Origin of the sequence: Levilactobacillus suantsaii, from assembly GCF_014069315.1 — a bacterium.
Lineage (GTDB): Bacteria > Bacillota > Bacilli > Lactobacillales > Lactobacillaceae > Levilactobacillus > Levilactobacillus suantsaii.
Genome location: NZ_CP059603.1, coordinates 977309 through 1207994, shown reverse-complemented (window position 1 = coordinate 1207994; position 230686 = coordinate 977309). Strand labels below are relative to the sequence as shown.

The window sequence follows — 230686 nt, the reverse complement described above, 5'->3', positions numbered from 1 at the left end:
GCTGTTGTCATTCATTCAGGATTTACTAAAGCTATCAATCAACAAACAGACTATTTGAAAGGTAAGATCATCACTCAGAAACTAGACGCACTGGCAGTTAAAACGCCAATGGCGGCTGAGACGGCACCATTCCAGCAACAAAAAGTCTTAGCCAATTCATTAACCCAGAAAACTCCCCAACAAGCAAAAGTATCTTTATACATCAGTCAAGGAAGTAACGTTACTGTTGCAAACATTTTGACGACTGCCCTTCCAAAGATGACTGATCGTCTCAATCAGAAGATTTCTAACAAATATATCACCGTTGCAAATAAATCAGGGCTAACGCTCTCCCCACAAGACTGGTCTAAATTGCAAACACCAATTCACGCAACGCTTATCAAACGTAATAAGGTTTCAACCAAGGAAGTAAGTGGTATGGCGCCATTCTTAGTCACCATCTTCTGCTGGCTCGGCAGTCTGATTGCGAGTTTGCTGAACTGGCGCGACCATAGTAAGAATGAGAAGAAACGGCGTGATGGTCGCCTCTCATTAACTAGTGTCACAAGTCAATTAATTTCAGGGGTCGCAATTGTGATTGCGATTGCGATTGCGGTATCAGTTTACTTCTTCACCAAAGTTTGCTACGCCGTCCCAATTCATGATCCAGAACAATTTCTATTGCTGATTGGTGGTATCTCATTTGTTTTCTATCTCCTGCAGTCAGCTGTACTCGATTTGCTTGGACTAAAAGGATGGCCCCTATTGCTGATTATCTGGATTGGTTCAATGGCAGTCATTACCTTCATTCCACAAATGCTGAGTCCCTTCTATCATAATTACGTTTATGATATTACGCCAATTCGATTTGCCTATGATCTTATTCTTAACCAGATGTATATTACAGATGCATCCATCACTGGATCTTCAATGTTGAGCTTGCTGTACATTGGCATCGCTTCAATCATTGTCATGTATGCCTCTACTCTCATTAAGAAACGGAAAGCAGACAGCTTAGCGTAAAATTTATTTCCAACTCTTTTAACCATCCTGAACTTAGTAAAAACGAAGTTAAGACATGAATAGTGGTTAAACCAGGTTGTGTGGTCAGCATATCCCTGGTTTGCCACTATTTGATTCAACAAATGATCATTTATCTTCCTAAAGGGTTTTGATGAAAGGGGATAACGTAAATGTCACGAGAACAATATCAACTAACTGATGCTAAATTGGTAAACAATTTATTTGATTTAATTGCGGATGGCCAAAAACTCGACGGCATTACCGTTACACAACTTTGCTTAAAGTCAGGGGTAGCTAGAAAAACATTTTATCGTCACTACTCATCCACCCAAAAAATCATTGAAGGCTTTTTGGACAATTCTGCAAATGATTTTATCGGAATATTGAAAGAAGCTCCAGTGCGCGCGTTTTATAATCAAGTTAGCCAAATACTTTTAGCTAATTGATAAAATAAAAAACACCAAGACAAATCTCTGTTATCATTGATGTTCCTACACAAACAATGAAAGAGGTTATTGTCTTGATGCAAGAACAGAATACCACAGTCAGAAAAAAAGGTCAGCACCTAACTTCGTTTGAACGAGGCAGAATTGCTACGCTGCACAGCCAAGGCTATTCCAATCGTGCAATTGCCAGAGCGCTTAATGTTTGTCATCAAACAATCAATAATGAATTGTGCCGCGGCGAGATCGACCAAGTAAAAAAAGTGAATGGTCAACGCCAATATTACGCTGTATACTCACCAGAAACAGCACAAGCTAAGTACGAAGCTAATCGAGCCCACTGTCATCGACCTTTGAAACTCGTCGGTGTCGCTGATTTTATCGACTATTTTACGACTCATTTGCGTCAAGATGGTTGGTCGCCTGATGCAGCAGTAGGACGGGCCAAACTTGAAGGCTTATATCAGCCTGAGGAGATGGTCTCGACCAAGACGCTATACCACTATATTGATGCCCAGTTACTTGAAGTCCGCAATCTTGATCTACTCGAAAAAACGCGCCACCGTGCCAAACATCATCACTCGATCAAGCACAAGCGTCTGGCCGGACGGAGTATTGATGAACGGCCTAAAAGTATCGACCAGCGCCAAGAGTTCGGCCATTTCGAATTGGACACCGTGGTGGGCAAGCGCAACGGTCAAGAGAGTGTGATCTTAACGCTGATCGAGCGTCAATCCCGCTGCCAAATTCTACGTTTGATCGATGGTCGTGATGCCGATTCAGTCAACTATGAGCTGGCCAAGATCTGTCAAGAATACGGATCAATCATGAAGTCAGTTACTGCCGATAATGGCGCTGAGTTCTCGGAAGTTGGCGCTGTACTTACCGGTGTCGCTGACCTTTATTATGCCCATCCATATCGTTCCTCTGAGCGTGGGACTAACGAAGCGCATAATCGAATGATCCGCCGCGATGTACCCAAGGGTCTATCCATGGATATTTTGGGTCCTCATGATATCCAAGCAGTTGAGTCAAAGCTAAACAATTTACCGCGCCGGCAAACTGGCTATCAAACACCCAAAGAGCTTTTCTCCGCTGCTTCCGCCGGTTAAGTTAAGTCCATAAAATATGAATATTAATGAAAATACTGATTTAATAGGATTTGTCGTGTGGCTAATTTGTTCTTGCAATTTGGGGATTTTTTCAAATTTTGGTTTGACAACAAAAATCGTCGACAAGTTTTACAAAATTACGAGCTTTTCTCATACACGGTACATCGTTTAATTGCGCTCAAACTATTGGATATTATCAACTTAACCGAAAGCTCTAATTGGCAAGATCTCAATTCAAACCAGCAATCCATTTTTTTCGAATTTTGTGCTGGCGGTTTATGGAGTGCCTTGAATACTAGCATGACGATTACTGATCTTAATCTTAATGCAGATTTTGTCATCACATCACTCTTTCAATCAAACGATTTGTCCAAGTGACTAACTTGATTCTAAAACTTGCCATATTTAAATTGGGGAATTTCTATGCGAAAAGCCAAATTTCTGTACAAAGAAAAGAGGACATAGATATGAACTTCGTAAATAAGGAAAATAAAAGCTTAGATGAAATAAATGGTAGCATCCATGTACCAAAAAACGCAGGTTTTTGGAAGACAATGGCTGCATATATGGGCCCAGGTACGTTGATAACGGTCGGATACATGGACCCCGGTAATTGGATCACGTCCATTGCTGGAGGAGCGAAATATAAATATGCATTATTGTCTGTAGTATTATTGTCAAGTTTGATTGCCATGTTACTGCAAGTTATGTCTGCAAAACTTGGAATTGTGACTGGCAAGGACCTGGCGCAGCTGACACGAGAGAAGACATCTAAGTCAGCTGGAATCATTTTGTGGATTATTGCTGAGCTGGCTATTATGGCAACTGATGTTGCGGAAATAATCGGATCCGGAATAGCGTTAGAGTTGTTGTTTAGAATTCCATTAGTTGTCGGTATTTTAATAACTGCTACAGATGTTTTGCTCCTTTTAATTCTAATGAAGCTTGGTTTTCGGAAGATTGAAGTAATAGTTGCCACGCTTGTATTAGTCATATTATTAGTGTTCATGTATGAAGTTTTTCTTTCAAAACCAGATCCCTTAGGTGTATTGACAGGCTTAGTTCCACAAATGAAAATTTTAAAAAATCATTCCATGTTGTATCTGTCATTAGGAATCGTGGGGGCAACGGTTATGCCACATGATTTATATTTAGGGTCTTCCATTTCACAAACTCGAAAAGTTGATCGGAAAAATGATAACGACATAGCAAAGGCATTGAAATTTAGTACGATTGACTCCAATACCCAATTAATAATTGTATTTATTGTAAACTGCTTATTATTAATTTTGGGCGCTGCCCTTTTCTATGGTAAAGACAGTAATCTAGGGCATTTTGTTGATCTATTTAATGCATTGAGCGACAAACAAGTTGTTGGCTCAATAGCTAGCCCATTTTTAAGTATGTTGTTTGCGGTTGCTCTATTATCGTCAGGTCAAAGTTCAACAATTACTGGAACTTTGGCAGGCCAGGTTATCATGGAGGGCTTTATTAGATTAAAGATGCCTTTATGGGCACAAAGGTTAATAACACGCTTACTATCAGTAACGCCAGTATTGGCGTTCGCCATTTACTTTCATGGAAATGAAGCTAAGCTTGAATCACTATTGACCTTTTCCCAAGTCTTTCTGAGTATTGCACTTCCTTTCGCCGTTATTCCACTTGTCAAATTGACTAATAGTACAGGGTTAATGGGTAAGAGATTTGTCAATCCCACTTGGGTAAAAATTTCTGCATGGACGGTAACAAGTATCCTAATTCTCTTAAATATATATTTAATTATTCAGATTTTTTGACATGGGCCCCGATTTAAAATCGAAGTGCAACACTAGTCAACTAGACCACAAGATCTAGCAAAAAGGTTATGAAGACCTCTTCTTATAAGCGACTAAACAAAGTAAGAAAGGAATTTTCATGACCCAATTTAAGAATACTACGCCTACCCACTATCAATAACTCCCCTTTGATGAACGAGGCCAGATTGAAGTACTTCATAAGCAAGGAATGTCGATTAGACCTAAACAACGCCCCGGCGACTTCAGTCTGACACTGAAGTCGCCGGGGCGTTGTGTGGTTATCATTTAGATGTGGTTACCCATCATGGTCTAGTTTCGGTCATGAGACGATTTAGGAGTTTTGCCGGTCCAATAAATTGGTTAAGCTCACACCGAAACTAAGCTGGGCGTCTTACATAAATTGAATCAAACTCATCAAGATTGGTACGACCACGATGAACAGTACCGTACTGGTCGTCACAATGTTCGTGGCGTATTCCACGTCACCGTGGGCTTCGTTAGCTAAGATTGGCAGCACGGCCAACATTGGCGTTGCGGCTTGCACAATCAAGGTTTGCGAAGCTAAGGAAAGAATCGTTGCGCCAAAGTTCTTGGCGGCAATGATGATTCCCACCATGATCGCTGGTGCTAAGATGAACCGACCCAAGAGGGCCACAATCGTATCCCGGTCGAAGTGGATACTCTTCAGACCAGCATCGGCTAAGACAATCCCGATATAGATCAAGGACAATGGCGTAACCAAGTCCCCCACGTAAGTCAGCGTCGAATCAATGAAGCTGACATTCAGGATCGGAATGTTGAGTAACAGGAAGACCAACGCAACCAAGAACCCAACTAACGGCATTGGTAGCAATTTCTTCCAATCAATCTTATTATTCCCGGAATGCTTGGGCTTGGTTGGGTCGTCGTTGGAAATCAAGAAGACCCCAAAGGCCCAAGTCGAGACCGTGTTCACGATATAGTAAACCAGGAAGTACGTCATACTCTTGTTCCCGAACAACGCGATGTTCAACGGTAACCCGATGAAAATCGTGTTGGCGTTGACCAAGGCGTTGATAAAGATACCCTTCCGTCCGGGCCGAACCTTTAAGATCCGGACCAAGAGGAACGCAATCAGGTAACCAATGATGACGGACAGGAACCCGTAAACCAGGTACCCGGAAAATGAAGCCAATTGGCCCCGCGTTAAGCGGCTCAGCACCGAGACGAAAATCGATGCGGGCAGTGCGATATTTTTAATGAATTTGGAGATGGTACCTCCAAACTTATCATCAAACCAGCCTTGTCGTCGTAGGACGTAGCCTAAAATCATAATGAGGACGACGACTAAGACACTTTGAATGGAGTTCCACAAAACAGCCACAGGTGATGTCCCTCTTTTCTAATCTATTCTCTTGTTCTCTCTCTTATCGCCGACCGGCTTGCCTAGTCAGTCAGTGAGTGGTACTCTGGCATCCATTTCAAGTCAGCAACGGCTTGCTTGACGTCTTCAATTGGTTCTTGGTTTAACTTTTGATCGACAACACTTTGGGCGACAACTTCCGCGATGTGCTGGGAGAAGTCCGTCAGGTCATCAACTGGTGGTAAGACGGCCGCACCTGGTTGGCTGGCATCGACCAAGCCACCTAAGGCATGGCAAGCCGCCGACAAGGTTTCACCGTTTAAGACCTTAGCCGTTGAGGCAATCAACCCAAAGCCTAACCCAGGGTACATCAAGGCATTGTTGCCTTGGCCGATGTGATAGGTCGTGCCGTTGTAGTCGATGTCCTTAACTGGAATCCCAGTGGCAATCAAGGCCTTGCCGTCAGTCCACTTCAAGAGGTCTTCGGCTTTCGCTTCAGCCAACTTGGTTGGGTTCGACAATGGGAAGATCATTGGCCGCTCGGTGTGGGCCGCCATGTCCTTGACCAGGTCTTCGCTGAAGGCGCCTGGTTGCGTGGAAGTCCCAATCATGACCGTTGGGTGGACAGCTTTAACAACGGCCGCTAACGTGGTCAAGTCATCAGGGTTGTCAAAGTCGGCCCGGTCACGGGCAAATTCCTTTTGTGCAGCGGTCAAGTCCGGCGTGTCGGTGAAGAGCAAGCCTTGCTTGTCGACTGGGTAGAAGTGCTTGCGCGCATCGGCGTCATCTAAGCCCGAACGCTTGAGTTCGTCTAAGATTTGGCTCGCGATTCCCATGCCGGCAGTCCCGGAACCGAAGATCACGAACTTCTGGTCCTTGATATCTTCGTTGGTGATGTTCAAGCCACCTAAGATACCGGCCAGAACGACCATCCCAGTCCCCTGGATATCATCGTTGAAGGTTGGGAGTTTGTCTTGGTACTTGTCCAAGATGACCTTGGCGTTGGAACGACCGAAGTCTTCCCAGTGGAGTAAGGCCTTCGGGAACAACTTTTGTTCCGCTTCAACGAACTTGTCGATAGCGGCGTAGTACTTGTCACCGTAAACACGTTCGTGACGGTTCCCCAAGTACAACGGGTCATCGAGTAGTTTTTGGTTGTTGGTCCCAGCGTCGATGCTGACAGGCAAGACTTGAGCTGGGTCGATTCCAGCCGCAGCCGTGTAGACCATCAGTTTCCCGACGGCGATGTCGGCCCCGTTGACACCCCAGTCACCCATACCGAGGATTCCTTCGGCGTCAGTCACAACCAGCAAGCGAATATCGCGGCCGTTAGCGGCGTTACGTAAAGTATCTTCGATGCTGTCTGGGTCATCAACAGAAACGTAGGCCGTGCCTTGCGGGTCCGTGAATAACTCACTGTATTGTTCGATGGAATCAGCAACCGTTGGGTCGTACACGATTGGCATGAATTCCACGACGTGTTCATCCATCAAGTGGAAGAATAACGTCCGGTTTTCGTTGAAGAGCGTCATCAAGAAGAGACGCTTTTCTAAATCGCTGGTCTTGCTTTGGAATTGTGCGTAAGCTTGGTCAGTTTGTTCGTCAATGGTTTGGACATGAGCGGGTAAGGTCCCGGTCAAGCCTAACTGTTGCCGTTCTTCCTTAGTAAAGGCTGTTCCTTTGTTAAGAAATGGATTGTTCAGAATGTGATCTGCATGTTGGTTCATTTTGAAATGACCTCCAATTACTTATTTTTTATAAGGTTTAATTAACGACAAATGCTACTGTACGCGCTAAAGAAATTTATAGTCAATTAGCTTATATAACATAAATGTTTTTTATATTATCTTTATAAAGACTGTCAGGACAACGGTTTTGTTTTAACATGTGGTTGCTCTCATATTCTCATAAACAAATTTCTCAAGTTTTTTTAAAGTTGCGTGCGCACTTTTGCCCCAATTCACTGGTTACCGCAAGTAAGCTGGGGAAAAGTTGGCCCAAAATAGTTACACTTCGTGATAAATGACCCCCTTACAAAAAATAACAGATAAACTTGCTGGCCTAATTTAAATCAGTCAGCGCTTAAAATCGCTTTCATAGTCGACTTTCGAGCGATTATTTGTAATTCACTGGCCCCTAGGTCCGGCGAACAATATGGTGCCGCACAATTATTTATACGGTAATTGATTGGTCACAGCGTAGTCTACGGGAAACGATTTCAAAAAGCAACTAATCAGCCCGCTAACTTGTCGAATCACGAGGTCCGATGTGCCCGCAACCTTTATCTCACTCTCTCACACACCATCGCATTTAATTAATCCGTTAACGACTCACAGCCGAGTCACAAACCAAATAATTGGTTTCCCCCACCCAAAATGCTAAGCTGAGGTATCGATTTCAAGGAGGTCTGCTGAGCATGCAAGCAGTAATTATTGATCAATACGGTAGTCCCGACGAGTTACACATGACGACCTTACCGCAACCCGAGATTGCCGATGACGAGGTCTTGGTCGCGGTAGCCGCCACCAGCATTAACCCGATCGACTGGAAAGCGCGTCAAGGGTTGTTAAAGTCTCAATTCGATTGGGATTTTCCCGTGGTCCTGGGTTGGGACCTTGCCGGAACCATTGTCAAAGTCGGCGCGAAGATTCACGACTTTAAGGTCGGCGACGACGTATTTGCGCGCCCCGACATCTATGCCGATGGCCGGCGCGGCACCTACGCCGAGTTTGCCGCGGTGAAGGAAGACAAGCTGGCCCATAAGCCCGCCGAACTCTCCTTCGAACAAGCGGCTGCCATGCCACTAGCCGGCCTAACTGCCTACCAAGTTATCCATGACCGTTTGAAGGTCCAAGCCGGTGAAAAGGTCTTGATTCAGGCCGGCGCTGGTGGTGTCGGCCTCAACGCCATTCAAATTGCCAAGGCGCTTGGCGCTGAGGTCACCACGACGGCCAGTGCCGACCACCACGATCTGTTAAAGTCGATTGGCGCCGACCACATCATTGACTACCACGACACCAATATTACCGACGTGCTCCACGACTACGACGCGGTGTTCGACACCATTAACGCCATTGACGACGGCATCGCCGTGTTGAAACCCACCGGTCGTTTGGTCACCATCGACGGCGCCCCCACCGACGCTCAAAAGGCTCAGGGCCCAGACGTGTCGAGTTGGTGGCTCCTACCGAACGGTCGCGAGTTGGCCATTTTAGGTGACATGGTCGTCGCCGGTCAATTACGCGTCATCATCGATCAGGTCTTTCCGTTCACCACGGCAGGCCTACGGGACGCCCACCGCCACAGTGAGACTAGCCATAGTGCTGGCAAACTGGTCATTGATGTTGACCCCGAAAAGAATGCTGATTAATCATTTAAACCGTTAGAACAATTGCGGCTCTTTGATATTTGGTGTTGATGGACAAAAGTCATCAACACCATTTTTAGTTGCGAGGCGAAAAAAAGGCCACTGCCCGTGTACTACAAACAAACGGGATGATACTGCTTTAAACCCTAGTCTTAAGAACACTTAAAACATCAGTCCTCAGCTTGAGTCGATGCTTAAAATGCTTATCAGGAACCGTCAGTTAATCAAGAATATGCCTAATAGTTCACTCTCAAATGGCCCAATTGAAGGGATAAATCGCAACATAAAACAGATTAAGCGAACAGCAGATGGTTATCGTAATTGGCAAAGTTTTAGTTACCACATTCAACTTGAATTCAAAATCAGACTAAAGAAAAGGAACCCAACTCGAAAGTGAATTGGATTCCAGTAGCACTCCTCATCAACACTGGTTGACAAAGAGCTAATGAAAATAAGACAAGCAATCAGGGATTGGTCTCTCACCCTACATGGGATTGAAGCCTAAAGTCTCAAATAGCTTACTTTCTTGAGATAACTTTGTAGATATACAGTCCACAGCCTATGGTACATCCAATAACGATAGACGTAACATGCCAATATAAAAAAATCGCAGATAAAACACACCATATGCTCAGTAAGATAATCCATCTTTTGATTGACATATTCATTGCTTACCCATTTTAACTAGTCCTGATTTGCTAAACTCAAACCATGCCCCACGATTAGACGGAACAGAACTAATTGCACTGGCAATTGCTGAACCAACAGCAACAGCCAAGTAGCCAGCTTTAATCCCCTTAACAATTGCACTATTTATATAAATTCGATAGTGACCGTGTTTCTCCTTAATATATTTAGTTGTACCTTGGTCAAGTAAATTTTCCATAAGCAGGCTTTTAATATACGGTTGTGGAATTTTACTGTAGCCAATTGGATCGATAAGTTTGTATCGTTGTAACATTTCTGCATTATCCATATCGACTTGCGCCACATTTACGTCAATAGGAGTAACCCGCGAAATAGCCATACTCAACTCTTTGTTCACGGTATTGGCCGCTGTATTTTCAACAGTATCCGCATTTGCTACTATTGGTCCAAGCGCGTATGATGCTGTACCACTAATTGATAAAGCCACTGCGCCAGTTGCCAACAAAGTAATAATCTTGCTATGTTTTGTCATGTAAAGCTCCTCGCGTTTATGTATTAGAAAAAATCAACCATCTGTCAAACTACACGCTAGCTTAGTAAATGTCAATCACTGTATTAGTATTCGCGTCAACCAATCCCATGATTGAAATCACGGGATTGGTTGACGCGAATACTTAATTAAAGCTTAGCAACACTGATTGACAAAGAGCCTCAGCTACAAATCAAAAAGGTGCGCCGAAGATCATTCGATTTTCGACGCACCTTTTCTATAGTCACTTCATGACACAAAAACCAGGACCCCCATTGGGAGTCCTGGTCCAATGACCGCAACCTATGACAGCAAGCTGTCCGCATTACGGTACTTTAGTTTTTGATTGAAGACTACTTCTTCAATGGCGTCCATTGCCACTTCGTGAATTCTTCAATATCATGACCTTCGTCACGCGTAACCTTAAAGTGCTTAGCTAAGATGTCATCCATCTTCTTGTCGAAGGCCTTCGCAGCGGCTTCGTCAATCACACCCTTGTTCACTAAGACGCTAACAGCATCCTTAGCTTGGTGGAACCGGTCAAGCTCGGAGTATACCCGCATGTCGTAAGCCGTGGTGATGTCACCATCTTCACGGTAACCATGCACGTGTAAACCTAAGTGTTGACGTTCGTAGAACATGGATTCGATTAAGTCTTCGTAGCCGTGGAAGCCAAAGACAACTGGCGTGCCAGAAGCACCGAACAATGCGCTGAACTTGGCATCAGACAAGGCCCGTTCGGAGTTCAATTGACCGTTCTTGCTTTGCAGACGACCTAATTCAACCACGTTGACGTAACGCATCTTAACGGCTGGGAAGGCGTCGTTGATCAAGTCAACGGCAGCCAAGGTTTCGATCGTTGGTTCAACACCAGCGGAAGCAAAGACGATATCAGCATCTTCGCCTTCAGCAACGGTGGAAGCCCAGTCGATCGTCTTGATACCTTCAGTGGCCAATTCTTCGGCTTCATCAACGGAGAACCATTGTTGCCGTGGTTGCTTGGAAGCCACGATGTGGTTAACCTTTTGCCGGTCCTTGAAGGCCCGGTCAAAGACAGCCAATAATGAGTTGGCATCGGCTGGCAGGTATTGACGCACGAAGTCGGATTTCTTTTCGGCTAAGTGGGTCAAGATACCTGGATCTTGGTGGGTGTAACCGTTGTGGTCTTGTTGGAACACAGTCGAAGTGGAAATCAGGTTCAATGATGGGTAATCATTGTGCCATGGTTCGTCAGCAGCCTGACGGATCCACTTGAAGTGTTGGGTGATCATGGAGTCCACGACCCGCAAGAAGGATTCGTAAGAAGCGAAGATCCCTTGACGACCAGTCAAGGTGTAAGCTTCTAACCAGCCTTCTGCTTGGTGTTCGGACAATTGAGCATCCAAGATCCGGCCTTCAGGGGCTTCGTATTGGTCATTTGGTTCCTTGACCTTGCTTTCCCACTGACGGTTGGTAATCTTGAACATTTCCCAAAGCCGGTTGGACATGGTTTCATCTGGGCCAAATACCCGGAAGGATGATGGGTTCTTCGTGGCCACGCCAGCGAAGAATTTCGACAAGACGTTCATATCCATGTTTTGGTTGCCATCTGGCAAGTTCGTCCCACGGTTATCAGCGGTAATGTCGTTGGCGTAGCTCTTCCAGTCTGGTAAGTCTAACAACGTTGGCTTTTCGCCACGACGCCGACCACCATTGGCGATTGGGTTAGCAGCCATCCGCTTGTCACCCTTAGGCGCAAAGTCAGCGACTTCAGCCTTCAAGGTTCCATCGGTGTTGAATAATTCAGCAGGCTTGTATGAGTTCATCCAAGCTTCGAATTCTGGTAATTCGTCGAAGTTGTTCTGGGATAAGCCAAGCGGAACTTGGTGGGCCCGGAATGAGTTTTCGATTGGTTCGCCGGCTGGGTTGTGCGTTGGGCCACCCCAACCCTTTGGTAAGCGGGCCACAACAACTGGCCACGGGGCGATTTCGCCGTCTTCGTACTTACCGTTTTCACGGGCGTCTTTTTGGATTTGTTGAATATCAGCGATGGCTTGGTCGAAGACGGCCGCTGCCTTTTCGTGATAAGTCATGTAGTCATGGATATCATCGTTTTCGATGAACCGTGGTGACCAGCCTAAGCCTTCAAAGAACTTCGTGATGTGTTCATCGTCCATCCGGGAGAAGAGCGTTGGGTTGGAAATCTTGAACCCGTTCAAATCTAAGATTGGTAAAACAGCACCGTCGTTCTTAGGGTTCAAGAACTTGATGGAGTTCCACGCCGTCATGGCCGGGCCAGTTTCCATTTCCCCATCACCAACAACCGTAAAGGCGATTTGGTCTGGGTTATCTAAAACGGCACCCGTAGCGTGGGACAGGGAGTAACCTAATTCCCCACCTTCATGCAAGGAACCTGGGGTTTGGGCCGTCATATGCGAGCCAATTCCACCTGGGAAGGAGAACCGCTTGTATAATTTTGCCATCCCGGCAAGGTCCTGGGTGATTTCTGGGAAAGCATCCGTGTAAGTGCCATCCAAGTAAGAGTTCGTGACCATAACTTGGCCACCGTGACCTGGGCCACCGATATAGAACATGTTCAAACCGTACTTGTTGATCAGACGGTTCGCATGTGCGTATAAGAACGTTTGACCGGAAATGGTTCCCCAGTGTCCGATAGGCTTAACCTTAACGTCCTCTTTTTTGATTGGTGTGTTGGTAACAGAAAACAGTGGGTTGTCTTTCAAGAAAATCATCCCACCAGAAAGATAGGTCGTTGCACGCCACCAAGCGTCAACTTTTTCCAAGTAGGACTTGGAATCGAAATCTACTGCCATGAATTTACACTCCTTCGTTGACTAACTAGCATCAATATTACAATGTCGTCGAAAGAATCCGCCGACATTAATTGAACATTCTTTCATCATACGGACTTTTGCGAAAAAGTCAACTATTTTTAAAATTGATACGGTCCAATTTTTGGATTTAACGATCCAAATTTTATTGGTCACGGTCTCCCCGGCCGTTAGACGCAATCGGTTACAAGCCCGCGTTCGCCCCAACGCTGAGTTTACGCCCTGTTTCGCGAAGATGTTGCACAAACGCGAAAACGGTTAAAAATTAAATTTATTTTAGGTTCGGGGCACACCAGCTTAAGCCCATCCCACTCCGTTTACTGCTCCCCCACTGAATGTTCGGCCACCTATCCAACTAACTGAATGTTCGTTTTTACCATTACCCAAAAAACGGAACCCCTGCTCACCAGGAGTCCCGTTTGGACTAATCTTCATTCAAATTCACGAAAGTGCCGTACTTCAAGTCGCGGTAATGTAACCGCATAGTCGACACTTCAAAGGGGGTGCCATCGTCCAAGAAGAAGATTCCACTCATCACTCCGACCGGTTCGATTGGCTTGAGATGCAAGAGGTCTTGATCCTCCGCTGTCGACGGTTGAACGTGAATCGACAAGAAGGCGCGGTTGACCGTTTGTCCCTGCACGTCTTGGACGTAGCTAAAAATCGAGCTTTGGGCCACCGCGGGCGTTAACGTGGGCAAAATCTTAATCGGGATGTATCCCGTTTCGATAATTACGGGCTTATCAGCCACCAACCGTAGGCGCTTGATTTCGTACACGAAGTCCGATTCCGTCAAGAAAAGTTCTTGCTGGAGCTCCGCCGTTGCCGGGATGACCCGGTAATCCAGCAAGCGACTTTTGGTCGGTTTGCCGTTGGCCTGGAAGCTATCCGTAATTCCCAAGTTTTTGCCTTCGTAGCGAAAAGCCGAACGATCCTTCAAGTATAGTGGATTAATAAAGGTCCCCGCGCCCCGCTTCTTAAAGATGATGCCCTGGTCGACTAAAATCTCCATTGCGCGTTTCATGGTACTGCGACTCACCTGATAGGTCGCACTCAAGCTGCGCTCATCTGGGAGTTTTTTGGTGGTAAATTCCCCGTTTAAAATCCGTTTTTTAAGGTCCCGCATCACCCGGCGGTAGACTAATTCTGTCATCATTTACTCCCCTCAAAGCCCAATTTATCACGTTACAATCTTGCTAGTATACCAGAGTTTGGGCGTTTCCGGCAGTTCTTTGTCCAAGCGGGCGCTGGCAAACGCTATAAGAGCGTCAAAATGATACCCACAACAATCAAACCCAACCCCGCCAAAAAGCTGAACCGTGCCCCCGGACTAAATTGAATCGGGGAATTCTTGACCGTAGCCACGTCGTGCACGTCGACCCGCTCACCTGGTAAGGGGTCTTCGCCCTTTTTGCGCCGGTGTCGCCACCCCGTGAAAAGGTGCCCGCGCGCTAGAATCAACACGGCCCCCACCACGATGAGTGCAAGTCCCAGCATGAACAGGAGGTTACCGATCACCATTAGAGGTTGGCCTAAAATATGGGCGACCAAGCCCACCAGGATGCCCGCCGCGATGACGCCCGTGGCCCACCGTTGCCAATTTTTCTGCATCTACCATCCGCTCCTTATCGAAAAAAGAGGCCCGGAGACAAGCTCCCAGACCCCTTATCTTATCTAGATTTATCGTGTCCGCTCCGGTCGCTTTTACTGCTGGTGACTCCGGAAACGGTTCTTGAACAACGGACTGACCGGCCGATTTTCATTAATCCGCTTGATAGCTTGACCAATCAGCGGACCGACCGAAATCTGTTCAATCTTATCAATTTGCTTATCGGCAGTCAATTGAATCGAATCCGTCACCACTAACTTCTTGATGGGTGATTCCTGGATGCGGTCAATGGCTGGTCCGGACAAGACGGGATGGGTACAACTAGCGTAGACCTCAGCGGCCCCCGCATCCATCAAGGCTCGTGCCCCTAAGGTAATGGTCCCAGCCGTATCAATCATGTCATCGATCATGATACAACGTTTACCCTTGACATCCCCGATGATGTTCATGATTTCGGCCACGTTGGCCCGTGGCCGCCGTTTGTCGATAATTGCAATCGGCGCCTTTAAGAACTCAGCCAAGGCCCGCGCTCTAGTCACCCCACCGTGATCGGGGGAAACAACGACGGCGTCTTCGGCTAAGCCGTTACGCAAGAAGTAATCTGCCAGTAACGGTGCCCCCATCAAGTGGTCTACCGGTACGTCGAAGAACCCTTGGATTTGGGCGGCGTGCAGGTCTAAGGCCAACACCCGCGTGACCCCTGCCGTTTGGAGCATATTGGCCACGAGCTTAGCCGTAATGGGTTCCCGTGAACGGGCCTTCCGGTCTTGCCGCGCATACCCGTAATACGGGATGACCACGTTGATGGTGGCCGCACTGGCCCGCCGCAACGCATCGATCATAATCAAGAGTTCCATCAAATTGTCATTTACTGGTGCCGACGTCGATTGGATCACGTAGACGTGGCATCCCCGGACACTTTGTTCAATGTTGATACGAATTTCACCATCACTGAACCGGTCCACTGAAGTTTTTCCTAGTTCCACCCCAACCTCGCTAGCGATCTTCTCGGCTAACGGTTTGTTGGAATTTAACGCAAAGATCTTTAATTTAGGATCGAAATATTGCGTAGCCATAATTTCCTCCAATAGCAAAAGCTGCCTGAATTACTACCATAAGTTTAGGTTATCCGGGGCAAAAACACAAGATTTTCCCCCGGCGATTATTCCCCGCGGTATGGTAATTTTTGATAATAGTTCGGTTTGTTGGTCTGCCGTTGCCGGGCAATCGCCATGTCATACTGGTTGACGGCATCGGTAATCGTCGAGCCCGCCGCAATGAAACTGTGGTCCGCCACGTTCAACGGCGCAACTAAGTTGGAGTTCGACCCGATAAAGGCATCGTCGCCCACGACCGTTTCATGCTTGTTCTTGCCATCGTAGTTCACGAAGACCACACCGCAACCGACGTTGATATGCCGTCCTAATTTGGCGTTCCCCACGTAAGTTAAGTGACCCACCTTGGTGCCTTCACCAATCGTAGCCTTCTTCACTTCCACGAAGTTCCCCAGATGGACCTTGGGGCCGATGTGGGATTCTGGACGCAAGTGGCTGTTCGGGCCAATGTTGGACCCGCTGGCCATGTCGGAGTCTTCCAACACGGATGACGTCACCGTCACGTGGTCCGCTAAGGTCGCGTTGCGCAATTCGGAGTGTGCCCCGATATAGCAATCCGAGCCAATCACCGTCTTGCCCTTGAGCAAGACGCCGGGTTCGATGATGGTGTCGGGGCCAATCTTGACGCCGGCATCGATGTAGGTGGTCTCCGGGTCAATCAGGGTGACGCCATCTTGCATGTGTTGCTTGTTGATGCGTGCGCGCATGATTTTAGTGGCCGCGGCCAACGCCACCCGGTCGTTAACGCCCATGGATTCGTCGAAGTTACTCATCCGGTAAGCGCCGACGATGTCCCCGCGTTGCTTCAAGATTTCGATAACGTCGGTTAAGTAGTACTCGCCTTGGGCGTTGTCGTTGGACGTTTCGTGGAGCGCTTGGAACAACTTCTGGTTATCAAACACGTAGACCCCGGTGTTGATTTCGTGAATCTCTTGTTCTTCCGAGGTGGCGTCCTTTTGTTCCACAATCTTTTCCACGATACCAATGTTGTTGCGCACGATGCGCCCGTAGCCAGTGGGGTCAGGCGCTTGCGAGGTCAAAATCGTGGCCGCTGCGTGCTTAGCTTCATGGTAAGCAAAGAGTTCTTCGAAAGTCTTGGCTTCGAATAACGGGGTGTCGCCGCTGACAATCAGCGTCGTCCCCTCTTCATCTTTTAAGAGGGGCTCCGTTTGTAAGACCGCGTGCCCCGTCCCCAGTTGTTTGGCCTGCAAGACGTAGCGAGTCCGGTCGCCCAGGGCAGATTTGACTTCATCGGCCCCGTAACCCACGACCGTGACAATCTTATCCATATGCGTCTTTTCCACTTGCGTCAAGACATGGTCGACCATGGCCTTACCGCAAACTTGATGGAGGACCTTATACAACTTCGACTTCATCCGGGTACCCTTACCGGCTGCCAGAATGATCGTATTTCTAGTACTCATGCCAAATATCTCCTAGTATTAGTTAATTTGTTTCTTCGCCAAAGATCTGGGTGAGATAATTCCCTGGCGTCACGTGAATCTCGTTATTTTGCGTCTGCACCTTCAACAGCGACGTGTACTTGCTAACGGGACGTTGCCCGTCAAAGTCGCCTTCGGCTAAGACCGCGACCCCGGCTAGTTGCGAATCGAATTCGTCAACCAATGACCGTAAGCCACCGACCGTGCCACCGCCCTTCATGTAGTCATCGACTAAGAGGACCCGTGAACCGGGTTTCACACTGCGTTTCGATAACGCCATGCGTTCGATACGCTTGGTCGAGCCAGACACGTAGTTCACGCTGACCGTGGACCCTTCGGTAATTTGCGAGTCATGACGAACGATAACGAACGGCACGTTTAGGTAATAGGCCACACTTTCGGCAAGGGAAATCCCCTTGGTAGCGACCGTCACCACGACGTCCACGTTTTGGTTCAAATACTGGGTCGCCAGAATTCGCCCAATTTGGCGTAACGCTGAAGGTCGGCCTAAGATATCGGACATATACACATACCCGCCCGGTAGGTACCGGTCTGCCGAAGAAAGCTCGTCAATCAGCTCGCCGACAAATTGCTCGGCCTCTTCCCGTAAAATATAGGGAATGAAGCGGGCACCCCCCGCAGCACCGGGTACGGTTTCGAGTAACCCCGTGCCCCGCGCTTGAAAGGTCCGTTTCAGAATCGTTAGGTCTTCACTGATGGAAGACTTGGCCGACTCGTAACGGGCCGCAAAGAACGTCAAGGAAACCAGTTCGTGCGGGCGCTCCAGCAGGTAGCGCGTCATGTCGACTAAGCGATCACTTCTTCTGACTTTCAAGTTATTCACCTCAATTATTTTCTTTAGGACTAATTGTATGCTTTATTTTAGCATAAACGTTCGGGTTTTTCGTGATATTTCCGTGAGAAATCCACCGACGCCCCCTCTTTTTCTGGTTTATTCAGGCAGGGCCGAACGTCAGCAGCCGCCAACGGCTAGTAATGGTAGCGCTTCGCTCTTTTTTATTAAACATTTTATACCCACTACCTTAAAACGGGCTTCTCGAGAAGGTTCTCCCGAAAAGCCCGTTGGATTTTACAGTAATCTGATACAAACTTACCCTTTCGCGGCCGTGCGCGTCGTTTGCCACCCCAGCGCCAGGAAGTAAAAGAGCGCTTCGATAGCGGCGATGAAGAACGAGACCGGGTAATTCGTTAAATAACTCAACGTGAGGCCACTCCAGACCCCGACCAGCGCTAACACGATGGCCAATCCCATCATACGGCCCACAGAATGGGCGAAGTACTTGGCTGTCGCCGCGGGGAGCGTCAACAGAATAAAAATCAGTAGCGAGCCGACGATTTGAGCGGCCACACTGACACTCAACGCCAATAAGACCAAAAACACGACGGATAACGTGTTGGTCCACAATCCCTTGACCAAAGCGCCGGTGTGGTCGAACGAATCAAACTTCAAGAACCGATAGATGGCTAAAATCACGATCAACACCAGAATCGACAGGGTCAGCATCTGGGTCACATCGCTACTGCTAATCCCAATCACGCTCCCAAATAAGATATTGGTGGCGTAACTGGCATTGGTGTTGGCTAGCGACAGAAATAAAATCCCCAGGCCGATAAATAAAGCCGAAATGGCACTGATGGCTGCTTCCCGCCGTTCGGCCCGGACACTCAAGCGGCCCACGATGACCGAACTGATCACGGTAAACAGTAGCATCCCGCTCAACGGCGTCCAACCGGCAAAAATCCCGAAGGCCGCCCCGGAAAAGCCGATTTCGGAGAGCGTGTGCGTCAGAAATGACATGTTACGGGCAATCACGAAGACGCCCATGATGCCACAGATAATGGCAATGATGGTGCCAGCCGCAAAGGCGTTACGCATAAATTCATACTCAAACATGTTGCGCCTCCTCGTGCCAAACTTTTTGGTCGGTCAACTGGGCAATCGGCCCCTGTTCGCTGCCTTGCGGCGTCAACATCAAGAACTGCTCGGCGTAGCGCCGGGCCATCGGGATGTCGTGGGTCACGAACAACACGGTCAACGCCATCTGCTGGTTGATTTTTTGCACCAAGTCCAACAACTCGGTCTTGGTGACCGGATCCAGACTAGCCGTTGATTCGTCAAGAATCAAGAGGTTGGGCCGTTCGACTAGGGCTTGGGCCAAATAGGCCTTCTGCTTCTCGCCCCCGGAGGCCTGGCCAATCGGCCGGTGGACCAACTGGGCTAACCCGGTCTGCGCCAGGATATCGGTGACCCGGGCGCGTTCGCGGCGACTCAGCCACGGTAACTTCCACCCGGTCAGGTTCAACCCCACGAAGTCGCGGATGGACAGCGGGTAATCCGCATCGATGTTGCGAAACTGTGGCACATAGCCAATTCGTACAGTCGAACTAGTGGGTAGATAGTGGACCCTCCCGGTAGTCGGCCGGAGTTGGTGCAAAATCGTGCGCATCAAAGTGGTCTTACCGACCCCGTTCTCGCCCACGATGCTCCAGAACTCGCCGCGGTGAATCGTCAGGTTCAAATCGTTAAAAACGGGGTGACCCGGAAAGGTCATCCCCAAATGATCAAGTTTTAAAATCGGTGCTGTCGTTGTCATGACTGCGCCCCCGCTTTCTGTTGGATTCGCCGGACCTGCTGGTATTGACTACTCATCCAGGTCACATAGCTTTCATTGACCGGCTTGGCTTCAGTCACTTGAACCACCGGCACATCGTACTTGTGCGCTAACTTGACCATCGACGTCACATTCTTACTGGAATTTTGGGTGTTTTCCACAAAAAAGGCGATTTTATGCTGGCGAATCTGCGTTTCCAAGTGCGTGATGTCGGCTGGCGTCGGGTCACTGTCTTCTTCAATCGCCTGGGCAAAGTGGCTATCACTCACGCGGTACCCCATCGCCGTTAAGGCCAGGTCAAAGACCGGTTCACTGACCGCCACCTGCTGGTTATTAGCGTGCTGTTTGATTGTGCGTGCCAGTCGCGGTAACGCACGTAACTCCTTGACGTACGCATTACCACGGCGTTTGAACGCCGCCGCGTGTTGTGGTGAGATGCGGCTGAATTGCTGAACCAACTTTTGGGTCATCTCGATCATCAGTTGCGGGTCACTCCACAGATGCGGGTTAGCTCCCGTTTTGCGGCCCAGTAGCTTACCTAAGTTCAAGGTCTTGATGTGACTGCTGTCATTAGCGGCCACCAGCCGGCTCATCCAACTATCGTACCCCAACCCGTTTTGAATCACCACGTCGGCCTTGGCGACCTTTTCTGCCGTGGCAATATCGGGTTCAAAGCTCTCCGCATCAACGCTGGGACTGTTGATGACCGTGGTCACGGTCCCGGCGGTGCCTAAAATTCGCTTGGCCGCTTCACCATAAAAGTTCAATGAGGCCACCACGTGGATCTTTTCCGGTGCCTTAGTCGTCTGGGAGGTACTCTTGGTCTGACAACCGCTGAGCACCACCATTAAGACGACCAGCAGGCCAACCAGCCATCGCTTCCGTTGCACAAGCTTCCCTACTTTCCTTGCCGTAATTTCTGTAAATGGTAACTGTTACTGTTTACCAGTTTACCAGAAAATGTAAGCCTGTCAATCCTTTTTTGCAGAATCCACGTACGGTGCCAAGAAAGCCGCGACCTTTTGGTCATACGTCGCCGGGTCAGCCGCCCGGGTCGCAATGTGCGCGGCACTAGGATGCCGGTACTTTTGCTTAGGTCCCGCGGCCGCTTGATAGAGGATATCCAGGTTCTCAATCGGCACCGTTTGGTCGTGCGCCCCTTGAATGAAGAGAATCGGCAACTTCGTGTGGTGCAGTTGCGCCGCGATGTTACCGTCACGCAACCGGTAACCGGCATCGACGCGGGAATACTGATTTGCCAGCGTCATAGCTGGGACCGTGGGGATGTGGTACTTGTGCCACAATCGGTAGCCACCTTCCGAAAAGACGGAAGCGTAGCCAGAATCGGCCACCACGGCCTTGACGTTGGCCGGTAAGTCTTCGCCCGCCGTGGCCAGGACCGTTGAGGCCCCCATGGAGACCCCCATCAAAACGATCTGAATCTGCTGGCCACACCGCTCGAGTAACTGGGCAATCCACCCCTGGTAGTCGTGGCGGTCTAACCACCCGTAGCCAATGGTGTTGCCTTCGCTTTCACCGTGGGCCCGGGCATCCGGCATCAGCAAGCTGTACCCCCACTTGCGAAAGACCCGCGCGTAGGGAATCATTTGTTCGCGGGAGTGTCCCAACCCGTGGGCCAAGATGGCTACTTTGTCGCTCTTTGGTGATTCTGCCGGGATAAACGACGCCCGCAGCGTCAAGCCATCTTGGCTGACCTGCGTCCATTCTTGAATGGGTTGTTGGAGGTACCAGGCATTGTCATCCGACGTATTCTCCGCAATCGAGCGCTCCTTGGACTTCTTCCGGCTACTACTAAAGGACTTCATCCCCAACCGATAGACCGCCAGTGAGCTTCCAAACAAGCTAACCAGACTGGTCGCCGCTAGCGCTGTGGCAATCCCAATTTTCTTCTTTTTCGTCATCCATCTTCCACTCCTTTATCGTCATCAATTACCCTTTTACCTTACTCGAAATTGGGACCGGTTGCCAATTTTTATCGGTAATTTTACCCGTAAAACCAGCAAATCCTCCAATTTAAAAAACGAAAGCCCGGCAAGTCATTTCACCTTACCAGGCTTTCGCATCTCGTTTGAGCGTTAATTTTTACGGTAATGGTCGCACCAAATAGACTTCGCGGCAGAATCCCTTCATGCCGTTAAAGACCCGCTGAGCGCGCGATTGCTTACTACACAGGCCAAAAACGGTGGGACCGGTCCCACTCATCTGGGCCACCTCGGCGCCAAACTTGACCATTTGGCGTTTCAACTGGGTAATCTCCGGGTGTTTAGCTGCCGTCAACGGTTCCAAGACGTTCCCCATCACAGCACACATCGCCGCGATATCCTGGTTGCGAATCGCTCTAACCAGCGCGTCAATGTCCGGATGGTCCAGATCATCGTAGTGAATCTTCTGCAGAATGCTGGGGGTGGACACGCTGACCTTGGGTTTGGCCAGAACTACCCAGGTCGCGGGGAGCTTGGGTAACGGCGTAATCCGTTCTCCGCGCCCACGCACGTGCGCCGGGCGACCGTAAACACAGTACGGCACGTCCGAGTCAATCTGCAGGCCCAGTTCGGCTAATTCACGCCACGACAATCCCAACCCCCAGAGCTGATTCAGCCCCCGGAGCACCGCGGCCGCATCGGATGAGCCGCCGCCCAAGCCGGCCGCGACCGGAATATTTTTCTTCAATCGAATGTTGACCCCTTGCTTGAGTCGAAAACGTGTCTGGAGCAAGTGGGCCGCTTGAAAGGCCAAGTTACGCTGATCATTGGGTAAAAAACCACTGTTTGAGGCGACCCGAATCCGCCGGTGGTGGGGCAAGGCCTGAATCTCGACGTAGTCTGCTAAGTCGACCGAAGTCATGACCATGTTCCACTCCTCCATGCCATCCCGATGATGGTACGGCGTGTCGAGCCCCAGATTTATCTTGGCCGGTGCCTTTTCAATCAGTTGCATGAGCTCACCTGAATTCCTGGTAGGCTGGCTGCTCTACCGTTGTTCTGAATGTAATTAAGCCCATTATACTATGGAAAAGTGCAAAATAAAAAGGCCTTATCTGGCCCAATTATTTATTCATCGAAGTCGACTTCGATGTTTTTGGTTAAAATATCGGTATAGCTATAAGAAACGCGTTCGAATGAATTTTCGTTCTGGTCGAGATCTACCACAAATACCGCTGGGTAGGTTTCTCGCAGAATTCCATGCCGTTCGGTTGTTTTCTTGCGGCCGGCTTGAGCGATGACCATCAGTTTGTCGCCAATTCGCCCATCCAGTTTGTTCTTAATGTTCGCTAAACTTGTTGGCATGCACTTCACCTCTGTGAAACATGATACCATAGTTTCACAAAAAATGCAAATTATACCACAACACCTACTCTAGCGCAATTATCAGCCAATGGTAAGGGTTACATCAAGCCATCCGCATGAAAAGCGTTCACTAATTCAATAAAATTAACCAACGTCAAGCGTTCGGGGCGCAATTGCCGCGAAATCCCAACTTGTTCGAGTACCGCCGCGATACGTTCCCGGACCTCCGGTTGTTTGCCAAAGATTCCCTGTAAATTGTTCCACAGCGATTTCCGTCGGTGGGCAAAACATCCCTTGACGAAGCCAAAAAGGGCCTTATCCTCATATGGCTTGACGGGTAAATCCGTCCGTGGCGTCAAACGAATGATGGCTGAATCGACGTTGGGTTGCGGGATGAACGCCGTGCGCGGGACCCGGAAGGCCACTTCGATGTGAGCACGGTATTGCATCACCACGGATAACGACCCGTAGGCCTTGATGCCGGGTTCGGCCGCCAAGCGGTCCGCTACCTCATTTTGCATCATGACTACGATTTGGTCGAAGGTCACGTTGCTTTGCAACACGCCCATCAGGATTGGTGTCGTGATGTAGTACGGCAAGTTCGCCACCAACTTCAAGGGATGCCCCGCCTCGAACTCAGCCTTGATGACTTCGGGCAAGTTGGCCTTCAAAATGTCCTGGTTGATAATCTTCACGTTGTCGTAGGGCAGTAAGGTCTCGTCTAAGACCGGCAACAGATTCTCGTCGATTTCAAAGGCCACGACGCGCTTAGCCCGTTGCGCCAACTGCTCGGTCAAAGCCCCAATACCGGGACCAATCTCAATGACGTTGTCCTGGTCCGTGACGTCGGCCGCACTCACGATGTTGCGTAAAATGTTTAAATCCGATAAAAAGTTCTGACCCAAACTCTTCTTCGCGACTAAGCGGTAACGGTTCAAGATGGCCTTCGTCCGGGCCGGTGAGCCAATTTCTGGTACACTGTTATTCACGAAAATCCCCCTTTGCTGGTGTTAACTGCGCCACTGCGGCTGCAAACGTGTCCGGTTGAATGCCGAACATCCGTAACCGTTTCTCCAGTTGCTTGCCGTTAACGTAACCAATCTGTAGTTGTTCACCTAACTCTTCGCGCCGGCGTTTGGCCCCGGCGCCCCCAATCAGTCCCGCCGCCACTAAGTCGGCATGGCTGATGAGTTCTGGGGCGGCCTCCGTTTCGGTGTACACGTGGCTCAGGGCGTCACGAATCGCTTCGGGCGTGGCGTGTTCCACGCCTAACGACCCCCCTGCCTTGCCCGGACGCCCGGCCTTTTTCGGTAAGAAGGCGTGTTTGGCGTTCGGCACGGCTTCGGCCACGATCTTACGAATCTTCTCCCCCGAAAAATCCGGGTCGGTGAAGATGATAACGCCCCGTTGGTCGGCCAATTTCTCAATCAACGCTAAGGTCTCGTCATTGATAGCGGACCCGCGTGTCTCGATGGTGTCGGCATTGACCGCCCGGTTGATGGCTTTGGTGTCGTCTTTCCCCTCCACCACCAGGACTTCTTTAATCTTTTTCAATATGGTAAAACTCCTCTGCGTTTTGGTAAGTCGCTTCAGCAATGGCCGCTGGCGTGGTCTCGCGCTCCTTGGCGATGGCTTCGACCGTGTAGCGGGTAAAACCGGGTTCATTCTGCTTGCCACGGTACGGTTCCGGCGTCAAATACGGTGCATCGGTCTCGACCATCATCCAATCGAGCGGTGTTGCCCGGACCGAATCGTGGACCTCGTGGGCGTTCTTGAAACTGGCCACCCCGGAATACGAGATGTGCATCCCCAAGTCGAGGAACTTCTTCAACCACTCCGGATCGCCGTTGAAGCTGTGCATCACGCCGCCAATGTCTTGAATCCCGGCGTCCTTGATGATGCGGTAGGTGTCCTCAAAGGCATCACGGTTGTGGACCACGATAGGCTTGTGGACTTCCTTAGCGATGGCAATCTGCCGGGCAAAGACCTTCCGTTGCGTGTCTTGCGGCGAGGAATCCCAGTGGTAGTCCAAGCCAATTTCACCCAGCGCCCGGACCTGGTCGTCGGCCAACTGGGCTTCCAACTCGGCTTCCTTTTCCGGGGTGTAGTCCTTGGAATCTTCCGGGTGCCAGCCCACGGCCGCCACTAATTCGGGGTACTTGTGCGCCAGGTCGATGGCACTGGTGTTCAGTGCCGTGTTCGAGCCCACGATGGTCATCTTAGTCACGCCCAAATCCGCGGCGCGCTTCAAGTACCGCGGCACGTCGGTGATGAACTCCTCGCTATTCAAATGCGTGTGTGAATCGTAAATTTGCATGCTATCCGTTCCCTTCTCGCCTTGGCGCCGAGAACTGCCCGGTACCATAAAAACGCGAGCTGGCGTCTTTCGATTCGCCGCCCGCGTTGTGCTTGACCTTGAGATTATTCAACTGAAGAGCCGTTGACCAGGTTCTGCGGCACGATGGCTAATTGAACTTTTCCGTCGTGTTCCGCGGATAGGAGCATCCCTTGGCTAATTTGCCCCCGCATCTTCCGCGGCTTCAAGTTGGCCACGATGATGACCTTCTTACCCACCAAGGATTGCGGTTCTGGGTACCACTGGGCAATACCGGAAAGAATCTGGCGTAAGCCCTGATCCCCCGCATCCAACTGGAACTTCAAGAGCTTGTCGGCCCCTTCGATGTGGTCGACCGCCTTAATTTCAGCGACCCGGAGTTCCACCTTTTCGAACTTGTCGAAGCGAATCTCCGGCTTGTTCAAGGTGAGCTCGCTGGCGCCCCCGTTGTCTTGTTCCTGCTTTTGGGCTTTAGCAGCCATCGCAGCCCGGCCCTTGGTCTTCTCCGACTTGGTCATTTGACCCTGGATGAAGTCGACTTCGGCTTCGGTGTCCAACCGTGGAAAGATTGGGGTCCCCTTGGCCACGACCTGCTTGCCAGCTGGTAAATCAGCCAACTGTAAGCCACTTAACGTAATCGTTTCGGGGTCTAAGCCCAATTGGTCGAAGATCTTCTTCGGCGCGTGGGTCATGACCGGGCTGATCAAGGTGGCGATGACCCGTAGGCTCGCAGCCAAGTGCGCCATCACGGCGGCCAATTGGTCGGTAGCACTGTCATCCTTGGCTAATTGCCACGGTGCCGTTTCATCGATGTACTTGTTGGTCCGGGCAACGAGCTTCCAGATTTCCGCCAACGCATCGGCGAAGTGCATCTGGTCCATCAACTCGTGGTAACGACTGATGACAGTAGCGGCCGTTTGTTCCAGGTCGGCGTCAAATTCCGTGACGCCCGCCTTGAAGGCCGGTAACTTGCCGTCTTCGTACTTGTTGATCATGGCCACGGTCCGGTTCAAGAGGTTCCCCAGGTCGTTGGCAAGGTCGTAGTTGACCCGGTCGACGAAATCTTCGGGCGTGAAGTTACCATCGTTGCCATATGGCATGGCGCGCATCAGGTAGTACCGTAAGGCATCGAGGCCGTAACGGTCAACTAACGTTTCGGGGTAGATAACGTTCCCCGTTGACTTGGACATCTTGCCGTTCTTCATCAGTAACCAGCCGTGCGCAAACAGTTCCTTAGGCGGCTTGATGCCTAAGGCATGGAGCACGATTGGCCAGTAGATGGAGTGGAACCGGACGATTTCCTTACCGACCATTTGCACGTCGGCAGGCCAGAACTTCTTGAACTGGCTTTCATCGTCGCTGGTGTAACCTAAGGCGGTGATATAGTTCAATAAGGCATCGATCCACACGTAGACCACGTGCTTGGGGTTGCTCTTGACCGGCACGCCCCAGCTAAAGGTGGTCCGGGAAACGGCCAAGTCTTCCAAACCAGGCTTGATGAAGTTGTTGATCATTTCGTTCATCCGGGTCTCTGGTTGGATGAAGTGCGGGTTCTGGTGGTAGAAGTCTAACAACCAGTCAGCGTACTTACTCATCTTGAAGAAGTACGACTCTTCCTTAACCAAGGAGACTTCGTGGCCGGACGGGGCCTTCCCGCCAATAACCTTACCGTTGTCATCCCGGTAGACTTCGGCCAGCTGGGTCTCGGTGAAGTACTCTTCGTCGTCTTCGGAGTACCAGCCTTCGTATTCCCCCAGATAGATGTCGCCCTGCTTCAACAGGCGCTCGAAAATTTCTTGGACCGCCGCCACGTGTTCGGCATCCGTGGTCCGAATGAACTTGTCGTTTGAGATTTCCAGCGTCTGCCAGAGTTGCTTGATTTGTGCCGCCATCCCATCGACGTATTCTTGGGGTGACTGGTGGTTGGCACGGGCTTTATCTTCAATCTTTAATCCGTGTTCATCGGTCCCGGTGAGGAAAAAGACGTCGTAACCGTCGCTACGCTTGTAGCGCGCAACCGTGTCACAGGCAATCGTGGTGTATGAATTCCCGATGTGTAACCGGCCGGACGGGTAATAGATCGGCGTTGTGATATAAAACGTTGGTTTGGTGTCTGCCATAAAATAAAGCCTTCCTTTGCTCCAAAATATTCCGTAAAAAATCGAGTTTGTAATCGAGTTTAAATTCTCACTTAGTATAGCATAAACCCCCGGCAAGCCATAGCGACGACCGGGGATTTTGTGGTCTGCAGCCCCTTTAAAAGAGGTCTAACTGTTGCGGGGCCAGATTGGTCCAGTGTAAATTCAAGATTTCCTGTAACCGCAAGGCGTTCGGCGCGGCATCACGCCCGGAGTTGTTGTTGAAGATCACGCAGACGTCTTTAGCCTGCGCCGCTAACTGTGTAACCAGGGTAGCAACCTCCTGCAACTCGGCCTCGCTGTACTTGTACAGTGTCCGGGTCTTACGCCAGTTGGACCCCTGATTGAACCAGCCCTTGGCGTTGCGGCCATGCAAGCGCACTACCGCTAAGTCCGGGGTGGTCACGGTACCGACCAGGGGCACGCCGTCGTTTAGGTTGTGCGGCTCGTCGGTCACCACGTTGGTCAACCGCAACGATTGCAAATAGCGCATCACGTCTTGGGTCAGCCCCGGTGTGGCGAACCAGCTAGGACTGCGAAATTCCACGGCAACCGGCAAGTTCCCCATCGCCACACGGACCTGCCGCAAGTAATCGATGTTGGCCGTGGTGCGGTTGAAGTACGGCGGAAATTGAAAGAGCACCGTGCGTAACTGGTGCGCGGCGGCTAACGGCGCCACGATTTCACGGTAGTGCGTGAAGGTCGTCTGCAAGTCCGCGTCGGCCACGGCTTGGTCGCGTTTACCATGGGTGGTCATGGCCTGGTTGGCCTTCAAGATAAACTGAAACCCATCCGGAACTTGGGCTTGCCAGGTTGCAATCGTTTTGGCCGTGGGGATGCCATAAAATGGCGTGTCGAGTTCGACCAGCGGGAGAGTCCCCGCATATTCAGTTAAGGTGACCGGACGTTGTTCCCCGCCAATCAAGGCCGGATGTTCGGTCCAGGTGGTCAACCCAATGGTAATCACCCCTGTCACTCCCTTCGAATTCCCGTGTTGCCCCACCAGGGGGCGGGCGCCGGGTTACTTCAGCCGTTGAAATTGTTTGATAAGTTCGGCTTCCGCGGCACTCAACTTGCCGCGTAACTGGCTGATCAGCTTGCGACCCTCTAAGCGATCATTGTGGCGGATCCCGGTCACACACAAGTCGATGAGCGCGAACATAATCGTGACCAGGCTCGCTTTTTGACGCGTAAACGTGGTATTGAACAACGTGACAAAATCCTGACTGAATCCCAGTTGCAAAATGCCGTAGATCACTAACGTATCGGGAATCAACTGTAACACGTTGAGCCACCGTAAGCGTCGGACTAAGCGCCGTAACTGGGCAATGATCTCTTGATGGGTCATGCTTTCACCTTCAAACCTGAAGTTCGTTAAAGAAACTCGTGGCATCCGCTTGTACCATTTCGATTGGTACCCCCAGGTCTAATTTTTCCTGGTTGATAACGACCACGGGCGCCTTAGCGTTGCGGTAGTTCAGCAGGCCGGCGAACAGGTAGACCCGCATCGACGTGCCCACGATGACGACTAAATCAGCGGCTGCCATGGCGCCGACCGCGCGTTGGATATTGGTGGCGTTCAAGCCCTCGTCGTACAAAACAACGTCGGGCCGTAACCAGCCACCATCCACCTCGTGGTGTGGGTCCTTCAAGTAGTCGTGCCAGTCTGCGGGTTGACCACAGACCTGGCAATAGACCTTGTAGAGGTTCCCGTGAAATTCGACTAGGTGTTGACACCCCGCCTCGCGGTACAAGTTGTCGATGTTTTGGGTCACCACCGTGGCGCGATTTTGTTGGGTCAACGCCGCTTGTTTTTGGTGAATGACGTTAGGTTTGGCGTCGGGATAGTAGAGATTCTGCTTGACGTACTGGTAAAAGGTTTCCGGTTCCTTGGCCAAACAAGCGTGGCTCAAGTAATACTCCGCGTTATGGTGCCCGGTGTACAGGCCATTTTTCGACCGATAATCCGGAATCCCCGATGGCGTGGAGACCCCCGCCCCCGTCAAAAAGACGATGTGCGTGGCGTCATCAAATAATTTTTGTAATCGTGCTTCCATCTAAAATCCCCCTAACATTACGCTTGGGACAACTTCCCAAGTGGGGGCCCACTCGTTTAAGGGTCCCGTCTCTTCTAGACTACCGTAAAATGTACGGCATTTTCAACATCTTGAAGAGGTCCGCGACGGTCATGTCGTAAATCTTGGTGTAGTAATCCGGGGTGTCTTCGCTGGGCTTTGGTGCTGACAAGACGAAGGCGTTCTGGTTGTCCGCCCGGTTGAAGCCCACGTATGCCCGCCGTTGGCTGTGTTTGTCGTGCATGTCCGAATGGTACAGTTCAAACATTTGCCGTACTTGTAAGCCCAACTGCCGCTTGGAGACGACACTGGTCAAAGTCGTGAACTCCGCATTATGCAACGCGGGTAAGTGCCAAGCCTCCAATTGTTCGTCAAAGGCCCGGAACAACTTGACCACGTTGCGCCGTAGCGTAAACGGTGAGTCAATCGGTTTAGCCGTGATCAACGCGTATAACTTCTGAGCAGCTTCTAAGCTGATCGGGTAATCGCGCTTGAATTGGGCGATGATGTCGTCGTGACCGTCACCGAAGAAGACCAGCGCGTCTAACAAGGTCAAGGTCCGCAACGTCATCTCGTCGTCGACCGGGGTCGGTTCCGGCTTGATAGTGGCCCGAACCCCCTTCAAGTACATCTCCTCGATTTCCGGCGTAATCAACTCGTGCTTACGCTGTTCGCTGACCACGACGATGTGGCTAACGATATCGTAGAGTTCAGTCCCCATGATCATCAGTTGTTCGTCGAGTTGGGTGTTGCCCGTGGTCAGACTGAAGAAGACCTGTGGAAAACCCGATAAAATCATCAGCAAATGTAATAATTCGTGAGACGCCGTGTAGTTCGGCGCCGTTAAATCGGCCACCTGGATGACGATATTATTGCCATCTTGGACCTGTTGCGCCTGGTCGTGCCGGACGTAACCCGACTGGAGCTGACCAATGAATTGAACTTCGACTTTCCCTGGGAACTTGCCGTTAACTTCATTGATTAACCCTTGAACCACTGGCGATAATTGAACATCTTTTGCTTCCATAATAAGTTTAGTCCCCCGTTTTCTGTGAATTGGCGGCGCGGACCGCGCGTAACGCGGCTTGCGCCTGTTCGGTGGTTGGTTGCGTTGCCGTTAGCCGCAGAAGAACCGCCGGCACTTCTGCCGGGGTCGCCCCCACCGATAGGGCTAAGGATTTACGTTGTAAGTGCATGTGCCCTTTTTGGATGCCGTCCAAGACCAACGCACGTAACGCCGCGACGTTTTGGGCTAAGCCCAAAGCCGCGGTCACGCGCATCAAGTGCCGGGCGTCTTTGATCTGGGCTAATTGTTGGTTGACGGCGACCAAAGGAAAAACCTTGGTGGCACCGCCGACCGTACCTAACGCCAGCGGTAACGTCAGCTCACCGTGAAGCGTGTCACCATCGACCCACCAGCGGCTAAGCCCGCGGTAATGACCGTCGCGGCTAGCATAAGCATGCGCCCCACTCTCCACGGCGCGCCAATCGTTGCCCATCGCGAGCACCACGGCATCGATGCCGTTCATGATGCCCTTGTTGTGAGTGGCCGCTCGGTACGGGTCGACTTGAGCAAACTCACTGGCGGCACACAGCCGTTTAGCCACGGTGGCTCCCGCCAGCGTCTTGGTCCGTAAATTGGTTACCGGAATCGCGCACCGAGCCGTCGCCAAACTGTGCGTGGCATAGTTGCTTAAGATACTCATCAACACGTCTGCATCAGTGTTGACTTGGATGTCGTGGACGACGGCTTCGGCCATGGTGTTGACCAGGTTAGCCCCCATGGCTTCACCCACGTCGACGAACAAATCGATGGACACCCAGTCGGGTGGGAGTTTGCGTACCCGTAGCGACCGAGCCCCGCCACCATGGTTTTGCAACGTCGGGTGCGCGGCATTGGCCACCGCCAACAAGTGCGCGGTGTGCGTCGTGACCCACTGTTGCAAGGCCGCGGAATCTGTCACGTGTTGACAGACGATCTGCCCCATCAGCTCGCGCTGGGTCACCTCGGTCGTAATGCCCAGGTGCCCATCGTTTAACAACCGGCCACCATTGCTGGCCGCCGCAATGACCGAGGGTTCCTCGGTGACCATCGGAACGGCGACGGTCTGACCATCGACGTGGAGATTGACCGCCACGCCTTCGGGCAAGCCGTAAGTCGTCAGGTAGTTTTCAATCAGTTCTTCATCTTGTGACCGGCGCGATTGGGCGATGGTCGCCAGTTGCGCCACCGGCCACTTAGCAATGCGGGCCAAGCGGTCACGCCGCTTAGCGTAGGGCAACCGGTAAAAGGACGTTGCCATAGCGGTCCCTCCTAACGTTGACTGAGATACTCTGAAATAATCCCTTCCCGCACGCCACTTTCGGAGAATACCACCCGGTCCGAATCTAGCATTTGCAGTAACGTGACCAGCGGTAACATGCCACCTAAGATGATGTCAGCGCGTTCCGGTTCCAGGCCCGAGATCCACTTGCGTTCCGCCAGTGGGACCCGTAAAAGCCGCTCGAAGGTGTAGAGCACCTGATCAGTCGTGAGCCGGTAACCGTGGATGTTTTCCACGTGCAGGATTTTTTGTTGTTGGCGGTTCATCCGGGCTAACGTCCGGTTGGCCCCGCCCAGAAGCACCAAGGGGAGGTGTTTGGCATCATTTAGCCACCAGATGTCACGCAAGCGTTCGCGTAAAAACACCTGGGCGGAAAAGAGGTCGACGGCACTGACCTGGTCGTCGAGGTGAAACTGTTCGGAGAGGTTGACCGCCCCAAACGGCACACTGATCAGATTGGCGTCGTGACCATCCTTGACGTGGACCAATTCACAACTGGCGCCACCGGTATCCAATAACAAGCAATCCTTGACCTTCAACCGATTGACGGCACCTAAATAATCATAATAGGCTTCCTGGTCACCGGATAGGACTTCTAAATCGATAGCCGTGGCCGTTTTGACCTGGGCCAAGAATTCCTTACGGTTCCGCGCTTGGCGGACCGCCGCCGTGGCGATGCCGCGCACAATTAAGTTAGGCAAGTGTTCATAGTAAGGTCGAAACGAGCGTAACGCGGTAATCGTCCGGGCCATGGCTTTGGGCTGGAGAATCTTCTCCGGCCCCATCCCCTCGGACAAGCGACTATCGGCCTTAATCCGGTTAACTTCCCGATAAGTCCCGTCGGCGCGCAACTCGTTAATGGCTAACCGCACTGAATTGGATCCTAAATCCACAATGGCTAAATTCTGCATGGCCGTCCCCCCGTTTTTCTAACCGAAGTAATCCACCCCAACCGCGTGCCGAACCTCGTGCAGGGTCTGAGCTGCCACTTGGTTAGCCTTCTCACTGCCTTTTTTCAAGATAGCGTAAACGCTAGCTGGGTCGGCCGCAAACTGTTCGCGCCGCTCGCGAATCGGCTTCAATTCGGCTTGGAGCACCTCGTTTAGGTACCGTTTAATTTTAACATCTCCCAGACCACCGTGTTGATATTGCGCCTTTAAGTCGGCGATTTTGGCCTGATCCGTACCAAAGATGTCTAGGTAAGTGAAGACCGTGTTTCCTTCGATGTGACCGGGGTCTTCGACGTGGACGTGGGTCGGGTCGGTGTACATCGACATGACCTTCTTTTGGATGGTGTCGGCATCGTCACCCAGATAGATGGCGTTGTTCAGTGACTTACTCATCTTGGCGTTGCCATCTAGACCGGGAATCCGACCTTGGCCCTTCGGTGGGAAGTAGCCTTCGGGTTCCACCAAGATTTTTTGCCCATAAATGTTGTTGAAGCTCCGCACGATTTCGCGGGTCTGCTCCAGCATCGGTTCCTGGTCGTCACCCACGGGCACCGTGTCTGCCTTGAACGCAGTGATGTCAGCAGCTTGGCTGACCGGGTAGATGAAGAAACCAGCCGGGACACTTTCGCCAAAGGCCTTTTGCTTGATTTCGGTCTTGACCGTTGGGTTCCGGTTCAACCGCGCCACCGTGATCAAATTCAAGTAGACCATGGTCAGTTCGCTCAGGGCGGGAATCTGGGATTGCACCAACAGCGTCGACTTTTGTGGGTCGAGTCCCACTGCCAGGTAGTCTAAAGCCACTTGAAGTAAGCTGTGTTGAATCTTTTCGGGGTCGCGGGCGTTATCGGTCAACGCTTGCGTATCCGCAATCATGATGTAGGGCTCATAGTCCCCGGAATTTTGGAGTTGGACCCGGTTCTTGAGGGACCCGACGTAGTGGCCGATGTGCAGTTTACCGGTTGGTCGGTCACCAGTTAAAAAGACGTGTTTTTGAGTCATTGAAAATCTTCCTTTCTGAAAAAGCGCCCTACTGGATTGCTCCAATAGGACGCTAATGCGCGGTACCACCTAATTTATGGTCCAATTGACCATCACTTTTAGCCGTTAACGGGGCCCCCGCGAGTTTTATCGTCGTTTAGTGTCGTTTCAACCCACTTCGGTCATAGCGCCCTTGCAGCCGGGGAGCACTTCTCTAAAATGGACCTACTTCATTGAAACATATGCCTACAGTTTAGTGGATTTAAGGGCGAAAGTAAACTGAAATTCCAGCCGGTCGTTTAGAAATTCGGGGCCCAAGTCATTTCCACAACGGTCTTTCATTGACACTGCCCCCAAATGTGACTAAACTTGTTAAGCAATTTAGCGAACTCTATAAAGGAGGCGGTCATCTTGACCACCAACGAACAAGCACACGAGCAACACCGCGTGGACGACGTGGTCCACCAGATTGGTCAGCGCCTCGACCGGACCACGGCCGAATATAACGACGCCCACCACGAGTTGCGTAACGTGTTGAAAAACTATAGCGAAAACACGTCCGTGAACTGGTTTGAAGTCGATGACCGAATCGAAACCAGTGCCGAACTTCAACAGCAACGGGCCTTAGTCTCGCGGCTGACTGAAAACCAAAACATTATCCAAGACCAGTTAGCGACCTATCGGGAACTCCAAAAGTCCCCCTACTTTGGTCGCATCGATATCCAAGATCCTGACGAAACGAAACCCGAATCCCTCTATATTGGGACGGCCTCGTTCGTCGATGATGATGAGAACTTTCTGGTCTACGACTGGCGGGCCCCGATTTCCAGTATCTACTACAACGGGGTCTTAGGCCAGGTCGCCTACGACACGCCGGCTGGCCGGCAACAGACTGACCTACTCAAGAAGCGCCAGTTCCTGATTCAAGACGGCCAGATTCAAAGCATGTTCGACACCAATGAGACTGTGGGTGACGAGATGCTCCAGCACGTCTTAGGCGAACAAAACGACACCACCATGCAAAACATCGTGGCCACGATTCAACGCGAGCAAAACGACATCATTCGTGACGTGCATAGCGACTTGTTGGTAGTCCAGGGAGTCGCCGGTTCCGGCAAGACCTCTGCAATTCTGCAACGGATCGCCTTTCTGCTTTACCACAGTCGTCGCGACCTCGAAGCCGACCAAATCGTCCTCTTCTCGCCCAACCGGCTGTTCAGCCACTACATCAGTGACGTCTTGCCTAGTTTAGGGGAACGCAACATGCGCCAGGTCACGTTAGCCGAATTTTTGACCCAACGGTTCCAAGGGCTCAACGTGCAAACGCAATTCGACCGCTACGAAAGCGACCAGCAACACCCCGTCAATCAAGCAGTCCGCAACTTCCAAGAAAGCGCCGCAATGATGACGGCCGTGGCTGACTACTGCACCCACCAGACCGCGACCGACCTGAAGTTCACTGATATTCGGTTCAAGGGCCGGGTCTTCTTTGGCCATCAAGAAATCCAGGACATCTACGATAGCTTCCCGACTACTTTTCCGGCGGCCGAACGCTTCTTAAAGACCAAGAACGCCCTGGAAAAGCGATTGCGCCAACGGATCGCCGAAGAAGCCAAGGCCGACTGGGTCCGCGACACTATCGACCAGTTAAGTGACGAAGACTACCATAACTTACTGGGCAGTAAGCACCTTGGCCAGTTCGAACAACTCGATGACGAGATTGACTTTCTCGCCCGCCAAATCGTCCGCCGGCGCTTACGGCAGGTCGATGACGCCATTTATAACGGTTACTTCTTAGACGTTTACAGCCAGTACACCGCCTTTTTGAAGCAGTGTCCGCTGCCCGAAAACGTCACGACCGACCAATGGCAGGCCATCATCGACCGCTACCAGCACGACATCGAGTTCCACAAGCTGGCGTTGACTGACGCCGCACCGTTACTTTACATGCGCGACCTGTTAATCGGTGGCGGCCAAAACCACCAGATGCAACACCTCTTCGTCGATGAGATGCAGGACTATTCAATCGCCCAACTGGTTTACTTGCAACACGCCTTTCCGCGCGCCAAGCTCACGTTATTAGGCGATAGCGAACAGGCCCTCTTCAAGGCCGTCGAATCTCCGGAAGACCTCTTAAAGAATCTGGGGGTGGCCCTCCACGCCAAGAAGTCGCGCCTGATCACGCTGCGGCGGTCTTACCGTTCGACGTTACCGATCACAACCTTCGCCAAGGCGCTCTTGCCGGATGGCGATAAAATCGAAGCCTTCAACCGCGATGGTGACCTGCCTAAAGTGGTCATTCGCTACGATACGGCGTCCGCCTTCAAGGCGTTGGCCCATGAACTGCGGAGTGAACTAGCGACCAACGGCACGGTGGCGATTCTGACTAAGAACACCGCCGAAGCCAAGTACGTTTATCAAGAACTCCATATGGACTTTGATTTGACCCGCTTGACCGATACCGATCGGACCTTGCCGACCGGCGTGGTAGTCCTGCCGATTTATCTGGCCAAGGGCTTAGAGTTTGATAGCGTCATCGCCTACAACGTCTCGGCAGAAAACTACCCTGACCAACAGTTCACCGGAACCCTCTATACGATTGCATCACGGGCCATGCATCATTTGACCTTGCTGAGCATCGGACCGGTTTCCCCGTTGATTGCGTCGGAAAAAATCCCGCAGAGTGATTTGCGGATTGAACATGAATTATCGAATTAACTTGTCACAGCGCTAAAAAGGACTTGGGCGGCATGCCCAGGTCCTTTTTATTTGGCATCGATTTAGTTAATCACCTTAATCACTCAGCAAAAACCGCGTTGCAATGTCTAATGCCTTTTGCCGCGAATCGCCCATCGTAAACTTATGGTCGGCGTGGGGCAACAGGTTCAATTCATCATGTTGATAGACTTCGTCGTAACGAGTCGACGCCACGTGGTCGACGACTCGGTCGGCCAACCCGTGAATCAGACAAACTGGACCTTGGTATTGCTGTGCCACCTCGTAGATGGGCAAAGTTTGAGCAGTGCGTAAGTAAAAGCCGCCCAACGTTAACCCCTTTTTAATCGGTAGTTCGTCGGGGATATTCTGCGGATCATAGGTAAAGCCCTGGGTGTCTCCCTTTAAGGCATCGTCCTTCAACGTTGCCGCGGGGGCCATCAACACAAGTTTGTCGATTTTTTCGTGGTAGTACCCGGCCAACATGCTGGCGACCACCCCGCCCTGCGAGTGGCCTAACAAGTAAATCCGGCGCACGCCCTTTAGCTGGCGAGCGTAATCCAAAATGGCCTTGCCATCACTGATTTCGTTTAAGACCGTCATGTCCTTGAATTGACCATCACTAGTGCCGTGGCCGTTAAAATCAAACCGCAAGGTGGCCAGGTCCTTCGCTTCAAACCGTTCCGCCAGCTGATACAGCAATTGGTCGGGCGCGATGCCCCGGTTAGCCGTGAACCCATGCATCAACACCACTAAATCAAACGATGCCCTGTCCGGTTTTTTCAGTGTCCCGCGTAACGTCAACTGGTCGCGTAAAATCTGCACGTCCATCTCGTAACCTCCTAAAGTAAATTGTTATCGGTGATTATTTTAAGACTAACCCCCAGCTGGCCGCCACTTATTTGGACTTATAGCGTGGCTGATATACTTGCTAAGCTGCTGATTAACTTGCTCCTAATCCCGAAAAGATGGTCCCTATTAATATCATTGTGGCAAATTAGCCAACTTGCCCGCTATCTTTACACGACTAACACGGTTTCGTTACACACCGTTGGTATCCTAGCACTGTACCATAAGAAGAGGAGGAGTTATTCATGACGTGTCAGCACCTTAGTCTCTGCGTTGCTTTTGGCGACCACTTTAGGTTGGCAACAACCCTTAATGAACGTGGAAGCCGCCACTCACGCTAAGACCAGTCAAACGGTCAAGGCCAAGAAGGCGAAAAAGGCTAAGGGCGCCAAGATTAAGACCGTCAAGGCGAAAGTCGCTAAATCGGCTTCCAAACACATCAAACTTCAAGGCGCTTCCAACGCCCGCGACTTAGGTGGTTACATCAACAAGGACGGCCAGAAGATTAAGGTTCACCGTTTGATTCGCTCCAACAGTTTATCGCATTTAACTAAAGCCGACCAAAAGAAACTGGTCAAGACTTACCACGTTGCCACTGATATTGATTTACGGACTATCAAGGAACAAAAGCAGAGCCCCGACGTCAAAATGAAAGGCGTCAAATTAATTAAGGATCCTGTCTACAAGTCCTTCGGCGCCTTCCCAGATTTTTCTAAGAAGAACGCCGGTGTCAAGATGATGGAAAAATCCTATCGACTAGCCATCACATCGGCTCAAGGACGCAAGGCCTATAAGACTCTCTTCCACGAACTCCTGAAGAACCCTAAGAACAAAGCTGTGCTGTGGCACTGCTCTGCTGGTAAGGACCGGGCTGGTATGGGGACCGTTTTCGTGCTCTCTGCTTTAAACTTTGACAAGAAAATGATTGCTAAAGATTACCTGAAGTCCAACCAATACTTGGTTCAAACTAACAAAGAAAATTTGAAGCATCAAGAAGCCAGTTGGAAGGCGCAAGGCAAGACCTTAACCCCAACCGTTGTTTCTAACTTCAAAGCTCAAAACGGTGTCCGGATGGCTTACCTCAACGCAATGTACAAAGCTATCAACCACAAGTATGGCAGCATGAAGAAATTCCTGCACAAGGGCTTAGGCTTATCCAATGCCCAATTGAAGCAACTGCAACACAACTACTTAACCTCAGCGAAGACTAAGTAAGTCGTGTTGGCTTGACTGAATCAAAATGGTCCCCGGAAACCAGATAGTTTCCGGGGACCATTTTTAGTTTGGTTTAATCGGTTGATGCCGGGGTGGCCGCCATGCGGCGTAATGCCGGCTTCAAGAACAACGGTGCTAAGACCGTTGCCAGAATGATGACTAAAATCATCGCGGAATAGCTGGTGTTGCTCATCAGCCCCGCTTGGTGCCCGATTTGTGCGGTAATCAATCCCATTTCACCCCGGGCAATCATCCCCGTGCCAATCACGGTACCACTAGTCCAGGAGAAACCACTGACCCGCGCCCCTAGGCCACAACCCAGAAGTTTGGTTAAGCAAGCCAGAATCGTCAATACGACGATCAGGGTCACGTTCCCCCCTAAGTGCGCCAGGGTCATGTTTAGCCCCACACTCACGAAGAAGACCGGAATGAAGACGGCGTTGCCCAACGGTTCGACGTGATCCGCTAAGGTACTCCGGTACGGCGTATTCGACACGGCGATTCCCGCGAAGAAGGCGCCAATCGCACCGCTTAACCCGACAATATCGGCCAACCAGGCCATCCCCAGACAAATCACCATGGACATGATAGTCACACTCGACGCGACCACTAGTCGTTCACTCAAATGCATCAAGTATGGCGCAATCCATTTGACCAGCAGATAAGTGCCCCCGAAGAAGGCCACCTGTTCCAGCAGAACCAGTCCGAGTGCGGGTTGACTCCCCGCCGCATGGATTCCCTGACTGGCCAGTAAGCTAATCATTAACGATAGCAGAATCACCCCGATGATGTCGTCGGCGACGGCGGCGCCCAGGATAGTGGCGCCTTCCCGTGTGCCGAGCGCGTGGTATTCTTTTAACACGGCCACGGAAATCGAGACCGAAGTTGCCGAAAAGATGACCCCGATAAACAGGGATTCTAACGCGGTGAATCCCCACCACCAGGAGACGGCGCCCATAACGGCCACCGGAAAGATGACCCCGGACGTCGCCACAACGATGGCTGGCCGCAGATACTTCATTAATAATTTCAAATCGCTTTCCAGGCCGCCCAAAAACATCAACACGACGACCCCGATGTCGGCAAATAACGACACCAAGCCATTCAATTGGACCCAGTTCAACATCGCTGGCCCAATCACGATTCCAACCAGTAATTCACCAATGACCGCGGGAACCCCGAGGCGGTTCCCAAAATTACCGGCTAGCGTCGTTAACACCAAGATCAAACACAAGGTTCCTAAAAATGCCACGAACCCACCTTCCTTACTTTATCGTAATTAATCCCCATGATACGCTATTTTCAGCCGCGACAAAAGTGGGGTCCCGTGAAGAATTCCCGCCCTTCAAGCCATAAAAAAGAGTTTAGGTGGGTTGCCTAAACTCTTTTAATCATCAAATTATGAGTTTCGCCGCCGACTCTTTTCTAGGCTGGAAGGACCGCCGGGAAACATTTTGATTGTGAGACTAGTCACCACTGTACCGCTAAAGTGGGACCAATCTAATTGAAGTAGGTCAGATCAGACGCTAACGTTGGGTACGCCAGAATACTCTGGTTGATAGCCACTGAGTCGAGCTTCTGTTGGATGACGAACGCCAGGTAATTAATGACCTGTTCCGCCTCCATACTCAAGACAGCCGCGCCCACAATGCGTCCACTGGCCCGTTCAATGACTACTTTGATGCGGGCTTTGGGATCTTCAATCCGTTGATAGCTAAACCAATGGGTCAGGTCCAAGTCATTGACTCGATAGGTCTGCGAGTCACGTTGGGCCTGTTCCGGTGTCACGCCAATTTGGGCTAATTGGCTCTTACCGTAAACCACCGATGGAATCGCCGGGTAATGAATCGGGTCGACCGCATCGGTCGCCGTCAAAGCCGTGACCACGTAGCGGCCTTCGTATCCTGCCACGGGCGTCAACTTCGGTTGTGGCCGATCGACCACATCCCCAATCGCAAAGATATGGGGATTCGTCGTCTGTAAATGGTCGTTGACGGTGATGCCATGGGTCGTTGTCGCCACGTTGACCTGATCTAAGCCTAAGTCGGCGATGACGGGTAAGCGTCCCGCCGAGGCAAAGACCATGCCGGTCGTCCAACTGGCACCACTCTTGGTCGTGACCCGGTACTCATCACCATCCGGTTCTACCTTAACGATGTCGGTCATCAACTGCACGTCGATACCGGCCGCCTTTAACCGGGACATCAGGTCTTGAACCAAGTCAGCGTCAAACGCCCGTAACGGCCGGTCGCTATGGTGGACTAAGTGGACCTGTCGCCCCGCGGCGTTCGCAATGGTAGCCAGCTCAACGCCAACGTAACCGGCCCCCATGAAGGTCACGTCATCGGGCAGATGGTCCAAGTCCAAGAAGTCGTTGCTGGTCCGGAGCCACTCCTGCCCCGCAATGTGTGGTAACCGCGGTGCTTGCCCTGTCGCAATCACCACGTTGGTCGCTTTCAGTTGGTCCTTGCCAGCTTGCACACTCCCATCGGCATTGAACCGGGCTGCAGCGTGAAAATGGGCAATTTCCGCAGACTTCAGCCCTGATTCAGTCCCGCCAGGAATTATACTCGTATAGGCCCGCTTTTTCGCCATCAAAGCCGGCCAATCTAACTGGGGAACCCCATTCAAGCCGTGACTTTGTAGCGTTGCACTCCGCGCTTGCGCTTCCACGGCGGCCATCAAAATCTTCTTGGGATCACACCCGCGGTTCGGGCAGGTGCCACCCCAAAGATCCTTCTCCACTACGGCGACACGTTGTCCTTGTGCATGTAACCCGTAAGCCACTGCTAAGCCACCCGGGCCACCCCCGAGGATTACCGTATCAAACTGTTGCATGACCCTATCACCCTTTCCAAAGTAAGTCCACCTTTGATTCTAACACGCTTGAAAGCGATTGCTAAGGATTTGACTCACACTACAAATTGCTAAGCCATCTAATCCCAGTTTCGGGGCTGAATGGTGTACAGTAGGCTGTAGATAACCATCCGACTCATTTTCACTATCAATGGTCATAAACCGCTACCATTCAGGGGCCCTTTTGCTCACTATTTTTCAACCAATGACCACCTCTGGGGCCCTTTTACTCAGGTCAGTTTGCTGTTGGTTCGATCTGACCGTTATGCCATCCCCCTGCCAATTTTATTAGAGAAAGGAAGGTCTGCATGACTTTTTACACTTATGACTACCTCAAGGACCAAAACCAAGGCTGGCAATATCTTCGGTTTATCTTAATCGCGGTATTGATTGTCGTCTTCATCGGCTTTCTGGCCTACTATCTACAGCACCGGTGGAACGTTAAATATAAGGATCTCACCGTCATCACCGGGGCCATTATCTTGCTCTTCATTGGCTTTCAGATCAATGACCTGGCGAACATGCACTCCAGTAGTGAACAAACTAGCGCCATCACCTCGACCGTGAAGGAAGTGGCCAAGCGACTCGACGTCAAACCCCAGAAGATTTACGTGAACGAAACATCTTCCACGGATAACTTGCTGTTCAAGACCCCTAAGGGATATTACCGCACCGACTATAACTCGGACGGTTCCGAGTTCGTCCTGGAAAAACTCACGTTGCACGACCCTAAGATTACGATTACAAAGGAGTAGCCTATGTTTGCTTATTCAGACGTTGCGTTAAAACTTATCGTTGGTTTCATTTTTATGACCTTACTGATCAACTTTACCGGGAAAGGTAACCTCGCGCCGACTTCGGCCATTGACCAGGTTCAGAACTACGTTTTAGGTGGCATTATCGGGGGCGTCATCTATAACTCCTCCATCACCCTGATTCAGTTTGTCATCGTCCTGCTGGTTTGGTCACTCCTGATTCTAGTCATGCGCTACTTGAAGATTCACATTCGGGCCATCGGAAAATTCATCGACGGCGGTCCCATCACCATCGTGCGTAACGGGAAGCTATTGGTGCACAATTGTCTCAAAGCCAACCTCTCCGCCAAAGAGATTGACTTCAAACTCCGGACAGCTGGGGTCTACGACGTGACCGATGTCAAGCGCGCCATCGTGGAACAAAACGGGGGCATCACCATCTTGCGTCAGGGAGAAGGCTCGATTCGCTACCCCATCATCATCGATGGTCAAATCGACCAGGACGTCTTGGAATTAATGTCTCACGATGAGGACTGGTTATTAGCCCAATTGAAGGAACAGGGCGTCACCAATATTCGTGACGTGTACATGGCCAAATTCGAAAATAATGTCTTAAAAATCACCCGTTACGACCGCGACTAAGGAGGTCTTCACATGCCCGCCGACCAACTCAATGAAATTTGGGACCTGTATAACTATCAACTCCAACTGGTCGGCCATCAACGCCGCGCCAGTCCCGTGAAGCCGGGGCGCTATCATCTAGTGGTCAACGCCTTTCTCTTCAATCCTGCAGGGCAAGTCCTGCTCCAACAACGGTCCCCCAACAAGCTCTATTTTCCTGGTTACTGGGATACCAATGCAGGTGGGTCGGTTCGGACCGGCGAAACGATTGAGCAGGCCATGCAGCGTGAACTAGCTGAGGAATTGGGCGTTCACTATCGGCTAACGCCATCGGCCAACTACCGCATCGTTCCCCATAGTCACTGGATTGATGCTTGGTTTGCGCTCAAAACGACCCATCAAGTTACCGACTTTACCCTCCAAAAAGCAGAACTCCAACGGGTGGCGTACTTTGACGTGCCTCAGGCCGTCACGCAACTGCAGCAACCCGGCTTTAATTCTTACCGCTTAGAACTCCATCAAGCTTGGACCCACCTGCACCGCCTGCGCCCTACGACAACAGTTGTCTAAAAAATGGCTCTGGAAATTTTCCAGAGTCATTTTTAGTCACCATTTTAAGCTCGTTATTTAACCGCGACAGGTGCCGCTGACGTTGGCAACGTCAAGGTCGTGCCGGTTGCTTGGTAGATCTTACGGTCAGGCTTAGGCGCCGTCAATGGCTGGTTAGCCGTGGCCATGTCCTTAATGTACTGAACAAAGACATCGCTATCCGTCCCCAACGATCCCAAGGTTGGCGTGTTCTTGAAGGCGTAGAACCGATCCCCACCCGTGTGGATGTAATCGCTGATGACGACCCGGTATTTAGTTGCCAAGTCAATTGGCGTGCCGTCCGTCTTGGTCATCTTCAGCACCTTAGCGTGTTGCTTGCCACCAGGCGTATTAGTGTAGGTGCATTTGAGACCCGCCACCTGCATGAAGAAGGCCGGATTGTAATACTGTTGGTTCAACGCATCTTGAATCTGTTGTCCCGTCATCTCGACGACTTGAAGGACATCCCCAAAGGGTTGAACGGCCATCGCGGCGCCCCAGGTGATTTGACCCTGCGCGTTAGGAATCAAATCCGACCGGACCCCACCATTATTGGTCATCGCAAAGTCAGCCTTGAGACCACCGGGCTTGTTGGCTTCGTACAGTTGCCCGTCGACCACGGTTTCACCAATGGCGTTTTCCAAAGATTTCGTCGTGCTCTTGGTGATCGACTGGCCACCCGCTGTCTTCCCGATAACCACGTTGACCTTGGGACCGACCCGCTTGTCCGCATCCTTGGCAATCGCGGCAACCTTAGCGTTGGTCTTCACTTTGGCATCGTCCTTAGCGGAAAGCACTGGGTAGACGTGCGCTTTCAAGCCCACGAATTTGCCCGTTTTAGGGCTGACGTAGCCTTGCGCATCATCATACGCTTTACCAGAGGACAGCGCTTGGACGACCCGGGTCTTGCCTACCATGCCGTTCGCGTATTGGTGCGAGTGCGCCGCCACGTAGAGACCAACGTTATTCTTCGGGTCGAGCTTATTCAACTTGTGTAAGATATCCACGGTTGGACCCGCCGTCTCACCAAAGCGCGTTTGGACCGCGGTGTGGGCCATGACGACGACCGCCTTAACGCCCTTCTTATTTAAGATCCGGTCATACTTGGCAATCGATTCGGCTTCGTCCAAAATCTTGTAGTCCTTCACGTTCTTAGCCGGGGTAATGTCACTGAGACTCCCCAGTTCGAGGCCAATAAAGCCAATCTTCGCCGTTTTGCCGTGGGCTTTTACCTTGCGAATAAGGTAAGGCTTGTAGCCATAAGGGGCCTTATTCGTGGACTTCTTAACCACGTTAGCCACCACAATCTTCATGTTCGTGGGTTCATTCGGGTAGTGTTGCACCAGGGCATCCGCGCCGGCCCCCGCCTTTTTCCCGTGGAGGATCCGGTTGAACTCGGGCAGACCGCGGTCAAATTCGTGGTTCCCCAGAGTTCCAATTTGGAATTTCATCCCTCGTAACGCGTGCATGGTGGATTCATGAGCCAATAAGGAGGAATCTGCTGGCGCAGCTCCCACCATGTCCCCGGCTTCGACCCGAAAAGTGTTCTTGGAGTGGTGCACCCGTTTGAATTGGTTCTGCGCCTGGTCTAAGTATGCCGCTAATCGACCCACGGTCCCCGTATTCTGGTACTGATGGGAGCCAATGTATGCCGTCCCGGTCGTGCTCAGGCCCCCGTGCAAATCATTGATGCCCAACACTTGAACCGGGATATCCCGCTTATCTTGCTTGGTGCGGTGTTGGTACTCCGGTTGTTTCAATGGCGTGCGATAATTATCGACCTCAGTGGATCCCGTCCCTGCCTTGGCCAAAGCTAACTCTGGCAAGGTGGCAACCCCACTGGTGACCATCATGGGAATCATTAAGCTGACGACCAGCTTACGTAACCCGTTCGGTGTAGACTTCATTCTCTCAATTCCTCCCTAGACTCTCTTATATGATGTTACGGTCTTAGCTTACCAAGCCTAGCCGAAATCACCTACGCTTTTGAGACTAAGCTAGTCGACCAGTAACCAAATAACCGGTGTAACAAGTCTGTTTATTGTTCGGAACTCGGCCGTTTTAGTCGCTAGTACATCACGTGAAGGTCACGTTAAATTACGTTCTGACCACTCCACCACGGTTCCCATTGGCGTCCCACCTTTACCACACTAGAATGTAAAACTATTTTTAAAATAGTCCCATAATCTTCCCCGCCTCACGCCAGCGTTTAAATGACTCAGCCCTTATATTTCCAATCACCGTTCGCATTAACTAGATTTAATTTTTTTGCTCAAGTCGGTTTGCGGCGCTGATTAGCCCCCAGAATGACATTCCTAAGTTTAATAATTTTCCCCTTAATTAATTTATCAGCCGCACCGTTGTAATTGGGCGTATAATTATATTCATAAAACATCATTGCCATTATTTATTAAGGGGATTCGCGTATGCAACCAAAACATCTCAAACCGGTATCGCCTTTATGGAAGCGCTATCGCCGTTTGCTCATACTCACCGGCTGTTTGCTCATCTGCTTAGGTGGTATCTGGAGTGTTCACACTCACCGCGCCGTCTCAGCCCAAAAGGTGACGTCACCGGCGACCCCAGCGCCCGTGACGACCACTCAGATTCGCCACCAACAACGCCAAGTCAAGGCTGAGCTCAAGCGGTACTTACACCAGCAGACCGCCGATGGCACCACTAGCATCAGCTTCTATAATTTGGGCGCGTTGCCCAAATCTGCGGCGGCTAAGGACCACCTCACCAAGACTTTCTACCAACCCGGTCAACTCGCCGTTAGTGCCCACGCCCATACAGCCGAAGTTTCCGCCAGCACCTATAAACTCTACATTGCCGCCTACCTCTTCACAGTCCACCGCCAGACCCACACGGCCTGGACCCCCACCGACCAGGCTGGCTTCGAAAACATGATTCTCCATAGTGCCAACGATTTTTCAGAGGCCACCCTCGCCCAAAGCGGACTATCCGCGCTCAACCAATTTATCCATAGTGAGCACTGGACCACACCGGTCTTCATTTCCGGTGAAGCAGCCCAGACGACGGCTGCCAGTCTGACTTTGGTCCTCCGCCAGCTTGCCACCCAACGGGCACCGTTTGACCACGCGGCCGACCAGCAATGGTTACTCAAGCTGATGCGCCACCAAGACTACCGGACTGGAATCCCGGCCGGCGCACAGACGGCCCAACGAGGCACCACCGTGGCCGATAAGGTCGGGTGGTTCGCCGATACCAACAACGATGCCGGTATCGTCACCCTCCCTAACGGTTAACGCTATATCCTGGTGATTCTCACCCACGGCCACGGTCAAACCGGCTTCAGCGGTTTTCCTCGCATCGCCAAAATTACCACGCACATCCAGCGATTGGTCTACGACCCCCATTGGGTCAAGACCCTGGATACGCCAGCCCCACACTGATCAACAAAAAATGCTCGACCCTCAAAGACAATCTTTGACGATCGAGCATTTTATTTAGTTTGAGTTTTACGGCCGTTGCTGCTTAACAAGCGCCGCAATTTGACGTTGAAGTTCCTTATTTTGTTGCTTGATTTGCGCCAGTTCCTGTAAGAGCCGTTGAGTATCCGAGGTCCCGTGGCGTTGGGCAAAGTAAGTCGTGATGGTACTGGTCAACGCCCCGATGAACCCGATGCCCACAATCATCAAGACCGTGGCCGCCCATTTTCCCGCAACAGTGTGGGGCGCCACGTCGCCATAGCCGACGGTCGTAGTGGTGGTAATCGCCCACCAAAAGGCTTCCCCCCACGAGACGCGCTCGGCGTAAGCGTACAACGAGGACGCTAAAATCAAAATGATCAGGCTAGCCCAGACCAAGTAGCCGAACCCATTGGTCCGAAAGAACTGCCGCAAATGGCGGCGCAACTTATTGATGAACCCGACTAATCGAATCAACTGAAACAGTTGGACCAGCTTTAACAACCGCATCAACCGGGCCAACCGGAAGAAGTTGAACAACGAGCTGAACGGAATAATCGCCAGCAGGTCGAAAAAATTGGTCTTGAAGAAGGCCTTCTTGTTGGGCGCTTGCCAGAATCGCACTACGTAATCGACCGTAAAGAAGCCCAAAATGGCATCGTCCACCCAGGACCAGACGCCCTTCGAGAGGTCGACCACGTTGACTAAGTCGAGCAAGACGAGCGCAATCGACACCACCGCTAAGCTGATGACACTAATTTGATAAACCCGTCGCCACGTCCGCATTTCTTCGCCCCCATCACCATAACGCCCCAACGTTACGTTTAGTATGACAGGTTCTACAAGGAAGGCCAACTAAGCGGCTTAGCAATTTCGCTGACCGTCAAAACTGATTCATTCGAAACTTATTGGGCGATGAAGCCGCCGTCAACGACAAACTCGGAGCCGGTCGCAAATGAGGATTCGTCAGACCCCAAGTAGACACAGATTTCACCGATATCCTTCGGTTGACCAATGTGACCAACTGGCGTTAACTTCGTTGCCACATCCACAACTTCTGGGGTCAAGATTGGCGTTTGGATAAAGCCCGGGTGCACCGAGTTGACCCGGACATTGTATTGATTAGCAGCCGAATCTAGGGCTGCAGCCTTGGTCAATAACCGAGTACCACCCTTGCTGGCATTGTAGGGTGCGGCGTTGACCGTGCCGACAAAACCTTCGATGGAGGACACGTTGATGATGGAACCGCCCTTGCCCTTCATGGTCTGCATTCCATACTTCACACCCAGGAAGTTGCCGTTTAAATTAACGTTGATGACCTTTTTCCAGTCCGCATAGCTTTCCTGGTCGACGGGCTTAACTTCCGGCGCAATCCCCGCGTTATTGACCACGATATCAAGCCGACCAAATTTGTCCAGGGTCTCTTTGATGACCCGTTGCCAATCGGCTTCAACGGCGACATCCTGTTGGATGAACAGACTGACGTCATCACCAAACTTAGCCACGGCGGCCTTACCACCGTCCACGTTATGGTTGGCAGTCAAGACGACCTTGGCACCTTCACGCACGTAGCATTCCGCGATACCCAAACCAATACCGGCGACGCCGCCAGTAATAATTGCCACTTTGTCCTGTAAACGATCCGTCATAACGATCAACTTCCTTCTTTTTTGTGATTAGTATCACACATGAGTTTACGACACTTACTAAAATTAAGCAACCACAGAAAAGAGTTCACCCCGAACATATCGTTACGGTTACTAGTCTTACGGAGGCTTATTTATTTTCTCTACAAAAAAGTGACCGGCACCAGGTCCGGTCACTTGCTCATTACTTATTCAAATTCTTCGTAAACGTTAGGATCTTGCCCGTCAACCCGACCATCCGGTTTACTCAAGGCGTTGATGGCTTCGATTTCGTCTTTGGTCAGGCTAAAGTCGAAGATATCGATGTTCGCCCGTTGGTGTTGGAGGTGTTGGGCCTTCGGGATTGGCACGATACCCCGTTGGGTGTGCCAACGCAAGATGATTTGGCCCACGTTCTTCTGGTATTTCTCGGCCAATTGCTTAATCATTGGTTCTTGCAACGCAGCACTGCCCCGGCCAAGTGGACTCCAAGCTTCCGTCACGATGCCCCGTTCCAAATCGGCCTTGCGCATCCGTTCTTGGACCCAGTACGGGTGCACTTCAATTTGGTTGACGGCCGGCGTCACGCCGGTCTCCTTGATGATCCGGTCCAAGTGTTCCGGTTCGAAGTTGGAGACCCCAATCGATCGAATCAAGCCCCGCTTTTGAGCGTCAATCATGGCGCGCCAAGCTTCCACGTAATGGTCACGCTTCGGCAGTGGCCAGTGAATCAAAAACAGGTCGAAATAGTCGAGACCCATCCGGTACAAGGATTCTTGAATCGAGATGGTCGCGTCATCATACTGGTGGTACTTGCCAGGTAACTTAGACGTCACGAAAAATGCCGAACGGGGCAGACCTGAGCGGCGAATCGCTTCACCCACGGCCCCTTCATTATCGTAATTCGTGGCGGTATCTAAACTGCGGTACCCGTCGCGAATGGCGGCGAGAATCTGGTTAACGCCTTGGCCCCCACGGACCTGGTAAGTGCCCAGTCACACGGCTGGCATCTGGTAGCCATCATTTAAGGTTAGTTCTGGTACTTGCATCGACTCATCCTTTCTTCATCAATGCTTTTAGCTTACCGCAACCCAGCTCAATTGTGAATTATTTAGCCGTCACCCCTTGCGACTGCCCGTTGGCCCGATTGAGCAACACGGCCAGCCCCAACGAGATAGCCGCAAACACTGCGGCGCCCCAGCCTAAACTGGTCAACCCAGCCGCCTGTAGGACACCCGAAGCCGTCGCCGACCCCAGGGAAATTCCGATATTAAAGAAGATGGCGTTCAACGCAGAAGCTAAGGCCACCGCTTGCGGATAGCTGTCTTCGGCCACGTCGAGGAAGTGGACCTGAATCGGCGAGCCCCCAATCAAAACGACTAACGTCAAAATCAGCAACAACCCATAGCCGAGCCACGCCGATTGCATTGCTAACGGGAATAAGAGCAACAGTATGATATCAAGCACGTAAAATTTCGGCAACTGGCGGAGTCCGTGATGTTCGGCCAAGGTCCCCGATAACCGGTTACTGATAATGCTGACGATTCCGATAACCATCAGTAACCAGTTGAGACTGGTGGTGATAAAGCCCAGCGTATCGGTAATCAGGGGGCGCACATAGGTGTAGTAAGCGTACGATGCCGCGGCCGTAAACAGAATCAACGCGGCGCCCAAATAGATGCGCCGGTCGGTCAACAAAATCAGTTGGGACTTGATGCCACTGGCAGATTGCGGCAGGTCACGCGGTACCAGAAGCCCTAAAATCACACAAACGACCAGGCTCAAGACGGAAATCACGTGAAAGGCGTCCTGCCAGCCCCAGTGGGTACTGATGGCCGTCCCGATTGGCACCCCGATGACCGAGGCGATACTAAAACCGGCGGCCAACCAGGAAATCAAGATGGCGCGTTTGTTACGCGGCGCAATAACGCTACAGATGGCAATACTGAGCGACTCGATGGTTCCAGCGACCACCGCGGTAATCATCCGCGCGGCCACCATCATGGGAAAAGTCGTCGCAAACCCGGTCAGCGTATTGCCCAGTAAAAAGATGACCATTAAGACCATAAAAGTATGGTACCGGTTGAACCGGTTGGTCAGCACCGTCACCAACGGCGTGCTGACTGCATAGACGATGGCAAAGACCGTCACCAGATATCCCACCGTCGCGACACTGACCCGCAACGACTGGGCAATGTCGGAAATAATCCCCACTACGATAAATTCGTTACAGCCCAGCATAAACGAGACCAGCACGAAAGCCGCGGCCTGAACTTGATACTTACTCACAGTCAACTCTCCTCTAACTCTAGTCTCGTCGCACGCCCATCTTTTCCGGGCTGCGACGGCTCCTGTCTCCACTCTACCGGTTTTCTATCAAAATAGGAACCCCGCTCTTCTCGACCCAAACAGCTAAAAACACCGCGGGGACTGGCCCCGCGGCGTTCGTTTGTGTGCTTAATCTTTAATTGCGTGGTGGTGTCTGGTCATCACGATAATACTGCGGTTTCGGCGCCGTTGCCGGGTGATCTTTAAGCCAGGCGGCAATCTGGCGGCCCAACTCATCGCCCATCGGCGCACTGGCCGCGATTTGGGCTTGGGTGATCTGGTCGACGTGAATCCCCGCGGTAATCGTACAGGTGCCCTCAAGCACCGGTTGGATGACCCGCGCGATACGTTCGCTCACAAAGTTGTCCTTGTGAAACCGACCGTCGTGGCTAGGAAACTTCACGGTCTGCAGTGGTGTGGTCGCCGTTAACGTGGTCACGTCACCGATATGCGGCGTGGTCCCGCCGGTGACGACGATCAAGAGGTCGCGCCCCACCACCTGCAAGTCATCCTGAATCGTATACCCAGTCTGAGTAACTTGAAATCGTGGCATTAGTCTCCCTCCCAACGCCGGTCCGTCTCGTTTTGAATCCCGAAGGCGTCCAGAATCTTCATGGTCTGGTGATCGACTAAATCTTGAATGGTCTGCGGCCGATGATAAAAGGCGGGAATCGGTGGGATAATCTGGGCACCCAGCTTAGCTAACTTGGTTAAGTTTTCCAGGTGAATCACACTGAGGGGCGTTTCGCGGGGCACGATGACCAGGTTACGACGTTCCTTGATGGTGACGTCAGCCGCCCGACTAATCAGGTTGTCGCCGAAACCATAGGCCACGCTAGCGACCGTCTTCATGCTGGCCGGGACGATGACCATTCCTGCGTTCAGAAACGATCCACTGGCGATACGGGCGCCCTGGTCGCGGTCACTATAGGTCACGTCGGCCAAATCTTGGACTTCAGCTAGCGTGTAGTCCTTTTCTAAGGAAAGGTTCTTGGTGGCCCAGGGACTCATCACCAGGTGCGTCTCCACGTCCGGGATGGCTTGCAGTCGCCGCAATAAATCGACGGCATAAATCGTCCCGGAGGCACCCGTGACCCCCACAATAATCTTCTTCATCAACGGTGGACCTCCTTCATTAGTCTAAATACTTTTTCCAGTCAGGGACTTCCTTGAAGTGGGCCCGTTCGAACTGGTCTTTCATGTCAAACGGCACGGTGCCATCTATGATCAATTTCGACGACATGCCCCGGACCCGAATCGACTTCGGGTCGTACCCTGGCCGTTCAGAAGGGTCTAGTGGGTGGTTACGCATCCCCGGCAAGACCATGATGTCCTGGTCGGCCTGGAAGCGCGTGTTGACGGTCCACATCACGTCGTTCATATCAAAGATGTCGACGTCTTCATCCACTAAGATCACGGTCTTGAGTTCCTTAAAGGCCGAGAACGCCAGTAACGCCGCTTGCCGTTGAATCCCTTCGTCGGCTTCGTCGTCCTTGTGAATCTGCATGATGGTCATCAGCTTCCCACCACCTGCTGGCGGATTGTAGACGTTTAAGACCTTCCCCGGAATCGCCCGGTTGGTCAGCTCTAAAATGCTGGCTTCGGTCGGGATGCCGGCCATGCTGACGTGTTCTTCGGATGGCCCGATTACGCTTTGCATGATCGGTGACTTGCGGTGGGTGACCGCCGTGACCTTGATGACTTGTAAGGCCGGGTTGGCGTCGCCATCGTACCCTGGAAATTCGGGCATGGCCTTACCGGTATGGGTGTTGATGTCTTCTTGAATCCGTTCGTTGGGCATGATGTAGCCTTCCAGCGTGTACTCGGAACGCGCAATCGCCCGTTCGTCGACGGTCAAGCCCGGGACTAACCCAACGGCTTCTTGGCGAATAGTGCCCGCGACGCCCAGTTCGTTGTAACCGAGTGGCGTGGTCGGCGGCTCGAAGGTGGCCCCAATCGTGATAGCCGGGTCGAGACCAATGCTGATAGTAACCGGCATCGGTTCGTTAGCGGCTTCATATTCGCTGGCAAACTTCCCGATGTGCCGGCCACCAGGCATGATGTAGATGCCCAACTTATCTTTGTCTTCTAAGACCATCCGGTGAATCGTGACATCACTCATGGTCTTAGCCTTGTTCGAGCCTAAGACCACGCCGACCGTGATGTAGGGGCCGGCGTCTTCCGGCGTGTTAGTTGGCGCAGCGACTAATTTCCGAATATCAAAATCCGGGTCGGTGGCCTTATGCACGACCTCGTGGGCCGGGGCCTGGTCCTCTGAGACTTCTACCGGTGGAATCGGGTGATCGACCGAGTCATTTAAGAATTGACCCAGGGTCTGGTAGTCGTGATGGAACATCAAGCCAACACGCTTGCGGCTCGCCATCAAGCCCATCAATACGCGGGTGTCCGGGAAACCGGTGACGTTGTTGAACATCATCGCGGGCCCCTCTTGCGTCGGCCGCTGGACCGTTCCGCCAGCCCCAATGTAGCGGTAGACACCGGAGAGTTCGGCGTCTGGATCGACTGCCACATCAGTTTCGTGGTACTGTCCCGGGTGCGTCTTTAATTCCGCTAAGACCCGGCGTAAATCGTAAGGTTCATTTGTCATCACATTGACCTCCTTATTAATATCTAAATCATAGGTTACACTGGTTAACGCTTGCAAACAATTCAACTTACGCTTAACGTTATTCCTAATAGGACTAATAGAAAGGAGCCCGCCCTATGACCTTTACCGACCTCCATAGTTTCATCGTGGTTTATCAATTACGCAGCGTCTCGGACGCCGCCGTTGAACTCAATATCACCCAATCCGCGCTTTCTAAACGCCTGCAAGCCCTGCAAACGGAATTGAACAGCACCCTGATTTCCACTCGTAACAAACGTCGCCTGGTCATCACGGAGAGTGGCGAAGTCTTTTTTCGCTACGCCCAGACCTTGATGACCCAGTACGGGTTGTTGCAAGACGAACTCCAAGCTTACCGCGACCTACGCCGGGGGACCTTACACATCGGTAGTGTCCCGGTCATGGCCCAGTACGGTCTCACCGCTAAACTCAGTCAGTTCATGCAGACCTACCCGCAGATCAACCTGCGTCTCGACGAGCTGGAAGGTGCTGACTTACTGGCCCAACTGCAAGACCACCAAATCGACCTGGCCATCCTACTCGACGTGCAGACCCGCCAACTCAACCGTTCACAGTTCGAGAGTCGAGACCTGTTGACCGACGACTTGCGGGTCATCTTACCCGCCACGCACCCATTGGCCCGTCAAGAAACTGTGCGCATCCTCGATTTACAAGACGTCGACCTGGTCACTTTAAGCCCTGGTTCCGGCGTGTACGAACAGTTGGACACCCTGTTTCAGCGCGCCGGCATCACGCCCAACATTCGTTTCAGTACCCCGCACATCGAAACGTTACTGGGGATGATTGCCCACACGCAGTGGGTCACCTGCCTATACGCTCAGGCGGCGGCCCCGTTTTTATCCGCCGACTTTGTCACCCGACCGCTCTTGCCAACGCAAATCAGTCGCCTCCAATTAGTGGCTCCGCGTGGACAACGGGCGCCGGCCGTGACACGGTTACTTGAAGCACTCACCCACTAACCACCCGTGGTATACTACTCAACAGACTTAAATTTAATTTCGGAGGTTCCCCATGATTAGACCCATCGTTCACGACCCACAACAACTGCAAACTTCGGCCACCCCGGCCACTCGCGCTGATGCCGGGGTCATCACCGACCTGTTAGACACTTTGAAAGCTCACCAGGATAACTGCGTGGGCATGGCCGCTAACATGATCGGCCAAAACAAACGCATCATCGTCATACTCGTAGGCGCCTTTCCCATCGCACTGGTCAACCCACAGATTCGCCAACAGCGCGACGCCTTCCAAACGGAAGAAGAGTGCTTGTCCCTAGATGGACAACGGCCGACGACCCGTTACCAGACCATCACCGTCGACTATTTAGACCAACAATTCATCCCGCACCACCAGGAGTTTACCGGCTTCGTGGCCCAGATCATCCAACACGAAGTCGACCACTGCAATGGCATTCTCATTTAACCAGTCGCCCCTAACCTAATTTTTAGGCGCGGGGGCGATTTTTGATTGCCAAACGGTCCCCACTTCCCTAAAATAGAATCCGCGGTCCATCCCCAGTCGGGCCCGATTTCAACGCGCAGGGAGCGATTTTTTGAAAAAGATTTTAGCCATTTTCGGGTGCGCGTTTATCGGCAGTGCCCTTCGATACCTCTTAACGCCCGCGGGGGCCAACCACCACCTGCTCACGGTGCTAGCCATCAACGTGGCGGGCTCGTTTTTATTACCCCTGATTACTGGGGCCTTACCACTGGTCGTGCCAGTCTCCCTGGCCACGATCACCGGACTCAGTGTCGGCCTGGTGGGCAGTTTCACGACATTTTCCACCTTCATCGTCGACGCTTTACACCTGGCGCAACAAGGCGCCTGGGGGACGTTCAGCCTTTATTTGAGTGCCAGCCTTCTGTTGGGGGGATTAGCCGCGGCGCTCGGTATTCGCCTAGCCCGTAAATTCGTGACCAGGGGGTGGCACCAATGATGACTTTACTCCTAGTTAGTCTAGCTGGTGCTGGGGGCGCATTAGCCCGCTACGGCATGACCTTTCTCGGCAACTATCTCTTTTACGATACTTATTTGCCCTTACCCACGTTAGTCATTAACTTGATTGCGGCCTTTCTCTTGGGCCTGGCCGCGGCGGCCTTTCCCGCTAGCACCCTGGCTTTTCAAGCCACCAGTGGATTTTTAGGCGGCTTCTCAACATTCTCGACGTTCACTAATGAATTCGCCGGCCTTTTTCACCGGTTTCCCCGGGTGGCTAGCGGCTATCTCGTCTTGTCCGTGGGCCTGGGGTTACTTTGCGCTGGCGGCGGGTATTGGTTGCTGGCCCATTGATTTCAAATCAGCCACTTAAAAACGCACCCCCGACCAGTGTCAATTCGGTCGGAGGTGCGTTTTAACGTTCCATTTTTTATTAGCCTATTTGTAAACCAAAACTTGAGTGACCAGGATTCCGCCACCAAAGACGAGCAGGAAAACGACCACTGGCCAGACGAACCGGAACCAATGCGAGTACCGCATGTGCAACATCTGTAAGGTTGCCATAACCAAACCGGTCGGTGCCAGGAACAGCATCGCGTACTGCCCAAATTGATAAGCGGTAACCACGACAAACCGGGGAATGTTAACCGTATCGGCTAATGGTGCCAAGATTGGCATCGACAGCACGGCCAATCCGGATGACGATGGCACGATGAAACCCAGTACGAAGAAGATCATCAACATGACCAAAATGAAGACCGGCCCGTTCATGTGTTGCACAAGAGCAGACGCAAATTGCAAAATCGTGTCGGAAATCAGGCCGTTATTTAGAACTAAGTTGATGCCTCGAGCTAAACCAATAATTAACGAAACACCGACTAAACTAGAAGAACCCGCCACGAAGGCGTCAACCACGCCGGTTTCACCGAGACCGTATTTCCCAGTTGCAGCGATGAACATAATGATAATGGCAAAGACTAGGAATGAAGAAGCCATGGTTGGGAACCACCAGCCTTTTGACATAACACCCCAGACCATGATTGGGAAAGTAACCACAAATAAAATTAAAATCAACTTTTTGCGGAAGGTAAACCCAGTCTCTTGATTTTCAGCAGATGATTCTACTGACCACATCTTGTTGAATTCTTTATGGTCGTCCCAGGTGTACGATACTTCTGGATGGGCTTTAACTTTTTTACTGTACCAATGGAGGTAAATCAGTAAGAAAATCGTGGCGATGGCCAGGCCACCAGCCCGCCATACAATCCCTTCTGTAAAGTTAATTCCGGCCGCGTTAGATGCAATAACAACCGAGAAGGGGTTAATAGTGGAAATGCAGTCCCAACCGAACTGGCCAGGAAAATTGCCCCGACACTCACGATTGAGTCGTACCCCATGGCAATGAAGATAGGCACCAGGATGGGGTAAAAGGCTACCGCCTCTTCTTCAATCCCACATAAGGTTCCCCCTAAAACCAAGAGTACGGAGACTAAGAAGATCAGCATAAATTCATGCCCCTTGGTCTTCCTCGTCAGGGCTAACAGACCAGTCTCAAAGGCCCCACTGGCCTTAACTACCCCGATTAGTCCCCCTAAGACGAAGATGAAGACCATAATATCAACGGCTTGAATAGTCCCGTTGACCATACTACCGGTAATGTCTCCCAACGAAGCGGGATGTTGTGGTAATCGTTCATAAGTATTCGGGACCGAGACCGCTTCGCTAATTCCCCCCGATTTGAATTGACCAATTTTAATCTTAACATCCAATTTATCTAGTTCTTTTTGTGTTGCTGGTAATTTTTTAACGTGCCCTTGCGGATTTTTCACCTCTAATTCTGAAGATGCACTGTTATACGATAGTTTGGAATAACTCCCGGCTGGAATCATCCACGTTGCCATCACCGCCACGACGGTGAGGATAAACAGGATGAAGAAGGCGCCGGGCATTTTTAGCTTGAAATGCCGTTTTTTTGCTGTTGGATTATCTGTCATCATAATTCCCCCTAAAATATGAGAGCGTTTTCTGTTACACTCAACTATGGGAATACCGAAAACGTGGTCCCCGGCTGTCGGGGTCTCCCTATCACCCTCCCGGTAAGAAATCGGGACCAGTCAGGAAAATTATCCACCAACGACCGTTGGACCACGTTTTTAGTTTTACACTGTTGCGTTAACCGCGGTCGCCGTAATCAACGTCCCCACCTTACCGGCCAGGGCATCGTCTAAGTGATCGAGTGACGTAATGAGCGCCGAACGTTGGTCCCCAGAAGTCACGAAGTCTAGGCACGCTTCAATTTTTGGCAACATACTGCCAGGGGCAAACTGCCCATCATCAATATACCGATGCGCATCGGCCGCTGAAAGGTGGCGCAAGGCCCGTTGATTAGTTTGACCATAGTTCACGAAGACATCGTCAACCGCCGTCAAAATAATCAGCTGGTCAGCCGCAATTTTATCAGCCAGCAAGGCACTTGAGCGGTCCTTATCGATGACGGCTGGGACTCCACGTAACCCAGTTGTCGTTTTGACAACGGGAACGCCACCGCCACCGCCAGCAATGACTAAACTTCCTGCCTCAATCAGGTGATTGATGCTGTTGAGTTCAACGATGGTCTTAGGTTGTGGCGATGGCACGACTTGTCGATAACCTCGCCCTGCGTCTTCCTTAAAGGTGTAGCCCTTCTCGGCTTGAATCTTAGCAGCATCTGCTTGCGAATAGAAATCACCAACGGGCTTCGATGGATTCTGAAATGCAGAATCACTCGGGTCAACCTCAACCTGGGTAACCACCGTTGCGACATCTTTTTGGATACCTTGTCGGTGCAATTCGTTTTGTAAACTTTGTTGTAAGTGATAGCCAATGTAGCCTTGACTCATGGCCCCACATTCCGGAAATGGAAAGGCAGCAGTTTTTCCATTTTCAGCCGCAAAGTTCATCCCCAGGTTGATGGCTCCCACTTGTGGACCATTCCCGTGACTGATGACGACCTTATGTCCGGCGGCAACTAACCCCACGAGTGAAGGCCGCCGTGTGTTTGACGAGTTTAAGCTGCTCTTCAGGAGACTTCCCCAGAGCATTCCCCCCGAGAGCGACAACGATTTTTGCCATACATAAAACCTCCCTGATTAGTCACCTAAGGTTGCTACCATAACGGACTTAATCGTGTGCATCCGGTTTTCAGCTTCTTGGAAGACTACCGAAGCATCACTTTCGAAGACCTCATCCGTTACTTCCATTTCGCTAATACCAAACTTCTTTTGGATTTCAGCCCCAACCTTGGTATCTGTGTTGTGGAAGGCTGGCAAGCAGTGTTCGAAAATCACGCCAGGGTTTTCAGCTTGATCCATCACAGCTTGAGTCACTTGGTAAGGCTTGAGTAACTTAATCCGGTCAGCCCAGACACTGTCGGGTTCACCCATGGAGACCCAAACATCAGCGTAGATGACGTCAGAACCCTTTACACCTTCAGCAATGTCATGGAAGACTTCAATGTCGGCCCCCGTCTTGTCCGCAATAGCCCGAGCCTTCTTCAAGAGGTCTGCGTCCGGCCGCAATTCCTTTGGGCAAACCACGTGGTAGGTCATGCCCATCACAGCGGCCCCTAACATCAACGCGTTAGACACGTTATCTTGCCCGTCACCCACAAATGTGAACTTAATGTCAGCGTAATTCTTCTTGAGAACTTCGTGGGCCGTCAAGAAGTCCGCTAAAACTTGGGTTGGGTGGTCTTCATCGGTCAAACCATTCCAAACTGGGACACCAGAGTAGTCCGCCAGGGTCTCCACAGTCTTTTGGGAGAAGCCCCGATACTCGATGCCATCGAACATCCCGCCTAAAACGCGGGCCGTATCCTTAGCAGTTTCCTTCTTACCCATGTGGGAACCGGATGGGCCTAAGTAGGTGACGTGAGCTCCTTGATCCTTAGCGGCGACTTCGAAAGCACAACGCGTTCTTGTGGAATCCTTTTCAAAAATCAGTGCAATGTTTTTGTCGAGTAATTTCTTTTGTTCCGTCCCCGCATACTTGGCTTTTTTCAGATCTTCAGCTAAATCGAGCATGTAGCTCATCTCACGGGTACTAAAGTCAGCTAGGGTCAAGAAACTCCGATTACGTAAATTAAACATGTTTGATTCCTCCTAATTGATATTTACAAGTCTTAATTTAGTAAGCGGTTTCATAAAGCTTCATTTATGACAAAAAATTTAAGTATTGGCAATCGATTATTTCAGTATCATTACTTTTCAATCGCCTTTACTTGAGGAGTTTTAGTAATGTTTAAACAATCCCGTTTTATCAGTCATGGTCGTTGGCAACGAATTTTGATTGCTGCAACCTGTATCGCGTTGTCCTCTCAAGTCAACATTCCCATCTACGCTCCTGGATTTATCTTGGCCCTATCAGCGCTCTTGCTACCTACTTTTTTATATTTTAATCGCGATCTCAATCCATTACTTTTAACCGGAGCCATTGCACTGGCTTCCCCCATTTTCCAAGGCATTCTTCTATTTATTGGTCATGCTTCAAGTCAACAAATAATTTTAGAGTATGTTGTTACTGATATTGCTTTTTACCTCTGCTATGGTTTTCTTTATTACTTCATCTATTGGCGACGTGGACAACGCAATAACAGTTCTTTCTTTTTGACTATCGTTTTGTGCGTCTACCTATCCAATCTCCTAGAGGTCAGTCTCCTGACTGATTTCTCCCATTACAGCTATCGAATCTTTCAAATTCTATTCATAGCTGCGTTGGTTAGGAGCCTCGCCAGTTGCTTATGTGCCTTTGCCTATCATTACTTCACGTTATTACTCCGAACAGAAAGCCACGAACAACGGTATTACCATTTTGTCTGGATTGCGGCTGCTGTAAAGAGTGAGGTTTACTTCATGCAAAAGAGCCTGGGGGATATTGAGAACGTGATGAAAAACGCTTATCTCCTCAATAAGGATTTACAAAAGGCCAACGTTCCGCAAGAATACCAAGACCGCGCCCTCACAATTGCACGGGACGTCCACGAAATTAAGAAAGACTACCGTAACGTGGCGTTGGGCCTTAACGATTATTTCTCCGACGACCAGGAATCTCCAATGCAATTAGCAGACATCCTCAAAGTCACCGTAGATTATATTCGAGAAGCCATTAAGTCCGATCACCACAACATCGTCATCGAAGTCCATAATCAAGTTGACTTAGTGGTTCCCAATCACTATTACGTGGTTACGATTCTATCCAACCTCATCTTTAACAGCGTTGACGCTATTTCTCCGGATAAATTAAATGGTCTCATTCGAGTCACGGTGGCGGATGCTGGCGACCATATCTTGCTCAACGTCAGTGACAATGGCAGTGGCATGGACCAACAGACGCAAGCCATGATTTTTCGACCCGGCTTCACCACCAAATTCCACGAGGAAACTGGTGATGTCTATCGGGGCATTGGTCTGTCTCACGTTAAAATCATTGTTCAGGAACAATTTGACGGGGAGCTGCGTGTGGAATCTCAGCCCGGTCACGGAACCAATTTTCAAGTTCGTTTAGCTAAATCACGACTCATTCAGGAGGCGCACTCATGAAATTCTATATTGTAGACGATGACCCTAGCGTTCCCATGATTCTCCAACGGATTCTGGAACAGAATCCCCACAATGATGTGGTGGGAACAGCAACCGACGCCAAAATTGCCTTAGCCGATTTGATGCTGAACGATGTCGACATTGTTTTGGTTGATTTACTTATGCCTGTAGTTTCGGGTATCGATCTCGTAAAACAGCTTAAGGCCGCCAAGCCTAATTTAACCTTTGTGATGATTTCACAGGTACGCGACAGCGACTTACGGGCTGAAGCATACCAAGCAGGAATTGAATTCTTTATTGATAAACCCATCAACCTTATCGAAGTCAAAACGGTTATCCAAAAAGTGGTACAAAATATTCAAATGGCCGCTAAGCTCTCCAACATTCAAGCTTTGGTGGGTAGCGGCGTGACGAATAGCGACCCTGCCGTAAACGAACATGCCGCGGAAAAGGAAAAGATTCTATCGATTTTACGTTATCTAGGCATCACCTCAGAATCCGGCTCTTCGGATATTCTTTCTGTTTGCCAATTGATGATCGACCAAAATATTGGTTTTAAACAAATTGATTTCAACCAGGCCTTTGCCATTGATGACCATGAAAAAAAGATTTTGTTTCAACGTATTCGACGAGCCATCAAAGCTGGCCTCAGCAATCTTGCCAATTTAACGCTCGACGACCATGGCGACGAAATTCTAGTGGAGTACGCTAATTCTCTGTATGAATATAAAAATGTCCGTAACGAAATGGCATATCACCAGGGAAAACGAACCACTGGTGGCAAGGTTTCCCTTCAGCACTTTTTTGATGGGTTGACCCAGGAAATCTAGTTTCACCCTAACCTAAACAAAAGGTCCCAAATTTCTCAATAATGAGGAACTTGGGACCTTTTGTTTAGGAATACTCAACTATCTTTAGACTTAACCTACTAACTAAGCGTCACCAGCATCAACCTGATTCTCCAACTGCTGCACTTCTAGCCGTCGCAGGTAATGGTAACTTTGGAGCATATTGGCGCAGGTCGCATCGGTTTCGTCCGGTACCTCGTAGATCATGGTTGCGGCCGGGTTCAATGCCGGTAAGACTCGGCGCCAATCAATCAACCCGCGACCGAGTGGCAGACTATCGTGTCGTCGCCCCAACGAATCCACGAGATGGTAGTGTTGAATCAAGGGTTTCAACCGGGTCAGCGCCGCCATGGTCCGGTCCATATCGCCATTAAGGCCGATAAAGACATGACTCAAGTCGCAGACCAGTGGCCAACCGTGCTGTAAAATCGTGCGGTCCAACTCCGGGTCGCCGTACATAAAACTTGGTGTGATCCCGTTTTCGATGATCACGTGTCCGTTGGCCTGGGCGACCAGGTGGTCTAAGCGCGTCGCGACCGTATGCCGGGCAACCGCTAACGACGGGTATTCGGCAATCAATGTCCGGCTTTCTGCGCCACCATAGCCCCCATGAATCAAGACCCGGACGTTGAGGTCGTTGGCCAAGTCCAATAATTGGGCCGTTGAGCGTTGCAAAAAGTGATAAACCGCAGCTTCCCGGTGCGGGTCCAATAATTGATCCAAGTGCCAATCACCGTAAGCCATCGGGTGATGAATCACAATTTTAGGTGTCACGGTGTCCCGAACGAATCTGACTGACTGTTTCAATGTTTGAAAAGCGGTCGGTTCAAAATCCGTCACGGCCGTGAAAAATTCAAAGACCGTGGGCCGATACTTCAACCGGTCCAATAATTGTTGCGGTTCAGCACCCGCCTTTAACCCCAATTGAACCTTCCCGGGGTTGTTTGGAAGGGTAAACATCGCCATGTTCTCAGTCCTTTCACAGTTAAGTCACCTTTAGTTTACCGCGAATTACCGTCAACCGACGTTAGTGTTCGCTAACGGCATCGATAACTAAGATCTGAGCGCTAAAGTCCGCGGACGCTTCGACTCCCATCGTGGTATGTAAAAGCGATGGGATAAAGACACCGGCGTGCATGAGTTCATCGCCGTAAAGGGCTTGTTTCCGCCCACTGACAGTATAGCGTTGGTCGGGTAATAATCCCCATAGACGCAACTGAGTATAGCCCGGATTGGGCCGGTTCAAGAGTTGATAGCGAGCCACAATCGCGTGGCGCTGGTCAACACTCACGACGAGCCAACTCCCCACGTTACGGTCCCCCGTAAACGGGCTATCAAGTCGGTAAAGGGTCCCAAATTGCAATAACTGCCGGTGTTGCTTGTAAAAGGCGACTTGCCGTTTAATTTGGGCCTTTTCGGCATCGGAACACCGTGTCACATCCAGCTCATACCCCAGGTCACCAAAAAACGCCACGGCGCCGCGCGTCTCGAGTGGCGTGATGCGACCGGTCTGGTCATTCGGCACCGCCGACACGTGCGCGCCCATCATCGCCTGCGGATAAGCGTAGGAGGTCCCAAATTGAATTTTCAACCGTTCAATGGCGTCGGTGTCATCACTGGTCCAGGCCTGCGGTGCGTAATACATCATGCCCAGATCAAACCGGCCCCCGCCCGAAGCGCAGGATTCAAAGAGGACCTGCGGGAAGGCGGACGTCAACCGAGCGTATAGTCGATAAACGCCCAAAATATAACGGTGGTTGAATTCCAACTGTTGGTCGGCACGTAAGGTGGGACTGTAGGCCTCGGTAATGTTGCGGTTCATATCCCACTTGATGTAGTCGAGGTGGGCATCCTTGATCATGGTACTCATTTTTTGGTATAGGAAATCCACGACTGCTGGGTTGGTCATGTCGAGGACGAATTGGTTGCGTCCAGGTGTCATCTGCCGCTTGGGGGTGCGCACGACCCACTCTGGGTGATTACGGTACAGGTCACTGGCTAGTGAAATCATTTCGGGTTCGTACCACAAACCAAATTGAAGGCCGAGCTGGTGCACTTGCTGAACGAGGTGGGCCATGCCTTGTGGGAGCTTTTGGGGATTCACGTCCCAATCGCCAAGCGAGGTGGTATCGTCATTGCGGTGGCCAAACCACCCGTCATCGAGGACGAATAGTTCGATGCCCAACGCCTTAGCTTGCTGGGCCATCGCCACTAACTTAGTCTCATCAAAGTCAAAGTAGGTCCCCTCCCAATTGTTCAAGAGGATGGGCCGTGGTTGCTTCGCAAACCGGGGATTGACCAGGTGTTGTTGGTAAAAGCGTCCCATTTGTTGGCTGAGCTGATTCAACCCCCGGTCGGTATAACTCAAAATGGCCTCGGGCGTCTGGAAGCATTGTCCGGGCGCGAGTTGCCACCCGAATTCCTCGGGATTGATACCCACGAGGATGCGCGTGGTGTCGAACTGGTCGACTTCGATTTGATCTAAAAAGTTACCGGAATACACCAGGTTAAAGCCGTAAGCCGCTCCCTGGTCCTCGTTAGTCTGTGGCCGCGCTAAAATAAATCCCGGATTTTCTTGATGGCTGGACGCCCCGCGCAAACTGCCGATACTTTGACTACCAGGGCGCAGCGGGGTTCGTTTGAGTTGCCGTTCGCGCGCCCAACTCCCGGAAAATTGTAACAGCTGATAATTCGCATCGGGTAAATCTAATTGGCTACTCAACGCGCGATTCAGTGTGAGGTGGGCCGCTCCTTGGTTGTCAAACGTGGTACTACGCACAATCACGTCTTGGTGGGGAAAAACGGTATAGTTTAACCGTACGACCAAGTGAGTGACCATGTCCTTGAGTGTCACGTTAAGCGTTTGCGCCCCGTCGTCATCATCATCGAAAGTTGCCGGTAAATCGACTAAGCGCTGCTTTCCCGCGCTGATTTGGTTACTTTGGTACTGTAATTCACTGATGCGACTGCCATCTGGAGCCGTGACCTGATAGGCCGGCTCCCGAAAATCTCCTTTGCCGAAGCTGGCGTATTCTTGTTTGAGGGCTTCGGGTTGAACGTCCGGCGCATCAAGCCGCCACGCCGGCATTGCGCCGTGGATTTCTCGGTGAGTCAGTTCCGGGTAAGTGGTACGGTTATGTATCCGAGGTCCGTAATAGAGTTGCCCCAACTCACCATTGGGCATGACGTGAAAGAGGTAACTACTATGATCAGTTTGAAGATGAAATTGACCTTGTTGGCTATAAATTGCCATCTTATTCAGTCCTTTCTACTTCCTAGGATACCGAATAATCGTGCTTCTGTAACCGTTTTCCACAACATTGCTAGAAAAAAATCATGCAGCTAGCTACCTCCAGCCTCCAGCAGGCTTGCCCTCATAATCCCGCTTTGGTAGGTTGTTGGTCCACCGCTTCTGTGGCTAGCCTAGGGAAGCCTTGCGTGACCCAATTTAGGGCACAAAAAAAGGAACCCGATTGGGTTCCTAACATTGCGTGGCAACGTCCTATCCTCGCAGGGGGCGATCCCCCAACTACTATTGGCGTGCTGAAGCTTAACTTCCGTGTTCGGCATGGGAACGGGTGTATCCTTCAGGCTATCGCCACCACACTATTGAGAGCTTATTCCCTCAAAACTAGGTATTACCAATTATCTCCTGAGAACACCAATCACTTGGTTAAGTCCTCGACCGATTAGTACTGGTCCGCTCCACGCCTCGCGGCGCTGCTACTTCCAGCCTATCTACCTGATCATCTCTCAGGGGTCTTACTTCCATAAAGGAATGGGAAATCTCATCTTGAGGCGAGTTTCACACTTAGATGCTTTCAGCGTTTATCTCATCCATACATAGCTACCCAGCGATGCGCCTGGCGGCACAACTGGTACACCAGAGGTATGTCCATCCCGGTCCTCTCGTACTAAGGACAGCTCCTCTCAAATTTCCTACGCCCGCGACGGATAGGGACCGAACTGTCTCACGACGTTCTGAACCCAGCTCGCGTACCGCTTTAATGGGCGAACAGCCCAACCCTTGGGACCGACTACAGCCCCAGGATGCGATGAGCCGACATCGAGGTGCCAAACCTCCCCGTCGATGTGGACTCTTGGGGGAGATAAGCCTGTTATCCCCAGGGTAGCTTTTATCCGTTGAGCGATGGCCCTTCCATACGGTACCACCGGATCACTAAGCCCGACTTTCGTCCCTGCTCGACCTGTCTGTCTCGCAGTCAAGCTCCCTTCTGCCTTTACACTCATCGAATGATTTCCAACCATTCTGAGGGAACCTTTGGGCGCCTCCGTTACTTTTTGGGAGGCGACCGCCCCAGTCAAACTGCCTACCTGACACTGTCTCCCGCCACGATGAGTGGCGCGGGTTAGAGTGTTCACACAGCGAGGGTCGTATCCCACCAGCGCCTCCATCGAAACTAGCGTTCCGATATCTACGGCTCCGACCTATCCTGTACAAGCTGTGTCAACACCCAATATCAAGCTACAGTAAAGCTCCATGGGGTCTTTCCGTCCTGTCGCGGGTAACCTGCATCTTCACAGGTAATATAATTTCACCGAGTCTCTCGTTGAGACAGTGCCCAGATCGTTACGCCTTTCGTGCGGGTCGGAACTTACCCGACAAGGAATTTCGCTACCTTAGGACCGTTATAGTTACGGCCGCCGTTTACTGGGGCTTCATTTCTGGGCTTCGCCGAAGCTAACTCATCCACTTAACCTTCCAGCACCGGGCAGGCGTCAGCCCCTATACTTCATCTTACGATTTTGCAGAAACCTGTGTTTTTGATAAACAGTCGCCTGGGCCTTTTCACTGCGGCTACACTTGCGTGTAGCACCCCTTCTCCCGAAGTTACGGGGTCATTTTGCCGAGTTCCTTAACGAGAGTTCACTCGCTCACCTTAGGATACTCTCCTCGACTACCTGTGTCGGTTTGCGGTACGGGTAATTAAGATCTCACTAGAAGCTTTTCTCGGCAGTGTGACGTGGAGCACTTCCCTACTAAAATTCGGTCCCCGTCGCGCCTTGTCCTTAGCGATAAGCATTTGACTCATCACCAGACTCAGCGTTTGGACGCACATTTCCAATCGTGCGCATGCTTTAGCCTCCTGCGTCCCTCCATCGTTCAAACAATCTTAACTAGTACAGGAATATCAACCTGTTATCCATCGCCTACGCCTTGCGGCCTCGGCTTAGGTCCCGACTGACCCTGGGAGGACGAGCCTTCCCCAGGAAACCTTAGTCATTCGGTGGATCAGATTCTCACTGATCTTTCGCTACTCATACCGGCATTCTCACTTCTAAGCGCTCCACTAGTCCTTGCGGTCTAGCTTCGTTGCCCTTAGAACGCTCTCCTATCACGCAACATAGTTGCGTCCACAATTTCGGTAATGTGCTTAGCCCCGGTATATTTTCGGCGCAGAGTCACTCGGCTAGTGAGCTATTACGCACTCTTTAAATGATGGCTGCTTCTGAGCCAACATCCTAGCTGTCTATGCAATTCCACATCCTTTTCCACTCAGCACATATTTAGGGACCTTAATTGGTGGTCTGGGCTGTTCCCCTTTCGACGGTGGATCTTATCACTCATCGTCTGACTCCCGGATATAAATCAGTGGCATTCGGAGTTTATCTGAATTCAGTAACCCATGACGGGCCCCTAGTCCAAACAGTGGCTCTACCTCCACGATTCTTCATCCGAGGCTAACCCTAAAGCTATTTCGGAGAGAACCAGCTATCTCCAAGTTCGTTTGGAATTTCACCGCTATCCACACCTCATCCCAGCATTTTTCAACATACACGGGTTCGGCCCTCCAGTGCGTTTTACCGCACCTTCAGCCTGGACATGGATAGGTCACCTGGTTTCGGGTCTACGTCAACTTACTGAAACGCCCGTTTCAGACTCGCTTTCGCTACGGCTCCGGTCTTTACACCTTAACCTTGCAAATTAACGTAACTCGCCGGTTCATTCTACAAAAGGCACGCTATCACCCATTAACGGGCTCTAACTAATTGTAGGCACATGGTTTCAGGAACTATTTCACTCCCCTTCCGGGGTGCTTTTCACCTTTCCCTCACGGTACTGGTTCACTATCGGTCACTAGGGAGTATTTAGCCTTGGGAGATGGTCCTCCCGGATTCCGACCAGGTTTCACGTGTCTGGCCGTACTCAGGATCCTGAACTGAGGGTCAACGATTTCGCCTACGGGGGTATCACCCGCTCTGCCACACCTTCCCAGATGTTTCGGCTATCACTGACTTTGGTAACTCAAATGTTCAGTCCTACAACCCCAACAAGCAAGCTTGTTGGTTTGGGCTGTTCCCCGTTCGCTCGCCGCTACTTAGGGAATCGAATTTTCTTTCTCTTCCTGTGGGTACTTAGATGTTTCAGTTCCCCACGTCTGCCTCAACTCAAGTATGTATTCCCTGAGTTGTAATCATCGGTAAAGATGATTGGGTTTCCCCATTCGGAAATCTCCGGATCAAAGCTTACGTACAACTCCCCGAAGCATATCGGTGTTAGTCCCGTCCTTCATCGGCTCCTAGTACCAAGGCATTCACCATGCGCCCTTCATAACTTAACCTAACGGTCACTTCGTGACCGCTGATTAATTGAGTATTAGCGAATAAACTAATTAAAAAACTCAAAATAAACGCGGTGTTCTCGGTTTAATTATCTTTAATAATTAAAGGAAAATAATTGATAATATCTAGTTTTCAAAGAACAAGCTTGAGGGTAGACCCCTCAAAACTGACCATTGTTTCAACAAAGTATGTGCAGGCCTCCGTATTATTCCTTAGAAAGGAGGTGATCCAGCCGCAGGTTCTCCTACGGCTACCTTGTTACGACTTCACCCTAATCATCTGTCCCACCTTAGGCGGTTGGCTCCAAAAGGTTACCTCACCGACTTTGGGTGTTACAAACTCTCATGGTGTGACGGGCGGTGTGTACAAGGCCCGGGAACGTATTCACCGCGGCATGCTGATCCGCGATTACTAGCGATTCCAACTTCATGTAGGCGAGTTGCAGCCTACAATCCGAACTGAGAACGGCTTTAAGAGATTAGCTTGGCCTCACGACTTCGCGACTCGTTGTACCGTCCATTGTAGCACGTGTGTAGCCCAGGTCATAAGGGGCATGATGATTTGACGTCATCCCCACCTTCCTCCGGTTTGTCACCGGCAGTCTCACCAGAGTGCCCAACTGAATGCTGGCAACTGATAATAAGGGTTGCGCTCGTTGCGGGACTTAACCCAACATCTCACGACACGAGCTGACGACAACCATGCACCACCTGTCATTCTGTCCCCGAAGGGAACGTCCTATCTCTAGGATTGGCAGAAGATGTCAAGACCTGGTAAGGTTCTTCGCGTAGCTTCGAATTAAACCACATGCTCCACCGCTTGTGCGGGCCCCCGTCAATTCCTTTGAGTTTCAACCTTGCGGTCGTACTCCCCAGGCGGAGTGCTTAATGCGTTAGCTGCGGCACTGAAGGGCGGAAACCCTCCAACACCTAGCACTCATCGTTTACGGCATGGACTACCAGGGTATCTAATCCTGTTTGCTACCCATGCTTTCGAGCCTCAGCGTCAGTTACAGGCTAGACAGCCGCCTTCGCCACTGGTGTTCTTCCATATATCTACGCATTCCACCGCTACACATGGAGTTCCACTGTCCTCTTCTGCACTCAAGTCATCCAGTTTCCGATGCACTTCTTCGGTTAAGCCGAAGGCTTTCACATCAGACTTAAATAACCGCCTGCGCTCGCTTTACGCCCAATAAATCCGGACAACGCTTGCCACCTACGTATTACCGCGGCTGCTGGCACGTAGTTAGCCGTGGCTTTCTGGTTGAATACCGTCACGATGTCAACAGTTACTCTGACACCCGTTCTTCTTCAACAACAGAGTTTTACGAGCCGAAACCCTTCTTCACTCACGCGGCATTGCTCCATCAGACTTGCGTCCATTGTGGAAGATTCCCTACTGCTGCCTCCCGTAGGAGTCTGGGCCGTGTCTCAGTCCCAATGTGGCCGATTACCCTCTCAGGTCGGCTACGCATCATCGCCTTGGTGGGCCGTTACCTCACCAACAAGCTAATGCGCCGCGGAACCATCCAGAAGTGATAGCCGAAACCATCTTTCAAACAAAAACCATGCGGTTTTTGTTGTTATACGGTATTAGCACCTGTTTCCAAGTGTTATCCCCTGCTTCTGGGCAGGTTTTCCACGTGTTACTCACCAGTTCGCCACTCGCTTTAGGAAGAAATCAGTGCAAGCACGTCAATCAACCAAAGCTCGTTCGACTTGCATGTATTAGGCATGCCGCCAGCGTTCGTCCTGAGCCAGGATCAAACTCTCATCTTAAAGATGATAAGCTCGAATAGCTCATCGATTGTTGTTACATTTTAAAAGCGAATTGACTTCGCAAATATTGTTTGGGTTTGAATAAATTCAAACCGCCCTACACATATTTGGTTTGTCGAAACAATGTTCAGTTTTCAAAGGTCTACTCGTTATCCGCCGAAGCAGACAACTTAATCATCATATCATTTGGCTGATATGCTTGTCAACAAGAAGTTTGATTTAACAACGTTTCTTGTTGGTTCGTCATCGCCAAGCGACAACTTAATTAGGATAACATTCCGTCGGCACTTCGTCAACAACTAATTTCAATCATTCAAATTGGTCTAGTTGGTGATTCCTCGTGACAACGTCTATAACTATACCAAGCTGGGCCTGCCGCGTCAACTAAAATCGCCTCTTTTCATACACCTTTTTTCAAACGCATATCATCCATTACCAACCGAGATTATAGTTAGCCAACGGCCGTGTGTTCCCTAGCTAAAGCACGCTGACTGTTCGGCTTTGTTTTTCCCTCGTTGGGCATCTCACCGTCGTAACTTCCCCAATAAAAAAGCTGGAAGTCACCTTCCAGCTCACGAGCTGTTCCGCTTATTAAAGAACCAGCTAACCGTTAATTATTCAAATTTACTGTACCCGAGCTAAGAAGTAACGCTTCTTCCCGCGCCGAACAATTACGAACTTACCTTCAAAGGCACTCGTCGGATCAATTTCGGCGTTAGTGTCGGTCACCTTTTCACCGTTGATGCGAATGGCCCCATTGGTGATATCTTCACGGGCCTGACGCCGAGAAGACTCAATCTGCGTAGTATCAACTAACCATTCGACTAACCCTTGCTTATCCGAAGAGACCGTTACGGATGGCATGTTCTTGAAGCCTTGTTCAATTTCACTGGCCGTTAACGCCGCAACATCCCCAGAGAACAACGCCTTAGTAATGTGTTTAGCTTCGACGACGGCTTGATGGCCATGGACGAATTCCGTGACTTCTTCAGCCAAGCGGGTCTGGGCTTCCCGCTTTTCGGGGTGCGTGGCGACCGCCGTGGCCAAATCCTGAATCTCATCTTGGCTCAAGAAAGTGAAGTACTTCAAGAACTTCACTACGTCGCGATCATCCGTATTAATCCAGAATTGGTAGAATTCGTACGGTGAAGTTTTCTTCGGGTCCAACCAGACGTTGCCCCCTTCAGACTTCCCGAACTTGGTGCCGTCCGCCTTCAAAAGTAACGGGATGGTCAACCCGTAGACCTTAGCGTCGGCGCCTTCTTGCCGGTGAATCAAGTCAATTCCTGAGGTGATGTTGCCCCACTGGTCGGCCCCCCCGATTTGGAGTTGCACGTCTTCGTGCTGGTAAAGATGTAAGAAATCGATGGATTGCAGAATCTGGTAAGTGAATTCCGTGTAGGAAATCCCGACTTCCAACCGGGACGCCACGATTTCCTTGTTCAACATGGTGTTGACGTTGAATAGCTTCCCGTAATCCCGCAAGAAATCTAATAGGGAGAGTTTGGACAACCAATCGTAGTTGTTGACGATCTTAAAGCTACCATCCTGCCCAAAAAGATGTTCCATTTGAGCCGTTAAGCAGTCCTGGTTGTGCCGAACCTGGTCCATAGTCTGAAGTTTCCGTTCCGACTTCTTGCCGGACGGGTCCCCGATAGAGCCCGTGGCCCCACCAATCACGATGTATGGCCGGTGACCCGCTAACTGGAACCGTTTCAAAATCATAAACGGAATCAAATGCCCAATGTGCATCGAATCCCCCGTCGGGTCAATCCCCGCGTATAACCCCACGGCCTTTTGGGCGACGAGCTCACTCAGCCCCGCTTCGTCCGTTTGTTGGTTAATGGCACCCCGCCACTTTAACTCATCAATAATCGACATCTTGTTTCCTCCTATAACTAAAAAAGTCCCCAACGGTCACATGACCATCAGGGACGAATCTAAAATCCGCGTTACCACCCAAGTTGTTGTCAGTTTTGACAACCGCTCGTCATCGTTAACGGAATGGCCCGCCGGTAAATTCCGGGTGCTCCACAGGGTAATTCATGTTCCTGGTCGGACTGACTCCCACTCCCGTCAGCTCTCTGAACCGTTGCCAAGACCACTACTGAACTGTTTCGTTGCTTATGGTCTTGATGATACTGGCCCTAAGGCGAAAAGTCAACTCTCTAAAAGAGCCCCGCGATGCTGGTCCAGACGATTTGAACGTTCAACACCGTCAACACGATCGTGCTAATCCAGGCCAGCCACGTAACCCACCGTTTGTTGACGTATTCCCCCATGATTTTCTTCGATGAGGTGAACAACGTCAACGGAATCATGGAAAACGGCAGGGCGATGGACAAGAAGACCTGGGAGTTGACCAGCAAGCGGTCCAACGCCATTTCGCTTCCCCCGTAAATAATGGTACAAATGACCACGGGTGCTACGGACAAGAGCCGCGTCACCAACCGCCGGACCCAGATTGGGACCCGCAAGTTGATGAACCCTTCCATAATCACCTGACCCGTCAAGGTCCCAGTGATCGTTGAGTTTTGACCGGAAGCCAACAGGGCGACTGCAAACAAGGTCGATAAGAATGGTGACGCTACGGCACCCGCCAATTGATTGTCTTGTAAAGCGGCGTACAAGTTTCCAAACGTTCCTAATTTATCCACGTCTTTTCCGAAGAACAACGCTGCCCCCAAGAGTAACAGCAAGCAGTTGATGACAAAGGCCCCAATCAACTGAATGTTCGAGTCCCAGGTCGTGAACTTCACGGCCCGGCGCATGTCTTCCGGGTTGTCCCGGTCGAACTTCCGCGTTTGCGCAATCGAAGAATGTAAGTACAGGTTATGCGGCATCACCGTAGCCCCTACGATTCCCAAGGCCATGGTCAACTGACCCGGATGGAGAATCTGGGCTTGCGGCATGAAGTTAGCAACCGCTTGACCCATGTTTGGTTGAGCGATGACTACTTCGTAGGCGAAGACCACCAGAATCACTGCAATCAAGCAGATAACGATGGCTTCGATTTTCCGGAAACCTAATTTTGTCAGTAACAATAGTAGTAACACATCGAAGACGGTCAAAGAAACGCCGATAATCAGCAGAATCCCGAACAACAGTTGCAGGGCAATCGCACCCCCGATAACTTCGGCGATATCGGTCGCCATGATAGCTAATTCAGTAACAATCCACAGGATGAACCCGATTCGTTTTGACGTGTATGAGCGGGTGGCTTGCGCCAAGTCTTTTTGCGTCACAATGCCCAGTTTAGCCGCCATGTATTGCAGCAACATCGCAATCAAACTGGAAATCAAGATCACGGACATCAGTAGGTAACCGTATTGGGCACCCCCACCAATCGACGTGACCCAGTTACCTGGGTCCATATACCCCACAGCAACCAAAGCGCCCGGTCCGGAAAAGGCCATCAAGTTCTTCCAGAACCCCTTACCCTTCGGAATCGTGACGGTCCCATTGATTTCTTCCAACGACGGTCCGTTTGCGTACCCCAGCAGGCGGTCTGATTTAGCTGCCGGCGCCTTGGAAACGTTGTCTGTCATGTTATTCCACTCCCCTATCTCTTATGGTAGTCACCATTATACGGACGGGCAGGCCATTGTAAACGGGGATCGGGGGTTCTTTTAACGTTGGCCCTTAACCAATAAGACTAAAAATGCGGCGGGAGCTTATTCCGCCGCGATTCTGGGTGAACAATTATTTTCATGGAAGCCACGCACGACACGGCAAATTCGGAAGCTACCGCGGTTCTTTTTCGCTTTTGCTAAAAATCCAGGGCAAATAACGACAGTTCGTGGCGGCGTAAAGTCCGAATCCGCCGGTCCAGATTCTCCCCGTATTTCAATTCCTTGAGCCAGTGGAACGTCTCCAGCCGGTGGGCCGTCGCAAACCGCACGGCCTCGGGATCCGTCCCGTACAACACGATATAGTTGCCACGGTATCGTTCATCGATGGTCACCGTATCGGTCAATAACTGCAGATGCACGACCCCGCCCAACAGTCGGTTGAAAATGTCCGTGGTGACACCCAACATGTCATACGAGACTAAAAATTGGACCAGGGCCGACGTTAGATTCAGCCCGTTGGTATACTTACTCAAAAATTTCTGGACTAGCCGCAAGTCACTCGGCGTGACCGCTTTAGGGTAGAGTTTTGCTAAATTAGCCGCAATCTCCGCGGCGGCTTCCGTCGAGGTCGGCGTAGTGCGATATAATGCCGTCACTTCAGGCCGCAACAACGGGTCAACGCGAAATAACAACATAAACTGCCCCAACGAGAACAGCCAGTTGGCAAACCAATTGGTCCCGGTCGCAAAGTCACTCAATACCGAAATGTTGGGGGCCAATTGATACCGCGGGGCCTGTTGCCGCAAACCGGCGTACAACCGTTGCATGTTGCGCGGTTGCAAAGCCCGCACAAAATACGGGGAACTGGTCAACAAATAATCTAACGTTGCCAGTTCGGTCAAGGCCTCCCGTGGGGAATCACCCAATTCTTGCTGGAATTTCGTGGCCAAGGCCCGTAGATCCGTCAAGTGGACCAGCGGAAACCGGAGGGGCGCAAACCGATGCCCCTGCGACAATCGCAGTAACGTCAAGGTGATCAATAAATTCCGGTGTTGCCCCAATCCCCGCGAATTTTGATACGTGGCATCACTGGTGTAAGTCGTGCTGATAGCGTCGTACAATCCCTGGTAGGTCGGCGGTAACTCCGGGAGTTCGTCCACCGTAGTCAAAGTCGTACTAAATAACGTAAAGTATAACAACGCGACCAACGCCTCATCTCCCACCAATTGTAAAGGATTGGTGGTCAATTCTAGCCGATACTGGGCCAGCTGTTGGCGCATCGGTCGCATCCGGCGATTAAAGGTCGATGTACTGATACCGTACCGTTCGCAAAGTTCGCGGACCTGTTGGGGCTTGGGTCCCAACGTCGCCAACACGGCTTGATACGGAATACTCCGAACATACAGCCAGTGACGGTAATCATCCACCGTCACCGGTGTCTGCAATTCGTCCTTCGTTAACGTCGTGGCTGGGGCTAAATGTTTCAAGTCCGTTCGTAAGTTCAAGAGAATATGGTATGCCTGTGAATAGCTCCCTTGCATTCTGGTGGCAAAATCCACCAGGTTGAACTGACCTTGATGGTCAATGATAAACGATAAGAGCCGGAGCTTGCGGGTGTCTTTTACCGTCAACATCGCAAAATCAATTTTCACGTTGCTCACTCCCCCAAAGTTCACGAACAGCCCCCGATTCCAGAATCAGGGGCTGCTGAGGTGATTCAATCATCACTCAATATTGGTAATCGTGACGTGCCGAACGTCTAATTCGGTCAGCGTTTCCTTCAAAATAATTCGCGGATCGTCATACCGGATGTCCGGTAGAACGCTGCTCAGGTAGTTGCCGGTTAACTGGCCCGCTTGGACTTCCGGCTGGAGAATCACGCGCTGTTGATCGCTGGTGGTCAATGTGACCCGCTTGCCAGCGGCTAAACGTTCAACTAATGGTAATGTGGGTACCTTCTGCATCATTCTAATCGTCCTCCTATCCATTCGCTTTTCCATCTATATTTTACCACGGCATTCCCAATTAGAACGCCTGATACCCTCGCTTTTAGCACGACCGACCAACCAATTAGCGGGCAAAGCCACCATCCCCCGTCATCAAGTCCCGGCTAAACCATCCCCCGCTTCGTGCGCGCTGCAGTTCATGGCTGGCGGTGCGGGTGAAACCCACCCTCCAGCGGACACGACGCAACAATCATCGCATACCCGATTAGCGCTGAATCTAAAGGTTACATTTTAGTAACGTTTGGATTGAAAGCGTAAGCCACGGCCCTAAACCATGCTATGCTCAAAGGCAGGCTAATTGATGCTATCGATAATTTATACCAGGGGAGAAAGCAATTATGTGGCTGAATAATTTAAGTACCACCTTTATCGTGGGGTACCCCATTTTCGTATCCATCGTTTGGATCGTGGGGGGCCTCTTTTCGAGTCTCTATCGGCACCGTCAGAATCGGACGCTCGTCGCCGCGGCTGACGAACCATTCGTGTCTATCCTGATCCCGGCGCACAACGAAACCGAGACGCTAGCCGAAGCCGTCGCCTCACTCACCAATTTGCACTACCAACATTACGAGGTCGTCATGATCGATGATTGTAGCACCGATGCTACCTGGCCACTCATGGGTCAGCTTTGTCAGAACTGGGCGGGGACACTCGACTTGCACCGGCTACATCTACCGATCAACCAGGGTAAAGCCAACGCCTTGAATCAAGGCGCCCAGATTGCCCGAGGTGATTATCTCGTCGTCATTGACGCTGATTCCTTGCTCCAACCAGACGCCATCACGCAATTAATGACCACCCTGTTGGCCCGGCCAAACTGCGGTGCCGTGACCGGCAAGCCCATCGTCCGCAACCGCTCGACGTTATTGGGCCGGCTCCAACTGCTGGAATACGTGGCCGTCATCGACCTGATCAAGAAAGCTCAGGCCTACCTGACCGGCAACATCACCACGGTCTCCGGCGTCATCGTCGCCTTTCGCCGTGAGGCCTTACAAGCCGTTGGCGGCTGGAATCCGGCGGTCATGACCGAGGACATTGACATCACCTGGCGCCTCTACCGTCATCACTGGCAGACCGCTTACGAACCGCGGGCTATCTGCTGGATTTTGGTTCCCGAACGTTTAGCCGGCCTGCTCAAGCAACGGCAGCGTTGGGCGCGCGGCGGCCTCGAAGTTTTGATCACCAACCGCCGCGGGCTGCTACAAAACCCTTGGGGCCAACGCAGTCTCTTGCTCGAATCCGTCATCAGTAACTGTTGGGCCATTTTGACCGCCATTTCATTGGTGGCTTACGGCTTTCAACTGCTGTTTTTGCACAATCTGGCGCTCAACGGCAACCTGTTGGCCTTGATGTTCGCCCTCAACGCCATCCAATTCACCATTGGCTTCATTGCCTCACAGACCACCGCCGACTTGACCTTACCCGAGTTGCTCTTGGTTCCGGTCTACGTCCTGTACTACTGGCTGATCAACCTGGTCAGTTGTCTGGCCGCAGTCAGCGCCTACTTCGTGGACCCGCAACGTCGAGGAACCTGGCGCAGTCCCGATCGGGGGGTGTAACTGATGTCACCTTCTAACCAATCCCCTATTATTCGCCGGCAGACTAGTTGGGTCAGCCGGAGTTTACGGGGCCTCGTGCTCATCGTGTTGTGGGCCTTCATCGTCTTAGTCGTGGTGACGAACCTGGGCTTCAGTCTGGGCTGGTACAACGACACGCTAGTCAGTTTATATTTGCTCTTTAATTTGCAGGCCCACGCTAACAGTGCCTTTTTATGGCTGATTTTGGGCTTACTCATCAGCACGCCGCTCTACTGTATCGGGCGCTGGTGCTACCTGAAGGGAGGGAAAAGCGCATGACCCGTCGGCTACGTTTCTGCCTATTAATTGGTCTATTTACCTGCCTGATACTGGGGCTGGGCTGGACCACTCACCACCAGGCCACCCACCAACACGCCACGCAAGAAAGTTACGCCTTGCCTAAACGTTACCAACAAGTCAAAAACGGCATCATGGTCTTTTGCTACCACCGCATTCTGGGTGATAGTTGGTCGACGCGCCTGGTCCAGGGACTATCGACCAACTCCCAACTTCACGAGTTCAACGTGCCCGCCGACCAGTTCAGCGCCCAGATGAAGTACTTGCACGACCACCACGTCAAGGTGATCTCGGCGGCAACCATGGTCCGCTTGGTGCAACAAAAACGGCCCCTCAAGGGCAAATATGTGGTCCTGTCCTTTGACGACATCGACCGAACCGTCTTAGACCATGCCGTGCCGGTTCTGAACCACTACCGCTACCCGTTCACCACCTTTATCATCACCGGCAACACCGGCCGGTACCGGGAAGGCACACAATTAGCCACCTGGTCACAAATCAAAGCCGCGCGCCGGACCACTTACGGGCGGATGACGTTGGGGTTGCACACGCATAACCTGCACTACCTCGACGCCCACATGACGCCGGTCTTCATGCACCCCCACGCCACGGGTAAGTTCAAACGCGACTTCGCCCAATCCAAACGTGACCTGGTTCACCACACCGGCGTGACCGGGGACTCGTTTGCCTTTCCGTACGGCGCCGGGACTGACGCCATCAACGCCTTTTTGGCCCGGCAACGTCTGACCTGGGTCGCCACGCTCGATGCGGGGATCACCACGGACGACACTGACCTCAACGCCACGCCGCGAGTCATCGTCAACCACCAAAGTTGGCCATCTATTCAACGCTGGCTGACTCAAGATTAAACCGCAACAACTATAAATGCTCACCAATACTGGCCGCCTTGGCCCGTATCGGTGAGCATTTTTTACCTTATTTATTGATGGCTTGAGCCTTTGTGGACCGGACCGCCGCCGGTCGTAACCAGAGCATCCCCAGACCGTAGATTACTGCGGTCAACAGCATGGCGATAAAGGTCGCCCCCACTGAGTTGGCAATCAGCGGCCACTGTTTCAAGCCCCAGTAAGCCGCGACCCCGAAGACCCAGCTGGCCACGGCAATCCAGTTGATGCCGTGATGGTACCAGTAAGCGCCCTGGACCTTAGTGAATTCGGACAAGCGGTACTGGCGGTTGCGCAACCAGAAGAAGTCGACCAAGAAGACCGCGATTTCGGGTCCCAGAAACATCCCGATACCGTCCAGAAAGGCTTCGAAAACGTCCAAGAAACTGGCAAGGTACACCGGAATGAACGTGACCACCGTGGCGGCAAGCGTCACCAACCAGAGACTGACGTTCAACGACAACTTGGCACACAGATTGGTCAGCGCCGAACCGGCCGACATTAGATTGACCGCGTTGGCCGTGGTACTGGTCAACACGATGACCAACAGCGCCAATACCCCCAGGCCCAACTTAGCCGCGACCGTGCTGGGGTCGGAATTGTTCGGGTCGAAGTGTTGGAGGGTGACCGCCGTGCCAATCGTGGCGAACAACCCGATGAAGGCAAACCAGAACAGGCCAATGTTGGCGCCGAAGAACGACGCCGTGGTGGCCGCGGATTTCTTCGCGGTAAAGCGGCTAAAGTCGGCCGCAGCCGTGACCCAAGCCAGGTTGAAGGCCGCCAGCGTATCGGCCGCGACCCCCGACGACATTTTCAGGTGTTGTGGCGGTTGCCAGCTGGCAATGGCGCTAAAGGGGACCGTCCGGAAGACCACCACGGATTCCCACAGGACAAAGACGATGACTAGAACGATACCGACCCGTTCAATCAAGCGCACGGACCGTTCACCGACCGAGATACTCAATAAATGCAAAACGCTCATAATCAAGATGCCAATGATCAAACCGAAATTGCCCCCCGGTTTGCCGTACAACGGCCAGCCGAAGAGGTCGCCAAAGATGTAGCTGATGGACGTGGCGGCAATGAAGGTGTTCACCGCGGCCCAACCAATGAACTGAATCACGTTGATGATCGAGGGCAAGTAACTGCCCCGCACCCCAAACGCCGCACGGGTCAACGTCATCGCCGGCAACCCGGTGTGGTACCCCATGTAGCTAGCCAAAGCCAACAACGTGTACGAGACCACCCCCACAATGATCAACGTGGTCGAAGCCGTCAGTAAGCCACACGCGGCGATGACGCCGCCAATGTACCAGGTCCCGTTATTGGCGTTGGCGCCAATCCAAGTCGCGAACAAATCCCAATTGGACATGTGGCGCCGGTCGCGGGGTACCGCTGCAGCCCGTCCCAACGTCGCCGTTGCCTTCGTTTGCGTTGTTGTCGTTGTCTTAATCTCCTGTGCCATGACTGGAAAGCTCCCTTCTTCTAACCGTTACAGAATCTGACCGACAAATTCTCCTTTGGGTAACGTCTTAAAGTCATAGGTGGCAAAATCCGTCACTTGCTTGGTGTACCAGTGTAAGCATTCGGTAATCATCAAGTTGACCGCTTCGTCCTTTTCTTGCAGGGCCAAAATCGGTTGATTGCGCATGGTGGCCACGCCGAGTTCGTAAGCCGTGCCGGAATCGAGGTTCTTGGCCTCAAAATCAAGGACCGTGACGATGACATCAGCGGCTTCGATTTGACTCATATCGCGATGGAAGATTTCCGTGGCCCAAGTCTTAGTGAATTGTTCGGCCTGAGCGTCCTGGTGCAACCGTGGCGAATAGAAGTCTGTGACCGTTGGGTTAGCGGCTAAGGCCTGCTCTAGCCGTGTGACCCGATCAACCTGTTCGGGACTGAAAAACGGACTTGCAACGTAAATTTGTGCCATGTAAAATTCCTCCAATATTTTTTTCAACCAACCGAGCGCATGAAAAAAGCGACCGAATTCAACAGAACTCCGGCCGCTAGTTGCGCGCAAAAATGACGCTTTTCTACCGTACCTTTGTTAGTCTCTCTGGGCTAAAGTTAAAAGGACTATTTGGTTGTTAGTCCGTATTATACGGTCTTGGGAGGACGGCGTCAATTCACTTTTGCCCCATAGTGGGAGACAAATTTGACTTGCCGCCTAGTAGCTGGGCCTCTCTTGGACGCAGCTAAAATTTAAACGGTCCCCGAACAAACACTGAGGGGTGATTGGTAGCGAGACGCCCCCAATCACCCCTCAACTGGCGTCACGATTCCCCCACCGTGACACCACAACCAGCACAATTTCCCCGAGAACTGGTCGCCCCTACTCTCTAGCCATTTTGACGACTAGGGTTATATTGTAGCATGGCTTTTTTTCGTTTGACTAAAGAAAGGCTAAAAAATAGCTTAAGCTTAGGCGCGCTGGGAAATCACTAACCCACTAATGGTAAGGCAGATACCGACCACGATCCAGGGCGTAATGGCCTCGTGTAAAATCAGCGCGGCAAAGATGACCGTGATTACCGGCGTCAAATAGATGTAAACGCTGGTCTTGACGGCGCCTAAGGTTTTGACCGCATAAGCCCAACTCAAAAAACATACGGCCGATGCTCCCAACCCCAGGAACAGAAAGTTGCCTAAATTGGTCGCCTGCAGGACCGTGTGAAGCGGAATCCGACTGTGCGTTAAAGCAAAGATGGGCAGAATAAAAATCAACCCGTAGGCGAAGGTCCGCCGGGTCACCTGAATCGGGTTGTAGCGCAGGTGATTCAAGTAGATAACCACGTAGGAGTATAGCGCCCAGACCATCGCGGCCAAGACCGCCATCAAATCTCCCCAGAAGTTGAAGTGGACCCCGCTGGTACCGTTGAACGAAATCAGCACAATGCCCGCCATGGCGGCTACAAACCCAATCAAGAACTTGCCCGTCAGGTGGTTACGACCCAGTAGCGCCCCGATCATGGCGATGAAAAACGGGGAAATCGACACGATGACCCCAATGTTGGATGCCAGCGTTAAGGTCAACGCGAAGTTTTCGAGTAAGTAATACAGGCAGATGCCCAGTAGCCCCGCGAGGGCAAAGGCCCCCTCTTCGTGCCAACTCGTGAATTTAAAAAACTTGGGGTAGATTACAAAGAGCGCAATCAACCCAATCAGAAACCGCGTCATCAAGATCTCGATGGGCGTAAAATCGACCAGTAAAATTTTCGTGGAGATAAAGGTGGTCCCCCACAACAAGACGGTGAGGAGGGCCACCAGATGCCCACTGAGTGCATTTTTGGTTTGCACGCCAACCACATTCCCTTCTCAATTTGAGTCTCGTCCGGCCGGTTTGCCAGCCCGACCGGCACGGCTTCTAGTATACCGTTTTTTGAGATGGTGTCGGGCCTAAATTTTTTCGGGTGCTCTAGACCAGCACCGCGGTTCCTCACCCGGCTTGACTTAGCGGCGCCGGCCCGCAGTCGACCGGAAAAAACGCTGTTGTTGTTTAAAATGAAGATTGCTAAAATGTATGGGAGTCGCTAAACATTAACCACTAAATTATCTTAGGAGTTGTCATCATGAGTAAAAAATTCTGGCGGATCACCGGTCTGGTGATTGTTGCGTTGGTGCTTGTGGGTGGGGCTACCGCCTACCACGAACGACATAATATCCGGCGCTACCTGCTGGTCAATCAGCACTACACCAAAAAGGACATCTTGTCGACCAATCAGATCAAGTTGAACATTCGTCCAGCGTTGTCCACCAAGAACACCACGGCCACGAACAAGTTGACCAGTGGTTACCAAAAACAGCTAAAGGCGTTGCCGACTGGGGTCAGTCACGCCAAGACCATCGTTAACCCGTACAAGACGTCCCCCCTCTCCGGTTTGATCTTGGTCAAGACCGCTAAGGCGACCCGCGTCGAGTTGACCGTCCACGGGAATACCAAGGCCACGACCATCCACCAACGGATCAAAGGCTATCGGACCAACCACAGTGTGGGCGTTTTAGGCCTGTACGCCAACCGCAATAACCGGGTCACTTTAAAATTCACCACTAAGAGTGGTCAGGTCACCAAGCATAATTACCGCTTACAGACCACAAAGGCCCCGAAAGGTATCGGCAAGAACACCTTGAAGACTAGTCATCCCAAGAAGATGGCCCTGGGTAAGGGCAACACCAAGTTGACCTTCGCCGTCAGCAGTCAAGGCTACACCTACGGGATGGATGCCCGTGGGAAGGTCCGCTGGTATAGCAACCTCCCCATTTCTCACGTCTTCAAACAGTTGGCCAACAACCACTTGTTAATCTTGACCAAGATTTCGGCCAGCGATGCCAAGTCTAACGCGCTGCGTGAGACCGACTTCTACGGTCGCGTTTACCGGCAGTACAACATGAACGGCCTCTTCCCGACCAAGCAGAATAAGCATAAGCTGGCCGACAACACGGTGATTCACCACGACGCCATCGAGTTGCCGAACCACAACTTCCTGTTGACCGTCGATGATGGGAGTCAGGACTTCGTTGAAGATACCATGATTGAGATCGACCGGCAGACCGGGAAGATCAAGAAGGTCATCGACTTGAAACGGATTTTACCGAAGTCAGCTTACAACAACTACAACGGCACCCACCGTTCCGACGGGAAGACCGACTGGTTCCACCAAAACTCGATGGTTTACGACAAGAAGACCAATGAACTCATCGTGTCCGGGCGGAATCAGGATATGATCTTCGCCATCAACTACAAGACCAAGAAGCTCAAGTGGATCTTAGCCGCTCCCGAAAAACTGCCGAAGAGTTACCGAAAGTACCTGTTGACACCCAAGAACAAGAACTTCCGCTACAATGGTGGCCAACACGCGGTCATGTTCCTCGACCCTAACAAGAATCAGGGGAACAAGCTCAAGTTACAGTTCTACGATAACAACGTCCCAGTGACCCGGGGCAAGACTAAGCAATCTAAACAATGGTCCGCTGGTGAAATCGTCACCATCAACCAGCTCAACCGGACCGTCAAAAAGACTTGGGAATTCGGGCAATCCCTGGGCAAGCGCAACTTCACTAACATCGTCGGCAGTAGCTACGCCGTCGGCAAGGGCAACACCCTGATTGGGTTTGGCTACGCCGATTCCGGGAAACGGAGTGAGTTCGTCGAAGTCAACCGTAAGACCAATAAAGTCGTCTTTGACGTCGACCGGACTAACTTCCCGCATGGCGATTGGAGTTATCGCGGGCAACGGATGACCCTGTATCCACAAAGCGCCCAACTGAAGTTAAGTCAAATTAAATAACCGCACCCGAAAAAGCGGGCACCGGCCAATCACTATGATTGGCCGGTGCCCGCTTTTAATTCTGTGTCGACTAATGTTCGTTAATTGCTACTACTGCTTTGGCTTGGCGCACCGCTGGGTTGACCACTCGGTCGCTTGCCACTCATTCCTTTGGGCCCCTTCTTCATCTGCTGGGCCTGGGTCGTTTTGGCTTGTTGTTGGCCCAGCATGTAACCGGTCCCTCCGCCACCTAAGAAGAGGATGACCCCCGCTAAGAATAGGGCAATCCAGCGTTTGGGGCGTTGCGTTGCATTTGTGTGCATGGTTCCCACCTCGTTTCGTCAATTTTCACTGGACTAAGTCTAGCAAAACCGGCTTAACGGTAACTAAAAGTCGGCAATTCGCCCTTGCATTTTCCGGGAAATATCCGTATTATAAGAACTATCAAAGAGAGATTTGATTATAATGTTCGTTATAAGAGGGAGAGACTTGCATGCGTAATGTTTATTTGAACCATGACGGTAGCGTCGACGATCTAGTATCCTTATTGCTGCTACTCCAAATGAAAGATGTTCGTCTGACTGGAGTCGGTGTGATGGGCGCCGATTCCTACCTGGAACCGGCCGTGTCCGCTAGCCGGAAGGTCATCGACCGGTTTGGCCACGGCGCCGTGCTCAACGTAGCGGCCTCCGATTCTCGCGGTGTACACCCGTTCCCGAAGGAGTGGCGGATGGAAGCCTTCAGCTTAGACGCTTTTCCCATCTTAAACGAGAGCGGCACCGTCAAGACGCCAATCGCCTCGAAACCAGCTCACCTGGACATGATCGATAAGATTCAGGCTGCCGACGGTCCCACAACGCTGGTCATGACGGGACCGCTGACCGACTTGGCCCGGGCTTTGGACGTGGACCCGTCCATCACCGATAAAATCGAACGACTCTACTGGATGGGCGGCACCTTCGACGGTCGCGGCAACGTCGCCGAACCCGAACAAGACGGCACCGTTGAATGGAACGCCTACTGGGACCCTCAAGCCGTGAAGACCGTTTGGGACAGCCCGATTGCCATTCAAATGGTCGGCCTGGAAAGTACCCGCCAGGTACCACTGACACCAGCCGTCCGCCAGCACTGGGCGACCTTACGCCAACACCCCGCCCTCGATTTCTTGGGTCAGGGTTACGCGTTGGTGCCACCATTGGAACACTTTGAAACCAACTCAACCTACTTCCTATGGGATGTATTGAACACAGTCGCGAGTCAATCCCCAGAAATCGTGACTACCAAGGAAGTCACCAGTGCCGTATTGACTACCGGTCCCGGCCAAGGTCGGACCTACGAGATTGCCGATGGCCGCCCGTTGACCTTAGTCACTAAAGTCGACCACGACGCCTTTTTCCAGCGAATCGATGACCTAGCCATGCTGGCTGACTAATCTCCCACTCTTGGTTAAGTGCTGACCATTACCCTCCGAAATTAATTGCGTTCGCTTCTCAAAAGCGGTACACTTTTTTCGTGAACATACTTACGAACTATTAAATAATTTATTGGAGGTTGGTTAGCATGAGTCATCGTTTAGACGGAAAAGTAGCCATCGTTACTGGGGGCACCCTGGGGATTGGCTTAGCGATTGCGGACAAATTCGTGGCTGAAGGCGCGAAGGTCATGATCACCGGGCGGCACGCCGACGTGGGTGAAAAAGCGGCTAAGAGCATTGGTGGCCCCGATGTGATTCAGTTCTTCCATCACGATGCCACGGACGAACAGGGCTGGGTCGATTTATTCGACGCCACCGAAAAAGCCTTTGGCCCCGTCACGACGGTGGTCAACAACGCCGGTATGGCCGTGAACAAGAGTGTCGAAAACACCACGACTGAAGAATGGCACCGCCAATTAGCCGTCAACCTGGACGCCGTCTTCTTCGGTACCCGGTTGGGAATCCAACGGATGAAGAACAAGAACTTAGGTGCTTCGATCATCAACATGTCCTCCATCGAAGGCTTCGTGGGTGACCCGAACTTAGGGGCCTACAACGCCACTAAGGGGGCGGTCCGTATCATGTCCAAGTCCGCTGCTCTAGATTGCGCCTTAAAGGACTACGACGTGCGGGTCAACACCGTGCACCCTGGCTACATCAAGACGCCATTAGTTGATGACTTGCCTGGTGCCGAAGAAGCCATGTCTCAACGGACCAAGACGCCAATGGGCCACATCGGTGAACCCAACGATATCGCCTACATCTGCGTTTACTTGGCTTCCAACGAATCCAAGTTCGCCACGGGATCCGAATTCGTTGTCGACGGGGGCTACACCGCCCAATAAACAAGTTTCACCTTTAACTCAATGTATCCCAACAATACAATCACGAACTGGAGTCCGGGTCATCCCCCGGGCTCTTTTTTATCCCCATTTTAAGTTATTTAAGGCTAACCTAATTTTTATGTTGGCGAGTCTAACTTTTTCGCGTATAATGAATAACCGGAAAAAGGAAGGACTGGCGAAGATGGCGAAAATTACGTTTGTGGGTGACATTCACTCGGCAGCGGATGATTTACGAGTGCTCTTGACGGACCCCACCATTCGCCATAGTCGACTGATTTTTGTCGGCGACTACATTGATGGTCAGGACCAACGTCGTTTCAGCAATCACGTGGAGCACACGCAATTGGATCCGCTAGGTGTGCTCGATATCTTAATGACCCGGGTCACCCGCTACGGCGACGTGGCTCTACTGGGAAACCACGATGAGTTGTGGGTCGAAACGGCTCGCAAGAACGCCACCGATTACAAACTTTGGCGGCACAAGAGTGGTCATCAACTGGCCCAACAACTGGGGATCCACGCCACGAAACTATCCGCCGTAGCCGCCGCTTTGCACGAAAAACCGCTACGCAAATACACCGACTTTTTAGCCAGTCTCCCGTTAACCTGGGAAAACGACACCCTCTTTGCGGTCCACGCCGGCTTGAACTGGCACCGGACTTTGCAGCACCAGCGGACCAAAGACCTCTTGGATATTCGCGGCCCCTATTTCTACCAAAACGCGGCCAAACCGACCAAGTGGCACAAGAACCGCCTGGGTAAAATCATCATCACTGGCCACACCCCGGTCCAAAAACTCTGCGCGACCGGCTACGGTTACCTCAAAATGCAGGCTAACGACCACGATACGCCGCGCTACCTCATCAACGGTGGCAGTCGTTCCAAGCGTTTCGATAGTGGTATCTCGGCATTGACTCTGACCAGTTCCGGGCGCTTCGTGCAGGAAAAGCGGGTCATCAAGGGCCACCTCTACGATGGCCACCAAAAAGTCACCGAAAAGATGATCAGCGATTAATTCTTTGGCTTCAACTCACACAAAAAGCCCCGTCATCCTGACAGCCATTGTGCCTGGCGTAAGGATGACGGGGCTTTGTTCAAAGTTAAGTTGATTAGGCGTAAAGTTTAGCGACCTGTTCCTGGACTTGGTCATGCCCCAAGAACTCATCGTAACTGGTATCGGCGCGGTCGACTAAGCCCTTCGGCCCAACGGCCACGATGCGGTCGGCAATCGTTTGGATGAACTCATGGTCATGGGACGTGAAGACCATGCTCCCAGGGAATTCAACCAGGCTATCGTTCAGCGCAGTGATGGATTCGAGGTCCAAGTGGTTGGTAGGGTCGTCTAAGACTAAGACGTTGGCTTTACTCAACATCATCTTGGAAAGCATGGCGCGGACCTTTTCACCCCCGGAAAGCACGTTGACCGAACGGGTCACGTCTTCACCGGAGAAGAGCATCTTCCCTAAGAAGCCTCGCAAGAAGGTATTGTCGCTTTCTTCCTTGGACGCGTACTGGCGCAACCAGTCGATGACCGTCATGTCATCTGCCGAGAAGAACTCGTTGACGTTTTTCGGCAAATAGGTCCGACTGGTGGTCTGGCCCCAGGTCACGGTACCGGCGTCGGGTTCGAGGTTACCGCCCATGATTTCCATCAATACGGTGGTGGTCAAGTCATTGCGACTGACGAAGGCCGTCTTTTCACCGGGCCGTAAGGTAAAGCTCAAGTCTTCGAACAACGTCACGCCGTCGATGGATTTGGTCAGATGTTCGACGCGCACCAGGTCGTTGCCCAACTCGCGTTCGGGCACGAACTTGATGTAGGGGTACTTCCGCGATGATGGCTGGATGTCGTCCAACGTGATTTTGTCCAGTTGTTTCTTCCGTGAAGTGGCCTGCTTGGACTTCGAGGCGTTGGCACTAAAGCGCGCGATGAAGTCTTGCAGTTCCTTGATCTGGTCGGCCTTCTTAGCGTTGGCATTGGCCTTCAATTGAGCCGCCAACTGGCTGGATTCCAGCCAGAAATCGTAGTTCCCCACAAAAACGGTAATCTTGTTGTAGTCCACGTCACACATGTGCGTGCAGACCTGGTTCAAGAAGTGCCGGTCATGGGAGACCACGATGACCGTGTTTTCGTAGTCGGCCAAGAAGCTTTCCAACCAACTGATGGATTGCACGTCCAGCCCGTTGGTCGGTTCATCGAGCAGTAACACGTCGGGATGGCCGAACAGGGCCTGGCCCAGCAAGACCTTCACCTTTTGCGGTTCGGTCAAGTCACTCATCAAGCTCCCGTGCAGGCTTTCGTCGATGCCCAGGTTCTGTAAAAGTTGACTGGCTTCGGATTCGGCTTCCCAGCCGCCCATTTCGCCAAACTCGCCTTCGAGCTCGGCGGCGCGCAAGCCGTCTTCATCGCTGAAATCGGGCTTCATGTACAGCGCGTTTTTTTCGGTCATGATATCGTAAAGCTTTTTGTGACCGCGGATGACCGTGTTCAGCACCACTTCGTCGTCAAAGGCAAAGTGGTCCTGGTTCAAGCTAGACATCCGTTCGTTGGGGCCCATGCTCACATTCCCGGTTGTCGGTTGTAAGCGGCCTTCCATGATCTTTAACAGGGTCGATTTCCCGGCCCCGTTGGCCCCGATCACCCCGTAGCAGTTACCGGGCGTAAATTTTAAATTGACGTCGCTGTAGAGTTTGCGACCTGAAAACTGCATACTAACGTTGGAAACAGTGAGCATAGAACAATCCTCCATGATTTAGATTTTGACATGAAAAAACAACGCGACGTTTGCGCGTCCACGCTGCTTTTTGAAAAGTCGTGGTTAAGTTGCGTTAGTTTAACATAAAAACTAGACGAACGCAATCACGAACAACGCCTAATCTGGCGTGGTCTGTTGCCAGGACTGCCGGGCCGCATAACGTTCCCGGTAGGTATTCGGCGTCATTTGGAAATGCTGCTTAAAAGTCACAAAGAAGTTCTTTTCCGTGTGAAATCCGGTTTTGCGGGCGATCTCTTGAACCGATTCCTGCGAGGTCATGAGCAGTTCGGCCGCTCGCTCCAAGCGGACCTGCCCCAAATAGGCCTTGGGCGAGATGCCCAAATAGGTCTTGAAGTAGCGGGAAAAATACACGCTCGAATAGTTGAGTTTGGCAGCCAATTTAGTAATCGAGACCGCGTTGGCGTAGTTATCCTGAATCTCATTGACCGCTTGACGCAACGGATCTGGTAAGGGCCGTTGGTCAGTCACGATTTGACCGGTCACCGTCAAGTGCTTGATCAGTTCGCCGACCAACCGGTACTCGGCACCCAAGTTAATCAGGTAGTCCGAGCGTTTGTCCGACGGCGACAACGCCCCGCCGACCAAGACTTGGACGGCTTGATGAAGTGGCAGATACGGTGCCATGGTCAAATCCAAGTCGAGCGGCCCCCAGACCGGTAACTGGTCACTATCGACTAACGTTCGCAACCAAGCCGCCGGCAATAACAGCGTGATGACCTGATTGTCCTCGTCTAGCATGGTCTCGTAACTGTGGACGACCCCCGAATTGATGATATACAAATGGTGCGGGACCATCTGATAAGTCGAGCTCCCGATGCGCACCCGGCCGGGTTGTCCCCGGTAAGCATAGGCCAATTTCACCGCCTGGTGCCAGTGTGGCAAGACGTTTTTCGGGCCACCCGTCCCGTGTAAAATCAATCGTAATGGCAGTTCCATCTGAAAGTTTAACCGTTCATGATACGGTCGTGGCATCTTAGTCCCCCGTTTCTTCTGGGTCAACGTGATTATCGGCCGTTTGGTTGTCCAGTCAGCCGTCACTGTCACCCAACCGGCTGGCCTGCTTCTGGCTAGTCGCGCCACCAAACCCATTGGTCACGCGTGAGTTGTCTCGTTAACCATAGTATACCGCACCAGCCATAAAGGTGGTTAATTTTAGTAACCCAATAACTAAATTACCGGATTATGTATTGATGACAATTTCATTATAATGGGGTCATAAACGTTGCGGGTTCCAATCTTTGGGCCTCACGTTTAGGCTCATCTACGAGATGCGACTGGGGGGTCGGCGTCCCGCCGAGTCGGTCACTCACTGGCCAACGTTAACCGTCAGATTTAGATTATAGGGTCATTTAGTAACCGGTAATCCTTTTTGGGGAAAGGGTCGACCGGTCAGCCCCTTGCCAACACTACTCACGTTTGATTCTGCAGGCGCACTTTGGGGGAAGCCGTCTTCAGAAGCAAACGTGCCCGGACCCCGGGTCATCTGCTTAGGGGAGCCAGCTAACACGCATGGTTAGCTGGTTTTTTCGTGTCTGCTTTTAGGACCGTAGTTGGGCCGCCAGCGCCGCGTAATCCCCCGCAAAAAAGCTGTCCTTGACGTAGACCAAATCTAAATCGTGGGCCAATCGGCCGGACGCCAGGGGCAACTCGACGAGTTTTCCCGCCGCCAGTTCGGCCTGCACCACGGACCGGTACACGAAACTGACCCCCACATCAGCTAGCAGTAACTGCCGAATCGCCGCCGAGAGCGTAAAATATCTTGTGTAAATGCATAAAATATTTCTGAATTGTATAGAAATAGGGAATGCCTTCCCTTATGATATTTAGTAACCACAGAAAACATCACAGGAGGCATTCCCCATGAATGAACTTACCACAGAAATTATCACTGCACTAGCCCAAAAGCAAGATTTGGACGAAGTTTTTCGTCACCACCTCGAAATTGCGATTAACCAGCTGCTTCAAACCGAATTGGCAGAGTTTTTGGGTTACGAACGCTACTCATACGCTGGGATTAACACTGGTAATAACCGCAACGGCAGTTATGAGCGCTCGTTTGATACGAAGTACGGCCAACTTAACTTAACCATTCCTCGAGATCGCAATGGCCGGTTTGAAAATCATACCTTGCCAGCCTACGGTCGGCACAGTAATAATTTAGAAACAACGGTCATTCAGTTGTATACCAAGGGAATTACCACTGCTGAAATTGCCGAACTCATTGAGAAAATGTACGGTGCTCACTACTCCAAAGCCACGGTTTCCAACATGACTAAAGCCGTCAATGAACAGGTTCAAGCTTTCCAGCAACGTCGACTGGCTTCACAATATGCGGCCATCTTCTTAGATGCCACTTACTTGCCGTTAAAGCGGGATACCGTTCAAAAAGAAGCCGTTCATATTGCGATTGGCATTCGTCCAGATGGTACGAAAGAAGTGCTGAACTACCAAGTGGCGCCAACGGAATCGACTGGAATCTGGACTGAACTGCTGGGAACCTTGATCAAGCAGGGCGTTAAAGATGTGCTGTTGTTTGTGGCCGATGGGTTAGTTGGTTTGGATGAAGGCTTGAATCGGCATTTCCCTAAAGCCAAACGACAACGTTGCCTGGTTCATGTTGGGCGGAATCTGATGAACAAAGTTCGCGTAAAAGACCGCAAGGCCGTGATCAGTGACTTTAAACAAGTTCATCGGGCCGCCAACCGTGAAGCAGCCGAACTGAAACTGAATGAGTTCGCCAACAACTGGCATCAGACCTATCCCAAATTAATCAAAGATCTGCTTAAAATGCCGAATTTACTCACTTTCATGGACTTTCCACCAGCTATTCGGCAATCACTATACTCCACTAACCTGATTGAGAACTTTAATAAGCATCTCAAGCGCACCACCCACCACAAAGAACAATTTCCAACGGAAGATTCACTGGATCGCTTCCTGGTTTCTCAGTTTAATGTTTATAACGAGAAGTCTCTGAAGCGGATCCACCGAGGGTTCAAAGGACTCCAGGACACCTTGGAAGCATCATTTATTTAAGTTAGATACATATTATATGTACGAAGGCATTTCATTTACACAAGATTCTTGACGCTACCTCGCCGCCGGGTGGTTGACCGTGACCAGCTGGGGGAAATCGCGCAGACTGACGTTGGCCGCCTGGGCCAGGTGAACCAAGATGTCGCGACTACCATACCCCTTTTCCCGAATGATCAACGGGTAGGCCGTCAGCTCCCGCCAAGTGACCGTCTCCAACTGCGCTAGTGGTGACTTGGCGTTGGCGATGCCCACAAAGGGTTCACGGCGAATCACCTGGTAATCAAAAGCTGCTTTTTCAAAGTTGCCTTCAATCAAGGCAAAGTCGCTCTCCCCAGTCTGAAGTGCCCGCAACGCCGCTTGCGTATTGGTGATTTTACAGCGAATCTCGCGGTAATTATCGCGTTGTTGCAACAAACGGACCATTCGCGGCGCCAAAAACTCACTCAATGATAGAGTGGTGCTAAAGGTCACCTGCCGTTGCTGGGTCGGTTGCCGTAAGTCGGCCAAGAGTTTGGTCGATTGGGCCTGCGTCCGCTGGATGAACGCCGCCAATTGTTCCCCAGCCGGGGTGATGGTGAGGTACGGCCGCTGATAGTGGACCAGCGGCACCCCGACTTCGGTTTCCAGGCTCTTGATTTGCTGGGAGACCGCGGGTTGGGTGATGAACAACTGCTCGGCCGTACGGGTATACGACTTGGTGGCGACCAGGACTTGAAAGGTTTGGTACCGTTGATCAAACATGAAAGCCCTCCTTATCATTAGCTAGATTTATGAAAACATCACGAATAACAATTTTATCTTATGCTACGACTCCAGTATACTCGGGCTATTGCATTTGAGAGGAGAAATCGTTGATGTTAGAAATTCGTACCACCTTAGCGTCCCGGCCGTTCTGGGGGGCGGCCGTTTTGACCCTAGTCTGTGCCGTTATCGGTAGTGAACTGGCCCAACTACCCTACCTGAATCTGGTGGGGGCACTGGTCATCGCCCTACTACTCGGCATGGTCCTGCAAGTTCAACCCAAGCTGGTCACCCCCAACCTGGCCGGCGTCGGCTTCATTTCTAATAAGTTCCTACGTCTAGGTATTATTCTGTTAGGCTTCAAATTAAACTTGATCCAACTAGCCAGTGCCGGGGTCAAGACCATCACGCTGGCCATCGTGGTGGTCACCGGCATGGTGCTTTTAACCTACAACCTGAGCCGCAAGGTCGGCGTCGACAAGGACCTGGCCATCTTGACGGCCACCGGGACCAGCATTTGTGGGGCCGCCGCCGTGATGGGCGTCTCCCCGCAGATCAAGGTGCCCGCCGAAAAGGCCGCCCAACAACGGGAAAACGAAGTCCTGGCTGTGGCCATCGTGGCGATCTTAGGGACCGTCTTCACCCTGGTCGAAATCGGGTTGAAGCCCCTGCTGCACCTGACCGCCGTGCAATTTGGCGTCATGACCGGGGGCTCGCTGCACGAAATCGCCCACGCGGTCGCTGCCGGGAGTGCCGGCGGCCCTGTCAGTCTGGACACCGCCATCATCACCAAGTTGTCACGGGTCCTCCTCTTAGCGCCGGCCGCCGTCATCATTGGCTTGTGGTACCAAAAGACCACGCCCAAGGCTGACACCACCGCCAACGCCAAGTTACCGATTCCCTGGTTCATGGCCGGCTTCATCCTGACCAGTCTGATTGGGACCTTCGTACCGTTGGGGTCCGCGGTCATCGCTGGATTAGTCAAGTTAGCCTACATCTTCTTAGGCATGGCCATGGCCGCCTTAGGGATGAGCGTGAACTTCAAGGTCATCGCCCACCGTGGCGGGCGCCCGTTCTTAGCGGCGACCCTGTCTTCCGTAGTCTTGATGACCTGCGTGACGATTGCCAGCAAACTATTCTTCTAAAACCACTCATACACTAATGCGTCCGGATGCCGTCGTTACCACCTTCCTTGCGTGGTCCCGGCGCCCCGGGCGTTTTTGCGTCCTAACGATTTTAGGCCCCACGTTCCCGCTAAAGCATCCGATTCACCTGGCCGCTAGCCTGGCCATCGGTGGATTTACAAGGCAAACCGGATTGTGTACAATGGGCACCACAAAGGATGTGAGGCAAACGCCAGTCATAAGTTACCGATCGTTAGTGATGACCGGCCTTTTGACCTTAGGACTACTAGGAAGTGCACCTTCCGCTCAGGCCAAGAGCCACTATTTCAATACTTATCGTCATAACAATCAAAAAGTTCATAAACGCTACACCAGTAAGAAATCTTACAACTTCAACAAGACTTTCACCTTCGCCCACCACGACAAACTCAAGATGAGTCACGTCTACGTGTACCAAGTCGCCAAAAAAGACTCGAAATACCGGACCTGGGTGAAAATCACCGGGACCGCCTCGAATCAAGGCAGCCACGGCAAAATCCGCTTCGGCCGCGACTCGCTCAACGGTCTGACGACCGCGGGTATCGCGGGCTTCACCGACACCACGCTGAACTTTACTTTCTCACCGGCCACCAGTAAGAGTCCCCGGATGTTGAGCACGGTGACGAACCCGCAAAACGTCACGTCAAACGGCTTAGCCCCGCACAAGTCGGAGCACTTCGAACTGCTCTTACACGCCAAACAACCCGTGAAAAAACTGGGGAAGGTCACCTTCCACGTCCGCGTGGCGACCCCCGGTCAACTTTACCAGGGGCAAAGTTCACTCAACCTCAATTAAGACTAACGACGGTCGGTCATCAGCTCTTTGCTGACACCGTAACCGTCGTTTTTTAATCAAAGTCTAACTTGCCATCACGGCAAGATTTCGGGACCCACGATGGCGTCATCGTACAACCAATGACACAACGCATCAGCCTCCCCAGTGTGGTAAAAGCCCAGCAACTGGCGGTCAAAGGCGGCCAACTGGGTCTGACTGACCATCAGCAACCCACCGCCACGCTTACTGAGGACTTGGTTAGCCACCAACATCGCCGTGACCAGATTTTCCTCATTGAACAGTTGCTTGCGGATGATGTAGGCCAAGATTTGTAAGGCCCGGTCCGTGTAATCACTGTGAGTCAACCGAATGTTCAAAATGTCGCGTTCGACCGCTTCTTGTTGGGGCAATGGTAGGTCCACTTGCTGATCGGCTACGATGACGTGTCCCAATTTCCGAAGCTCGCCACCTCCGAGGCCGATTCCTTCGGTGACCAAATCATTGATGTGGCTAAAGGTCAGGAGGTCAAACCCCTGCGGCGAACTGGTGATGAAGGCAACCGCCGTCCGCAGGTTCAAGGCCAGCTGGACCGTGGCGTCATCGAGCCGCCGGTTGGTCACCCCACCCTTTAACAGCGTGTTAAGCTGGTTAAACGGCACGGTGGGCGAGGTCAACCGCAACAGCGCCGCTACCAGGTTGGTTTGGTTACGGATCAGTAACTGTTGTTGCTCAAAATAACTAATGTGATAATGTCCCTGCGGATAATTGGCTTTTGCATCCATAATCGCTCGTCCTTTCTAATGACTGTGACGCGTTACCCCCATTATAAGCCTAAACTCAAAAACAGCCCGCAATAACGGTCGACCGACCGTCATGCAGACTGCTTTTTTAGGTGACTTCAATTTACGTTTTAAGCCAACGGGCCAAAACTACATCTTCATGCCCATCTTGGCGTACGAGCTCATGCCCGCCAGATGAAGGTCCTTGACGTCCACGCCGCGTTCTTTAGCGAAGGCGTTCATCAAGGTGTCCATATCCATCAACTTATAAGTCTTTGGATGCTCGGGATCGTAAGCTTCGATTTGAGCCATCATCCCACCATCTTCGTGTTCGATGATGTGGCAGTGGTACATGAAGACACCGGGCTTGTCGAAGCGGACCTTCAAACGGACCGTTTCACCAGGGTTGACCCCGACGGTATCCTTGTACCCGTGTTCGTTCGGGTACGAGGCCTTGCCGTTACGGGAAACGACTAAGAATTGGGTTCCGTGCATGTGGTACGGGTGAACCATTCCACTGTCCTTATCGTTGTTATTGGTGATATCCCAGTATTCGACGTTGCCGACCTTTTGCCGGGCATCGATCCGTTGCATGTTGAACTTCTTGCCGTCCATCATGACGTACTCGTCCATGCCGTCCATGACGACCTTACGAACGGGCGTATCAGCCGTGACTTCGGGGTCCGGAATATCGACCAAGTGGTCTGGTAAGGTGACGTCTTCATGTTCGTACTCATGGATCCGGAAGCGCACGATTGGGGTGTCGTCCGAGTATAACGTGACCGTTTCACCGGGCTTGACGCTGCCGAAGTCAACGATGATTTCGGCCCGTTCTGCACAGGTCAACATCAAGTGGGTGAAGTTAACGGGTTCCGGCATGACCCCACCATCGGAAGCGACTTGGGTAAATGGCAAGTCGTTACTGAAGTGCAGGCGCCATTCACGCCGGTTGGCCCCGTTTAAGATCCGTAAGCGAATCCGTTGGGTGGTGACGTCGAAGTACGGGTTGATGGTCCCGTTGATCATTGGCGTTGGGCCTTGGACCCCATCCGGATCATAATCTTTATTGTAGTCCCACTGGTTGTCTTCGTGGAAGCGCCGGTCTTGTAAGACCAACGGCACATCGTCGACACCGTAGTTACGTGGGAATGGTAATTTAGCTTCCTGGTCGTCGGTAACCAGCACCATGCCGGCTAAACCGTGCCAGACCTGTTCGGCCGTTGATGGGCACGGATGGGCGTGGAGCCATAACGTTGCAGCGGGTTGGTCGACCTTGAAGTCGATGTGCTTGGTCTCTCCCGGGTAAACGGGGGCGTGGCAACCACCGTCTTCGTAAGGCCCCGGAACGTTCAAGCCGTGCCAGTGGAACGTGGTTAATTCCTTCAAGCTGTTCTTGAGGTCGATGTGCATGGTCTTCCCCTTAGGAAAAATCAGCGTTTGGCCCAGTAACGTCGTGTTGTAGCCCCAGGTCTTGGTCTTCTTGCCGGGCAAGAGTTGGGTCTCACCCTCTTGCGCGTCGACCGTGTAGTAAGTATCGGTCGCAGTTTCTTTATCTGGTTTCAAAAGTGGCGGGATCCGCAAAGCCATTTGTGGTGCATCGGATTCCTCCAAAGGTACGTAACCGCCATCGTGCGTGTTGTACGCTGGCTCGTCAAAAAAATAATCGGTATAAGTTGGTTTAGTCATTGCTAAAAGACGCCCCTTCCACAGATTTTATGATGACTTGTTCTTCTCCATGATACCGCAGTTTGGAAAAGGTGTAACCGCTTTTCACAAAAAATTAGTCTGAGGTCATTACCCATTTATCAGCTTTATCGTTCACGGATTGACGGGACCAAAAGCGGTCGCAAAAGCCCCACTGAGGACGCTTTTGCGACCGCTTTCATTCCTGGTTAAGCTGACTTAGCCGAAATTTCAAAATTGAACAAACGTTAAATTTAGTTGGCTCATTAGGGCCGCCGCCGGATCAACGCCCACAGGCCACTCCCCATCAGTAACCCTATCCCGATGGTCGCCCAAGAGGTGGTCTGCTCATTAGTTTGGGGAAGCTTAGCATTCGCTGAGTGTAGGACCCGCGTGGGACCTTGGGTGACAACCACTGGTCGGACGTGGTGGGAGGCAGTCCCCGTAGTCGACGTGCCCTTCACCGCCTGTTTCTTCGTCGTTGTAGTCGGTTGCTTGGTGGTCTTCTTTGCTGGTTGCTTCTTCGTTGGCGTCGTTGGCGTCGTGACCGCATCTTCGGTCCCTTCATCGGTATCCACGGTCCCCGTATCCGGGTCGCCGTCGACGTCAATGTCGCCATTTTCATCGATATCCCCGTCACCGTCTTGATCCTCGTTGCCGGTGATGGTGCCGTTTCCGTTCCCCGAATTCGAACCGGTCGTTGAGACCTTACCGTTAGCCACTTCGGGTTCCCGACTCCCAGAACTACCACTGCCCCAGGTCAGTTCGGCCCGGTTCTTGAAGACGTACCCGTCCGCAATCACGCTGGGGTCGTCCACGGTGGTGTAGTAATCGATGGTGTACATATCAGTGATCGTGTCGTTGAAGGTCAAATCAAAGCCGTCATCTGTATAGCTGACCTGGTATTTATCAGCCGAAAGTGCCGGCTTTTCTCGTTTGTACCCGGTGGTCGAAGTCCAGACGGCTTTGGAGACCGTGACGCCCGGCACCATGGTCTGGTTGTCGCCAATCGTATCGTGAATCTTCAGGTTGGCCATTTCCAGTTCTTGGCGGTTCACCAAGACCGTCCACTTGATGGTGTTGTTGTCCTGAAGTTCTCCTTTCTTGGATAAATTGGCCGTGTTTTCGACGATGTTGATTGTGTCGTCGTGATTGTTCGGGAAGTTCACGGTCTGCTCCCCGTACTCGTCACCGGCGTACTTGGTCGCGATGTACAGGTCTAAGACCTTATCATCTAAATTCTCGACCTTTTCGTTTAACGTGACGGTCACCGTCTGGCCTCCCTTGTCGACGGTCCCCGTCCCGATGACCGTCTTACCGTCCGGTCCGGTCACGTCAAAGGTGTCGGTCTTAGATGACTTTAAATTATCCGGCAACGGGATGGTGATCTCGTCACCACTATGTAGGGCTACATTGCCAAACTCCAAATGGTACTCGACATTAATGGTCTCTGCCGGTTTAAAGTCCGGCCCGTTGACCACTTTAGCTGCCGTCACGTACAAGCTACCGTCGATGGTTGCCGCGTGGGCACTGGCCAATGACGCACCTAAGCCCATGAACTCCACCAAGCTAACTAAAGCCATCAGCCATTTAATGCCGCGGTGGTTGCGTTGCACAGTTATCCCCTCCTAAAGGTCGTTTTCAGGGTTAATTATAGCCGGAATCAACCGCCCTTTTCAACTGATAAGCCGCCCGGTAGTCCTAACCCACTCCTTACCGGTCCCTTCACCACCGCAACCGATTGCATTTTTACTTTTCTTTTGCTAAACCCGATAAAAAATGACGCCACCTTGAAAGTCACAGCTTTCAGGATGGCGCCATGTCATTTTATCGCGACCGGATTAGCAAATCCGGGTCCCGAGGGTTTGCATTTCTTTCTTTAAGTCTAACTTGGATTTTTCTTCAGCCGTGTACTTGATCAGGCCGACCGCGCTATCCAGGATCCCACTATCATCGCGTAAAGCGAGTTGGTTGTTCTTGCGGTCCAATACTAAGCCGTTGCCCAAATAGATGGCATCGTCGTTGTTCGTCCGCATCTGGTAACCGGCGTTGTTGTTGATTTCTAATTGGTAATCAGGATCTTCTTCGGTCAACGCGACCAATTGGAACTTGTTCCCAATGGCGCAAGAACCGCCGATGGTGGAGTAGCGGTTGGAGCCATCATCCGTTACCAGTAACAAAATGGAGCCCGCCTTTACATGCTCTGCCAAGTAGTCCTTCGCTGCGTCTTTAATCTTGATGTCCATTTGAAGTCCTTCTTTCTCTGCCAAGTAGCAATTGAATTGTACACAATTATTTATACACGGTTTCCTAAGCAAAGTAAAGCAAAACGCTCACTCAATGATAGGCTTAACCTTTAATTGGCTCCGCCGATAGGGCGTCAAAAGGCCCCCTGACGCGCATCAAGTGCGCCTCGGGGGCCTTTGCTTAGGATTTATCGTGATACGCGCGCTTGATAAGCGTGATGACTTCTGCTTCGGACAATTTTAATTTTTGGGCTTCGCTGGTAAAGCGACTCACGTAGCGGTCAAAGAACTGCTCCTTGCGCTTGGCGCGGATCATCTCCGCGGCGTCTGCGGTCACGAACATCCCGACCCCGCGCCGTTTTTCGATCATCCCGGCCGCCACCAGTTGGTTGATGCCTTTCAGTACGGTCGCCGGGTTGATATGAAATTCCTTGGAGACCGCCGTGGTCGACGGTACCTGTTCGCCGGCTTGGTAAATACCCGTGAAGATTGCCTCTTCGACCTGTTCGGCGACCTGCAGGTAGATGGGCTCGGGACTCTCAAAATTAAATCGCATATTGGCTCGCTCACATTCTTCTTGAACTCGTCTTAATCGTGCCGACTTTTCTTCGGCAGGACCAGATTCAGGTAAAGCCCTAGCGTCATCAGGTAGTACAACCCGTACAGGGCCAGGAAAATCGCGAAGGTCCCGCCGATACCCAGATACGGGCTCATCGGTTTGGCCATCAACGGTTTAAACATCTGTAATCCAAACAAGACGTCGATAACTCCCATGATACCAGGAATCGCAAACAAAATGCCAATTTCTTTTGCCAGGCTGTGCCGCATCAGGCTACGCCGGACCCCGTCCTTGTTCAACATGGCGTAACGGCGGGCATCGCCGGGAGCGCCTGATAGAATCTTGAACATCAGACACGAGGCCAACATCGCCAGAAAGGCAATCCCCAAGAAGTAACCGATGAATTCCAGTCCGCCAAAGATTCCGTTCAGCATCATGTAGGACTGGTAAGTCCCGATGGTCAGGGCCGCGGTGTGTTGCGGGAAGCGGCGTTGCTCGCTGTGGTCAAGTTGTTTCAGGGTGCTCAAATCGGCAGCCAGATGTTTGACCCGGATCGTGGTCACCGTGTAGGTCTTGCCCTTTAAGCGCTGGAAGGCTTGAGGTGACAAGAGTTTTGGCGTCGCAAAGTCGCCGAGTTTAGTCGGACTCAGCATCAAGAAGTCGAGGCGCGTCAAGCCGTCTTGTTTGAACTTGGCCAACGATTGGGTGGTGAAGTGCGGGTGCGTGGTTTGTTGCTCGCTTTTTAGCTGCTCAACCGGATGGCGCTTGAGTTCCGCGGCGTTGTAGTAGGTGGTCTTGCCGCGGACCTTTTGGGTGTACGTGTCCTGGTGCGCCACGTGGAGTTGCTTAATCAATTGACGCTGGTGGTGGTTCGGGTTATGCACCGCCACCGCGTAAGTTCCCAGTGAATCGGCGACCATCGGCATTTGTCGGTGATAGCCCGATCCCACCGTGATGGCCCCCAACGCCAGGGCGAACAGCAGCGACACAATGGTCAACATCCGCGTGTAGTCGTGGACCCGGAAGTTCAATTGGCCCAAAAGAAAGCCGTTGAGGTGCTTCTTGGCCCAACTAGTCCGCCGTAAGCCGGCGATAATGGCCAGCACGGTTGAATGAAACAGCAGGTAGGTTCCCAGCGTGATGGTGACCAAGGCGACCGGAATCGCCGTTACTTTTAAGTCGGTAATAGCTGCCATGGCCCAGTAGCCGATGGCCAGGAAAATCACGCCGACGAGACCACCCAGCAGTTGTCGTCCGGGATGCCGTTTCGGTTGGACCGCCATTTGGTCGGCGTGGAGCAACTTTTGGACCGTGGTGCGCATCAGGTGCATCAAGTTGAACAACGACGCTAAAATGAACAGGCCAATGTACAGCACCGCTGTGAACAACATCGCTGGCAAGTAGATTGCGGTCAAGTGCGCCAGGTGTAAGCCCAAAAGGTCGAGGAGAAAGCTGACCAGAAAACGACTGACGAGAATCCCCAGCCCAATCCCAACGACCGTGGCACCGGCCCCTAGAATCAACGTTTCTAACACGACCAGTTGCCCGATACGGCGGCGTTTGGCCCCCAGCATCATAAATAACCCGTAATCGTGCTGACGCATGCTCAATAGAAACGAGTTGGCGTACATAATGTAGACCACCGTGATCAATGCCAACAGGACCGCACCGAAGCCGAACACCAGACTGGCCGATTTGACCACCGCGTTGGCCTTGATGAAGGCTTGGTTGGTCGCCAGGTTGGCAAACATGTAGAAGATGGCCGCGGACATGGTCAGACCGGCCAACAAGACCAGGTAGTCGCGCCGCCGATTTTTCACGCCGGCTAAAGCTAATTTCGTTAACATCGTGGCCCCCCTATTCGCTAAACGTGCCCAGGGCGTTCAGCACCTGTTGGTAGAAGTCTTGGCGGGACAACTCTCCGCGCGTCAGTTCTGACCCAATCTGGCCGTCCTTGATGAACAGGATGCGCTGACAAAAACTGGCAGAAAACGGGTCGTGGGTGACTAACAACACGGACATCTGTTGCTCGCGATTGATGGTGGTCAACAAATCCAATAACTCGCGGGCGCTGGTCGAATCCAGCGCTCCGGTCGGTTCGTCGCCCATCAGGAGGGCTGGCCGGTGCACGATAGCCCGCGCAGCGGCGACCCGTTGTTTCTGGCCCCCGGAGAGTTGTGCCGGGTACTTCTTTAACAAGTCCTCGATGGACAGCGTCGTCGCGACCTCATGAATCGCCTGGTCCATGACCTTGCTGGGCGTGCCCGTCAAAGCCAGCGGCAAGCCGATGTTTTCCTCGGCCGTCAAGCTTTCTAGCAGGTTGAAGTCTTGGAAAATGAAGCCGACTTCCTGGGCCCGAAAGTCTGAAAGCTGGTTCCCCCGCATCTGGGTGACGTCGTGGCCATTGACCACGACTTGCCCCTTCGTGGGTGTGTCTAAAGTCGATAACATGTTCAAGAGCGTCGTTTTCCCGGAACCCGACGCCCCCATGATGCCGACGAATTCGCCCGGTGCGACCGTGAAATTCAAGTTCTGTAGCGCGGTGTACGGCCGTTCGCCGGCTTTACCGTAAGTCTTTTCTAAATCGTGTACGTCAACGATTGGTGTCGTCATGGTTGAAATCCCCCCGTTAGTTTGTTGGTTAGTTACTTGTGTAATTAACTATACTGCCTAACCAGCAAATGTCAACCGTTAACTTTTTGGCACCAAGGTAATTACCGGACGGATTACTAGAGCCCCAGTGGCTTTGGGTGTAAACTAATTTTGTAGTGATGAATGATGAAAGGAAGGATTTTAGCATGAAACAACTCAACTTAGGTGGCACCGACTGGCAAGCCTCCGCTGTGGCCCTCGGCATCATGCGGATGGCCGGACTCTCAACACCCGATGCAGCCAAAGCTTTAGAAGCCGCGCATGAGGCGGGCATTACCTACGTCGACTCCGCCGACATCTACGGCGACGGCGCTTCGGAAAAGAAGTTCAAAGACGCCCTGGCTGCTTCCAGCCTCTCGCGGGATGATTTCTACATCCAATCCAAGGGTGGCATCGTTTTAGACCCATCCCGGAGCCACGATGGCTTGGTTTTTGGTAAGCGCTACGATTTCTCGAAGCAACACCTGATTGACGCCGTGGATGGCATCCTTTCTCGGATGGGCATCGACTATTTGGACGCCTTCTTACTTCACCGTCCGGATCCCCTGATGGAACCGGACGAGATTGCAGACGCTTTCAACACCCTGCAACGCGAGGGCAAGGTGCGGCATTTCGGGGTCTCCAACTTCAACGTGCAACAATACCTGATGGTCCAAGACGCCGTCGACCAAAAGCTGATGTTCAACCAGCTCCAATTTGGCCCGGCCCATACCGGCATGATCGACGCCGGCATGCACGTCAACATGGAAGACAAGTGGGCCGTGGACCACGACGGCGGCATGCTAGAATTCTCCCGCCGCAACCACGTGACCATCCAAGCTTGGTCCCCATTCCAATACGGTTTGTTCGCCGGCATGATCATCGACGACCCGAAGTACAAGGACTTAAACGACGAATTGCAAAAGCTGGCCGATAAGTACGGCGTTTCCAAGAACGGCATCGTCATTGCTTGGATTCTTCGTCACCCGGCTCACGTGCAAGTTCTCTTGGGGACCATGAACCCCGACCACATCAAGGACAGTGCCGCTGGTGCCGACGTCACGTTGACTAAGCAAGAGTGGTACGACGTTTACCTGGCCGCGGGCAACACGTTGCCTTAAGCTCAGGCTTTCCTTTAACCGATAACTCGAAAAGGCGCCCAGGCGCTAGTCAGTTTGGCTAGTATCTGGGCGCCTCTTTTATGGGGCTAATTAAGCTTAACGTTGGCGATTGTTACTGAGCTTGTCGGTGAAACACCACCCATTGTGGGGCTGGTAACCGATAACGTAGGTGCCGGTGCGACCAGTGGATGGCTGGCCGGTGAACTACCCGGTGACGATTCAAGCTCCGCAAAGTCGTTAGGTGGTAATGCCACCCCGTCATGGTCGCTTTAACGTTTCGGTAATGGTCCGTAGGTTTCAGCGCCGTGTGGCTTTTCGCTTGTGGTGCTAAAGCGACCCATTGTCGATTGGCCGTGATAAAGGTCTTGTTCGCGAGTTGGTACCGTAACGTGCCGTGCTTAGAGAAGCGCTGCCCGATGACCACGAATTCGGGCCGGTACCCCCGTGGTCGCCGCGTGTACCAAACGATCCGCGTCTTTCGACTAAAGTTTGGCGTGCGGTACAAGCCTAACTTGTGCAGACCCGTGACCCGGAAGCGGCGGAAAGTGGCGCGATCGGCCGCAAAGTGCCGCTTTAGTTGCCAAGTCTTTGGTAAGTGCTTGGTTGCTAGAGGACCGGTTGGATTCAGAGCGGCTGCTAGTACACCCGGTAGGACCTTCGAACCGGTTAATTTAGGCCAATCCTCAGAGGAGCTGCTTAGCACTGTTGATGTCATCGGTTCAGTTTTAGTCACTGTACCACTCATTTCTGGTGATGTCGTTTGACTGCCGCCGACCACATTCGTCGATGGTTGTTGACCTGGCTGACTCGACGCACCACCCGTTTCTGGTGATGACAGTTGATTACCGGCGCCAGTTGTCGATGGTCGTTCATTTGACTGACTCGGCGCGCCACCCGTTTCTGCTGATGACGGTTGATTACCGGCGCCAGTTGTCGATGGTCGTTCATTTGATTGACTCGGCTTACCACCCATTTCTGGTGATGACGATTGATCACCGTCTCCAGTTGTCGACGGTTGTTCATTTGACTGACTCGGCGCGCCACCCGCTTCTGGTGATGTCGATTGACTACCACCGGCCACATTTGTCGACGGTTGTTCATTTGGCTGACTCGGCGCGCCACCCGCTTCTGGTGATGTCGATTGATTACCGTCTCCAGTTGTCGACGGTTGTTCATTTGACTGACTCGGCGCGCCACCCGCTTCTGGTGATGACGGTTGACCATCGTCTCCAATTGTCGATGGTTGTTCATTTGACTGACTCGGCGCACCACCCGTTTCTGATGATGTTGACTGGCCGCCGGCCACATTCGTCGACGATTGTTGACCTGAATGACTCAACGCACCACCCGTTTTTGCTGATGACGGTTGATTACCGGCGCCAGTTGTCGATGATTGTTCATTTGACTGACTCGGCTTACCACCCGCTTCTGGTGATGACGGTTGACCATCGTCTCCAATTGTCGATGGTTGTTCATTTGACTGACTCGGCGCACCACCCGTTTCTGATGATGACGGTTGATTACCGGCGCCAGTTGTCGATGGTCGTTCATTTGACTGACTCGGCTTACCACCCGTTTCTGATGATGACGGTTGATTACCGGCGCCAGTTGTCGATGATTGTTCATTTGACTGACTCGACGTACCACCCGTTTCTGGTGATGACGGTTGATTACCGGCGCCAGTTGTCGATGATTGTTCATTTGACTGACTCGGCTTACCACCCGCTTCTGGTGGGAGTGTCAAGAAGTTTGTGTAAATAACAAGAAGACTTCTTCGTATCATTTTGTCTAGCTTAAAACATTGATTCTAAAGTATCTTGGCACTGATTGAAGCCATTATGAGCTCTGCCGAAGCATTTCTCGTTGTACTCTAAGATAATTGTCGCAAGGAAACGGTCAAGTGCTGATTCATTTGGAAATTGTTCTTTGACTTTTGTCTTGCGCTTCAGCTTTTTATTGAATGATTCAATAATATTCGTTGAGTAAATTGTTCTGCGAATACTCGGAGGAAATTCTAAGAAGGTTAGTAAATTAGACGTACTGGCTAAATTTCTAACCATTCGAGGATACTTTGACTCCCAATGATCGATAAAACGATTTAAAATTAGCTGGGCTTCATCACGTGTTTTTGCTCTGTGGAGTTCTTTGAACTCATTAACGACCTCTGCACGGTCGTTTACACGAACTTTCTGCATGATATTTCGTGACATATGGATCAGACAGCGTTGAAATTTAGCTTGAGGATAATTGTGGTTAAGCGCTGAATCCAAGCCAACTAAGCCATCTGCGATGACTAACTGGACGTGTTTAATACCACGACTGACTAAACCAGTTAGTAATTCGGACCAAACTTCTGAATTTTCCGTTGGTGCAATACAGTAATCTAAAATTTCTTTATGACCATCTGCTTTAATACCTAAAGCGACATAAACCGACTCTTTTTGAACCGTATCACGACGTAAGGGCACATAAGTTGCATCAAGGAAAAGACAGACGTAGTCTGTCGAACTAAACCGCCGCTGATGATAAGCAGTCACTTGATCCTCAACAATGGCTGTAATGTTGGAAATCGTAGTGGGTGAATAATGAGTTCCATACATCTTCTCGATTAAGTCAGCTATTTCTCGAGTTGTAATTCCTTTTTCGTATAACTGTATAATCGTCGTTTCCAGTGCATCTACTCTTCGAGAATAAGGTGGGATTAAGTTAGCCTTAAACTCGCCCTTGCGATCGCGTGGGACACAGATACTCAGCTTTCCATACTCTGAATCAATTTGACGAAAATATTGGCCATTTCGAGAGTTACCAGAGTTGAAACCTTGACGATCATAAGGATCGTAGCCTAGAACAGAAGTTAACTCGGCTTGAAGTAACGTATTTAATGTATCCTGCAGTTGTTTTCTAAAAACTTCTTTTAAATCACCATGAGATAGTAGTACATTTGCCAATTCTTTGTTAAACTGATTCATAGGGGAAGACCTCCGTTGATTTGGTTTAGACGCTTATAATCATACGGGGAAGGTCTTCCCTTTTTCAATACTCATTTACACAAAATATTTTACACTCTCCTTCTGGTGATGTCACTTGACTACCGCCGGCCACATTTGTCGACGGTTGTTCATTTGGCTGACTCGGCGCGCCACCCGCTTCTGGTGATGTTGACTGGCCGCTGGCCACATTCGTCGCTAATTGATGCCCTGGCTGACTCGGTGCCGGTCCATTTGTTGCCGGTGATAACGGTTGACCGCTGCCCTCGGTTGACAACTGTTGATTACCTATCGTAATCGTCGTCCCCGAATTGTGATTCTGGTTGCTTATTGTTGGCGTCGTGTGAGTGGCTTCCTGATTCTTGTGTTTCATTATCGCTTGGCTAATTGTTAGTTGACCAGTACATTGTTGTAACTGATTAGCCCACTGCTGCAATTGTTCTTTCAAGGGGTGCGCAACATTTTTATCAGCTTCAAGTTGATCTAATACTTTATTCACTCCCGCTACCGATAAATGATATCGATAATTACCGATGTGCGTCCCGTCATCATCAACAGTCAAGTCGCTCGCTATAATTTTAATATCGGCCCCTTTTTTTCCATTTGACCAACTTGGCGTAAATTCAATATCTTGGAGTTGCTTGCTGACCGGCTGACCATCATAAACACCAGTTTGATTAATCCACGTTGGACGATTTAAAGTTACAGCTTGACGACAAGTAAACGTCACTGAAGCAGGATTTTTCGGATCAGAGCTTCCAATTACGTTTAGTTGCGGTTCAACGACCACCCAGCCTGGAGCAATTTCAGGAGTAGTAATAGTGGCTTCCTGTCCTTTTAAGGTATAACGAATTTCGGGTTGCTTGGCCATTGATGTTTTATCAAAAGCTCTTTGGCGTGCAGTATTAGCTGCTCGAATTTTTAAATTATCTCCATCCACTTTTAATATTTCAGATAATTTATTAGAAGTACGTTTTTTTAGATTGTCTGTTGCCGATTTAAACTTCAATATAATTTTGTCCAAAGCTAAATTATATCCCGCTACAAAAGGCCGCTCTACCTTAGAAGGGGCATCAGAAGAATCATCAAAATTTTGAAATTTTACCCCTGTCCCATCATCCATTGCGGACTGTCCAGCGTAACTTCCGGCTTCTTCAGGGCTTGGAATCAAACCAGGATTTATTGTTTTTGACAATGACTTTTGGTATCTATCATGTGCACAATCATACCCATTTTGATAAGCTCGCTGTGCTAAATCAATTTCTTGGTCAGCAGCTTCATCAAAGACTTCCGTCGCAATGGAGTTTAAATCCAAAGCCTTTATATATGCGTTGTTACCAAGAAGAAATTTCATATCCGATTCTGCCACTGCTAATCCGGCACTCTTTTTATTTTCATAATCATCTATGATAAATTTCCCATTTTCATTCTTGAAAGCACTACCACTATCTGCCCAAACCATTCCCGCATAAGCTGTATTCAGTGACATTAATTCAGAATACGTTCTTTGATAATCTCCTACCATGTACTTTTTCTCAGTTTTCAGATAATAATGATTTTGCTGTCTTTCTTGAATCCGATCCTGAATATCCTTGATATTTTTCGAACCTGAAAACATACCGTTCTTAAAGTCATTCAGATAATCAGTAGCTGCATCAAAAACGGCCTCATATTCAGCGTTATAAATTCCCAGAATGACTTTACGGGCACCAGAACTATCCCTTGTATATGGCATAATACCTTTGCCAAATTCATGTGGGACCGGTTTCTTATCTGGTTGTACCAATTGCTCTTCTTCCGTTGGAGATAACTCATATTCTTGAGTGCTATTACCAGCTGCCGTATCATTATTTTTCTCAGTAATGCTTGCAATAATTTTTTCAAACGATGGTTCTGCTTGTGAGTTCATAACTGCATGCAATGCATCTTTACTTGCTACAGACAAAATGTTCGCAATGACTTTGCGATACCATGAGTAACCGGCATCATGTGCAATTTTAGATAGTTTTTCTTTGCTTGGCTTGGAACCGTTCAATATACTTTCGGGGTGTATTACGTCATACTCGGTCGATTTTTGAATTTGATCTCCATGAAACATGCGGGTTAGCGCTTCATCAGCACCTTTTTCCCAATTAGTCTCAATAGCGTACTGTGCATTAGTACGAATCGCTGCGTAAACCTTTTGGATAATTAGTTTAGACACTACATCCGCCAAGCCCCATCTTTGAAGCGCTTTACCAAGATTTCCATTCAATTTAACGGCATCCGACAAGTTCTGAGGAGCATAATCATTTTTACCATCATCGGTAATACTACCGCCAATCGAACGAATATCGGACAATGCCTGGTGGGCAATCCCGTTAATAATTACCGGGGCCACTTCTGAAATATAAAAATTAATCGCATTGACTGTTTGCTGGACATCAGCGCGAACCGTACCATCCTTAGTCACTGGGGTATACCCTAAACCGGCATGCTCGGTATACTTCTGACCGATGCCAAATTCATTCTTTATCCATTTTTTAGTAAAATCACCATTCATATAAAATCCACCCGGGACACTAGCTCCTGCTAACTGTGTTGGATCATAACTAGCTGCATCGATTAACTGATTCGTGTTTTTTACAGTCTTCGACTTGTCCGTAATTCCATTGACCCATCCTGCTAGTTCTTTAGTGAATTCTTCCAGATAATGGGCGTAACCATTATTATAATCAAGATTCTTTACACGATTAAACTTTGAACCGTTCCAACTTGGTGTCTTGTAGGCGTCGTTTTGTTGGAAGGACCCGTTATTATAGTAAATATCCATTAGCTCAGACATACTCTTGATATTATCCGAAATACTGGAATCCAGTTGATTAATCGTAACGTTGACAGCACCAACTAATCCTGTGGCATCAAATCTTCCAACAATCCTACTAATATCAGTCTTAGCCGCACCCTCGCCTTTTGCAAATTGTTCACTCTCTGCTGGTTTTTGAGCCGCTATCGACGTCTTGATGGGTAACGTCCGTAACTGCTTACCCACCGTTTTTCTAGTAGTCGCTTTGACCGTCACTGTTGATTGTGACACCACCCGCAATGGCTGACTAGCCGCTACTGGTAGCGCTGTTGCCATTGGGCTTTCCGTTTTAGCCGCTGAACTCAAAGTTGTCGCACTCTGACTAGCCACGGGGGCTGTAGGTGATTGAACCGCTTGATTCTCCTGCTCTACCGCTTGGCTCTGGGGTGCTTTCGTCTGGTCATTTTCCTGACTGTTCGTCTGGCTCTCACTAGTGACGTCCGTTTGACTAGTCACCTGACTCTCGTCGCTAACGCTAGTTTCACTGGTCGATTGCTCACTTGTCGATGTCTCGGTAGCACTTTGCGACGACACCGGAATGGTGGCACTTTGCTGCGTCGCGGTCACCTCATCGGGCGCGACCGTTTTGCTGGCCCCTTTGGTGATGGTCTGGGCCTTGGCCACCGTCGTCATGGCGGTGCCGCCACCTAACAACCCACTAACGATTGAGATCCCCGCCACTAGCCAACGTCTACCTGCTTTATACAGTTTAAAATGCGTCTTCGTTTGTCCCTGCAACAACTCAGTTTGCTTCTTTTGGCTTAATCCTTTCATGGTGTGTGCCCCTTTTCCTCACCTATTTCCCCCTGATAATACCACGTTTTAAACGAAATGGTTAATCCTATTAATTATAATTATTTTTATAAGCCGCACTATAAAATAATTAATGATTCCAGGGCTGTTGTTGATGGAGAACACACGTGATAATTAGTGATGCCACAATCAGTTCGTCAATAATCGACCAAATTCCGGGACCCTGTGTCCCTAAAAATAAGTCCCGCTGACTACCACGTTCTAGCAGTCAACGGGACTTATTTTCGTTATTTCGCTAAGGCCGCCGTCAAAAAGTCCGGCAAACTCCGGGCAGGATGACCCATGATTTGGCGGTAATCATCGGTCACCGTCGCCAGTAAGCCCTGCGCCCCACCGGCGTACATCGAGGCCAACATGGCGCCCTCGTTGCCCTGGTTGTACATCTCAGCAAATTCGCTTAGCGTGACCGGGGCGTAACCAATCGCATGCCCACTGACTTGGCTCAAGACTTGGGCCAACGCCGGCATGGTGTACGACCGCGTTTGTGTCAAGGTGTAAGTCGCTTGGGTCCACAGGCTCGGTGTGACCGCTACTTTGGCGAAGGCCGCGGCACTATCTTCCAGGCTGATGAAGCTCAATGACGCGTCCCCCATGGGATAGATGACGTTTTGCCGGTCAATCAATTCTGGTAAGTACGGTACCAGCGGATCGGCGTACAGGGCGTTGCGAATCAGCGTAAACGGAATCTGCGTCTGCGCCAACCGTCGCGGCACGTAGCCGTAAAAAGCCGACAACGTGAAGGGGTTGGTCGCCTGGTCGGCAATGAAGCCCATCACGATCAACTGCTTTAAATTGGCCTGCTCAGCGGCAGTCACCACGCGTTCAAACTCTTCGACCCGGCTCAAACTGGTGTGGCTCTTGCTGGGGATATAGATGACCACGTCAGCAGCGTTGAATGCCGTCGTCAAGGTCTGTGGGTCCTGGTATTCCAGTGGGTAGTTCACCATCCCCGCCGCGACCAAATCAGCCGCCTTGGCCGGTGTGTGCACGCCCACCGCGATGTCCTTCGGGGCCACCAGTTGGGCCAATTGGTGCGCCACTGCTCGGCCTAAGTGGCCCGTGGCGCCCGTAATCAGATATTGCATCCACAAAACTTCCTTTCGATTTATGTCCTTCCTTATAGTGTCCCATTTTTTCTCACCACTGCCAATTCTTTAGTCCCCTGTCTAGGCCAATTAGTGGGCTAACCATTCCCCCGCTGGACTAGTCAGCCGCTTCCTGGCGCTTTCTCATGGCTCTCTTAGGACGGTTTAACGGTTTGCTTAGACCTTTCTTACATCACCGTGTTTAAATAAAGATGAATTCAATAAGGGAGTGATTTATATGGGTCAACAATTAGCGAACCAAGTTATGTTAGTCACGGGTGCTGGGTCCAAAATAGGCCGCCAATCCGCCACGTTACTGGCGCAATCCGGCGCTAAAATCGTTGCCGCCGACCTCAAAAGTGACGCGCTCACCCGCACGGTGACGACACTCAAAGCGGCGGGCTACGATGCCATCGCGGTGCCTACCAACACGCTCGTGGCCAATGACGTCAACTATCTGGTCACCACGGCCAAGCAACACTTTGGTCGGTTGGACGGGCTGATCACTCATGCTGGGTTACCCGACCACCTAATTGCCCCAGAGACCTTCGGCGACAAGCTGTGGGATCAAGTCACCGCCATCAACACGGCGAGTGTTCGCTTGATCACCCAAGCCGTCACCCCCCTCTTTTCCGACCAACAGCACGGCATCATCGTCAACGTGGCCACGGTCGGTCCCGTGACCGATGACCAAGCCCAAACGGCCTACACCGCTACGAAACGAGCCGTCACAACCCTCACCAAGCGCTTGGCTCACCAAACGGCCAAGCAAGGCCTACGGGTCAACGCCATCACGCCGGGCAATATCCAAGCCGATATCGTGGAACCATTACGGGTGCATGAAGCTCAAGTAGCCGGCGACCTCAAAGTCGTCACTAAGACCAGTGACGCGGTCGCCCAAGCAGTCCTGTTTTTGGCCTCAGAACGGTCTCACGACGTCAACGGCATGGTCATGGCCGTTGACCGTGGCTGGACCCACTAATCTCAAAACTTTAATCAATCACATAAGGCCCCGACAACGTTCTTGTCGGGGCCTTTTCACTGTCATTTTACAAGTCTATCCCGCCATCGACCGCCAAGACCTGGCCGGTCACGAAGCCGTTTTGTAATAAGTAGAGGTAGGCCGCGGCCACTTCTTCGACCGTACCGGTGCGCTTCAACGGAATCGACGCACTCATAGCCTGTTGTTGGGCCTTGATTTGTTCGGGCGTCAGTTTTCGCCACAAGCCCGTGGGCGTCCAGGTCGGGGCCACCGCGTTGACCCGGTAATTGGGCGCCAGTTCGACGGCCAACCCCGCTACCAAAGTATTGATGGCCTGGTTGCCAATAATCGCCCCGGAGGCGTCGTAAGGGTGACCACCAGCCCCCGAGGTCAGCGTCAGGCTCCCGTGGTCGTTCAGGTGTTTGACCGCAATCTGGGCCAGCTGGAGGTTGGCGAAGAACTTATCCTCGATGGCTTGACGAATTGCGGCGACCGAGTTGTCCAAAAAACCGCCACCCATCGCACCACCGAGAAACGAGATGATGTGGTCAAAGGCCGGTGCCGTGGCAAAAAAGTCACGCAACGCCTGCGGGTCCTGCGCATCCAACGCCGCCGTGGTCACGGCCGAACCAGCCGCTAAGCGGTCTTGAGCGTGCTGCAAGCGTTCGGCGTTGTGGCCAATCAAATAAACGTCCGCTCCCGCGGCCACCACGCGCTGAGCCACCGCGTAACCGAAACCGGAACTCCCGCCCACGATAAGAATGGTTTGCTGATCTAGTGTCATCCAATGACCTCCTTTAGTCTTAAGCTCATTGTAGTCCAATTGCCGTTAAATCACCTGGTTAAAAGTTTTCTGAAATTCAAGCGCGTCGGGTTTCTCCCCAATATACGGGTAAACAAAACGGTCGCCGCCTCTTAGCGTCGACCGTTTTTCGTTCGAGTTTAATCTTGTTGGTGCTTCTTACGCCGGAACCAACCGCCAGCTAACCCACTGGCTAAAGCTAAGCCCAGTAGTTGCGCCCAGTTGTTCGGAGCTTCGCCCGTTTGTGGCAAACCGGTACCAACGCCAGTGCCATTGCCGGTTCCCGTACCGCGACCTAACGCAGCCAAGAACTTCTGTTCAAGCGCCTCTAGCTTGGCAGCCAGTGCGGTATCACCTTCGGCTTTTGCCTTAGCAATAGCTGTTTGCAAGTCATTCAACGTCTCTTTTTCTTGTGCCACAGACTCATCGGCGGCCCACTCTTCTTCGAAGTCCTCAACGATATCGTCATCGTCTTCGTGCTGGTGCTCGTAAGTTAACTCCTCTTCTTCATCGGGTGCTTCAGTCCCGGGTTCTTCAGTACTTGGCATCTCCACGTCAATTCCTGGTAACGGCACGGCAATTTGCGGATCATCCTCATCTTCGTCCGTGTCGTCCTCACCTTCGTTATTATCTTCGTCCCCGGTATTGTCTTCGTCGTTGTCATCTTCATCGTTGTCGTCTTCGTCATCGGTCTCCGAAGTTTGGTTATCTTGGAGGTCCCACCGATGCGTTTCGGCGTTGACGATGACTTTATCGGCGATGATATTACCGTCAATATTCTGGTTAGTTTCAATCGTTGCGGACGGTGCTAACATGCTACCTTGGAACGGCCGGTCCACGTGAATCGTGCCGGTGTATTGTAAGTCATCGGCTGTCCGGTCGACAAAGTTCCACAAGAGGTGGTTGTCCCCAAAGTCTTCGGTTTCCTTGTTGTCCCGTTCGGTGCCGTCACTGTAAATAACTTTGATTTGCGAGGTGATGGTGTAATCGTCTTCACCACCGGTATCGACGTTGATGATGATGGTATCCCCATCGGCATCGGGTGACACGCCTTTGATGGTTAGCGGCGTGCCACTTTGTAAGACTTCCGGCGATAGATTGATGACGATGCGACCATTCTCGTCGGGCGTCATATCGCTTACGTCAATGACCCGGTTGTTTTGATCCGAGAAATCTGCTGAGGTGTAATCCTTCACGCTTGGTAGTTCCGCAAAGGCCTTATTCTTTTCGCGTAATTTAGCGAATTCCGCGTCGAAATCTATGTAGGTTTGTCCGTTTTGATCTTGGAAAATTTCCGATGCGAGCAGATGGTCAATTGAAACCCCGTTGACCGTAGGCCGGTTGGGGTCACTGATATCAATCGTGACGTTTTGACCAAAAATAACCTTGTTATACCGTGTATCCCCACTCGATACAAAGGAACTATTGGCGATATTATTGATATTTTGAATGTAAGAAATGTCTTTGTCCAGGAGTTCTTCGATGATGTTGGTGCCGAAGTTGACGTTCCCCGTCAAGTATTGCACGGCCAAATTGCCGTTCGTGTGGGCGTTTAATTCCGCTTCTCGGGCAAAGATGTGAAAGACCGAGGAAATCCCCAGTAAGTTGTCATCATCGATGTTGGGAAAATCGTCATAAACGCTGCCACCGGATTGGATGTCACTATCAGCTTCCGGTTCCACTGCCGCGGTAGTTGCAGCAGTTGCCGCCGTTGATGCAGCTGTCGCTTCCGTTGATGAATCCGTCGACGAATCTGTCGCGCTATCGTCACTGGTCGAATCCTCATCAGTCACGTCCAATGAAGCCTTCGCAATTCCGGCATGGTCATCAGTGGTGGTTGTCGTCGCGTCACTATCAGACGTTGTCGTCGCTTGGTTAGTGGTAGTGTCAGCGCTATCATCGGTGTCCGTCGTGTTCGCTGTTGACGTCTCGGTCGTTTGCGCTGCCGAAGTACTCTTGGTCGCATTCGACTCGTTAGTCGCATCGGTTTTGCTTGAGCTTTCAGTAGAACTCTGTTGGTCGGTGCTAGAGCTGTTACGACTACTGTCACTGCTGCTGTCAGCGCTACTACTATTACTATCAGAGCTACTGCTACTACTACTGCTGTTCTCACTACTACTCGATGACGAAATGACTGCCGATTGAGTCGCCGTACTCGATGAACTATCCGCATGCACAACGGTCGCGGGTACACCTACGGCCAACATCACCGCGCAGGCAAAGACCCACCGACGACCACTTTTATACATCTTAAAATGCGTTCGTTTAGTTTCCATACTAAGTACTCCCTACCTTTCTCAAACGATTACATCTCTATTTTGGGCCTAGTTTGGTCAACATTCAACATGATATCGAAAAATATTTTATTTTTAAATAGATAATCTAGTTATCCATTTTTAGATATTACGGTTTACTGGACTAGCGACACGCAAAAACGGGAGCCATAAGACCAGCCGCACAATTTTCATCGCATGGCTGATACGGTGGTTCCCGTCTGTTTAAAATTTAGTCGTTGTCCGTATAACGCTGGTTAACCCAAATCAGGCCACCCGCCAAAAGACCAGCGGCGCCCAACCAGGCCATTAACTGTCCTGAAGTTGCATTAGTCTGTGGCAACTTTCCGGTCGCAGGCCCCTGAGACGTGAAGATAATTGAGGTCGGCACTAACGTGGGGATCGGCATCTCGGTTGCTGTCGTCCCGGCTGGCTGAAACGGTGTCGGTTGCTGGTGCAAAAGCGGCAGCAAAGGCGGTTGTTGGTTATCCCAGATGCCTAGCGGGGGCGTCTCTGATTCCTGAATGGTACTCGAGCCATTCGTCATACTACTTGTGCTGCTGGAACTACTGGTACTGGAATTGCTGGTACTCAAGTTACTAGTTGCATTTGGATTACTAGCGCCAGAGCTACCAGGCAAATTAATCGTCTCTTGCGAATTATCGGGATTGGGGTCATCAGTCACATTGACTGTATTAGTCGCATTTGAATCATCGGTATCAGAACCATCTGGCGTATTAGTCGTGTTACCCGTAGTCGAATCATCGGGATTGGAGTCATCTGGCGTATCACCTGTGTTATCCGTAGTCGAATCATCAGGATTAGAACCATCTGGCGTATTGGTCGTATTATCCGTGTTCGAATCATCGGGATCAGAACCATCCGGCGCATTAATCGTGTTATCCGTGTTCGAATCATCGGGGTCGGAACCATCCGGTGTATTGCCCGTGTTATCCGTAGTCGAACCATCAGGATCAGAACCATCCGGCGCATTAATCGTGTTATCCGTGTTCGAATCATCGGGGTCGGAACCATCCGGTGTATTGCCCGTGTTATCCGTAGTCGAACCATCAGGATTAGAGCCATCTGGCGTATTGGTCGTATTATCTGTAGTCGAATTATCGGGGTCGGAACTATCCGGCACATTACCGTCCGTATCCCCACTAGGGGCGTCCGGCTGGGGAACAATCACCGGTGCATCCCTGGCATAGACGTAGGTAACAGTCTGCGGCTTATCGGTGAAGGTTCCTGTTGTTTGCCCGGAAATTTTCTTTAAATAGTACCCCGTAAATTTTTTCGATTTCGTGGCGTAGGTTTTTCCCACCAATCCTTGAATCACTTCTGGCTCTTCCAAGTCCTGTCCCACCATATCTTGATAGTGCACCGTGACTGGTCCGGCGGCTAATGCATAGGGTTGAATAACCGTAAAAATCTGATCCTTACTCTGACCCATCAGATAATAATAATCTGGTAACGGCCGTAAATTGGGTCCAGTAATTCCGGGTTTTTGATCCAAAATAATATTAATATCAAGCCCACCGTGGCCATCCGGTACTGCGTGGCCGCCAAAAAAATAGGATGACTTAATTACCCCTTCCGTCCCAGTTGCAACTGGCGCGTGGTAATAATGGATTTGCGTCAAGGGGTCAAGTTGGTCCCCCGGTAAGTGAAAATTGCCTTCCATGTGGGCAGTCCGAGCTTTTTGATTAATTGTTGTACGCGGTCTGAAAATTAACTGGTTGGTCATCTCCAACGTTGCGTATTGTCCCTGTGACAATTTAGAAAAATCTTCAATCTGGTTGTCCCTTAAATCCAGACTTGTCACGTTTTTTAATTCTTTCAGCGGCGTCACGTCCTTGATCCGGTTGTTTTTTAAGTCGATGCGCCATAAGAATTGTAAATTCTTTAACGGCGATACATCGACCACGTCGCCGAACCAGTGCTCTGTCGGACCTTGAAACCCCATCCCAATGTTGATTGTCTTTAAATTGGTCGCGTATTGCAGACCTTCCAATGAGTACTCGCTGGTCCCGTCAATGTAGGCGGTTTGGCGATCCACAACGTCATTCAACTTCTCAAGGCTCTCCTTCGTAAGGCCCGAAACACCATCTTCCGGAGCTTTCCCCACCTTTTGAAGACCTGCTAAAACGGCTTTTTGCAAGCGCTTGTTTGGCATCCAACTGTCCACCGATTCCGGCTCAGACGTTGGTTGTGTGCGCGCAGTGACCTGTGACGTCATCATCGTTGCGGTCTTAATCGCCGCATCAGCCGTTACGCCCGTTAGGCTACTCCAACACCCAACGGTCAGGCTCAGGGCAATCACATAGCGTGACCACCGGTAACGGCATAATTGGCTTAATGTGGCGGTAATGTTCATAGTCGGCTCCCCCTCCGAGTCTTTAGCTGTAAAATTAAGCAATTAAATTGCAAAATACAGCTAATAACTTACCAGCTCCCCTCAATTGCGTCTATCGTTTTCGTAGATTCGCATTCAGGTATTCCCATTTAAGCCATGATCTTTACTACGAAAAACGTGGGCTAAACACTGATATATCGGCTATTTGCCTTCTTAATTCAACTCCATTTCACCCACACATGACATCCCAAAATAACGGCATTTATGACCGAATTGCTTTTTAAAATTGCTTATCTCCCTACCCCATAAACTACTAACCCGCTTAACTCAGCCCGTCCCGTAACCTTAACGTTAACTTAAAATGTGACAACAATGCCACTAAGTATGACAAGTCAAACTCAAAGCGTCATCACATTGATATTTATCTGCAATTCTCCTGTAAAACCAATGGTCTATCTTAGATAGTATACACAAGCGAGGATTATCAGACTTACATAATTAAGGGATGGCTTATTAATGAAGATCAAACAACTTAGTTTAACAATCGCGGCAGCCGCAGCCTTCTTACCCATCTGGGGATTAACGACCACGGCTTCTGCCAATAGCACCAACGTGATTAACAGTACCAGTAAGATGACTGATACTAAATACGTGCGGAAGAGCGCTACGGGTTGGACTTACAACCTAAGCGGCACTAAGAAGAACATGAAGTTCGGTAAAAAGACTCACTACTTAAAGAATTACCCGCACACCACTTGGCATGCCACCAAGAAGCGCTACATCACCAAGAAGAACGGTGTGAAGTACTTGTACTACTACGTCACCAATGGTCGTAAGACCGCTTCTGGTTGGATCTGGCACGGTTACTTGAAGAAGTCTAAGACTTACGCCTCCATCAAGAAGGTCGCTACGGCGCAATTGGGTAAACCCTACGTTTACGGTGCCAACGGCCCAAGTTCCTTTGACTGCTCTGGGTTCACCAAGTACGTCTTCAAAAAGGCGATTGGGAAAACAATTCCCCGGACGGCACAATCCCAATACAATTCTTACAAACACGTGAGCGCCAAGAACGCTAAAGCCGGCGACCTAATCTTCTTCGGAACCAGCAAGAAAAACATCACCCACGTGGGGATTTACAAGGGAAGCCACAAGATGATCGATGCGCAATTGCGTGGGGTCGTCAACGAAGCCACCAACGTTTCCTGGTGGAACACGGTCGGCTACTCTCGCCCAGCTTCCTTAGACTAAGACAAGTTTCATCATAATAAGCCAAAAAAGCGTGCGACTCGACAATTCGTCAAGTCACACGCTTTTTTCATCTATTCTATGCTGGTGTCACGTTCAAGGACTTCTTGGTCCCGTTTAAAATCTTAAAGAAGCTCGCCAGTTCCTTCTTCCGGTAAGAGGCCGGCACGAATTCCCGAATGGTTTCGAGGTCGAACCCAGTGGCCAATTTATTGCGATCGACCACAATGGGGTTCTTTAGAATTCCTGGATTGGTCTGGAGTAACTCGACCAGGTCATTCATCCCCATATCCTGAACGGATGTCGGGAGTGCCTTGTAGGCTTTGGACCGCGTGGAAATTAAATCGTCGGTCCCGTCGACCGTCAAGGATAACATGTATAGGATTTCGTCTCGAGTCAACGGCTGTTTTTTAATATCGCGTGCCGTGAAGATTGCGTCGTGATTTGCTAGCCACTTCATTGCTTTCGTGACAGCGGTTGTTTTAGCATGAAAATACATTTTAATCATAGAATCGCCCTCCAATGATGTGCTTGTCGATGAGGTACCTGAGATTTTAGCACTCTTTTGTTTGAGTGCTAATTTATGTTAATAATTGTACACCACAATCGGCGATGATGAAACCCATTAGGCTTAACTAAGTAAGGTTTAACCTTTTCGCAAAAAAATTTGGCGCCAATTTTGGCTTTCTCAGTAGTCTAACTCAACTTTAGCAGGCAAATCGGAGAACTTCGTGCTGGAAACATGAAGATTTCTTGAAGATGTGGTGGGAAACGTTTTGGGATGCGTGGAATTGGCTTGAGATCAGCCACTAATCTACACCTCACGACTAAAAATGAGTCAGTAGAAAATGCACTACTGGCTCACTAAAATCTAAACTTTTTAATTGCGATGCCGCCAGAACACCCAGCTAACACTACTAAGTAATGCGGCTCCTAGAATCTGTAGCCAACTCGTCTCTTGCCCATTAGTCTGTGGCAACTTCGGTTGAAGTGTCGCTACTGATAGCTTTACCACTTGTCCATTTCGCTGGTGAGAGGTCAAGCGATAGAGAGTCCTATGTGTCGGTGTGATACCAGATCGATGTGCCGGCGTTGCTGGCCCGGTCGTTTGTGGTCGCGGTTTTGGCTGTTTGGGCTTTTGCGGTCGCTGGCCACTATCACCGTTTCCCTTGGGGATTTTCTTAGTAGACGTAGTAGGCTCAATAGGCTGATACGTATAGATGACCGTTTGTGGCATTGGCGTAAAATACCCTTGTTCATTTTGTGGTTCACGTAGTAGTTGATACCGACTTAAAGTCAATTCAGGAGCTAAATAGGTATCACCAACTAGCCCCGTCAAGACTTTATCCGGGGCGATAATTTGGCCCATATTATCTAGATACTGAACTGTCACTTGGCCAGATTCTTCTGATATTGTATTTTCTTGTACCGTAGAAGTCGATATCGGTACAGTATGGCCTATAATTTGGGGGATAAACGTTGGATTTTCTATGGGGAATGGTACAACAGTGTATGGAATATAAAAATAAAAATCGTCTTCATTTTTAGCTCTAAGCCACACCCTAAAATAACTTTTTATTCCTGGTTTTTTATCATGGTTAGTAATGTTAAGCTTCATTTCACCTCCATCCCTTTCAATTGTCACGTCATTATCATCGATATTAGGACGTTCATCATCACTCATAACAGAACTATTCACATATGTATTAGTATTACTATCAATTTCATTTTTATCATCTACATTCACTATTTTCGGAAGTGCAATGCTTACTTTTTCTCCTACATGAATAACTATAGGATTCATTTCAACATATGATGACCCTTCTACGTTAAACAAACTCACAGAATTATTCCGAATGCATTTAAATTCAGAAAAATCTAAGATACTGTTTCTCTGAAAAAATAAATTTACTGTGTTTTTGGCGTCTTCCCAAGCCCACTTGATTGGTAAAAGACTGGTAATACTTTGTCCTTGAAGACTAATTGTTCCTTCACCTAAATTCTTCAAATTTGCTAATGGTTTAACACTAGTAATTAATCCATATTGTGCATAATAATTACGCTTTAATCTCATAATTTCAGTCTGTATCCACGGATTAGTAGACTGTGCATTACGATTACACCAATCTTTAAGTAGCGTATTACTAATATTTATATCCAACCGCTCCAAACTAGTAGCTTTTTCAAGCCCTTCTAAGCTTTTAATTTGTAAAATGTTGGTGATATAATCTGGATTTTTATCAAGAGTATCATATTCTTCCAAAACTACTAACCTACTTAAAACAGCCGGTGTAATATCACTCACTTTAGTGATACCGGGAAATTCACCTGCATTGTTTTTACTATCTTGAACGCTAGTATATCCTCCTTTGTTTTCCGCCATAATTGCACTCAACACAAACTTCTGTAAATGTTTATCCGGCATCCATTGATCTATTGAAGGCTGCTTGGAATCAACCTTCCCCCCTGGTGAGGTTACCGGTGGTTGCGGCTGATTCCCTATTTTTTTAATGACCTCTAACGACCGTACCTTAGGTTCTGGAGTTGGCTCTTTGGGGTTTTCAATGTCTTCTTTTTTGCTGGCATCGCTGGCATATCAGTCAGTGGTTGTTTCGTTGATTGGTCGGGTACCGTTGTTTCTGATGACGTAGCCACAGTGGTGGAATCCACTCCCACTAGGTCCTTATCATCTGTCGTTACCGGTTTATCTGGCACCGTTGCTGGTGTCTTCGCTGGTTCGACTTTCTCCGTTGTGGTCGGTGCCGTTTCCGTAGTGACGTCAGTTGCCGACTGCTGTTCCAGCGGCGCATCGGTTGCTTTAGCGGGGGTTGGTGCTGGCGTCACAACTGCCGCTTCTTGTGGTACCGTTGCGGCGTGTCCCACTACGCTACTCCCCCCTGCTAAGACTAACCCAATTGTCACTAAACTAGCCGATGCCCACATCCTTGGATCACTATTTGTTCGCTGTGTCTCCCGCCTAACTCCCATTCCTGATTGCCTCCGTCTCTCGTTGAAACAGCTCTGCTTAAGTTACTTCAACTATAGCGAGTTTATGCAAACTAACAAGTGACAACATTTTAGAAAACTAATTCCATTTCAGCTAAGAAAAAGCCGATACAACAGCATTTATAATCGATGCACACGAGAGTGGCTGTGACCTTCTCACCCGAAATACCAATTATTTTATACAATTGTCGTATACTTCAAATCGTAACTATCCCCCTGCTATCTACGAAAACAAGTCTCACCCCACCCCCGAAAAAGCCGAAAAAAATAGCATCCCGCTATCCGCGAGATGCTATTTTCAGTTCAGTCTAGGTTACGAATCCAAATCAAACGCTCCGGCCCGGGTCCACAACCCGTTCTTCATTTGGTAATAAACGGTCTGGTGACCATTGGAGTCCGTCCGGTAAGCCCGGTGGGTAATCGTAACCCGCCGTTCTGAGATGTTAGCCGTGGTGCCCTTTTGCTTGGCTAAAAGAGAATCATCGAAGACCCGGTTGTAGACGGGGTAAATCTTCATCAGGTTTAATTCCCGGTCGTACTCTTCAGTTTCAATCTTGTCGAACTGTAAAGCCCCTTTCCGGCTCCAGTACTTCGTGGTCGAGTTCTTAGAGAAACGAATTCGGTACCATTTGCCCGTATCGGCGTTGGCCCGCATATCCAAGTAGACCCGCTTGTTCTTGAGCTTCTTCCAGTTGAAGGTCACGATGTTCCAGTTCTTGTGCCCCCGGACATGATTGTACAGCGAGTATTTCTTGAAGTTGCTCTTCAACTGAGCGTGTTGCGTGTTCAGCCCACCATAGTACTTTTCTTCCTTGTTGGTCTGCTTACGCTTCTTTAACTTCTGGGTCGGCTTCTTTTTATCTGGTTTCATGGTCGTTTCGGTGATTGGCTTTTGGGCCGTGACCGTCGTCGTGATAGGGTCCACGACCTTGACGTCGTTATCCGTGATCTTGATGCCCGCACTCGTCAACGGGAAGTTCCCTTGAACGAACGGAATCCCCTTCGTCTGCGTGTTGATGTCGTTATGGCTGATGTTCACGTTCGTCATCGGATTAGTCGTATCCTTGCTGTCCAAGTAAACGTACTGCTTGGTCGGGTTGACGTTGGTGAACGTGTTGTCGGTAATGTTCAAGTTCGTCATGTCATAATCCGCCTGTGAATTGTACAAGTAGATGTAGTTTCCGGATCCCAAAACGTGCTGGTTGATAAACTTGTTGCCCGTGATGTACAGGTCCGAGACACACTTGAAGTGAATCGTAGCGACCCCGTCACCGAGAAACGGCTTCGGATCGACCACCGTGTTGTTGGTAAAGTACACGTTATGGATGATGCCGGCTTGGCCTTTCTTATAGACCGCGTGCTCCCCAATCGGGTTCGGCGCATAAGATTGGACCTGGCCGGACTCCCGGGAGACCGGTAAGAACTGGTTATTGTCGACCGTGACATCGTACGACGGTAAATTATCGTACTTGTCACCGGCCAGCTTGTGCGACATGGCTTTCTTGTTCGAGTAATCGACCTGGATGGCTTCCTTGAAGTCCATCGAACCGTTGAATCCAGTAAAAACAGAATTCTTGACGGTCACGTTATGGCTCCCGTCAATATCAATGTAGTGTCCGGTCGGCGACTCGGCATTGTCAAAGACACAATTGTTGAATTTGACGTTTTGCGCATGGTGAATGCTTTGGACAAAGACACTCTGACCCGCGGCGGTGTTGTCCCCCTGGAAAGTCGCCCCGTTCCAGGTAATGTCGTTGATTCCACCGTTATAACCGGCTTTCGGACTCGGGTACGCGATGTTTAGGCGTTGGCCATCGGTGATCCGGAACACGGCGCCCTTATCAAACTTAAATTTTAAATTCGAATGCAGCTTGATGGTCCCCGAATTGAACACGTAAGTCCCCTTTGGCACGTGGACCGTCACTCCATCGCTGTTGGTCCACTTATTGATCATAGCCTGAAATGCCGCGTTGTTAATGGTCTTCGCATTTCCGCTCATCCCCTGGTGAACCGCATTAACTGTTGTCGATGCGTGAGCAGTCATGGGTGCGGCGAAACCGCTCCCAAAAATGGTCAGACTAAGTGCCGTCATCCCCATGGTAACGGCGGTTAGCAAATATTTTTTGCCCCTCATGATATCAAAAACCCCTCCATTCATAAAAATCTTTCCACGCTTTCATTATAGCGAAGACACGAAACCGTTGGGTCCTCGTAACCCAATTGTCACATGATTGAAAGATTTTAGCGATGAAGAGGTTCTCAGCTAACTCTGGTCTATTAATTAAGTGAACTATTTAGTTTAAAATTACATCATTTGGGCGATATCGCCATGCAGTTGGTTCAATTGGTCGACGACTTGGCCACGAACTTGCGTGTAAACCTTGACTCCGTCTGGCGTCAGCTTCAGGTTGTGTTGGCGCCGGTCGACCTTAGAGGCGATACTTTCGATCAGCCCTGCCCGCAATAACCGGGAAATCTGCCCGGAAATCATGGATTTGGAAACGCCAATCTGGTTGGCAAATTTAGTGGATGTAAAGTCGTCCCGTTGATCAGTGATGGCGTGTAACAAGTTAAATTGTTCCAAAGAAATCGTAATGTCCTCGGTTTTGATAGTCGTTACCGGCCGCATGATCTTCTGTAATTGGGAAAACCACTCTAAAGATTGACTCAGCTCGTTCGTTTGCGTCATAGATTACTACTCTTCCTTTCAATTATGCGATTGTGGTTCTTGGAGATGTTACTATTATGACCCACTAACCTTTTATTATAACCGTTATTTTCAGCATTTATGTTACTGTTTGATTAACAGTTTATAGCATTGCGAATGAAAACACTAGCCATCTGTCTCAATTTAACCTGGATTTAACGTATTTTGCATCGTTGCAATCTTTTTGTAAACTTTGTATGATGACCCTAAGTATTTACCCTGAATCGAGGAGGACCCTATGCCAACTATCAAACTGATTGCAACTGATGTCGACGGCACCTTTTTGACCACCAAGCGAACTTACGATCACGCACGTTTTGCGCGGCAACTGCAACGCCTGCAAGCCGCTAACATTCGTTTTGTGGTGGCTAGTGGCAACCACTTAGGCCACTTACAACACGTGTTTGCTCCCACGCCGGCCGTGCAGACTTTCATCGCCGAAAACGGCGCCCTAATCGTCGACCACGACCAAACGTTGTTCGCCGATCCGATTCCGTTGCCCATCGTGCGCGACGTGGTGCGAGCCATCTTAACAGACCCCACCCTTCGCCCGCAAATCTTCCGGCTGTCCGGGGCACACGGGACCTACATTGCCAAAAACGACCACACTGACGCCCAAGCGTCACAGGACTATTACGTCAACAATCCCGTCTTGGTCGATGACCTTCTGACCGTTGATGATACGATTTATAAGCTCAACGGTGAATGGCCCGACCAGGACAGTAAGGCCCAAGCAGCGACCCTCAACGCTCGCTTTCCCCACCAGATTCACGCCGTGGCCAGTGGCTTTGGCAGCATCGATATCATCGCCCCGCACATCAACAAGGCCGTGGGACTCACCAAGTTGGCACAGGCCTGGGGCATCGCGCCCAGTGAAATCGCTGCTTTTGGGGACAACGATAACGACCTCGAAATGGTCCGTCACGTAGGCTTAGGCGTCGCCATGCGCAACGGTACGGCGACCATCAAAGAAGCCGCCAACCTCATCACCCCGACGGATAACGACCATGACGGCGTGCTCAATGTGATTGACGCTATTCTAAATCAACAAGTTTAACCAAACCTAAACGGCGGCTAGGACTAAAAGTCCTAGTCGTTTTGTTTGGGTGCCCATAATAAACGGGCAATCAGTTGTCGGGCAATCCGAGCGGAGTGCAGGCGGCTGTGGCCCAACCCAGCCAGGGGGTACTCGGCGTAGCGCAACGGGCTCCCCGCCACGACTGGACGTAAGGCCCGCGCCTGGCGCACCGGAACTTCCCCGTCAGTTTTCCGCCCGGCTAGGAAGCCGTAGACGTTATGGATCTCGGCGCCGGCATTGGCCCAGAGGTTTCCCCGCCACCGCCAGAGTCGCCGGTAAGCCGGGTCCGGGACGTGCAGGTCCCCACTCTCATCGACCGGCGTCCCTAATAGGACCAGCCGGTTCAACCGGAGCAACTGCGGGTCCGCCCCGTCGCGTAATAGGCTTTGGACCATCGCACTGCCGCCCCACGAGTGGGCCACCGCGTTATAGGTCGTGATGCCGTAATGCTGGCGCAGCGCCCGCAAGATCTGTGTGATCCAGCGAATCTGGTGCTGATAACCTTGCGTAAGATTGCGGTCGAACAAGACCTGAATCGTCGGGTTCTCCGCGGCTCCCGTCCAGGTGCCGGTAAAGTGCAAGCGACCGCGATAATCCACGCGCACCGTCAGAACCTTGCTGGCATACCCGTGCCGGGCGAACCACCGGAGCATCCCGTTATAGGTCCACGCGTTGCCGCCCCATCCCGGAATAAACAGGGTCGGAACGGCCGACGCCACCTGAAGACCGCGTGATGACCGGTGTAACGGCCGAATCGCGCGGCGACTGAACCAATGATAACTGAACCAGCCGCCCAAAAGTACGGGTAGCCAACGTCTTATCCTTATCATCCGGCACCCTCCTAAACTCATCCATTATGCCAGTTTTTTAAATTGTACACAAGCTAAGCTTTTCGGCTTGGTGGCCATTTTCCCGCTTAAACGTCATTTATAAAATTCATCTGGATAAATTTATTTTCGGTCAAATGGCTAAAATCACTGAAATAAGGGCCCCTTCAAGACCGGTTCACCCCCGGCAGCCGCCCGAAAAGCGTTTGACAATTATACGGACAAAAAATAGAATAGATATAATTATGAAACCGCTTTAACAATTTAAACTTACAGAATCGAGGAACGTTTATGCAAACAACTACCAGTCAATGGGATACGTATCAGGGCCAAGCCGTCACGCAATACGAAATTGAAAACGCTAACGGCGTTAAGTTAGCCGTCCTCAGTTGGGGCGCGACCCTGCACAAGTTATTGGTCCCCAGTGCCAAGGGGGAGCATAATTTGGTGTTATCCTACCATAAAATGGCCCACTACCTAGATAATCCCTTTTACGTTTGCATGGGGATTGGCCGAACCGGTGGCCGAATCACCCGCGGGACGGCCAAGATTGGCGATCAGACCTACCATCTCGACCCTAACGAAGGCCAAAACACCCTCCATGGAGGCCCCCACGGCTTCAACACAGTCAATTGGGACGGCACCATCGATGACAGTGACCCGGACCTGGCCAAGATCAGCCTGACCCACACTTTCAAGAGCACCGACGATTCCTACCCCGGTGATTTGACTGCTAAGATTGTTTGGACACTGGACCAGCACGACCAGATTACGTTGACCTTTAGTGGGACCGCCACGGCAACGACCCTGTTCAACCCAACGGCCCACTTGTACTTCAATCTCAGTGACGACCCGTTGGTCACCGGTCAGACGCTGCAAGTCAACAGTCACGAACACCTAGAGCTCAACAGCGAGAAGTTGCCGACCGGGAAGTTCTTGCCTGTGGCCGATACGCCGTACGATTTCAGCGATGGCCAAAACTTAGGCCAGGCGATCCGCGGTCTCCAGGACATCCCCGAAAAGGGCTTTGACGATGTTTACCACGTGGTTCCGAGTTCCAACGATACCATCGCCAAGTTGACGGACCCGACCAGCAAGCGCACCGTCACCATCAAGTCGCCGCGCAACGGGCTCGTGGTCTTCACTGCTAACTCGTTTGATGCCAACTTGAAACTGGCCACTGGTTCTGGCCAGCCTTACATGGGGGTCGCCCTAGAACCCCAGACGTTACCGGATACCATGAACCACCCCGACTTTGGCGACGTGACGCTGCCTGCCGGTCAGACCCAAAGCTATCAAATCACTTATGATTTAACTTACTAAACCACGCGAAAACGCCCTCCCCAATCCTCAGTTGCGGGGGCGTTTTTGGCTGGGGACCCGGGTTGACACTAAATACCCCCTATGGTACATTGTAAAACGTAACGATTACTATTTTGAGGAAAGGAGCCTTACTATGGCAAAGAAGTCTAAGATTGCAAAGGAAAAGAAGATTGAAGCGACCGTCGAAAAGTACGCGACTAAGCGCGCCGAACTCAAGGCAGCGGGCGATTACGCCGGCTTAGCCAAGCTTCCCCGCAACGCCTCGCCGGTCCGCATTCATCATCGTGACCACCTCGACGGGCGGCCACACGCCTACATGCGTAAGTTCGGGTTATCCCGGTTGAACTTCCGCGAATTGGCCCACAAGGGTCAGATCCCAGGCGTCAGAAAGGCGAGCTGGTAGACCAGCCGTTCCCGTGACCGACGGGGGGATTGCCCCGTCGGTGTTGTGACCTTACCCAACGGTGTTGCTGAGGTCACACTTAACCCCAAATAACCTTTAAGGCAGAGACCGCGGTCCCTGCCTTTTTTCTGGGCATTTGACAGCCCCCTATCCCTTTTATAGACTAAGATTAAATCTGATTTTTTAAAGGAGTTCTCTAAACTCATGCAAGTTGAATCCATTGGTTGGGCCTTCGACGTCTTACAGGCCGACGCCTTAGACGACAGCTACCCGCGCATCGAGGCCCTCTTCGTGGGGCGAACGCCGGCGGTGGCCTACGACGCCCAGAACCAACCCAAGTTTAACCGGACCATCGAACGCCGGCTCAAGGCCTTAGAACGCGATTTACGACACAAGCATCAAGCCGATTTATCCACCCTGGGCAGTGCCGACTTGGCCCAAAATGCGCTGATCATCCAGCGCTTAGTCACCGATTACAGCAACCAGCTCAGAGCCCAGATCCTGGTCCCGGCTCAGCTCGACCTCGAAAGTTTGACGCTGGCCGGCGAGTGGCCGCTGTTCTGGAACGAACAGGCTCCGTTGGTGCGGCAAAAGGCCCAGAGCCAAACACCGATGCCGCTGAACCCGACGCCCCAAACTAGCCAACCGACTACGCCCCAACCGGCTGACCATCACCATCCGGATACCCCCAATGGGGGTGCCACCTATACGCCGGTCTAATGACTGGACACTAAAATGGACTGCTTGCGGCATCAATTGTCGTAAGCAGTCCATTTTTAGTAACTCATTTTTTAGCGCACTCCTCCAAGGTCGCCTTACCCTTCGGCCACCACGTCCGTGGTGAGGGTCACGTTCTTCCCCGCGACATCAATAGTCAAGGGGTCCCCACTCAAGAGCTTGAAGTGGTTGCCAGATTTGTCGACCGTGACTTCGACCAAGCGACCGCGGAAGACCTGCCGGAACGAGAAACTCTGCCAAGTTTTTGGCAAGAACGGCGCGTAGTGCAGTTGACCGTTACGGACCCGCATGCCCGCAAAGCCTTGAACCACCGCAATCCAGCCCCCGGTCATGGCCGTGATGTGCAGGCCATCCGTGGTGTCATTGTTGTAGTTGTCCAGATCCAACCGCGCCGTGCGTTCGTAAAGTTCCACGGCCTTGTCTTCGTAGTGTAAGTCGGACGCCAAGACGGAGTGGATAGCCGGCGATAGACTCGATTCATGGACCGTCAAAGGTTCGTAGAAGTCGAAGTTGGCCTTCTTCTGTTCTGGGGTGTAGTCGTCGATGAAGTCCCAGATACCTTGCAGAACGTCGCCTTGCTTGATGTACGGCGACCGCAGGATCTTATCCCAAGACCAGTGCTGGTTGATAGGCCGTTGGTCTTCGGGAATCGAACTGGCTGGTTCGATGTCCTTGTCCAAGAAACCATCGTGTTGGACGAAGATGTTCAAATCCTTGTCATATGGCAGATACATTCGGTTGACGATGTCTTGCCACTGGGCCTTTTCGTCTGCTGAAACGGCCAGGTCTTTGGCCACATCGGCGTCGACTTGGTCCAAGATTTCCAGCGTGTACTTCAACGTCCACTGGGCCAACATGTTGGTGTACCAGTTGTTGTCGACGTTGTTTTCGTACTCGTCGGGTCCCGTGACCCCGTGGATCATGTACTGGTTATGGCGCTTGCTGAAGTGGACCCGGTCCTCCCAGAAGCGTGACATCTCGGTCAAGACCTTGGCACCTTGGTGTAAGACGTAGGAGGTGTCGCCAGTGTAACGGGTGTAGTTGTAAATCGCAAAGGCAATGTCGCCGTTACGGTGGATTTCTTCAAACGTGATTTCCCATTCGTTGTGGCATTCGATACCATCGAAGGTGACCATCGGGAACAAGGCCCCCTTCAGTCCCTGTTCCTTGGCGTTGACGTAGGCCCCTGGCAGTTGATTGTACCGGTACATCAACAGGTTGCGAGTGACTTTCGGGTCGGTGATGCCCAGGTAGACGGGGAAGGCAAAGGCTTCGGTGTCCCAATAAGTCGCACCGCCGTATTTCTCACCGGTAAAACCCTTGGGCCCGATGTTCAGCCGCGAATCTTCGCCGTAGTAGGTCGAGAACAATTGGAAAAGGTTGAAGCGAATCCCCTGTTGTGATTCATCGTCACCGGTGATTTCCACGTCGGACTTTTCCCAACGTTGCGCCCAGATCTTGGTGTGGGCACTCAATAAATCGGCATAACTGATTTTAGCGACCTGGTCACTCAATTGATCCATCGCCTGGGTCAACTCAGCTTGACTGCCGTAATCCCGCGACGTAACCACGATGACTCGCTTTTCAAGACTGGTGCTGGTCTCAGGCGCCAAAGTGCCTTGATAGGCCATGGCGACTTCTTTGTCGTTCGGTTGGTCCACGGCCACGTTGGCCAAATCGGTCACGACCCGCATCTCCATGCCGGAAGTGAACTGAGGCGTGCCAAACGGGTTCGGCGTGGTCTTAGCCACGACGCTGCCCCGGTCGGCCTGCTGGTCAGTGGCCAGCACGTCCCAGAAGCGTTCGTCGTAGTTGGCCTCTTCGTTCTTGACGTCGGCATCGATGGCCGGTAAGAGCTTAACCGTGATGTCCTGAGCACCTAGGTTTTTAATCGTAACCTTTTGGACGGACAGCTCCTTTTGGGCGACACTCAAGAAGCGCTCGAAGGTCAAAGCGACCTTGGTGGCCCCACGGTCAAGGGTGAACGACCGGGTCAAGACGGCCCGGTGCATGTCCAGGTCTAAGTTGAAATCACTGATCTTGTCTTGCGCCAAATCGACCCGTTGCCCATCGATTTCAATGGGTAACTTGATGAAGTTGACCGCGTTGACGACCTTGCCGAAGTACTTGGGGTAGCCGTTCTTCCACCAGCCAACCCGCGTCTTGTCCGGATACCAGACACCGCCCAAATAGATACCTTGGAGTGAATCGCCGCTGTACTCTTCTTCGAAGTCGCCACGCATGCCCATGTAGCCGTTCCCCAGACTAGTCATCGACTCTTGCAGTCGTTTGTCTTGAGGGTCGAAGGTGTGCGTGCTGACGTTCCAGGGTTGCACCTCAAAAATCCGTTTCATGGTAAAAAACTCCCTTTCGTAAAATCATGTTAGCGTCAAAAGTCAAATTGAACACAGAATCCACAACGTTGAAGGACCTCGCGTTGTGGATTGTGGTCGGCGTTTAGGCCTTGTAAGTTTCTTTAATGGAGAAGACGGAGAGTGCCCCGATCACCATCACGATGCCCCCGAGCAGGAACATGTTAGATTGTGAGCTCCCTAACAGTGGGAACAGTGCGAAGCTGGCAACAGACGCGATGATTTGTGGCAAGCAAATCGAGCCGTTGAACAAGCCTAAGTAAGTCCCCATGTGGGCCCCAGACAAGGCGTTGGTAACCATAGTCAGTGGGTAAGTGTTCATCGCGGCCCAAGCAATCCCGACCAGAACGAACGACCCAATCAGGGTGTACTGGTTGTGAATGAAGAACACGGAGATGAATCCGATGGCCCCTAAGCACAGACTACCCGCGTAGCCTAACTTGTGGACCCGGTTCGGTAACTTGGCCAAAACGTAAGACCAAACCACAGCGGCGATGGACTGAACGGCGGCCAAGACCCCGTACCAGTTCCCAGCGGCTTGATAGCCCGCGGACGTTGCGTTAGTGGTGTGCCAAACGTTGTCGGCAATGGCCCCAGCGGAGTAAGTCCAGAGATACTGGAAAGCAAACCAGCAGAAGAACTGAACTAAGGTGACGGTCCAGAAGACCTTTGGCGCGGACTTCAGTAACGTCCACCAGTTCCCACCAGTGGAATTGGCTTCCTTAGTGATGCCGTGGTACATGGCGTAAGTATCTGGATCGTATTCATGGACCCGGAAAATGGTAAACAAGCTGGTAACCACCAGCAAGATGGCCCCGATGTAAAAGGCAGCCTTGACCGTATCAGGAACGACCCCTTTAGCGGCCACGTTCTTCAACCCAAAGTAGGCAAGCAGAAATGGGAGAACGGCGGCCAAAACGGCCCCGGTGTTGGACAGAAAACTTTGAATCCCGTAAGCATAACTCTTCTGATCATCGTTGACCATGTCCCCAACCATCATCTTGAATGGTTGCATCGCCACGTTAGAGGACAAGTCCAGAAACGCCACGGTGATGGCCCCGAATAATAGCGCCGCAAACGACGCGTAGCCGAAGCCCAAGCTCCCGGAGTTCGGGAGCAGACACATGACGATGACCGCGACGATCGCCCCTAATAACAGGTACGGTAACCGCCGTCCCCCGAGCTTAGGCGCCCAGGTCCGGTCGGAATAGTACCCCACGATCGGTTGAACAATGATGCCGGCTAGTGGTGGTAAAATGAAAAACCACCCCAAGTTGTTCGGGTCGGCCCCAATGGTCTGGAAGATCCGACTCATCTGTGAACTTTGCAGGGTAAACGCTGTTTGGACCCCGAGAAAGCCAAAGTTGATCATCCAAATCGTGCTGGCCGACAACTTCGGTAGTCCCGTCTTGGGATTATCGACTGTCGTGGTATCTTTTGTGACATCTGCTATGATGTAAAACCTCCTTAAACCAACTCATGAAAAAATAATAGCTAAGACGTTGCGTTAAATACTGCGCAACCGATTACATAAGTCATTATGACACCGCTTTCATTATAACGCAACCGTTTGCACAAAACTTTTTCCTCGTTTCGGTGGCCCGGTCCAATTCTCGATTGGGCCGCCTGACAATTAAAAACACCACTCTGCCGGGCGATAACCCGTGACAAAATGGTGTCAAAACCGAATTTAACGGTCAAAAATAATTTATTTTTTTCGCGAAGACCGTGCAACAATGGCCCACACCAATCGTTAACCGATGGCGTACGGAATCCGAATCTGCCCCGGTGTTGGGGTGGCTAAGGGCTCGCGGTCGCTAAATAGCAACACGGTCGCCGCATTCCCCATCTTTTCGGGAAACAGGTCCACCGAATGCAGGTCCGCATCGGTCAACCCCGCTGGTAAGGAGCGGTTGAAGCTCACAATGGGAAAGTGGTTCACAGCAACCGTCTCACGCAGTAAGCGGTAAAACTCGATACCGTTAAAGTCATCCGTTGCCATGATACCGTCGATTTCGGGATGGCGCTTGATAAACGCTCGCACCCGGTTCAACTCCCCTAGCTTACAGGTTAGCGGGTTGACGTTGAAGCGTGCGGCAACGCGGGCGTACCCTTCGCGGCGCTGGTGTTCGTAGGCCCAATCGTGGTCGGACTCGACGAAGACTGGGTGCTTCACGTGGAGCTGATCCAACAAAAAGGTCGCCCCGCCGATACCAGCCTGGAGGTTGTCGTTATCCACGAACAGGTCGTTGTGTTGTTGGTCCGGTTGACCAATCGTGACGAACCGGAGATGTTGCTGGCGTAAGTAATCAGCGATGGGATCGTCTTCATGGGCGTAAAACAAGATGAAGCGCTTAATCTTACCTTGAGCGACCATCGATTGCACGTTCTTGAGTAGCTCGTCGGCGGTCGCACTGATGGCGACTGACAAGACGTAGTGGCGCTGGACCAATTGAGCGTTGATTCCCCGTAAGAGGTCGATATAAAACGGATTTTCGGGAACGGTGTGGGCCGTCGTCGGGAACACGACCCCGACGGCATTGGCCTCCCCCGCCGTTAAATTTTTGGCGTTATAGTTGGGCAAATAGCCCTCCGCGGCGGCTAATTTCTGGATACGTTCGCGCGTCGCTTGACTGATACGTAGATTATTATTAAGCGCGCGTGAAGCGGTGGAAACGGAGACCCCAGCTTTAGCGGCGATATCACGGATAGTTAACATAAGAAAGCTCCTTAGACCTGTACCAATTTCGATTTAACTTGATCAACAAAGCTTACCATATTAAAAAAATTCTGCAAACCGTTGCACAAGGGCTAAGGCGCAGAATTATGTAGATTTAAAGGCGCATTTTAGGCAGTACAGCGGATTATCCCACATACGTGGGGAATACATTAAACAAATCACGCCAGACCGGCATTCTAAAAATCGGAAATCATTGTTTTTGATTAACTTGTCATTTTCAAATCCTGTTCCAAATGTAAAAAACAGTATACTCCTACTTCAATTCTTCAATCGGAACCCTCATCCATCAAAAAAAGGTCAACCCTGGCGTCCTAGTTTGTCACCAGCATGCCATATTGATCAACCTGACAGTTACTTAGTCTTAATTGTACTATTCTTTTTACATGTTTCACTTATGGCTTCATCAACCTTTAGCCACGGTCAGGTATCCTGAACTTAGGTTCCTTATAGGTGTCATTTGATGACTTCATCAACCCGGCAACGTGATCGGTTTTTGCGTGAAGGTGTTCCTTATAAGTGTCATTTGATGACTTCATCAACCACGGATGCAGAATTCGACCGCGCCTAACGGGTTCCTTATAGGTGTCATTTGATGACTTCATCAACCTGACAGGCCGTTTTCATCTGCGTATTGCAGGTTCCTTATAGGTGTCATTTGATGACTTCATCAACCTATTAAACATCTACACTTCCTGCCAGCAACAACGCTTGTAAACCGCTCACCAGCAGTATATAGAGGCGTCAGTTTCATAAACAGGCTATCCCCGCCAGGACAGACGGTTAAAATGTATAATTAGATTTTTTCTAATCCCTTTTTTAGAATATTTTTAGCTGCATTTATATCTCGATCATGAATTGTGCCACATTTAGGACACTGCCATTCACGAACGGCTAAGTTCTTCGTCTCTTTATTTTGATAGCCACACACACAACAGATTTGAGAAGAGGGATAGAAACGATCAATTTCAATTACTTTCCGTCCATAGAATTCTGATTTATAAACAAGCTCTCGCTTAAACTCATTAAATCCCTCTTCTTCGATACTTTTTGCGAGTTTATGGTTAGAAACCATTCCCTTTACATTCAGGTTTTCAATAGCAATAACATAATTATTTTTTATTAAGTCGGTCGAAGTTTGCTGTACAAAAGCGCGTCGTTGCCTTGCAATTCTTGCGTGTAATTTTCGTAATTTCATATTGGCCTTACGATAATTATTACTTCCTCTCTGCATACGATCACGCTTCCGCTGTAGCTTAATTAGTTTCTGCTCCTGATTTTTTAAAAAATGCTTATTTTTTATTTTTATTCCGTTACTCAACGTAGCAAAATACTTAATTCCAACGTCTACCCCGACACGGTTAGCCGACCTCTCCTTTAAATTAAGAAAATAACCATCCGGCAGTTCTACTGATATAGATATATAATATCTATCAATGCGATCAGCACTAATAATTCCAGATTTTATCTTCCCACTTTTTGGAATTGGCCTATGATTAATAACTTTTACCCACCCAATTTTTGGTAATTTCACTAACCCTTTTTTCTCATTTAAAGCCAAATTTCCTTCTTCTATTGGCGAGTTCTTGTAACTAGAAGCTCTATAAGTCGTATACGTTAGGGCACTATGCGCTAAGCTTTTAAATTTAGGGTAACCTATCTTTCGATGTTTTTTCAATCCCCTAAAGAAATTTTTGAAAGCCTGATCTAAATGCCTTTTACTATAAGCAAGAGCATTTGCATCGCACCCTTTTAAAAAAGCATACTTAGGATCATCCTTAATTTGTTTTACTGTCAACGTCGATGATTTTTTGTACGACGAATTTACAATTGAAGTGCAACAAGTAAGAAAATAAAAATAGACTCCTAGCCTGAGTCCTGTAGAATGAAGTCACCATAACAATCATCTAAAGGAGTTCTTAGGCTATGAGTCCATATACACATCTTACCTTAAAAGACCGCGAATGCATACTGTTAGGTGTAACTTTACACCATACTTACCAGGTTATTGCCAATCAAATCGGTTGTTCCAAAGCCACTGTGTCACGAGAAATTAAACGCAACGGCGGTCGGGGCGCCTATTCCGCCGTAAAAGCCCAGCAGAACTATCAACAGCGCCGATTAAAGAGTCGCCGCCTCAGGGTACTGGAGAATTTAAAGCTACGCGACTTTGTCCTTCACTGCATTCTTCAACGACAATGGTCACCCGAGCAAATCGCCGGTCGTTTATCTTTAGAGACCAGTAATTGGCATATCAGCTACAACACGATTTATCGCGGAATTGAACGAAATAATTTAGGCGTTAAACGTAAAAGTCATGGGGCTCGAGGATTCGCTCGAAAGTTACGACATCGTGGGAAAACTCGTAAGGTTAAAGGAACTGTCAACGAACGACGTGGCCGTTTTAATAATGTCCCATCAGTCCATGAACGACCAGTCTCATGTGAGAATCGGACTCGTTTTGGCCATTGGGAAGGCGATACCGTTCGCGGCAAGGTCGGGCGTTCGGGTTTAGTGTCACTGGTCGACCGTAAGTCACGATACCTTCTGTCTGAGCGTGTACCCAAAGTGAATGCCAAGAATGTGACCCAAGCGATGATCGACCTCCTGCATACAGTCACACCTAAACGCGTTCGTACGCTTACACCAGACCGAGGTACAGAGTTTGCGGGTTATCGTGAAGTCGGTAAAGAGCTTGGTATCTCAGTCTATTTTCCAGACCCGCACGCACCACAACAACGTGGGACCAACGAAAATACCAATGGTCTCATCCGAGAGTATTTTCCCAAAGGAACTGACCTTGATGAACTGACCGATCAAGATATCGCGAAGTTTGTCAGGAATTTAAATAATCGCCCCCGTAAGGTCTTAGGCTGGAAGACACCATCTGAAGTTTTCTTCGGTAAAAAGTTACACTTGATTTGACAATTCGTCACTCTTTATAAATCCTATTATTGTCCTCGAGTAAGAGATTATATACTAACCTAGCACCATTAATATTTTGCCAAATTAGTTTTTCTTGCTCCTTATTTGGTTTTAATCTGAATTTAAACGCTACTATAAAGGCCACGTTATGCCTCCTTTAAGTAATCATCAAGCATATTACCATGTGCTTTATCACAGTTAACTTCAATTTTTATTCTCAATAATTACAACATCTTTCGTTTCCCTCTTTAATTTAAGGTATAGTTCCTTTTGATTCATTTATCAAAAAAAACGTCTTTAATTCCACTACTTTATGGTTGAAGCCACTATTCACAACTTCTAGTACCGCCACACCAGATCACTTTTAACAAAGCAATTACAAGTGTTTGTTAAGTTGATTTTATGTACCAGTCCCTTGTGCATCAAACTTACATACACGGGAAGAATACCCCACACCTGTGGGGACTACCTTGATGAGCATTTCAGTTGCCCGGTCCATCAAGAATCACCCTCACATACGTGGGGACTACTTGCTGGAACTATTGAGGCTGCGCAGCCTGCGAGAATCACCCTCACATACGTGGGGACTACAAGGGGGTACTATTGCATATGAGCCACAACCAGGAATCACCCTCACATACGTGGGGACTACACTAAACAAATCCCGTCAGACCGGCATTCTAAAAATCGGAAATCGCCGTTTTTGATTAACTCGTTATTTTTAAACGGTGATTTCAAATGTTAAAAACAGTATACTCCTAACAACTTCTATTCTTCAATCAGAACCCTTACCCCATCAAAAAAGGCCAACCCCGGCATCCTAGTCTGTTCCTAGAATCCCGTACTGATCAGCCTGAGTCTTATTTAGTTTTAGTGGTCTTCGACTTTCCGTGATGACCACCACTAGGCGGTGTTAACGGAAGCGTGGTAATAAATCGAGTTCCTTTAGGGTGGTTATCCCGCACCGCAATCGAGCCGTGGTGCAAATCGACGATCCAGTGGGCAATCGACAACCCTAAGCCGTTGCCCCCAGTTTGGCGGGCCCGGGAGGTGTCAATTCGGTAAAAGCGGTCAAAGATACGCTGACGGTCCTTACCCTGAATACCGATACCTTGGTCAGCCACCACCAGTTGCCACCGCCGCGGCGTGATTTTATGTGCCGAAATCGTGATGGTACTGCCCTTAGGCGAGTACTTCAAGGCGTTATCAATCATAATATTCATCAATTGATGAATCAGGGCCTGGTCCAAAACTGCCTTGAACGGCATCACGGTCGCCAAGCGCAAGGTCTTCCCCTGGCTAGCCGCAATTTCCGTGTAGGGTTCCACCGTTGCGGCCAAGAACGCGGCGACCTTGGTGGGTTCAAAGTTCGTTTGGATACTATTGGAGTCCGAGCGGGCCAACGCCAGCAAGTCGTGGGTCAATTTTTGCAGGCGCTGACTTTCACTGTTGGCAATCGCGATGTTAGCTGCCTGGTCGATAATTTTATCGTTGGGCCGCGTCAACAGAAACTCCAACTTGTTTTGAATAATAGTCAACGGCGTTCGCAACTCGTGGGCGGCGTTGCCCACGAACTCAGTCTGCCGGCCCCAGGACCGCAGAATCGGTCGCATGGTCAGTCGTGACATCCAGACACTCATCGCGATTGACAGGACCCAGAAGACCCCCATGGTGATTAACATGACCTGGGTGAAGTTGCTCATCGCGGCCTTTTGGGGGTCGATATTTTCCATGATCAAGAGATACTTGCCGGCCACGGTCTTATCGGCGACCTTCTTCGGCGCCTTGACCAGTAGCGTACGGAAGTTATATTTCCCCGCTACCTGAATGGTCCGCAACTCGTTGACTTGTGAAGGATGGAGGGTAATATTTTTTAACGTGTCATAGCGCGAGCCCAGTTGCCCCTTGTTCGCCACTTTCCCGTTTTGATTATAGACCAGCGTGGTGGTCATAAAGGGGTGCTGCTGGGCGTTATGCTTGTACTGCGTTTTTTGGTTTACTTGATTTTTTTTGACCGGCATTTGGCGGGGTGGTCCCTGGAGTTGAGCCGTTTTTTCAACTTGTAGTGCCTGGTCGGTACTGGTCAGCATGGCGCGGCTGAACAGGATGAACACTATCACACCCAATAAGATGAAAATGATCGAAAACCCAATCAGACTGCTCCAAAACAGCTGCCACTGTTGGGAACGATTGACTTTATTGCTCATCGGGGGCCTCCACGATATACCCGGCGTTGCGAATCGTGCGAACGGACAAATCACTGCCCGCGCGTTTCAATTCCTTGCGCAGGTTACTCATGTAGACTTCCACCACGGACAGGCTGGTCTCAGAATCAAAGCCCCACAGCCGGTTGAAAATCTGTTCTTTGGTGATGATGGTCCCCGGATTGGCCGCAAGATACGCCAATAAGTCGAACTCGCGCCCCTTTAAAGTCAGGGGGTCACCATTATAGGTTGCGAGGTGCTTACTAGTGTTGATAGCCAGTTGCCCCAATTGGATCACGTCACTGTTATTCAAGTGACCCGTGCGTTTCAACAAGGCTTTCATCCGGGCAAGCAATTCTTCTCTGTGGAAGGGCTTGGTCACGTAATCGTCGGCCCCGTCATTGAAGCCGCGCAGCTTATCGGCAATCGTGTCCTTAGCTGTCAAAATCAACACCGGGGTGGCAATCCCCTGGTTGCGAATATGCAACAACAGGTCCAACCCACTTTCGCCGGGAAGCATTAGGTCCAAAATGATGGCGTCAAAGACGTCCTGATTGGCTAAAAATTCCCCCTGTTCCCCATCGTAAGCCGTCGTCGGTTCACAAATCGGTTTGATCAATTCCACGATGTCCGCGGCTAATTCACGTTCATCTTCCACAACTAATACTTTGGCAGTTGCACTCAACGGGCATTCCTCCTTATGATTACTGGCCCCGTGTTCTCATCGTTTCGAGGCCTTTTTGATTGATGGTTGGGACTGTTTTGTCCAGCCAACTTCCCCTGACCGGCTCTAATCCGTTAGTTTACCGGTTAAAGGATAACGGCACCTTAAGCCACTTTTTACTGCCCCGTGGTTTGCGGCTAATGCCGATTGATACGACTTGTTTAAAATTTGACCGAATCAGCCAGGGGCGCTTTGTCCCGGCTAGCCAGCGTGTTATGCTAAATAGTATCGAAGACTAGCTACCGCCCGTTGCCCCCGACTGCTTGCCTACTTCGCAGTACCGTCAAGAGCTTGCCGCAACGGGCCCGCTTTTTGAAAAATTATACGGAGGAGTTTGTCATGAAACAACATCGGGATACCCTCGCGGCTCTGAGAGTCAGTCGCTGGGTATATGGGGGCGCTTTTTTAGTCCCGTTCATTATTTTAGTGGTCACTTTCTGGGCCCTAAAAATCACCCCATTTGGGAACCAGAACTTTCTATTCAGCGATATGGGCGCACAGTACATCCCCATTTTGGAATACCTGCGCACCACCATCCTGCACGGTCAGTTCCACCTCTTTTCCCTTTCATTGGGCACCGGTAGTGGGCTACTACCACTGTTAGCCTACTACGTGATCAGCCCGTTCAATTTATTGATTTTCCTGTTTCCGGCGACCAATATGACCACGGCTTTAACTTGGATCATCATCTTAAAGATTAGCACGATTGGCCTGACGATGGCGATTTTTTTGCGCCACGCTTTTTTAAAAACTGGCTGGTCATTACTGCTGTTCTCCACCGCCTTTAGTCTCTGTGGCTTCGTTACCATGTACTTTTACGACATGATGTGGCTGGACGCCTTGATCCTCTTGCCGCTGGTCGCGTTAGGGCTCCACCGGTTGGTTAAGCACCACCACTTTGGGCTCTACACCATTAGTTTAGCCCTAACCATCTTTTCTAACTACTATATGGGCTACATGACTTGCCTGTTCTCGGTATTGTACTTTAGTTACCTGCTGGAGGAACATCAGGCTTCGGTCACCTCACTGACGACGGTCTGGCGCTTGCACCGGCCGGTCATTCGGCAGTTTTTGATTGGCTCCCTCTTAGCCGGGGGCATGACCATGATTGTCTTGATTCCCACGGGGTTAGGGATGCTGTTGACCGGTAAAAGCAACTTCTTTATCAAGAACTACTTGCCAACGCCCCAGTTCGGTCCCGAGATCTTAGCCCAGTTCGGCCCGGCCGGCAGTAACTACGCCAGTCACCTTTACCACACGCCGTCACTGTTCATGGGCACCTTGATGTTCCTGTTGCTCATCGTTTACTTCGTGTCGCCCCGGATTCTAGCCGTGGAAAAGAAGCGGACCATGTGGTTGCTGATTCTCATGGGACTGGGACTCTTTATCACTCTATTCAATACCATCTGGCACATGTTCCAGCAACCGGCCGGCTTTCCCTTTAGAAACGTCTACTTCTTCACGTTCTTCGCCATCGTGACGGCCTACCGCGCCTGGCAGACTCACCCGGCGCAGACCATGAACGACCCACAAAAGGTCCTGGCGTTGGTCTGGGGTGCGGGACTGCTGACCATCGGCTTCATCGCCGCGCGCACCTTACCGCAACTCTACTACCAGTTCGACCCATCGTTGAACAACCACCTCTACTTACAGAGTCAACCGGCTTTCAAGTTGTTATGGTTAGCGTTGGGCCTCCTGTTGCTCAATACCATGCTTCTGTTCATCAGTGAGTGGCGCCCGGTCCGCATCGGCCTCATGGGCGTCATCATCGCTTGTGAGCTCGGTGGGAGCTTCTTGGTCGGAACCCACGGCATCGATTTCGGGTCCCAGACCCAATTTGCCAAGGACTACCGCGCGAACCGTGCTCTGCTCAAACAGGTCGGTGCTAAAACCAACAGCTTACACCGCATCGACTATTTGCACTCGACCATTGGTAAGGCTTATCTGGGTGCCTACAACCACTACAACGACCCCCTGCTCCTGAACTATGCTGGCATTAGCGCGTATTCCTCCACGCTCAACGAGCAGTCACGGGTCTTCCAACACGACCTGGGTTACTTCAGCCCCAACGTCCGGCGTATCAGTGCCCAAGGCTACACCCACGTTACCGATACTTTGCTGGGGGTCAAGTACCGTTTGAACGCCTTTAAGACACCGCCAATCAACACCTTATCGACTTACGCCGGGATTGGCTTTGCCGTGCCCGCACAGGTCGCAGACCTCCAACTCGATGACCAAAACGCGTTAAACAACCAGCAACACGTCCTGGCCGCCATGGGGGCCCAGCCCAACACGCTGTCCCCCGCGGGCGTCATCAGTATGACGCAACACCGCGCCACGGCCAAGGACCTGGCACCGATTCCGGATAAAACCATGACCCACTCCCACCATGCAGGCCCAATGTACTATCAGACCGTCACGCTGCGCGTCACCGCAACGGGCCTCCTGCACGGATACTCGCCAGAAAACGGTGTCATCTACTCCAGTCTGCGAGTCAACGGACGAAAGGTCAAGCCGATGATCAACGCCGATGGTTTCCGTTACGTCTTCAGTCTGGGCCAACACCGCAAGGGCAGTACCGTCAAGGTCAGTTACGTGACCCGCAAGCCGGACGCCGGTTACCATAACCAGTTTGTCTCCTTGAACCAGAAGGCCTACCACCGTTTCACCAAACACCTGGCCAAACACCGCTTGAAGTTATCTGCTAAGAGTGGCGTGTCCTGGATCTCAGGGACCGTGACCGGTACAGCACAGCGTAACCTGCTGTACGTCGCCATTCCGAAGACGCCGGGATGGTCCGCAACGGTCAACGGTAAACCCGTGGCCATCAAATCGGCGATGCACGCCCAATCGGTCATCCCCGTGGTCAAAAACTATCCGGGCATGATCGGAGTGCCCATCAAGCCCGGCACCAACCACGTCACTTTGGTCTACAAGACCCCAGGACTCAAGTTAGGCGCCGTCATCAGTCTCGTGTCCCTATTGCTCTTTGGTGCGCTGTGGTTTTTAGCGGAGGGGCAACGTCCATTAAAAGCCCACCACGCAGCAAAGCGTCATTAATTGAATCTAGGCCTAAGCAAAAAGACAGCTAACGTCAAAATACGTTAGCTGTCTTTTTTCAATCTGACCCTATCGGCAATAACACCCCAATAACCAGCCAGACAATCCCAATCATGACCCCAAGTGGGTCGCTGGTGAAAATTCCTGCGATTCGCAATCCCCAATCGCCTAGCAGGAAAATCACGCCCACCCAAAAGGGCCAGTTTCGGTAAAACTTCGGGTTAAAACTCAGTCGCATCGCAATTCCCCCTGCTCCTCTGAGCCAAAACGCCCCACCGTTTTGTTCATGACCTAATTTCCCCTGAATCTGTTAACAGACTTATTTTACCACGTTAATCAATTTTACCAACACTTAAACTCGACGTTCATCCGCAAAAAAGGCGCACCGCTAGGCCCGCCTTGATTTGCTATAATTTATTTAATCGTGACTCATGGGCCGGACCTTCGAGCGATCCTTTTGGTTGCGGGTCACGTGATTCATGGTCCAGCGTAACAGGAATGGTGCGACCAACGTGGCCAGGATAATCGCCGCCACGACCGCCGAGTACTGCACCGGCGACATCAACTTAGCCGAGTAGACGATTTGGGCGATAATCATCACCCCGGGAGACCATCCCGGCCCCCACGGCGGCGGAACTGCCCCACGAGAAGCCGGCGAGTTTAGCCCCGCCGCCGGCCCCGACCAGCTTACTAGCAATGGCCACGACCGTTAAGAGCACGATGAAGCCCAGTTGCTTACTCAAGCCGTCGAAGTCCATGTTGAGCCCGATACTGACGAAGAAGACCGGGATAAAGACCGCGTAACCCACGGGCTCGATATGCCGGTCGACCGTCAACTTCGCCGGCGTCTGGGAAACGGCGATTCCGGCAAAGAAAGCCCCCACCACGTCGCTCAAGCCAACCAATTCGGCCACGTAAGCCATCCCGAAGCACAGGATCATGGCCATCAACGCCTGCCCCATCGGGATCAACAAGCGGTCCCCAATTTTAGCCATGTACGGCGCAATCCAACGGACCACGAAGTAGATGGCCGCAAAGTAGATAACTTGTAAGATGGTCGTCACGAGCCGATTGCCCGACACCCCGCTAGAGACCGAGGTCCCCGTCGTCGAGATAACGACACTCAAGATGATCACCGCTAACACGTCGTCGACCACCGCGGCACCTAAAACGGTCGTCCCTTCACGACTGCTTAAAGCGTTCATTTCCTTTAAGACTTCCACGGAGATGGAGACCGACGTGGCCGCGAAGATGATACTTAAGAACAAACTTTCATTGAACGGCAAGTGGTACAGTTCGCCGATGGCAAAGGTCCCCAAGACCGGTACGATGACCCCTAAGACGGCGACCAGGATGCTGGGCTTTAAATAGCGTTTCAATAATTGCAGGTCACTTTCCAGCCCGGCGATAAACATCAAGACGATGACCCCGATCTCGGCAAAGCTGTCCAAATTATGCGTCAGGTGCAACCACCCCAGCATGGCTGGCCCCAAGACAATCCCCACAATCAGTTGGCCAATCACCGCGGGAATCCCGATGCGGGTACTATAGTGCCCCACAATCGTGGTGGCTAATAAGATTAGTGTTAAGTTCCCTAATAATTCCATAAATCCTCCTTCAAGCGCAAAAAAAGCGCCTACTTCCCCGTACCATCCACCCAACCCAAGGCAGACCGAATTCTTGAAAAGCAGTCGCTTCAACCAATTTCTTAATTTTTCCTTAGTATATCGACTTTTCACAAACAGCGCAACCTTTGCGACTTTTCTAACTGGTCGCTCGCGAAATCTTAACTACCCGTGGCCGGCCAATCGTGTTAAACTAATAACGATTAATGAGATTGTGAGGTGACGCGGATGAAGTGGGTCGAAGCAAACATCGTCGTAATTTTCTGGTCAGTTATCTTTGGGGAAATCATCGGATACGTTGGAAAGTCCCTGGAACAGATGCCTTACCAACCCCTCCAATTGGGGATTACGATGGCTGTCGTGGCCGTCATTGCGGTTAATGGAATCGCGTTATTAGGTCGTAGCGACAAGAAGTCTGCAAAGAACTAACTCGTTCGCCGCTGCTCAACGGCAACGTTGAACAACTCCGGATTTTAAAAACGGGCCTGGATTCGTTCCAGGTCCTTTTTAGTGCGCGGACCACCTCGTGAAAGGAAGTCCTCACTTGCAAATCGGTCAACTGACCACCCAAATCATTTTGATGTTCGGTCTAATGTTGATTGGGGTCCTGATCAATAAGTGTCATCTGATGCACGCCCAAACGGCTAACGACCTGACTAACATCTTGCTCTACGTGGTGTCGCCCTGTCTGATCATCGGGGCCTTCGAGCAACCCTTCTCGGGGTCGCGGATACACCAATTCCTCCTGGCCGCGTTAGGGACCTTCGTCTGGTACCTCATCGTGACTTTGCTTGCGCGCCTGATTTTCGGGCACTTGCATGACCCGAACCTGCGGCGCATCACCCAGTACGGCAGTATCTATTCTAACGCTGGTTTCATGGGTATCCCGCTAATCAGCGCGTTGTTCGGGAGCACTGGCGTCTTCTACGCGGTCGTGGCCTTAGCCGGCTTCAACCTGTTCAGTTGGACCTTAGGCGTGCGGCTCTTTCACACCCCCGCGACCCATCAGGCCCGTCAAGTCCTGCTCAACCCCAACATTATCGCTATCGTTGTGGGCCTTTTGCTCTTCTTGAGCGGCTGGCACTTACCGGGGACGCTCAACCACATCGTCACGGCGGTCGGTTCCGTCAACACGCCATTATCGATGATTGTCATCGGCAACAGCCTGGCCCAAATCACCTTCAGTAAACAAATGTTGAACCCTTGGCTGGGGTTGACGCTTCTTTTCCGGAACCTAGTCTTTCCCCTCTTGGGGGCAGGGCTATTGACCCTGTTAGGCGTGAGCGGCATCGCCTACACCACCACGCTGATCATGATTGCCTGTCCCGTCGCTGGCGTCGTGGTCCTGTTCACCTTACAGATTCACGCGGATGCGGCGCCAGCCATTGCGGTGATGAGTCTATCGACGTTGCTCAGTTTACTAACCATTCCGTTGGTGGTCGCGTTAGCCACTTAGAAAACTTTAGACGTTAAAATGGTGCTCCCCGTAATCTGGGGGGCACCATTTTAATGTCTAATCCGGCGCATTCGGATCGACCGGTCGTCCGGCCGCCCGAATTTGATTTTTCAGGGCGTTCATGTCGTGGTCCAACTCGTGGACCAACTGCGCTTTCTCCAAGAGCTGGCGTTTTAACGCTGCCTGGTTACGTAACTGCTTCTTATAGTTCAATTCATGTTCCAGCGAGGCCCAGAAGTTCATCGCAATCGTGCGGATTTGGACTTCCACCTTCACCTGAACCGTCCCCGCCGCTAAAAAGACCGGCACCGCCAAAATTAGGTGTAAACTTCGATACCCATTGGGCTTGGGGTGGGTAATGTAGTCCTTGCGCCGGATGATTTTTAGGTCCGGTTGTTGGGCCAACCGCTGTTCCATCGCCTGAATATCATCTTCGAAGCGGACGATGACCCGAATCCCCGCGATATCGTGCATGTCGTGCGGTAACGTCGCTAAGTTGAAGTCAAAGTGCTTGCGTTGGGCCTTTTCCAAGATACTTTCTGGCGACTTGATCCGCGATTGCAGACTATCCACCAGGCTATGCCCATTTTGAATCTGGTACTCCTGATCCAGGTAACGAATCTTAGTCCGCATGACCTGAATCGCACTGCGGTAATTCAACATTAATTGCCGAAATTGATCGATGGCCTGCAGTGACGTGGGGTCGTTCACGAACGTCGCTGGCAGGTTCCGGTCAGGGGTTTCCTTAGTCATGAAAAAATCTCCCGTGCTCGTTGCGGCTCCGCTTCACGCGGTCGCACAACGAAAAAGTTCAATCGTGACGTCACGTTGCTAGACGTCGTTTCCTCCTCTATCATACGGGGAAACCTCCGCAATTGTAACTAATTTGACAGCTGAGGCTAGTAAAGATGATGAGATTACTAGGAAAGTCACTAAATCGCCCGGCGATTCGCTAACCTGCTATCCTAAAACCGTCAGCTAAAACTGACCACATTGGGTCTCCGCACGATGATTTACGTTAGTTAATAACGGCACTTAAAACTGGTACCAACGACCAGTCCCCTTTTACTAGTGAGTTCCATGGATACACTTCCCGAGCCAATTACGGAGGCCCTGTGCGATTTTTATGTTGGGGGGTCATTTTTGTGATACAAAATCAAGTTCCCACTTCGCCAAAATCTACCGCACCGCCAACGGTCGCTTCGCCCCAGTTGATCTCACAACCTTGGCAACCATCTGCCAAGACTCTGGCGGCCCACTACCACACGAATCCCCAGACTGGACTGACTACCCAACTGGCTCGTGACCGGTTAAAACAGTTGGGACGCAATGAATTAACCACTAAAAAACAGTCGCGGTTCATTCAATTCATCAAACAGTTCAACAACAGCATCATCTATATTCTGACCGCCGCGGCCGTTTTAACCTTTCTGATGCACCGCTACTCGGACTTCATCGTTATCGGCCTGGTCATTATCGCCAACGCCATCATCGGCTACGTCCAGGAACGCCAAGCGGGCAATGCCCTTGAACGGATTCGTGAGCTATTGATTTCCAAAAACATCGTCATCCGGGACGGGGTCAAACGCGAGATTGACGCCCGTGATTTGGTCGTGGGCGACTTAGTGGTCCTCGAAGCCGGTGACGCGGTCCCTGCCGACCTGCGTTTAGTCGCCGCCGATAACCTAAGCATCCAGGAATCTATCTTGACCGGAGAAACCAACCCGGTCGCTAAACAGGCCAAACCACTACCGGCCAACAACTTACCACTAGCCGAGCAGCGTAACTTGGCTTTCGCCTCGACCGCCGTCACCAACGGCTCCGGCCGTGGCATCGTGCTGGCGGTGGCGGATGCGACCCAAATCGGTCAGATTCAGGGGGCCGTCGAAACCGTCCAGCCCAAGCCCACCCCGTTGATGCAAAACCTGAACAGTTTGGGTGTCAGCCTATCTGTGGCCATCGCGGTCATCACCATGGTCGTGGGCTCGATGCCCGAAGGTCTGCCCGCCAGCACCTCGGTGGTCCTCGCTATGGGGACCCGCAAGATGACCAGGCAAAACGTTATCGTGAAAACTTTACCGGCCGTCGAAACGCTGGGCGCCGTCGACATCGTCAACACCGACAAGACCGGCACGTTGACCAAAAATGAAATGACGGTCACCAAGGTCGTGACCCCGGAACACGCCTTTACGGTCACCGGGGTCGGCTACGACGACAACGGCCACATTTCGTTTGACGGCGATTTGGAACTGGCCCACCAAAAGTATTCCTGGCAGCACGACCACGCGATGCGCCGCTTACTACGTATCGCCGGACAGACTACCGACGCGCAGTTGCACTTCGACCACCAGAATTGGCAGTTGACCGGTGAACCGACTGACGGCGCACTGACCACGCTGTACCGTAAATTGACGGGCCACGACCCCGTGGTCCACGCACTCGACGCGTTGCCGTTTGATTCGGCCAACCGCTTTTCGGCCCGCCTGGTTGAACAGGACGACCAGCACGTTTTGATGGTCAAGGGCGCCCCGACTAGTCTCTTACAATTGACCACGGCGGACACCGCCACCGATTATTGGCGCGCCCAGCTCCACCGATTGACCACCAGTGGCTTACGGGGCGTGGCCTTAGCCGAACGGCGCGTTGACCCCAGCGTGACCCGTATCACACCGGACTTGATTCGCCAGCTGACTCTGGTGGGGTTGGTCGGCATCATCGATTCACCGCGCGAGGAAGCCACCACGGCCATCGCCGATTTGCGACGTGCCGGCGTCCAGGTCAAAATGATCACCGGTGACCACCCCGATACGGCCGTCGCCATTGCCCAAAAACTGCGTTTGGCCGACCACGTCCGGGCATTGACCGGCCCCGAGATGGACGCGTTAAGTGACGCCCAATTGGCTGCCGTTATCGATAACTATAACGTCTTCGCCCGCACTACCCCGGCCAACAAGCTCCGCATCGTGCAGGCCCAACAGGCCAATCACCACGTCGTTTCCATGACCGGAGATGGCGTGAACGATGCGCCGGCTTTAAAGCAGGCCGACATCGGGGTCGCTATGGGCATCAAGGGGACCGAAGTCGCCAAGGAGGCCGCCGACATGGTCTTAGTCGACGATGACTTTACCGACATCGTCGCCGCCGTTTTCGAGGGCCGGCACGTCTTCGATAATATCCGTAAGACTATCCGGTTCCTATTGCCGACCAGTTTTGCCGAAGGACTAGTGGTCATCTTAAGCATCTTGCTGGGCCAGCAACTGCCCCTCTATCCGGCCCAGTTGCTGTGGATCAACATGGTCTCGGCACTGACCATCCAGTTCGCTTTCATCTTTGAACCCGCCGCCGACACCATCATGACCCGCGGCCCCCGAGACGTTCGTCGCGGTTTACTATCCAAACTCGATACCTTCGAAATCACCTACGTGGCACTTTTGATTTCTGGGCTAGGCATTGGGGTTTTCGACTACCTGACCCGCCTGGGCTTGCCCGTCGTCATTGGCAGTACCATGACCTTGAACGTCATCATCTTCGGCAAGATTTTCTACCTGTTCAACTTGAGAAACGACCATCCGGTCATCTCCAGATACTTTTTCCAAAATCAGATGGCCTTTTATATCGTCGGCTTATTAATTCTCTTACAGTTAGGCATCATTTATCTGCCCGCCATGCAACTGATCTTCAACACCACCAGCATCGCCTTTTGGGACGGCTGGGGGATTCCACTACTAGCGGGGACCGTGGTGCTTGTGGTCACCGAAATCGGTAAGGCTATCCGGTTCCACGTGTTACCCAAGTTCAAGCGTTAGGACACAAAAAGGACGCGAAATCTAGCGCGTCCTTTTTGTGTGTTATCACAATCCTAATAATCATTGTGCTTATTTGTCGTAAATCCCAATCACTAACGCAATCATCAAAATAATCAAAACGGTCGTCGTGATGGCCACGTAAAGGTGATCCTTTTCCCGATAGAAAGCATAAATGGAGACGACCACCCGTAAAACGGGGGTCAGAATCAAACAATAAATGCCTAACATCATAATCGCAAAGGACTTCAGGTGCCAAGTCCCCACTAGAATCGCCCCAAACTGTAGTGGCAGGGTATCGCCGGGATACCCCGACTGACCAGTAGCGAGGAAGAGGATGAGGCCAATCGCCATCACGATGGCGGAAAAGATGACCCCGATTTGTAAAATGCGCCCGATGACGGTCTCGACTTGCGCCATTTCTTTGGCGGTTGCTGGTTTATCTGCCATTAGAAGTGAACCCCCAATCCCTTAAAGAGCATCTGACCACCGATGTACAGAAGCACCGGAATGAAGACGATGCGAATCCAGCGTGACGGCAGGATCTGCATAATACGCGACCCTAGCGCCGCACCAATCAGGATGCCCAACGCCATCGGGACGGCGATCGTGGGTAAAATCGAACCGTTGAAGAAGTACACCGTTGCACTAGCCGCGGCGGTGACCCCCATCATCAAGTTCGACGTCGAGCTGGACGGTTTCAAGGGCATCTTCATGAAAGTATCCATCGCCATCACTTTGAAGGCCCCTGACCCGATACCCAATAACCCACTCGCCACGCCGGCCCCAAACATTACGGAAAAGCCGGCCGGCACGTTTTCGACCTGGTAGTCCACGTCCTTCATCTCTACTTTATCGTAATAACTGCCGTTGAGCTTGAGCTTCGCGGCAATCTTATCGGGTTCTACCCGTTGTAAGACTTCCTGGCCACGGCGCAACTTGCGGTACATGTTCCAACTGGAAAAGACCAGCAAGCACCCAAACAACAGGTACAGATACTTCGGATCTAAGACCCCGGTCAATAAGGCCCCAACGATAGCGCCAATCGTGGTCGCAATCTCCAAAAACATGGCGACCCGCAGGTTCAACACGTTATCGCGCAAGTACGCGATTGTCGACCCCGAACTGGTCGCGATGACCGCAATGATGCTGGCCCCAATCGCATATTTAATATTTAAGCCCATCCCCAGGGTCAAGATTGGCGTGATGATCATCCCACCACCGATGCCCAAGATGGCGCCGGCAATGCCGGCAAACACGCCCACGCCAAGCATGAGCAATGCAGTTTCTCCCATGAGTTAACCCCTCCATCATTTCGTCTGATTATAACTTTGATTATCGGCTTTTCCGTCCGCAGGGGCAAGTCTCGGCCCCCAACTTACTTGTGATGACCGCACAAACCCCAACTAGCCGTAATGAGCCGGTAGTCTGGCGCCAAAATGGAATCTTATCGGTCCATGACTTACGCTTACCGCTAGTTTGTGCGTGGCCATTCAATCTTTCCCGCCACCGGATTGGTAATTTACCGGTATCCCCGAACCCGTAAAAATCCTGCCACTATGCCCCATCCCGGTCACTCCAACACAACGGGGGTGCCATACTTTTATCGTATGGCACCCCCGTTAAATTGGTCTGTCTTTTTAAGTCACCGTGGCGTCAATAACTGTCGATGAACCGCTGAAGGAGCGGACTGATCGGAACTGCCTCCGGCCACACCAACTTAAGCGTAGTCTGCCAGGCATGATAGCGAATCACCCGGACCGCGGTCTTTTCCGTAGGCTCCTGTTCGGCCACGGACTGTGGCACCAACGCCACTCCGAGTTGCGCGTTGGCCCACTGGACCGCAGTGCGGGCATCATCACAGGTACAGGCGATAAATGGTGTAAGGTCGTGCTTGGCAAAGGTGGCCTGAAACTGCCGAGCAAAGCGGCGGTAAATAATCAGGGGTAAGGGTTGCAACGCCTCGAGTCGCAACGTGTTCCCCGCAACGTAGTCGTATTTTGGTGGCACGACCGCCACCATTGGTTCGGTCGCGAGTGGCTTGACGGTCAGCTGAGCCGCGTTAAACGGCGTCCGCACGATGGCCACGTCCAGTTGGTGGTGCGCTAATTGGTCCAGTAAGACATAGGTGTTAGCTTCGACCAACTTGAGTTGGACTTGCGGGTAATGGCGGGTCAACGTCCGTAACTTAGCGTTAGGGGTGGCGCCAATCGACGAAGAGGTCACCCCGATCGTCAAGACACCGGCAATCCCCTGCCCCAAACCCCGGACTTCGGTGGTCGCTTAGTCCCGTAAATCGATCAACTGCTGAGCATAGTCGCGCAACCGTTCACCGGCCGGAGTTAGGCTCACGCCGCTGGCCGCGCGACGCAGGAGTTGCACCCCCAGTTCCGATTCAAGTTGCTTCAATTGATAACTCAGAGGTGGTTGCGCCATATGGAGTTGTTTGGCGGCCGCGGTGATTTGCCCCACGTTAGCCACCATCAAAAAATAATCAAGTTGGCGAAATGTCATGCTGACCGCCTTTCCGTCCGGAAAATGCCGGACTCGTGTGCCACAGTTTAGGGGGTCTCGCCCCCGCCATCGATCTCACGGGTCGCCACGGTCGGCGTGATGGTCCGCCGCTTCTTGGTCGGTGCCCGACTTGGGACGTTTTCTTTCAGCAAGTATTGCCGAATCAGCAGCACGATTTGCTTATTTTGCGGCAAATCCGAGTGCGTGGTATCATCGCCCGTCACGGTGATCTGGGTGTAGTGCGCGACGTGGTTTTGAAAGAGATACTTCCCCTGGTTGACGCTGTTGGCGGGTACCGTCCCGTCACTGGAATAGTTTTCCGTGCCGGCGACCGAATAAACGACCAACTTTTTCGGCAACCGGGTCCGCCCGGCGATGAGTTCTTTGAGCATCGCCGTGCGTTCGGTCGTACTGTTTGATTCCATGTTATACGGTGTTGCAATCGTCATCAAGCGGTCGATGGTCACGGATTTGAGTTGTTGTTCGTTTTGTTCCAAAAAGAGGCTCAAAATCAGGCCGCCGTTGGAGTGGCCCAACGCCGAAAAGTGATTGAAATGGTACGGCTTGACCAGGTCCTTAAAGGCGATGGCTAACCACTTAGCCTGTTTATTGATATTAACGTAGCCGTCCCGGTTATTGTCAAAGGCAATCACGATAAAGGGGTGGTTATCGCCCCGTTTAATGGCACCCGTATAGGATAAGTGCCCGTTGGTCGCCACCTTGACCTTCAACACGCTGTGGGCCGTTTTGGTCTCTTCTCGCAACTGGGTGATCAAGGTGTCAAAGCGGTCCTGACTGGCGCTGGAGCCCGGAACCATGATGGTCGGATCCAGTGGGGTCCGGTAAGCCGACTTGTAGTGGGTGATTTTTTGGCGCATCCACGCGGTGCTCGGAAAAAAGATGGCCGCCACCACGACCACCACGATGGCGGCCAGGATTACCTTACGTTTCATCAGCGTCATCTCCTTCGACCCGGTTCAAGAGCTTGATGAACGGCCAATAAATCGCCACGGAGACCGCTAGGCAAACCAGACTAAGTAGCAAAGCGCGCCAGTCGCCGCCGGTCCCCAAGTACGCCATAAGGGGTCCCGGCGTGGTCCGCGGCATCGGGTAGGCGATGGGGGGCACCAATTTCCAGGTGATGGCACACCAGGCCAAGACGATGTTGACGGCCGGCGCAACTAAGAACGGGACCAGCAATAACGGGTTGAACAGAACTGGTAGCCCCAACAACGTGGCGTTGTTCAGGTTGACCAGATTGGGCAAAAAGGTCTGCGTCGCCATCTGCCGGTCCCGCGGCCGACGCGACCCCAACCAGATGGCGATGATGAGGGCCAACGTCATGCCGGCCCCGCCAAAGTTGGCGTAAGCGTCACCCAGCGTGTGCAGGGTGATGGCATTCGGGGCGTGCCACACCGACCCATGTTGGACCGCGACGGCCAAGTTTTGCAATGACTTGACCGAGTTATTGCCAGACAACTCGACCGGCCCAATCAGGCCGAGCCACCACATCAGATTATTGAACGTGGTGACGGCAAGAATGCGGATCCCATAGTGGCCAGGGTTCATGATCAACGCCGTCGCCCCCGCGTAGACCAAGCCATTCAGACCACCGGGGTTCAGCGCACTCAATCCGTAGCCCACCGCAATGGTCACCACTAAGACCAGACTCAACCCCGCCCGGTCAGCGTCAACCGACTCACCCAAGCCCAGCGTCTGGTTCGCGTCACGAATTGGTGGGCCAACCACGCGACGCCCAGTCCCACGACGATAGCCAAAAAGATACCTTGAGGGCCCAAGTTGTTTTCGACGAACTGCCCCCCTGCTTCGGTCGCCGACTGCTGATTGAGCACCGTGTAGTTGAAGTTTAAAGTTAAAAAAGCGATAGTACTGACTAGGCCGACCGCTAACGCGTTGCATTTATAGGTCAACGCTAAAAAGTACCCGGTCGCAAAGGCCACGATGACGGCCACGATATTATTAATGGCCAGCCCCATGATTTGAAAAGCCTGTCGCCACAAAGCCACCTCCGGCAACCAGGTCCCGACATGGTAAATCTGAAAGAAAAAGCCGTTGGCTGCTAGCACACTGCTGCCCACCGCATCGATCAACGTCATCACTAAAATAAACGGGTACGTGATAATCAAGGCGCGGCGAATCACTTGCATCGCGCGCCAATCACTCACCACCTGATTCCACCGCCAAAGTGTGTGCATCCAAATTCCCCCAATTTGCTGACTACCTAGCCCCCATTATACGTGCTTCCAGCACGAGGCGGGCGTAGACGTCTTACAAATTTGTTTATACTAAAAATGACCGGTTCAAGCTAGTGCTCGTTTGAACCGGCCATTATGGGTCACCTACTGGTCTGGGCGGTCAGTTTACCAATCAAAATTGTTCCCCGTCAAGATCTCCGGCTGGTGATTACTCAATAGGTACGGCAGCCCCTGTTCGCTAAAGTCTAAGCCCTCAAATTCCCGGTGAGACGCAAAGCGAGTCCAGCGCACATCTGCGCTGGTCAACCGCCCGCGTCCCGCCAGCTTACTGATTGGTAAGCTGGCCACCGAATCGTCGGCCACCAAGTACAAGCGATTGTTATGCGGGTTATACCCCATACTTTGAATCCGGGTCCCCGGTCCATGGCGCAAAATTTGCTTGGTCAACCGAAACTTGACTTGTTGGTCGGTGATGGTGCCCTGATAAAGGTACGCCAACTCCCCGGCCGGACAAGACCAGAAATACGCCCGGCCTTGGCGGTCAAAGACTAGCACATGCCCACCAGGGACCGCGTAACTGCCCTCTTTTAGCCGGAAACGAATCTGGTGAGCCGGCTGTAAAGTCTGCGCATCGATGCGGTCGATGACGCCCCACTGATTGAGTGGAATCCGTGGCGCGTTCTTCTGGTCACACCACATGTACAGATGGTGGTCATGGGCGTTATACGCCAACGACTGGCCGTGCCCCGTGGTGAACAGTGGCCCAACCTGTATGGCTTGGCGCAACTTGATTTCCGCGGGATCATGGTCGGCCGCCGTGGTGTAGACGCGTTGGAGTTGCCGCGGCGTAGCGTGTTGGGCCGCCAGAGCTTGCTGGTCGAACCGGACGATGCGGCCTTGATTTTGCGTGTTGGTCGGGCAATAGATCACGTAGACGTACCGCCCAGCAACCGCCAAACTTTGCGGGTCGCCCCAGGCCTTGTGCTGGTACCCGGGATCAGGTAATAAATACTTGGTGGTGAACGTGATTGGCACCCCCGCCACCGATTGAATGGTGTCACTGCCGTGCGGGTCAGTCGAATGCGCGTAGGTCGCGGGAACGGGCACGTAGTGGACTTGCTGGTCATTCAACTGGCGCGTATTGCTTAATGATGTGTCGTATAGTGCCTCCGCGTCTTGGTGCACCACCGGCATCGCTTGAGCCGTTAATGTTCCGCCGCCAATGATTAGACCGGTTACAATACCGGTCAAAACTTGTTGCCAATGTCTCATCACAACTCCCCCTAACGCTAAACTGCTTAAACATCCCCCAATAGCGCCCACAGTATAGCGCCCAACGGCCAAAGTGTTGACCCCAAATACTACATTAAGGTATTTACCTTACAGCCCACAATTGGTATCCATTCTGATGCACAAAAAAAGCCCGAGACCAGGTCCCGAGCTTTTAATAATTGTGCATCATCTATTTATTTAGATAACCTCACGCGTGAAGGGGTCTTTGGAAATGCCCTTGTCGAGAATGTCGATGCACCATTCTTTAGCGGAGAAGAGACTGTGGTCACGGTAATTCCCACAGCTGTACTTGTCCGTGCCTTGAACGTCTTTCCATTCCGTATCGTAGGCAATCCGGTGAAGCGCCGTCTTTAAAGCCTTAGCCACTTCTTCGGTGGATTGTTCACCCCAAGTGATCAAGTGGAAGCCGGTCCGGCAACCAAATGGTGAGCAGTCGATGACGCCGTCCATCTCATCGCGTAAATAACCCGCTAATAAGTGTTCAATCGTGTGTAATCCCGCGGTTGGAATCGCATTCGTGTTGGGTTGAACGAGCCGTAAATCAAAGTTCGAAATCACGTCACCCTTGTGACCCGTTTCCCGCGTAATCAACCGAACATATGGCGCCTTAACGGCCGTGTGGTCTAACGTAAAACTTTCAACTTTTGCCATGTTTATGCCAACTCCCTTTGCTTAATAGTCAAATCGTACCCCTCTACTGTACACCAAATCTCGCTAAACCTCGAATCTTTTTTGGCCATGATCAACAGCGGGCAGAAAGGGAATTTTTTGGCCTAAGCATGTAGCCAATCACCCCCTGACCCGCCACAGTGTTTATACTAAACACAAGTTATCGGAGGGGGTCTTCACCATGACAAACGAAACGCCGTTGCCGCCACGACAACACCAATACCGTCGCCGACGTCATCGCTGGTGGCACTGGGTGCTGGGCCTATTATTTTTGGGCGCCATAGGGGCCGGCGTCTGGGGGTGGCACGCGTGGCACGTAGCGCGCCAAGAATTTTCTGCGACTTACCGGGCTTTGCCCAGTAAACCTAGTGACACTACATTGACCAGCGGCAAGCCCTTTGCGGTGCTCTTATTAGGTACCGACACTGGGGCGCTAGGCCGCCACGATGTTGGCCGAACGGACACCATGATCGTTGCGACCATCAACCCGCGTCAACAAACCGCTGAGCTGACCAGCATCCCGCGCGACACCTTAGTCAACATCTGGGGGAGCCAACAGGACGATGAAAAGATTAATGCTGCTTAACCGCTGTACGGGCCAGCGACCACCATCAAAACCGTGGAACATTTGGTCAACATCCCGATTCACTACTACGTCTTGTTGAACATGGGCGGGCTCGAAAAAATGATCAACGCCGTCCATGGCATCACGGTCACCCCACCGTTGACCTTCCATTATGAGCAAGCCAACGTGGTCAAGGGGAAGGCCATTCACTTAAACGGCGCCAGTGCACTAGCCTATTCACGGATGCGGGACGCCGATCCATTGGGCGATTACGGCCGACAAGCCCGTCAGCGTCAAATCATCAAAGCGTTGGTCTTAAAGGAGGCTAGCCTGCTGTCACTAACCCGTTACCAGACCGTCTTGACGTCGCTACAAAGTAATTTACAGACCAACTTGACCTTCCAGGACTTGGTCTGGCTGCGCACCAAGTACGGTCACACCAGTCTCCATATCGACTCACAAACGCTCCAAGGTCAACCGGACATCATCGACGGTATCGACTATCAGATTGCCCCATTGGCCACGATTCGTAAGCTTTCAGCCGATTTACGTCGGTCGTTGGGGTTGACCCCCACACCGACTTTTCAGACCGACGCTCTCGAACCAGCCGGCTTCTAACTTCAAATAATCAAAAACGTCGCGGTTACCCGTTTGAAGGGAACCGCGACGCTATTTGACTTCACTTAATCTGCTTGGCGAGTCTGCCAGATGTGCCAGCCGATAATCAGGATACTCAAATCCCCGATGACCGTGCCAATCGCAATCAGGATACTGCCAGTGGTCGTCACCATCAGTGCCGACGTCGGCGCGACCCGCGCCATCACGGCTAGCAAGATGGTAATCCACAAATCCGCCGTGAGGGCTGGTAACCAGGTCTCGGTGCGACGTTTCTTGGCCCACACGATCAAGGCCGTGACGATAACGGCAAAAGCCAGTAGGAAAACAGTCCCGCCCTTACGCGTCAGAAAAATCAATCCGGCCGTTGGGACCCAGCGGGCCGCAAGATTCAAGGCCACCAGCAAGACCAATACGATGATTCCCCAGCTGACGATCTGCCCTTTGAAGGCGAACTTCGGTGTCAGCCAGATACCGATTGCTAGAGCAACAATCAGTAACCCATACTGGACCGCTAGTAATGGCGCTTGTAACGGCACGGCCGGTAAGAAAGCCGTGGGTAATACGATGCCGATGGTCAACAGCAAAAACGGAAAACCCAAATCTGCCGTTAACCACCAGGGACGCGGCCACAACGTTGTCAGTAACGTCTCGACCGCATCTTCCGGTTCCCCACCAAAGAATTGACTGGCGGGTTCGTCCCGTTGTTGGGCGATCAAAAGCCCCGTTAATAAGTCGTGTAATTGTCGGTCACTGGTCCGCTTGGGCTGCTTGGCCAGCAAAGCCACCAGACGGTCCCAGTAGTCGCGGTTGCTTGCCGTGAGTTGGTCTCGCAAGGCCGCATTTTGTGTTGCGATGGCTGGATGTTTCGCCACTTCAGCCACTCCCTTCTCTAAAGCGTTCTGTTCCTATGATAAGGAAAATAGCCTCAAATTGCCACTAAGTTATGTCTAAAATCACCGCATCCCGGTCGTAACGAAACACAAAAACGGGCCTCCCCAGCCAAAAACGCTCTGGAGAGGCCCGCACATAAATTTTCAGTTATCACGCCGGTTAGTGGTTCTTGACCACTAGAGTTAAGGCGTCCGCTAGCTTGGCCTGCTGGGCTTCAGTGAGTTGATCATCTTCGATGCAGCCGCGCACGTTTTCCGCCACGACCACGCCCATGATGCGCTCCACGCTGGACCGCACGGCCGCCAGTTGTGTCAAGATATCTTGACAGTCGCGGCCATCATCGACCATTTTTAAAATCCCCTGTAGCTGGCCGTCCGTACGCCGTAACCGGTTCTTTAACCGGGTCGCCGTTGGTTGGCTCATGAGGCCTGCACCTCGGTCAACTTTTGGTCCAGATACTTCTTCAACGCGGCTTTCGGGTGGTAGCCCACGACCTTTTCCGTTGGCTTACCGTTCTTAAAGACCACCAACGACGGGATGCTCATGATTCCCAACGCTTGGGCCAGTTCCTGGTTCTGATCGACGTCGAGTGACGCAAACTTCACCTGGTCACCGTACTCCTGGTCTAAGTCCTTTAAGACCGGTGTTTGCATCTTACATGGGCCACACCAGTCCGCCCAGAAATCCACGACCGTCACGGCCGTGTCGTCACCAATGTGTTCGAAGTCATCGCTTTTAATTGCTTGCATGTTATAACCCCCTCAATTCATGTTTATGCTCATTATACCCCCAGGGGTATACTTTGGCCAGGATTTTATACCGTCGTCTCACTTTTACCCGGCACACAGTGCGCTAGTCTCACCAAATCCCCTTATTTTCGACGTAAAAAGCCACCCGGGCCTAAACCGTCCAGGTAGCTTATCAAAGCTTGAATGATTGATTTAACTTTCAACTAGCCAGGGCCCTAAATGACTTAAGCCCTAATCCTTATCCGCGGTTGGCAGGTGACGTGCTTTGGCGGTCACCCGTGGCCGTGGGTTGCCCCGCTTCGTTTCCTTTTCGACCGCCATTTGGGCAACCAGGTTTAAATAATTGAACGTATCGTCGAAGTTCGGTTGGAACAACATGTCGACGAACGCCAAGTCGTCAATCGTGTTTTGATTTTGAATCGCGATGGAGACCGCATTAGCCGACTGGGCCACTTCATGCTTACTGTACAGTTGCATGCCTAAGACACGCCGACTGTCCCGGTCATAAACCAGATTGATCGACAACCTATCCGTCGATGGCATGTAAGCTGGCCGCCAGGTGCCCTCAAAGGTGACCATGTCGGCGTTGAAGTCGTTACGCTTGGCATGGTAGAGGGTCAATCCGGTCGACGCCAAGGTGTACCCAAAGATACTCATCGCCGAGGTCGCCTGGGTCCCCATGTACGGTTGAATGTTGCCAAAGACGTTGATGCCGGCGAGCATCCCTTGCCGCACCGCATTTGTCGCCAATGGCGTGTAGGCCGGCTTACCGGTCGGATTGAAGTTGACCACGCTAGCGTCCCCGCACGCGAAGATGTCGGGATTCGACGTCTGGACGTAGTCGTTGATGATGATGGCACCGTGCCGGTCCATATCGACTTGACCCCGTAACAACTCGGTGTTCGGCACGAAGCCGGTGCAGACGATGGCCAGATCAGCCGTATAGTCGCCCTGGGTGCTTTCGATAACCAGTTCCCCCTGCTTGTTGCTGGTGAAAGAGGTCACCCGTGCGTTCAAGTGCACGTCGACCCCATTGTCTTCCAACATGTGCACGATGCGGTCGGAAAAGTTTTTATCGACATAGTGATTTAAAATGATATCGCGAGATTGCAACAACAACACCTCGTGATTGGTCCGGGCGTAGCTTTCCGCCAGTTCCGTTCCGATGTAACCAGCCCCCACAATGGCAATGCGTTTATTGGTCTTGGCCGTCTCATAGATGGCCTTAGCCTGATCGTAATTTTTGCAGAGTAGGACCTTCTCCTCGTCGATGCCGAAGATGGGCGGTACCGTTACGGTCGAACCAGTCGCCATGATTAATTTATCATAAGTATCGTGAATCATGTCCCCGGAGTCCATATTAACGGCCTCCAACGTCTTAGCTTCAGAGTCGATTTTCATCACGTTGAAGCGCGTCTTGATGGTCGCGCCCAACGCCGTCAACTGCTCTGGTGACGAATAGAACATGTCTTCCAGGTGCTTGACCTGGCCGTCTAAGTATAATGAGATACCGCAGGATAAGAAAGAAACATCCGTATGCCGCTCATAGATGGTAACCTCAGTTTCCGGATGATCTCGTAAAATTTGTAGTGCTGCATTTGTCCCGGCATGCGTACTACCAACAATGATGACTTTCATGTTTACCCTCCTACAATGAAAAAAAGAAGCTCTACCAGAAGTCTACTAGAAAGTTAGCAAAAGATAAACGACTTGGCTTAAAATCAGGGCACTTCACACCCAAAACCTCACACATTGTAAAAAAATGGCGGAAGAAGGTGCAAAACGCACCGATTATTTGCCAGTCGATCCCCGACCAACCACGCTTTTGGGGCTAAGCGTCAGACGGTTTCCCCCGCCACACATGGGTTTTGCCCAATTAACGGTGGCTCAACCGATTAAATCACCCGCAACGTTTGGGGCCTATCATGGGTAAGCATAACAGTTTTAGCGCGGAATGAACTAGCCATTTTTTACGAGGCGTCACAATTGACTTGCAAACAATTAATTTACTAGTTATGATGTCCCTAGTTAGTTCAACTATTGATCTGACCTCACACTGTGACAAACAGGAATCAACAATAGCACTCCCCCCAATAAAGTGATTTAAACTCTGATTCCTAGAGCACCGGACAATCCGCATGTTGTTCGGTGTTTTTTTGTGCACGCTATTTTTCGCGTTAAAGTTGGACCAGCACCCATTTGATAAAATATACTGTAAAATAAGTTCACAATCATTAGTCGTGCCTATAAGCCAGCTAACTACGTTTAAGTTTACCCGCAGCAGTCTATCGCACTTACGACAAGAGCCGGGAAGCTACCGGCAAATCGCGGCCCGCAAATAAAAACGCAAAGACCAATTGTTGAACCTGGGGGTTGTCGTGCAGCCGACTATGTTCGGCCGTCGCGCCATGAAACCCAACTTCGCGAAAGCTGGCGGGAATTGTGCCCAACAAGTAGCGTAACGACCGGGCCGAAGCCGTGGAGATATACCGGGCCGAATGGGTCCCATCGTTCACATCGCCATAAATGTTCAACACCGCCGCATCAGTCGGAAAGTGGTGCCGTTGCCGGTACAGGTCCGCGTAGCTCGGCAACCAGAAACTTTTGGGGTACACGATCTTCGGCCGCCCAGTGGCCGTCAAAAAGTTCGTATTGTGACTTTCGTTCATCCCAATCACGCCATTAAAGGGTCCGGCAATCGTCACTAGTTTTTTTAATTTCGGCAACCAGTTACTAGCGCTATAAGCTTCGGCGTAGGCGACCAAGGCGACGCTTCCTGCAGAATGGCCCACGGCGTTATAGGCCAAGACGCCGTGTTGGCCCCGCAGATAGATCATGATTTCGTGCAACCACCGGACCTGAAAGGAGAGCCGAGCCTGATTATTGCCGAAGGTGACCTGAATCAGCGGGTGGGCCACCGTATTGTCCCAGTGCCCACTAATTTTTAATTTGCCGGCGTGGGTCACGTGAATCGTCAGGGCGTGGTGGTAGCCAAAGTCGACCGCAGCCGTCAGCATGGCCTGCATGGTTTTAGAACTCCCCCGTAACCCGTGCACGAAGATTGTGGGGATTTGCGGGGTCGCTTGCGGTTGTTGGCGTTGCCAGCGGGCCAATTTACGGTGGGTCCGCAACCGTCCAAGCGCACTGGTCGCACCCGAAATCACTGCTAATTCGACTAAACTTAAATCCATTGACTCGTTCCCTCCTGAACCAGACTCACGCCTAAAAAATGTCCGCTATGTTAAATGTAGGACTTCAATAGTACGCCTAAGTTCATTATACGGCTAGGCACAAGTTTGTCAGGTGATTTTCTTATCCTTAGTTAATTATTAAGTGGCAAAACCGCCGGGTCGAAGACAACAACATTGCCTTCGGCCCGGCGGTTTCCTACCATCTTTGGTATAAGGCTTCAACTTGTAAGACCCACAAGTAAAGCTCACTTAATTATTAATATATTTATTGAACCAATCAATTGCGCCCAATCATCTATCGGGGTTACACTACAGTCAAGTTAACAGCCGTAGCGTTGTTAGCTGAGTTGTACCAAATTCTTATTATTCTTACGAGCGGAACTTAGCACTCCCCCAAAGTCTTTGCCTCTGCTCGTACCCCCCTCAAACCACGGCAGCACATTTGCTCACCGTGGTTTCTTTTTAATCACGAATCTGGACACCAATCCCGATCAAGCCGGGACCGGTGTGGACGCCCAATGCCGGGGACACATCGCCGGCGTACCATTCACTGACTTGTGGGAATTCGGTCTTTAAGCGGGCTAACATGGTCTCGCGCAGATTGGGGTTGGCCCCGTCGACCACGGCGCCACTGACTTGTTTAGCCGAGCCAATCATCTGACCGACTAACGCCACCAGCTTGCTCAGCGTCCGTTTCTCCCCACGCACCTTAGCAATCGGGTAGTAGACCCCATCGTCATCACAGGAGATGATCGGTTTAATGTTTAACAGCGTCCCCGCCATCCCCGCGACCCGACCGATTCGACCGCCGGCTTGCAAGTACTTTAAGCTGGGCACATAAAAGAAGACGTTACTTTGCGCTGCGACCCGTTCGACTTCCGTCACAATCTGGTCAAAGGATTGTCCTTGTTCGCGTAATTGAGCGGCATAGATGGCCGCAAAGCCACTCCCGATTCCGACACTCCGGGTGTTGACCACGTGAACCGTGAGTGGGGTGTCTTCGGCTAAAAGTTGCATTTCTTGGTAAGTTCCCGAGAGGGCCGCCGAAATACTAACGGCGATAACATGGGTATAGCCTGACGCCTCGATGCGTTGGTAGGCTTCCACGATGCGCTTCCCGGTCGGGCTCGACGTGCTGGCCTTTTCGGTGGCCTGGCGGCGATAAAATTCGGCTGGGGTAATGGTGACCCGGTCCTCATAGACCCGGTCCCGGAAGATCACGTTCATCGGGGCAAGCGCCATGTCGGCGGCCTCTAAGACTTCCGTGGGCACATCGGAACACGAATCAACAAGTATAGCAATTTTCTCTGCTGGCATGAGTAACTCCCTCGTTTCTAAAGTATGGCTAGCATTTATTATCATGATTATAACGCAATCATCTAGTTTTGAAAACCAGATGATTTTAGCTGTTAGATTATATCATCTAACTTATCTCAAAACAATTCGTCTAATTAATCTAGCCTGCCCCAGTTTTGCCCAACCATTCATGGTGAGAACGGTTTAACTCTCGGCTTTATGTTGGGGCGCCATGGTTGACATCTCGCGCTATCTCGTTATACTGGCGAGTGGCCTGGCAGAATATGCACCTTAGTTTAGGCGTTTCACCTTATAAAAGCCATTAATTTCCCTTCTCGATGCTTCTGCCAGGCGTTTGAAAGGAGTGAGCTTATGGCAAATCACCAAACCAAGTCAACCACCAAGCACCACCTCTTAGCTTCGACTGACCAGCAACAAAAGAGTCTCGATGAAGTCAACAGTAGTGTCAGCGTCCCCAAGAATGCGGGATTCTGGCGGACTTTAATGGCTTACACCGGTCCCGGTGCTTTGATCGCCGTGGGGTACATGGACCCCGGCAACTGGATTACGTCCATCAGTGGTGGGGCGACCTACCGCTACACGTTACTGACCGTCATCTTAATGTCGAGTCTGATTGCCATGCTCCTGCAAGCCATGTCGGCGCGCTTAGGGATTGTGACTGGGAAGGACCTGGCGCAATTGACCCGGGAACGCACCGGGAAAGTCAGCGGGATTCTCCTTTGGATCATCACCGAAGCAGCCATCGTGGCCACCGATATTGCCGAGATCATCGGGTCCGGGATTGCTTTGGAATTGCTTTTCGGTTTTCCCCTTATCGTCGGTATCCTGATTACTGCGGCAGATGTTTTGCTCTTATTAGTGTTGATGCGCCTGGGCTTTCGCAAAATCGAGGCCATCGTGGCCACCCTGGTCGCCGTCATCCTCTTCGTGTTCCTTTACGAAGTCATTCTCTCGCAACCACAGATGGGGGCCGTCTTGAAGGGCTATTTGCCGTCCAGCCACGTGGTGACCAACCACGGGATGCTCTACCTCTCCCTCGGGATCGTTGGGGCCACCGTGATGCCCCATGACCTGTACCTGGGGTCCTCCATCTCGCAAACCCGGAACTTTGACCGGGAAGACCGGCGGAGCGTAGCCCAAGCGATTCGCTTCACCACGATTGATTCGAACCTCCAGCTCACCGTAGCCTTCGTGGTCAACAGTCTCTTGCTAATCCTGGGGGCGGCCCTGTTCTACGGGACCAACAGCGACCTGGGACGGTTCGTTGACCTCTACTACGCGTTAGGCAATAATCAAATCGTCGGTGCTATCGCCAGTCCCATCTTAAGTATGTTGTTCGCTTTAGCCCTATTAGCATCCGGACAAAGTTCAACTATCACTGGGACCTTGGCCGGGCAAATCATCATGGAAGGCTTCATCAAGTTGAAGATGCCACTGTGGGCCCAACGTTTACTGACCCGGCTGATCTCCGTGACCCCAGTGTTGGCTTTTGCCATCTACTACCACGGTAACGAAGCTAAAATTGAAAATCTGCTGACCCTTTCGCAGGTCTTCTTAAGTATCGCGTTGCCCTTTGCCATGGTGCCGCTGGTCCGCTTCACGAGTAACCGGCAACTCATGGGAGAGTTTGCCAACCGCAGCTGGGTCACCTACGTGGCCTGGATTGTAACGGTCATTCTAATCGTGCTTAACGTTTACTTGATCTTAAACACCTTAGGAATCACCGGTTAGGCTCGGCCCTAACCAAACTGATAACCACTAAAAAACGAGTTGAACCAAGACTTTTCTTGGTCCAGCTCGTTTTGTTTTCGCATGAGTTGTGGTGGCAATTAAGCGCGTTGGGCACCGTCGACCGTGAATTCAGCGCCGTTAGCAAACTTGGATTCATCGCTACCCAGGTAAACGCAGATTTCACCGATATCCTTGGGTTCGCCCATATGGCCGACCGGAACGGTCTTAGTGAGTTGTTCCTTGGCTTCGGCTGGCACGATTGCCGTGTCGATCCAGCCAGGATGAACTGAGTTGACCCGGATATCGATACCCCGGTGTGCTAGGTTCAAGGCCGTGGCGTGGGTCAGCATACGGGTCCCACCCTTGCTGGCCGAATACGCCGGTGCGGTCGGCAACCCGACTAAACCAGCCACAGAGGACACGTTGATGATCGACCCCTTAGCGTCGTTGGTCTTTTGCATGGCTTTAATCCCATACTTTTCACCTAAGAAATTGGCCGTCAAATTAACGTCAATCGTCCGTTGCCAATCGGCTAAGGAGAGGTCTTCGATAATCGGGCTCATGCCACCGATTCCGGCGTTGTTCACTAGAATGTCGAGCTTACCGAATTTATCGATGGTCGCGTCAATGACTTTCTGCCAGTCCGCTTCTTTAGCCACGTCCTGTTGCACAAAGAGGCTCACGTCATCGCCCAACTTGGCGACGGCCGCGTGGCCCCCGTCAACGTTATGGTTGGCCGTTAGTACGACTTTGGCGCCTTCACGCACGTAGCATTCAGCAATGCCCAAGCCGATCCCGGCAACGCCACCCGTAATGATGGCGACTTTTCCGTCTAACCGTTTTGTCATCTCAAAATCACCCTTTCTTAGGTCTAAGATTAGCATAACAGTTCACAAAACGGAATTAATTACTGCCACTTATGGTTCAGGGGCAACCAACCTCAGGGCGCCTAAAGCCTACAAAAAAGCCGCGTCACCATCACGGCTCCGCGACTTTTCTGAGTTAAGCCAATTTAAGTTAATTTTCGTGTAAGTGGAATGGCAGGACCAACCCACCAAATTCATTGGTGTTTGGCTTGTCGCGCTTAACGACCAATTCTTGATTGACGAAGCTGGTCAACCCGGTCTGGCCAAGTTCACGGCCGTAGCCGGAGTTCTTGACCCCACCAAATTCGAGTTCTGGTAAGGAACTGAAGAAGGTGTTGACGTAAACTTGACCGGTTTCGATACGGGAAGCTAATTCAGCCCCGTGTTCAGCCGTCCCGGCAAAGACGATTCCACCTAAACCGTAGTCGGCGTCGTTAGCCAATTCAACGGCTTCATCGTCGTCCTTGACCTTGTAGACCTGGGCCACCGGACCGAACATTTCCTTGCCGTACATTGGGTTATCCTTCTTGATGTCCGTTAAGATCGTTGGCAGGAAGAATTGCCCGTCGCTGTCCACTGGATCATGTTCAAAGGCCAGCGTTGCGCCACCAGCAACGGCGTCGTCAACTTGCTTCTGCAGCTTTTCCTTAGCTTTCTTCGAGTTCATAGGTGCCAAGGTGGTGTTTGGATCCATTGGGTCACCTAATTTAACGGCCGCAAAGGACTTCTTCAATTCTGCTAGAAATTCATCGTAATGGTTTTCCGTGACGATGAAGCGCTTGGACGAGGTGCAGACTTGACCTGCGTTGTATAACCGGGCCCGTGGGGCGATATCGTTAACTGCGTCCATGTCGGCATCGTGCGCCACGATAAAGGCATCGATCCCGCCAAGTTCCATGGTGCTCTTCTTCAAGTTCTTGCCGGCTTCACTCGCAACGGAAGTCCCGCCACGTTCGGACCCGGTCAAAGCAACCCCTTGAAGCCGCTTGTCCGCAATCACATCGGAAACCTGATCGTAGTTCAAGAACAGGTTGACCAAGGACCCATCTGGTGCCCCGGCCCGCCGAACAGCATCTTCAAAGGCTAAAGCGGACCCTGGCGTAATCGCCGCGTGCTTCAGAATAATCGGATCGCCAATCGCAAAGTTTGGCGCGAAGATCCGCATAATCTGGTAGAACGGGAAGTTCCAAGGTTCAACGGCCAGTAAGACACCTAATGGGTGGTTTTCCAGTTGGGCATCCCCGGCGATTGACGCAATCTGCCGTGGCCGCAAGAATTCTTCAGCGTGGTCTGCATAGTATTCCGCGATGTCTGCACATAGCAGAACTTCACCCTGTGATTCCACATAAAGTTTCCCCATATCAACCGTCATAATCTTTGCGAAATGGTCTTTTTCATCCCGTAAGATTTGGGCTAACTTGTGGAGTACCGGCGTCCGGGTCGAAACGGGATCATTACGCCACTTCTTGTATAACGCGTACGTCTTACTCAACGCTTCTTCAATCTCGTCGTCCGTCGCAAAAGGATACTCTTTAACCAGTTCATTCGTATAGGGATTAATCGTTTGATATGCCATTTTGTGTTTCCTCCTCATAAGACTCGGCACTTCGTTTCACAATACCTTTCATGACACGAGTACACTATACAATAACTTATTTGGAAGCGCTATTATTTTTACTTGTGAAATAATTGCAGGTTATTTACACCCGCCTTTCACAATCAAGCAGTTGTAAATTTTAACCATTCTTGTTTACAAATGCCGTCACATCTCAATAAGTGGGCAAACAAAAAAGGCCTGGGCTTACGCCTAGGTCTCTGCCAATGACTTAGCTTAACTTCCAACGGTCTAAGATGCCGTTGAATAATCGGTTGGCCGTGGTAATCTGATCCAACACGGTCCGGGGGCTCGCTTTGAAGTTATCGTTCGCCCACTTATTGATGATGCCAATGGCACCCGCGGCAATGAATTCCGCCGACGTATCAATCACGTCTTCTTTTAAGTACCGGTACTCTGGCATGGCGTGGAGTAAAATCGAAAGTCGCGCCGCCACAAATTCATTCGTGGACTGCCGCCAAACCCCGTCGTCATAAGGGTAGGCATTTAAAAATAGCTTCGCGTGATCCGCAATGCGTTCGAAGAGTTGAATCGTCTCCGGTCGCCAGTTCTCCAAAGTGAGTGTGACCGGTTTTTCGCGGCGCGGGGTCTCAACGATGAATCGTTGGTAGACAAATGCTAACAATTCATACTTATCCGCAAAATAGTAATAAAACGTTTTTCGGTGGACGCCCGCTTCGTCCGCAATTTCGCGAACCGTAATCTTGTCAAACGTATTGTGGTTTAACAACGAAGCCAAGGACTCCGCAATTCGTTCCTTAGTTTCTGATGCAGCCATCATGATACCTCCAATCATCCGTACCCTAATTTTAGCGTTAGACGCTGTGCCCCGGTGCCTTACCGGTCGGTGGTCTAAGCAAGTGCTTCGAGTAGTCGTGTCTTTCCACCCGTGACGAGGTGGCTCCAAGATTAGTTAGCTGCTAACTCGTTATGTATATAAATGACATGACCGATTTACTGAACAGGCCTAATTATAGCATAACTGGCCGACCATTGGGCAATCCATTTCAAGGGGACACGCCACTCCCCGGAATTATTTTCCCGAATTCATGCTGAGCGTTTGACCGCCCCGTGACCGCTCTGAGCTCGGGACACCCAAACGCTCAGCCTCATTCATCCACGGATGAATGGGGAACCTGGGTCGTGATTGCGGCAACTAGTAACTGTTCTCCAGAGCGCGTGGTTGCAACCGCTATCTTATTTTAGCATGCTAAAAGCGGGTAAGCCACTAGACTTACCCGCTTTTTTGGTAATCACGTGATTAATGATAGAGGTCAAACCGCCCCTTTGAAAATAGGGTACTCAGATGCGCACTTTCCAGCAAGGAACGGTCGGTAATGACCTTCTTCAACACGGAAGCGGGATACCCCTTGACATTATGGTTGCCGCTACCAATCTCGCCGATCCCGTCACGGTCACTCAACGACGCCACGGTCCCGTCAGACTTGTACGTGAACTTCCGTGGCTTGCTGCCGTGGACCTGGAAAGCAACGTTCTTGGCGGCTTGTTCGCCCGTCGCCAACGCAATCTGCGCGGTCGTTGGGTACGGCCGGTCGCCATCCGGTGGCATCACCGCGGCAACGTCGCCCACGATGTAAACTTCAGGATGGTCCTTTAACGACAGGTCGGCTTCGACCGTGACCCGGTTACGGCGTTGGTCGAAGCCAGAGTCAGCCATTACGTGTGAGCCACTGACGCCGACGGTCCAAATGATGGTGTTGGCCGGAACTTCGTGTTCCTGGTCGTTTTCGTCGGTGTAGACCACCGCACCAGGCTTGATTTCAGCAATGGCGGCACCAAGCTTCATTTCGACGCCGTGCTTTTTCATGAAGCGCATTGCGTAATCCCCCAACGACTTATCGAACATCGGTAGGATACTATCTGAGCGTTCCAAGCAAATCAACTGAATCGCTGGGGTGTTGTATTCGGTCTGTAGCTTGGGGACGGCCTGAGCTAATTCACCCAGTAATTCGATGCCGGTGAACCCTGCCCCACAAACAGCGATGCGTAAATCGTTAGGGTCCTGGCTCTGTGCGTAACCCTTGATCTTCGCTTCAATGTGCTGATAGACCGCTTCGGCCGTGGCTAAATCATCCATCGGTAACGCGTAATCTTCAGCGCCCTTCAAGCCAAAGGTCTCGGACTGAAATCCCAACGCCACGATCAAATAATCGTATGTGATCGGGTCGTGGGTCGCCAAGGTCACCTGCTTTTGGTCCACGTCAATGTTCGTGACTTCATCGCGCACGAAATCGATGCGACTACCAAGCACATCGTTGATTTCATAAGTAATTTTATCGGACGCGATGTTTCCTGCGGCGACTTCATGGATATTCGTTTTTTCGGTGTGGGTGCCGGATTTGTCGACCAAAATGATCTTGTTCTCAACCGGGATATCCCGTTGTAAGAACTTTGCGGCCCGCATCCCCGCATAACCGCCACCTAGAACTAAAATCGTTGCCATATTAAACGACTCCTTTGTAGTAAGTTATGCTCTCACGACGGCTGGCCTGGCATCCGCGGCAATTAAACCGGTTACATTTCGTTTCAGCGCGTCCCCCCGTTAAAACGGCGACCTGTCCATCTGGGAGCTTTGGCTCCATTATACGGCTTATCACGTGAAAAACCACTGAAAACGGCTTGCGTTACCGACTGGAACTTTTAACCCCAAAAACTCTCGAACGGAAGTCGTTTTAGCTGACAAACGCGCCCAAAACCGATAAGGTAGGCATTAGTTAAGTCAACTAAACTAACCGTGATTGGACTGGGCCGTTAGGGTCACCAGTCACGTGCCACTAATTCATAGGAGGTCTTTTGATTTATGACAACTTTAGTAATTGGGGCCCATGGCCACGTTGGACAACACATCGTTCAACAATTAGCTGACGCCGGTGAAACCGTCTACGGCGGGATTCGCAACGCCGAACAAGCGGCCGTCATCGAAAAATTGGGCGGTCAGGCTCGGATGGTAAATCTGATGGGCACCGCTGATGAGTTAGTCCCTGCCATGAAAGACGTCGACACGGTCATCTTCTCCGCCGGTTCCGGTGGTAGTACTGACGATGACATGACGCTCAACATCGACTTGGATGGTGCCATCAAGGCCATGCAAGCGACCGAGACGGCCAAGATCAAGCGTTTCATCATGGTCAGTGCCATGGGCGCCGACGAACGGTCGTTCTGGGACCAGACCGGTATCCGACCATACTACGTGGCCAAGCACTACGCTGACCAGTGGTTACAACACCGGACTGATTTGGACTACACCATCATCCGGCCAACGACTTTGACCAACGACGACCCGACCGGTAAGATTACGGTCGATCCGGGTCTCGACGGGTCCACGAGCATCAGTCGCGCCGACGTTGCGGCAACGATTGTCGCCATTGTCAAACACCCGCTCCCACAGCATATTTTGACCATCGTGAACGGGGATACCCCGATTGCCGACGCCATCAAGGCGCAAGCTTAGCGATGACCACGGGCGTCACGGGAACCACCTCGTGGGGCCATTAGCCATAACATCGTCACAAAAAACGGCGCCGAGACACTTCTCGACGCCGTTTTTCATCGTTTCGGCTTCTATTCTGCGAGTTGGATGATCTGGCCTATTTTAATTGGCTGGCCCGGTGCCGTTGATCTAAGTTCAAGGCACTAGCGTTGACCGCCGTTTGAACCTGGGTGGATAGTTGCTTAGCACTGGTGCGTTTTAAGTGCACCTTGGTGAACTGAACGGTCGTCGTTGCCTGGGTGGGGAAGACCACCGTTGCCTGGACCGGCTCAGCTGAAACCGTGGTCTTAGTCGCTGCCGACGCCCCCGCGGACGTTGCCAGTAACATGGTCACCGTCATCGTTCCCAATAACAACTTTTTCATTTTCTGGGTTACCTTGGTCATTTAAACCACTCCTCAATGGATGTTTTAGTCGGTTGCTTATCAATGTCTTAGTTATACCATGCGGTGCTGGTCGAAATCTTGAAGCTTCGTTAAGGTGAAAATATGAATTTCTTATCTTCGTTCCCGCAAAACTATGCTAAGATACCACTGAATACCCCCCATCCCCGCCAGATAGCCATTATCAGCCATCTATCAGCGGCTATCGTTGCCTAGCTGGGGTGGTTTATCCCCCACCCTATTTAGGGCCATAAAATTAAGGAGTTGACTGTTTCACTATGAAGAACACTATCTTGTTAGTTGAAGACGAGACCGGTCTCGCCAGTTACGTGGCCAAGGAACTCATTTTCGAAGATTTTCAGGTCTTGACCGCTGCCGACGGGGAAGCTGCCTGGGAAACCTACCAGACGCATCGCGACGACCTGTTACTGGTTCTTTTAGACTGGATGCTCCCCCGGATGGACGGCATGGAGGTCCTCCGCCGAATTCGTAAACACGATGACCTGCCCGTCATTATGATGACCGCCCGTGATTACCTGGGCGACAAGGTCACCGGCTTGGACAACGGGGCCGACGACTACATCACTAAACCCTTTGAAATTGAAGAACTATTAGCCCGGATTCGGGTGATTCAGCGTCGAACCGCCCACCAAAGTGGCTTGGACCAAACCTACCACGTCGCCGATCTGACGCTCATCACCAAGACTCGCCAGGTCACCCGGGGCACGGAAACCCTGCAACTGACCCAACGGGAATACGACCTGCTGCTCTTCTTGATGCGCCATCCCGGCCAGGTCTTCACCCGTGACGAGCTCCTAGATAACGTCTGGGGCGTCGACTTTTTGGGCCAACAAAACGTCGTCGACGTGTATATCGGCTACTTACGCAATAAAATCGATACGGGCGATCAAACACCTCTCTTCCACACGATTCGGGGCGTCGGGTACAGTCTGGAAGCGGATGATGCCTCATGAAAAAGACCAAGGTTCCGCGTTCCTATGCGGCCATCATTCGCCGCTCTTTCACCACGTTGCTCCTAACCATTGGGTTGGTCATCACACTGACCGTGTCCGTGACCTTGAGCGTTGACCAGTTGTTCCGGGCTCAGAACCAAGCTGCTCAGCTCAGTTCTAATTTGCAGATCAGCCAAGCCAACACCTTTCAGGACTGGTTGACCATCAACCGTAGTAGTGGATTGAACGCCCATAACACCTTTGTGGTGGTCAAAAACAGCGATGGCTCGACCACTTCATTTCTCCCAAGTAACCGGGTCCCCAACCTCACCAATAGTTGGCAGGTACCCTTCACCCACCTCATCTATATTCCAAAGGCGGGCCTGTATTTCTCCGAATCCTTAAAAATGAACCATAAGACCTACCTCTTATATATTGGCATGCACGTCTTATTAGGCAACCTCCACGTGCTGATTGCCGTGTTGATCATCGCCATCGGGTTGAGTCTCCTGATTGGGCTACTCTTCGTGCGCCGGCTGGCCAACCAGATCAGTCGACCGACCATCGAATTGGCCCGCGCGGCCCAACAAGCCGCGGCCAACCCGGAAACAACTCAGCCAACGCTTCCCCAACCTACCGAACCCGCCGAAGTTGGCCAACTGGCTAAGGATTTCAACCAATTGCTGGCTTCGCAAAATGGGCGGTTACAACGTGAGCGGCAGTTCATCTCCGATGCCTCGCACGAATTACGCACTCCGATTGCCACGATTCGGGGCAACATCAAGCTGATTGACCGTCACAGTGCCAAACATCCCGAAGTTATCCCCGAGTCGTTGGGCTTCATCGACCAGGAATCGTTGCGGATGCAACACCTGATTGAAAACCTGCTTCATCTATCCCGGGCAGACCGAGCGCAAGATATCGACTTAGTCCCCATCGACGTTGCCAAGTTAGCGGAAGGTGTCGTGACCCACTATCAACCCCTGATTGAACAACCCTTGAATTTTCACGGGCCCGCGACCCCGGCGATGGCGTTAGGCGATACCGATCTGGTCCACCAGATTTTGACTGCTTTGCTCGATAACGCCCACAAGTATTCACCCAACGACCAGGCTATCACGGTCACGGTCGCTCAAAAAGACGACACCGTGACGTTAGCCGTGGCCGACTTTGGCCGCGGTATCAGTAAAGCCGACCGGCAACACATCTTCGAACGCTTCTACCGGGTCGATTCATCACGGTCCAACCAGGTCGAAGGTAGTGGACTGGGGCTGGCTATCGTGTCACAATTAGTCCAGCTCAACCAGGGCCACATCAGTGTCAGTGACAACCACCCCCAAGGGACCATTTTCACCGTGTCACTCACCGCTGCCCCCGCTAAGGAATCCTAAGAAATTCTCAGACAATCCTTAACCAAAACCGATAACTTCCCGACGTTTTCTTCGCTATACTAGAGTCATCAAGTGAAAGGAAGTGTCTGACTATGCTGATTGATAACAACCCGCAAATTCATACTATTACGCCCGCCCGGATCACCAAGGTCTTCTACCCTTACGTGATTGCCAAAACGGAAGCTGGGAGTTACGTCAACATTAATTTAAGCGACAAGGAACGCCATGACCCGCTGTTTTGGGAATCCATTACCAATATTGCCAAAGCCAAGCTCTGGGTCCCGATTGGCGAACGATTCCACCAACTCCTGTCGTACGACTGGATGTACAGCCCAGCCGACTAACCTAAGTTTATTCAACCCCAACGCCGTTCAAGTGAACGGCGTTTTTTACTGACCTTTTATCCGAAACCGGAGATCTCGCGTCATAGCCCCGCACAAAAAAAGCATCACCTGGCGGTCTTTTGACCGCCAGCCAATGCTGGACAATGGTGCTTTTTTAAACTTAACGTTCCATCGGTTTGCGTAGGATCTGGGCCTTACGGATCAAATCTCGTCGCGTTTGGTACGGCAAGATCTTCGTCTTGTGGGCGGCAAACCCGTCATACGAACCACCAACGCCCGCCACGGCGAAACTCAACAGGTCCCAGATACCTTGGGGCCACGTCGGGTTAAAGGTCAAAGCCAACAACGCCAGAATCCCAAAAAACGCCAAACTGATGAATGCCGAGGCGCCTTGGCGGTTTACTCGGCTGAAATACGGGTAGTGGTGCATGAACAACGCATCCATCACCCCGAGAGCCACGACCACGCCCACCGCCGTTTGCAACGGCTGGGTGGTCGTAAAGTAATACGCTGCGCTAAATAAAATCATAAAGGTCAGGTAGAGCCAAAAGGCATGAAACCCGTATCGCCAGTCAAATTGCATCGCGAGCATCTCACTTTAACGGGAAGGTCTTCCCTTAAATTGGAGGCTATTCTAGCACGGACTGTACGACGCGGATACGGGGACTTTCCCCATAGTTAGGTTAATAACCCTACCAACGTCTAGCCTGAAATCCCTTCCTTTACCGGGCCACTACCATGTGGCGCACCCGGTACAAAAGTGGGATTATTTTTTGGTAAAGGTCCCGTGTTGCCGTAACGCCCAAGCCATCACCAGCCAGCTTAGTGCACTGGTGACCACTAAGACCGTCAATGCCGTCTGCGAACCGTTGGCCGTCTTGAGGGCCGTAGTCGACCCGGAAACGGCTTGTGCGGCCGCGATGATAGCGGAGACCAGGGCGGTCCCGATAGCCCCGGCGAACTGCTGTAACGAGTTCATCAAGGCGTTGCCGTCGGGTTTTAAATCCGCTGACAAGTGCTTCAACCCACTGGTCATGATGTTGCCAAACCCCATGCCAATCCCAATCATGTACAGGATATACAGCGCGAGCATCACGCTGGCCCCCAAGTGGTCAGCGAGCAAGGCCATGCAGATCAAAGCCACTTCGGCGAGGCCAATCCCCAATAAGATGGGCCGTTGGGCGCCAAAACGGTCCAGGATCTGTCCACCCACGGGCGCAAAGCACGCGCCAATCAAGGCGCCGGGCAAGACGATCAGTCCGGCTACGAACGCCGTTTGCTGGTCGACCAATTGCAGGTAGTTCGGCAAAATGAACGACAGGCCCAACGAGGCAATCTGCAACAAGAAAAAGACCAACAGATGACCGCTAAAGGCCTTGTTGCGTAACGCCTGCAAGTGAATCAGTGGTTGGTCCAGGTGTAACGAGTGGTGGGTGAACCAGATGAGGCCTAGACAGCCGATGATGAGTGACCCCAACACGGGCCAGCTCATCCAAGCGTACTGACTCACGGCGCTGAAGCCATAGATGAAGCCGCCAAAAGTCACGATGATGCCCACCATGCTGAGCCAATCGAAGGCCTCACGGTGCGCGTCGGGGTGACCTGCCGAATCGTGTTAACCCCCACGAAGAAGGCCACCACCAGAAACGGCACCAGGATCCAGAAAATGTAGCGCCAATTCAAAGCCGTGATCAAGATGCCCCCGTAAGTCGGCCCAATCGCCGGCCCAATCGCCGTCACCAACGTGCCGACCCCGGTCATCAGGCCCAACCGACTCAGTGGGACTTGCTCCAAAATGATGTTAAACATCAACGGTAGGGCAATCCCCGTCCCGAAGGCTTGAATCGCCCGACCGGTCAATAGAAATGCGAAACTGGGGGCACAAGCATCGACGATGATGCCAGCGATGAACAGGAGGTTTGCCGTCACAAACAACCCCTTCATCGGGAACCGGCGTTTTAAGTACGAGGAAATCGGCACGATGCAGGCCACAATCAATAAGTACAAGGTGGTCATCCATTGCACCGTCCCGGTGGTGATATCAAATTCGCGCATCAACGTAGGGAACGTGATGTTCATCGCCGTTTCCACAATGACCCCACTCAGCGACATCAACCCCGTCGCTAACACGGCCCCGATAACGCGGGGACTGATTCGATCTGTTTTAGTTGTCATACTAGCTTCCTTTCTGAATTACCATTTTTTAATCCGCAAGAGGGCTTCCCGAAAACCGGCAACGGCTTCGGGCGATAACCCGGCGATCATCTTGTAGTCCTGCTGTTCCAGATGTTGCGTCACCACGGGGACCAGTTGGCGCCCCTTAGCGGTGAGCGCAAGTTGGCGCTTGCGACTATCGTCAGCCGCCACCACTCGGGTGACTAACTCCCGGTCCACCATCCGCCGAATCAGCAATGACGCGGTCGAGCGCTGAATCTCAAACTCGTGTTCGACGTCGACTTGATAGGTCACCAAGTCTGTTCGGCGACCCAAATAATCGATCACCGACATTTGCATGCCCGTCAACCCATATTTTCGGGCAAAGGCATTCATCTCCAGTGTCATTTGGTTGGTGGCGTCACGCAATAGCCCGCCTAACCGTTTTTCCATCGTCCTACCTCCTTTTTGTTAGTCAGCTAACAATTATAATGAAATTCAGGAAAAAGGCAACCGGTTCCACCCTAAATTAAAAAGGACTCCTCACGGTCGGTCCCGCGGTTAGCCCCTTTAGTTGCGTTCATTACCAAAAATGTCGGTGGCGCAAGTACTGCGCAATCGCCACCATGCACCCGACCATCAATACGATGGTGAAGACCCACGAGATGGGACTATTGGCAATCGGCAGTTTCACGTTCATACCGTAAAAACCGGTCACAATCGTGGGAATCGTCAGCACCAACGACCAGATGGTCAAAAATTTCATGGTCGCGTTCAGGTTGTTGTTCAAGACATTATTAAAGGTCCGCGAAATCCGATCCACGACCTCGGCTTCGGTCGCGGTCATTTCGGAGGTCTGCCGAGCTTCAATGACCGCATCGGCCAATAGTTCCCGGTTCTTATCGGAGAGTTGCTTGCCAAACGGCTTATTGGTCAAATTGACCACCAGCATGGTGTTGTTGCGCGTGGCGCTGACGAAGTACGCCAGACTCTGTTGCAAGTTCGACAGCGCAATCAAATCCTTATTATCGGGAGACTGGTTCAACTGACGGTCTAGTCGGTTCTGTTCGGCATTGATTTTGCGGACAGGACCGATGAACTGGTCGAACAAGATGAAGAAGCTAATCAGGACGAACTCGTTGGTGTCCTGGATGGTCGTGTAGTCCAAGCGTTGCTCCAGGAGTTGGTTGACCCACTGAGTGCGTTTGGTGGTAATCGTGAAGACCCGGTTGCCCTTCAACAGGAGCGTGACTGGCCGGGTGATCGACCGTTGGGCCACGGCGTCGATAATGACTGGCACGTGGAGGACGAACAGTTGGGTGTTTAAGTACTCGTCGCGGTCATAGTGGGACCGTTCGTTTTCATCGGTAACGTAGGTCAAAATCTCATCGGTCAACCCGTACATCTGCTTGAGCTGTTCTCGGTCGGTTTCCCCTTCAACAGCCGCTTCGACCCACACCAGCGCCTGGCCGTCACCGCCTAATTTGCGTTCAGCAATCATGCCCGTTCCCCCCTTGCTCAGCGATGCTTTAAGTGTACCACGTTTCCCCCACCAACCTCCTCTTAGACGCTAAAAAAGGACCCAACTCATTTAAGAATTGGGTCCCTTTAGGGAATTTGAAATTAAAGTCAAGCTAGTTGGTTTCGTTCAACTGACCGGCGTAAGCCGTTTCTTGGGCCACGACCCGTTGCCGTTCCTTTTCGTTGTACCACGGGGAAACCGTGAAGGCCAACACGTCGTTGACCAGGTAAACGGAACTGTTGATAAACATCGCCAACGTCGCGGAGCCTTGGCGGAAGGAAATGAACCAGAGGACCATTTGCGCCAAACCGGAGGCAATCCACCAAACGTACTGATTGTTGAACCGTAGGAAGCAGATGATGCCCGCCGTGAAGCTGATGGCGAAACTAATGGCATCGACCCACGGCCGCGGGTCGTCGGTAAACGCCCCGATGCCCCAACCGGAGATCACGTAAATGACCACCGTGGAAACCAAGGCAATCGCCCAGCTCTTGCTGGTAAAGCGGCGAATCTTGGACGCCATATTGACGTTCCAGTCCGCACTGATCAAGACCGGAATATCCAGGGTCACGACGTACGCCACTTGTTCAAAAATCGTTAAGTAGTTTTTCGCTGCGAAGCCGGTGATGATGAAACAAATCGCCGACAATACTCCCAGAACCCCGTTGACGGACTTGGCAGCATTGATGGCCAGGACACACAGGACCCCGAGCGTCGTACCGATAAAGGTCAGAATCGTTAGGGGCGTGATAGGTTGCCCGACTAACGTCATGACCTGGCACCCCAGGCTAAAGAAGAATAGGTAATAGTTCTGTTGCGGCCAGCCTTTTAATTGGTGGGCCAAAAATTGAAAATAGTGTTGCATGCGAAAAACGCTCCCTCACCGTTTAGTTCGCCACATGTGGTATTTCATCCGGATGAATTCTTGAAATAAGCACAACATGTTGTGCTGTCTTTTTTGACAACGGTTATGATTATAGCATGAAAATCAGCCGAATTTGGGGGAAATTTGAAATTGTTTCATACGCTAAAAGTCAGTGGAAACCGATTCCACCCGGGCCACGCCCCGCGTGAAACACGTTTGCCAGAGAAGAGGCGGTCTCACAAATTTATTAATATGGGGTCATGTTGGCCGCTTATTTCGGACACAACGTCAAAAAAGACTTCTCGCGGCTCGCAAGCCTTGAAAAGTCCACTTCAGGTTTTACTACAACTGCGGGTTAGACCCGGTCGCGTTCAGCATCTGCCTTGCCCCGAGCCGTGACCGCCATCAACATCTGGGTCAGTTGATCCACGATCAACGTCGTTGGGTCCGCAATCTCGATGGTCTCGTTCATCAGTTCGGCCGCCGCTTGGACCACCCGGTAACACTCGATTTCTAGTTGTTCGCCACTGGGCGTCAACGAGAGTGGCCGAATCCGCCGGTCAGCCGATTCATAACTCGGTTCCACGTAACCACGCCGAATCAATTGCGAGATGCCCCGAGAAACGGCCGCCCGAGAAATCCCCCGACTATCCGCGACCGTCGCGGACGTCAATTTCCCCGGCTGTTCCAGGATTTGATGTAAAATTGCAAATTGGTCCACTGAAATCCCCGTAAGTCGTTGGAACCGGGTTGCTGATTTTTCTAACTCACGTTTTAAAGCCATGTAAGTTGTAAACAAGCTTTCAACATGTACGTTCTTACTCTCTTCCACTGTATCAGATCCTTATCTCCGCTGTCGGCCTGTGGGAACCTCCCCGCCGACTTTTAGTCGCGACCCCTATAAAACTGTCTATACAATTGATAATAAAGAACATTATTATAAAAAGTAAGGTCTGTTCCGTTAAGTTATCCCTAAGAAATCATGCCATCCGGTACCACCTGTCCGTGAGGCTACGCCGGCCGAAGACTAGTTTCGCGGTGTATTCGGTTTCAATTGTAACTTTAATCTGGTCATTTGTCTGGTTAATCCGCCATTTTTCGCGAGTTGACGGGCTACCGCCGGCTTTCATCGCCCATTTCTTTCCCCATCAAAAAAGATTCCCCCCACCACGCGTTGGAGGGAATCCATCGCATGACCCCCGCGGGCCACGCAAATTACATCGCCAATTCAATTAATTTTGCGTTTCGGATTCAAGAGATTCATCGGATCCAGTAGCGTCTTCAACTGATGCTGGAGATAATCGACGTTATCGTCCAGTTCCGGTTGGTTCCACTGGTTCTTCATCATCCCCACGGCGTGTTCACCGGAGATGGTACCACCTAACTCCAAGGTCTTCCAGAAGATCCGCCGTAAGGCTTCTAAGACCGCACCGGGGACTTCAGGCTGGTCTTTAGGCCAGACCAAGGTCGGGTGAACGTTGCCGTCGCCAGCGTGTCCCGCCGTGTAGATGGTCACGCCCAGGTCGTGGCCGACCTGTTGGATATAGGCCATCATCGGGGCTAACTGCGACAGTGGCAACGCCATATCTTCCATCAAATGGTTTTGCCCCGCAAAGACCGCCGGCAACATGTCTCGTCGGAGTTGGATGAGTTGCGCTTGTTCGTCTTCATCGGCAGTAACCTGAACATCTTGAGCATCATACTTGGCCAACAGGTCTTTTAAGACCTGGATGTTCGCGTCACTGCTCCCGTCCAAGCGGAAGATCAACATGGCCCCACTCTTGTCAGCGTAATGGGTCTTTTCGTACTTATCCAAAGCCCCAATGGTGTTCCCGTCCAATGCTTCGAGCATGGTCGGGTAGACCCCGGACATCCGAATGGCGGTCACGCCCTGGGCCAGTTGGGCCATATCCTTGAAGAAGGCCAGCCCCATGATGGACGTGCCTAGTGGAATCGGCATCAGCTTGACGGTGATTTCGTAGACGATTCCCAAAGTGCCTTCTGCGCCCACGAAGAGCTGGGTCAAGTCATAGCCGAAAGCCTGCTTCAACGTCCGACCGCCGAGCGTTACCTTACGCCCGTCCGCCAACACGACCTTGAGGCCCAAGACGTTATCCTTGGTGGCGCCGTAACGCACCGTGCTCATCCCACCGGCGTTGGTCGAGACGTTGCCACCAATCGACGAGAACGGCTTCGAGGCCGGGTCCGGGGCATAAAACAACCCCTGTTTACGAGCCGCCTGGTCTAAGTCACCATTGACCACGCCGGGTTGGACCACGGCCAACGAATCATCCTTACTGATTTCGAGGATCTGAGCCATTTTCCGCGTTGACAAGATGAGTCCTCCGGCAATCCCGTCGGAGCCAATCACGGTACTGGTAGCCGTGGTCTGGGGAATCACCGGCAAATGGTACTTGCGGGCGACCTTTAACACGCCCTGAATATCCGCTACACTTTGGACTTCTACGACCGCCCGGGCTAGACCACTACCGTCGCCCCCCGACGCATTCGAATTAAAGGATTGTTTCTGCAACGTTGCCTGATCCGTTAGGACCGCGCCGTCAGCTACCTGGGCCTTTAAATCGGCCAGAATATCATCATCGGAATACGCACTGAAAACTGTCATCGAATCACCCTTCTTCATTGAGTCAGATAAAATGAAAATGTACAGCTACATTATAGGGAGTCGCCCCCGGTTGTGCTAGAATTTGGGTTTTGACCTTCCAAACACCCAAAAACGGCTAGTTCCCGTAGGAACTAGCCGTTTTAGATGTCACTTCAACTGTTAAGCTAATTTTGTAAACTGCCGATTTTCTAACCGATATTGGTGGTCACACATTGCGGCCACGTCCGGTTCGTGGGTGACGATCACCACGCACTTCTTTTGGTCATGGGCGATGCTTTGGAACTGAGTAATGACCGCTTGCGTGTTGTCTTCGTCCAGGTTCCCCGTAGGCTCATCGGCCACGACCAGCCGGGCGTCACAAACCATGGTCCGGGCAATGGCGACCCGTTGTTGTTGACCCCCGGACAGGTGCTGGACGTTACGGGTGATCAGGTCTTCGCCGATGCCCAGGTCCCGTAAGACCTGCGTTGCGTATTCCCGGTCACCGGCGTGCTTGGATTCCGTAATTGCCATTGCCGTCAACAGGTTATTCAACGGTGACATGTACGTGAACAGGTTATAGGCTTGAAAGACGATGGCCACGTGTTTGCGCCGGTAGTTGGTCAGGCCAATCTTTTTTAGAGATTGGTCCTGCAACAGGATAGCCCCATCCTTGGGCGTATCCAACCCCGCAATCAGGGACAAGAAGGTCGTCTTCCCGGTCCCACTGTGGCCGAGAATGGCGTAAGATTCACCCTCCTCAAACTCTAAGTTGACGTTTTTAAAAAGTGGCTGGTTGGCATTCTGATACCAGTAGCTTAAATCTTGTGTTTTTAACATTGACGGACCCCCTTAAGAAATCAGGACTTTACGCGGTTCCAGGCGCAAGATGCCTCCTGAAGCCAACATAATCGACAGGAAGGTAATGGCAAGACCAAACCCACCGAGTTTGGCCAGATCGACCGCACTGACCGTAATGGCCAACTTAGTCGTTGCCGCGCTCTTTGGGTGGTCATTGCGGCTTGACCGCCGCCTTGGCCTTGACCGGCCATTGAACTGGTCGTTTGGGTGGTCGTTGCTGCCTGCGACATCAACTGACTGCCCAGTTGGTTACCGACGAATTTCCCGCCGACGCCCGCAATCGCTAAGGCGACGACTAAGACCATGATCATTTCGGTAAAGAACTGCGCCACAATCTTCCAGCGCGCTTCCCCTAAGGAGAGTAAGACGCCGATTTCAAAGCGCCGTTCACGAATCATCAGGATGACGATCAACGCTAAGATGATTGTCCCCGCAATCGCCACTAACCAGACGATCTTATTGGCAAAGCCTTCAACGCTACTCATCGACGCTTTGACCGTTTGGTAACTGGAATCGTCGGTGCTCAACGCATACTTGCTGGAACTGATAACCTTGTTCCCAGCCTTCTTGACTTGACTGACCTGACTCGGTGCCGTCACGTTGAAGGTCACAGAATCCGCCGTATTGGCGTACTTGCTACCCTTCAAACTGTTGGCTAAGGTGTAGGACGCATAAACCGTGTTCGACGGGTCAGTACTCATCGGCCCTGCCGTGCTGGCGCTACTGGAGCTTGCCTTATAGATCCCCACGACCTTCACTTTGACGGTCCCTTTATTGCCGGTCGTCTTCTTGATCGTCATGGTATCGCCTACGCTCAAGTCGTTTTGACTTGCCAGTTCCTTTTCGATGACCACGTGATTAGTGTTACGGTCACTGCTGGTAATCCCGCGACCCTTCACGATTTTGCTCTGTTTGTCGCTAAAGTCACTGGTCAAACTCGTGGCCGTAACCCCATCGATCTGGGTGTCACCGGTACTGGTGGTCGTCTTGCCGCCCATCTTACCCGGGCCGCCGCTAGTGCCACCGCCGCCCATGCCGGTACTGGTCGAGACCGTATCGTAGGACTTGGCGTTCGCCGACGTGGTGCTGGTCACGTTATAACTCCCAACATGCTTGAGCTTGGCAATCTTAGTCGCATCACTCAGCTTGACCGGGTTCAACGTCAGCTTCGAGCGCTTACTCGACTTCGATTGACTGCTCTTGCGCATCTGCTTGAATGCCGCTTGCCGGTTAGCCGACAACGTGACCGTTGCGCCGACCTCCGCTTTCGCTTGGTTGGTCGCCTTCACAGCCGCACTACGGATCAACAATCCGGCTAGTACGAACATCAGGATAGCCGCCGACACTAAAATCAACAGTATCGACCGCCCCTTTTTTGCCCAGACGTTCAGCCAGGCACGTTTACAAAAATTCATTGGGTCGCCTCCATTCGCTTTTTGACAACACTGTCAAAAGCCATGTTATGGTTATAGCAAACGGAGCTTATCGTTAGCTAAAGGCGCCATGCCGGCGTTAATAAAGGGTTAAGGTTGGGGTGGTCGCTTCGTCGGATGCCGCAAGGTCAAGTAGAGGACTGCACAGACGCATAATAAACTCAAACTACCCAAGAAGACGGCAATGGTCACGGCTAAAGGGTGCCCCTGGCCGCCCGGTTGTCCCAACGGATTGACACTTACCCACCACAACACCAGCGCATCCACGGCCCAAATCACCGCTAAACACTCTAAAGCTGCGCGCATCTTGGTTCCCCGCTTTCTGTGAACTTGGTTCTACCGGCAACACCGCGAGGCCCATCCCCGCTTGCCCTTAGGATAGCATGGTCGGTTGTCTAAGCGTGTAATTTAAAGACTAAGCGACTTACCCCGCAAATACCTTACCCCCTGGGATAAAAGAAGAGCCGGGACTGCTTCCCGACTCAGATTAGTTTTCAATTAAGCCTTTTTATCCGGTGACGTGGTCGGCTTCGTGGCCGAGAGCGGCGCCGTTTTAGTGGTCTGTTCCAGTGCTTCATCGTCTGGCAAAACGTCCGGGTACAACGCGGAATATTCCTGATACCAGTGAAAGAGGGTCATGGCAAAGACCTTCAACACGGCAAATCCGGGCACTCCAAGGACCACACCGGCCAAGCCGAACATCTTGCCAGCCGCCAACAGGACGAAGACAATCGTAATCGGGTGCATCTCCAGGCTGTTCCCCATGATCAACGGCGACAGGACCTGCGTTTCCAAGACCCATTCGACCAGGTACACAATGACCACCCCAATCAGCATCGACGGACTGGTGATCGCTCCGATGATCAACGCCGGAATCAGCGCAATGGCCGAACCGAAGTACGGAATCAGGTTCAACGGCCCCGCGATGACCCCTAGCAACAAGCCGTACTTCAAGCCGATAATCGAATACCCAGCGGAGAAGATGATCAGGACACAGAACGCTACGGTCAATTGTCCCCGAATATATGAGCTGACTTTTACGTTCATCTGGTCGAGCATCACAATGAACCGGTCCCGGTACAGGGTCGGCACCACGTGGCTGAGAAATTGCGGAAAACGTGAGCCATCCTTCAGCATGAAGAACAAGACCAGCGGCGCAGTAATCAGCGTGATGACCCAATCACTGACCGTGGTGACCACGTTACTGAGTGAACTTAAGGTCCCCGTCAAAAGGTTCCAGCCGCGCTTGGAGAAGTAGGTGGCGACGCGCTGATTGAGTTCATTTAAGTTGTCAGTCGTCAGCCAGTGATGTTGCTGGTTCAAGTGGTTCAGCTTTTGCATGACGTCGTTAGCAAACTGCGGCAATGAACTAATCATGCTGGCCGTTTGGCGGGTCAAAAAGGGAATCAAGTTCCAGAACAGCAACACGATGATAGCCACCGTGAGCACCATGGCAACTCCAATGGCGATGCCCTCTTTGATATGTAATCGCCGTTCCATGAGGTGGACCAAGGGATCGAGGACGTAGAACAGGATCCCCGCCACGATGACAGCTGGCGCCGCGATGCCGATAAATCGCCACAACGGGTTCAACAGGTGGGCATTTTGGGTCACCCCACGAACCACTAGCAGAAATAAAAAGAAATTTAAGAGCAAAATCGTAATGTGATTATTTAAAAATCGTTGAGAGAACCAGGACCACCCTGATTCCGGTTGTCGCCACTTATTCACAAGTCAGGCCCCCATTAAATTGACATATCTCTAGTGTACGGCCATGGCTGACAATTGACTAGCGTAAAGTCTTCATGACTAAAAAAGAGCTTGGACCCTTAAAAGTCCAAGCTCTTTATTTAGAGACCAAATTGGTGTTAGTCAAAACTAATCGGCGTTTTGCGCCAACTTGACCGTCGTAGCGGCATCTTCACCGTTGACCGTGTAAAGATGCTTGCCAGACTGCCACTTAACGGTGTTGGCCTGGTCGCCCTCATTGCCACTGTAAACGGTGACCGACCCGCTCTTGGCGTTAGCCGGTAACGTGGCCTTTTGCAATTGCTTGTTGATTTGCTTGGCAAACTGTTGCGGATTCCCAGCCGCGTCAGCATTATTAGTGACCGCCGTAATCGACCACTTGCCCGTGTTCCAGTGGACGTAGGTGTGGCCCATAACGCCTTGGGAGACGGCTTTGGTCGAGTTGGTCAGCTTGACAGCTGCCCCATCGGTCTTGCCCACGTAGTCAACTTCCTTGTTGGCCGTTTGGCTGGTGCCCAACGTCTTCTTTTGGAAGGTGGCGTTTTGATCACCGGACTTATCTTGGTACTTGACCGTGTAATTTTGCTTAGTGCCGCTGACGCTCTTAGCACTGACCTTAGTGCTATCAGCCGTAGCGGTCGTCGGTGCCGTCGTTTGGCTGACAGAACTGACGTCGTTAGCCGCGTGCATGGTCAGAGCCGTACCAGACCCTAAAGCGGCGAGAACTGCTAAACTGGACGCCGCCGTAATCCATAACTTCTTTGTACGTTTTGTCATCGCGAGATCCCCCTTATTCCTTAGTGAAAGACTTCAAAGCCGTAATGGTCTTGCCATTGCTTAAGACGAAGTACCGTGACCCCGTCGACCGCTTCTTGACGGACTTAACCTTCAGCGTGGTGCCCTTCTTCACTTTCTTGTAACGCTTGGAGTTCTTGAAGGTGCTCCCCGTGTATTCGTACAAGGTCTTCTTGGTCGTAACCTTCTTATCAGAGCTCAAGGCTTCATGGTAAGCGTGCGTTGAGTACTTCGTGTTTGCTGACAGGTAACCCAGACTAGTCTTGATCCGGTAGGACTTGCCACTTGGGGCTTTGACAATCTTCCCCTTTACGGTATCACCAGAAACGTAGTAACCGCCAGTCTTGGTCTTCAAGCTGCTGTCCTTGTACAGATTGAGCTTATGGTTCAAAGTAAAGGAACCATGTTGGCCAACCCAATAACCAGTCGCGTCTTGCGACAGAACCCACTTGCCTAGTTTACTGATGTATAGCTTTTGCTTTGAGGTCGACTGCGTCACGCTCTTGACCTTACCGATCTTATAGAACTTCTGGCGGTCGGAAGAGGAGATGGAGGTCCCATCAGCGTACTTCGTTGCCCCTTTATGCAGGTAGATATGTTGGCCCTTCTTGTAGCTACTGTAAGCGTAAGTCGTACTGCTATGGGATAAGGCAGTCGTGACGCCGTCCGTCCACCAAGAAATCGGGTGAACCGAGGTGACGGCCTTACTGTTATCCGTGTATTCGCCTAATGACGATAAGTAATGGGAATCCGTGTACTGCCACAGCGCATAAGAAATCGTTGGTGCGTAGGAATAGTTGGCAATCCATTGCGCATCAAAATTCTTCCGTGCCGTATTGGCGTAGCTAGTGGCGAAGGATTGGTAGGAGTAGAAGACCAAGTTTTTGTCGGTCAACGCCCGCATTTCCTTGTACCACGCCTTGACCGCAGCGTTCGTGGTCCCGGACGTCACGTCGTCTTCTTCAAAGTCCAAAACGTAGAACTTAGCATTTTTGTTTGACCGATTGTAGAAGTTTTTGGCTTCTGTTTTGGCGCTGCTAGCGCTGGTGAACCGGGCATAATCGTATTCCCCAAACGGAATGCCGTACTTGACGTACAGTTTGGTGTTGTTAGACGCATACTTGTCCTTGTAAGATGACCCGTATTGTCGCCGGTTGATGACGAAGGATACTTGATCCTTTAAGTTGGAGACCTGGCTCGATGTTAATTTACCTTGCCATTCCGAAATATCCGGAATTGCCAAGGTACTCGCGTGAGCAACCGTTTGGCCGCTCCAAGCCAGTCCCGCAACAGCACCGGTCAACGCCAAAGTTTGCGTTAGCCGGCGCAATAAATGATGTGTAAAAACCATGTTGGCACTTCCCTCTTAAGTATTAGATGATCCGACTCCAACGCTATCTACCGGCGACCATCTCGTTACCGGTAGCTCCTCCCGGTCACCACCTCCAATTCACTAAGTCTCCTTCACTGTAACGGATTTAAGTGTGCGGACCGTAACAAGTTAGTTGCAATTAGATTACCAAAAGTTACAGTTTGATTGACTATCGATAAGCCTCTTAATCGCCATTTTTAAGGATAATTCGTTACCTAAATCAGGGGTACTTCGGACTGTAAGCGATCACAAAACTATCGTATCAGCTTCACAAGGTTTTCTTGGTTTTTGTCCAGATTCGTTCAGTAGACACACGTTTGGCCGTCTCGGCGACTATCTTTTAGCCCCGTTGTTTGCCGTTTTAGCCGTAACTAAATTGGGGTGGCCGAATCCCCATTTTTTTGCGCTATGATGACAGGGTAAGCCTAAATTTATGTCAGGAGGCGTTTTCCCGTGCTTCGGCAATTCGTGAGTTCCTTCACCGGTCGGCTCATGACCCTACTTTTAGGGCTAATCGTCCTATTAGCACTCTTTTTTCCTGTAACTACCAGCACCGAGCGGGCCTGGTGGCCACCCTTAGTCCTCGCTTTAGCAAGTGCGGGTGGCTGGTGGGGTTGGCAACGCCTCGTCAATTATTGGACCAAGCATCCCGGCCACCACCGCACCTGGGCCGTCGGCTTATGGGGCGTACTACTCGTCGTCCAGCTCTTAATTGCCCTGACTTGTGTAGCCGCGCCACGCGCCGATTTGGCTCTGGTCCACCAACAAGCGCTTGCCCTAATCAACGGGCACACGACTTGGGGACCGTACTTTCACACCTACCCCAACAACGTGACGCTGACCCTGCTACTGGCTGGTCTTCTTAAGATTGGGCGGGAGCTGTTCGGGACCGCCACCGGGGTCTTCTTGAACTTGGTCCAGTTTGGCTGGCTCGATCTGGGTCTGGCGATTATGGCCCACCACTTACGCCGCCACAATCCCGTGACGGCCAATCTGTTCGTGGTCCTGGCTACTACCTGTATTCCCCTCTACACTTACGGTCTGACCACCTATAGTGACATTTGGGTCCTGCCCGTGGGCTTAATCGTGCTGGTCACCAGCCAACGGTTACGCCAGGCGACGACCTGGGGGCGGTGGCTCGTCGCGGCACTCACCCTCAGCCTAACCTTGACTGGAGCCATCTTGCTGAAAGCCAACCTCGTGGTCTTCGCCCTGGCGGTCCTGCTATGGCTCTGGATCCTACCGGCCACCCGTCGCTTTGGTCGCACTGGGGTCACCCTTTTATTGGGACTATGCCTGTTAGGCGGGAATGTTGGCGTCCACGCCGGACAACGCGCCGCGGGCTTTCACCCAGCCACGGCCGCAACACTCCCCGTGACCAGTTGGATAGCCATGAGTTGGAACCCTGATTACAGTGGGACCTATAACCGCGCCGATGCCCAAGCCGTCATTCATCAGCCCACGGCGGCTGGTAAACGTCGCGTGGCACGCCAACAGTTCCGTACCGCCATCCACCTGATTCAAAAGACCCGCCGCCTACTAGCGACTGGAACCTTTGACGGGTTCAACAGCAATTCCGCCTTCATGCGGTTACCCAACTGGGTCCGCAACCAGTCCCCCCGCCTTCGTTGGTTACTGGCCAACTGGGCCCAGATCAGCTACTTGACCCTGTTAGAGGTGACGTTAGTAGCGGGGCTCCGGCAGTGGCACGCGCGCCGCTGGTCGGCTGGCTTTTTGCTAGGCAGCTTGATGACCTTAGGTTTAGCCGCCTTTCACGTCATCTTCTGGGAGACCGCCGAACGGTACGCGTTGCCACTTCTTCCCCTATTTCTGACCGGCGCAGCGGTCGGCCTTACCACGCCCGCATGGCAGTGGCAGTTCCATTGGCCACACACTTGGTGGCGCCGTGGCGGCGTTAGCCTCATCGTCTTAGTCGCCCTACTCCAACTGGGTCTTCTAAGCACCACTCCCATTAACCAGACGGTGCGGGTGGTCAGCCAAAATGAAGGCCGGTATTATCAGCCGCATTTCGTGACCCTTGCTTCGCAGCAGACCGTGACCCAAGCTTTCACCGCTCCGGTCGCCTTTAACCAACTCAAAATCGACCCCGGCCACACGCACCTGGGCCGGTTGACCATCCGCCGTCACGGTCGCATCATCTGGCGTTCCGCCAAAACAACGCGTCTTAACCGGTGTCGCCTCCCCCAGCAACCAGCCGGCCACTACCAGCTCACCGTGACCAACACCCAGGCTAAGCCGCTCCGCTTGCACCAGGCGCAAACGACGGCCCCCCTGATTCCGGGGAGTCCAGCCCACCATTTGACCCTGCGCTTCTTTGTGTTACGCCCCCACACGGCCCCATTTATCAGCCCCGGCGTTGCGCGGTGGCTATTCGGGAGTCTGGCCGTCTTGGCCCTGCTTTTAATTTGGTGGCCGTAAAAATCGATTGCCTTATAACCGCTCGAAGGGCTTAAAATAGAAGTATCCAGTTGGATAAAAAAGGAGTCACTCTAATGAAAGAAATCAACCAACAAACGTTAACTGGAGAACGGGCCCTGTTTCAGGGACACGACCTCCACGTCACCAATAGTACCTTCGTCGATGGCGAATCCCCGCTAAAGCACGGGCAGAACCTGGCCATCGATCACACCATTTTCAAATGGAAATACCCGCTATGGTACACCAATCACACGACCTTGGATCACACCACCTGGCAACCCGATGCCCACGCCGGCATCTGGTACGCCCAACACATGACCATGCAAAATACCACGGTCAGAGCCACCAAGACCTTTCGTCACGCCCAACATTTGGCGCTGAAAAACGTCGATTTTGCCAATGCCGGTGAGACCCTCTGGTGGTGCGACGACGTCAAACTCAACGACGTCACGGCCAACGGGGACTACTTCGGCATGAACACCAACAACGTAGTCGCCCACAACCTGAAGGTCACCGGCAACTACGTCTTCGACGGTGGCAAGAACATCGAAGTCTACGACTCAACGTTCATCACCCACGATGCCTTTTGGAACTGCGAGAACGTCACGATTTACGATTCGACCATCATTGGTGAATATTTGGCCTGGAACACCAAACACATCACCTTCGTCAATTGTTGGCTCGAAAGTGACCAAGGCCTGTGTTACGTCGACCATCTCACCATGCAAAACTGCGCGTTGGTCAACACCGACCTTTCATTCGAATACTGTTCGGACATCGACGCCACCATCACCACCAAAATCGACAGCGTCAAAAACCCGATTAACGGGCAGATCAAGGCCAAGGCCATCGGCGACCTCATCTTCGATGATCCTGCCATTGATCCCGATAAAACTACGATTACGACCCAGGAGGCACACCATGACAACTGACTTTTCTGAAATGATCGACCGTCGCCACACCAATTCCGTCAAATGGGACGTGAAAGACAACGAACTCCCCATGTGGGTGGCGGACATGGATTTCCGCACCGCACCGGGAATCATAAAAGCGCTCCAAGCCAAAGTTAAAACCGGCATCTTCGGTTACGAAGAAGTCCCGGACGCTTATTTCCAGGCCGTCCAACACTGGTACGCGACCGAACACAACTGGACACCGGATACCGCCTGGATGCGCTTCGTGACTGGCGTGGTACCGACTATCTCGTCGGCAGTGCGGCGGGTGACCAACGTGGGCGACAACGTCTTGGTCCAAGCCCCCGTCTACAACATCTTCTATAATTCCATCGTCAATAACGGCCGTCACGTCCTCTCCAGCGACTTGGTCGACCACGATGGCATTTATGCGATTGACTGGGACGACTTAGCCACCAAAATGGCCGCCCCCCTGACCACGATGATGATCCTTTGTAACCCCCACAACCCCGTGGGCAAGGTCTGGACGGCTGACGAGTTGGCCCATATCGGCCAACTGGCCGCAACGAACCACGTCACGGTCTTGTCCGACGAGATTCACGGTGACATCACCGACGCCGACCATCCTTACACGCCGTTTGCGTCGGTCAACGCTGTCAACGCGCAAAACAGCCTGACCTGCGTGTCGACCAGTAAGACCTTCAACGTGGCTGCCCTGCACGCCGCCACGGTCATCATTCCTAACGAGGCCCTTCGCAACCTGGTCGACCGGGGGCTCAACACCGACGAACTGGCCGAGCCCAACGCCTTCGCCATCCCCGGCGTCATCGCGGCCTACACCACCGGCGCCGACTGGGTCCACGCCATGAACGCCCAGATCACCGCGAACAAGCAGACGCTCACGGCCTTCATCGCCGCTAACGTCCCTGGCTTAACCGTCATCGAAGGCCACGCCACCTACTTGGTCTGGATCGACTGCAGTCAAGTGACTCACGACACCCAAGCCCTGTGTGACTTCATTCGGGCTAAGACCGGCCTGTTCATCACGGCCGGCGCCGTTTACGGGGGGAACGGCCACGATTTCGTGCGGATCAACGTGGCTTGCCCGGCTGAACGCTTGCAAGACGGGTTGAATCGCCTAGCCACCGGGGTTAAGGACTTTCAAACACAAGCCTAAAAGCCCCCTAACAATTTAATTAAAATCCGATTCAGGGACCAATGTCTGTGGTGCAAGCATTGGTCCCTGATTTTGGTCTTATTTTTCACCAACTTCCCGGTTTAAATCCCCTGGTTACCCGTTGACCTTTGCCCGGGAGGGGCGTTTAATAAAGAGTATAATGTTAGCGCTAACATTAACGCTGTTTTTTTAAAGAAGGTTGGGCATATGACTGACACGACAACACCGAAAGCTCTTTGGCGGCGTAATTTACATATTCTCTGGTTTTGCTCCTTTATCGTTGGCATGGCCTTTAGTGAAATCGTCCCCTTTCTCTCCCTCTACGTGAACAGTATGGGGACGTTCACTAAGGCTCAACTGACCACCTATAGTGGGATCGTTTACGCCGCCAATTTTTTAGTCGGCGCCGTCACAGCACCACTTTGGGGCATGTTGGCCGACCATACCGGCCGAAAACTGATGCTGTTACGAACGTCCTTAGGGATTGCCATCGCCATGGGCTTGATGGGGCTGGTCACCAACGTCTGGCAACTCGTCGGGTTACGGGCCCTGCAGGGATTATTCTCCGGCTACATCCCCACAGCGCAGGCCCTGATTGCCTCCCAGGTGCCACGCGAACATAGCGGTGCCGCTTTGAGTACGCTAATGACCGGCGGAACTAGTGGTAACCTCTTGGGTCCGGTGATTGGTGGGGTCCTAGCCCAGTTCTTTTCGATTCGCATGACCTTTTTCGTGACCGCCGGCTTGTTGTTGATCACCTTCTTATTGAGTCTTTTTTGCGTCCACGAAGACTTCCAACCAGTCAAACCAGAACCTGCTACTAGCGCCAATGCCCCCACACCCGTGAGTTCGACCAAACGGCTCCTGGGATCACGGTTGATTTTCATTCTGCTGTCTTCCACGATGATCGTCCAGTTCGGCAACTCTTCCATCACCCCCATCATCAGTCTGTACGTCAAACAGTTGATGCATAACGTCGGCCCCATCACCATCGTTTCTGGTATCGTGGTCGCGTTACCGGGGATTTCAAACATCCTGGCGGCGCCCCGGTTCGGTCAGTATGGCGACCAACACGGGTCCGGTAAGGTCCTGATTGCGGGCTACATTCTGGGCGCGTTAGTCTACTTCCCTCAGGGGTTCGTGACCGGTGTTGTCATGCTGGGGATTTTACGCTTCTTAGTTGGGTTTGCCGACGGGGCCCTGTTCCCCGAGATTCAAACGCTCTTGACGAAGAACGCCCCCGCGTCGTTGACCGCTACCGTCTTCAGTTGGAACCAATCCTTTCATTCGGTCGGCAGTACGCTGGGCGCGGTAATTGGCGGTCTCATCGCCGCGGTCTTCAATTACAACGCCGTCTTCATCTTTACGGCACTGTTGATGTTGAGTAACTTCGCCTTGATTTGGTGGGGTGCACCCGAAATTCGGCGAAATTCACCAAAAACTTCGCAACCCAAATAGTCCTTACGCGCCCAACGGATAACGGTTTGTTTGTGACCAGCATCGAGTAAATTTATCAATTGCGAGCGCATACAACTCACCGCTAACGGTTGATTTTCTGTAAGTAAGGGCGTATTTTAGATAAGTTGTCATTTAGATGAATCGTGCAAAAGATGAGTCGTCACCAGCCGGGTGAGGCTCATTTTACATTTTATTTACGAAGGAGTTGACGCACTTTGGATGAAGCTGAAAGGGAGCGCAGCCCATGGCGCAAGAATTTACACGTGCTGTGGTTCTGCACCTTTGTCGCCGGCATGGCGTTCAGCGAAATCATGCCCTTTTTATCGTTATATATTAGTAGCTTCGGCGATTACACCAAGGCGCAGGTGACCATGTACAGTGGGGTCGTTTACGCTGCCGATTTCTTAGTTTCCGCCATTGCTTCGCCACTCTGGGGCCTACTCGCCGACCGGAAAGGCCGAAAAATCATGCTGTTGCGGTCATCCCTTGGGATGGGGATTTCCTTGACCTTGATGGGCTTTGCCACCACCGTGTGGCAAATGGTCGCGTTGCGGGCGCTCCAAGGGGTCTTCGCTGGGTATATCTCAAACGCCCAAGCCTTGGTTGCCTCACAAACGCCCCGGAAGCATAGTGGCGCGTCACTCAGTACGTTGATGACCGGTCCGACGAGTGGGATGTTGTTGGGACCGGTCTTCGGGGGGATCTTGGCGCAGATCTTCTCGATTCGCCTGACCTTCTTTATCACCGGTGGCTTATTGCTCGTCACCTTCTTTATGAGTTGGGGCCTGGTCGAAGAAAAGTTCAAGCCCGTGGCGCCCAAGCCCAAGGAAGAGCGCAGTTTCAACCCCTTGGCCGCCTTTCCGAACCCTAAGCTGATCTTGGTCCTGCTCTCATCCACGTTAATCGTGCAGTTTGGGAACATCTCCATCTCCCCGATCATCAGTCTGTACGTCAAGGAACTGATGCATAACGTTGGCCCCATTACGGTGGTCGCCGGGATCATCGCCGCGTTACCAGGAATTTCGAACATCATCGCCTCGCCGCGACTGGGACGTTACGGGGACAAACACGGGTCGGGAAAAGTTCTCCTGTTCGGGTACATCTTCGCGACGATCATGTATCTGCCCCAGGGCTTCGTCACGAGCGTCTGGATGCTGGGCCTGTTACGATTGATGATTGGAATCTCCGATGGGGCCCTGTTCCCCGAGATTCAAACCTTGCTGACCAAGAACACCCCGGTCGAACTCACGTCCACGGTCTTTAGCTGGAACCAATCCTTCCAGTCCGTCGGCAACATGTTGGGGTCGTTGGTCGGTGGTTGGATTGCCGGAATCTTCAACTATAACGCCGTCTTCATCACGACGGCCGCGTTGATGCTCATCAACCTGGCCTTAGTCTGGTGGTTGATTCCCGAGATTCGCCAGCACCAATCGCAGACTTCAAACGCTTAACTCATTCAGTCACACTCGGAACTGAACTGGTCTCGACCAGCCCCTTTCCACACACGTTTTAGTACTTGTCACCGGGGCCTGGAAGCTGATTCCAGGCCCCTTTTGCGTTGTTTTCAGGCTGATTTTCACATTTTTATAAGCGACTACTTATCAGATACTCATAAAGTTTTGTTATGGTTATATCATCTCTCGTTGACATCTTTTTGAAATCCCGGTAAAGCCTAGAAATATAAGGTTTTGTGGTCGTTTATTGGGGCCGATTATCAACAACGGCAATTGTCTTTTCTTGGTAATCGCTCCCACCTCATGTACAATAGAGCCAAGTTAAGCCTGTCAACGAACATTCTAATACGACCGGTCACCAGGCTTTTACCGTGCCAGCGGAAGGTCGGTCTGCCGATCGTTATTTTTATTATCCCCCCGGCTGATCTGCGGGGACAATTCAACTCAGGAGGTTAATCAATGCTACTTTCAATGGAACACCTACGTAAGGAATATGCTAATGGTAAAGTTGCCGTCGACGACTTTAATCTAAACGTCGATAAAGGGGAATTTATCTGCTTCATCGGAACTTCTGGTTCAGGGAAGACCACGACTATGCGGATGATTAACCGCATGCTCACCCAGACGTCCGGTACGATTAAAATCAACGACAAGGACATTTCACAAATGGATCCCGTCAAACTGCGGCGGTCAATCGGTTACGTCATTCAAAATGTCGGCCTGATGCCCCACATGACGATCCAAGAAAACATCGAAATCGTCCCCAAGCTGTTAGGCTGGGACAAGGAAAAGCGGGACAAGCAAGCCCACAAGATGATCGACCTGGCGCAACTGCCAGAAGAGATGTTGCAACGCTACCCCGGTGAGCTCTCCGGTGGGCAGCAACAACGGATCGGGGTTGTCCGGGCCTTAGCCGCCGACCAAGAAATCATCTTGATGGACGAACCCTTTGGCGCCCTGGACCCAATCACCCGGGAATCTTTGCAGGACTTAGTCAAGCACTTGCAAGAAGACCTGGGCCGGACCTTCATCTTCGTGACCCACGATATGGACGAAGCCTTACGCCTCGCCACCCGTGTGGTCATCATGAGTAAGGGCAAGCAGGTCCAAATCGACACGCCGGAAAACATCTTACGGCACCCGGCCAACGAATTTGTCACCAACTTGATTGGTGAGGAACGTTTGATTCGGGCCCAACCAAACATCATGAACATCAAGCAAATCATGCGCAAGAATCCGGTTGCCATTTCACCCGATAAAACGTTGTCCGACACGATTGATTTAATGCACGATAAGCGAGTCGATACTTTGCTGGTCACTGATGACCAAGACAAGCTGATTGGCTACATCGACCTGGACGACGTTAGTCGCAACACCAACGCTTCGACGCTGGTCAGTGAATTGATGAACCACGAGGTCTTCTACGTCCAAGACAAGGCCTTAATCGGCGACACCGTTCAACGCATCTTGAAACTGGGTGTGAAGAACGTGCCGGTCGTGGATGATGATCACCGGCTAGTCGGAATCGTCACCCGGACTTCGTTAGTTGACTTGGTTTACGACGCTTTGCGGGGCGCAACCGATGAGGAACCATCGTCACCGTTTAACGCTGACATCCACGCCGCCGCTAACCGCGATGAAGACGACAGTAAGGATGACAATAAGGATACAGAAAAAGAAGAAGGGAGTGACGGTCAGTCATGATTAACTTCTTATCGACTTACGGCACCCAACTGATTTCTAAAACCGGCCAACACCTGTACATTTCGGCGTTTGCCTTGGCTTTAGGGGTCATTGTTGCCGTGCCCTTAGGAATTGTACTGACCCGAATGAAGCGTGGCGCTAACGCTGTGATTACCTTGGCCGGGGTCCTACAGACCATCCCTGCCATGGCGCTCTTAGCTATTATGATTCCAATCTTTGGGATTGGGTCCACCCCAGCGATTGTGGCCCTCTTCATTTACTCACTGTTGCCGATTCTGCGGAACACCTACTTAGGCATGGAAGGGGTCTCCCCCGACGTGAAAGACGCCGCGAAAGGTATGGGGATGACCGCCTGGCAATCGATGATTCGTGCCGAGTTGCCGCTAGCTGCCCCCGTCATCATGTCCGGGGTGCGGTTATCCGCCACCTACGTCATCGCTTGGGCGACGCTGGCATCCTATATCGGTGCCGGTGGCTTAGGGGACTTCATCTTCAACGGCCTGAATTTATACCGTTCCGACCTCATTTTGGGTGGCTCGATTCCCGTAATCATTTTAGCGTTGATCGTCGACTACCTACTGGGGAAGCTCGAATTTGCCGTTACCCCAAAGGAATTACGATAGGAGGCCCGTCTTTATGCAAAAACGTTTACGCGTCTGGTTGGCTGGTCTTCTAGTCACCATTCTACTATTGCCGCTAGGTGGCTGTTCTCTGCCCGGGCTGGCCGGTTCCGGTAAGGACACGGTCCGCATCGCCGCGCAAAACACCACTGAACAACAAATCATGGCCTACGTGATTCAAGGAATGATTCAACATTACACGAAATTAAACACATCAATCATCAATAACTTAGGGTCCGGGAACGTCAGCTTCAACGCCCTGAAAAATGGTAACGCTGATATTTCCTCGATTCGGTTCTACGGGACCGACTTGACCACGGTCTTGGACGAAAAGTTTCAGCGGGACCCATCCAAGGTGGCCAGCAAGGTCACTAAGGAATTCCAGGACCGTTACAACATGACCTACTTCAAGTCTTACGGCTTCGCCGATACCTACGCGTGGATGGTCCAACAATCCTACGCCAAGAAACACAACCTCAAAACCATCAGTGATTTGAAGAAGCTCGCGCCGAAGATGACGGTCGGGATTGACCAAATTTGGCAGAACCGGCCTGGTGACGGCTACCCGGCCTTCCAGAAGACTTACGGTTACAGCTTCGGGACGGTCAAGCCGATGCAACTGGGGTTACTCTACGATGCCTTAGCGGCCAACAAGATGGATGCCATCTTAGGGTACTCCACCGATGGTCGGGTCGGCAGTTACAACCTGAAGATCTTAAAGGATGACAAGGACTTCTTCCCACCTTACGATGCCAGTCCCGTGGCAACCGACAAGGTCTTAAAGCAACATCCAGAAGTTCGGACGATTTTAAACAAGCTGGTCGGCAAGGTCTCCTTGAAGACCATGCAAACCTTGAACTACAAGGTCGACGACAAGTTGCAGGAACCACAGACCGTCGCCAAGCAGTTCTTGGAAGACCACAACTACTTCGAAGGGGGGAAATAACACATGAAAGACATGGGACTTTGGAGCCAACTGATTTATTACTTCACGCATAACGGCATGTTCGTTTTACAACAGTTCAACCTTACTTTCTTAGTGTCCATCTACGGGGTGCTCTTCGGGGCCATCGTGGGGATTCCGATTGGAATCTGGATTTCACAGAACCGGAAGCTCTCCCCCGTTATCATCGGGATTGCCAACGTGATTCAGACCATTCCGTCACTGGCGATGCTGTCGATTTTGATGTTAGGCTTAGGGCTCGGGGAAAATACCGTCATTGCCACGGTCTTCCTCTATTCCCTCCTGCCAATCATCAAGAACACCTATACCGGGATGCTCAGTGTCGACCTCGACGTCTTGGACGCCGGCAAGGGCATGGGCATGACCCGCTTCCAGATCATGGCTAAGATTCGGATTCCGTTGTCACTTTCCGTGATTATCGCCGGAATTCGAAACGCCCTGGTCTTAGGGATTGGGATTGCCGTTATCGGGTCCTTCATTGGGTCCGGTGGTCTGGGTGACATCATCATCCGGGGGACCAACGCCACGGACGGTGGGGCCATCATCCTCGCGGGGGCCTTACCAACCGCGTTGATGGCCATCATCACCGACTGGATCTTATCCCTGATTGAAAAGTGGTTGAAACCGAAGACCGCTTCGGAATCTTAATCAAATTGACACGCGAAACGTCGCTGGTCCTGAGGACTGGCGGCGTTTTTGTTTGACCTCGATTTCAATCTCGTCATCGTCAATTCCCCAATCAGCGCGGATTAATGGTAAAATTTGAACAGACTACGCGCCCCGTCATCACGTGGGGGCGTTACCGCTTTTAAGGGGGAAACGCGCGTGAAACGCCTACAGCAATGGGGCTTGGATTTTTCCGTCGGCACACTTAACTTTTTGGCTTTAGCCGGCATCATGTTGCCCTATATTTTGATTTTGTTTCAATACCAACGGACCCACAGTACGACTTACTTGATTGCCCTGGTGGCCGTCTATATCTCGCGAGCCGCCAGCATTTTTTACACCAAACGCTTCAACCTCCGCTCCAGTACCTACTTATTGTTAACCCTGATTTTCGGGGCGCTGGGCAGTCTGCCCTTTGCCCTGACCCAATCACTGGGGTGGTTGATTCTCGGCAGTGTCTTGTGGGGCTACAGTGCCGCTACCATCTGGCCGTACTTCTTGACGGTCAAGCTCCACCTGTCCCATACCACGGCCTTTAAGATGAAACGCGTCTACTGGTTGGTGTTTCTGGTGCTAGCGCTGTTACTAGCGGCCGACTTTGGCTTTCACCTGAGCTTTTCGCTGACCTTCGCATTACTGGCCATTTTGAACCTGGTGGCTTTGCCCGGTGGTCTGCTGCTCAACCAGTTCACTCATGACTTCTACCAGGACCAGCCCAGCCAGCCCCACGGTCTCAAGCAACTTTGGCGCTGGTGGTTGTCCGTTCTTTTCTTCGCCGCTTTGGCCTTACTCACCACCCTACGCAAGGCCAGCATGGCACTGCCAAACTGGGCGACGCTTCTGATTATTCTGGTGGCCCTAGTGATTGCCGGTATCGAACTTCTGGCCGACAAACACGACCTGGGCGCCTTCAAGTTACGGCTGCTACACCGCGGCGTGTTGATGAGTTTCGTCCTGCTCTTTAGCAGTTTCATGGCGTTCTTCTACTGGGGAAGCTTGGGGATGTACCTAGTCTTTGCGATGTATCTCATCGGCTTCGAAAGTGGCAACGCTGTAATCGGCGTTCTAGCTCACCACGATGCCACCCGCCAAAAGGTACTCGCCGGCCGACTCTTAGGCCTGGGCCATCTCTTAATCTTGATTCCCTGGAAATGGTCTTATTTGTTGGGGTTATTGTTGCTGGCCACCTACATTGGCTATGATAACCCGACCGTCACCAAAGACCTTTACGAATCCGAGGCCACCGATGACGACTCGGCCATGATTGAAAAATACCGGTTCTCCACGGCTGGCGGCTTGCTATGTCAGTTGTGTCTGTTTGCGTTACTAGCGTTGATTGCTTGTTTGACCCCGCTCACCATTCTGGACTTCTTCAAGCCAACCACAACGGCCCACTGGTTCTTCTACACCTGGGCCGTCAACTGGCCGCTTACCCTGGGGTCAGCGTGGGTCTCTTGGCGGGCTTTACGCCAACCCAATACACTGAAATAACCTTGACGACCACCAAAATGGGCCAGCCACGTTTAGCGCGTGACTGACCCATTTTAAAATCCAATTTACTGCAAATTATCAAACGTCTTCAACGAAGTCATAATCAAATTAATGAAAGCTTCCCGGTCGATATTCAATAGAACTTCAGTATTTTTAGGCTTGCCCGTCAACTCATAGTAGTCGCAGACCGTTTCACCCCGCGTTAACTCACCAGCGGTATCCACGTCCACGTTCATCTTGGCCGTTTGGAACCACTCCGGATGGAGCAACCAGGTGATGGTGCAGGGGTCGTGAAGCGGCGCCCCCTGAAAGCCCCACTTCGGTGCTTCGTGGTAGCGTTCAAAGAAATTCAGTAACCCGTTGAAGGCCTGGGCGACCGGATTTTGAATCTGCTTGAGTGCCGCGATTTCCGGTTTTAAGATTTGGGCCTTGTGGGTCACGTTCAGCGGGGCCATCACCAGGGGAATCCCGGCGTTCATCACGATTTTAGCCGCTTCGGGATCCACGTAGATGTTGAACTCGACCGACGGCGTCCAGTTGCCCAGTCCCATGGCGCCCCCCATGAACACGATTTGGCTGATTTTGGCCTTGAGTTCGGGGTACACGCGCAAGAAGAGCGCCGCGTTGGTCATCGGGCCAGTTACGACCAACGTGACCGGGTCTGCGCTGGCCCGCAAGGTCTTGGCCATCAGTTCAATAGCGGTCATGTCCTGGACCTTGAAATCCGGGTCGGGCAACTCGGCGCCGTCCAGGCCACTCTTACCGTGGACGTTGCCCGCCGTTTCCAGCAGCTTGAGTAACGGGGTCCGATTGCCACCCGCCACCGGAATTTCCTGGTGGTGCATCAACGTTAATAGGCGCATCGCGTTGTTCAACGTCTTCTCCGGCGTCTGGTTGCCCGCCGACGTGGTGACGGCTAAGAGATCTAACTCGGGGTTGGCCAACGCCAGCATCATCGCTAAGGCATCATCGTGGCCAGGATCACAATCTAAAATCAGTTTTGTTGTCATATTTTATCCACTCCTATCTAGTACCTTGTGACCGTAATTGTTGTGCAGATTGATGGCAGACCCAGAATAAATAACCATTTACCATTAATCCAATTATGCTTACTATAATGGTTACCAAATTTTCTCCTGATATAAGCGTACTAATGAAACCAAAGCTATAAACGACATTAATAAACTGCATAAATCCCACTGCAAATCGTCGTTTACGCCATATCCCTAAAATTGCCCACGCATATAGCAACATTGCAAAACCTAACGTGTTCAGCAATGGCCGATAGTTCCCAGTTAATGTTGGTAATAACGTTATCCCGTAGGCAATCATAAACAACACGACTGATAAAATAGCAGCAACTGTAATCGTTTTACATTTCGGCTTCATTAAAGCTCACTCCTCTAGAAGTACAACCCAACGATAGTCCCTGTAAGAACTGAAGCTAGCGTTGCACCTAATAACAGTTTCATAGAAAACTTGGCTACGTAACCACCCTGTTCCTTACTAATTGACTTAATAGAACCAGTAACGATTCCAACAGTCCCAAAGTTAGCAAACGAAACAAGATAAGCTGAAATAATAGCTGTTGCCTTAGCACTTAAAGTACCTGCTATACTGTGCAATGATCCCATGGCAACAAATTCATTAGTGATTAACTTGGTTGCCATTAAACTACCAACTTTCAGAGCATCGTGTGCTGGAACACCCATCAAAAATGCAACAGGTGAAAAAACATAACCAATTAAGTCAGTAAAAGAAATATGCAAAATTGCAGTAAAGGAACTATTTAAGAAAGTAACCAATGCGACAAATCCAATTAGCATTGCACCAACTGTAATTGCTAAGTTAAATCCATCTGTAATGTAAGTACCTAAAACTTGGAAGAATGGTTCATCATTACCTTTAGAAATTTGCACTAATTCATCATTATCAGATGTTTCATAAGGATTAATAACGCAAGAAACAATTAAGGCAGACAGAATATTTAAGAAAACTGCCACAACAACGAATTTCCCTGGAACCATCTTCATGTAAGAAGCTAACATTGCAGCAGATACGGCACTCATTGCCGAAGCACAAATCGTATAGAGTCGTTGCTCGTTTAACTTTGGAATTTGATCTTTAACAGTTAAGAAGACCTCAGGTTGACCTAAAACAGCGGTTGAAACTGCAAAGTAGCTTTCTAGTTCACCCATGCCAGCAACTTTATTTAACGCCCAACCAGTCCACTTAATAATGAATGGCAATACCTTAATATAATTTAAAATCCCTACTAATGCTGATATAAATACAATTGGCATTAAAACGTTAAGGAAGAAGACTGATGCTCCCGGTTTAATCATAAATCCACCAAAAACGAAATCAACCCCGCCAGCTGCTTGATTCATTAACCAGCTAAAGAAGCCGGAAATACTAGCAAGAGTCTTAACCCCGCCAGAAGTATGCAGACAGAGAAACGAAATAACAAGCTGTAAAGCAAATAGAATACCCATACGTTTGTATTTAATATGTTTACGATCCGAACTAACCAGCCAGCCAATTCCAAAGACTAATGCTAAACCTGTTAACAAAAATACAAAATTCATTATGTTTCAACTCCAGTCTAGTTTTCAAAGCTGCTCAATTAGCGATTACCAAATTCCCTTAAAAGTTTCTCAGCGGCGTCTTCATCGATATTACGTGGTGTATTTCCAGCGAATTGTTCATGGGTAACTGCCGATGCGTTTTCCAATAATTCTTCAGTAGAAATACCATAATCGCTAAATGGATGTAACCCTAAAGTTTCATCACGAAATTGTCGATAGGCTTCAACTGCACGATCCGCTCGCTGCTTTTCATCTTCATTTTCCCTATAGGTTAATCCTAATATTTGACCAATCTCGGCAACCTTTTTTGGTAATACTGGAGAAACAAATTTCAAAACACCTGGTAAAGCATAGGCTACCGCTTCACCATGAACAATATGATATTTAGATCCCAAGACATGTGCCATAGAGTGACCAACATTTGTTCCGGCATTATTCAACATCCAACCAGCTAAAGTAGCCGCGACCATGACCCTTTGACGAGCTTCACGATCTTGGCCGTTCTCTACAGCTCGCGGTAGGTAATTAGCTAATAAAAACATGATTTTTTCACAAATTGCGTCCGTTACTGGGCTAGATAAGCGTGATGTATCCCCTTCTGCTGCGTGTGAAAATGCGTCCAATCCCGTCGCAATCGTCATTTTCTTAGGTAGAGATAGCACCATATCTGGGCATAAAACGGCATACTCACTAACTGCATTATCAGATAAAATCGCCAGTTTCTTTTGACTATCTACATCTGTTACGACCAATGCATTTGACATTTCGCTTCCTGTACCCGAAGTTGTAGGAATTGCAATTAATCCCGGACATGGTTTAATCGTTGCATCTGGCTTAGTATAGTCTAGTATGTAACCACCATTTATTCGAACAATATTAACTCCTCGAGCTACATCAATTGAACTGCCACCACCAATTGCAATAATACTATCAGCTTGATGTGCTTTAAAGGCCCCAACACCATCCATTACAGTAGCTGCTGGCGGATCAGAAACAACTTTATCAAAAACTGCGTATTGAATATTATTCTTACCGAGAACTTCCTGTGTTGTTTGAACCAGTGGCATCTCTGCAAGAAAGTGATCCATAATAAACAATGGTCGTTTATATCCCTCAGTCCTTAAGATATCAAGGATGGTAGATGATAAATCATCCGTATCTACTACCTTAACTCGTTGTAATAATTTGACATTCATCAAAACACCTCTCAATTTTTAGCTAAAATAAATCGTTTTCTAAATACTCCACTTAAAGCTTGAATTGTTGGTCCCGTTGTTAGTGCCGTTAAGATTGTAATAATTCCAAACCGTCCGCCTAACAAAACGCCAACAACAATTAAACACACATCAAATGTGATTTTGCTCCGTCGCATACTCCATCCTGTTTTGTCTCGTATCGTTAACATAAAGCCACTAAATGGATCAACACCAATATCTGCTGCTACAAACAAGCTAATCCCCAAATAATAAAGAGAGATACCTGTAGCACCACCAAACATTCTTGTTACAAGAGTTGTCGATTGAAAAATTATTGGATATAGATATGACCCAATTGAGATAAAAAATCCATATGGGACTAGATACATCAACGTTCCCCAACTGGCATAGTGACGACCAATTAAATACAATGCAACAATTAAACCAACATTAAGATAATTAGACACTGTTCCTAATTGAGCATGACCAAGGTGAAAAGTCGCACGCAAACCGTCATAGATAATCCCTACTGGGTCATTGCCAAGTTGCGTATTATTATTAAAAGCAACCCCAATACAAACAAGAAATATCCCAATCATAGCCAATGCAACCGTTGTTGGCGTATAACGACGATTTGTCAAGCTCTCTCATCTCCTTAGAATTTAAAGTCCCAACTTTTCAGCTGCTGCGTCAGCATTTTTACAAAACTCACGAACTTTATCAATATCTTTCTCCATACGCCCACCTTCATACTTAATGCTAGTTCGGGTTAAAGAATCAACTCCATACGGACGAATTTTTTCAATAGCATCCGCAACATTTTCAGGACTCATTCCACCAGCTTCAATAACTGGTACATCAACGGCCTTAACAATCTTCGCATCAATATTCCAGTCATGAGTTTTGCCACTGGCACCAATTCCAGTATCAGGAGCTAATCCTGAATCCAATAAAATATAATCAACAAATTGGGCAAAGTGCTTAGCACGATCAATTGCTGATTCATTATCAACCAAAACTGCTTGCATTAAGTCTGTATGGGGCGCAACTTTTTTAAGCCGATTAGCAAACTCCTTGTCAGCTGCATAACCGTCGCCTGCAATATGCAAAATGTCCGGTTGGATTTTTTTAGCTAAATCCAGCATTTCTTCCGGATCATTGGTTAACATAATAGCAACTCCTGTAACTCCACGACGCTTAGCTTCATCAAAGATTTTACGAACCCGGTCTAAAGGTACTCGATGCGCAGGTACACCACCATTTTGCATCGGTACCAAGCCAATATTGTCAGCGCCAGCTTCCATTGTTTTAACTGCTTCTTCGTATTGAATTAATGAATAAATCTGTTTAATCATTACCAAAATCTCCTTTTAGTTTAAAATAGTAAGCGTTTCCATTTTTGCTTGAATCTGTTCTACTGTAATATCTGGAACTGATTTTGCACTCTCAAGTGCAATGCTAGAAGCTGCTTGAGCAATTTGCCCCGTTTGCCGTAACGAACGATGCGGATCCGTAAAACGTCCCCATGTGATGGCGGCCATTCCACAATCTCCTGCACCATTAGCATTCACAATACTCGTTTTGAACGGTGATACATGAATTATCTCATGTTGGTCAGCACATAAAATACCATCCGCACCTAACGAAATATAAACATGTTTAACACCTTCATCAAGAAGAACTCTAGCAGCTACACCAGCGGTTTCCACATCCTTAACCTCAATACCACTTAACAGCGAAGCTTCTAACGCATTTGGCTTCAAAGTGTCCATCTTATTTAAAACATTTTGGAAATGTGGTGCATTACTAACAGATACTGTATCACCAAATAATGGGACCGTTACATGATCACCTAGCCAATCAATGGCTTCTTGAGAAATATTAGCATCGATTAAGCAAATACTGGCATGATTAATAAAATCTAATCGTCGACTCAAAAATTCTGGGGTGATTTTATCGCAGATTCCCATATCATTAACACCAACTAGCATATCTCCTGTTTCATCAGTGATGTACATATAAGTTGAAGAACGGGAACCAATCATTTGTTCAGCCTGATCTAACATAATATGGTTATCATGGCAAGCTTGTTTTAAAAGCGTTCCATTGTAATCATCACCATAAACTGTTAAAAGATATGTTGGAGTACCTAAATGCGCTAAGTTTTGTGCAATATTCTGGCCTACACCACCAACACTCATCCCCACCGTTCCAATATTAGAATCACGAGGAATCACTTTATGACTAGGCATCCCAAAGATATCCATATTCATTCCACCAATGACTACAACATAGTTATCCTTATGCGTTGCATTCATATCAATTACCTCCTCACCAAAGGCGATTTATAAACAAATTTTTATTTAAATAGTCATTTGACAGTTAAAGAATACCTCTTAATGTAATCGCTGCCAATAAAAATAAAAAAGCTTCTTTTTATTTTCTATTTATTCACAAGCTTGCCTAATGTTTAACGTACTATTATGTCTAAGTTCGCCAACACTTCATATTTACTTATTCACAATAAAAAAGAATTCTTCCAAAATTAATGGAAGAATTCAATCCTTATTTAAGGATAGACAGCTGTTGTTGTATTAACAAACTTTCTGTCATTTTTTCATTAACAGCCTCATTCGATTCAGACGTAATGTCAGCAGCTGCAATCCCCAATTGAGCTGTCGTTCGGAAATCCTTATTACATAATCTTGCCCAACTTAAAGCTGCCGTAGCTGCTGCCCCTGCTCCATTAGTATTTTTTGCCTGATGCTTCCGTTCATTAAAAAAATAAAATTTATCTTTATTTTCGTAGAGAATCCCGACATCGTCAATGTAGATAAAAATATTATCGATTCCACGGTTTAGTAATTTGTGAGCGCACTTACGTGCAGTATTTTCATCCGTTACCGGTAGTTTTGTCAAAACAGTGGCTTCAATACCATTAATTACTAGAGTATCTAGATAGCTTAATCCATCATAAAGATTCATCGTTTTATTCAATCCAACGGCTTTTGCAAAAATTGGAACAGTCACATTACTGTATATCCAGCGTATCGTTCTCTTGGGCAAGTTAGAATCAATGACAACTAATTTTGAATTATTAATGACCCTTTTTCGTTGTTCCAAATATTCTGGAGACATGTAATGGTTAATCCCCATATCATCAATACCAACAACTCGATCGCCATTTGGTTGATTGACATACAAATAATTCGATGTTGCTTCATGCGGTATTTGCTCCGAGTGCGTGATATCTACACCTTGATTTAAAGAATTTTCCTTAAAGCGCTCACCATTTTGATCGTCTCCAAAAGCAGCTATTAAATAAGTTTTAATTCCCATTTTACTTAAATTTACTGCAATATTTCGGCCAACTCCACCTAATCGGTTATAGATTTTTCCTGGATAGGAACTACGACTATCAATACCTTCCTTTGCCATTCCAAATGTATCAATGTTAACACCGCCAATAACAGTTACGTATCTTGGTGGAGTTATAATATATCCTTTCCCCTGAATATATCCTTTCTTCACAAGATTTGAAATATGAGCAGCAACCCCTGATCGCGTGATACCAGCTAATTTAGCCAAATCATTTTGCGAAATTAATGGATTTTGTTTTATCCATTCTAGTATTTGTTCTTCCCGGTTGGTTGCCATTTTTAACCCTCATTTCCTAATAATAAGTCAATCTTATCATAACACCCCCAGACTGCCTCTCATTAAATTACTAACTCCAATAAATTTAAAGCCACCCCAAAAACGACCACTCATCTAGCTAACGAGTGATCGTTTTTAAAATCCAATTTAGTTTTTCGTCCGGTGCCAAGTCAGCTTCGGTCGCCATAACCAAAGGTAGCCGAAGATGACCGTTACTAGCAATGCGATAATCCCCGCAGTGGTGACATGAAAACCACCGCTGAAGATGACCGTCACGTAGATTACGAATACCAGGTAGACTGGCCAACGCAACCCCGGAAACAGGAGGTACTCGCCGTCGTGTTCCAACGAGAGCCGTTGGTAAAGCCAAGCGCCCCAAACGGCTAAAATAATGGTCGCCACAATCCAGGCACCGATTTCCGTCCACTGGCCTTGTTGTGCGGTCAAAAGGTTGAATCCCGGAACGTTCACGCTGATAATGCCGACTAACGACAGGATAAACCCGGCCAACGTCACCCACAGGGCCCCCGTTTGCCCAATAATCAAGGCCGCAAACCAGCAAATAGCAAAGAACCCGATGGACGTGGTTAAGCCCATCAACCACGTGGTGATTAGCCCTGGCCAAGCCAGGTCAAGGGTCACGCTGGCTGGCATTTGCAGCCAATAAATCAGGTACTGAATGGCCGTCGTGACCACGGCAATTCCCAGTAAGCCGCCTAACCCCAACGTCAATTTCGTCCAGTAGATTTGCCGGCGCCGGTAGCCGCTGGTGAAGAGAAACTGGTTGAAGTGGTCCTTCAAGTCTTGGTTCATCAAGACCAACCCGGCCAGGCCAAAGGCAAACATCAGCCACGGCGAGTATAACGAGAAACTCCCAAAGCGGAGTTTGGTCGCGTCGAAGGCCAGCCACTGGTGCATCTGCGGGCCAAAGACGGTCGTCTTGGAATGATACAACCAGGTCGTGGTATCGGCCCAGGCCGATAGCGCCATAATCAGCAATGAAATCAGCCCCAACGACCAGAAACGTTTGCGATATTGCCGCCAAAGTAAGCGGCGTAAATTTTTATCCATCTTATCCCCCTACTGCATCAGCTGGTAACCAGCGGTTTGCGACAAATTTGCCCGGAAGAGGTCTTCCAGCGTCAACGGCAGTTCTTCCATCAAGACCGGGTCGAGCGCTTGGAGCTGTTCGGCCAGTTCCGGCGTGTAGTCCGGAAAGACCACTACTAAGACTCGTCCAGAGACCCGAATCAGCCGGCTATGCTTCTTCACGATGGCCGGAATCTCCTTGCCGGCAAAGACCAACTGGAGTTTCTTAGCCTGGGCCCGCACATCTTCCAAGTTGTAATCGTGGACCAAGCGGCTGGCTTTCAATAACAGCACCCGGTCGCTCAAGCCATCGAGTTCGTTCAAGTCGTGCGAGGAGATCAAGAAGCCCTTCTGCTGGTCGGCGACCTCGTCGATGACCATGGTGGCGATATTCTCCCGCACGATGACGTCCAACCCGTCGAATGGTTCGTCTAACAAGATGTATGGTGCGTTAGACGTCAGGGCTAAGATGACGTTGACCAGCGCCCGCATCCCCTTGGAGAGCTGCCGGTACTGGTCCGAAGCCGTCAAATTGAAGCGTTGTAAGAGGTCGCGGTACCGGTCCGCATCAAAGTCGGCGTAGACCAAGCGATAAAAGTCCGGTAACTCGGCCAAGCGATAATTCCCCAAGAAATTATACTGGGTGTCGATAAAGAACAGTTGCCGCTGGTAAGCCGGCTCCTGCTTCAGGTCGTGCTCGTCGATGGTCACGGTCCCCTTGTCGGCCACGTACTGGTTGGTCATGGTCCGAAACAGGGTGGTCTTCCCGACCCCATTGCGGCCGACCAAGCCCACGATTTCGCCGGGATGCCACTGAAAATCGATGCCCGTAATGATGTCACGGTGCTCGATGGTTTTACTTAGGTCCTTCACGTGTAACATTAATCTGCCTCCTCATAGGCCGTTTTAATCCACTCAATCACTTCATCTGCCGGAACCCCCAAGTACCGAATCTCGGTCAATAGGCTCAACAACCGTTGCTTACTCGCTACGACCTGAGCGGTGTCGGCCACCGCGTCATTGGTCTCGCGCACATAAGTCCCCTTGCCGTGCACCGTGCGAATCACGTTTTGCGTCTCCAACTGTTTGTAGGCCTTGCTGACCGTGTTGGGGTTCAACTGTTCTTGCCGGGCCATCTCCCGTACGGACGGCAACCGGTCCCCCGGCCGTAAGATTCCCCGGACAATCTGTTGCTTAACGCGTAACACCAGTTGCTCATAGTACGGTAACCTTGATTGATCACTGACGGGCATCCGCCTCACTCCTTTACCGTTGACCCTCCATGTGTTCTGTGTGTCCTATTATACATAGTACACTCGAAAACACAAGCCTAAATTCAGCCAACAAAAAGGCGTTTGAGTGCCAACACCCAAACGCCTAAACTTGCTTCATCTTAGTGGCGCCCAAATCATTGCCGAGTGACCCGCAACGATTCAGCGCCTTCATCATTTGTTTTGTTCCGCAGCCCAATGGGCCAAGGCGACCCCGGTACGAGAATCCTCGATGTTGATCGACTTCCGCGGTACGCCACTGTACTGGATATGCCCGCCATAGCGTCCGGCATCGGGCCCGACGTCAATCAACCAATCGGCCTGACTGATGACGGCCAGGTTGTGTTCGATGATGATCAGCGAGTTACCCGCAGCGACCAATTGGTTGAACAGCTTGAGTAAGCGGTCGGTATCCTGTGAATGCAGGCCCGCCGTGGGTTCGTCCAACAAGTAGACGGTCCCTTCCTTACCCAGTTCGACCGCGAGCTTCAACCGTTGCACTTCCCCACCGGACAACGTGGTCAGGGGTTGAATCAACGTCAGATAACCCAGGCCGACCCGAGCCAAGTTGGCCAAGGGCTTGGCGACCTTGGGTGTATCGGCAAAGAACTTGCTAGCTGCTTTGACCGACATCTGGAGTACTTCGGCAATCGTCTTGTCATGGTAGGTGTACTGCAAGGCTTGGTCGCTGTAGCGTTGGCCGTGGCAGAGCTCACAGGTCTGCACGACCGGGTCCATGAAGGCCATGTTGGTGATGGTGACCCCTTTGCCCTTACACCGCGGGCAGGCGCCCTTGCCGTTATAACTGAACCAGCCGGCCGCCACGTGGTTGGCCTTGCCAAAGAGTTGGCGAATATGGTCCAAAATCCCCAGGTAGGTGGCGGGCGTCGAGCGAATGTTAATGCCCACCGGCGTTTGTGCCAGGTCGATATAGTCGGTCTTCAATTGGCGCTTGATGGCGCTGACCAACGAACTCTTCCCGGAACCAGCGACCCCCGAGATAACGGTCATGATACCCAAGGGGATGTCGACCGACACGTCGGCCAAGTTATTTTCGGACACGTGGGTCAAAGCCAGTTGTCCTTTTGCCGGTCGTTCCGGACCCCAAGTGTGCGGTTGACGTAACCAGTTGCCGGTCAACGTATCGGAAGCCAGGAGTTCGGGATAGGTCCCCGTAAACGTGATTTGACCGCCCTGTTCACCGGCCTTGGGGCCCATTTCGACCACGTAATCGGCAAACGAGAACATGGCCGGGTTGTGCTCGACCACCAGAATCGTGTTGCCTTTTTCCTTCAACCGCGTCAAAGCCTGCTTGATGAGTTGAATGTCGTGCGGGTGCAGGCCCACGCTGGGTTCGTCTAAGATATAGACCATGTCAACCAGCGAACTGGTCAGGTACTTGGCAATCTTGATGCGTTGCGCTTCCCCACCGGATAACGAGCTGGTCCCCCGGTCGAGAGTCAGATAGCCCAGGCCAATATCGACCAGTGATTGAATTTTGGTGGTCAGTTCCCGAACCACATCGGTGACTAACGGTTCGGTAATGGTCCGCAAAAACTTCAACACGTGATTCAAGTCTAAGGCGGAAACTTCGGCGATGTTCTGGCCGTTGATGGTCACCGTCAAAACTTCCGGCTTCAGCCGGCTCCCATGACAGGTCGGGCACGGCTTACGCGTGACAATGGCCGCAATCGCGTCACGGTGATGGGCCGCCTCGCGCTTGCCGATGATCGACCGGCGAATCCGCGGGACCAAGCCTTCATACAACGCGGTCCGGGGAAAATCTGGGCCAGGGTGTTTCAGGTGCTGTTGTGGCGCGTGCATTAACATCTCGTACTCCTTATCGGTGTAGTCTTTGATGGGCTTATCGTTATCGAACAAGCCGCTCAATGCGTACCGCCGCCAGCGCCAGGTATTAGGCGCGAAGCTCACGAAGGTGATGCCACCGTCGTTCAACGACTTGTTACCGTCGATCAGTTGCGATTCGTCGATATCGTCCACGTAACCCAGACCCTGACAGGTTGGACACATCCCTTGGGGTAGGTTGAACGAAAAGGTGTCCGAGTAACCGATAAACGGTTTCCCGATTCGTGAAAATAGTAACCGTAACAACGAATAGATTCCGGTGTAGGTCGCTAGCGTTGAACGGGCATTCTTACCTAATCGTTGTTGGGCGATGACAATGGCCACGGGCAAATGGTCGATGCGCCCCACATGGGGTTGCCCGTATTTGGGTAGGTACTGTTGCGTAAAACTGGGGAACGTCTCGTTCAATTCCCGCCGCGATGCCGCAGCAATCGTGTCAAAGACGAGCGACGACTTCCCCGACCCGGACAGGCCGACAAAGACCGTGGTACGGTACTTGGGCAACCGTAGACTCACGTGTTGCAGGTTATTTTGTGTCGCGTCGTTGACCGCGATATAACCCTGAGTAAATTCTTGAGTTGACATGATAATCTCCTCTCTTGACCGGATGTTTACTCCCCTCAGTGTAGCACGGCTGGCGGGACGCTTGCGACCAAAGCGTTTCGCGACTTTAGCCTGGACACAAACGCTTCGTAAGCAAAATTGACCAACTTCTTTAAAAAAACGATTATACTCAAATTAGTTCATTGAAAGGAGCTTTTGTGTATGTCATTTTTTAACCATCATTCACTCAACCTCCCCGCTGCCGTCCTCGCTGGCGGGCTGGCGGGAATCGTGTCCGGCCTCGTCAAGTTAGGGTGGGAAAATGTTTTGCCACCCCGCACCGAAGAACGCGATGCCACTAATCCACCGCAGACCCTGCTACAACAATTTGGGGTCCCTGAAAAATTGACCCACGCGACCTACCATTATTCTGGTCACGCTTTGCCATGGGTCAGCTACGTGATGCACTTTGGCTTTTCAACCACCTTTGCCGTGCTCTACCAAGTCTTAGGTGAAAAAATCCCGGCCATTAAAAAGGACGCCGGCACCTGGTTTGGCCTAACCATCTGGGTCGCTTTTCATTTAGGTATCATGCCAGCGATGGGAACCGTACCGTCCATCAAGGACCAACCCAAGACCGAACACATCTCCGAAGCGTTGGGCCACGTGGCTTGGATGGTGACTAACGACTTAGTCGGCGACGAAATCTATCGGCGACTCGTGGCCAAGAGCCGCCAGTAATACCTGAAAGGGGGGGCGTACTTATGCAACAAGCACCTTGGCAAACAAAGTGGCCCGAACGAATCAGCTACGGCATGAGCGATGCCGCAGATAACCTGGTCTTTCAAATGATGACCACTTACCTACTCTTCTTTTACACGGACGTTTACGGTCTTTCCGCTAGTAGCGCGGCCATTCTGTTCATCGTGGCCCGACTGGCCGACGTTGTGGAGAGCTTGATTATCGGGCTGATGATCGACCGCACCCATTCGAAATGGGGCAAGAGTCGGCCATTTTTCCTGTGGTATGCCCTCCCCTACGTGGCCTTTGCCGTGCTGACTTTCGTCACGCCCCCGTTCGGTGCGACCGGTAAACTCGTCTGGGCCTACGTCACCTACCTGGGACTAGGTTTCTTCTACACCGCGGTCAACCTGCCGATCACTTCGATCCTACCTACCCTGAGTCAAAACACCAAAGAACTCACGTTACTGGGGGTCGTTCGTCAATTTGGTGGTAGCGCCGTACAAATCATCGTGGCCGTCTTCACCCTACCTTTAGTCGCCTACTTCGGCCAGGGCAACCAGCAAAAGGGGTTCTTACTGACCATTGCCGTCTTTGGTGGCATTTCGCTGATTCTGATCTGGAACACGTTCTTTCAGGTCAAGGAACGCTTCACCAATCCCGAACACGCCCACCAATCCTGGAGCGCCGTTTGGCAAATGCTCAAGCAAAACCAGCCCTGGTTGGTGATGTCGGTGGTCATCCTGCTTTACTGGCTGACGACCGCTATCAAGAATCAGACCACGATTTACTACTTCAAATACTTACAAAATGATGAGGGCTTAGTCCCCTGGGCCAATGCCTTCACCTTTGCCTCACTGATTGGGGTCGTCCTCATCATCCATTCGGCCGGTCGCTGGGGCAAGAAACGCACCATGTTAGGTGGGATGGGCCTCGGGCTCATCGGTCAAGCCATCCTGGCACTGGGAACCACCCTCAACGTCTTACCGCTGATTTTCACCGGTACCCTGGTCAACGCCATTGGCAATGGGCTGATCATTGGTCTGGTCTCCATCATGATTGCGGATACGATTCGCTACGGGGCCACTCTGGGCATCCAAGCTGAGGGCATCCTGGCTTCGACCGACGACTTCGGGGTCAACGTGGGCCTCGGGCTCGGGGGCCTCATCACGGCTGGCCTGTTCCACCTCTCGGGTTACGCCGCCAACCAGACGCAAAACCTGGCGACCCAGCATATGATTGTTTTAAACTACGCGTGGTTGCCCCTGTTGTTGTATCTGGTGATGATTCTGGTCTTACTCCTTTACGATGATCACCGAATCCAGGCCGCGCTGACCAAAGAGCGCGAGTAACCCGGCTTGCTTGACGTCGCAATCTAAAAACTCCCACCGAACATTCAAACGTTCGGTGGGAGTTTTGTGAGCCAAAAGCAGGTTTTCCAAGACTTAGCCGGCTTGGGAAGCCTGTTGACTATCCTAAATTTAACCGTGATTACAGATTGCCATTGCCCAACCGACCCGGTTTTTCGTTGCCCCGGTTGGAGTTGCGGCGTTTATCATGTAAACTATCGAAACCAACAAAGCCCGCCGCGACCGCACGTTCATTGGCGCGGTGGAGCACTTCGATAAAGTGTTCCGCTTCATCACGGCCAAAGAAACCTAACCAGCGGTGGAACCGTTCGTCAGTGGCTTGGGCCAGATTACGTTGAACCCGGCTGCCCGCGGCAGTCAACGTAATGTACTTGACCCGCCGGTCGTTAGGATCGACCTTTTGCATCACGTAATTTTCCTTTAATAAAACGTTGACCTGCCGGGCGATAGCGCTCTTTGAGACGCCCTCCAGCTTGGCCAGTTCGACCAACGTCTGCCCATTTTTACTGCGCGCAATATTCTCCATGACCATGTAGGCCTCAAAGGTCAAGTTGTACTTTTGCGTCGGGATGGACACAAAATCCCCGATATACTTAAAAATGTGCATGTACAAGTCATCAAACTGCTTTTTCAACTCTTCTTCAGTTAGCGTTTCATTCGTTATCTCACTCATAATCTCTTCATTACTCCTTTTACGGCTCTTCTCCCGTTGCTATTAGTCGCGTGGCACCTCCGACGTGCACACCGATCACGTCATGTTGCTAAGTATATCACCTGCAGGACAATTAATCTGTAAATTAACTTATCCGATAAGATGAATGGTAAAGGTTCCCCTATCAGAACATATGTTCTATAATGGATATAAATTCGATAATCAAGGACGTGACCGCATTGCAACCTATTATTCAGACGTACACGTTACTCCACACAGCCTACCAGAACAACCAAATTACTTCGCTTACCATTCACGGCACCACCTATACCGGTACTGTGGATTTTCTCACAACGCAAACCGTCTATCTTGGTCTCCGTGCTGGTTATTCTTGCCAATTACCGCTAGGCCAGATCAGCCAGGCGCACTTACACCAATTGCAACCTTGGTGGTACCTTTACGATTAAGCGACGATATCCTCCTCATAGTATCACCTCTCCGCCAGCAAAAATAAACCCTTTTTTAAATATTGTCGCAATTTCTTTTACAATTCCGCTTAAATCAAGGTGGTGGGCGGAGACTGGCCTCCGCTTGCGCGCATTAATGTATAGCTGACACTAGTCTAATTATACCGCCAGTGACCCGTAAACGGCGACCACAAAATGGCGAACCTGGTAACATTACAAATCTTGTATAGAATAACTAATTGATAAATGCTAACCTTTTGCCCACTAAGTCTAATTATTCACGTAGTGGTTTAAAAAAGCCCTGACACCCTGCCTGGGCTTTTTTTGGTCCTGTTTTAAGTTATTTCAGTTCGACAAAGGCTCCGGGTAAGATTCCGGCCACCGTGGTCTCCGCCACAGCGCCCCGTTGATTCGTCAGGTAGACGGGGGCGTCCTGGTCGAAAAATTCAGCGATGACCTGGCGACAAATCCCGCACGGGGCAATCGGACCGTCCGTGTTCCCCGTGACTAAAATCGCCTGAAAGTGGCGTTCCCCCGCCGCAATCCCGCTAAAGATCGCGGTCCGTTCGGCACAGTTAGTCGCACCATACGAGGCGTTTTCGATATTGCAGCCACCATACACTTTGCCGCTCTCGCCGACGACCGCCGCGCCCACGTGGAAATGAGAATAAGGGGTGTAAGCTTTGTCCAACATTGCCGTGGCAACTTTGAGAAGTTCTGCTTGATTTACCATAATTGCTCCTCCTTAATTCTAAAACCAGTTAACACACTTATTGTGTCATAATTTCAAAGAAAGCGCTACCTTTTGCACAAAATTTCGATGTGTTTTTCAAGTCGCTCACCTGCCATGCCTGCTGGCCCCTAAAAATCCGGGGAAATTGAGGTAAATCTACAGCCAAAGCTGTGAGCTATGCTAAAATAATGACAACATTATAATGAGGAGTAACTAAACTTACCATGAAAACATTGCGGAGTATTTTAAGCTGGGTCGTCCCGATTGCCGTGGCGGTAATTCTGGTGGTCCTGGTGCGGAGCTATTTACTAGAAGTCGTCAAGGTTTCCGGTGACTCCATGACCCCTAATTTGGCCGACCAGGAACGGATGCTAGTCGTCAAGCCCCTGAGTGTCAAACGACTCAGCGTCATCGTCTTCGACGCCCATGGGGAGGATCCCAATGCCGCGCCCAATACCAACTACGTCAAACGCGTGATTGGGCTACCGGGGGACCGAATCGTCAGCAAAAACGGGACCATCTCCATCAACGGCCACAAGCTCAACCAATCATTCATCAGTGCTAGCGAACGCACCACGGGAACCGGCAACTGGACGTTACAAAGTCTGGCCAAGCAACATCACTGGGCCTACAAGGGTAAAGCCGTCCCTAAGGGCCATTACTTCGTTTTGGGCGACCACCGTAGCGTGTCCGAAGATAGCCGCGCCTGGGGTTACGTCGATGCCAATAAGGTCATGGGTGTCGTCAAGATTCCGTTTTGGCAAACGACCGCCACGTACCGCCACAACATCAATAGTTTGGCGCAATAGATAGAAAAAGCACAGCTTCCCGACCGTTTCCATGAGTCGGTGAGCTGTGCTTTTCGTTAGACTAAGTTCACAAAGCCGCGTTTCGAGTCGTTACCCACAGGCAACCCAGCTTTAATCTCGAAACGACCCGCTGAACTTCTAGCTTTAACTAAACATCTTCTTGGTGGCCCGCAACAAGGTCTTAGGATCCTTGTCGTAACGCGGCGTGTCCACCAGGTTATCCAGCGAAATACCAGCAAAGTGGTATGCCGCCATCTCTCCAGAACGGACCGCACTTTGTTCGGTGAAGACCATCTGGTACGGTTGTTCCGCGAACTCACCAGTGAAGGCTAAGTTCGTGGAGTGCGCCGGAATAACTTCCGGCCGGTCAGTCTTGGCCCGGTTGTTGAACAGGGCCGAAGCGTATGGCATGTAGACCGGAATGTTGTTGATGATACTATCGAGGATTTCTGGTTCCTTATCCTTGATGTTATTCGGTCCCGAATCAACCTTGGATAATTGGCCAATTAATTCTTGGGCCATTTCCTTCCCCGTCATCTTAATGTATGGTTTGTGGACGAATTCACCGGTCCGGCGTGGGTACAAGAAGTAACCCCAAATGACCGATTCGTTCGACTTTTGGGTCGTAAAGTGGGGTTGGTGGTGCACCACGATCGACATTCTCACGTCCTTGTTGCCCAACGGCGTAATCGGCGTCGTCGACAGGAACGAGTTCAACGCGTTCCCTGGTACCTGGGTAGTAATCCGGGTGATTTCGTTTAGCAATAGGTGGTTCTTGGTGGTCAAGGTGAAGCTGACCCATTCGGAACTCTTCCGGTCGTTAAAGAACTTGTCCGGCGTCCCCAGGTTGTAGAAGCGGTCCGTGGCTTTCTTCCAAAGGGCCGCGGAAATCCCGTATTCCATGTTTTCGGGGGCCGGCGTGTTGTAATCACCCATCGTAGCGGAGTCAGTAATCGATCCGTTGGTGAAGATGACCGCCGTGTCATCGTCGATGGTGACTAACTCTTCGTCACCCGATTCCACGTTCTTGACGTGAATGCCGGTGACCGTGATCTCATCTTGTAATTCACTATCGGCAAATTCCCAGTCCGTGACGATCCGGTTGGCCTTAAAGGTGACCCCTTCACCTTCCAGGTACTTAATCAATGGCAACATCATGCTTTCGAATTGGTTGTACCGGGTCCGGTTAACCCCGACTAAGTGTTCAATTTGCGTAAATTCATAAATCATTTGGTGCATGTAGCGTCGTAACTCTTGGGCGGAACTTTGCACCCGAAAGGCAAAGGTGGTTTCCCACATGTACCAGAAATTTGTCTGGAACATGTGTGGGTCATCCTTGAAGTACGCCGCAATCGTGACGTTATCTAACTTGGTCTCGTCCTCATCGGGCATCAAGACCAACTTCGATAAGAGGACCCGGTCCTTGTTGTTCAACCCAAGTTTGCCGGCATTTAAGATGCCCTTACCACCTTGAAGCAAGCGTGCCTTATCGAAGGTCCGGTGCTGCGCGTCGAAGTCGTGGGTATCTTCAGCAGCAGTCATCCCTGGTTCCGTGACGGATGGAATCCGGTCGAGCAGGTCCATCAAATCAACGTAGGTCCGGTAGTTCAACATCCGACCACCCCGAGCGACGTACCCCGTCGTATTTTCCATGGGATGGTTTTCGTTCCAGTATTCGTTGGTGAAGTCATCGGTCGGCCCACCATCGTTGGCACCGTGCATATCAGCCCCGTAGAACGTGATTTGGTTGCCGTTCCAATGACCCTCTTGAATCAAGTAAACGGCCGCGGCCATGTTGGCTAGCCCCGCGCCGATCATTACTGCTTTTGTCTTAACCATCAAAAACACCTCCGTATAGTCGTAGCGCTTCCACCCCTTCATTATGCAAGCCCACCCCCACTTTGTAAAGCAATTACCCGTCGGCATCATCCCGCTTTTACGAGCCACCGACGAGCAGACTTAGGGGCAAATCGCCGCTGACTGGACATCAAAAAAGCGGTACCGACTACCGGTCCCGCTCTTCCTTCATCCAGATTCCTGCTGCTAATCAGCGGCCTTGAAGGCCCCGGCGGTCAACTTGGAAGCCAAGACGAAGCCCTTGGTCTTCTGGTTGGTCACGTAGAGGTACTTTACGGTCTTCTTGTGGCGCTTGATGGTGATTTTCTTGGTGGCGTAGAAGGTCTTTTGAACTGGTAACGTCCCCTTCTTAATCAGCGTCACTTTAGCCTTATCCGCCGCAAATTTTCCCTTGTAGAAAGCTGGTGCCTTGGCCTTGAAGTGGTACGCACTCTTCTTGATGGTCTGAGCACTGACCAGGTTGTAAGTGGTGCCTTTGGCCTTCGCTGCCTTAACGATCTTTTCGGTCGTAGCCGTGGTGGTCACTTTCTTAGTTGCCGACTTTTGGACCACGGCTCGCTTGGCCGCTTTCTTGGCTGCACCAGCCGTTAAATGTTTGGCAGCGACCCAGCCCTTAACTTTAGCGTTGCCCGTCTTCACATAGGTGTAGGTGACGCTCTTGGCCTTTGATGTCCTGGTCGCTTTAGCTTTGACTACGATCTTCTTGGTCGCGTAGTAAGTGGTCCCCGTCTTCAGGGTTCCCTTCTTCGACAACGTGACTTTAGCCCGATCCGCCGCAAAAGCTCCCGAATACAGTGCTGGCCGGCCCGCCTTAACGTGGTAGGCCGCCTTCTTCAACTTAGTCGCTGATTGTAACGCGTAGGTCGTCTTTTTGGCCGCTTTTTTCGTCGCCGCAAAGGCGGTCGTCGTGTTCGTTGCGGGTGCGATGACCCCTAACCCCAGTGGTAACACCATCGCGGCCGCAGCAGCGACCAATGCAACTTTTTTCATCATAACGACTCCCCCTAGCAAATAGTTAAAACGCTGAACCCATTGCTGGATTCAGGAGACATTATAGCACCCCCCTTGAGTAGGGTTAACGTTAGCCCTCCGGGGACTGACGTTTTTTCCATTTTATGACCGCCTCAGGATTAAGCCAATTAACTAAGGGACTAAAAACCCGCCACAACGGGATTTCTCGTCATGACGGGTTCGGATTATTGATTAAGTTGTTTCGTAATTGTCTTGGCAATCAGCGACGTGAAGTAACGGTTCCCGTAGTCGTTCGGGTGGACATTATCCTTCACGAACCAGGACGAGTGGTCCTTCGCCGTCGTGTACCAGTCGATCACGTGGACGTTCGGGTACTTCTTGGCCGTCTTGTGAATCATCGCGTTGACCTGGTGCTGCCATTCACGCGTTGGCACGTGGGCCGTGACCCAGAAAATCTGGTGATCTTTGCCAATGCCGTGCACGATTTGGTCAGCCTGGTCTTGCGTGATGTTCCCGTTGGTCCCAATGTTGACCAAGACGTTCTTAGCCAATTGGCCCCGACTCGACAAGCTTGAGATGACGCCTGGCATAGCCGATGCTTGCCGGCCAACTTCACCATTGACCACGGCGCCCGGAAAGACTTCTTGCAGGTCGCCAGAATCATCCAGTAAGACGGAATCTCCCACCGCCGTCAGCGGTGTTTGCTTACTGGTGGTTAATTCCTCGGCATTCAGGAAGTAATACTTAGCGGTCTTCTGGTCCTTCTTGGACATCTTCGAGAAAGCCACCGCCTTGTCGTGCTTCTCCCTTTTCGCCTTCGCTTGCGCCTTGGCTAATTCCCGTTGTTTCTTGGCCGCCGCGGAATTTTGCTTCTGCGCAGCCGCTTGCCGCTTGGTGATCGTCTTTTGTAAGGCGGTCGGCTTGGCGCCGCCGGCCGGTTGTTGGACGAAGCCTACTGCCGTCAGTGCAAAGCACGCTACGGCGATGACGCTCAACACGCTAGTTGCCCGGTGAGACAACGGGTGCGACACGGCTCGCCAGAGATCGTGGCCCAGTTGCCGGTATTGGTAATGCCGCAACGGGTTTTCGACAAAGCGATAACTCAATTCAGTGACCACCATAATCAACGCCACTTCAATCAAGGCGTGAATCAGGGGGTGGTTCCCAATATTATGCACCCGGGCTTCGTAGAAAATCATCACGGGGAACTGGTACAAGTAAATCCCGTAACTGCGTTTTCCCACGTAGCTAAACACCTTGTTGGACAAGATGCGGTTCATGTCGCTCCCGGGATGGGCCACCGTGGCCACCAAAATGGCGGACATCATCGTGAACCAGAACATGCCACCGCGGTAGGTACTAGCTGCCTGCCCGTTCATGGTAAAGAACAGATAGATCGTGCCCGCTAAGGCAACTAACCCCAACCCATCTAGCATGAATCGGTGCGTCTGACTGATGTTATCCCGCAATTTATACGCGGGCCAGATAAAGGCCATGGCCGCCCCAATCAAAATGGCGAACATCCGCGTATCGGTCCCATAGTAGACCCGGTTCAGGTTCGTTGGGTCGTACAATAAGCCCATGGCAATGGCCGATAAGATGGCCCCCACCATCAACACGATTGCGTCCTTGACCCGACTTCTGAAGAGCAATAACAGCCCCACGACCACCAACGGCCAAACCAGATAAAACTGCCCTTCAATGGATAAGGTCCACAAGTGCGTGAACGGTGATTCGCCATTGAAACGGTCGAAGTATGACTGTCCGTGATTGATCTCGAACCAGTTGTACAGGTAGGTCAAGTTCGATACGATGGTCCCACGAATATTGACCAATAAACTCCGTTGAAACAGGGTAATATAGGCTGTCGTTCCCAAAATCATGGTGACCAACGCCGGATAAAGCCGTTTGACCCGACGCCCATAAAAGCTTAAGAAAGCGACACGCTTACTATGTGTTTCCCATTCCTGGATCAATAAGTATGTTACCAGGTAACCCGAAATCAAGAAGAAAATCGGGACCCCCAAATAACCACCCTGCATGGAAGATGGCGCAAGGTGATAGATAATCACCCCTAGTACGGCTAGGGTGCGCAACCCATCGAAGCCCGTAATATAGCGGCGTTTGCCAGCACGTTGACTTCGAAATGTTGCTCGTGTCAAACGTGTGCGCGTTTGGTCCATATTTTTTCCCCCTCAATTAGTGCCAGTTAGATAATACTCCCCCAAGGTTGTATCTCTGAACGGTAGATGCAAGTTGTCATCTGTCTCAGTTAATCGACACCACCCTGTAATTTCCAAAAAGGAGTGGTTCGGAAAGTCCGAATCACGCCTTATTAAGTCAAATTCAATGGTTTGTCAACAACTTTCCTCATCAACACACTAATTCTATAATGTTTTGTAACCTGAAACAACGGTTTTTGGCCAAATACTTAAATTGTAAAATTTGCCGCTAGCGCTTACGGGGACGCGGGGTCATCAAAAACCACCACTAGCCCCTTAATTCTAACGGTCCCCATTCGTTTAGTCGTTAAATCATCGAAATTAGGTCACTTACTAAACCGGTCATTTCCTAGATTCGGCATGGTATACTATAAGGAAGCGTTGCCATTGACCAAGTGCCTTGATAATTCACCACTTGGCAAGTTAGCATGGCGTCTGATTATGGTCCACCGACATTTATCAGTACTGGTTTTCAACTTATCAAAAAACGACTACACTAAACCCCATACTTATCCCGAGTCCGCTCTCTGATTGCGGTCCAACTTTATTTTCGCTCACCAGGTCATCTCCAGCCTGGAGATACTCGGGTAAACCAGTTCTGAGCGCTTCCAAGCGACCATCAACAACCACTTTACTTGTTATCACGTTCCCTAAAAGCCTAAGGAGGAATTCAGTATGTCTCAAGTTGTGCCCTTTACCCCCACTGCTGTTCGCCGCTTTCCAAAGGTGGAACTGCATTGTCACTTGGATGGCTCCCTGTCTCTCCCGGCATTACGCCAAATGGCCGCCGTGAGTGGTGCCAGCCTTCCCACCGATGATACGGCATTGCGCAAGTTAGTCACGGCCCCCATCGAAACGGTGAGTTTGATCGACTACTTGAAACGGTTCCAAATCGTAACTGATTTGATGCAGACGCCGGAACAACTCGAAATCGCCGGGTACGATATGGTCCAGACCGCTGCCAAGGATGGTCTAATCTACTTGGAGACGCGCTTTGCGCCCGCTATTTTCACCGACCAAGGACTGACTGTGAGTGAAGCCTTGAGCCACGTCTTGACGGGACTGCACCACGGGACCCAGGACTTTGGGGTGCCGGTCAACGCCATCGTTTGTGCCATGCGCGACCGGCCCGTGACAGAATGTGCCGACGTCTTCACGACCGCCGCGCAGTTCGCTGACCAGGGCGTCGTCGGTTTAGACTTTGCCGGCGATGAATTCAATCACCCGACCCACGACTTGCTTCCAGCCATCGAAGCCGCGTTGGCGACGGGACTCCCACTGACCTTACACGCCGGGGAAGCCGGACCAGCCAGTAACGTGGCCGAGGCCCTAACTTTGGGTGCCAGTAGGATTGGCCACGGGGTGCACATGAGTGGTCACCCCCAGATCATCACCCAGGCCAAAGCCCAAGGTGCCACTATCGAGTTGTGTCTGACCAGTAATCTCCAGACCAAGGCCATCACCGGGTATGCCGACTTTCCGCTCAGTGAATTTCTCAGCGCCGGTCTCCCCGTGACCATCAACACCGACGACCGGACGGTTTCCAACGTCGATCTGACCGGCGAGTTCTTGACCCTTCACACCCACTACGGTCTGGACTGGTCATTACTCGAACAGGTCACGTTAAACGCCATCGACGGCGCCTTTGTTCCCGAAGAAGATAAGACGGCCCTCCGCAACCAAGTCCGTGCGGCCACCAACCAACCCAGTTAAGCGTATTGCTACCGGAAATCATTTCCGGCGACTCTTTATATCGTTAAAGTAACTCTTGTCAAAGGAGATGTGTTTTTCATGTCAAAAATCCTCTATCCCTACCAGGACGCCTTCGAACGCGACCTTGACCGCCGAGAAATCGCCGCGGCGACCAAGGATGAGTACACGGCCACCCTGCAGGACTTTTTCCACTACCTCGAACACTTCAACCCGACTTACCAACGTGAGCACCGGGTCAATCAACTCCAGACCCAGGACGTCGAGCAATACCTGGCTATGTTGATCGCCAATCGCGAAATTCAAAATCAAACCTATAATAAGGTGTTGTCTCACCTAAACGTCTACTTCAAGTTCTTGTTCTCGCACAACTGGACGCCCTACCTGCCCACGTTGGATTTGAAAAGCAAGCCCAAACAAAATGACCGGCCCATCAATTATCAGTGGGTCGATAACTTAGACGACTGGCTGGCCAATCCACAGTTACACGTTTACACCCGCGCGGCGATGTTGCTGACCACCAAGGGTTATCCGGTCCAGGTCTACCTGAAGCCCAACTTCACCGCACACCTCAAGACCAGCGACTGGCCCAGCAACCAGCAAGCCTTTTTGACCCGGCTACGGGCCTTTTTGGAACCCTTGCAGACACGCTTCCAGTGTCCCGACTGGTTCCTAAAACAACGGGCCGCGACCGACCCACACCTGACGCTGCCTGGGTTACACAAGTACCTCCGCCCGGATGAGGCCGTGACCCACTTCAGTCTCAGTCCCAGCGTGCTATACCAAGGTTACTTAGTTAACTATCTGCGACGGCATCCCGAACTGAGCGACCAGGCCGCCGTGGCGGCGTTACACCTTGATCCTGGCGCCATCGATTATTACCGGCGTTTGGCCCGTCACGCCGATTAACGATTTTGCGCGTCACTTTCCCCTCACCCAAGCTATAATGAAGCTGGTAAACTAATTGGGGGGATTTACATGCGACGACATTGGCTGATTGGGGGCCTCAGCCTACTGTGTTTAGCCGGAATCTGGGGTGGGTTCGCCTGGCACCAGCACCGACTGGCGGCCACGGCGACCCAACCACAAGCGACCCGGACCACGCAACACGATCAAGCGACGACCAACCGTGCGGCGGCCAAACCCACGACTACCACCTGGCACCACCTTAAGCACCCGCTCAAGCTGCCGATTTTGATGTACCACAGCCTGTCGACGGGGAATCAGCTCCGGGTACCGCCAGCTCAATTCGCGCGAGAGATGGCTTACCTTAAACGGCATCACTACCGCACGCTGAGTGCCGCGGAAGCCGTGCGGGCCTTGACCACGAATTCAGTGCCCGCCCGTCACGTGGTCTGGATCACGTTAGACGACGCCTACCGCGACAACCTCACGGCGGGGCTGCCCATTTTACAACGTGACCACTTGCACGCCACCATCAACGTGATTACCGGCTTCACGCATAAATCAAACCACCTGACTTTGGCGCAAATGACCAAAATGGCAACCACTAACCGGGTGGACTTCGCCAGCCACACGGTCCAGCACCTCGATCTAGACGAGTTATCGACTTCCCAGCAACGCCGGGAACTGAGCGCTTCTAAGACTTGGCTGGACACTCACCTGCACCAACAGACCCAGGTGCTCTGTTATCCTGCCGGGCGCGCTAACGCCACGACTCGCCGGCTGGCCCGGCAAGCCGGGTATAAAGTTGCGTTGACCACTAATGAAGGCGTCGCGCAACTCAGCCAGGGACGCTATAATCTGGCCCGCTTACGGGTGACGCCCGGGATGTCGACGGCGACCTTTGCAACGCTATTGGCCGTCACGAACCCATAGCGCCCCATCCCTGAATTGGGGGCTTATTATTAAATTTGTAAGCGGTTACGATTGCATTGTAACGGGCTTGCGCTTAGAATGAAGATGTTGAGGAACTACGAGGAGGTCTTTCAAATGGGGAGCACGTTAACCATCGTTTCTTGGACCGTCATGCTACTATTAATCGGCGGTGAAATTATTCGTGGCATCTTTATGTTTCGGCACTAATCAGGCCAATGACCGGGCATTTGCACCGGCCTTTTTGATTCCAGCTTCCTCGCTGAGCGTCACTTGACGCCCCTCAACTGCAACACAACCCAAAAAAGGAGACCGCGACAACGGCCTCCTTTTTCAATAACAGGTTTATCTCTAATCTTTAGTTAGTGTATCAAGAAACGGCGTGGCCGTCAAAGACCGCTAGCAAACACCGCGGTCTGCGTCGTCAGCGTCCGCAAGAGCGGGGCTGGTTCGGTCTTAGTCGTCTTAAAGGCCTGGTGACTGGTGAACAACGTGGCCGTGTCTTGCGCGTAATAGGTGACATGCTGCGTCAACCCGGTCTGTTGGTCGGCCACGGTCAATTCCCCAACCGGATCACCGGCTTCGATCTGACCGCGTTTAAGTTCGGCCGCAGTCAACTGAGGACTAAACGAAGTCTTGACGTTGGCGTCTTCTTGACTCTTGGTCCAGGTACCAACCTGACTGGTCTTCGGCGTGGCGGTGACCTTGGTCCCATTGACCAGGGTTACCGTACGGGCATTAACCGATGTTGCGTGTAACTGGTAGGTCTGCTTGACCTGCTTAATCAGCTTGTTCATCGCAGAGAACGTGGTATCGCCCCCCAGAATCGTGGCGATCATGCGCTCACCGTTGACCTTAAAGGTCGCCGTGTAACAAAGCTTGGCATTTTCCGTGTAACCGGTCTTCAACCCATCGATTTGGCTGGCCGCCTTATACTGGGACTGGCCCGGCAAGCAACTGTTTTCGTTGTAGATCTTCGTGCCGTTGACCTTGGCCTGGGTGCGACTGGCAATCTTGGTAATCGTCGGGTCGGCTTCCAACAGGTGTTGGGCCACAACCGTGATGGCTTTCGCCGAAACTAAGTTTTGTTCACTGGCCCCCGTGCCAGGTAAGCGGTAATGATAATCCTTCAAATCAGAATTATCCAGTCCAGACGAACTGATGAAGTGGGCGTCTAAGCCCCAGTCTTGGCTCTGCTGGTTCATCTGGTCGATGAAAGCACTATTGCTTCCCGCGACATAATCCCCCAGAGCTGAAGCGGCACTGTTGGATGACGCGACCATCGCCGCGACCACCAAATCCTTGACCGTAAACTTATCTTTAGCAGTCATCCGCAATGAGGAGTACACTGAGCTGTGGCTCAACCGAATCAGTTGATGATCGATGGGGACTTGATCCGTCCACTTGATTTTGCCGTTGTCGATGGCTTTGACCGTCAAGTAGACCGTCAACAGCTTACTCAGCGAGGCAATGGGGTACTTTCGATTGGCATTTTGCTGGTAAAGCACCTGGCCACTTTGGGCGTCCATCACGTACGCAGAGCGTGCAGGAACTTTGGAAACCGCCGCGCTGGCCGATTGCGCCGGTCCGCCCGCGGTTAACCCCGCCATGATGGTGACACCCAGGCTTACCCGGACTAGCCAGCGTTTTAAACCTTTCACGAGTTAAACGCTCCTTTCAAATATCACAATTCTTCTTATTATACAAAGTTTCCCCCACCCTGTGTCAATCCCCCACAATCTTGCCAAAATTTTAAGGTCTTAGAAATCCTTTTATACCGCGGCGTGAGACCGCTAGCTTGACAGGCTTGGCCGCCCGTTGTACACTCTATGCAACAGTTAAGACTACGTTTGTAAACAAAGAAGGGGTTATCTCATATGGTTACCACAGAACTGACTGCCACGATTTCCGATGCCGAATGGCGCGTGATGCGGATTGTCTGGACGCTAAAAGAAACTGATAGTCACACCATTATCGATTTATTGTCTAAACAACATGATTGGAAGGCCCCCACCATCAAGACGTTGATTGGCCGCCTGGTTAAAAAAGGCACCCTCGCCGCCACCAAACAGGGCCGGCAATACCGCTACACACCCCAAATCAGTGAACAAGCGGCCATGGACGCCGCTCTCTTGAACGAACTCGACCAGATGTGTGCCATGCACCGGGGAACGGCGCTGGTCCACGTGGTCGACCAACTCGAACTGAGCCACAACGACGTGCAAACTTTGATTGACCACTTAGAAGCCAAGTTACCGACGGCGCCGGATAGCGTCCCGTGCGACTGCTTACCGGCGGATTGTGAAAGGAGTTGCGAGTCATGACGAAACACCAAATGGATAATGACGAGATGGATCACATGCAAATGGATGAGCATTCCCAAATGGCCATGAACGACCACAGCCAAATGGGCCACCACGACATGACCATGGGTGATATGGACATGGGCAACGGTCACATGATGCACATGGGCAATCTGAAACGAAAATTTTGGGTCTCCTTAGTGTTGACCATCCCGATTTTATTGCTTTCCCCCATCATGGGGAAACAGTTGCCGTTTCAACTGACCTTTCCTGGAAGTGACTGGGTCATCGCTGTGATTGGGACTATCCTGTTCTTCTACGGTGGAGCACCCTTCTTTAGCGGAGCCTACGGCGAACTCGCCAGCAAGAAACCAGCCATGATGACCTTGATCACCATGGGGATTGGCGTGGCTTACATTTATAGTATCTACTCGCTCATCGCCAACGATATCTTTCACGTGACCCCGACCGTTACGAACTTCTTCTGGGAGCTCGCGACCTTGATCGACATCATGTTGCTGGGCCACTGGGTCGAAATGAATGCCGTGATGAATGCAGGATCCGCCGTCGATGCTCTGGGTAAATTGTTGCCGCAAACGGCACACGTCGTGGGTGACGACGGTAAAACGACTGACGTCAACTTGGCCGACTTAAAGACCGGCCAAACCGTGGAGGTCCGCGCTGGCGAACAAATTCCCGCCGACGCCACGATCTTGAATGGGAGTTCCGCCGTCAACGAATCACTGGTGACTGGTGAAGCTGCCGCGGTCAAGAAGACCAAGGACGACCAGGTCATCGGGGGCTCGGTCAATGGTGACGGTACGTTTACCGCCAAGGTCACCGGAACTGGCGATTCGGGGTATCTGGCCCAGGTCATGACCTTGATTCAAAATGCTCAGGACGCCAAGTCGGCCTCCGAAAACCTGGCTGACCGGGTCGCGGGTTACCTGTTCTATGCCGCCTTAATCGTCGGTATCGTGGCCTTCGTGGTCTGGTTAGGGCTGACAAATCTGACCACGGCGTTGCCCGTTGCGGTGGCAGTCTTCGTCATCGCCTGCCCCCACGCTTTGGGACTCGCTGTGCCGTTGGTCGTGGCCCGTAGCACCTCATTGGCCGCGCAAAACGGGCTGTTACTGCGGAACCGGGACGTCTTGGAACAAGTTGGACACTTAAAGTACGCTTTGATGGATAAGACCGGGACCCTCACCCAGGGTCACTTTACGGTCAACCACGTGCAAAGTTTAACGGACCAAGCCAGTGACCACGATATTTTACAGCTGATGGCCAATCTCGAAAGCGGTTCCAGTCACCCCTTAGCAACGGGGATTTTGACTGCCGCCAAGGACGCCGACTTAACGGTCAAGGCCGCAAAAGATGCCAAGCAAACCACCGGGGTCGGTCAATTTGGAACCATCGACGGCACGACCTACGGCTTAGTCGCTGTCAATTACCTCGACAAACACAATCTGGACTACGACCACGACCAGTTCAAGTCTCTGGCCGCTGAGGGTAATTCCATCAGTTTCCTGGTCACCGACGATCAAGTCTTAGGGTTAGTCGCTGAAGGGGATCAAGTCAAGCCG

Annotated in this window: 196 protein-coding genes, 3 rRNA genes, 6 pseudogenes and 1 other annotated feature (2 of these 206 cut by a window edge); of the genes and pseudogenes, 66 read left to right on the top strand and 139 right to left on the bottom strand. The window is 51.3% G+C overall.

Going from position 1 to position 230686, the window contains the following annotated elements:
- The 4 genes from H3M12_RS05520 to H3M12_RS05505 form a co-directional block, all read left to right on the top strand.
- Positions 1–1002 carry the 3' portion of a YhgE/Pip domain-containing protein gene (locus tag H3M12_RS05520; RefSeq protein ID WP_182151026.1) on the top strand. It extends 279 nt beyond the left edge of the window, so 1002 of the gene's 1281 nt are visible here — the last part of the coding sequence; the start codon falls outside the window, past its left edge; it ends in the stop codon at positions 1000–1002.
- A gap of 170 nt (positions 1003–1172) precedes the next feature.
- On the top strand, positions 1173–1448 hold the full coding sequence (locus tag H3M12_RS05515) for a TetR/AcrR family transcriptional regulator (protein WP_233449229.1): 276 nt from the start codon (positions 1173–1175) through the stop codon (positions 1446–1448).
- A gap of 77 nt (positions 1449–1525) precedes the next feature.
- A complete protein-coding gene (locus H3M12_RS05510; RefSeq protein WP_004270929.1) occupies positions 1526–2557 on the top strand; it encodes an IS30 family transposase in 1032 nt (343 codons plus the stop codon).
- A gap of 467 nt (positions 2558–3024) precedes the next feature.
- Positions 3025–4353, top strand: coding sequence for an Nramp family divalent metal transporter (locus H3M12_RS05505; RefSeq protein ID WP_182151025.1), 1329 nt, complete (start codon positions 3025–3027; stop codon positions 4351–4353).
- Positions 4354–4744: 391 nt separating this feature from the next.
- Here H3M12_RS05505 and H3M12_RS05500 read toward each other — a convergent pair whose 3' ends face one another.
- Complete coding sequence (locus H3M12_RS05500) at positions 4745–5716, bottom strand: AEC family transporter (RefSeq protein WP_182151024.1); 972 nt, start codon at positions 5714–5716, stop codon at positions 4745–4747.
- 62 nt (positions 5717–5778) lie between these two features.
- The gene (locus H3M12_RS05495) at positions 5779–7422 is read right to left on the bottom strand and encodes a malolactic enzyme (protein ID WP_129032754.1); all 1644 of its coding nucleotides are present in this window, start codon (positions 7420–7422) and stop codon (positions 5779–5781) included.
- 689 nt (positions 7423–8111) lie between these two features.
- Between H3M12_RS05495 and H3M12_RS05490 the strand changes: the two genes are divergently transcribed.
- Positions 8112–9065, top strand: coding sequence for an NADP-dependent oxidoreductase (locus H3M12_RS05490; RefSeq protein ID WP_182151023.1), 954 nt, complete (start codon positions 8112–8114; stop codon positions 9063–9065).
- A gap of 163 nt (positions 9066–9228) precedes the next feature.
- A pseudogene (locus H3M12_RS05485) lies at positions 9229–9459 on the top strand (transposase); the annotation flags it as partial.
- Between the two features lie 267 nt (positions 9460–9726).
- Here the strand turns inward: H3M12_RS05485 and H3M12_RS05480 are convergent.
- The 24 genes from H3M12_RS05480 to trpS all read right to left on the bottom strand — a co-directional run bounded on the left by H3M12_RS05480 (position 9727) and on the right by trpS (position 33998).
- Entirely contained in the window at positions 9727–10242 is a 516-nt protein-coding gene (locus H3M12_RS05480) for a hypothetical protein (RefSeq protein WP_129032751.1), read from the bottom strand.
- 350 nt (positions 10243–10592) lie between these two features.
- Positions 10593–13052 carry a phosphoketolase family protein gene (locus H3M12_RS05475; RefSeq protein WP_129032750.1) on the bottom strand — a complete coding sequence of 820 codons (2460 nt, stop codon included), beginning with the start codon at positions 13050–13052 and terminating at the stop codon, positions 10593–10595.
- Between the two features lie 442 nt (positions 13053–13494).
- Positions 13495–14223, bottom strand: a complete 729-nt coding sequence (locus H3M12_RS05465) for a GntR family transcriptional regulator (RefSeq protein ID WP_129032749.1) — start codon at positions 14221–14223, stop codon at positions 13495–13497.
- Positions 14224–14327: 104 nt separating this feature from the next.
- Entirely contained in the window at positions 14328–14681 is a 354-nt protein-coding gene (locus tag H3M12_RS05460) for a DUF3899 domain-containing protein (protein ID WP_129032748.1), read from the bottom strand.
- Between the two features lie 93 nt (positions 14682–14774).
- Positions 14775–15755 (bottom strand): ribose-phosphate diphosphokinase, encoded by a 981-nt coding sequence (locus tag H3M12_RS05455; RefSeq protein ID WP_129032747.1) that lies wholly within the window; start codon positions 15753–15755, stop codon positions 14775–14777.
- An 86-nt stretch (positions 15756–15841) separates the two neighbouring features.
- The gene (glmU, locus tag H3M12_RS05450; RefSeq protein ID WP_129032746.1) at positions 15842–17218 is read right to left on the bottom strand and encodes a bifunctional UDP-N-acetylglucosamine diphosphorylase/glucosamine-1-phosphate N-acetyltransferase GlmU; all 1377 of its coding nucleotides are present in this window, start codon (positions 17216–17218) and stop codon (positions 15842–15844) included.
- Between the two features lie 22 nt (positions 17219–17240).
- Positions 17241–18071, bottom strand: a complete 831-nt coding sequence (gene purR, locus H3M12_RS05445; RefSeq protein ID WP_129032745.1) for a pur operon repressor — start codon at positions 18069–18071, stop codon at positions 17241–17243.
- A 276-nt stretch (positions 18072–18347) separates the two neighbouring features.
- Complete coding sequence (locus H3M12_RS05440; RefSeq protein WP_129032744.1) at positions 18348–19151, bottom strand: metal ABC transporter permease; 804 nt, start codon at positions 19149–19151, stop codon at positions 18348–18350.
- Positions 19144–19851 carry a metal ABC transporter ATP-binding protein gene (locus tag H3M12_RS05435; RefSeq protein WP_129032743.1) on the bottom strand — a complete coding sequence of 236 codons (708 nt, stop codon included), beginning with the start codon at positions 19849–19851 and terminating at the stop codon, positions 19144–19146. Before H3M12_RS05435 ends, H3M12_RS05440 begins: the two co-directional genes overlap by 8 nt.
- Positions 19848–20759, bottom strand: a complete 912-nt coding sequence (locus H3M12_RS05430; RefSeq protein ID WP_225423526.1) for a metal ABC transporter solute-binding protein, Zn/Mn family — start codon at positions 20757–20759, stop codon at positions 19848–19850. The genes H3M12_RS05435 and H3M12_RS05430 overlap by 4 nt, the downstream gene beginning before the upstream one ends.
- A gap of 81 nt (positions 20760–20840) precedes the next feature.
- Positions 20841–21791 carry an alpha/beta hydrolase gene (locus tag H3M12_RS05425; RefSeq protein ID WP_129032742.1) on the bottom strand — a complete coding sequence of 317 codons (951 nt, stop codon included), beginning with the start codon at positions 21789–21791 and terminating at the stop codon, positions 20841–20843.
- 181 nt (positions 21792–21972) lie between these two features.
- Positions 21973–22827 (bottom strand): 4-(cytidine 5'-diphospho)-2-C-methyl-D-erythritol kinase, encoded by an 855-nt coding sequence (ispE, locus tag H3M12_RS05420; protein ID WP_129032741.1) that lies wholly within the window; start codon positions 22825–22827, stop codon positions 21973–21975.
- A gap of 113 nt (positions 22828–22940) precedes the next feature.
- On the bottom strand, positions 22941–23177 hold the full coding sequence (locus tag H3M12_RS05415; protein ID WP_129032740.1) for a Veg family protein: 237 nt from the start codon (positions 23175–23177) through the stop codon (positions 22941–22943).
- A gap of 98 nt (positions 23178–23275) precedes the next feature.
- The gene (rsmA, locus tag H3M12_RS05410; protein ID WP_129032739.1) at positions 23276–24166 is read right to left on the bottom strand and encodes a 16S rRNA (adenine(1518)-N(6)/adenine(1519)-N(6))-dimethyltransferase RsmA; all 891 of its coding nucleotides are present in this window, start codon (positions 24164–24166) and stop codon (positions 23276–23278) included.
- On the bottom strand, positions 24159–24731 hold the full coding sequence (rnmV, locus tag H3M12_RS05405) for a ribonuclease M5 (protein ID WP_129032738.1): 573 nt from the start codon (positions 24729–24731) through the stop codon (positions 24159–24161). Before rnmV ends, rsmA begins: the two co-directional genes overlap by 8 nt.
- Positions 24718–25494: a TatD family hydrolase gene (locus tag H3M12_RS05400; RefSeq protein ID WP_129032737.1), complete on the bottom strand. Its 777-nt coding sequence runs from the start codon at positions 25492–25494 to the stop codon at positions 24718–24720. The genes rnmV and H3M12_RS05400 overlap by 14 nt, the downstream gene beginning before the upstream one ends.
- Positions 25495–25598: 104 nt before the next feature.
- Positions 25599–27632 (bottom strand): methionine--tRNA ligase, encoded by a 2034-nt coding sequence (gene metG, locus H3M12_RS05395; RefSeq protein WP_129032736.1) that lies wholly within the window; start codon positions 27630–27632, stop codon positions 25599–25601.
- A 136-nt stretch (positions 27633–27768) separates the two neighbouring features.
- Complete coding sequence (locus H3M12_RS05390) at positions 27769–28617, bottom strand: DUF72 domain-containing protein (RefSeq protein WP_129032735.1); 849 nt, start codon at positions 28615–28617, stop codon at positions 27769–27771.
- Positions 28618–28671: 54 nt separating this feature from the next.
- On the bottom strand, positions 28672–28998 hold the full coding sequence (locus tag H3M12_RS05385; RefSeq protein ID WP_129032734.1) for a hypothetical protein: 327 nt from the start codon (positions 28996–28998) through the stop codon (positions 28672–28674).
- A 10-nt stretch (positions 28999–29008) separates the two neighbouring features.
- Positions 29009–29707, bottom strand: coding sequence for an NAD-dependent protein deacylase (locus H3M12_RS05380; RefSeq protein ID WP_129032733.1), 699 nt, complete (start codon positions 29705–29707; stop codon positions 29009–29011).
- A 79-nt stretch (positions 29708–29786) separates the two neighbouring features.
- Positions 29787–30752 (bottom strand): IpaB/EvcA family protein, encoded by a 966-nt coding sequence (locus tag H3M12_RS05375; RefSeq protein WP_129032732.1) that lies wholly within the window; start codon positions 30750–30752, stop codon positions 29787–29789.
- Between the two features lie 7 nt (positions 30753–30759).
- Positions 30760–32028 carry a hydroxymethylglutaryl-CoA reductase, degradative gene (locus tag H3M12_RS05370; RefSeq protein ID WP_129032731.1) on the bottom strand — a complete coding sequence of 423 codons (1269 nt, stop codon included), beginning with the start codon at positions 32026–32028 and terminating at the stop codon, positions 30760–30762.
- 11 nt (positions 32029–32039) lie between these two features.
- Complete coding sequence (locus tag H3M12_RS05365) at positions 32040–32960, bottom strand: Ppx/GppA family phosphatase (RefSeq protein WP_129032730.1); 921 nt, start codon at positions 32958–32960, stop codon at positions 32040–32042.
- A gap of 18 nt (positions 32961–32978) precedes the next feature.
- Complete coding sequence (gene trpS, locus H3M12_RS05360; protein WP_129032729.1) at positions 32979–33998, bottom strand: tryptophan--tRNA ligase; 1020 nt, start codon at positions 33996–33998, stop codon at positions 32979–32981.
- A gap of 390 nt (positions 33999–34388) precedes the next feature.
- Here trpS and helD point away from each other — a divergent pair, with 390 nt between their 5' ends.
- Positions 34389–36695 (top strand): RNA polymerase recycling motor HelD, encoded by a 2307-nt coding sequence (gene helD, locus H3M12_RS05355; protein ID WP_129032728.1) that lies wholly within the window; start codon positions 34389–34391, stop codon positions 36693–36695.
- Between the two features lie 75 nt (positions 36696–36770).
- On the opposite strand, the gene H3M12_RS05350 is transcribed toward helD, so the two are convergent.
- A complete protein-coding gene (locus H3M12_RS05350) occupies positions 36771–37523 on the bottom strand; it encodes an alpha/beta hydrolase (protein ID WP_129032727.1) in 753 nt (250 codons plus the stop codon).
- A gap of 297 nt (positions 37524–37820) precedes the next feature.
- Here H3M12_RS05350 and H3M12_RS05345 point away from each other — a divergent pair, with 297 nt between their 5' ends.
- Complete coding sequence (locus H3M12_RS05345; RefSeq protein ID WP_233449228.1) at positions 37821–38756, top strand: tyrosine-protein phosphatase; 936 nt, start codon at positions 37821–37823, stop codon at positions 38754–38756.
- Between the two features lie 73 nt (positions 38757–38829).
- Here the strand turns inward: H3M12_RS05345 and H3M12_RS05340 are convergent, their stop codons facing one another.
- Together H3M12_RS05340 and H3M12_RS05335 are read right to left on the bottom strand one after the other, a co-directional pair.
- Positions 38830–40008, bottom strand: coding sequence for a cation:proton antiporter (locus H3M12_RS05340; protein WP_129032725.1), 1179 nt, complete (start codon positions 40006–40008; stop codon positions 38830–38832).
- A 248-nt stretch (positions 40009–40256) separates the two neighbouring features.
- Entirely contained in the window at positions 40257–41594 is a 1338-nt protein-coding gene (locus tag H3M12_RS05335) for a dihydrolipoyl dehydrogenase family protein (RefSeq protein WP_182151021.1), read from the bottom strand.
- 326 nt (positions 41595–41920) lie between these two features.
- Between H3M12_RS05335 and H3M12_RS05330 the strand changes: the two genes are divergently transcribed.
- The 3 genes from H3M12_RS05330 to H3M12_RS05320 are packed head-to-tail and all read left to right on the top strand — an operon-like array spanning position 41921 to position 43558.
- Positions 41921–42367, top strand: coding sequence for a DUF3290 domain-containing protein (locus H3M12_RS05330; protein ID WP_129032723.1), 447 nt, complete (start codon positions 41921–41923; stop codon positions 42365–42367).
- A 3-nt stretch (positions 42368–42370) separates the two neighbouring features.
- Entirely contained in the window at positions 42371–43009 is a 639-nt protein-coding gene (locus H3M12_RS05325; RefSeq protein WP_129032722.1) for a YetF domain-containing protein, read from the top strand.
- A 12-nt stretch (positions 43010–43021) separates the two neighbouring features.
- A complete protein-coding gene (locus H3M12_RS05320; RefSeq protein ID WP_129032721.1) occupies positions 43022–43558 on the top strand; it encodes an NUDIX hydrolase in 537 nt (178 codons plus the stop codon).
- A 53-nt stretch (positions 43559–43611) separates the two neighbouring features.
- On the opposite strand, the gene H3M12_RS05315 is transcribed toward H3M12_RS05320, so the two are convergent.
- Positions 43612–45483: a bifunctional metallophosphatase/5'-nucleotidase gene (locus H3M12_RS05315; RefSeq protein ID WP_182151020.1), complete on the bottom strand. Its 1872-nt coding sequence runs from the start codon at positions 45481–45483 to the stop codon at positions 43612–43614.
- Positions 45484–46002: 519 nt separating this feature from the next.
- Between H3M12_RS05315 and H3M12_RS05310 the strand changes: the two genes are divergently transcribed.
- Positions 46003–46845 carry a serine hydrolase gene (locus tag H3M12_RS05310; protein ID WP_225423525.1) on the top strand — a complete coding sequence of 281 codons (843 nt, stop codon included), beginning with the start codon at positions 46003–46005 and terminating at the stop codon, positions 46843–46845.
- A gap of 213 nt (positions 46846–47058) precedes the next feature.
- Here the strand turns inward: H3M12_RS05310 and H3M12_RS05305 are convergent, their stop codons facing one another.
- From H3M12_RS05305 to H3M12_RS05275, 7 genes are all read right to left on the bottom strand, one after another.
- The gene (locus H3M12_RS05305) at positions 47059–47793 is read right to left on the bottom strand and encodes an ion transporter (RefSeq protein ID WP_129032719.1); all 735 of its coding nucleotides are present in this window, start codon (positions 47791–47793) and stop codon (positions 47059–47061) included.
- A 119-nt stretch (positions 47794–47912) separates the two neighbouring features.
- Positions 47913–48656: an SDR family oxidoreductase gene (locus H3M12_RS05300; protein WP_129032718.1), complete on the bottom strand. Its 744-nt coding sequence runs from the start codon at positions 48654–48656 to the stop codon at positions 47913–47915.
- A 185-nt stretch (positions 48657–48841) separates the two neighbouring features.
- Positions 48842–49627 carry an aldo/keto reductase gene (locus tag H3M12_RS05295; protein ID WP_233449233.1) on the bottom strand — a complete coding sequence of 262 codons (786 nt, stop codon included), beginning with the start codon at positions 49625–49627 and terminating at the stop codon, positions 48842–48844.
- Positions 49628–49739: 112 nt separating this feature from the next.
- On the bottom strand, positions 49740–50921 hold the full coding sequence (locus H3M12_RS05290) for an MFS transporter (protein WP_182151019.1): 1182 nt from the start codon (positions 50919–50921) through the stop codon (positions 49740–49742).
- Positions 50922–51096: 175 nt separating this feature from the next.
- A complete protein-coding gene (gene lpdD, locus H3M12_RS05285; RefSeq protein ID WP_129032715.1) occupies positions 51097–51513 on the bottom strand; it encodes a prenylated flavin chaperone LpdD in 417 nt (138 codons plus the stop codon).
- Positions 51513–52076 carry a UbiX family flavin prenyltransferase gene (locus H3M12_RS05280; protein WP_129032714.1) on the bottom strand — a complete coding sequence of 188 codons (564 nt, stop codon included), beginning with the start codon at positions 52074–52076 and terminating at the stop codon, positions 51513–51515. The genes lpdD and H3M12_RS05280 overlap by 1 nt, the downstream gene beginning before the upstream one ends.
- Positions 52077–52095: 19 nt before the next feature.
- Positions 52096–53568 (bottom strand): UbiD family decarboxylase, encoded by a 1473-nt coding sequence (locus H3M12_RS05275; protein ID WP_182151018.1) that lies wholly within the window; start codon positions 53566–53568, stop codon positions 52096–52098.
- A 116-nt stretch (positions 53569–53684) separates the two neighbouring features.
- Between H3M12_RS05275 and H3M12_RS05270 the strand changes: the two genes are divergently transcribed.
- The 4 genes from H3M12_RS05270 to H3M12_RS05255 all read left to right on the top strand — a co-directional run bounded on the left by H3M12_RS05270 (position 53685) and on the right by H3M12_RS05255 (position 55896).
- Positions 53685–54566 (top strand): LysR family transcriptional regulator, encoded by an 882-nt coding sequence (locus H3M12_RS05270; RefSeq protein ID WP_129032712.1) that lies wholly within the window; start codon positions 53685–53687, stop codon positions 54564–54566.
- Between the two features lie 52 nt (positions 54567–54618).
- Positions 54619–55029 carry a peptide deformylase gene (locus H3M12_RS05265; protein WP_182151017.1) on the top strand — a complete coding sequence of 137 codons (411 nt, stop codon included), beginning with the start codon at positions 54619–54621 and terminating at the stop codon, positions 55027–55029.
- Positions 55030–55159: 130 nt separating this feature from the next.
- Positions 55160–55543, top strand: a complete 384-nt coding sequence (locus H3M12_RS05260; RefSeq protein WP_129032710.1) for a fluoride efflux transporter FluC — start codon at positions 55160–55162, stop codon at positions 55541–55543.
- Positions 55540–55896, top strand: coding sequence for a CrcB family protein (locus H3M12_RS05255; RefSeq protein WP_129032709.1), 357 nt, complete (start codon positions 55540–55542; stop codon positions 55894–55896). Before H3M12_RS05260 ends, H3M12_RS05255 begins: the two co-directional genes overlap by 4 nt.
- A gap of 84 nt (positions 55897–55980) precedes the next feature.
- On the opposite strand, the pseudogene H3M12_RS05250 reads toward H3M12_RS05255, so the two are convergent.
- The 3 genes and pseudogenes from H3M12_RS05250 to argF form a co-directional block, all read right to left on the bottom strand.
- Positions 55981–57536, bottom strand: a pseudogene (locus H3M12_RS05250) (YfcC family protein).
- Between the two features lie 165 nt (positions 57537–57701).
- Positions 57702–58653 (bottom strand): annotated as a pseudogene (arcC, locus tag H3M12_RS05245) (carbamate kinase).
- A 17-nt stretch (positions 58654–58670) separates the two neighbouring features.
- Positions 58671–59669, bottom strand: a complete 999-nt coding sequence (gene argF, locus H3M12_RS05240; protein WP_129032706.1) for an ornithine carbamoyltransferase — start codon at positions 59667–59669, stop codon at positions 58671–58673.
- A 147-nt stretch (positions 59670–59816) separates the two neighbouring features.
- On the opposite strand from argF, the gene H3M12_RS05235 reads away from it, so the two are divergent.
- The gene (locus H3M12_RS05235) at positions 59817–61118 is read left to right on the top strand and encodes a sensor histidine kinase (protein WP_129032705.1); all 1302 of its coding nucleotides are present in this window, start codon (positions 59817–59819) and stop codon (positions 61116–61118) included.
- On the top strand, positions 61115–61948 hold the full coding sequence (locus tag H3M12_RS05230; protein WP_129032704.1) for a DNA-binding domain-containing protein: 834 nt from the start codon (positions 61115–61117) through the stop codon (positions 61946–61948). The genes H3M12_RS05235 and H3M12_RS05230 overlap by 4 nt, the downstream gene beginning before the upstream one ends.
- A gap of 102 nt (positions 61949–62050) precedes the next feature.
- On the opposite strand, the gene H3M12_RS05225 is transcribed toward H3M12_RS05230, so the two are convergent.
- The 9 genes from H3M12_RS05225 to H3M12_RS05185 form a co-directional block, all read right to left on the bottom strand.
- Entirely contained in the window at positions 62051–62932 is an 882-nt protein-coding gene (locus H3M12_RS05225) for a TIM barrel protein (protein ID WP_182151016.1), read from the bottom strand.
- A 61-nt stretch (positions 62933–62993) separates the two neighbouring features.
- Positions 62994–65219: an alpha-galactosidase gene (locus H3M12_RS05220; RefSeq protein ID WP_129032702.1), complete on the bottom strand. Its 2226-nt coding sequence runs from the start codon at positions 65217–65219 to the stop codon at positions 62994–62996.
- Between the two features lie 236 nt (positions 65220–65455).
- Positions 65456–65572, bottom strand: a 5S ribosomal RNA gene (gene rrf / locus H3M12_RS05215).
- Between the two features lie 63 nt (positions 65573–65635).
- Positions 65636–68550 (bottom strand): 23S ribosomal RNA (locus H3M12_RS05210).
- 217 nt (positions 68551–68767) lie between these two features.
- Positions 68768–70332 (bottom strand): 16S ribosomal RNA (locus H3M12_RS05205).
- Together the 16S, 23S and 5S rRNA genes form the textbook arrangement of a ribosomal RNA operon.
- A gap of 624 nt (positions 70333–70956) precedes the next feature.
- Positions 70957–72213 carry a tyrosine--tRNA ligase gene (gene tyrS / locus H3M12_RS05200; RefSeq protein ID WP_129033296.1) on the bottom strand — a complete coding sequence of 419 codons (1257 nt, stop codon included), beginning with the start codon at positions 72211–72213 and terminating at the stop codon, positions 70957–70959.
- A 46-nt stretch (positions 72214–72259) separates the two neighbouring features.
- Positions 72260–72462: a binding site (T-box leader), on the bottom strand.
- Between the two features lie 38 nt (positions 72463–72500).
- Entirely contained in the window at positions 72501–73880 is a 1380-nt protein-coding gene (locus tag H3M12_RS05195; protein WP_129033295.1) for an Nramp family divalent metal transporter, read from the bottom strand.
- Between the two features lie 221 nt (positions 73881–74101).
- Entirely contained in the window at positions 74102–75556 is a 1455-nt protein-coding gene (locus H3M12_RS05190; RefSeq protein ID WP_129033294.1) for a helix-turn-helix domain-containing protein, read from the bottom strand.
- 72 nt (positions 75557–75628) lie between these two features.
- Entirely contained in the window at positions 75629–75871 is a 243-nt protein-coding gene (locus H3M12_RS05185; RefSeq protein WP_129033293.1) for a hypothetical protein, read from the bottom strand.
- 377 nt (positions 75872–76248) lie between these two features.
- Here H3M12_RS05185 and H3M12_RS05180 point away from each other — a divergent pair, with 377 nt between their 5' ends.
- The 3 genes from H3M12_RS05180 to H3M12_RS05170 are packed head-to-tail and all read left to right on the top strand — an operon-like array spanning position 76249 to position 78653.
- Positions 76249–77469, top strand: coding sequence for a glycosyltransferase (locus H3M12_RS05180; RefSeq protein ID WP_182151015.1), 1221 nt, complete (start codon positions 76249–76251; stop codon positions 77467–77469).
- 3 nt (positions 77470–77472) lie between these two features.
- Positions 77473–77766 carry a hypothetical protein gene (locus H3M12_RS05175; RefSeq protein ID WP_129033291.1) on the top strand — a complete coding sequence of 98 codons (294 nt, stop codon included), beginning with the start codon at positions 77473–77475 and terminating at the stop codon, positions 77764–77766.
- Positions 77763–78653: a polysaccharide deacetylase family protein gene (locus H3M12_RS05170; protein WP_170955015.1), complete on the top strand. Its 891-nt coding sequence runs from the start codon at positions 77763–77765 to the stop codon at positions 78651–78653. The genes H3M12_RS05175 and H3M12_RS05170 overlap by 4 nt, the downstream gene beginning before the upstream one ends.
- 67 nt (positions 78654–78720) lie before the next feature.
- On the opposite strand, the gene H3M12_RS05165 is transcribed toward H3M12_RS05170, so the two are convergent.
- The 3 genes from H3M12_RS05165 to H3M12_RS05155 all read right to left on the bottom strand — a co-directional run bounded on the left by H3M12_RS05165 (position 78721) and on the right by H3M12_RS05155 (position 81989).
- Complete coding sequence (locus H3M12_RS05165) at positions 78721–80154, bottom strand: cytosine permease (protein ID WP_129033289.1); 1434 nt, start codon at positions 80152–80154, stop codon at positions 78721–78723.
- Positions 80155–80181: 27 nt separating this feature from the next.
- Positions 80182–80622, bottom strand: coding sequence for a nucleoside 2-deoxyribosyltransferase (locus tag H3M12_RS05160; protein WP_129033288.1), 441 nt, complete (start codon positions 80620–80622; stop codon positions 80182–80184).
- 491 nt (positions 80623–81113) lie between these two features.
- Positions 81114–81989, bottom strand: a complete 876-nt coding sequence (locus H3M12_RS05155; protein WP_129033287.1) for a DMT family transporter — start codon at positions 81987–81989, stop codon at positions 81114–81116.
- A 272-nt stretch (positions 81990–82261) separates the two neighbouring features.
- Here H3M12_RS05155 and H3M12_RS05150 point away from each other — a divergent pair, with 272 nt between their 5' ends.
- Positions 82262–83977 (top strand): aryl-sulfate sulfotransferase, encoded by a 1716-nt coding sequence (locus tag H3M12_RS05150; protein WP_129033286.1) that lies wholly within the window; start codon positions 82262–82264, stop codon positions 83975–83977.
- An 80-nt stretch (positions 83978–84057) separates the two neighbouring features.
- Here the strand turns inward: H3M12_RS05150 and H3M12_RS05145 are convergent, their stop codons facing one another.
- Positions 84058–84279, bottom strand: coding sequence for a hypothetical protein (locus H3M12_RS05145; protein WP_129033285.1), 222 nt, complete (start codon positions 84277–84279; stop codon positions 84058–84060).
- 170 nt (positions 84280–84449) lie between these two features.
- Here H3M12_RS05145 and H3M12_RS05140 point away from each other — a divergent pair, with 170 nt between their 5' ends.
- The 3 genes from H3M12_RS05140 (at position 84450) to H3M12_RS05130 (ending at position 87290) form a co-directional block, all read left to right on the top strand.
- Complete coding sequence (locus H3M12_RS05140) at positions 84450–85388, top strand: nucleoside hydrolase (RefSeq protein WP_182151014.1); 939 nt, start codon at positions 84450–84452, stop codon at positions 85386–85388.
- 128 nt (positions 85389–85516) lie between these two features.
- Positions 85517–86275 (top strand): SDR family oxidoreductase, encoded by a 759-nt coding sequence (locus tag H3M12_RS05135; protein ID WP_129033283.1) that lies wholly within the window; start codon positions 85517–85519, stop codon positions 86273–86275.
- 181 nt (positions 86276–86456) lie between these two features.
- Positions 86457–87290, top strand: coding sequence for a metallophosphoesterase (locus tag H3M12_RS05130; RefSeq protein ID WP_129033282.1), 834 nt, complete (start codon positions 86457–86459; stop codon positions 87288–87290).
- A gap of 94 nt (positions 87291–87384) precedes the next feature.
- On the opposite strand, the gene H3M12_RS05125 is transcribed toward H3M12_RS05130, so the two are convergent.
- The 3 genes from H3M12_RS05125 to H3M12_RS12870 all read right to left on the bottom strand — a co-directional run bounded on the left by H3M12_RS05125 (position 87385) and on the right by H3M12_RS12870 (position 90749).
- Positions 87385–89010: an ABC-F family ATP-binding cassette domain-containing protein gene (locus tag H3M12_RS05125; protein WP_129033281.1), complete on the bottom strand. Its 1626-nt coding sequence runs from the start codon at positions 89008–89010 to the stop codon at positions 87385–87387.
- A 138-nt stretch (positions 89011–89148) separates the two neighbouring features.
- Positions 89149–90096 (bottom strand): AraC family transcriptional regulator, encoded by a 948-nt coding sequence (locus H3M12_RS05120; RefSeq protein WP_225423573.1) that lies wholly within the window; start codon positions 90094–90096, stop codon positions 89149–89151.
- A gap of 494 nt (positions 90097–90590) precedes the next feature.
- Entirely contained in the window at positions 90591–90749 is a 159-nt protein-coding gene (locus tag H3M12_RS12870) for a hypothetical protein (RefSeq protein ID WP_233449227.1), read from the bottom strand.
- Positions 90750–90912: 163 nt separating this feature from the next.
- Between H3M12_RS12870 and H3M12_RS05110 the strand changes: the two genes are divergently transcribed.
- Positions 90913–92088, top strand: a complete 1176-nt coding sequence (locus H3M12_RS05110) for an IS256 family transposase (protein ID WP_182151013.1) — start codon at positions 90913–90915, stop codon at positions 92086–92088.
- Positions 92089–92142: 54 nt separating this feature from the next.
- Here H3M12_RS05110 and H3M12_RS05105 read toward each other — a convergent pair whose 3' ends face one another.
- Positions 92143–92829: a LysR family transcriptional regulator gene (locus H3M12_RS05105; RefSeq protein WP_129033346.1), complete on the bottom strand. Its 687-nt coding sequence runs from the start codon at positions 92827–92829 to the stop codon at positions 92143–92145.
- Positions 92830–92942: 113 nt separating this feature from the next.
- Here H3M12_RS05105 and H3M12_RS05100 point away from each other — a divergent pair, with 113 nt between their 5' ends.
- Together H3M12_RS05100 and H3M12_RS05095 are read left to right on the top strand one after the other, a co-directional pair.
- Positions 92943–93974, top strand: coding sequence for a YeiH family protein (locus H3M12_RS05100; RefSeq protein WP_129033345.1), 1032 nt, complete (start codon positions 92943–92945; stop codon positions 93972–93974).
- A gap of 235 nt (positions 93975–94209) precedes the next feature.
- Positions 94210–94788, top strand: coding sequence for a hypothetical protein (locus tag H3M12_RS05095; protein ID WP_233449226.1), 579 nt, complete (start codon positions 94210–94212; stop codon positions 94786–94788).
- A 74-nt stretch (positions 94789–94862) separates the two neighbouring features.
- On the opposite strand, the gene H3M12_RS05090 is transcribed toward H3M12_RS05095, so the two are convergent.
- From H3M12_RS05090 to H3M12_RS05060, 7 genes are all read right to left on the bottom strand, one after another.
- Positions 94863–95549 (bottom strand): hypothetical protein, encoded by a 687-nt coding sequence (locus H3M12_RS05090; protein ID WP_182151012.1) that lies wholly within the window; start codon positions 95547–95549, stop codon positions 94863–94865.
- Between the two features lie 147 nt (positions 95550–95696).
- A complete protein-coding gene (locus tag H3M12_RS05085; protein ID WP_182151011.1) occupies positions 95697–97232 on the bottom strand; it encodes a multicopper oxidase family protein in 1536 nt (511 codons plus the stop codon).
- A gap of 263 nt (positions 97233–97495) precedes the next feature.
- Positions 97496–98845, bottom strand: a complete 1350-nt coding sequence (locus tag H3M12_RS05080) for a collagen binding domain-containing protein (protein ID WP_182151010.1) — start codon at positions 98843–98845, stop codon at positions 97496–97498.
- A 225-nt stretch (positions 98846–99070) separates the two neighbouring features.
- On the bottom strand, positions 99071–99475 hold the full coding sequence (locus tag H3M12_RS05075; protein WP_129033340.1) for an iron-sulfur cluster biosynthesis family protein: 405 nt from the start codon (positions 99473–99475) through the stop codon (positions 99071–99073).
- A 181-nt stretch (positions 99476–99656) separates the two neighbouring features.
- On the bottom strand, positions 99657–100031 hold the full coding sequence (locus H3M12_RS05070) for a GntR family transcriptional regulator (protein WP_129033339.1): 375 nt from the start codon (positions 100029–100031) through the stop codon (positions 99657–99659).
- Between the two features lie 32 nt (positions 100032–100063).
- Positions 100064–101881, bottom strand: coding sequence for an FtsX-like permease family protein (locus tag H3M12_RS05065; RefSeq protein ID WP_182151009.1), 1818 nt, complete (start codon positions 101879–101881; stop codon positions 100064–100066).
- 10 nt (positions 101882–101891) lie between these two features.
- Positions 101892–102647: an ABC transporter ATP-binding protein gene (locus H3M12_RS05060; RefSeq protein WP_129033337.1), complete on the bottom strand. Its 756-nt coding sequence runs from the start codon at positions 102645–102647 to the stop codon at positions 101892–101894.
- 185 nt (positions 102648–102832) lie between these two features.
- On the opposite strand from H3M12_RS05060, the gene H3M12_RS05055 reads away from it, so the two are divergent.
- Positions 102833–103786 (top strand): aldo/keto reductase, encoded by a 954-nt coding sequence (locus tag H3M12_RS05055; RefSeq protein ID WP_129033336.1) that lies wholly within the window; start codon positions 102833–102835, stop codon positions 103784–103786.
- 112 nt (positions 103787–103898) lie between these two features.
- Here H3M12_RS05055 and H3M12_RS05050 read toward each other — a convergent pair whose 3' ends face one another.
- On the bottom strand, positions 103899–104501 hold the full coding sequence (locus H3M12_RS05050) for a DUF5776 domain-containing protein (protein ID WP_182151008.1): 603 nt from the start codon (positions 104499–104501) through the stop codon (positions 103899–103901).
- Between the two features lie 71 nt (positions 104502–104572).
- Between H3M12_RS05050 and H3M12_RS05045 the strand changes: the two genes are divergently transcribed.
- The gene (locus tag H3M12_RS05045) at positions 104573–105547 is read left to right on the top strand and encodes a hypothetical protein (RefSeq protein WP_129033334.1); all 975 of its coding nucleotides are present in this window, start codon (positions 104573–104575) and stop codon (positions 105545–105547) included.
- Positions 105548–105579: 32 nt separating this feature from the next.
- Here the strand turns inward: H3M12_RS05045 and H3M12_RS05040 are convergent, their stop codons facing one another.
- From H3M12_RS05040 to H3M12_RS05030, 3 genes are all read right to left on the bottom strand, one after another.
- Positions 105580–106755: an IS256 family transposase gene (locus H3M12_RS05040; RefSeq protein ID WP_182151007.1), complete on the bottom strand. Its 1176-nt coding sequence runs from the start codon at positions 106753–106755 to the stop codon at positions 105580–105582.
- 64 nt (positions 106756–106819) lie between these two features.
- Complete coding sequence (locus H3M12_RS05035; protein WP_129032843.1) at positions 106820–110392, bottom strand: KxYKxGKxW signal peptide domain-containing protein; 3573 nt, start codon at positions 110390–110392, stop codon at positions 106820–106822.
- 266 nt (positions 110393–110658) lie between these two features.
- Entirely contained in the window at positions 110659–111516 is an 858-nt protein-coding gene (locus H3M12_RS05030) for an NAD(P)H-binding protein (protein WP_129032844.1), read from the bottom strand.
- A gap of 238 nt (positions 111517–111754) precedes the next feature.
- Here H3M12_RS05030 and H3M12_RS05025 point away from each other — a divergent pair, with 238 nt between their 5' ends.
- Complete coding sequence (locus tag H3M12_RS05025; protein ID WP_182151006.1) at positions 111755–112498, top strand: SDR family NAD(P)-dependent oxidoreductase; 744 nt, start codon at positions 111755–111757, stop codon at positions 112496–112498.
- Between the two features lie 67 nt (positions 112499–112565).
- Here the strand turns inward: H3M12_RS05025 and H3M12_RS05020 are convergent, their stop codons facing one another.
- The 3 genes from H3M12_RS05020 to H3M12_RS05010 form a co-directional block, all read right to left on the bottom strand.
- Entirely contained in the window at positions 112566–113282 is a 717-nt protein-coding gene (locus tag H3M12_RS05020) for an SDR family oxidoreductase (RefSeq protein ID WP_129032846.1), read from the bottom strand.
- Between the two features lie 158 nt (positions 113283–113440).
- On the bottom strand, positions 113441–115576 hold the full coding sequence (locus tag H3M12_RS05015) for a collagen-binding domain-containing protein (RefSeq protein ID WP_129032847.1): 2136 nt from the start codon (positions 115574–115576) through the stop codon (positions 113441–113443).
- 229 nt (positions 115577–115805) lie between these two features.
- Positions 115806–117950 (bottom strand): MucBP domain-containing protein, encoded by a 2145-nt coding sequence (locus tag H3M12_RS05010; protein ID WP_182151005.1) that lies wholly within the window; start codon positions 117948–117950, stop codon positions 115806–115808.
- Between the two features lie 495 nt (positions 117951–118445).
- Here H3M12_RS05010 and H3M12_RS05005 point away from each other — a divergent pair, with 495 nt between their 5' ends.
- Positions 118446–119177, top strand: coding sequence for a C40 family peptidase (locus H3M12_RS05005; RefSeq protein WP_129032848.1), 732 nt, complete (start codon positions 118446–118448; stop codon positions 119175–119177).
- Between the two features lie 76 nt (positions 119178–119253).
- Here H3M12_RS05005 and H3M12_RS05000 read toward each other — a convergent pair whose 3' ends face one another.
- The 5 genes from H3M12_RS05000 to H3M12_RS04980 all read right to left on the bottom strand — a co-directional run bounded on the left by H3M12_RS05000 (position 119254) and on the right by H3M12_RS04980 (position 124869).
- Positions 119254–119682 (bottom strand): Spx/MgsR family RNA polymerase-binding regulatory protein, encoded by a 429-nt coding sequence (locus tag H3M12_RS05000; RefSeq protein ID WP_129032849.1) that lies wholly within the window; start codon positions 119680–119682, stop codon positions 119254–119256.
- A gap of 372 nt (positions 119683–120054) precedes the next feature.
- Positions 120055–121599, bottom strand: coding sequence for a MucBP domain-containing protein (locus H3M12_RS04995; protein WP_129032873.1), 1545 nt, complete (start codon positions 121597–121599; stop codon positions 120055–120057).
- Positions 121600–121691: 92 nt separating this feature from the next.
- Positions 121692–122057, bottom strand: a complete 366-nt coding sequence (locus H3M12_RS04990; RefSeq protein WP_129032850.1) for a hypothetical protein — start codon at positions 122055–122057, stop codon at positions 121692–121694.
- 436 nt (positions 122058–122493) lie between these two features.
- Entirely contained in the window at positions 122494–124272 is a 1779-nt protein-coding gene (locus H3M12_RS04985) for a glycoside hydrolase family protein (protein ID WP_233449225.1), read from the bottom strand.
- A 213-nt stretch (positions 124273–124485) separates the two neighbouring features.
- Positions 124486–124869, bottom strand: a complete 384-nt coding sequence (locus tag H3M12_RS04980; RefSeq protein WP_129032852.1) for a MarR family winged helix-turn-helix transcriptional regulator — start codon at positions 124867–124869, stop codon at positions 124486–124488.
- 256 nt (positions 124870–125125) lie between these two features.
- Here H3M12_RS04980 and H3M12_RS04975 point away from each other — a divergent pair, with 256 nt between their 5' ends.
- Positions 125126–125944, top strand: coding sequence for a Cof-type HAD-IIB family hydrolase (locus H3M12_RS04975; RefSeq protein ID WP_129032853.1), 819 nt, complete (start codon positions 125126–125128; stop codon positions 125942–125944).
- A gap of 32 nt (positions 125945–125976) precedes the next feature.
- Here H3M12_RS04975 and H3M12_RS04970 read toward each other — a convergent pair whose 3' ends face one another.
- Positions 125977–126795 carry an alpha/beta hydrolase gene (locus H3M12_RS04970; RefSeq protein WP_225423536.1) on the bottom strand — a complete coding sequence of 273 codons (819 nt, stop codon included), beginning with the start codon at positions 126793–126795 and terminating at the stop codon, positions 125977–125979.
- Positions 126796–127083: 288 nt separating this feature from the next.
- Between H3M12_RS04970 and H3M12_RS04965 the strand changes: the two genes are divergently transcribed.
- From H3M12_RS04965 to H3M12_RS04955, 3 genes are all read left to right on the top strand, one after another.
- Positions 127084–128115 (top strand): aldose epimerase family protein, encoded by a 1032-nt coding sequence (locus H3M12_RS04965; RefSeq protein WP_129032854.1) that lies wholly within the window; start codon positions 127084–127086, stop codon positions 128113–128115.
- A 133-nt stretch (positions 128116–128248) separates the two neighbouring features.
- The gene (rpsN, locus tag H3M12_RS04960; RefSeq protein WP_129032855.1) at positions 128249–128518 is read left to right on the top strand and encodes a 30S ribosomal protein S14; all 270 of its coding nucleotides are present in this window, start codon (positions 128249–128251) and stop codon (positions 128516–128518) included.
- 204 nt (positions 128519–128722) lie between these two features.
- On the top strand, positions 128723–129238 hold the full coding sequence (locus H3M12_RS04955; protein ID WP_182151002.1) for a hypothetical protein: 516 nt from the start codon (positions 128723–128725) through the stop codon (positions 129236–129238).
- A gap of 95 nt (positions 129239–129333) precedes the next feature.
- Here the strand turns inward: H3M12_RS04955 and H3M12_RS04950 are convergent, their stop codons facing one another.
- The 4 genes from H3M12_RS04950 to H3M12_RS04935 all read right to left on the bottom strand — a co-directional run bounded on the left by H3M12_RS04950 (position 129334) and on the right by H3M12_RS04935 (position 136196).
- Entirely contained in the window at positions 129334–131610 is a 2277-nt protein-coding gene (locus H3M12_RS04950) for a glycoside hydrolase family 65 protein (protein WP_129032857.1), read from the bottom strand.
- A 103-nt stretch (positions 131611–131713) separates the two neighbouring features.
- Positions 131714–133000, bottom strand: coding sequence for an SLC45 family MFS transporter (locus H3M12_RS04945; RefSeq protein ID WP_182151001.1), 1287 nt, complete (start codon positions 132998–133000; stop codon positions 131714–131716).
- Positions 133001–133381: 381 nt separating this feature from the next.
- The gene (locus H3M12_RS04940) at positions 133382–134347 is read right to left on the bottom strand and encodes a LacI family DNA-binding transcriptional regulator (protein WP_182151000.1); all 966 of its coding nucleotides are present in this window, start codon (positions 134345–134347) and stop codon (positions 133382–133384) included.
- A gap of 814 nt (positions 134348–135161) precedes the next feature.
- Complete coding sequence (locus tag H3M12_RS04935) at positions 135162–136196, bottom strand: RNA-guided endonuclease TnpB family protein (protein ID WP_267905798.1); 1035 nt, start codon at positions 136194–136196, stop codon at positions 135162–135164.
- Between the two features lie 95 nt (positions 136197–136291).
- Here H3M12_RS04935 and H3M12_RS04930 point away from each other — a divergent pair, with 95 nt between their 5' ends.
- Positions 136292–137290, top strand: a complete 999-nt coding sequence (locus tag H3M12_RS04930; RefSeq protein ID WP_182150575.1) for an IS30 family transposase — start codon at positions 136292–136294, stop codon at positions 137288–137290.
- A 7-nt stretch (positions 137291–137297) separates the two neighbouring features.
- Here H3M12_RS04930 and H3M12_RS13115 read toward each other — a convergent pair whose 3' ends face one another.
- The 3 genes from H3M12_RS13115 to H3M12_RS04915 all read right to left on the bottom strand — a co-directional run bounded on the left by H3M12_RS13115 (position 137298) and on the right by H3M12_RS04915 (position 140179).
- Positions 137298–137435, bottom strand: coding sequence for a helix-turn-helix domain-containing protein (locus H3M12_RS13115; protein WP_182150998.1), 138 nt, complete (start codon positions 137433–137435; stop codon positions 137298–137300).
- Between the two features lie 715 nt (positions 137436–138150).
- Positions 138151–139497, bottom strand: coding sequence for a sensor histidine kinase (locus H3M12_RS04920; protein WP_182150997.1), 1347 nt, complete (start codon positions 139495–139497; stop codon positions 138151–138153).
- Positions 139487–140179 carry a response regulator transcription factor gene (locus tag H3M12_RS04915; RefSeq protein ID WP_129032862.1) on the bottom strand — a complete coding sequence of 231 codons (693 nt, stop codon included), beginning with the start codon at positions 140177–140179 and terminating at the stop codon, positions 139487–139489. Before H3M12_RS04915 ends, H3M12_RS04920 begins: the two co-directional genes overlap by 11 nt.
- 378 nt (positions 140180–140557) lie before the next feature.
- On the opposite strand from H3M12_RS04915, the gene H3M12_RS04910 reads away from it, so the two are divergent.
- Entirely contained in the window at positions 140558–143278 is a 2721-nt protein-coding gene (locus H3M12_RS04910) for a YfhO family protein (protein WP_129032863.1), read from the top strand.
- A 58-nt stretch (positions 143279–143336) separates the two neighbouring features.
- Here H3M12_RS04910 and H3M12_RS04905 read toward each other — a convergent pair whose 3' ends face one another.
- Both H3M12_RS04905 and H3M12_RS04900 read right to left on the bottom strand, forming a co-directional pair.
- Complete coding sequence (locus H3M12_RS04905) at positions 143337–143516, bottom strand: hypothetical protein (RefSeq protein WP_129032864.1); 180 nt, start codon at positions 143514–143516, stop codon at positions 143337–143339.
- A gap of 180 nt (positions 143517–143696) precedes the next feature.
- Positions 143697–144885, bottom strand: a pseudogene (locus tag H3M12_RS04900) (cation:proton antiporter).
- A 246-nt stretch (positions 144886–145131) separates the two neighbouring features.
- On the opposite strand from H3M12_RS04900, the gene H3M12_RS04895 reads away from it, so the two are divergent.
- Complete coding sequence (locus tag H3M12_RS04895) at positions 145132–145332, top strand: YjzD family protein (protein WP_129032865.1); 201 nt, start codon at positions 145132–145134, stop codon at positions 145330–145332.
- A 115-nt stretch (positions 145333–145447) separates the two neighbouring features.
- Positions 145448–146359, top strand: a complete 912-nt coding sequence (locus tag H3M12_RS04890) for an AEC family transporter (RefSeq protein WP_182150996.1) — start codon at positions 145448–145450, stop codon at positions 146357–146359.
- Between the two features lie 57 nt (positions 146360–146416).
- On the opposite strand, the gene H3M12_RS04885 is transcribed toward H3M12_RS04890, so the two are convergent.
- Positions 146417–147112, bottom strand: coding sequence for a GTP pyrophosphokinase (locus tag H3M12_RS04885; RefSeq protein WP_129032867.1), 696 nt, complete (start codon positions 147110–147112; stop codon positions 146417–146419).
- Between the two features lie 458 nt (positions 147113–147570).
- Here H3M12_RS04885 and H3M12_RS04880 point away from each other — a divergent pair, with 458 nt between their 5' ends.
- Positions 147571–150165 (top strand): HAD-IC family P-type ATPase, encoded by a 2595-nt coding sequence (locus H3M12_RS04880; protein WP_225423541.1) that lies wholly within the window; start codon positions 147571–147573, stop codon positions 150163–150165.
- Between the two features lie 69 nt (positions 150166–150234).
- On the opposite strand, the gene H3M12_RS04875 is transcribed toward H3M12_RS04880, so the two are convergent.
- The 9 genes from H3M12_RS04875 to H3M12_RS04845 form a co-directional block, all read right to left on the bottom strand.
- Positions 150235–150612 (bottom strand): DUF1634 domain-containing protein, encoded by a 378-nt coding sequence (locus tag H3M12_RS04875; RefSeq protein ID WP_129032869.1) that lies wholly within the window; start codon positions 150610–150612, stop codon positions 150235–150237.
- Positions 150612–151457: a sulfite exporter TauE/SafE family protein gene (locus H3M12_RS04870; protein WP_182150995.1), complete on the bottom strand. Its 846-nt coding sequence runs from the start codon at positions 151455–151457 to the stop codon at positions 150612–150614. The genes H3M12_RS04875 and H3M12_RS04870 overlap by 1 nt, the downstream gene beginning before the upstream one ends.
- Before the next feature lie 361 nt (positions 151458–151818).
- Entirely contained in the window at positions 151819–152424 is a 606-nt protein-coding gene (locus H3M12_RS04865; RefSeq protein ID WP_225423537.1) for a LysR family transcriptional regulator substrate-binding protein, read from the bottom strand.
- A 21-nt stretch (positions 152425–152445) separates the two neighbouring features.
- Positions 152446–152676, bottom strand: a complete 231-nt coding sequence (locus tag H3M12_RS12865) for a LysR family transcriptional regulator (RefSeq protein ID WP_225423538.1) — start codon at positions 152674–152676, stop codon at positions 152446–152448.
- Between the two features lie 47 nt (positions 152677–152723).
- A complete protein-coding gene (locus H3M12_RS04860) occupies positions 152724–153629 on the bottom strand; it encodes an alpha/beta hydrolase (RefSeq protein ID WP_129032871.1) in 906 nt (301 codons plus the stop codon).
- Positions 153619–154383, bottom strand: a complete 765-nt coding sequence (locus H3M12_RS04855) for a PTS transporter subunit EIIC (RefSeq protein WP_267905795.1) — start codon at positions 154381–154383, stop codon at positions 153619–153621. Before H3M12_RS04855 ends, H3M12_RS04860 begins: the two co-directional genes overlap by 11 nt.
- Positions 154347–154892 (bottom strand): PTS transporter subunit EIIC, encoded by a 546-nt coding sequence (locus H3M12_RS12990; protein ID WP_267905794.1) that lies wholly within the window; start codon positions 154890–154892, stop codon positions 154347–154349. Before H3M12_RS12990 ends, H3M12_RS04855 begins: the two co-directional genes overlap by 37 nt.
- 165 nt (positions 154893–155057) lie before the next feature.
- Positions 155058–156164, bottom strand: a complete 1107-nt coding sequence (locus tag H3M12_RS04850; RefSeq protein WP_182150994.1) for a hypothetical protein — start codon at positions 156162–156164, stop codon at positions 155058–155060.
- A gap of 198 nt (positions 156165–156362) precedes the next feature.
- Positions 156363–156836: an S-ribosylhomocysteine lyase gene (locus H3M12_RS04845; RefSeq protein WP_129033092.1), complete on the bottom strand. Its 474-nt coding sequence runs from the start codon at positions 156834–156836 to the stop codon at positions 156363–156365.
- Between the two features lie 199 nt (positions 156837–157035).
- Between H3M12_RS04845 and H3M12_RS04835 the strand changes: the two are divergent.
- Positions 157036–158037: pseudogene (locus H3M12_RS04835) on the top strand (LCP family glycopolymer transferase).
- A gap of 65 nt (positions 158038–158102) precedes the next feature.
- Here H3M12_RS04835 and H3M12_RS04830 read toward each other — a convergent pair.
- The 6 genes from H3M12_RS04830 to H3M12_RS04805 all read right to left on the bottom strand — a co-directional run bounded on the left by H3M12_RS04830 (position 158103) and on the right by H3M12_RS04805 (position 164185).
- Entirely contained in the window at positions 158103–158909 is an 807-nt protein-coding gene (locus tag H3M12_RS04830) for a hypothetical protein (RefSeq protein ID WP_129033095.1), read from the bottom strand.
- A gap of 178 nt (positions 158910–159087) precedes the next feature.
- Positions 159088–159351 carry a metal-sensitive transcriptional regulator gene (locus H3M12_RS04825; RefSeq protein ID WP_129033096.1) on the bottom strand — a complete coding sequence of 88 codons (264 nt, stop codon included), beginning with the start codon at positions 159349–159351 and terminating at the stop codon, positions 159088–159090.
- Positions 159348–159677: a thioredoxin gene (gene trxA / locus H3M12_RS04820; protein WP_129033097.1), complete on the bottom strand. Its 330-nt coding sequence runs from the start codon at positions 159675–159677 to the stop codon at positions 159348–159350. The genes H3M12_RS04825 and trxA overlap by 4 nt, the downstream gene beginning before the upstream one ends.
- Before the next feature lie 231 nt (positions 159678–159908).
- Positions 159909–161315 carry an FAD-dependent oxidoreductase gene (locus H3M12_RS04815; protein WP_129033098.1) on the bottom strand — a complete coding sequence of 469 codons (1407 nt, stop codon included), beginning with the start codon at positions 161313–161315 and terminating at the stop codon, positions 159909–159911.
- 656 nt (positions 161316–161971) lie between these two features.
- Positions 161972–162868 carry an alpha/beta hydrolase gene (locus tag H3M12_RS04810; RefSeq protein WP_129033099.1) on the bottom strand — a complete coding sequence of 299 codons (897 nt, stop codon included), beginning with the start codon at positions 162866–162868 and terminating at the stop codon, positions 161972–161974.
- Between the two features lie 462 nt (positions 162869–163330).
- Complete coding sequence (locus H3M12_RS04805; RefSeq protein WP_129033100.1) at positions 163331–164185, bottom strand: DegV family protein; 855 nt, start codon at positions 164183–164185, stop codon at positions 163331–163333.
- Between the two features lie 351 nt (positions 164186–164536).
- Between H3M12_RS04805 and H3M12_RS04800 the strand changes: the two genes are divergently transcribed.
- Positions 164537–165916, top strand: a complete 1380-nt coding sequence (locus H3M12_RS04800; RefSeq protein ID WP_182150992.1) for an Nramp family divalent metal transporter — start codon at positions 164537–164539, stop codon at positions 165914–165916.
- A 98-nt stretch (positions 165917–166014) separates the two neighbouring features.
- Here the strand turns inward: H3M12_RS04800 and H3M12_RS04795 are convergent, their stop codons facing one another.
- The 4 genes from H3M12_RS04795 to H3M12_RS04780 all read right to left on the bottom strand — a co-directional run bounded on the left by H3M12_RS04795 (position 166015) and on the right by H3M12_RS04780 (position 170861).
- Complete coding sequence (locus tag H3M12_RS04795) at positions 166015–166764, bottom strand: glucose 1-dehydrogenase (protein WP_129033102.1); 750 nt, start codon at positions 166762–166764, stop codon at positions 166015–166017.
- A 169-nt stretch (positions 166765–166933) separates the two neighbouring features.
- Positions 166934–168358 carry an NAD-dependent succinate-semialdehyde dehydrogenase gene (locus tag H3M12_RS04790; protein ID WP_129033103.1) on the bottom strand — a complete coding sequence of 475 codons (1425 nt, stop codon included), beginning with the start codon at positions 168356–168358 and terminating at the stop codon, positions 166934–166936.
- A gap of 250 nt (positions 168359–168608) precedes the next feature.
- On the bottom strand, positions 168609–169175 hold the full coding sequence (locus H3M12_RS04785; protein ID WP_129033104.1) for a TetR/AcrR family transcriptional regulator: 567 nt from the start codon (positions 169173–169175) through the stop codon (positions 168609–168611).
- Positions 169176–169658: 483 nt separating this feature from the next.
- Positions 169659–170861, bottom strand: a complete 1203-nt coding sequence (locus H3M12_RS04780) for an NAD(P)/FAD-dependent oxidoreductase (protein WP_129033105.1) — start codon at positions 170859–170861, stop codon at positions 169659–169661.
- Between the two features lie 357 nt (positions 170862–171218).
- Between H3M12_RS04780 and H3M12_RS04775 the strand changes: the two genes are divergently transcribed.
- On the top strand, positions 171219–171869 hold the full coding sequence (locus H3M12_RS04775; RefSeq protein WP_129033106.1) for an SDR family oxidoreductase: 651 nt from the start codon (positions 171219–171221) through the stop codon (positions 171867–171869).
- A 136-nt stretch (positions 171870–172005) separates the two neighbouring features.
- Here H3M12_RS04775 and H3M12_RS04770 read toward each other — a convergent pair whose 3' ends face one another.
- A complete protein-coding gene (locus H3M12_RS04770; protein ID WP_129033107.1) occupies positions 172006–172293 on the bottom strand; it encodes a hypothetical protein in 288 nt (95 codons plus the stop codon).
- A gap of 275 nt (positions 172294–172568) precedes the next feature.
- Between H3M12_RS04770 and H3M12_RS04765 the strand changes: the two genes are divergently transcribed.
- From H3M12_RS04765 to H3M12_RS04755, 3 genes are all read left to right on the top strand, one after another.
- Complete coding sequence (locus tag H3M12_RS04765; protein ID WP_129033108.1) at positions 172569–173264, top strand: response regulator transcription factor; 696 nt, start codon at positions 172569–172571, stop codon at positions 173262–173264.
- On the top strand, positions 173261–174634 hold the full coding sequence (locus H3M12_RS04760; RefSeq protein WP_129033109.1) for a sensor histidine kinase: 1374 nt from the start codon (positions 173261–173263) through the stop codon (positions 174632–174634). The genes H3M12_RS04765 and H3M12_RS04760 overlap by 4 nt, the downstream gene beginning before the upstream one ends.
- Before the next feature lie 92 nt (positions 174635–174726).
- A complete protein-coding gene (locus tag H3M12_RS04755; protein ID WP_129033110.1) occupies positions 174727–174978 on the top strand; it encodes a hypothetical protein in 252 nt (83 codons plus the stop codon).
- Positions 174979–175138: 160 nt separating this feature from the next.
- Here the strand turns inward: H3M12_RS04755 and H3M12_RS04750 are convergent, their stop codons facing one another.
- The 14 genes and pseudogenes from H3M12_RS04750 to H3M12_RS04690 all read right to left on the bottom strand — a co-directional run bounded on the left by H3M12_RS04750 (position 175139) and on the right by H3M12_RS04690 (position 188313).
- Complete coding sequence (locus H3M12_RS04750; protein ID WP_129033111.1) at positions 175139–175561, bottom strand: hypothetical protein; 423 nt, start codon at positions 175559–175561, stop codon at positions 175139–175141.
- 183 nt (positions 175562–175744) lie between these two features.
- On the bottom strand, positions 175745–176539 hold the full coding sequence (locus H3M12_RS13055; RefSeq protein WP_325065019.1) for an MFS transporter: 795 nt from the start codon (positions 176537–176539) through the stop codon (positions 175745–175747).
- On the bottom strand, positions 176521–177153 hold the full coding sequence (locus tag H3M12_RS13050; protein ID WP_318531351.1) for an MFS transporter: 633 nt from the start codon (positions 177151–177153) through the stop codon (positions 176521–176523). The genes H3M12_RS13055 and H3M12_RS13050 overlap by 19 nt, the downstream gene beginning before the upstream one ends.
- Positions 177154–177171: 18 nt before the next feature.
- Positions 177172–177585 carry a MarR family winged helix-turn-helix transcriptional regulator gene (locus H3M12_RS04740; protein ID WP_129033112.1) on the bottom strand — a complete coding sequence of 138 codons (414 nt, stop codon included), beginning with the start codon at positions 177583–177585 and terminating at the stop codon, positions 177172–177174.
- Between the two features lie 130 nt (positions 177586–177715).
- A complete protein-coding gene (locus H3M12_RS04735) occupies positions 177716–178633 on the bottom strand; it encodes a magnesium transporter CorA family protein (RefSeq protein ID WP_182150991.1) in 918 nt (305 codons plus the stop codon).
- A 133-nt stretch (positions 178634–178766) separates the two neighbouring features.
- On the bottom strand, positions 178767–179519 hold the full coding sequence (pnuC, locus tag H3M12_RS04730) for a nicotinamide riboside transporter PnuC (RefSeq protein WP_129033114.1): 753 nt from the start codon (positions 179517–179519) through the stop codon (positions 178767–178769).
- A gap of 355 nt (positions 179520–179874) precedes the next feature.
- Complete coding sequence (locus H3M12_RS04725; protein ID WP_129033121.1) at positions 179875–180303, bottom strand: MarR family winged helix-turn-helix transcriptional regulator; 429 nt, start codon at positions 180301–180303, stop codon at positions 179875–179877.
- 444 nt (positions 180304–180747) lie between these two features.
- Positions 180748–182145: an FAD-binding oxidoreductase gene (locus H3M12_RS04720; RefSeq protein WP_182150990.1), complete on the bottom strand. Its 1398-nt coding sequence runs from the start codon at positions 182143–182145 to the stop codon at positions 180748–180750.
- Between the two features lie 159 nt (positions 182146–182304).
- Positions 182305–182964, bottom strand: a complete 660-nt coding sequence (locus H3M12_RS04715; RefSeq protein ID WP_182150989.1) for an ABC transporter ATP-binding protein — start codon at positions 182962–182964, stop codon at positions 182305–182307.
- A gap of 12 nt (positions 182965–182976) precedes the next feature.
- Positions 182977–184400: pseudogene (locus H3M12_RS04710) on the bottom strand (ABC transporter permease).
- Between the two features lie 108 nt (positions 184401–184508).
- The gene (locus H3M12_RS04705; protein ID WP_129033116.1) at positions 184509–184724 is read right to left on the bottom strand and encodes a hypothetical protein; all 216 of its coding nucleotides are present in this window, start codon (positions 184722–184724) and stop codon (positions 184509–184511) included.
- Positions 184725–184916: 192 nt separating this feature from the next.
- Positions 184917–186149: an AI-2E family transporter gene (locus H3M12_RS04700; protein ID WP_129033117.1), complete on the bottom strand. Its 1233-nt coding sequence runs from the start codon at positions 186147–186149 to the stop codon at positions 184917–184919.
- Positions 186150–186296: 147 nt separating this feature from the next.
- Positions 186297–186944 carry a hypothetical protein gene (locus H3M12_RS04695; protein WP_129033118.1) on the bottom strand — a complete coding sequence of 216 codons (648 nt, stop codon included), beginning with the start codon at positions 186942–186944 and terminating at the stop codon, positions 186297–186299.
- Positions 186945–186957: 13 nt separating this feature from the next.
- Positions 186958–188313 carry a GH25 family lysozyme gene (locus tag H3M12_RS04690; RefSeq protein ID WP_129033119.1) on the bottom strand — a complete coding sequence of 452 codons (1356 nt, stop codon included), beginning with the start codon at positions 188311–188313 and terminating at the stop codon, positions 186958–186960.
- 474 nt (positions 188314–188787) lie between these two features.
- On the opposite strand from H3M12_RS04690, the gene H3M12_RS04685 reads away from it, so the two are divergent.
- The 10 genes from H3M12_RS04685 to H3M12_RS04640 all read left to right on the top strand — a co-directional run bounded on the left by H3M12_RS04685 (position 188788) and on the right by H3M12_RS04640 (position 201221).
- Positions 188788–190773, top strand: coding sequence for a hypothetical protein (locus H3M12_RS04685; protein WP_182150988.1), 1986 nt, complete (start codon positions 188788–188790; stop codon positions 190771–190773).
- Positions 190774–190847: 74 nt separating this feature from the next.
- Complete coding sequence (locus tag H3M12_RS04680; protein WP_129032805.1) at positions 190848–191705, top strand: DUF3737 family protein; 858 nt, start codon at positions 190848–190850, stop codon at positions 191703–191705.
- Entirely contained in the window at positions 191695–192864 is a 1170-nt protein-coding gene (locus tag H3M12_RS04675) for a MalY/PatB family protein (RefSeq protein ID WP_129032804.1), read from the top strand. Before H3M12_RS04680 ends, H3M12_RS04675 begins: the two co-directional genes overlap by 11 nt.
- Positions 192865–193071: 207 nt before the next feature.
- Positions 193072–194322, top strand: a complete 1251-nt coding sequence (locus tag H3M12_RS04670; RefSeq protein WP_182150987.1) for an MFS transporter — start codon at positions 193072–193074, stop codon at positions 194320–194322.
- A 215-nt stretch (positions 194323–194537) separates the two neighbouring features.
- Complete coding sequence (locus H3M12_RS04665) at positions 194538–195773, top strand: MFS transporter (RefSeq protein WP_129032802.1); 1236 nt, start codon at positions 194538–194540, stop codon at positions 195771–195773.
- A 462-nt stretch (positions 195774–196235) separates the two neighbouring features.
- Positions 196236–197480, top strand: coding sequence for a betaine/proline/choline family ABC transporter ATP-binding protein (locus H3M12_RS04660; RefSeq protein WP_182150986.1), 1245 nt, complete (start codon positions 196236–196238; stop codon positions 197478–197480).
- Positions 197477–198103 carry an ABC transporter permease gene (locus tag H3M12_RS04655; protein ID WP_129032800.1) on the top strand — a complete coding sequence of 209 codons (627 nt, stop codon included), beginning with the start codon at positions 197477–197479 and terminating at the stop codon, positions 198101–198103. The genes H3M12_RS04660 and H3M12_RS04655 overlap by 4 nt, the downstream gene beginning before the upstream one ends.
- 13 nt (positions 198104–198116) lie before the next feature.
- Entirely contained in the window at positions 198117–199046 is a 930-nt protein-coding gene (locus tag H3M12_RS04650) for an osmoprotectant ABC transporter substrate-binding protein (RefSeq protein ID WP_129032799.1), read from the top strand.
- Between the two features lie 3 nt (positions 199047–199049).
- On the top strand, positions 199050–199712 hold the full coding sequence (locus H3M12_RS04645; protein WP_325065018.1) for an ABC transporter permease: 663 nt from the start codon (positions 199050–199052) through the stop codon (positions 199710–199712).
- 177 nt (positions 199713–199889) lie between these two features.
- Positions 199890–201221 carry a hypothetical protein gene (locus H3M12_RS04640; RefSeq protein ID WP_182150985.1) on the top strand — a complete coding sequence of 444 codons (1332 nt, stop codon included), beginning with the start codon at positions 199890–199892 and terminating at the stop codon, positions 201219–201221.
- Between the two features lie 65 nt (positions 201222–201286).
- Here the strand turns inward: H3M12_RS04640 and rihA are convergent, their stop codons facing one another.
- From rihA to H3M12_RS04580, 12 genes are all read right to left on the bottom strand, one after another.
- On the bottom strand, positions 201287–202231 hold the full coding sequence (gene rihA / locus H3M12_RS04635; protein WP_129032796.1) for a pyrimidine-specific ribonucleoside hydrolase RihA: 945 nt from the start codon (positions 202229–202231) through the stop codon (positions 201287–201289).
- Positions 202232–202244: 13 nt separating this feature from the next.
- Entirely contained in the window at positions 202245–202610 is a 366-nt protein-coding gene (locus H3M12_RS04630) for a hypothetical protein (RefSeq protein WP_182150984.1), read from the bottom strand.
- Between the two features lie 14 nt (positions 202611–202624).
- Positions 202625–203809: a NupC/NupG family nucleoside CNT transporter gene (locus H3M12_RS04625; protein ID WP_129032795.1), complete on the bottom strand. Its 1185-nt coding sequence runs from the start codon at positions 203807–203809 to the stop codon at positions 202625–202627.
- A gap of 38 nt (positions 203810–203847) precedes the next feature.
- Positions 203848–205005 (bottom strand): iron-containing alcohol dehydrogenase, encoded by a 1158-nt coding sequence (locus H3M12_RS04620; protein WP_129032794.1) that lies wholly within the window; start codon positions 205003–205005, stop codon positions 203848–203850.
- 11 nt (positions 205006–205016) lie between these two features.
- On the bottom strand, positions 205017–205646 hold the full coding sequence (locus H3M12_RS04615; protein WP_233449224.1) for a YczE/YyaS/YitT family protein: 630 nt from the start codon (positions 205644–205646) through the stop codon (positions 205017–205019).
- A 21-nt stretch (positions 205647–205667) separates the two neighbouring features.
- The gene (locus H3M12_RS04610; protein WP_129032793.1) at positions 205668–206360 is read right to left on the bottom strand and encodes a phosphoribosylanthranilate isomerase; all 693 of its coding nucleotides are present in this window, start codon (positions 206358–206360) and stop codon (positions 205668–205670) included.
- Positions 206361–206375: 15 nt separating this feature from the next.
- Positions 206376–207323 carry a PfkB family carbohydrate kinase gene (locus tag H3M12_RS04605; RefSeq protein ID WP_182150983.1) on the bottom strand — a complete coding sequence of 316 codons (948 nt, stop codon included), beginning with the start codon at positions 207321–207323 and terminating at the stop codon, positions 206376–206378.
- Positions 207324–207570: 247 nt separating this feature from the next.
- Positions 207571–208662: a PfkB family carbohydrate kinase gene (locus tag H3M12_RS04600; protein ID WP_129032791.1), complete on the bottom strand. Its 1092-nt coding sequence runs from the start codon at positions 208660–208662 to the stop codon at positions 207571–207573.
- Positions 208663–208809: 147 nt separating this feature from the next.
- A complete protein-coding gene (locus H3M12_RS04595; protein WP_129032790.1) occupies positions 208810–209733 on the bottom strand; it encodes an ABC transporter permease in 924 nt (307 codons plus the stop codon).
- A 9-nt stretch (positions 209734–209742) separates the two neighbouring features.
- A complete protein-coding gene (locus H3M12_RS04590) occupies positions 209743–210633 on the bottom strand; it encodes an ATP-binding cassette domain-containing protein (RefSeq protein ID WP_129032789.1) in 891 nt (296 codons plus the stop codon).
- Entirely contained in the window at positions 210633–211004 is a 372-nt protein-coding gene (locus tag H3M12_RS04585) for a GntR family transcriptional regulator (protein ID WP_182150982.1), read from the bottom strand. Before H3M12_RS04585 ends, H3M12_RS04590 begins: the two co-directional genes overlap by 1 nt.
- A 192-nt stretch (positions 211005–211196) precedes the next feature.
- Positions 211197–213473, bottom strand: a complete 2277-nt coding sequence (locus tag H3M12_RS04580; RefSeq protein WP_182150981.1) for an ATP-binding cassette domain-containing protein — start codon at positions 213471–213473, stop codon at positions 211197–211199.
- Between the two features lie 180 nt (positions 213474–213653).
- On the opposite strand from H3M12_RS04580, the gene H3M12_RS04575 reads away from it, so the two are divergent.
- Both H3M12_RS04575 and H3M12_RS04570 read left to right on the top strand, forming a co-directional pair.
- Positions 213654–214172: a DUF1440 domain-containing protein gene (locus H3M12_RS04575; protein WP_129032786.1), complete on the top strand. Its 519-nt coding sequence runs from the start codon at positions 213654–213656 to the stop codon at positions 214170–214172.
- A gap of 23 nt (positions 214173–214195) precedes the next feature.
- Positions 214196–215524: an MFS transporter gene (locus tag H3M12_RS04570; protein ID WP_182150980.1), complete on the top strand. Its 1329-nt coding sequence runs from the start codon at positions 214196–214198 to the stop codon at positions 215522–215524.
- Between the two features lie 139 nt (positions 215525–215663).
- Here H3M12_RS04570 and H3M12_RS04565 read toward each other — a convergent pair whose 3' ends face one another.
- On the bottom strand, positions 215664–216215 hold the full coding sequence (locus H3M12_RS04565) for a MarR family winged helix-turn-helix transcriptional regulator (RefSeq protein WP_129032784.1): 552 nt from the start codon (positions 216213–216215) through the stop codon (positions 215664–215666).
- 218 nt (positions 216216–216433) lie between these two features.
- Here H3M12_RS04565 and H3M12_RS04560 point away from each other — a divergent pair, with 218 nt between their 5' ends.
- Complete coding sequence (locus tag H3M12_RS04560; RefSeq protein WP_129032783.1) at positions 216434–216661, top strand: hypothetical protein; 228 nt, start codon at positions 216434–216436, stop codon at positions 216659–216661.
- A gap of 340 nt (positions 216662–217001) precedes the next feature.
- Here H3M12_RS04560 and H3M12_RS04555 read toward each other — a convergent pair whose 3' ends face one another.
- Positions 217002–217394 (bottom strand): cytidine deaminase, encoded by a 393-nt coding sequence (locus tag H3M12_RS04555; RefSeq protein WP_129032782.1) that lies wholly within the window; start codon positions 217392–217394, stop codon positions 217002–217004.
- Between the two features lie 224 nt (positions 217395–217618).
- Here H3M12_RS04555 and lepB point away from each other — a divergent pair, with 224 nt between their 5' ends.
- On the top strand, positions 217619–218203 hold the full coding sequence (gene lepB, locus H3M12_RS04550) for a signal peptidase I (protein ID WP_129032781.1): 585 nt from the start codon (positions 217619–217621) through the stop codon (positions 218201–218203).
- Between the two features lie 144 nt (positions 218204–218347).
- Here the strand turns inward: lepB and H3M12_RS04545 are convergent, their stop codons facing one another.
- The 3 genes from H3M12_RS04545 to H3M12_RS04535 form a co-directional block, all read right to left on the bottom strand.
- Positions 218348–220042, bottom strand: coding sequence for an oleate hydratase (locus H3M12_RS04545; RefSeq protein ID WP_182150979.1), 1695 nt, complete (start codon positions 220040–220042; stop codon positions 218348–218350).
- Positions 220043–220246: 204 nt separating this feature from the next.
- Positions 220247–221050: a hypothetical protein gene (locus H3M12_RS04540; protein ID WP_225423529.1), complete on the bottom strand. Its 804-nt coding sequence runs from the start codon at positions 221048–221050 to the stop codon at positions 220247–220249.
- Between the two features lie 206 nt (positions 221051–221256).
- Positions 221257–223215 (bottom strand): acyltransferase family protein, encoded by a 1959-nt coding sequence (locus H3M12_RS04535; RefSeq protein WP_182150978.1) that lies wholly within the window; start codon positions 223213–223215, stop codon positions 221257–221259.
- A 714-nt stretch (positions 223216–223929) separates the two neighbouring features.
- Here H3M12_RS04535 and add point away from each other — a divergent pair.
- The 3 genes from add to H3M12_RS04520 all read left to right on the top strand — a co-directional run bounded on the left by add (position 223930) and on the right by H3M12_RS04520 (position 226803).
- Positions 223930–224967, top strand: a complete 1038-nt coding sequence (add, locus tag H3M12_RS04530; RefSeq protein WP_129032777.1) for an adenosine deaminase — start codon at positions 223930–223932, stop codon at positions 224965–224967.
- Positions 224968–225045: 78 nt separating this feature from the next.
- Positions 225046–225873, top strand: coding sequence for a site-specific integrase (locus tag H3M12_RS04525; RefSeq protein ID WP_129032776.1), 828 nt, complete (start codon positions 225046–225048; stop codon positions 225871–225873).
- 69 nt (positions 225874–225942) lie between these two features.
- Positions 225943–226803, top strand: a complete 861-nt coding sequence (locus H3M12_RS04520) for a polysaccharide deacetylase family protein (protein WP_182150977.1) — start codon at positions 225943–225945, stop codon at positions 226801–226803.
- 386 nt (positions 226804–227189) lie between these two features.
- Here the strand turns inward: H3M12_RS04520 and H3M12_RS04515 are convergent, their stop codons facing one another.
- Positions 227190–228461 (bottom strand): D-alanyl-D-alanine carboxypeptidase family protein, encoded by a 1272-nt coding sequence (locus H3M12_RS04515; RefSeq protein WP_182150976.1) that lies wholly within the window; start codon positions 228459–228461, stop codon positions 227190–227192.
- A gap of 216 nt (positions 228462–228677) precedes the next feature.
- Between H3M12_RS04515 and H3M12_RS04510 the strand changes: the two genes are divergently transcribed.
- Both H3M12_RS04510 and H3M12_RS04505 read left to right on the top strand, forming a co-directional pair.
- Positions 228678–229124 (top strand): CopY/TcrY family copper transport repressor, encoded by a 447-nt coding sequence (locus H3M12_RS04510; protein ID WP_182150975.1) that lies wholly within the window; start codon positions 228678–228680, stop codon positions 229122–229124.
- 35 nt (positions 229125–229159) lie between these two features.
- A protein-coding gene (locus H3M12_RS04505; RefSeq protein WP_404820028.1) for a heavy metal translocating P-type ATPase crosses the window boundary here: on the top strand, positions 229160–230686 show its 5' portion. 537 nt of this gene lie beyond the right edge of the window; only the first 1527 of its 2064 coding nucleotides appear in the window; its start codon is at positions 229160–229162; its stop codon lies beyond the right edge, outside the window.

Bases quoted from the DNA above. Each gene is read 5' to 3' on its own strand.
- H3M12_RS05515 (WP_233449229.1), top strand. From the start codon at position 1,173: ATGTCACGAGAACAATATCAACTAACTGATGCTAAATTGGTAAACAAT.
- H3M12_RS05510 (WP_004270929.1), top strand. From the start codon at position 1,526: ATGCAAGAACAGAATACCACAGTCAGAAAAAAAGGTCAGCACCTAACT.
- H3M12_RS05505 (WP_182151025.1), top strand. From the start codon at position 3,025: ATGAACTTCGTAAATAAGGAAAATAAAAGCTTAGATGAAATAAATGGT.
- H3M12_RS05495 (WP_129032754.1), bottom strand. From the start codon at position 7,422: ATGAACCAACATGCAGATCACATTCTGAACAATCCATTTCTTAACAAA.
- H3M12_RS05490 (WP_182151023.1), top strand. From the start codon at position 8,112: ATGCAAGCAGTAATTATTGATCAATACGGTAGTCCCGACGAGTTACAC.
- H3M12_RS05480 (WP_129032751.1), bottom strand. From the start codon at position 10,242: ATGACAAAACATAGCAAGATTATTACTTTGTTGGCAACTGGCGCAGTG.
- H3M12_RS05475 (WP_129032750.1), bottom strand. From the start codon at position 13,052: ATGGCAGTAGATTTCGATTCCAAGTCCTACTTGGAAAAAGTTGACGCT.
- H3M12_RS05465 (WP_129032749.1), bottom strand. From the start codon at position 14,223: ATGACAGAATTAGTCTACCGCCGGGTGATGCGGGACCTTAAAAAACGG.
- H3M12_RS05460 (WP_129032748.1), bottom strand. From the start codon at position 14,681: ATGCAGAAAAATTGGCAACGGTGGGCCACGGGCGTCATCGCGGCGGGC.
- H3M12_RS05455 (WP_129032747.1), bottom strand. From the start codon at position 15,755: ATGGCTACGCAATATTTCGATCCTAAATTAAAGATCTTTGCGTTAAAT.
- glmU (WP_129032746.1), bottom strand. From the start codon at position 17,218: ATGAGTACTAGAAATACGATCATTCTGGCAGCCGGTAAGGGTACCCGG.
- H3M12_RS05440 (WP_129032744.1), bottom strand. From the start codon at position 19,151: ATGTTTGAGTATGAATTTATGCGTAACGCCTTTGCGGCTGGCACCATC.
- H3M12_RS05435 (WP_129032743.1), bottom strand. From the start codon at position 19,851: ATGACAACGACAGCACCGATTTTAAAACTTGATCATTTGGGGATGACC.
- H3M12_RS05425 (WP_129032742.1), bottom strand. From the start codon at position 21,791: ATGACGAAAAAGAAGAAAATTGGGATTGCCACAGCGCTAGCGGCGACC.
- ispE (WP_129032741.1), bottom strand. From the start codon at position 22,827: ATGCAACTGATTGAAAAGGCACCGGCCAAGATAAATCTGGGGCTCGAC.
- H3M12_RS05415 (WP_129032740.1), bottom strand. From the start codon at position 23,177: ATGCCAACAAGTTTAGCGAACATTAAGAACAAACTGGATGGGCGAATT.
- H3M12_RS05400 (WP_129032737.1), bottom strand. From the start codon at position 25,494: ATGCAAATTTACGATTCACACACGCATTTGAATAGCGAGGAGTTCATC.
- metG (WP_129032736.1), bottom strand. From the start codon at position 27,632: ATGGCAGACACCAAACCAACGTTTTATATCACAACGCCGATCTATTAC.
- H3M12_RS05385 (WP_129032734.1), bottom strand. From the start codon at position 28,998: ATGACCCATCAAGAGATCATTGCCCAGTTACGGCGCTTAGTCCGACGC.
- H3M12_RS05380 (WP_129032733.1), bottom strand. From the start codon at position 29,707: ATGGAAGCACGATTACAAAAATTATTTGATGACGCCACGCACATCGTC.
- H3M12_RS05375 (WP_129032732.1), bottom strand. From the start codon at position 30,752: ATGGAAGCAAAAGATGTTCAATTATCGCCAGTGGTTCAAGGGTTAATC.
- H3M12_RS05370 (WP_129032731.1), bottom strand. From the start codon at position 32,028: ATGGCAACGTCCTTTTACCGGTTGCCCTACGCTAAGCGGCGTGACCGC.
- H3M12_RS05365 (WP_129032730.1), bottom strand. From the start codon at position 32,960: ATGCAGAATTTAGCCATTGTGGATTTAGGATCCAATTCAGTGCGGTTA.
- trpS (WP_129032729.1), bottom strand. From the start codon at position 33,998: ATGACTCAAAAACACGTCTTTTTAACTGGTGACCGACCAACCGGTAAA.
- H3M12_RS05350 (WP_129032727.1), bottom strand. From the start codon at position 37,523: ATGGACGTGCAGATTTTACGCGACCAGTTGACGTTACGCGGGACACTG.
- H3M12_RS05335 (WP_182151021.1), bottom strand. From the start codon at position 41,594: ATGCAACAGTTTGATACGGTAATCCTCGGGGGTGGCCCGGGTGGCTTA.
- H3M12_RS05330 (WP_129032723.1), top strand. From the start codon at position 41,921: ATGACTTTTTACACTTATGACTACCTCAAGGACCAAAACCAAGGCTGG.
- H3M12_RS05325 (WP_129032722.1), top strand. From the start codon at position 42,371: ATGTTTGCTTATTCAGACGTTGCGTTAAAACTTATCGTTGGTTTCATT.
- H3M12_RS05320 (WP_129032721.1), top strand. From the start codon at position 43,022: ATGCCCGCCGACCAACTCAATGAAATTTGGGACCTGTATAACTATCAA.
- H3M12_RS05315 (WP_182151020.1), bottom strand. From the start codon at position 45,483: ATGAAGTCTACACCGAACGGGTTACGTAAGCTGGTCGTCAGCTTAATG.
- H3M12_RS05310 (WP_225423525.1), top strand. From the start codon at position 46,003: ATGCAACCAAAACATCTCAAACCGGTATCGCCTTTATGGAAGCGCTAT.
- H3M12_RS05305 (WP_129032719.1), bottom strand. From the start codon at position 47,793: ATGCGGACGTGGCGACGGGTTTATCAAATTAGTGTCATCAGCTTAGCG.
- H3M12_RS05300 (WP_129032718.1), bottom strand. From the start codon at position 48,656: ATGACGGATCGTTTACAGGACAAAGTGGCAATTATTACTGGCGGCGTC.
- lpdD (WP_129032715.1), bottom strand. From the start codon at position 51,513: ATGCCACGATTTCAAGTTACTCAGACTGGGTATACGATTCAGGATGAC.
- H3M12_RS05280 (WP_129032714.1), bottom strand. From the start codon at position 52,076: ATGAAGAAGATTATTGTGGGGGTCACGGGTGCCTCCGGGACGATTTAT.
- H3M12_RS05275 (WP_182151018.1), bottom strand. From the start codon at position 53,568: ATGACAAATGAACCTTACGATTTACGCCGGGTCTTAGCGGAATTAAAG.
- H3M12_RS05270 (WP_129032712.1), top strand. From the start codon at position 53,685: ATGACCTTTACCGACCTCCATAGTTTCATCGTGGTTTATCAATTACGC.
- H3M12_RS05265 (WP_182151017.1), top strand. From the start codon at position 54,619: ATGATTAGACCCATCGTTCACGACCCACAACAACTGCAAACTTCGGCC.
- H3M12_RS05255 (WP_129032709.1), top strand. From the start codon at position 55,540: ATGATGACTTTACTCCTAGTTAGTCTAGCTGGTGCTGGGGGCGCATTA.
- argF (WP_129032706.1), bottom strand. From the start codon at position 59,669: ATGTTTAATTTACGTAATCGGAGTTTCTTGACCCTAGCTGACTTTAGT.
- H3M12_RS05235 (WP_129032705.1), top strand. From the start codon at position 59,817: ATGTTTAAACAATCCCGTTTTATCAGTCATGGTCGTTGGCAACGAATT.
- H3M12_RS05230 (WP_129032704.1), top strand. From the start codon at position 61,115: ATGAAATTCTATATTGTAGACGATGACCCTAGCGTTCCCATGATTCTC.
- H3M12_RS05225 (WP_182151016.1), bottom strand. From the start codon at position 62,932: ATGGCGATGTTTACCCTTCCAAACAACCCCGGGAAGGTTCAATTGGGG.
- H3M12_RS05220 (WP_129032702.1), bottom strand. From the start codon at position 65,219: ATGGCAATTTATAGCCAACAAGGTCAATTTCATCTTCAAACTGATCAT.
- tyrS (WP_129033296.1), bottom strand. From the start codon at position 72,213: ATGTCGATTATTGATGAGTTAAAGTGGCGGGGTGCCATTAACCAACAA.
- H3M12_RS05195 (WP_129033295.1), bottom strand. From the start codon at position 73,880: ATGACAGACAACGTTTCCAAGGCGCCGGCAGCTAAATCAGACCGCCTG.
- H3M12_RS05185 (WP_129033293.1), bottom strand. From the start codon at position 75,871: ATGATGCAGAAGGTACCCACATTACCATTAGTTGAACGTTTAGCCGCT.
- H3M12_RS05180 (WP_182151015.1), top strand. From the start codon at position 76,249: ATGTGGCTGAATAATTTAAGTACCACCTTTATCGTGGGGTACCCCATT.
- H3M12_RS05175 (WP_129033291.1), top strand. From the start codon at position 77,473: ATGTCACCTTCTAACCAATCCCCTATTATTCGCCGGCAGACTAGTTGG.
- H3M12_RS05170 (WP_170955015.1), top strand. From the start codon at position 77,763: ATGACCCGTCGGCTACGTTTCTGCCTATTAATTGGTCTATTTACCTGC.
- H3M12_RS05165 (WP_129033289.1), bottom strand. From the start codon at position 80,154: ATGGCACAGGAGATTAAGACAACGACAACAACGCAAACGAAGGCAACG.
- H3M12_RS05160 (WP_129033288.1), bottom strand. From the start codon at position 80,622: ATGGCACAAATTTACGTTGCAAGTCCGTTTTTCAGTCCCGAACAGGTT.
- H3M12_RS05150 (WP_129033286.1), top strand. From the start codon at position 82,262: ATGAGTAAAAAATTCTGGCGGATCACCGGTCTGGTGATTGTTGCGTTG.
- H3M12_RS05145 (WP_129033285.1), bottom strand. From the start codon at position 84,279: ATGCACACAAATGCAACGCAACGCCCCAAACGCTGGATTGCCCTATTC.
- H3M12_RS05140 (WP_182151014.1), top strand. From the start codon at position 84,450: ATGCGTAATGTTTATTTGAACCATGACGGTAGCGTCGACGATCTAGTA.
- H3M12_RS05135 (WP_129033283.1), top strand. From the start codon at position 85,517: ATGAGTCATCGTTTAGACGGAAAAGTAGCCATCGTTACTGGGGGCACC.
- H3M12_RS05130 (WP_129033282.1), top strand. From the start codon at position 86,457: ATGGCGAAAATTACGTTTGTGGGTGACATTCACTCGGCAGCGGATGAT.
- H3M12_RS05125 (WP_129033281.1), bottom strand. From the start codon at position 89,010: ATGCTCACTGTTTCCAACGTTAGTATGCAGTTTTCAGGTCGCAAACTC.
- H3M12_RS05110 (WP_182151013.1), top strand. From the start codon at position 90,913: ATGAATGAACTTACCACAGAAATTATCACTGCACTAGCCCAAAAGCAA.
- H3M12_RS05105 (WP_129033346.1), bottom strand. From the start codon at position 92,829: ATGTTTGATCAACGGTACCAAACCTTTCAAGTCCTGGTCGCCACCAAG.
- H3M12_RS05100 (WP_129033345.1), top strand. From the start codon at position 92,943: ATGTTAGAAATTCGTACCACCTTAGCGTCCCGGCCGTTCTGGGGGGCG.
- H3M12_RS05090 (WP_182151012.1), bottom strand. From the start codon at position 95,549: ATGGATGCAAAAGCCAATTATCCGCAGGGACATTATCACATTAGTTAT.
- H3M12_RS05085 (WP_182151011.1), bottom strand. From the start codon at position 97,232: ATGACTAAACCAACTTATACCGATTATTTTTTTGACGAGCCAGCGTAC.
- H3M12_RS05075 (WP_129033340.1), bottom strand. From the start codon at position 99,475: ATGGACATCAAGATTAAAGACGCAGCGAAGGACTACTTGGCAGAGCAT.
- H3M12_RS05070 (WP_129033339.1), bottom strand. From the start codon at position 100,031: ATGCGATTTAATTTTGAGAGTCCCGAGCCCATCTACCTGCAGGTCGCC.
- H3M12_RS05065 (WP_182151009.1), bottom strand. From the start codon at position 101,881: ATGTTAACGAAATTAGCTTTAGCCGGCGTGAAAAATCGGCGGCGCGAC.
- H3M12_RS05060 (WP_129033337.1), bottom strand. From the start codon at position 102,647: ATGACGACACCAATCGTTGACGTACACGATTTAGAAAAGACTTACGGT.
- H3M12_RS05055 (WP_129033336.1), top strand. From the start codon at position 102,833: ATGAAACAACTCAACTTAGGTGGCACCGACTGGCAAGCCTCCGCTGTG.
- H3M12_RS05050 (WP_182151008.1), bottom strand. From the start codon at position 104,501: ATGACATCAACAGTGCTAAGCAGCTCCTCTGAGGATTGGCCTAAATTA.
- H3M12_RS05045 (WP_129033334.1), top strand. From the start codon at position 104,573: ATGGTTGTTGACCTGGCTGACTCGACGCACCACCCGTTTCTGGTGATG.
- H3M12_RS05040 (WP_182151007.1), bottom strand. From the start codon at position 106,755: ATGAATCAGTTTAACAAAGAATTGGCAAATGTACTACTATCTCATGGT.
- H3M12_RS05035 (WP_129032843.1), bottom strand. From the start codon at position 110,392: ATGAAAGGATTAAGCCAAAAGAAGCAAACTGAGTTGTTGCAGGGACAA.
- H3M12_RS05030 (WP_129032844.1), bottom strand. From the start codon at position 111,516: ATGCAATATCTGATTACGGGCGCCACGGGCCACTTAGGCCGAGCAGTG.
- H3M12_RS05025 (WP_182151006.1), top strand. From the start codon at position 111,755: ATGGGTCAACAATTAGCGAACCAAGTTATGTTAGTCACGGGTGCTGGG.
- H3M12_RS05020 (WP_129032846.1), bottom strand. From the start codon at position 113,282: ATGACACTAGATCAGCAAACCATTCTTATCGTGGGCGGGAGTTCCGGT.
- H3M12_RS05015 (WP_129032847.1), bottom strand. From the start codon at position 115,576: ATGGAAACTAAACGAACGCATTTTAAGATGTATAAAAGTGGTCGTCGG.
- H3M12_RS05010 (WP_182151005.1), bottom strand. From the start codon at position 117,950: ATGAACATTACCGCCACATTAAGCCAATTATGCCGTTACCGGTGGTCA.
- H3M12_RS05005 (WP_129032848.1), top strand. From the start codon at position 118,446: ATGAAGATCAAACAACTTAGTTTAACAATCGCGGCAGCCGCAGCCTTC.
- H3M12_RS05000 (WP_129032849.1), bottom strand. From the start codon at position 119,682: ATGATTAAAATGTATTTTCATGCTAAAACAACCGCTGTCACGAAAGCA.
- H3M12_RS04995 (WP_129032873.1), bottom strand. From the start codon at position 121,599: ATGCCGGATAAACATTTACAGAAGTTTGTGTTGAGTGCAATTATGGCG.
- H3M12_RS04985 (WP_233449225.1), bottom strand. From the start codon at position 124,272: ATGACGGCACTTAGTCTGACCATTTTTGGGAGCGGTTTCGCCGCACCC.
- H3M12_RS04980 (WP_129032852.1), bottom strand. From the start codon at position 124,869: ATGACGCAAACGAACGAGCTGAGTCAATCTTTAGAGTGGTTTTCCCAA.
- H3M12_RS04975 (WP_129032853.1), top strand. From the start codon at position 125,126: ATGCCAACTATCAAACTGATTGCAACTGATGTCGACGGCACCTTTTTG.
- H3M12_RS04970 (WP_225423536.1), bottom strand. From the start codon at position 126,795: ATGATAAGGATAAGACGTTGGCTACCCGTACTTTTGGGCGGCTGGTTC.
- H3M12_RS04965 (WP_129032854.1), top strand. From the start codon at position 127,084: ATGCAAACAACTACCAGTCAATGGGATACGTATCAGGGCCAAGCCGTC.
- rpsN (WP_129032855.1), top strand. From the start codon at position 128,249: ATGGCAAAGAAGTCTAAGATTGCAAAGGAAAAGAAGATTGAAGCGACC.
- H3M12_RS04955 (WP_182151002.1), top strand. From the start codon at position 128,723: ATGCAAGTTGAATCCATTGGTTGGGCCTTCGACGTCTTACAGGCCGAC.
- H3M12_RS04950 (WP_129032857.1), bottom strand. From the start codon at position 131,610: ATGAAACGGATTTTTGAGGTGCAACCCTGGAACGTCAGCACGCACACC.
- H3M12_RS04945 (WP_182151001.1), bottom strand. From the start codon at position 133,000: ATGATCAACTTTGGCTTTCTCGGGGTCCAAACAGCGTTTACCCTGCAA.
- H3M12_RS04940 (WP_182151000.1), bottom strand. From the start codon at position 134,347: ATGTTAACTATCCGTGATATCGCCGCTAAAGCTGGGGTCTCCGTTTCC.
- H3M12_RS04930 (WP_182150575.1), top strand. From the start codon at position 136,292: ATGAGTCCATATACACATCTTACCTTAAAAGACCGCGAATGCATACTG.
- H3M12_RS04920 (WP_182150997.1), bottom strand. From the start codon at position 139,497: ATGAGCAATAAAGTCAATCGTTCCCAACAGTGGCAGCTGTTTTGGAGC.
- H3M12_RS04910 (WP_129032863.1), top strand. From the start codon at position 140,558: ATGAAACAACATCGGGATACCCTCGCGGCTCTGAGAGTCAGTCGCTGG.
- H3M12_RS04905 (WP_129032864.1), bottom strand. From the start codon at position 143,516: ATGCGACTGAGTTTTAACCCGAAGTTTTACCGAAACTGGCCCTTTTGG.
- H3M12_RS04895 (WP_129032865.1), top strand. From the start codon at position 145,132: ATGAAGTGGGTCGAAGCAAACATCGTCGTAATTTTCTGGTCAGTTATC.
- H3M12_RS04885 (WP_129032867.1), bottom strand. From the start codon at position 147,112: ATGACTAAGGAAACCCCTGACCGGAACCTGCCAGCGACGTTCGTGAAC.
- H3M12_RS04875 (WP_129032869.1), bottom strand. From the start codon at position 150,612: ATGGCAGATAAACCAGCAACCGCCAAAGAAATGGCGCAAGTCGAGACC.
- H3M12_RS04870 (WP_182150995.1), bottom strand. From the start codon at position 151,457: ATGGGAGAAACTGCATTGCTCATGCTTGGCGTGGGCGTGTTTGCCGGC.
- H3M12_RS12865 (WP_225423538.1), bottom strand. From the start codon at position 152,676: ATGACATTTCGCCAACTTGATTATTTTTTGATGGTGGCTAACGTGGGG.
- H3M12_RS04860 (WP_129032871.1), bottom strand. From the start codon at position 153,629: ATGAAACGTAAGGTAATCCTGGCCGCCATCGTGGTGGTCGTGGTGGCG.
- H3M12_RS12990 (WP_267905794.1), bottom strand. From the start codon at position 154,892: ATGCACACACTTTGGCGGTGGAATCAGGTGGTGAGTGATTGGCGCGCG.
- H3M12_RS04850 (WP_182150994.1), bottom strand. From the start codon at position 156,164: ATGAGACATTGGCAACAAGTTTTGACCGGTATTGTAACCGGTCTAATC.
- H3M12_RS04845 (WP_129033092.1), bottom strand. From the start codon at position 156,836: ATGGCAAAAGTTGAAAGTTTTACGTTAGACCACACGGCCGTTAAGGCG.
- H3M12_RS04825 (WP_129033096.1), bottom strand. From the start codon at position 159,351: ATGAGCCAACCAACGGCGACCCGGTTAAAGAACCGGTTACGGCGTACG.
- trxA (WP_129033097.1), bottom strand. From the start codon at position 159,677: ATGCAAGCAATTAAAAGCGATGACTTCGAACACATTGGTGACGACACG.
- H3M12_RS04815 (WP_129033098.1), bottom strand. From the start codon at position 161,315: ATGAAAGTCATCATTGTTGGTAGTACGCATGCCGGGACAAATGCAGCA.
- H3M12_RS04810 (WP_129033099.1), bottom strand. From the start codon at position 162,868: ATGGATTTAAGTTTAGTCGAATTAGCAGTGATTTCGGGTGCGACCAGT.
- H3M12_RS04805 (WP_129033100.1), bottom strand. From the start codon at position 164,185: ATGCCAGCAGAGAAAATTGCTATACTTGTTGATTCGTGTTCCGATGTG.
- H3M12_RS04800 (WP_182150992.1), top strand. From the start codon at position 164,537: ATGGCAAATCACCAAACCAAGTCAACCACCAAGCACCACCTCTTAGCT.
- H3M12_RS04795 (WP_129033102.1), bottom strand. From the start codon at position 166,764: ATGACAAAACGGTTAGACGGAAAAGTCGCCATCATTACGGGTGGCGTT.
- H3M12_RS04790 (WP_129033103.1), bottom strand. From the start codon at position 168,358: ATGGCATATCAAACGATTAATCCCTATACGAATGAACTGGTTAAAGAG.
- H3M12_RS04785 (WP_129033104.1), bottom strand. From the start codon at position 169,175: ATGGCTGCATCAGAAACTAAGGAACGAATTGCGGAGTCCTTGGCTTCG.
- H3M12_RS04780 (WP_129033105.1), bottom strand. From the start codon at position 170,861: ATGGCAACGATTTTAGTTCTAGGTGGCGGTTATGCGGGGATGCGGGCC.
- H3M12_RS04775 (WP_129033106.1), top strand. From the start codon at position 171,219: ATGACAACTTTAGTAATTGGGGCCCATGGCCACGTTGGACAACACATC.
- H3M12_RS04770 (WP_129033107.1), bottom strand. From the start codon at position 172,293: ATGACCAAGGTAACCCAGAAAATGAAAAAGTTGTTATTGGGAACGATG.
- H3M12_RS04765 (WP_129033108.1), top strand. From the start codon at position 172,569: ATGAAGAACACTATCTTGTTAGTTGAAGACGAGACCGGTCTCGCCAGT.
- H3M12_RS04760 (WP_129033109.1), top strand. From the start codon at position 173,261: ATGAAAAAGACCAAGGTTCCGCGTTCCTATGCGGCCATCATTCGCCGC.
- H3M12_RS04755 (WP_129033110.1), top strand. From the start codon at position 174,727: ATGCTGATTGATAACAACCCGCAAATTCATACTATTACGCCCGCCCGG.
- H3M12_RS04750 (WP_129033111.1), bottom strand. From the start codon at position 175,561: ATGCAATTTGACTGGCGATACGGGTTTCATGCCTTTTGGCTCTACCTG.
- H3M12_RS13055 (WP_325065019.1), bottom strand. From the start codon at position 176,539: ATGGTGGGCATCATCGTGACTTTTGGCGGCTTCATCTATGGCTTCAGC.
- H3M12_RS13050 (WP_318531351.1), bottom strand. From the start codon at position 177,153: ATGACAACTAAAACAGATCGAATCAGTCCCCGCGTTATCGGGGCCGTG.
- H3M12_RS04740 (WP_129033112.1), bottom strand. From the start codon at position 177,585: ATGGAAAAACGGTTAGGCGGGCTATTGCGTGACGCCACCAACCAAATG.
- H3M12_RS04735 (WP_182150991.1), bottom strand. From the start codon at position 178,633: ATGATTGCTGAACGCAAATTAGGCGGTGACGGCCAGGCGCTGGTGTGG.
- pnuC (WP_129033114.1), bottom strand. From the start codon at position 179,519: ATGCAACACTATTTTCAATTTTTGGCCCACCAATTAAAAGGCTGGCCG.
- H3M12_RS04725 (WP_129033121.1), bottom strand. From the start codon at position 180,303: ATGGCTTTAAAACGTGAGTTAGAAAAATCAGCAACCCGGTTCCAACGA.
- H3M12_RS04720 (WP_182150990.1), bottom strand. From the start codon at position 182,145: ATGACAGTTTTCAGTGCGTATTCCGATGATGATATTCTGGCCGATTTA.
- H3M12_RS04715 (WP_182150989.1), bottom strand. From the start codon at position 182,964: ATGTTAAAAACACAAGATTTAAGCTACTGGTATCAGAATGCCAACCAG.
- H3M12_RS04705 (WP_129033116.1), bottom strand. From the start codon at position 184,724: ATGCGCGCAGCTTTAGAGTGTTTAGCGGTGATTTGGGCCGTGGATGCG.
- H3M12_RS04695 (WP_129033118.1), bottom strand. From the start codon at position 186,944: ATGACAAAACGTACAAAGAAGTTATGGATTACGGCGGCGTCCAGTTTA.
- H3M12_RS04690 (WP_129033119.1), bottom strand. From the start codon at position 188,313: ATGGTTTTTACACATCATTTATTGCGCCGGCTAACGCAAACTTTGGCG.
- H3M12_RS04680 (WP_129032805.1), top strand. From the start codon at position 190,848: ATGAAAGAAATCAACCAACAAACGTTAACTGGAGAACGGGCCCTGTTT.
- H3M12_RS04675 (WP_129032804.1), top strand. From the start codon at position 191,695: ATGACAACTGACTTTTCTGAAATGATCGACCGTCGCCACACCAATTCC.
- H3M12_RS04670 (WP_182150987.1), top strand. From the start codon at position 193,072: ATGACTGACACGACAACACCGAAAGCTCTTTGGCGGCGTAATTTACAT.
- H3M12_RS04660 (WP_182150986.1), top strand. From the start codon at position 196,236: ATGCTACTTTCAATGGAACACCTACGTAAGGAATATGCTAATGGTAAA.
- H3M12_RS04655 (WP_129032800.1), top strand. From the start codon at position 197,477: ATGATTAACTTCTTATCGACTTACGGCACCCAACTGATTTCTAAAACC.
- H3M12_RS04650 (WP_129032799.1), top strand. From the start codon at position 198,117: ATGCAAAAACGTTTACGCGTCTGGTTGGCTGGTCTTCTAGTCACCATT.
- H3M12_RS04645 (WP_325065018.1), top strand. From the start codon at position 199,050: ATGAAAGACATGGGACTTTGGAGCCAACTGATTTATTACTTCACGCAT.
- rihA (WP_129032796.1), bottom strand. From the start codon at position 202,231: ATGACAACAAAACTGATTTTAGATTGTGATCCTGGCCACGATGATGCC.
- H3M12_RS04630 (WP_182150984.1), bottom strand. From the start codon at position 202,610: ATGAAGCCGAAATGTAAAACGATTACAGTTGCTGCTATTTTATCAGTC.
- H3M12_RS04625 (WP_129032795.1), bottom strand. From the start codon at position 203,809: ATGAATTTTGTATTTTTGTTAACAGGTTTAGCATTAGTCTTTGGAATT.
- H3M12_RS04620 (WP_129032794.1), bottom strand. From the start codon at position 205,005: ATGAATGTCAAATTATTACAACGAGTTAAGGTAGTAGATACGGATGAT.
- H3M12_RS04610 (WP_129032793.1), bottom strand. From the start codon at position 206,360: ATGATTAAACAGATTTATTCATTAATTCAATACGAAGAAGCAGTTAAA.
- H3M12_RS04605 (WP_182150983.1), bottom strand. From the start codon at position 207,323: ATGAATGCAACGCATAAGGATAACTATGTTGTAGTCATTGGTGGAATG.
- H3M12_RS04600 (WP_129032791.1), bottom strand. From the start codon at position 208,662: ATGGCAACCAACCGGGAAGAACAAATACTAGAATGGATAAAACAAAAT.
- H3M12_RS04595 (WP_129032790.1), bottom strand. From the start codon at position 209,733: ATGGATAAAAATTTACGCCGCTTACTTTGGCGGCAATATCGCAAACGT.
- H3M12_RS04590 (WP_129032789.1), bottom strand. From the start codon at position 210,633: ATGTTACACGTGAAGGACCTAAGTAAAACCATCGAGCACCGTGACATC.
- H3M12_RS04585 (WP_182150982.1), bottom strand. From the start codon at position 211,004: ATGCCCGTCAGTGATCAATCAAGGTTACCGTACTATGAGCAACTGGTG.
- H3M12_RS04580 (WP_182150981.1), bottom strand. From the start codon at position 213,473: ATGTCAACTCAAGAATTTACTCAGGGTTATATCGCGGTCAACGACGCG.
- H3M12_RS04575 (WP_129032786.1), top strand. From the start codon at position 213,654: ATGTCATTTTTTAACCATCATTCACTCAACCTCCCCGCTGCCGTCCTC.
- H3M12_RS04570 (WP_182150980.1), top strand. From the start codon at position 214,196: ATGCAACAAGCACCTTGGCAAACAAAGTGGCCCGAACGAATCAGCTAC.
- H3M12_RS04565 (WP_129032784.1), bottom strand. From the start codon at position 216,215: ATGAGTGAGATAACGAATGAAACGCTAACTGAAGAAGAGTTGAAAAAG.
- H3M12_RS04555 (WP_129032782.1), bottom strand. From the start codon at position 217,394: ATGGTAAATCAAGCAGAACTTCTCAAAGTTGCCACGGCAATGTTGGAC.
- lepB (WP_129032781.1), top strand. From the start codon at position 217,619: ATGAAAACATTGCGGAGTATTTTAAGCTGGGTCGTCCCGATTGCCGTG.
- H3M12_RS04545 (WP_182150979.1), bottom strand. From the start codon at position 220,042: ATGGTTAAGACAAAAGCAGTAATGATCGGCGCGGGGCTAGCCAACATG.
- H3M12_RS04540 (WP_225423529.1), bottom strand. From the start codon at position 221,050: ATGAAAAAAGTTGCATTGGTCGCTGCTGCGGCCGCGATGGTGTTACCA.
- H3M12_RS04535 (WP_182150978.1), bottom strand. From the start codon at position 223,215: ATGGACCAAACGCGCACACGTTTGACACGAGCAACATTTCGAAGTCAA.
- add (WP_129032777.1), top strand. From the start codon at position 223,930: ATGTCTCAAGTTGTGCCCTTTACCCCCACTGCTGTTCGCCGCTTTCCA.
- H3M12_RS04525 (WP_129032776.1), top strand. From the start codon at position 225,046: ATGTCAAAAATCCTCTATCCCTACCAGGACGCCTTCGAACGCGACCTT.
- H3M12_RS04520 (WP_182150977.1), top strand. From the start codon at position 225,943: ATGCGACGACATTGGCTGATTGGGGGCCTCAGCCTACTGTGTTTAGCC.
- H3M12_RS04510 (WP_182150975.1), top strand. From the start codon at position 228,678: ATGGTTACCACAGAACTGACTGCCACGATTTCCGATGCCGAATGGCGC.